Here is a 224,839-nt window from a genome sequence, read left to right as displayed (position 1 = left end):
CGGCGACCCCTTCGTAGGTCTCGAACTCGAGATACTCCGTCCGCTCGTCATCCGGAGCGTCTTTCGCGCGGACGCGCCCGGTAAACGTCGCGATCGCTCCCGCCTGATCCGCCGCCGGACGATCCCTAAGGCGATCCACGAGGGACTCGAGCGTCTCGTAGGGTTCGTGGGCCTCGAGCTCCGTGACGAGGGACTTGAGGTCGAGGTCGCCGGGCGCGTCGACGGTCGCGAGAACCGGCGAGCGAGCGATGGCGGCGTCGTCGCCGACCACGACCGACGGGTGCCCTGGGATCTCGAGGCCGACGACGACCGCGAACGCGCAGTCGGTCGCGAGGGTGTCGAGGGCGTCGGTTACCGAGAGGCCAGTCCCCGTGGCCGTCCAGTCGCCGTCGGCGCCGAGGGCGTAAGTGACGTCGCCGCCGGGGGTGAGCCCCGAACTTCGGGCGTCCGCCAGTCCGTCCGCGATTGTCGCGTCGTAGCGCACGACGCCGACTCGGCCCGCCTGCGAGAGCCTGTCGACGGCCAGGTCGGCCGTTCGCTCGAGGACGTCGGCGGGCCCGTCGCCAATGATGCCCAGGACGTACATACTCGATACTCGGCGCCGAGCGTTTTGTAGCTGTCGTCCACGTGCGGAGCGGCAGCCGAACGGGGTTGACAACCCTTAAGATGGCAACCCCGTTAGACCGCGGTAGTATGAAAGTGGTCGTCTCTATTGGTGGGAGCGTGCTCGTGCCCGAGCCCGGCGCGGATCGGGTGCAAGCACACGCCGCCGTCGTCGAAGATCTCGTCGCAGACGGGTGCCGAGTCGGGGCCGTCGTCGGGGGCGGCGGCGTCGCTCGCGAGTACATTAGCGCCGCCCGGGACCTTGGCGCCAACGAAATCGAACTCGACCAGCTGGGTATCGACGTCACCCGGCTCAACGCGCGCCTGCTCATCGCCGCTCTCGGCGAAGATGCCGTGACGGCGCCGGCTCGAGACTACGAGACCGCCGGCGACTCCCTCCGGCGCGGTGAGGTCTGCGTGATGGGCGGGGTCGCTCCGGCCCAGACGACCGACGCCGTCGGCGCCGCTCTCGCGGAGTACGTCGACGCCGACCTGCTCGTCTACGCCACGAGCGTCCCCGGCGTCTACTCCGACGACCCGAACGAGAACGACAGGGCGACGAAGTACGACGAACTGTCGGCCACGGAGCTAGTAGACGTCATTGCCGGCCTCGAGATGAACGCCGGCTCCTCGGCGCCCGTCGACCTGCTGGCCGCCAAAATCATCCAGCGCTCGGGCATGCGAACCATCGTCCTGGACGGGACGGATCCGGATCGGATCGCCCGGGCAGTTCGTTACGGCGACCACGACGGCACGGACGTCATTCCGGAAGGAGCGGGCGAGGAACCGACCTACTGGGCGGGCGAGACCGATGAGCACTGAAGGGACGGACTCGAGCGGCGGCGAACGCGGTGCGGGCGACGAGATGGCGACGGGCGAAACGGAACACCCCTACACACTCCAGCGCGAGCGCGACGAGGGGAGCGGCGACGAGTACCACGTCTTCTGGGCCGACGAGATCGCCGACCGGATCGAGGCTCGAGACCCCGAGGAGCCGGTCGTCATCAAGGGCGGCATCTCCCCCTCTGGCGTCCCCCACCTCGGCAACATGAACGAAATCATGCGCGGTTACTACGTCGCCGAGGTCCTCCGCGAGCGCGGCCACGAGGTCCGGCAGGTGTTCACCAGCGACGACCGCGACCCCCTCAGAAAGCTCCCCCGCACGCTCTGTGACCTCGAGGGGAACCTCGTCGACCTCGGGAACGTCGACGCGGGCGCGCTCGGTCGGAACCTTGGCGCCCCCTACACCGATATCCCGGACCCCTTCGGCTGCTGTGACTCCTACGGCGACCACTTCTCAACTATCATCCAGGACAGCGCGGACGCCCTCGAGGTACCTATTGACCTCGTCTCGACGACCGACCTCTACCTCGAGGGAGAGTTCGACGACGTCGTCGAGTACGTCCTCGAAAACCGTGAACGCGCGGCCGATGTGCTCTCGACCTACCAGGACAAGGTCGACAGCGATGGCGACTACGTCCCGTTCAATCCGATCTGCGAGGAGTGCGGCAAGGTGACCGAGACCGTCACCGGCGTCGACCTCGAGGCCGGCACCGTCGACTACGAGTGCACCGACATGGAGGCCGGCGACCGGACGATTTCGGGCTGTGGCCACGAGGGAACCGCCACGTTCCGCGAGGGCAAAATGCCCTGGCGCTTCGAGTGGCCCGGCCAGTGGCAGGTCCTGGGCGTCGACTTCGAGCCCTTCGGGAAGGACCACGCCGAGGGCTCCTGGCCCAGCGGGGAGGATATCTCTCGAAACTTCTTCGAGGTCGAACCGCCCGTCCCGATGGTCTACGAGTGGTTCACCCTCGACGGCGAGCCCTTCTCGTCCTCGCAGGGGAACGTGATTCTGGTATCGGACGTCCTCGAGGTGCTCGAGCCCGAAGTGCTGCGGTACTTCTTCGCGAAGGACCCGGCGAAGGCCCGGGACTTCAGCGTCGAGCGCCTCGACCTCCTGGTCGACGAGTTCGACCGATTCGAAGCGATCTACTTCGGCGAAGTGGAGGCCAGCGAGGACGAGCAAGCGTTCGCCGAGCGGGTGTATCCGCTGGTGGTCGGCGGCGTCGACGAACTCGAGGAACGAGCGGAGCGCATCCGCCTCCCCTACACCTTCGCCGCCGTCCTCGGCATGACCGAGGACCCCGAACTGCGCGAGGAGATTGCCCGCCGCGAGGGTCACATTCCCGACGACGCCCCCGAGTGGGCCGTCGAGGACGCCCTCGCCCGCGTCGAGCGCGCCCGTAACTGGGCCCGGCGCACCGAGAACGAGTTCGACTACGAACTCAAGCGCGAGGCGATCCCGGACCACGACTTCGACGCGGCGACGGAGGCGGCGCTCGAGGAACTGGCCGACTTCATCGAGGAAGGCCACGACCCCGACGAGATCCAGGGCGAGATCTACGAGACCGCGAAGCGCCACGACGTCGGCGTCGGCGACTTCTTCTCGGCTGGCTACCGCCTCTTCTTCGACGAGGAGCAGGGACCGAAGCTCGGTCCGTTCCTCGCGAAGGTAGATCGAGCGTTCGTCGTGGATCGGCTTCGACGGGAGCGATAGCTTCAGTCTACGTTTCAGATCGGGCCTCCTGCTACCCGGTACTCCGTCTTCAGTGACTACTCGTCTACCGACTTCAGATCGAGACGGGGGCTGAACCCTTCGTACGCCCCGTCACTCGAGACGATAGTGTCGTCCCTGGACTCGATGAGGTGAAGTGCATCGAACGGCGTGAAGCCGTGGTCTTCTACGTACGTTGCCGCTGCGATGACGGTGTCCACGTCACCGCGAACGTTGACGAGTCTCGCGGCGTTCGTCACGACCCGTTCCGTATCACGGTCCTCGCAGTAAGCGACGAGGAGCAGTTCGATGAGCGTGAACTGCGAGGTCCACAGGTCGTCTCGATGATCGCGATACACCGTCTCGGCCGCCTCACCGAGCCAATCGTCGTCCTTGATGAGCGCGAGGAGAAAGTCCGTTTCCGCGTACATTCAGCGCCCAGCCTCGTCCAGCGCCGCTTCGCGTGCCTCCTCACGGAGTTCGCTAGTGGTCTTCTCGACACCCGCAAACTCGTCTCGGAGTGCCTCGAGGGGATCGTCCGCGATCGGAATCAACTTGATTCCGTCGTGGAGCTGGGCGATGTGATAGTGGTCACCGTATCGCTCTCGGAGCGCCTTCGGGAGCGTCAAACGCCCGCGATCGTCCAGCGTCGCGTCGGTCATACGCAGTCGTACGATGGGTATTCACAAGAATCTTCCCCGAGAATCAGAAGCTACCCACACAAGTCGGTACGCCATCTGGAGACCAGTATTCAAAAGCCGTCCAGGCCGGTTTCGACCTGCCGATGGCGTGACGGCCACCCCTACCCGCTGCTCGTGGGCACGCACTCGTGACTGCCCCTCGAGGTGAACACGCTCCGGCACGGTCCCAGACAAAACGCCTTTGGCCACGCCTCCCCCAGAACATACCAATGCAGTCTTCCACGGTCGTCGCGTTCCTCCCCATCTCGGACACTCTCACGTGGATTCTCGCCGGGATCGCCGCCTATTGGCTCGCCATCATCGCCCTCCGCCAGCGCGGCCTCCTCCCCGACTACGTCAAGACCCAGGGGCCGATCCTGACGATCCACACAAAACGCGGGCGCGCCTTCCTCGACTGGCTCGCCGGGCCCAGACGGTTCTGGCGCGCCTGGGCGAACTTCGGCGTCGGCATCGCCATCGTCGTCATGGGCGCGATGTTCGTCTTCCTGCTCACCGCCGCGTTCGCCGCCGCGAACTCCCCCCAGCCCTCGAGCGTCCAGCAACCCTCGAACGTCCTCGTGATACCGGGCGTCAACGAGTTCCTGCCACTGTCGGCCACGCCGGGCATCGTCATCGGCCTCCTGGTCGGCCTCGTCGTCCACGAGGGCGGCCACGGCCTCCTCTGTCGCGTCGAGGACATCGACATCGACTCGATGGGCGTCGCCATGCTCGCCGTCTTGCCGATCGGCGCGTTCGTCGAACCCGACCAGGAGAGCAGTCGAGCGGCCTCCCGCGGAGCGCAAACGCGGATGTTCGCCGCGGGCGTCACGTTCAATTTCGCGGTGACGATCCTCGCGTTCGCCCTGCTCTTCGGCCCGGTCGTCGGTTCGATCGGCGTCGCCCCGGGCGCCGCCGTCGGCGGGGTCGCCCCCGGTTCGCCCGCCGAAGCTGCGGGCATCCAGCCCAACGATCGCATCACCGCCATCGAGGGCCAGCCAGTCGAGTCGAACGACGACCTCTCGGAGACGCTCGAGGCCGGGGGGAGCGGCACCGTCACCGTCGAACTCAACGGCGACCGGACCGAGGAGATGGACCAGTCCTTGCCGGTGACCGCCGCGCTCGAGGACTCGCCGATCGACATCGAGCCCGGCGACCTCATCCTGGCTGTCGACGGTGACCCGGTCGTCACCGAGGCCGGCTTCCTCGAGGCCGTCGGCGACAGCGAGGTCGTCGACCTGACCATCGAGCGCGACGGCGAGGAGCGAACGCTCGAGGCAGTCCCTATCGGGAGCGTCGTCCAAGTGGCCGACGACGGGCCGCTCACCGAGGCGGGAGCCCCCGCCGGCGAGCGATTCGTCATCACCGAGTTCGACGGCGAGCGCACGCAGTCGTACGCCGACCTCGAGTCCCTGCTCGGCGACACCGATCCCGGCGACGAGGTGACCGTCGCGGGCTACCTCGGCGGCGAGCGCGTCAGCTACGACGTCACCCTCGGCGAACGCAGTCAGCTCACCGAGGGCGGAACCGTCGGCTTCTTCAGCGTCGGCGGCATCTCGGGCGTCCAGGTGAGCGACGCGGGCCTCGAACTGTACCCGGTCGAGGAGTACCTGGCGGTCCTCGGCGGCGACGGCGACGCTCAGGGCAGTTACGGCCACATCACCGACAGCTTCCTCGGGAAGGTCGCGTTCGTGCTCTTCTTGCCGATCGTCTCCGTCGTCGGCCTCCTGCCGTACAACTTCGCCGGCTTCGCCGGCGGCATCGAGAACTTCTACCAGGCCCAGGGGCTGCTCGCCGGCCTGGGCGACTGGACCGTGTTCGCCATCGCCAACGCGCTGTTCTGGACCGGGTGGATCAACATCCAGCTCGGCTTCTTCAACTGCATTCCGGCGTTCCCGCTCGACGGCGGGCACATCCTCCGGACGAGTACGGAGTCCGTCCTCTCGCGGCTCCCGCTCGAGGCGACCCGGGGAATGGTTCGGGTCGTGACGACGCTCGTCGGCGTCACGATGCTCGTGAGCTTCCTGTTCATGCTGTTCGGGCCGCAACTGTTGGCAGGGTGACCGGCCGAGAGGTCTCGGCTCGAGGACGGAATCGAATCGAGCGCTCACCGACGTTGTCAATCAACCTGAAGACGGTCGGGAACGGCCGTCGCCGCCGCTGCCCGAAGCCGGCAATTTCCTCCGCATCGTAGCGAACGACCAGCACCCAATAACCCGCCTGGACCGATAGCGTACCGGTTCGGAGTGATCACGGCGAGCGGCGGGAACGTCGGTCGGGCGTGCCGGGCTCTACCTCGCCGAGGCCGGCGGACGCCCGGATAGGATCGACCCTTCGCTACTGATCTCGCTGGTGGGCGTGTCACGGGTACCGGCAAGAATGTGAACGTTTCGCGCAGCGCAAGCAGCGTTGACCGTGATACCAAGAGGCATTGAGAGGGCGACTGTAAGACATTCGCACGCAAGTTGCGTCGGTGATTCACCATGCACGGTACAGACGGTCCCCCGGACCAGAACCGGAGGACGACACGATGAACGCGGTCGAGGAGTGGAAACGAGAGAAACACCCGCTGGACGTGATCGAGGACATCAGGCAGTACGCCGAGGAGGGGCTGTCCTTCGACGAGATCGAAGAGCGCGCCGGCGGCGGCGAGTGGGAACGGCTCAAGTGGGCCGGAATGTACAGCCACGGCGTTCAGGACGGCTACTTCATGATGCGGACGAAGGTTCCCGGCGGCTACCTCACGCCCGATCAGGCCGAGGTGATCGGCGAGGTCGTCGAGGAGTACGCTACCGCGCCCGAGGAGTACGGCGGCGAGAACCAGAACGAATGCTGGGGCGACGCCTACCTCGACATCACCACCCGACAGGACGTCCAGAAACACTGGGTGGAGATCGAGGACGTCCCCGACGTCTGGGAGCGCTACGACGAGGTCGGCCTGACGACGATCCAGGGGTGCGGTGACGGCGCGCGGAACGTACTCGGCTGTCCCGCCGCAGGGCTCGACGACCACGAGTGCTTCGACGCCCAGCCAGTCGTCGACGCCGTCTCCGACTACTTCACCGGCAATCGCGAGTACGCGAACCTCCCCCGGAAGTTCAAGATGACGATCACGGGGTGTAAACACGACTGCGCCCAGTCCCAGATCAACGACCTCGGACTGGTTCCCGCACGTAAGGAACTCGAGGGACAGGAGTACTACGGCTTCCACGTCCGCGTCGGCGGCGGCCTCTCGGACGGTCCGCGGATGGCCTCGAACCTCGACGTTTTCGTCCCGCCTGAAGCCGCCGTCGAGTTCTGCCGGGCGGTCGCCCAGACGTTCAAGGAACTCGGCGACCGCAACAACCGCGGCGTCTGCCGGATGCGCTACCTCGTCGAGCAACTCGGCCCCGAAACGTTCGAGGCGGCAATCCGCGACCGCTGCACCGTCGACCTGCCCACCAGGGGCGTCGACCTCACCGAGGGGTACGCCGGCGACCACGTCGGCGTCCACGACCAGAAGCAGGAGGGCCTGACCTACGTCGGCTTCAACGTGATCGCCGGACGGATGGGTGGCGACGAGTTCGCCAAGGCGGCCCGCGCGGCCAGGACGTACGGCACCGATGACGCCTCTATCCGGCTGGCGACTGACCAGAACTTCCTCATCACCCACGTTCCAGCGGAGAACGTCGAGGACCTGCTCGCGGAGCCGTTCGCCCAGGACTACCAGCCCGATCCGGGGCCGTTCTCGCGCGGCGCCGTCGGCTGCACCGGTTCGGAGTTCTGTAACTACGGCATCATCGAGACAAAAAAGCGCGTCAGGCGCTGGGCCCGCGAACTCGACGAGCGCATCGACACGCTGGACGACCTCGAGGTCGTCCGGATGCACATGTCGGGCTGCTCGGCCTCCTGCGCCCAGCCCCAAATCGCGGACATCGGTTTCCGTGGCGAGACCGTCCAGGTCGATACCGATGGGGACGATGACGCCGACGCCATCGTCGAGGGCATGGACTTCGGCCTCGGTGGCTCGATCGGGTCCGACAACGAGTTCCTCGACTGGGTCGAGAACGCGGTGCCCGCCGACGCCGTCATCCCCGCCCTCGAGCGGCTGTTCGAGGCCTACGCCGAGGACCGGACCGACGGCGAGCGGTTCTACGAGTGGTGTCGTCGGGTCGACAACGGGCACCTGCGCTCGATCATGAAGCGGGCCGACGCACCCGTCACCGAGGGGGTGGCCGCCGATGACTGACGAGCACGATGAACGGGCGACCGAGACCCGCCAGGGCGACGAACGGAGCGACGCCCCTGCCCTCCCGGGCGTCCCCGAGGCGGACGTCGACGGTGACGAGGAGTCCGTCCCGACGGCGTCGGGCGCGCGGATCCACCGCCCCGACAGCGAACACGGCACGATTCCCGCCGACGGCGTCGGTCCCGGCGCCGAGGCGCCCGAATCGGCCGCGCAATCTTCGGCAAGTACGGCGAGTCGAGATTCATCGGAGCCTCGGTCTGACGACGTTCCCGCGAGTGAAACGAGGGGGAGTACGTCAGGGCTCCGCTCTGACGGTGGTGCTCGGCCGGCCAACGTCGACGCCGACGGGACCCTCGGCGACGTGGAGTTCACCGAACCTGCCAAGGGGGTCAGCCAGGACGTCGACAGCGGCGCCCCCGACGAGCGCGTCGGCGTTCCCGAGGGCGTCGACCTCGACACGCCGGGCTACGAGATCCGTTCGGAGATGAACGACATCGAGACGCCCGACGAGAAGACCTGGTTCATGGAACTGGACGAAGCCGTCATCGACGACGGCCGCTGTATCCAGTGTGGGACCTGCGTCTCGGCCTGCCCCTCGGATTCCATCGGCGTCGGCGACGACGACCTGCCGAAACTGGTCAAGATGTGTACCGGCTGTTCACTCTGCTGGGACTTCTGCCCCCGCGGCGGCCTGCGCTACGAGCGCCAGTGGAAGATCACCGGCGGCGACGACAACGTCTCGGGCGCGGGCGACCCGATCACGGAGTTCTCCGCGAAGGTCGACGACGACTGGACGGACGGCGCCCAGGACGGCGGCGTCGTCACTGGCATCCTCGCCACCCTGCTCGAGGCCGGCGAGATCGACGGCGCGCTCGTCGCCACCGAGAGCGAGGAGGAGCCCTGGAAGGCCGAGAGCTACCTCGCCACCAGCCGCGAGGACCTGATCGAGAACGCGGGCACCATCTACAACCAGACGCTCGCGCTCGGCAACCTCGACCTCGGTCAGTGGGAGCACAAGCTTCCCGACAAGCCCTGGGAGGACATCTCGCTGGCGCTCGTGGGCACTCCCTGCGAGATCGAGGGCATCCGCGCCCTACAGGACTTCGAGTGGGAGTACGGCGCCCAGGAGGAGGGCGTCCGCGCGGTGGAATACACCATCGCGCTGATGTGCACCAAGAATTTCAACTACTACAGCCTCATGGGCGAGCACCTCGAGGAACAGCGGGGCATCTCGCCCGCCGAGATTGGCAAGATGGACGTCCTCCACGGGAAGTTGATGGTCTACGACCTCGACGGCCGGATGATGCTGGAGGAGGACATCGAGAACTTCCACGACGCCGCGCTCAAGGGCTGTGACGAGTGCGCCGACTTCACCGGTTACGCCGCCGACGTTACCGTCGGGTCCGTCGGCTCCGCCGACGAATTCTCGAGTGTCATCGTCCGCACCGAGCAGGGTCTGAAGGCGTGGGAACTCACCGAACCCGTTCTCGACTACCACGACCTCGAGGATCGGTCGGCCATCGGCGGCCTCCAGAGCTGGGACAAGAAGAAGGCCTTCGAGAGCCTCGAGCGGCCGTTCGACCCGGACGCGCCGCGGTTCATCGACTACGCCGACCACGCCGAAAACTACGGTACTGCGCTGAACCCGCACGACGCTGGGCACTGAACGGGCCGGACCGATGCCGGACGCCGAACGGACCTGCCCGAAACCGGACCGACACCGGACGACCGGCGAACCGTCGGGCGCCACCTGCACCGGCACCTGTACCTGCAGCTGAAACGCCCCCTCCGGACCGACTCGAGGCACCGCCCGCGAGCCGTTCGAGGTTCGAGGCTCGAGTGGTGACGAGAGCGGGGCGCTCGGAGGGAGGCTCGTCTCGAGCAATCGGTACAATAAATGTCACCGCCCGCAGAGTGCCGGTATGCCGATCGAAGACCGCGGTGACGCCTACCTCGTCACCCACGCGCTGGCGAAGGACACGCTCTCGCGCCTGCGGGACATCGAAACCGAGCAGGTGAGCTTCCGCAAGGGACTCGTGAAACTCGGGCGAATCTGTGGCTACGAGATCATCGACGGGCGCATGGAGACCGAGTACGTCGAGATCGAGACGCCCCTCGAGGCGACCATGGGCGAGCGGGTCAAGGGCCTCGACGACGTGGTCATCATCAACGTCCTCCGGGCCGCGACGCCCTTCGTCGAGGGATTGCTCAAGGCCTTCCCGCGCGCCCGTCAAGGCGTCATCAGCGCCAGTCGCGACGAGGAGGCCGGGCGCGACGAGAACGGCACCTTCCCGATCACCATCGACTACGTCAAACTTCCCGAGATTACCGAAGACGATACCGTGATCGTCGCGGATCCAATGCTCGCGACGGGCAGCACCATGAACGCCGTCCTGGAACACGTGATCGCGAACTCGACCGATCCGGAGCATCTGATCGTCCTCTCGGCAGTTTCGGCGCCGGAGGGACTCCTCCGCGTGAGCGAGGCCGTCCCCGAGGCCGACCTCCTGACGGTGGCTATCGACGACCACCTCGACGAGAACGGGTTCATCGTCCCCGGCCTGGGTGACGCGGGCGACCGGGCGTTCCGGACGACCTGAGCGGTCGACGAGCCGCCTTTCTGTGGGCGTGTTTCCACGACGGGGTGTCGCTCGAGCGAGAGTCAGTGACCGAACCGATGACTCGGAGAGAGCGACGCCTCACTCGAGCGTCTCGGCGAAAAACTCGCCAATCTCCGTCGCGACCGACTCGTGCTGGCCGACGAAGAAATGGTCGGCCGAGAACTCAAGCACGCGGTCGCCCCGTTCCGTCGCCGCCTCGACGACCGGTTCCCAGTCGACGGTCGAATCCCGGGTCCCGTACCCGACCTGGACCGGAGTCTCGAGCGACGCGAGCGCCGGCACCACCTCGAGATCCGAACCGAGGCTAGAAGGCGGTGCCAGCGCCGAGACCGCGTCGGCGGCGGGGTCGTCGGCGCTCGCGAGCAGGGCCAGGCCGGAGCCGAAACTGAAGCCGAAGACGCCGACGTGATCGTATCGTGGGCTCGCCCAGCGAATCGCGTTCCGGACGTCCTCGCGCTCGCCGTGGCCCTCGTCCCACTCCCCGTAGTCGATCCGCAGGCAGGCGATTCCCCGCTCGAGGAGGGCGTCGCTGACGGCGACCAGGCGGCGGTCTCCCCGGTTCCCGCCATGCTGGGGGTGAGGCGGACAGGCGACGACGATCGCGGTCGGTTCCGACGACGGTTCCTCGAGCGTGGCCCGGACGTCTCGCGCTCCGGGGACGACGATCGGCTGTGACACGGCCGGCGGTTCGACCTCGAGGGGCTTGAAGCCACCATATCGACCGCTGGCGAGGGTGCGAAACCGGTGAGACGTGACGTATTTCCAAGTATTGAAGAGCCCCCCGAGTCACGGTGTCGTATGGCACAATCTACCGACGCCGACGTTCTCGAGGAGCTGGCGAGTCTGCCGACGATGGCCCATCCGACGGTGAGTCCGGACGGCGACGAAGTGGCACTCTACTACGACGTGACGGGCCGAAACGAGCTCCACGTCCTCGACGTCGAGAGCGGCGACCTCGAGCAGTGGTCCGACGGCGAGGTCCCTCGAAACGCCCGCTGGTTCGTCACCTGGGGCGACGGTGATCGAGTGTTCTTCCACCTCGACGACGACGGTAACGAGCAGAACGACATCTACGCGCTCACCCGCGATGGCGAGGTCGAGTCCGTCCTCGAGATGGACGGCCAGGTCACGATCCAGGACGTGAGCGACAACGGCGAGACGCTGGTCGTCGGCTCCACGCGAGACGGGCAGATGAACCTTTACCGCCACGGTCGCTCGAGCGGCGAGACGACCAAGATCACCGACTACGAGCGGGCTGCTGGCGGAGCGACGCTCTCGCCGGACGGCGAGCGAGTGGCGTTCTCGACGAACGAATCCGACGATCACAACAACAAGGACGTCTACGTGATGGACGTCGACGGCTCGAATCCCCGAAATCTCGAACTGGGTGAGGACGGCGCAGAGTCGATGCCCAACGACTGGAGCCCCGATGGCGAGCGCTTGCTCGTCAGCGACAACTCCGCTGACCTGGGGCGGATCGGCGTCTACGACCTCGAGTCGGACTCCGTCGAGTGGTACGGCGAGGACGAGTACGAGGAACACGGCACCACCTTCCTCCCCGACGGCGAGCGGGTACTCGCGATGCGGAGCCGTGACGCCGTCGCTGTCCCTATCGTCTACGACCTCGAGACCGGCGAGAGCCGCGAGTTCGACGTCCCCGAGGGCGTCGCCTCCCTGGGCGGCTATGGTCCCGGCAGCGTCGTCATCGACGACGACCGGGTGCTCGTCCAGCACACGACGCCCACCCGGCGCCCCGAGCTGCTGGTCTACGACCTGTCCGAAGACAGCTACGAGACGCTGCTCGAGGCCGAGTACGGGCCGTTCGATCCCGAGGACTTCGCGGACGCGGAGTACCTCCGCGTGGACTCCGACGGCATCCCGGAGACGCCCCAGCGCGCCGTCGAGCACGAGCCTTACGACGAACTCGAGATCGGCGCGCTCTTCTACGATTCGGGCGAGCGACCGTCGCCGCTGATCGTCAACCCCCACGGTGGCCCCCGCGCTCGAGACACGAAGTCGTTCGACCTCTACACCCAGGTGCTGGTCTCCCAGGGCTTCTCGGTGTTGCAAATCAACTACCGCGGATCCACCGGACGAGGACGAAAGTTCGTTCGCGAACTCTACGACGACTGGGCGGGTGCCGAGCAGGGCGACGTCGCCACCGCGGCCGAGCACGTTCTCGAGACCTACGACTTCCTCGATTCGGACCGCGTCGTCGTCTTCGGCGGCTCCTACGGCGGCTACTCCGCCTACTGGCAGATGGTCCAGTACCCCGACCTCTACGCGGCGGGGGTCGCCTGGATCGGCCTCACCGACCTCGAGGACATGTTCGAGAACACGATGCCCCACTTCCGGACCGAGTTGATGGAGACCTACCTCGGGACGCCCGAGGAGAACCCCGACCTCTACCGGGAGCGTAGCCCCGTGACCCACGTCGAGAACGTCGAGGACCCGATCTTCCTCGTTCACGGCGTCAACGACCGCCGCGTCCCCGTTTCGCAGGCCCGGATCTTCCGGGACGCCCTGCTCGAGAGCGGCTACGAGGAGGGCGAGGACTTCGAGTACGAGGAACTCGGCGAGGAGGGTCACGCCTCTTCGGACCAGGCACAGAAACTGCGGATGTTCGAACTGCTGGCTGACTTCCTCGAGCGGCGGGTGGAGTGAGGTCGGCTCGATATGGGCAACCAAAGTATCGGCGTCAAATCGCGTCTCGAGGTTACTTCTCGGGCGCTCGAGCGATCGTCGTGATCGCCACCTCGGGCTCGTAGGACGGTCCCTGGAACAGGTGCTGGACCTCTTCGAAGCCCGCCTCCTTGAACATGCGATCGGCCTCGTACTCGTCGTAGAAGAGCATCATCGCGTCGGCCAGCACCTGGGCGATCCGGTTGTCCGGGTAGTTCGGCCCGACGACGAGCACCTGGCCGCCCGGTTTGAGCACGCGGTTGAACTCCCGAAGGGCGAGGACGGGTTCGGGCCAGTATTCGATCGATCCCGAGGACCAGACGACGTCGAACGTGTCAGTCTTGAACGGCAGTCGCTCGGCGTCGCCCCGGTGAAAGTCGACGCGGCCGCCCGTCTTCCCGAACTTGGCGTAGGCCTTCTCGAGCTGGTGTTCACTCTGGTCGAGCGCGTAGACGGTGTCGACGTGCTCGAGCAGACCCTCGGTCGCGAAGCCGGTACCACAGCCCACGTCGAGCACCATTTCAGCGTCCTCGAAGTCCAGCAGCGAGAGCGCCTCGGTTCGCATCTCTTCGTTCCAGATGAAGGGGTTGATCCGGTCGTAAATCGTCGAGAGGTACTTGTAGAACAGCCGCGCCCGCGCCTTGTTCTCGAGGATTCCCATTTGGCGCCGATTGGTCGCCTGGCGTGATAGGTCTGTCCATCCAGCGTGATTCGGCGCTCCCGTCCGTCGGCAGGGCGGCTGTTGACACCGCTGGGGCGATTCGAGAGAGGCGCTCGTCGGCAGTTCGTTCGTGACCGGAGCGAAACGCGAGGCCGCACGCCAGCCACTTTCGCAACTACCTTATACGCGCTCAAGCAAACGTCGGGTGCTTAGAGTATGCCGAGGCCACAGGTTCTACAAGAGATCAAGTCGGCAGAAGAGGAGGCCGACGAAATCGTCGCACAGGCGGAGAACGACCGCGACGAGCGCATCGCCGAGGCCCGGAAACGCGCCGAGGAGATACGCTCGGAAGCGGAAGCGGAGGCTCGAGACCTCAAGGAGCGCCGGCTCGAGGACGCTCGCGAGGAGATCGACGCCGAGTGTGAGCGCGTGCTCCGGGAGGGAACCGAAGATCGCGAGGCGCTCGAGAAACGCGCCACGACACGGGTCGACGAGGTGGCATCCCACGTCGTCGACCTGTTCCAGGAGGACGTCAATGCTCAGACCTGAACGGATGAGCAAGGTCTCGGTGACCGGTTCGAAGGGCGTCATGCCCACGGTCATCGAGGCAGTCTACGACCTGAACCTGGTACACCTCTCGGACTACGACGGCTCCTGGGCGGGCTTCGATAACGGCAACCCCATCGCGGGCGCCGACGAGGCCTCCGAGAAGCTCGTCACGGTCCGGGCCCTCGAGAGCACGCTCGACCTCGAGGACGACGACGTCGACGTCCAGTCCGGACGGCTCGGCAAGGACTGGGAGTCCCGCCTCGAATCCATCCGGACGCGGGTCAACGACCTCGACGACCGACGTACCGAGGTTCGCGACCAGTTGCGCCGCGTCAGGGAGCGACTCGACCGGATCGAACCGTTCGCGGACCTCGGGATCGACCTCGACTTGCTGTCGGGGTACGACTCCGTCGAAGTCGTCGTCGGCGAGGGGTCGCTGACTGAGGTCGAGGCCGTCCTCGACGCGTCCGACGACGTCCGTGCCTACGAGACGTTCACCGGCGACGGAGTCGTCGCGATCGTCGCAGCACCCGCCGCCGGAGCCGACGAAGGGTTCGTCGACGACGCCCTCGTCGGCGTCGACTTCAGTCGCTACCAGGTGCCCGAGACGGAGAAGGACCCCGAGTCCTACGTGTCCGATCTCGAGCGCGAGGAACACGAACTCGAGGCCAAACTCGAGGAAATCGACGCCGACCTCGAGACGATCAAGACCGAGGAGGGCGCGTTCCTGTTGCTCGCCGAGGAAAAACTCACGGTCGAGGTCCAGCGCGCCGAAGCGCCGCTCCAATTCGCGACGAGCGACCGGGCGTTCATCGCCGAGGGCTGGATCCCGACGACCGAGTACGACCGCCTCGTCGCCGCGCTGAACGACGCCGTCGGCGACAGCGTCGAGATCGAAGAACTCGAGCGCGCCGACTACGACCGTCACGGCGCCCACACGCACACCGAAGACGTCCAGAAGGGGACGCCCGCCGCACAGGACGACGACGGGCCGACCGCCAGTGAGGACGAAGAAGAGCGGGCTGAACAGAAAGCCGTCACCGACGGTGGCTCGGCCGTCACGATGGACGACGAACCGCCGGTCATCCAGGACAACCCCGGCGTCGCGAAACCATTCGAGGCCCTGGTCAACGCGGTCAACAAACCGAAGTACAGCGAACTCGACCCAACGGTCTTCCTGTTCCTGACGTTCCCGGTCTTCTTCGGCTTCATGATCGGTGACGTCGGCTACGGGATCCTGTACGTCGCCATCGGCTACTACATGGCAACCAACTTCGAGAGCGACGGCGTCTCGAGCCTGGGCGGCGTGGCCATTTGGGCCGGTGCGTTCACGATCATCTTCGGGTTCATCTACGGCGAAATCTTCGGCCTACACGTTCTCGGATCTATCGTCTGGGGCGACCTGCTCAACGTCGAACTGTTGCCGCTGAACAAGGGTCTCGAACCCGGTGCGTCCGACTTCGCCATCGGCTGGATGGTCGTGAGCGTGCTCGCCGGCATCGTGCACCTGAACATCGGCTACCTGATCGACTTCGTCGAGAACCTGAGCCACGGCCTCAAGGATGCGCTCTTCCACAGCGGGTCGTGGATCCTGATGCTCAACGGCATTTGGATCTGGATCTTCTCGGCACAGGCCGAAGCGTCGAAGCCAGAGTTCCTCTTCACGACGTTTGCTAGCGACGGGCCGTTTCCCATCGGGTTCACCGGCTTCCCCGAGTGGGGGCTGGTGACCATCCCACTCCCTGCCGTCGGCGACTTCCTGTTGACGGCACCCTTGCTCGTCTTCCTAATCGGCCTCGTCATGCTGATCAGCAGCGAACCCGTCGAGGCCGTCGAAGCCCTCGACGTCGTCGTCAACGTCTTCTCGTACACCCGGATGGGCGCAGTGTTGCTCGCGAAGGCCGGCATGGCGTTCGTGGTCAACCTGCTGTTCTTCGGGGCCTACGAGGACCCCGATGGCGCGTTCCACTTCCTGGGCTCGGCCGGACACGACCCCAGCTACGTCGCCGAACACTACGACAGCGGGGCCACCGTAATCTTCGACGGCCTCATGCACATGGGCGGCATCGCTGGACTCATCGGCGGGTTCGTCATTCTAGTCGTCGGACACGTCGTCGTGTTAGTCCTTGGCGTGACAAGCGCCGGCTTACAGGGAGTTCGACTCGAGTACGTCGAATTCTTTAACAAGTTTTATGAAGGCGGTGGAGCCAACTACGAACCGTTCGGACACGATCGAACCTACAGTCAGGAGTAATCAAAAATGATGGAATCCCTCGAAGCCTCGAACGTTGCACTGCAGACGCTGAACGACCCCGGCGCGGCCGCCGCGATCGCGGTCGGTCTCGCGGCGCTCGCCTCGGGATACGCCGAGCGAGGTATCGGTGCGGCTGCCGTCGGCGCGATGGCCGAGGACGACGACATGTTCGTGCCGGGCCTGATCATGACCGTCCTCCCAGAGACGCTCGTGATCCTGGCACTGGTCGTCGTCTTCATCGCCTGAGCACCCCGTTCGCTTTTCCACAATGAGTTTGGATACAGTCGTCACAGACATTCGAGAAGAGGCCCACGCGCGTGCGGAGGAGATCCGCGCGGAAGGCGAGGCTCGCGCCGAGGAGATCGAGTCGGCGGCCGAGGACGACGCCGAGGAAACCCTCGAGCGTGCCGAGACCGAGGTCGAACGCGAGATTGAGCAGTTGCGCGAACAGCGACTCTCCAGTGCGAAACTGGAGGCGAAACAGGAGCGCCTGGAGGCCCGACGGAACGTCCTCGGCGACGTTCGCGAGCAGGTCGAAGCCGAACTGGTCGGCCTCGAGAGCGAGACCCGCGAGGACCTAACGCGGACGCTCATCGACGCCGCCGGCGAGGAGTTCGACGAGGGCGACGACGTCAGCGTCTACGGTCGTGCCGACGACCAGGCACTGATCGAGTCGATCCTCGCGGACTACGACGGCTACGCGTACGCCGGCGAGCGCGACTGCCTCGGCGGCGTCGTCGTCGAGAGCGAGCAGTCTCGCGTCCGGGTGAACAACACCTTCGACTCGGTGCTCGAGGACGTCTGGGAAGAGAACCTCCGGGAGATCAGTAACCGACTCTTCGAGCAATGAGCACGGGCGCCTCGAATCCGGAATACGTGAACGCTCGCGTGCGGTCGCGTCGGGCCTCGCTGTTCGCGGACGAAGACTATCGGAAGCTGGTCCGGATGGGGCCGAGCGAGATCGCACGGTTCATGGAGGAGACGGAGTACGAACGCGAGATCAACGCCCTCGGCACCCGCTTTTCCGGCGTCGACCTGATCGAGTACGCGCTGAACCAGAACCTCGCCAGGCACTTCCACGACTTGCTGGACTGGTCGGACGGTCGCCTCTACGACCTGATCGCCCGATACCTCCGGAAGTTCGACGTCTGGAACCTGAAGACGATCCTCCGAGGCATCTACACCGACTCCAACGCCGAGGAGGTTCGGACGGACCTGATCCGTGCCGGCGAACTCGACGAGCGAACCATCGACCGCCTGCTCGAGGTCGACACCATCGAGGACGCGATCGAAGTACTCAGCCGGACGATTTACCACGATCCGCTCGAGGTCGCCTACGAGGAGTACGAGGAGAGCCACGCGCTGGTCCCCCTCGAGAACGCGCTCGATCGGGCGTTCTACGAACGGCTGCTGGCTGACATTCGGGGCCTCGACACGCCCGGGTCGGCCGGTCCACAAGAGGGCCCACGAGCGCTCTACATCGAGTTCCTCCAGGCCGAGATCGACTTCCGGAACGCACGGAACGCCCTGCGACTCGCTCGCAGCGGCGCCGACCTCGACCCCGCGGCATACTACATCGACGGCGGCGTGCTCTTCACCGAGAGCGAACTCCGCCAGTTGGTCAACCGCTACGACGACCTGGTCGATCACATCGCCGCCAACCGACGCTACGGTGACCGCCTCTCGGGCGCGCTCGACCGACTGCGCGACGCCGACAGCCTGATCCAGTTCGAGCACGCCGTCGACGCCGCGTTGCTCGAGTACGCGGATACGCTCTCGAGCATCTACCCGGTGTCGGTGTCGGCCGTGCTGTCGTACATCCTCGCGAAGGAACGCGAGATCGAGAACATCCGCGCCATCGCCCGCGGTCGGGAGGTCGGCCTCTCGGAAAGTGAGATCGAAGAGGAGCTGGTGATCCTATGAGCCAGGAAATCGCGGTCGTCGGCAGTCCGGAGTTCACCACGGGCTTTCGGCTCGCCGGCGTCAGACGGTTCGAGAACGTCCCCGACGACGAAAAGGCCGACACCCTCGACGACGCCGCCACGGCCGTCCTCGAGGACGGCGACGTCGGTATCGTCATCATGCACGAGGGCGACCTCGAGTATCTCTCGCGAAACGTCCGCTCGGACGTCGAAACGAGCGTCGAACCGGTCGTCATCACCATCGGCGGCGGCGCCAGCGGTGGCGGCGGCCTTCGCGAGCAGATCAAACGCGCCATTGGGATCGACCTGATGGACGAGGACGAAGACCAAGACAGTGAGTAACCTATGAGCCAGGCACTAGAATCCGTCGACGAAGACGGTGTGATAGAAAGCGTGAGCGGTCCCGTCGTGACCGCCGCGGACCTCGACGCCCGAATGAACGACGTCGTCTACGTCGGCGACGAAGGGCTGATGGGCGAGGTCATCGAAATCGAAGGGAACCTGACCACGATTCAGGTCTACGAGGAAACCTCCGGCGTCGGCCCCGGCGAACCCGTCGAGAACACGGGCGAGCCACTGAGCGTCGACCTCGGACCCGGTCTGCTGGACACCATCTACGACGGCGTCCAGCGACCCCTCGACGAACTCGAGGAGAAGATGAACTCGGCGTTCCTCGACCGCGGGGTCGACGCGCCGGGCATCGACCTCGAGCGAACGTGGGAGTTTACGCCCACCGTCGAGGAGGGTGACGCGGTCGAACCCGGGGACGTCATCGGTGAGGTTCCCGAAACCGAGAGCATCACCCACAAAGTGATGGTCCCGCCGGACTACGAGGGCGGCGAGATCACCTCAATCGAGAGCGGCACGTTCACGGTCGACGAGGTCGTCGCCGAACTCGATTCCGACGAGGAGATCACGATGCACCAGGAGTGGCCGGTTCGGTCGGCCCGACCCGCCGAGGAGAAGCAGACGCCGACGATTCCGCTCATCAGCGGCCAGCGCATTCTGGACGGCCTCTTCCCGATCGCCAAGGGCGGCACCGCGGCGATTCCGGGCCCATTCGGCTCCGGAAAGACGGTCACCCAGCATCAGCTCGCGAAGTGGGCCGACGCGGACATCGTCGTCTACGTCGGCTGTGGCGAGCGTGGCAACGAGATGACCGAGGTCATCGAGGACTTCCCGGAACTGGAAGACCCCAAGACCGGGAAGCCGCTGATGTCCCGGACCTGCCTCATCGCGAACACCTCGAACATGCCCGTCGCGGCCCGCGAATCCTGCATTTACACGGGCATTACCATCGCGGAGTACTTCCGCGACATGGGCTACGACGTCGCGCTGATGGCCGACTCCACCTCGCGGTGGGCAGAGGCCATGCGAGAGATTTCGAGCCGACTCGAGGAGATGCCCGGTGAGGAGGGCTACCCTGCCTACCTCGCCGCGTCGCTCTCTGAGTTCTACGAGCGCGCCGGCCTATTCCAGAACGTCAACGGCACCCAGGGATCGGTGTCGGTCATCGGTGCAGTCTCGCCCCCGGGCGGCGACTTCTCCGAGCCCGTCACCCAGAACACCCTGCGTATCGTCAAAACGTTCTGGGCGCTGGACGCCGACCTCGCCGAGCGTCGGCACTTCCCCTCGATCAACTGGAACGAGTCGTACTCGCTGTATCGACAGCAACTCGACCCCTGGTACCGGGAGAACGTCGCAGAAGACTACCCCGAGATCCGCCAGTGGGCCGTCGACGTGCTCGACGAGGAAGACGAACTCCAGGAGATCGTCCAGCTCGTCGGCAAGGACGCCCTGCCGGAAGACCAGCAGATGACTCTCGAGGTCGCACGCTACCTCCGGGAGGCGTGGCTCCAGCAGAACGCGTTCCACGACGTGGACACCTACTGCGAGCCCGAGAAGACCTACCGGATGCTCCAGGCGATTCGAACGTTCAACGACGAGGCCTTCGAGGCGCTCGACGCCGGCGTCCCGGTCGACGAGATCCAGGACGTCGACGCCGCGCCCCGACTCAACCGGATGGGAACCGCCGAGGACTGGCACGAATTCATCGACGAACTCGAGTCGGACCTCGAGTCCCAGATTAAGGCCCTCTACTAGCCAATCATGAAAGAATATCAAACGATCACGGAAATCAGCGGTCCGCTGGTGTTTGCCGAGGTCGACGAACCCGTTGGCTACGACGAGATCGTCGAGATCGAAACGGAAGACGGCAAGACCCTTCGCGGACAGGTACTCGAATCGAGCGAAGGACTCGTCTCGATCCAGGTGTTCGAGGGGACGGGCGGCATCGACCGCAACGCCTCCGTTCGCTTCCTGGGCGAGACCATGAAGATGCCCGTCACGGAGGACCTGCTCGGTCGCGTGCTCGACGGGTCCGGGAACCCCATCGACGGCGGTCCCGAGATCGTTCCCGACGAGCGACTCGACATCGTCGGGGCGGCGATCAACCCCTACTCCCGGGAGTACCCCGAGGAGTTCATCCAGACGGGTGTCAGCTCCATCGACGGCATGAACACGCTCGTTCGCGGGCAGAAACTGCCGATCTTCTCCGGTTCCGGACTGCCGCACAACGATCTGGCGCTCCAGATTGCCCGGCAGGCAACGGTGCCGGAGGAGGAAGGAGAAAGCGACGAGGGCTCGGAGTTCGCCGTCATCTTCGGCGCGATGGGCATCACCCAGGAGGAGGCCAACGAGTTCATGCAGGACTTCGAACGCACCGGCGCGCTCGAGCGCTCGGTCGTCTTCATGAACCTGGCGGACGACCCCGCCGTCGAGCGGACGGTCACGCCGCGACTGGCCCTGACCACCGCGGAGTACCTCGCCTTCGAGAAGGACTACCACGTCCTCGTCATCCTCACGGACATCACGAACTACTGTGAGGCACTGCGCGAGATCGGCGCGGCCCGCGAGGAGGTTCCGGGCCGACGTGGCTACCCCGGGTACATGTACACCGACCTGGCCCAGCTCTACGAGCGGGCGGGTCGAATCGAGGGCCGCGAGGGCTCGGTCACTCAGATTCCGATCCTGACGATGCCTTCCGACGACATCACCCACCCGATTCCGGACCTGACGGGCTACATTACCGAGGGTCAGATCATCGTCGACCGATCCCTGAACAGCCAGGGGATCGAGCCGCCGATCAACGTCCTGCCCAGCCTGTCGCGGCTGATGGACGACGGGATCGGCGAGGGGCTGACCCGTGGAGACCACGCGGACGTCTCCGACCAGCTCTACGCCGCGTACGCGGAGGGTGAGGACCTACGCGACCTCGTGAATATCGTCGGTCGCGAGGCGCTGACCGAACGGGACAACAAATTCCTCGACTTCGCCGACCGGTTCGAAAACGAGTTCGTCCAGCAGGGGTACGATACCGACCGGTCGATCGAGGACACCCTCGAGATTGGCTGGGACCTGCTCTCGACGCTGCCCAAGGAGGAACTCAACCGGATCGACGAGGACCTCATCGCGGAGCACTACCGCGAGTCCGAGGAGTCCGCGGAAGCCGTTCAGGCCGACTAACCTTCTCGCGTTTCGAACGACGCCGTTTTCCTGTATTCGCCCGCTCGAGCACCGATTTTTCGAAGGACGCTCGCCACGATGGGGGCTCCGATTTCACGGTGAGCCGCGCTTCCCTCGCCAGCGGCGGCCATAAATCCGCGGAAGTGGGTCGATCGCCGCGCCCCGAACGGCGGGCGGAACCGACGAATACCGCACGGAGGCGCTGTCCGGCAGCGGACCGCCCGGAAGCAGCGAGACGGCTGTCGGGTTTCGAGGCCCTTCTCGCCGTCTCTTGGAGGGCTTCGACCGATTCCCGGCGTACACCTCCTCGAGGGCCGCGTGCCCCTCGAGCACGCCGCGACGAGCTTGTTTCATCCGTTTCTTGGCCTGCTGCTGGAGCGCCACGTTGGGCGCCTCGGCCCGGATCTCGTCGCCGAACGCCTCGAGGTCGGCTGCGGCTCTCGAGTCGCCGTCCGAAGCCGCGGACATCCGATCGGGACCGACCACGTCCTCGATCTCTGCCTTGAGTCGGTGGCTCGCCTGTCGAAAGTCCACGAGGTCGACCGTATTCCAGAGTTCCCGCAACTTGATCGCGTGGCGGAGCTCGCTGAGATCGAGCACCTCGCTCGCGTCGCGATCCCGGATCGCTTTCGGGAGGTTCTCGACGTCGATCAGGTCGGGGAGGTCGTCGGCGTCGACGGCGTCGGGCAGCCGTTCGAGGTCCACCGTCTCGAGAAGGCCTTCGGCCGCGTCGGTGATCTCCCACAGCTCCTTCGCCAGGCTCGACACCCGCTCGTCGGACGCGTCCTGTTCGATCGCCTGAAACAATCCGGTCGTTCCCCCAAGGACGCGTTCGGAGAGCTGCTCAAGTCCGTTCGTCTCGCTCGACGTACTGTTCATACCGTACAGAGGCGCCGAACGGAGAAAACGAGGCGCCTTACCAGGGAAAGGTCACGAGGCAGGAATCGCGTTCGGGCTGCCGATTCGGTGACGAAGACGGGTTCGAGTCCTCGTTCAGACGCCTCGGCCCTGCATCCGCTCCTCTTCGGGCAGGTCGACGTTCGCGTCGCCCTTCATGCTCTTGCCTAGGTTCTTCGAGATTTCGGCGAGCGATTCGGGATCGTCCCAGTGGTTGACCGCTTCGACGATGGCCTCGGCCATCTCCGGCGGGTTCTCCGCGCCGAAGATGCCACTGCCGACGAAGATGCCGTCGCAGTCGTGGGTCATCATGAGCGCGGCGTCTGCCGGGGTGGCGATGCCGCCCGCGGCGAAGTTCACGACCGGGAGCCGCCCCATCTCCGCAGCCTCGTGGACCAGGTCGGCGTTCGCCTCGATCTCGCGGGCGTACGCCTCACGTTCCTCGTGGCTCATTCCCTCGAGTTTGCGGATCTCGCCTTTGATGGTTCGCTGGTGGTAGACCGCCTGGTTGACGTCGCCGGTGCCGGCCTCGCCCTTGGTGCGGATCATGGCCGCGCCCTCGTCGATCCGGCGCAGGGCCTCCCCGAGGTTACGCGCGCCGCAGACGAACGGCGCGGTGAACTCGCGCTTGTCGATGTGGTAGTCGTTGTCCGCGGGCGTGAGCACCTCGCTCTCGTCGATCATGTCGACGCCGACGGCCTCCAGGATCTGGGCCTCAGTGCGGTGGCCGATACGGGCCTTGCCCATGACGGGGATCGAGACGGAGTCGACGATCTCCTCGACGTCGGCGGGATCGGCCATTCGGGCGACGCCGCCGCGCTTTCTGATGTCGGCGGGGACGGCCTCGAGTGCCATCACGGCGACGGCGCCGGCCTCCTCCGCAATCCGGGCCTGTTCGGGGTTCACGACGTCCATGATGACGCCGCCTTTCTGCATACGGGCGAAGCCGCGCTTGACGAGATCGGTGCCGCGTCGGAGCTCCTCGAGATCGGTTGGCTCGGGCATGAGCGAGCGTTCGGAACCCCGGCACTTACGCGTGTCTGTTGGGCTTCCGGCTCGTCAGTCGACGACAGACTCGTCCAGTTCCGCCCTCGCGTCTACCTCCTCCGGACCCTCGACCGAGTCGACCGTCTCGCGAACGCGAGCGCGGACGAACGCGGCGATCGTCTCGCGGTCGGCCTCCGGGTGGATTTCGATCTCGGCCACGTCGTCGACCGCGTCCTCTGCCCCTACCTCTGCCTCGAGGACCTTCTCGGGCGGCGCCTCGAGCGGAATCGTTCCGCCCGCCATCGCGAACTGGTCGCCCGCGGGCCAGACCGCGAGGTGCGTTTCGGTGTCGATCCGGGCGTCGCCGGCGGGGTGGGCCGTCTCGAAGACGTACCACCGGCCGGCGGTACCGTCGCCGCGGTCGAACTCGGTGACTGAACGCTCGTCCTGGACGGTGATTCCCTCCTCGTCGAGTAGCGAGACGAACCGTTCTTTGGCCGGGTCCGCGGCCAGCGACATCACGTCCTCGACGGATTTTCCGAGCGCCGACAGCGACGGCGAGAGGTCGACGTCGATCCCGAGCAGCGACCGGGGCTGAATATCACAGTCGCCGATCGTCGGCGTCCCGGGGTGCTCGTAGACCGTCGTTTTGGCCGTGATCGACAGCAGCGAGATCGAAACGTCCTCGGTTCTCGAGCCGACGGGCTCCCAGTTCTCGCGAAACGATGACGGCAACTCGGCGGGCATACCCCCAGCTTCGACGGCCGCCCTTTTTGCCGTAGCGGTCTCCCGACTCAGTCGGCCTCGAGCGCCTCGAAGTAGATCGCCCGCTGTTCGGCAGCCGCGGGGGCGGTGAGCCACGAGACGCCCACGGTGAGCGCAAGTCCGAGGCCCATTCCGACGAGGCCAGCCGACCAGCCGCCGTAGCTACCGGGGACGAAGGAGAAAAAGACGCTCGCGAGGTAGAAGGCCTGGCTCCCCAGGATTCCTGCGATAATGCCGGATCGAGTCGTCCCGCGCCAGTAGAGCGCGACCATCACGGGCAAGGCGAGCTGGGCGAACCCGCTGAATGCGGCGTTGCCGAGGTCGAACAGCGTGGCCGCATTGTAGAGGCTCGCGAGGAAGGTCGAGACGGCGAAGACGACGACACCGAGGCGGGCGATCGTGTCCTCACGGCGGTCCGAGAGCGTCGCGTCGACGAACGGGCGGTAGAGGTCGCGCGTGAAGTACGACGACCCCGACAGCAACATGGAATCCGAGGAGGACATCATCGCCGCCATCGCGCCCGCGATGACGAGCGCGGCGAACCACGTCGGGGTGAACTCGGCGAGAATCAGCGGGAGAACGTTGCCACCGGCTTCGATTTCGGCGACCGCGATACCGGTCTCGAGCCCGCGCGCCCAGGCGCCGAGCATGAACGCGGGGACGAAGAGGAGCAGACAGAGGACGGGCCAGAGGGCGAACGACCGCTTGAGCACCGCTTTCGACCCTGCGGCGAAGAACCGCTGGTTGACCTGCGGGAACATGGCGACGCCGAAGCCGATCGTGATCGCCGTCGAGAGCATAAACTGCGGGGAGTAGTAGGCCCCGCCCAGTGCGAGGTGCTCGCTCGCGGTCGCCTCGAGTTCGGCCGTCGCCGCGGTCGGGCCGCCGACGGCAGCGAGCACCCAGAGCAGGGCGACCCAGGTCGTGACGAGCATGAACGCTCCCTGGAGCGTGTCGGTCCAGGCGATGCCCCGGAAGCCCGCGAGGACGACGTAGAGGATCATGAAGAGGGTGATGAGGCCCGCCCCGCCGGCGTAGGGGATCGCGCCGTCGGTCAGCGCCTCGAGGGCGGTCCCCGCGCCGACTTGCTGGAGCATCACGTACGGGAAGAGCCACATGAGGCTCACTCCAGCGACGAGGCCGCGGAGGCGCCTCGAGCCGAAACGGTCACCGAGCATCTCGCCGAGGGTGACGTAGCCGCGTTGCTGGCCCAGTAGCCACTGCTTGTAGCCGACGACGTACCAGAGGACGGCGAAGATGAGGCCGTCCATCACGCCCATGACGAGGATCCACTCAGGGCCGTGGAGGAAGGCGAGGTTCGGTCCGGCGAAGAAGGTGAACGCCGAGAGCAGGGTCGCGAAGGTGGTAAACAGCAGGACGACGGTTCCGAGCGTTCGGCTGGCGAGGTAGAAGTCCTCGGCCGTGCGCTCGGTGAGCCGGTAGGCGACGAGGCCGACGGCGAGCGCGAGCAGGAGATAGCCGACGATGATGCCGAGCTGGAGCGCGAGGATCACCGGCGATCACCCTCCGCTCGAGCGTCCGACCGCGGCGACCGTGACTGCGGTCGGTTCGGTTCGACGCCGACGCCCCAGGCGCGCTGTGCGAACGCCCAGAAGAGCGCGGAACACAGCGCCAACCAGCCGACGTGCCACCAGAGCCACAGCGGCAGACCAAGGGCGATCCTCGCGTTCCCCCAGAGGAACCACGGGATCCCGAGGAGACAGACGAGCACCGCCGCGAGGATCCAGCCGATCCGTTCGAGTCGATTCATACGCCCCGTCGTCACTCGGCCTGGGTAATTGTTTCTATTCGACTAGGGCCTTTGAAGACGATCGTTCATCAATGGCGTTTCAGGCAGTTTCGAGCGGGTCTCCGGAAGGTAAAACAGCTCTTTTACGTAGGGAAAGGGGTATGTATGTCGGTGAGAATACCAGAATAGAGACCGATGGCCCGGCTGTTTCCCCTTCGCTCCGAGACGCCCGCCCAGGAGGGCCAGCCTCGAGTCGTCGACCTCGAGGACGAGGACGCCGACGCGGTGTTCGGTGCCCTGTCGTCGACGACGGCCCGACGAATCTACAGTCACTTAAACGACGAACCCGGGACGCCGAGCGACGTCGCCGACGCCATCGACTCCTCGATCCAGAACGTCCGCTATCACCTCGAGAAACTCGAGGACGCGGGACTGGTCGAGGTCGTCGACACCTGGTACTCCTCGCGGGGCAACGAGATGAGCGTCTACGCGACGGCGGACGGGCCGCTGATCGTGACGAGCGACCGGTCGACGGCCGAGCGGTTGAAGACGGCGCTCTCGCGATTCATCGGGGGCGTTGCGGCCCTCGCCGGTGGGAGTTTGCTCGTCCAGTACGGACTCTCAAGATACGTGGGTCCGCAGGCGGGAACGGAAGGGACGGCGGGAACTGGTGGAACGACTGATGGTGGGGCTGCTGGAAACGGGAACGGGAATGGAAACGAGAACGGGGCCGGCGACGAAGCCGGCAACGGAAACGGAGCGGCATCCGACGATAGCACAGAGGGGACCGAAACCGAAGATAGCGAGGCGGCCGAAGAGGATACGGCCGATGGCGATGGGGCCGACGGAGCCGATAGCGGAGACGGTGGGACCGATGGCGGCGACGGCGGAGACATGGGTACCACCGACGTGGACGAAACCGACGACGCCCCGGAAGCCGACGACGACGCCTCGAGCGACGGCGGCGGTAGCGACTCGGCCGCGGGGGACGACGCCGCTGACGCGGACGGCGCCAACTACAGCGACAACAGCACCGACGGCACCGACGGCGACGTCGCCACCGACGGCGGCAACGAGTCGATCGTCCCGTCGGGCGACGACAACGGTACCGTCGACGGCGTCACGGACGGCGCTGCAGAGGCTGCCGACGCCATCTTCGCGACGATTCCCCCAGGGGCGCTCTTCTTCCTCGGCGGTCTGGTCGTGCTGATCGCCGTCACCGTGTACTGGTACTGGGCGACCTCCTACTGAGCCGGTGTGTCCCCGGCTGGACTCGAGGGAGACGTGGCGGGGTGCTTCGTTACAGGGCAATCGACGCGAAGATGACGGCGTTGTAGATGCCGTGGATGAGCGCCGGGACGACGAGGTTGTTCGTCACGAGATACACCGTTCCGAGCACGAGTGAGAGGCCGAAGACGATGGCCAGGCTGGCGATGAGCGCCTCCGGGCCTGCCGTTGCGTACGCAGCGGTGTGTATCGCCGTGAAGAGGACGCTCGAGACCAGGAGGGCCCCGACCGGGGAGAACACGTCGTACATCGACTTCTGGATAACGTTCCGGTACATCAGTTCCTCGAACGGGCCAGTGATGAGAATCGAGGCGGGGACCATTACGTAGAGGAGTTCGGGGTTTCGTTGTGCGGCCTGTGTCGCCGAGTGCTCGGCCCCTTCGATGCCACCCGAAGAGAACAGTACCGAGATGGCAATATTGACGAGAAAGATGAGAGCCACGCCCCCGGCGATCCAGGCGACGGCGCGGAGACTCGGTTTCTCGAGGTCGAAATACGAGCGGTCGCGCCCCGTGTTGTAGACGTAGGCGACGGCGATCGCTGCCGTGCCGATGGCGACGCCGATCTGCATGACTGCCTGTCGCTGGATTTCAGACAACCCGCCGACGACGAGCACGACGGGAATCTCGAGGAGGAGGCCGATCAACGGACTCACGATCCAGGCGACCAGTGCGAGCGCCGCGAGGCGTGCAGTCACGACGGTTCGCTGAAGCAGGCCGCTGGTCGGAACTGATCCGTACTCGGCGAGTGCGATGCCGATAGCCGTTCCGCCCGCGAGAAACGACACGAAGACGGTCGGGATCCGCACACCGAGGCCCGGAATATCTGCCCCGCCAGAGATGCCCTGCGTGAGGGCGTAACCGGCCAGCAAGACGACGAACAGGCTACCCAGCGCTCCGGCCAGGCTGTAGCGACGCTCGAGGAGGTCGTACCGGCGGCCGGCGAAGACGGCGAGAGTCCCGACGGCGAACAGGAGTCCGAACAGGACGGCGAGGTGGTCGACGCCGTCCCGGACGGGGACGGCGAGTCCGGTCGTCGCGAACGCCGCGACGACGAGACCAATGCCGGCGACTGCCCCGGTTTCGTCGCTCGATCGAGCGCGGTCCTCCCGCGCGGTCTCGTTCATATCTCTCCGTTCGCCCGAACGATAATAGGCGCTCTGCAATCGGGACCTGGTCGCGTCCGTCGAGGCCGTTCGAGTGGACTTCCGTCGTCGCGTCGTCACGCCCCACCGCCGTCGACTCGTTCTCGGATTACCGCTCGACGCGCAACGTCGTCTTCTCGGCGACCGCCTCAGCCTCCTCGAACTCGCCACCCCCGAGCAGCCCCCGGGTGGCGTTTTTGGCCCACTCGACGGCCGGCTGGGTGAACGTGCTCACCTCGTAGAGTTCGCCCGCGAGGACGCAGGCGGCTTCCATGCCGTAGAGGAGGCCACCGAGTTCGAAGGCGTCGACCGACTCGAGTTCGACCCGGACGTTGGGGCGACCGGCGGCGGCGAGGCTCGCCTCGGTGGCCTCGAACTCCGCCTCGAGCAACTCGCCGAGGGTGGCGTCGCCGAGGTAGGCGAGTTCGTCGACGTCGGTCCCGGGGATATCTCGGTCGGCGGTTTTTCGCGGTGTGACGAACGTCACCAGCTTGTCCCGCGGTCCGGCCCGATAGAGCTGAAGCTGTGAGTGCTGGTCGGTCACCCCCAGCGCGCGGACGGGCGTCTGGCCCAGGTCGTCCTTGCCAAGGCTCTCGGCCCACAGCTGGGCGAACCACTCGGCGTAGGTCTCGAGCGACTCGGCGTAGGGGACCATGGCGTTCATCGAGGCGCCCCGGGCGTCGAGCGCGTAGGCCGTCGCGCCGTAGGCGTAGGCCGGACACTCGAACAGCGATCCGGTCAGGGTGTCGGCCTCGGCCGCCGCTCCCTCAAGGATGGCCTCCAGGTCGTGCCCGCAGACGGCCGCGGCGACCAGGCCGACCGCCGAGAGCGCCGAGAATCGACCGGGGACGCCGTCGGGCACGGAGACGGCGGCGAGGTCGTGGCGATTTGCAAGTGACCGCAGGGGGCCGGACTCGCCGGTCGTCACGACCGTGCGCTCGGTCCAGTCGACACCGGCGTCCTCGAAGGCCTCGCGGACGACCAGGAAGTTCGCGAGCGTCTCGGCGGTCGTCCCCGAGCGGGAGACGACGTTGATCGCGGTCGACTCGAGGGGCAGAGCCTCGAGACGGCGGGTGATCCAGGCGGGGTCGATGTTGTCGAGGTAGACCGCCTCGGTGCCGTCGCCCGCGTCCGCAAGCGCGTCTGTGATCGTCGCCGCGCCGAGCGCGCTCCCGCCGATGCCGATGGTGACGAGCGCGTCCACGTCGGCCACCGGCTCGACCGCTGCGCGAATCGCGTCTGGATCCGTCCGCTCGGGGAGATTCAGGGCGGCGTAGCCGTGTTCGTCGTTCGCCCGTCCCGCCTCGATTCGCTCGTGCGCCGTCGCAACCCGTTCGTCCAGACGCTCGAGGCCCTCCCGCGAGATGCCGGGAGAAGCGACCGACGCGAGCGCGTTGCCGATGTCGACGTCCATATCGGAGAGGCGATAGCGACCGGTAAAGGCGTTCCGTCACGCCTCGAGGCGGCGTTCGCTCCGAGCGAGAACTGGGCGCTCGAGCATCGCATCCCTTATTCGCCCCGACTGCCAATCGCGGACAATGAGCGCGTCTGACGAGGCGGTCGACTCCGGAGCCACACCCGGCGACGAGACGACCGACTCGAGGACGTACGGCGGAGTGCTCGGGGCGTTCCCGTACGCGATTCGCCAGAGCAACTCGCGGCTGTTCAGGAGCTACGTCCTCGTCGGTGGAGCCGTCGCGGTGATCCTCGTGTTCGCATTCGCCCTCTCCTTGGTTCGCGTGATCGGGGAGACGGTCGGTACGACGGCGACGCTGTCGTTCTCCCGGTCGTTCGTCATCGTCGTCGGCATGGCCGTCGTCGCACCGATCCTCGCGCCCGTCTTGCTCGTCGCCCGTCGCCACCGGCGGCAGGTGGGTAACGACGTTCGGTACGACCGGCGACTCGCCGCCAGCGGCTACCTCTTTCTCGCCGCGCTGTACGTCGGCCTGATCCCGACGGTCCCCGCGGAGTTTCAGACCGAGGGCGGTCCGGTAGTGAGCTTTCTGTACGGCCTCCCGCCCGCCGTCGGGCTCGCCATCCCCACGCTCGCCGGGGCCGGAATCTACATCGTCCACCGGCTCTCCCGGTAGCCAAGAGGAGAGCAGCGCACTCGAGTCGACTCACGAGCACAAGCCCGCGACGAGTCGAAACCCCGAAAGCCATCGCGTGCCTCCCCTCGAGCATGACCGAGAAGACGGGCACCTTCGTCGTCACCCACGCCGAGGACGAGTCGGTCGTCCTCCGGGACGTCGACTCCGCGCAGGTGCACACGCTCGCCGCGAACGACGGCCTCGAGACACACGACGTGCTCGAGGCGACGATCGCCCCCGAACCACCCCTCGAGGTCTCCTGGACGCTGATCGACGTCGAGGATCGGCGCCGGGTCGAACTCGTCGACAGCGACCTCGAGCCGACCACCCACTCGAAAGAACTCGTTGCCGACGCCGACGTCGGCGACCTTCACCAGCACGAGCGGGCCGGAACGGGCGAGATTCACGTCTTTCGGGTTCCCGCAGCGCAGGTTGAGGAAGCGGCCCGCGACGTCCTCCAGGACGAGGAGACCATCGCGCGGGCGGCCCGCCTCGAGGCCGTGCGCGTCGAGGTTCGTCGAGCGGTGGACGACGAGGACGGCGTGTTGAGTGTCAGGTACCTGCCGGACTGACTCGAGTCTAACCCGCACGTCCGGCAGCCTTCGACGTTCGTCACCGGCCGGTTCCAGTCGTGCTCAGAACTCGCCGTACGGATCGCGCCGTTCGATCGACACCTCGCCGGTGGCCAGAACGCGAATCACCCCGCTCGCGCTCCGGTTCGGATCGACAGTCCACGTGCCGGCCGTCGTCGCCCCCTCGTCCGTCTCGATCGAGATCCCGTGATCCCCACGAACGGCGCTCACGTTTCGAACGTGGACGGCCGATCGAGGCTCGAGGTCGACGGTTTCCTCGTTCGCCGTGTCGCCCTCGTGGGTCATGGTGACAGTGACGTCGTGAGCGAGGTGGTCGAAGTTGGTGACGGCGAACCCCGACGCGCGTCCGTCCCCGTGGTCGGCCCCGAACGTGCGGTCGGCGACTCGGTGTTCGGTGGCGTCGTCGCCGATCCGAACGGCGTACCCCTCGCCGACGGCCCACTCGATGGGTGGCGGGCCGTAGTCGCGGTGCTCGGGTTCCGAACCCGCCCCACACCGCGAGTAGCCGGTCGCCACGGCGAACGCGTAGACGCCGTGATTGGTTTCCGCCTCGAGTACGGCGTCGGACGCGACGTCGATTTCCTGCAGATTGCGGCACTCGAGCGTGTTGTACGTGAGCGCGTGTTCGTATCCGGAGACGTACGCAGAGACGTGCTCGGCCGTCACCTCGGCAGGTCGTTCGGGTGGTTCTTCCGGACCTGGCGTGAGTGTGGGCGGGTCGGTCGGCGCGGGTGGGTGCGGATCGAACGTCGCCGAACTCGGCACGTTCCCGAGACGGCCCGTCGGCGAAATCGAAAGTGTACCCCCGATTCCGGTTGCCGCAAGGAAGTGGCGTCGATTCACGTCGCTTGAGAAGACAGTCACTCTATAAATAACTTCTCGCCGTTCGAGAGGTCTGGTACTACGAGCCGAAGATACCGTCTTCGGGCAAGGTACTTGGCCACGAAGGCGAATTACGGAGCATGGACGAAGAGCACGACACGGCAGCGAACGAGAACACCAGAGACGAAGCCGAACTGATAGCCTGGATCGAACAGCGACGCGGGCGCGAACTCACCGAGGAAGAGACGAGTCTGTCTCTCGCCCAGGCTCGCCTTATCGGCGAGCTATGAGGCGTACCAGTCGTTCGAAACGGAACGCAGGTCGGTTCGGTTTCAGAGACGCTGACGGCAGCCAGGACGACAGCGACTGACGAACGCGTCGCAGCGGTCGAGAGTCTGGTGGTTTTTATACTATCCGACCACCTCTACCGCGTATGCAAACCCACATCGTCCCGGTCGGCTTCGACTACGACCGGCTGATCGCACCACTGGTGCGCGATCAGTACGGCGTCGACCGCGTCATCCTCCTCGAGGGGGCCGTCGGGAGCGAAGCCAACGTCGAGTACTCCCGGCACCTCTCCCAGAAACTCGAGACCGACTTCCAGAACCTGCTAGGGGCGACAACCGAGCGGTTCGTCCTCGAGGACGTCTACGACTACGACGAGGCGTTCGAGCAGGCCTACGACCTGATCAACGACGAACTCGACGAAGGCAACGAGGTCTGGGTCAACATCGCTGCCATGCCCCGGACGGTGAGCTTCGCGTTCGCGACCGCCGCCCACTCGCTGATGGTCGAGCGCCAGGACGACCGCGAGCACATCCACACCTACTACACGGCTCCGGAGAAATACCTCGAGACGGAACTGGCCGAGGAGCTACGCGAACAGTCGGCCTTGCTCGAGGATCTGCTTGCGGGAGCGACCGACGGCCCCGACGAACCGGCGAGTGAAATCGAAACCGAACGCGTGGCCACCCGCCTCGACAGCGCTCGGCAACTCCTCGCGGAGTTCGACGAACGCGGGACGACCATCGGGGCGAAAGAGATCGACGGCGAGCACATCGTCGAGTTGCCCGTGGCCTCCTTCTCGAACGTCAAGCCGTTCGAGGAACTCATCCTCTACAAACTCGGCGAGGATGGCGAGTTCGAGTCCGTCTCGGAACTCGCAGAGGCCCTCTCGCGCGAACTCAACGAGGAGTACACCGACAGCTTCCGCTCGAAGGTGATCTACAACGTCGACCGACTGGGGCCGGGCGGCAAGGGCTACATCGAGCGCGAGGAACACGGGAAATCCTATCGGACGCGGCTGTCACGGATCGGCGAACTGTGGGTCCGCGCGCACTCGGATTCGGCTGCGATGCCCGACCGGTGAACGACTCAAAAGAGCGCCATGAGCGAGAAGAGACCCAGGAGGATGCCTACGCCGAGCGCTGCCACCCCTTTCGGAATGTTGGCTTCGCTGGCGAGTCCACCGGTGAGCAGGTACCACTGCCAGCCGATCGTCACCAGGGAAGCGACCAGTGACAACGGATCGATCGGCGCCATCGCCGCCTCCAGCGCGTCGACGCTCCGGTCGACGTCGGTGATGGTCACGTCCGAGAGCGCGACTCGAAGTCCAACGAGGCCGATTGCGAGTCGAACGAACTCCGGTAGCGCGGCCCACCCCGCGAGCGACAGTACACCGGTGAACGACGGCGTCCCGCCCGCGAGGCGTCCGACGGCGTAGAGAGTTCCCGTCCCGAGCGCCCAGAGGAGGAGCGGAGCGAAGACGGCGAAGCCGAGATAATCGTGGACCGCCTCCTGGACGAGTTCGCCCGCGTCGCGCTCGATCGTCTCGGGTTCGCTACAGCCTTCGGTGACGAGCGAGTCGGGATCGTCCCCGTACATGTCACAGACCATTTCGGGCGGTCGATCCGGATTGTCCATCGTGACGGTGGCGTCGATCGTGCCGGCGAGCATTGATCCGACGAGCGAGACGGCGAGGACGAGCGCGATCGTGTACAGAACCACCAACCGCGATCGGGAGGGTCGTCTTCGGCGGTCGTTCGTCGAAGAACGCAGCCGGCGACAGGAGGAGTTGTGCGAGCGAGCGGAGGGCAGGGATCATTGCGTTCTCGAATAATTAGATAAACAACAAATAAATCCCCCTTCGAGCTATCCGTCTATCGAAGGAGACGGACTCGAGGGAGACGGTCAACGCCTCCGGTCGCCCCGTTCCCGGTCGCCCTCGTCGTCGCCATCGGAGGACGACTCACCAGGGCCTGCGTGGTCCGGCGGGCCTCCACTGCTGGGCGTTCCTGCGTGCGGCGGCGGGCCGTTGCCGGACGGGTCCCCATTGCCTCGTCGATCTCCCCCGCCGCTCCGTCCCTCGTTCGATCGAGCGCGTTCGTCCCGGTCCGAGTTCGCGGCCGACCGACGCTCACCGCGGGTCTCGCGGCGTTCGTCGTCCGCAGTTTCGGATCCGTGGCGTTCGTCGTCGCTCGAGGGGGAGGCATCGTCGGTTCCACGCTCGCGTCCAGTTGGATCGTCAGATTCGTCCGGGTCGTCGTGGTCGTCTGAGCCATCCGGGTCGTCAGATTCGTCCGAATCGGCCGAACTACCGTTCGGATCAGGTCCCGCGTCGGTACCATCGTCGACCAACGGCGACGTCGTCCACGAAAACGGGTCCGGGGTGGGACTGTCGTCGGAAGCGTCGTCGCTCGAGTCGATCGCGTTCGGCTCGAGGGCCGGGACGAGCAGGAGGGCGAGTCCGACGAAGGTGACGGCGGCGAGCACGATCGGGACGGCGAGACCGAGCGTCGACGTCGAAAATTCGTCGTCACGTTCCGGGCGGTCGTCGGGCATCGGTAGTCGTCGAGAGGCGGCGAACGACCTTCGTTACGCACACCGAACTGGCGCAGGGTTTTAGGCGAAGGAGAGGGTGCTCAGCCCCTGCCTCAAGGAACGAACGGCGGTAGCCGTGGGTGAGTAGGCGGGGGTAGTTCACGCAAAGCGCTCGAGCACCCGTTCCCGAACGACGAGCAACGACGGGAGAACCGTCAGGCAGGCGACGAACGCGAACACGATCGCCAGCCCGGTCACCAACCCGAACCGTTGGAGCGGCGGCGCGAGCGCGAGGGCGAGCACCCCGAACCCGGCGGCAGTCGTCGCCGCACTGCCGAGCAGGGCGCCGCCCGTCCCGGTCACCGTCGCCGAGAGAGCGCTCTCGAGAGTCGGGTGCTCGCGCCGCTCGGCGACGAAGCGCTCCCCGAGGTGGATGCTGTAGTCGACTCCGAGACCGATCGCGAGGCTCGTGATGACGGCCGTCTCGCTGTTGAACGGAATCTCGAGGAGCGCCATCGCGCCGAGCAGCCACGCCAGCGCGGCGACGACGGGTGCGAGCGTCACGAGGCCGAGCGAGACCGTGCGATAGCGGACCCAGTAGAGGACGGTGAGGAAGACGAAGATCACGACGAGGGTCACCGCGAACGCCCGGACGAGCGTCTCGAGCAGGGCGTCCTGGATCACCGCGGTCGTGACGGGGCCGCCGGTGGCGACGGCCGTGACCGATCCGCCGCGGTCGGCCGTCCCGTCCTCGACCGCGGTCGCGAACGCGCGTGCATCGTCGGCGACGTCCTGGGCGGACTCGTCGCCGCGCACGGAGACGACGAGGCGGGCGGACTCGTAGGCACCGTCGTCGGTTCGCTCGAGCACCGTCCCGGCGGCCTCGGCGTCGGCTTCGAACAGCAGGTCGTACAGGCCAGCCAGGTCCTCGTCCGGAACGCCGTCGCCGTCCGTGTCGCGCTCCTCGAGGGCGGTCGCGACGGTGTCGTTGTCGTCCGCGACTGCCCGAAGGGTCGACAGCGGGCCATCGACGGCGGAGGTGCCGTCGGAGCGGACGACGACGGTGCCGTTGGGATCGACGCCAGTTCGGGCGTCCTCGATCGCCTCGAGGAGTGCGGGATCGGTGATGGCGTTGCCGTCGCCGCTACCGTCACTGGCGCCACCGCCGTCACCCCCACGTATCAGCACCTGTGCCTTCCCGCCGTCGCCCCGTTGCTGGAAGTTCTCGCCGAGGTACTCGACGTCCTCCGCGATGGTGTACGTCCCGGGTGCCAGCGGACCGGGCAGGGACTTCGCCCACTCGGGAGCGTCCTGTGGCAAGAAGTCGGCCCGGTTGAACTCGGTGTCGATGCCGGTCGCGCCATAGACGCCGCCCGCGGCAACGAGGAAAGCGACGAGGACCACGGCCACTGGGGCGCGTTTCGCGAGCGTGACGCCGCTCGAGAGCGCGCGGTTGACCGGCCCCGGCGTGGAACCGAAGGCCGGTTTTGCGCGGTTTCGACCGAAGCGGTTCTCGAGCAGGCCGTCGACTTCGACCTTCAGCGCGGGGACGAAGAGGCCGAAGGCGACAAAGGCGGCGAAGATGCCGCCGGCGCTGAGGATCGCGAAGTTCTGGATCGCTGGGAGCGGACTGACGACGTTCGAGAGGAAGCCGACGCCGGTCGAGAACGTGGCCGCCGCGAGCGCGAGGACGACCCCGCTAACGGCGAGGACCATGCCGCGGCGGATGCCGGTCTCGATTCCATCGTCGGTGGTGGCTCCCGCACTGCCGCCACCGCCAGCCCCCTCGAGCGTCCCGTTCCTGGCCTCCCGGTAGCGCATCACGACGTGTAACGAGTAGTCGATCGAGAGCCCGATCAGGAGGAAGGGGACGGCGATCAACAGCTGGCTGGTCGGAATCTCGAACCAGCCGAGGAGGCCGCCGAGCCAGGCCATCACGACGGCGATGCCGGTCAATCCCAGGAGGACGTCGACCACGTCGCGGTAGGTGACGCCCAACACGAACAGGACGAGCACCAGCGCGACGGGGGTGATGATGGCGAAGCTGTCGCCGACGGCGCTCGAGGAGGCCTCGTCGGAGATGCCCTGGCCGAAGACGAAGCCGTCGTCGAAGCGCTGCTCGAACAGGGTCTCGAGTTCGACCTGGGCGTCGTAGGCGGCCTGTTCGGTGGTCTCGTCGGCGGCAGCGTCGTTGGCGGTTTCGTCGGTTCCGCTGCCATCGTTGCTCGCGTCCGAGGCTCCGTCACTCCCCTCCTGGAACACGAACGTGATCCGTGACTCGGCACTCGTCGACCCCGGTTCGTAGCTCGAGGGCAGGAACTCGTAGGGATCGCCCCCGTGCGTCTCGGCGTCCGGGTCGAGCACGTCCGCGAGGAGCGCCTCGACCTCCTCGTCGGAGTGCGACTCGAGGGCCGTAATCTGTTCCTCGAGGGTAGGCTGGCTGGTGTCTGGCGGGCCCTGCCCCTCGCTCGCCGCGGCCCGATCCTCGAAAACCGCGCCCGTCGCGACGACGTTCTCGAGGCCGACGAATCCCTCCTCGGCCAGCGTGGCGTTTCGGTCGGCGCCCTCGCGGAACTCCTGCTGGAGGCGTAAGCTCTCGAGCAGGGAATCGCGGGTGAGGACGTCGCCGCCCTCGTCGCGGACGACCACCTGGGCGACGATCCGGTCGTCGGTCTCGTAGCGTTCGTCGACGTACTCAAGGGCCGCGGTCTCCTCGGAGTCGGTCTCGAACTCGCCGATGCCGGCGCTTTCGGTCTCGTTGACGGCCGCACCCACGGCGACGAGCGCCGTGAGGACGAGAACGGCGAGGACGACCCAGCGGCTGTGTTCGACCACGAACGCCGCGTATCGTTCGGCCAGGTCAGCCACGGTATCGTCCCCTCCGCGCGGACTGTGCTCCACCGGCTCCCGTCCCGACACTCGACATTGGCGGCTCTCTGACCCGAGTATTCATATAGGTTCGGTTGTTATCGGCCACGTATAATCGATAGTGGATTATGAACACCGACACCGACCGCGACCGGGGGCTGTTGAGTCCCGCCGACCGGGCGTACCTGCTCGGCGAGCGCGAGATGAGCCACGACCAGTCCAGGCGCAACGCCGAGGCGCGCATCCGAAACCGCGTCCACGACGGCGTGCTCGACTTCGACCTCCTCTTGCACGCCCTCTCGAGGAAGGACCGCGAACAGATCTTCGCGGACGTCCACACCGACGACGCCTTCCTCGACGGCCTCCGGGCGATGGTCGCGTTCGCCTACGTCGGCGCCTACGAACAAGGTCTCGCGTTCGAGGAGGTGCTCGTCCCCGCCGTCAGAAATTCCGAGGAGGCCATCGCGGCCAAACAAGCGGGCGAGAACGTCTCCGTCAATGTGACCTTCGACGTGGAAACCGAGGTAGAGAACACCCTCGAGGGCGTCGCCGCCCGCCTCGAGGCCGGCGACCCGGTGACGCCGCGACAGCTGCTCGCGCTGGTGATGGAAGGCAAGCACGACCCGACCGAGCACGACGAGGTCGTTCTCGTGCGAGCAGGAGGGGACTCACCCCACGACGACGGCGTCGACGACCAGTTCCTCGAGCGCCTCGCGGCATACCTTGAGGCCGACCTGGACCTCGAGACGGAGGGGCGAGCGGTGATCCGGCCCCGGTGAATTGGGGGCGAAGCCGCGTTCGCGAGGAGTACGAGAAGACGCGAAAAGGCTAACACGCTGTAGCGATCAGTACCCGTATGGACGAGTCCGTCAAATTTTGCGACGACGGTCCTCGAGCCGCCGTGTTCGTAGGGGCCTTCTAGCCCCATCTCCTTCCCGCGTTTCGACGGTTGTACTGTAGCCGACCAGCATTCACCGACCAACGACCAGTATGTCAGATAGACACACATCACGCGACGCGAACCACGCACCCACAGCGGGCGGTGACAATATGAGTATAGACAGCCCCAAACAAGAAGTGAGTCTCGAGGGCGACTACAACCCGTCCGGGATCGAACCGAAGTGGCAACGACGCTGGGTCGACGTGAAAACCTACGCCTACGAGAACGAATCGAGCGATTCGAACACGGCGTACGGCATCGATACACCCCCGCCGACTGTCTCCGGCGATATGCACATGGGGACCCTCTACGGGCATCTCCTGCAGGATTTCGCCGCACGATTCAACAGAATGGCAAACGGGGAGGTGTTATTCCCGTTCGGCTACGACGACAACGGCATCGCGAGCGAGCGCCTGACAGAAGAGGAACTCGGCATTCGCCACCAGGACTACGAGCGCCGCGAGTTCCAGCAGCTCTGTCGCGAGGTCTGCGCAAAGTACGAGGAACAATTCACCGAGAAGATGCAGTCGCTGGGATCCTCGATCGACTGGGACCACACCTACAAGACCATCGAGCCCCGCGTTCAGCGAATCTCCCAGCTCTCCTTTATCGACCTCTACGAGAAGGGGCGGGAGTACCGCAAAAAGGCGCCCGCGATCTGGTGTCCCGAGTGTGAGACAGCCATCTCCCAGGTCGAGACCGAAGACGACGAGCGGGACTCGTACTTCAACGACATCGCCTTCGAGATGCGTGGCGAGAATCCGCCGCGCGAGGAGTTCGTCATCTCGACGACGCGCCCCGAACTGCTGCCGGCGTGCGTCTCCGTGTTCGTCCACCCCGACGACGAGGAGAACCAGGATCTGGTTGGCGAAACCGCACGGGTGCCCATCTTCGGCCACGAGGTGCCGATCATCGCCGACGACCGCGTCGACATGGAGAAGGGCAGCGGCGTCGTCATGTGCTGTACGTTCGGTGACCAGAACGACATCGAGTGGTACCAGGTCCACGACCTCCCACTGCGAGTCGCCATCGACGAGACTGCGACGATGACCGACCTTGCGGACGATTACGAGGGAATGAGTACCGAGGAAGCTCGAGAAGCCATCGTCGAGGACCTCGAAGACGCTGGCTTCCTCCGGGATCGCCGCGAAATCGTCCACGACGTCGGCGTCCACGAACGCTGTGACACCCCCGTCGAGTACCGCGTCTCCAAACAGTGGTACGTCGAAATCCTCGATCACAAGGACGAGTACCTCGAGGCCGGCGAGGCCATGGACTGGTACCCCGAGAAGATGTTTACCAGGTACCAACACTGGATCGAGGGCCTCGAGTGGGACTGGCTCATCTCGCGTCAGCGCGACTCGGGCATCCCGTTCCCCGTCTGGTACTGCGGCGAGTGCGATCACCCGATCATCGCCGAAAAGGAAGACCTGCCGGTCGACCCCCTGAGCGACGACCCGCCGCTCGAGCGCTGCCCCGAGTGCAGTAGTGAGGAATTCGAGGCCGAAGAGGACGTCTTCGACACGTGGGCGACCTCCTCGTTGACGCCGCTGATCAATGCCGGCTGGGACTGGGACGAGGAAGCCGAAGAGTTCACCATGGCGAACCCCGAGCTCTACCCGTTCGACCTGCGCCCACAGGGCCACGACATCATCTCGTTCTGGCTGTTCCACACTATCGTCAAGTGCTACGAGCACACCGGCGAGGTGCCCTTCGACGCGACGCTCATCAACGGCCACGTCCTCGACGAGAATCGCGAGAAAATGTCCAAATCCCGCGGCAACGTCGTCGAACCTGCCGAAGTCCTCGACGAGTATCCCGTCGACGCCGTCCGGTTCTGGGCTGCCAGCGCCGCCGTCGGCGACGACTTCCCCTACCAGGACCAGGACATCGTCGCCGGCGAGAAACTCCTGCGCAAGCTCTGGAACGCCTCCAAACTGGTCGACCACCTCGCGCCCGCCGACCCCGAGGAGCCCGCCGACCTCGAGGCGATCGACCGCTGGCTGCTGGCGGAACTCGACGACACGGTCGAAACCCTCACCGAACACTTCGAGCACTACGAGTTCGCCAAAGCCCGCAACCACCTCCGGACGTTCTTCTGGAACACCTTCTGTGACGACTACCTCGAAATCGCCAAAACCCGCGCGGACAGCGCCTCGACGCAGTACACGTTGTGGGCGGCCCACCGAACCTTCCTCTTGCTCTGGGCGCCTATCCTCCCCTACGCCACCGAGGAAATCTGGCAGGCAATGTACAGCGATGACACGGCCGACTTCGAGGAAACCAGCATCCACACCGAAGCCTGGCCCGTTCCGCAAGGCCACGAGGCCAACCTCGAGGCCGGCGAAACCGCCATGGAAGTCATCTCTTCACTCCGGCGGTACAAGTCCGAGCGCCAGCTACCGCTGAACGCCAGTCTAGACAGCGTGGCCGTCTACGGCCCCATCGAGGGGTTCGCGGACGCGATCCAGGACGTGAGCCACGTCCGGAACCTCGAATCGCTCGAGGAACCACCGGAGATCACCACCGAAGTGGCGTCGATCGACCTCGATTACGCGACCCTCGGCCCGAAGTATGGGGCGAAAGTCGGCGAAATCGACGCGGCCATCGATGCGGGTGAGTACGAGATCGACGACGAGGAAGGTGTTCTCCGCGTCGCCGGTGAAGAACTCGAGGCCGACCTGTTCGATGTCAAGTACGAGCGAACCTACTCGGGCGACGGCGAGATGATCGAGACGGAGTCGGCGGTCGTCATCGTCCACAACGAGGAGTAGCCGACCCCCGGTTTTCCTTTCACTCGGCCGCGACCCGCCGAGCCGTTTCGCACAGTTTCGCCCGCGTCGCCAGCGCCAGAAACAGCGCCAGCAGCGTGCAGGTCACCTCGCCGGCGCCGATGACGCCCAGCGCGTCAGCACCGAGGTACATCGGTTCGGTTCGCTCGAGCGGGATGGCCGTGTGGTGGAGGTCGCCGACGATGGGGACGAAGTAATCCAGGACGAGGTTGACGCCGTAGTACGCGAGCGCGACGGCGACGGCCCAGACGGGAAAGTCAGAGATCCGGTGGAGGACGAACGCCTGGACGACCATCGCGAGGTGGCTCCAGAAGAGGAAGTGAAACATCAGCGGGTCGAGGTAGCCGTAGGCGTCCCAGAAGGCGAGCAGCGTGTAGGGCGTCCAGAGCCCGAGGATGATGTTTCCGAAGAAGGCGATGGCGGTGAGCCAGGGCTGTTCGTGACCGAGCTTCCAGGCGGCGATGGCCAGCGCGATGGCCAGCGTCGCCAGCGGGCTGTCGGGCACGAACGGCCACATCACGGGCGACGTCGACAGGAGCTGGGCCTGGTAGTACCAGAACCCGAAGACCGTTCCCGCGAGGTTGATCGTGACCACAAGCCACGCGAATCGGAGCCCCAAGTCCTCGAGCGCCTTCGGCACCGGCGCCAGGTATCGCGGGAGCGGCTGGCGGTCGGCCACTCGCGTGTGTGCTGTCATCGCTACCGACCACGAAGACGGGATGCAAAACGATAGCGGTCCGTCCTTTCGGTGTCCAAACTGACGGCTGCTCGCTTGAGTCGAGCGTTCGGCCGTCGAACAGGGTGTGGTTACGTCGGGACGGCGGTATGGTGGGACGATGGCAGAACGGTGGGCGGCGGAGACGGCGGTACCGCAGTACGGTGGGCGAGGTATGGTGGAGACGACAGGAGCGCGTGCGAGTCCTTTATGTGCCCGCCGTCTGAATATCAACCAATGAAATCCGATGGATCGTCAATGGCTGGCGAGGATCGAACGTTCACCCGCGAGATCATGTTCGTCATGCTCCTGTGGATCGCCGCCGTCGTCGCCGCTGGCATCGTCCTGATCCTCTTCCGGGACGTGCTGACCGGGCTGTTCTGAGGCGACTCGCGTCCGACGCGACGACCTCAAGGGCACCGGGTCGAGAGCCTCGCTACTGGCCCCCTCGTCGATTCAACCCTCGGAATCTGGTCCTCGAGATTCAGCCCTCGAGCGATCAAAGCATTCGATACCGGAACAACAGGTAGACGATCACGAAGACGAACGCGCTCGCAAAGAGGTACTCGCCGGTCGTGATCGCGTAGACGAGCGCCCCCGCGTTGAGCACGATGCCGAAGAGGTAGATCGGTCCCAGCCGATCGGTGTTCATACGGCTCTCACTCGACGGGGTGACTCGAGTCGGTCGGTCACCAGACTGTCGACGGTCATCGTCGCTCTCTCGAGGGGCCAGAAACCTCAATCCGTCGGTCGGCGGCCACTGAGAGCGCCGGACCCGGTGTAGTCGGGTCCGTCGTCGAACCGGATCCGAAACGAATAGCACCACCGCGCCCCAGAAACCGGTATGAACGAGCCAGGCGTGGGCGCTCTCCTGGACCAGGCGACTCTCGAGGCGCGCGTCGAATCGGGCGCGGTCCCCGACTGGGTCGGGGCGCACTACGAGAACTTCACCGACGGGCTCCTCGGGAGCCACGACGGCAGCCCCTTCCCCTGTTACTTCGGCGTCGAATCCGTCCAGAAGGGATGGCCGCTGTACACCACCGTCGAGTCGATGACCGACAGGGACGCCCTCTTCGAGCTGGGCGAAGCTATCCTCGAGTACCTCGAGGTGTACGAATGTCACAGCGAACTGGCCTCGCTGGTGACGTTCTTCAGGCCGCCCGAACGCGAGTTGCGGGAGCGAGAGTACCACGAAGCCCTCTGGCACATTTTGCAAGTGCTCCACGCCCACGACCCCGAGCCCTGGCCCGAGGACATCCCGACCGATCCCGACACCAGTACCTGGGAGTTCTGCTTCGGCGGCGAGCCCATGTTCCCGACCTGCCGGGCCCCGTTCTACGATGTCCGGCGGAGTCGCTACTGTCCAATCGGCCTCGAGATCACCTTCCAGCCCCGCGCGCTGTTCGAGGGGATCACCGCCGACACGGCCGCCGGACAGCGCGCTCGAACGGTCATCCAGGGTCGCCTCGAGGACTACGACGGCGTCTGCCCCCACGCCGACCTCGGGGACTGGGGCGTCGAGGGCGACCGCGAGTGGGTGCAGTACATGCTCTCCTCGGAGGAGTCACAGTCGCCCGACGCCTGTCCTATGCAGGTGAGCCGCGACCACCCGAAGGGACCGGTCGTCATCGGCGAGTGAGCGGCGGGGCCCGCGGCCGCAGCGCTCGGGACAACGGCGAAACGGCGAACCAGAACAGCCTTGACCGTCAGTTGTCATCGATCGGCCGTTCGACTCGAGGCCAGGGGAATCTCGACGGTGCCGGCGATCACGCTCGCTAACCCCAGCAGAATCAGGCCAGCGACGCCGGTGACGACGACAGGTTCTCGTTGCGTCGTCGTCAAGAGAATCGAGATAGCGAGGAGCGTGGAGAGGGCACCCACGACAGCGAGAGCGCCGGCAACGCCGGGGCGCACCCACGCGAGGCCGGAATCGGGAACCCGTCCGCGAGCGAGGGACGCGATCGCTGCCCCGACGAGTCCGAGCACGAGGACGTAGGCGGCGAACAGGATCGAAGGATTTGCGTCCGCGAAACCGACTGCGACGGCCTCCTCGAGCACGCCGAATCCCACGACGAGGAGGTAGCCCGGGATCTGCAGGGGCTGGAACGACGTCGAGATGGCGAGGGCGTACAGGCCAGCGAGTACCACCGTCGTAACGAGAGCGTCCCGGACGAACGAACGACGGTGTGTATGCATCGGTCGTCTCTTCTATCCCCGACGAGATAGGTGTAATGCTCACCCGTCGCTCGAGGCGCGTCCCCACGGACGGTTCCGATCCGGCAGATTCGTCTGCCCAACCGATTCCTCTTTACTCCCGGAGTGATTCACCACGGGTATGAGCCGGTTCGAGGAGGTGGACGACCAGTACGATCCCCACGCGCTCGAGGAGCGCGTGTTCGACTACTGGGACGAGGTCGACGCCTACGAACGAACGAAGCAGCATCGCGCCGACGGCGAGTCGTTCTTCTTCGTCGACGGCCCGCCGTACACTTCCGGGGCGGCCCACATGGGTACGACCTGGAACAAGAGTCTGAAGGACCTCTACATCCGCTTCAAGCGGATGCAAGGCTACGACGTCACCGACCGACCGGGCTACGACATGCACGGCCTGCCCATCGAGACGAAAGTCGAGGAGGAACTCGGCTTCGAGAACAAGAAGGACATCGAGGCCTACGGCGAGGAGAAATTCATCCAGGCCTGCAAGGAGTACGCCGACGAGCAACTCGAGGGCCTGCAGTCGGACTTCAAGTCCTTCGGCGTCTGGATGGACTGGGACGACCCGTACAAGACGGTCAACCCAGAGTACATGGAGGCCGCGTGGTGGGGCTTCTCGAAGGCCACCGAGCGCGGGCTGGTCGAGCAGGGGCAGCGGAGCATCAGCCAGTGTCCCCGATGTGAAACCGGCCTCGCGAACAACGAGGTCGAGTACGAGGACGTCGAGGATCCCTCGATCTACGTGAAATTCGATCTCGTCGATCGCGAGGGCTCGATCGTCATCTGGACGACCACCCCGTGGACCATCCCCGCGAACGCCTTCACGGCGGTCGATCCGGACCTCGAGTACGTGGGCGTTCGCGCCGAACGAGAGGGCGAGAGCGAGGTACTCTACGTCGCCGAAGCCTGCCTCGAGGGCGTCCTGAAGAAGGGGCGCTACGAGGACTACGAGGTCCTCGAGGAACTCACCGGCGAGGAGATGATCGGCTGGGCGTACGAACACCCCCTCGCGGAGGAAGTTCCGGACCACGCGAGCCACGAGGGCGCCCACCAGGTGTACGCCGCGGACTACGTCGAGGCCGACCGCACGGGCCTCGTCCACTCCGCGCCCGGCCACGGTGAGGAGGACTTTACCCGAGGACGGGAACTCGGGTTCCCGATCTTCTGTCCCGTCGGCAGCGACGGCGTCTACACCGAGGAGGGCGGCAAGTACGAGGGGCAGTTCGTCAAGGAAGCCGACGAGGAGATCACCGCCGACCTCGAGGCAAACGGCGCCCTCCTCGCCTCGGAGACCGTCACCCACAGCTACGGCCACTGCTGGCGGTGTGACACCGGCATCATCCAGATCGTCACCGACCAGTGGTTCATCACGATCACGGACGTCAAGGAGGAACTGCTCGAGAACATCGAGGACAGCGAGTGGTTCCCCGACTGGGCCCGCGACAACCGGTTCCGTGACTTCGTCGAGGACGCCCCCGACTGGAACGTCTCCCGCCAGCGCTACTGGGGAATCCCCATCCCGATCTGGACGCCCGAGGGCCGGGACGACGGCGAGAACATGATCGTCGTCAGCACCCGCGAGGAGCTCGCCGAGCGCATCGACCAGGACGTCGATCCCGAAACCGTCGACATCCACAAGGACGTCGTCGACGACCTCACGATTACCGAGGACGGGACGACCTACACCCGCGTACCGGACGTCTTCGACGTCTGGCTCGACTCCTCGGTGGCGTCGTGGGGGACCCTCAACTTCCCCGGCGAGCAAGAGCAATTCGACGAACTCTGGCCCGCCGACTTCATCCTCGAGGCCCACGACCAGACCCGCGGCTGGTTCTGGTCCCAGCTGGGGATGGGCACCGCCGCAATGGGCGAGGTTCCCTACGACAAAGTGCTGATGCACGGTCACGCGCTGGACGAGGACGGCCGGAAGATGTCCAAGTCCGTTGGCAACGTCGTGGAGCCCCACGAGGCGATCGAGCGCCACGGCTCCGACGCCATGCGGATGTTCCTGCTCTCAGCGAACCCGCAGGGCGAGGATATGCGCTTCTCGTGGGATGGCATGCGGACGATGGAGAACCACCTCCGGACGCTCTGGAACGTGTTCCGATTCCCGCTTCCGTACATGCGGCTGGACGGGTTCGATCCGAGCGAGACGGGGCTCGAGTCGGTCGACGACGATCTGGAACTCGTGGACGAGTGGGTCCTCGCCCGCCTCCAGTCCACGAAGGACGAGATGACCGAACACCTCGAGCAGTTCCGCCAGGACCGGGCGCTCGAGGCGCTGCTCGAGTTCCTCGTCGAGGACGTCTCCCGGTTCTACGTCCAGGCGGTCCGCGAGCGCATGTGGGACGAATCGGACAGCCCCTCGAAGGCGGCCGCGTACGCGACGATCTACCGCGTCCTCCGCGAGGTCGTTGTGCTGCTCGCGCCCTACGCACCGTTCGTCACCGAGGAGATCTACGGCACCCTCACTGGCGACGACGGCCACCCGACGGTCCACATGGAAGACTGGCCCGCGGTCGAGGAGTACTGGGCCGATCCCGAACTCGAGACCGACGTGGCCTACGTCCGCGCCATCGAGGAGGCGGGGGCGAACGCCCGCCAGCAGGCCGGGCGAAAGCTCCGCTGGCCCGTCCCGCGCGTGGTCGTCGCCGCGGACGACGAACGCGCCGTCGAGGCTGTCGAGCGCCACGAGGACCTCGTGGCCGACCGACTCAACGCCCGCGCGGTCGAACTCGTCGGCCCCGGCCAGCAGTGGGGCGAACTCGCCTACAGCGCCGAGGCAGACATGAGCGAACTCGGCCCCGCCTTCGGCGGCCGCGCCGGCGAGGTCATGAACGCCCTCAACGAGGCCCGGATCGAAGAACCGAGTCTCGAGGCGCTCGAGGCAGCCGTCTCGGACGCGCTTGACGGCGAGGAACTGACCGAGGCAATGGTCTCGTTCGTCACCCAGACCCCTGACGACGTGGCCGGCACCGCGTTCGGCCTCGACGGCGACGACAGGGGTGTCGTCTACGTCGACGCCTCGCTCACCGACGACATCGAGAGCGAGGGCTATGCAAGGGAAGTCATCCGCCGCGTCCAGGAGATGCGCAAGGAACTCGACCTGGACGTCGAGGAGCGCATCGCGCTCGAGATCGAGATCAAGGACGACCGCGTGTCCGACCTCGTCCGCCAGCGCGAGGACCTGATCCGCGAGGAGGTCCGCGCCGAGGCGCTTCGAGCGGTCGACGCGGACGGCCCCGACGCCTACCGGAAGACGTGGGACGTCGAGGACGTGACGATGGAGTTGGCACTCGAGCCAGTTGCGGCGGCGGAAGCGTCCGATTGAGCGACTCGAGGTCGGCTAGCGACGTCGCAATTCGAACGTGATTTCGTACCGCAGTACTTCCTTTCGACAGTCGTCCGGGAAGTACTGGAAGTAGTCGGTGATTCGATATCTTCCGGGCTCGACGTCGACAGGGATCGGGAGGAGGTATTCCTTTCGTATGGTCTCCCCAACCAGGATTCGTCCCGGTCGACGGCGGTCCACGCCAGGATGTGCGTACAGAGAATCGAATCGCGACGCGCCGTATACATCGGTGTACAGGTCGTTCCAGAGCTGTATTCCCTCCTTTTCCTGGGGGAGCAGACGTGCAACCGGGACGCCGAACGGCCACGGACGGACATGGTCGAACATCATCGACTCGGCGTTCCGGTTGATCAGTGAGAACGAGATTTTCGCGGGGTCGTCCGACGTGATCCGGTCCCGAACGAGCGTGGCCTCCACGGCGAGGAGCGGCGGTCGCTCGAGATCGTTCTCGAACGCCTCGAATTCCACGACCACCGGCGTCCCGTTATACGTCGTTCGAACGTAATCGTACTCCTCGGCGATCCGGACGACGGCATCGGAAGGGGACTCGGTCCCGTAGGCCGGCGTGCCGATACCATCTGCTCCCCTCAACGGCGGTTTCGACGACCGACCGAACACGAGGCGAAAGGGTCGACGCGTCGATCACCGTCTCGTCCGCCGTGAGTCGAGACGCCGGCTTTCCCCCGAGAAGATCGACCTCGTAGGGATGACGTGGAAGCACTCGAACGCAGTCCGCAGAAAAGTCGGCGACGACGTACGATATCGGGCCAGTGCTTCCCATGGTGGTCGTACGCCGTCGAGACCAAAGAGGTTGTTTCCTCGGCGAGTTCCCACTCGACGAACAGTCTCGAGTCACCCAACCGAACGGTCCTGAGAACGACGCACATTGGACGTGGAACGGGCGGCCGAATTCGACGGGTAAGGAAAGGTGATAGTCGTGGCCGCCGAAGAACGAGGCATGTCCGCCCGACCGGCCGTGTTGCTGACGAACGACGACGGGATCGACGCGACTGGAATCCGGGCGCTTTACGACGCACTCGAGCCAGTCGCGGACGTGACGATGGTCGCACCCGCCGACGACCGGAGCGGCATCTCCCGGAGTGACTCCGGAACGTTCACCGTCGAGGAACGAACCGAGGGCTACGCCGTCCACGGAACGCCGGTCGACTGCGTCCACTTCGGACGGGGCAAACTCGAGCGAGAGTTCGACGTCGTCGTCTCCGGCTGTAACGACAGCCCCAACCTCGGCGCGCACAAGATCGAGCGCTCGGGGACGGTCTGTGCGGCCATCGAGGCCGGCTTCCTCGGCCTGCCGGGGATCGCCCTCTCGCTGTACGATTCCGTGACGGGGAGCCGCGAGTTCGGGCGGGACGAGTACGCTGACGCTGAGCGGATTACCCGATACCTGGTCCGGGAAACCCTCGAGCTCGGCGACCGACGGCCGTTCGACTACCTCAACGTCAACGTGCCCGCCGGCGAGTCCGACCCGCGGATCAGGATCACGGAACCCACCTACCACTTCGACGTGCGGATCGACGAGCGACCGGACGGCACCTACCGCGCCTGGGATCACTTCTACGACCCATTGGATCCCAGCGTGGACGTCGATCTGACCGATCCCGTCGGCACCGACCGTCGGGCCGTCGCCGACGGCGAGGTGTCGATCACGCCGCTGTTCGTCGACCACCGGACGCCCGAGCCCGACGCGCTCGAGTCGCTGGCGAGCGGGTACTCGAGCGACGGTGAGAGCCGTCGCTAGTGGCATTCCAGCCCGTTCGATCGGCTAATACAGCAATGCTATAGGGAATGTAGTAATATAGGAGAGCGTCCGGATTTCGAGTCTACCCGCCCTTGATCAACCGCAGGACGGTCATCGTCTCGCTGTCGATCGGCTGATCCTCAGGCACCGGACGACCGTCGACCAGGACGCTCACCTCGTGGGGGCTGAGGTCCACGGCGGCGAGGGCGTCGGTGTAGGTGGGAACGTCGCCGTCGTGCTCGAGGGCCGCGAACTCGAGTTCGCGAGTTCCCTCGCCTTTGACGTCGACGGTTACGCGGTCTGTCATTCGTATTCGGCTCGAAGTTGCCGGCGCGAGCACTTCAGCGCGTCGCTCACGTTCTCACGTGGCGGCGTCGCCGGGCTCCGGGCGACCGGCGTCGGTGGCCGACTGTCTGACCCGACGACGATGCGCGAGTAGCCCGCCGACGAGCGCTCCAAGGCCGAGGAGCGTGACCAGCAGGTTCAGGAACCAGCCGACGAACGGCACCAGCCCGATGAGGGCGCCGGCGACCAGGCCGACCACCAGTGCGAGCCAGCGGTTGTGGACGTCAGCGAACGAGAGCGCCCACGCGGCGACGGCGAATCGACCGTAGACCACCCCGACCCAGACGAGGAAGGCGAACGCCAGCGCTCCCACCAGCGAGAGCGGGATGCCGATCACGGTCAGCGCGACCGCGAACAGGAGGATCGGTACGCCGATCAGGACCGCGAGTCCGATCACCCCCGTTCTAACCGGATCCGACGCGACTCGAGCAGCGACCCCGTCCGAAAACCCGGGGAAGAGCGCGAGCAGGACCACACCCAGCAGCAGGTTCGCCGCGAGCGCATAGGCGGCCGCGATCCACGAGGCCAGCGGGAGGATCACGGGTGCGAGGTCGACGCCGAGCGACGAGTCCTGGGTAATCTCGCCCGCGACGGCGTCGGTGTTCCCCTGCAGGTCGCCGTCGTACCGGAGATTCCCCCCGATGGCCGCCGACTCCCCGAGGGTAATCGTATCAGCGCCGATCGTCGCATCGCCCGCGACCGTGCCGTCGATGGTTACCGTCCCGGCACCGGCCTCGAGCGCGCCGTCGACGGTACCGCCCTCGCCGACCTCGAGGGTTCCGGCGGCGGCCGCGACGTCGCCGGCGACGCGGCCGTCGATCTGGACCGTCCCGCCGACGGCGTTGACGTCCCCGCGAACCTCGCCGCCCTCGGCAACGATCACGTTTCCGGAGACGGCGTTCACGTCGCCGGTGACGGTCCCCTCGACGATCACGTTCCCCGAGACGGCGTTGACCTCGTCGACGGTTTCGCCCTCGCTGACGACGATGTTGCCGCCGACGCCGGTTCCCGACTGGGCCAGCGCTACGCCGGGAACGAGCGCGAGGACGAGCAGCGTCGCGACGGCGATTGCGACGATACGAGTCGAGAATTGTGATTCTGTTGACATTCTACCAGTGAATAGTACGCCGCGCTCGACGATAAAACGCCACGGTGGGGTTCGCCGGGGGCGGAACCGATGGGCGCTACCGTAGCCTTCGCCCTCGAGTGACGTGGTCCGTCGGTGGCACGATAAAGTCGGTGGCGTGGCCACGTCGGTAGTACAATTACGCTGATGGCACGAACGCCGCTTCGGTCGTTTTATTGCCGGCGCTCCCCTCGTCGGGAACATGAGCGAAGACGAGTCCGAGCCGTCGCCTGGCGACGCCGAGTCGACAGGCCAGGCGGAGTCGGTCGCCGGGCGAACCGAGGTCTGGATCGAGAAGTACCGGCCCGAGACGTTAGACGAGATCAAGGGCCACGAGAACATCGTCCCCCGACTGGTGAGCTACGTCGAGCAAAACGACCTGCCGAACCTCATGTTCTCGGGGCCGGCCGGCACCGGCAAGACCACCGCAGCACAGGCCGTCGCCCGCGAACTCTACGGCGAGGACTGGCGTGAGAACTTCCTCGAGCTGAACGCCTCCGACGAGCGCGGCATCGACGTCGTCAGAGACCGAATCAAGAACTTCGCTCGCTCGAGTTTCGGCGGCTACAACTACCGCATCATCTTCCTGGACGAGGCCGACGCGCTGACGAGCGACGCCCAGTCCGCCCTACGCCGGACCATGGAGCAGTTCTCCCACAACACGCGCTTCATCCTCTCGTGTAACTACTCGAGCCAGATCATCGATCCGATCCAGTCTCGCTGCGCCGTCTTCCGCTTCACGGAACTCTCTGACGACGCCGTCGAGGCACAGGTGCGCGAAATCGCCGACGCCGAGGGTATCGAGGTAACCGACGACGGCGTCGACGCGCTCGTCTACGCCGCCGCGGGCGACATGCGCAAGGCGATCAACGGCCTGCAGGCCGCGGCCGTCATGGGCGACGCCGTCGACGAGGAGGGCGTCTTCGCCATCACCGCGACTGCTCGCCCCGAGGAGGTCGAGGAGATGGTCGAGAAGGCCATCGCGGGCGACTTCACCGCCGCCAGGGCCACCCTCGATTCGCTGCTCACCGACCGCGGGCTGGCCGGCGGCGACGTAATCGATCAACTCCACCGGTCGGCCTGGGAGTTCGATCTCGAGGAACTGGCCACGGTGCGCCTGCTCGAGCGTCTGGGGGAAGTGGACTACCGGATCACGGAGGGGGCGAACGAGCGGCTGCAACTCGAGGCCATGCTGGCGTCGCTGGCGCTCGAGGAGTGATTACCGTTCCCCGGAACATCTTCGTCGGAGCCGACCTGCTCAGCGGAGGGAAGTTCAGAACGATGCTCTCAACGATCCGTGGGTGGAACGCCGTATCGACTGTCGGACTCGGTCGCTGGTCGGATGCAGGAGACAACGGCGAATTCGATTCGTGGATAAATTCACGAGAGGTGCTCTCCGCCATTTTATGCGTGGGTGAGGAGAAAGTACTTAAAGATGTTATTTCGAGTGGGAGTATGGATCGTAGACAGGTACTGGCGGTCTGTTGCAGCAGCGCATTAACGCCGGTCGTCGGTTGTCTCAATCGGGATACCAGTACCGCTAGCGACGATCCTCGAGAGACGGATACTAACACAGTGGGTGCTCTCGAGAGCGACCAGATGAGAGCAGTGTACGCGCTTCTCGTTACTGAGGTCCCATCTGAAGCAGACGTTACACGATCGACGCACGAAGCAATCGCAGACGATCCGGTGCTGGACGAGATCCTCTCACGGTCAGTGGAGTCGGGGAGGGACTTTCCAACCGAAAAGCGAGCGAGCGGCGAGTACGAAGTCGTGACGATCGATACCGATGAGATGGACCGAGAGAAACTGTACGAAGCCGCTGTCTCTCTCGAGAGACTTCCCACGTACGACGAGGATTCGACAGAACATCCGTTGGGAAGGTACGTCGAGCACGAAGGTCAGCTACTCGTGTTCGGGTACGGGGTCGACGATTAGGTCATTTCACGGAACATCTGGGTATTGGAACGTACAATGCTGGCGTCTCTGGCGCTCGAGGAGTGATTTCGCGGGAAAAGAGCACGAGCGAACGGGAACGCCACGAAACGATTTTGTCGACGACAGTTCTCGTCTCGAGCATGGTAGTCGATCCCGGCGCCGCAATCGTCGGCCTTGTCGGCGTCGGCTGTCTCGCCCTCGCCCTGGCGAGCCTGCGCCACGGCAGCTGGATCCGTCGCGCGTACGGAACGGGTCCCGTCGACGATACCAGCGCTCGAGCGAACGCGCTCGTGATGGGCGTCGCCGGGGCGTCGATGCTCGCGGTCGCGGTCGCGATTGACCTCGAACTCCCCGAACGCGCCGTTGGAACCGCCGCAATCCTCGGAACGAGCGCGCTCTGTATCGGGGTGGGGTGGGCAGTCCGGCGCTACGACCGCCGGGACCTGCTGACGACGCCGAACGTCGATCGCGAGACTGGAAAGCGACTCGGAACCGCTGCGATGCTCTGTGGCGTGCTGGTTCTTCCGCTCGCGGGAGCGCTCTGGCTCGAGGTCGACGCCGGACTCGTCGTTCTCCTGGCTACAGGCGCGGGACTCGCGTCGTTGCTGTCGATCGGGATTGCCTACCGGTAACTACGCCGACGGGTCACCGCCGTCGGCCGGTGGCTCGAGGTCGGGGTGGCGGTGGTCGGTACTGCCAGTGGACTCGGGAACCGGTTCCGACGCAGCGTCCTCGGGCGACCCTTCCCGGAACTCGAACCGCGCACCGCCCGCCTCGCTGTCGGTAACCTCGACGATCCACCCGTGAGCGCGGGCGATTTGGTCGACGATGTTCAGCCCGAAGCCGGTCCCGTCGCTGGCGGTCGTGTACCCCGTTTCGAACACCGACTGGCGCGCATCCGGCGGGATGCCGACGCCGTCGTCGGCGACGAAGAAGCCGTCCTCGAGGGCACCGACGGTGATAGTCAGGTCGTTCGCGTCGCCGTTTCGGTCCCCACCGGATCCGCTTGAGCCGTGTTCCACCGAATTTCGAAACAGGTTCTCGAGCGCTTCCCGAAGTCGCGCCCGGTCGGCCTCGAGCGGCTGGTTCTCGCCGAGTTGCAGCGTCGCCCTGGCGGTGTCGACTGCCGACCAGGCCTCCGTCGCCACCGCGTGAATCTCGAGGGGCTCGGTGTCGTCGATCACGTCGCCGCGTCGCGAGAGCGTGAGCAGTCGTTCGATGAGTTCGTCCATCCGATCGAGTGCGTCGTCGATCTCCCCGAGGTGGGACTGATCGCCAGTCTCGCCGAGCAACTCGAGGTAGCCCTGGGCGACGTTGAGCGGGTTCCGGAGGTCGTGGCTGACGATGCTGGCGAACTCGTCCAAGCGCTCGTTCTTCGCCGTGAGCGCGCGTTCGTGGCGCTTCTGGTCGGTGATGTCGGTGTAGATGGCGTACCCCTCGACGCTTCGTTCGCCGGCAGTGAGGGGGACGACGTTGACCAGGAAGTCCCGAACGTCGGTTGCGGTTCGCCGCCGCGTGACCACGCGCAGGGTTTCGCCGGCGAACAGCGCCTCGTTGAGTTGCTGTGCTTCGTCCTCGTACCCCGGCGGGATGATGTAGTCGTCGACGTCCTCGTGCAGAACGGTCTCGGTGTCGAACCCGAAGACCTCCTCGAATCGGTCGTTGACCGCCCGGACGGTCGGTTCGCCGTCCGAGAGGTGATACTGGACGGCAGGGTCGGGGACGTTGTCGAACAGCGCCGAGAGCCGATCCCGTTCCTCGACGAGGCTGGCTTCGGCCCGCGCCCTGCCGATGGCTTCGGTCACGTGGGCACACAGGAGTTCCGCCAGCTCGAGGTCGACGTCGTCGAAGGCGTGTGACTGCTCGGAGACTGCCTGGAAGACGCCGTACTCCCCGAGGGGCACGGTCATAGCCGACTTGAATCGTTCCAGGCCCTTGATTTCCGGGTCCTCGATCACGACTTCGTCGATGATCGACGGCTCGCCCTGCTGGTAGGTCTCGCCGACGATTCCGTGGTCGAGGGGGACGCGCCTGGCCAACCGCTCGTCCATCGTGTCCGAGTAGGCTTCGGGGACGAGCTCCTCTGACTCGAGGTCCGCCGAGAGGAAGACGCAGATGTCGAGTTCGAGCACCGTCTCCGTCGTCTCGAGCGCGCGCTCGTAGACCGTCGCCTCGTCGGTCGTGCCGACGATTTTGGTCGTCCCCTCGTGGAGCCTGGTCAGGCGCTCGCGCCGTTCGCGTAACGTCTCCGCGACGCGGAGGCGACTGAGCGTCTGGGCGACGTACGTCACGAGCAACTCGGCGAACTCGAGGTCGGACTCGTCGTAGGCGCGTTCGTCGGTCGAGATCGCCTGAAAGACGCCGAACTCCTCGATCGGGACGCTAATCGCCGATCGGTAGCCGTCCTCGTGTGGACGGGCGTCGGGGTGATCCGCCACCTCCTTGAGCAGGAACGAGCGTTGTTCCCGGTATGTCTTGCCGAGGATTCCCTCCGAGAGATCGTGTGCTCGTGAGATGTCGTCGAATTCGTCCGATCCAGCTCGAATCACCAGTTTCGTCTCGCCGTCTCGCTCTTCGGCGAGCGAGATCGACGACGCGTCGAATCCGAGGATGTCTTCGGCCGACTCGATGGCGAGGTCGAGGAGGCGTTCCTCGGAGCGACACGCGACGAGGCGAGTGGTCATCTGGTGGAGGCGAGCGACCTTCGGACGGTCGCCACTTTCGTCCGACGTGGCGATCGCCGTCGACTGTCGCGGCTGCCGTCCGCACTGCCAGGCGATCTCGTCGGCCAGGTGAACCGCCGAGTCGTCGGTCCGGCGAACGAACCCGTCGACGCCCTCGAAGGCGCGGATCGAGGTGGAATCGACGCGCGAGTCGGCCTCGATGGTGTGGTCGGGATCACCGTAATAGATGAGCGGCGTTCCAGTACAGGCAACGGCGACGGTTCCGATCGGCGGCGCGTCACCGGTCGCGTCCTCCTCGAAGACGACGCAGTCGGCAGCGGCGACGCGCTCGTCGAGGGCCTCGATCGATTCGACGCACTCGACGGACGACCGCGGGCCTACCCGCTCGAGTTCGCGTTCGAGTTCGAGAACGCCTTCGGACCTGGTCGTATCGGCCGACGGCCCGGCATCGGGAGCAGTTACGTAGAGGACGGTATCGGTCATAGCTGGTGAGGCGGAACGCTGGAAACGACGCTCGAGTTACCGTAGAATGGGCGATATCTAACATATATCTGTGGGTTGTTCAGTGCCGGAGTTCTTCGGATCCATCCAGGTGAGTTCAGTCGAGACCGCGCTCGCCGTCAGACCGACTCGCTCGAGCGAGCGCGATCCGCCGACAGCGACCACGCCCACCGTACCCAGTAGAATCCAAGGATCGCGGTAGCGACAATCCAGAGGCCGCCGAACGGGGCGTACCACTCGAGCACGTACGCCGGCGCGGCGGCGACGAACCGACCGACGCCCACGGCCGCCACAACCACGAGCGCCGTGACGAACAGGAGTCGGTCGACGTCGGTCTCGCTCGAGCGCCACACCCGAACCGAGCCGAGTCGCCGAACGTCGGCGGATACGAGCGCGACGGCGGCCGCGCTCGCGCCGACGGTCAACGCGAGCGCGATGTCCAGGTCGAGGACGTATCCGCCGGCGAGGAGGTCCCCGATGGTCACCGGTACGAGCGGCAGCGTGAACGAGAGCGCCGGGCCACCGTTCCAGGCCGCGTAACAGAGCGGAATCAGCAGAATCGTCGGGGCAACGAGCGCGATGGCGATCATTCTGACGGAGTCGAAACCGACCGTCAGCGAGTCGAGGACGACGTCGTCGATCCTCACGTGTCCACCGAAGTAGCCGATCAAAAACAGTGCGAGGAGGCCACACAGGTACACCCCCACAGCGACCGTCCGCCGGCGCTCGAGGCCGATCCAGGGGTGGTCCAGGAGTTCGAGGACGGGGCCGGGCGTCGCTCGCTCGGGGAGGGAGGGGACGTCGGTGCTCACGAGTCCTCCACGATGAGCGTCGCGCGTCCGTCGTGATCCGGGCCGGACTCGTTGGTCAGATCGATCGCCCCGGGAGAGACCCGCCAGCCAGCGGCGTCGAAGATCGCCTCGACGGTCTCTCGTCCCCGCCGGTAGGAGGCGATGCCGTGTTTCGGACGGGCGCCGGTGTCCTCGTGAGCCTGCATCGAGACGACGTTTTCGAACGACCAGCACCGGACGTGGCGCCGACCGCTGGCCCCCAGTAGGTCTGGGCGGCCGTCGCCTGCTGGCGGACGTACGAGTCGGTCGTTCGATCCCAGGCAAATCGCGTGTATTCCACCGGGTTGCGGACCCAGCCCTCCTCGTCCAGGACGGTCATGACACGCTCGAGGACCGCCTCACCGTCCGCAGCGGGTATCAGCACGACGTTGAACGGCGCCGTGGGGACGAACCCGTCGCGCGTCGGTGCGTAGTGGTGGCGGCCGACGGGCGTCTCGTCCTCGGTAGTGATTTCCGTGCCGATCCAGTCGGCGGCGGCCGCAGGCGGTTCGGCGCCCTCGACCGTGCCGTGGAGTGTAGTCGAGTGAGGGGGCGTCGGGAGGAGGGCGATGCCAGTGGCCGTGCCGATACCGGTCAGGCCGATTTTCCGCAGCAGGGACCGTCGCGTCGTCATCGTCGACGTTCGACCTCGTTTACTATTGCAGCCGTGACTGAGACTGCGACCGTCGCCACAGCCGTGGCCGCGACCGTCGTCGACGGACGGGGGAGGGTCGGCCCGTCGCGGCCTCGAGACGGACGTCGTCCGGGTCGAGACACACATTCGTTCGCTAACATTATAACGGAAATTCCAACCAGTAGTATTTATTAATTTCGTGATTTACGTGTCTCGCAATAGTCGATTCGAACGACACGCGGGTCGTGCAGACGGAAATGCCAGGCGTTCAGCAACGTGGCCGTGACACCCGTTGCGCAACTGTTTTACCGCCTGCAGGGCCAGTACGAGGTACGAATGAGTGAACTGGAGGAGGAGTACCGACTCGAGTATTTCGAGGAGGAGGGGTTCGTACGCAAGGAGTGTCCCTCCTGCGGGGCACATTTCTGGACGCGCGATCACGATCGCGAGACCTGCGGGGAACCGCCCTGTGAGCAATACGACTTCATCGACGAACCGGGATTCGCCGAGGAGTACACCCTCGAGGAGATGCGCGAGGCGTTCCTCTCGTTCTTCGAGGACCACGACCACGAGCGCATCGATCCGTACCCGGTAGCGGCCAATCGCTGGCGCGACGACGTTCTCCTTACGCAGGCGTCGATCTACGACTTCCAGCCGCTGGTCACCTCGGGGAAGACGCCGCCGCCGGCGAACCCGCTGACCGTCAGCCAGCCCTGCATCCGGATGCAGGACATCGACAACGTGGGCAAGACGGGCCGGCACACGATGGCCTTCGAGATGATGGCCCACCACGCGTTCAACGTTCGCGAGGACGCCGAGGAGGAGTACGCCTACGAGGGCGAGGTCTACTGGAAGGACCGCACCGTCGAACTCTGTGACGAACTGCTCGACTCCCTGGGCGCGGACATCACCGACGTCACCTACATCGAGGACCCGTGGGTCGGCGGCGGCAACGCCGGGCCCGCCATCGAGGTCATCTACAAGGGCCTCGAGCTGGCCACGCTGGTCTTCATGTGCATGGAGCAGGACCCCGACGGCGAGTACGAACTCAAGGACGGGAACACCTACTCCTTCATGGACACGTACATCGTCGACACGGGCTACGGCCTCGAGCGCTGGACCTGGATGAGCCAGGGAACGGCGACGGTCTACGAGGCGATCTACCCCGAGATGATCGACTTCCTCAAAGACAACGCGGGGCTCGAGTACACCGACGAAGAAGCCGACCTCGTCGCCAGGGCGGCGCGGCTCTCGGGCCAGCTCGACATCGACGACGTCGACGACGTCGAGGCCGCCCACAGCGACATCGCGGACGAACTCGGCGTCGACGTCGGCGACCTCCGCGACCTCGTGGAGCCCCTCGAGCGAATCTACGCCATCGCCGACCACTGCCGGACCCTCGCTTACATGTTCGGCGACGGCATCGTCCCCTCGAACGTCGGGACGGGCTACCTCGCGCGGATGGTGCTCCGTCGAACGAAGCGGCTGTGCGATACGGTCGGCGTCGACGCGCCCCTCGACGAACTCGTCGACATGCAGGCCGAGCGCCTCGGGTACGAGAACCGCGACACCGTTCGGGACATCGTCCGCACCGAGGTCGAGAAGTACCGCGAGACGCTCGAGCGCGGCGGTCGGCGGGTCGAAGCCCTCGCCGCGGAGTACGCGAAGAAGGGCGAGTCGATCCCCCTCGAGGAACTGATCGAACTCTACGACAGCCACGGCATCCAGCCCGACATGGTCGAAGAGATTGCCGCCGACGCCGGCGCCGACGTGGACGTGCCCGACGACTTCTACAGTCTCGTCGCCGACCGCCACGATACGACGACGGTCGAGGAAGTCACTGAGGAGGGCGACGAGCGATTCGCCGACCTCCCCGAGACGGAGAAACTGTACTACGACGACCAGCAGCGAACCCAGTTCGAGGCGGTCGTCCTCGACGTGTTCGACCGCGAGGAGGGCTTCGACGTCGTGCTCGACCAGACGATGTTCTACCCCGAGGGTGGCGGCCAGCCCGCGGATCGGGGCACGCTCTCGAGCGAGGAGAAGACCGTCGACGTACTCGACGTCCAGATCGAGGACGGCGTCGTCACCCACCGGACCGACGAGGATCCGGGGAAGGGCGAGTTCGTCAAGGGACAACTAGACGCCCCCCGTCGGCGCCAGTTGATGCGCCACCACACGGCGACGCACATCGTCATGCACGCCGCCCGGCAGGTGCTGGGCGAGCACGTTCGCCAGGCGGGCGCCCAGAAGGGCGTCGAGTCCTCGCGGGTCGACATCCGTCACTACAACCGGATCTCCCGGGAGGCCGTCAAACGCATCGAGCGCGTCGCCAACGGCATGGTGATGGACAACGTCTCCGTCGACCAGGAGTGGCCCCACCGGCACGAGGCCGAGGCCGAACACGGCTTCGACCTCTACCAGGGCGGGATTCCGCCGGGAACGAACATCCGACTCATCCACGTCGCCGAGGACGTCCAGGCCTGCGGCGGCACCCACGTCGCCCGCACGGGCGACATCGGCGCGATCAAGATCCTGACCACCGAGCGCGTCCAGGACGGCGTCGAGCGACTCGTCTTCGCCGCCGGCGACGCGGCCGTCAAGTCCACCCAGCGGACCGAGGACGCACTCTACGGGGCCGCCGAGGCCCTCGACGTCTCCCCCGAGAACGTCCCGGAGACCGCCGAGCGCTTCTTCGAGGAGTGGAAGGCTCGCGGCAAGGAGATCGAGGCCCTGAAAGAACAGCTCGCGACCGCCCGCGCCAGCGGTGGTGGCGGCGGCGAGGAGGTCGAGGTCGGCGAGACGACCGCCGTCGTCCAGCGGATCGACGCCGACATGGACGAACTCCGGGCGACGGCCAACGCCCTCGCGGACGAGGGCAAGATCGCCGTCATCGGCTCCGGCGAGAGTGGCGCGCAGTTCGTCGTCGCGGTCCCCGACGGCGCCGACGTCAACGCCGGCGAGGTCGTCGGCGAACTCGCCTCGCGAGTCGGCGGTGGCGGCGGCGGCCCGGCCGACTTCGCCCAGGGTGGCGGACCGAACGTCGACGCCCTCGACGAGGCGCTCGAGGACGCGCCCGACGTACTTCGACAGGTGCTGGACGCCTGAGTCGCGCTCGACGACATCTCTACGACTGCCAACGAAGCCGTCCCAGGGAGGCCAGGGGTTTTTACCACCGCTCGTCCCATGACAGACGACGATGGCGCTATTCGCGGAGTTTTCCGTCCCAACAGAGGCGTTCGCCCTCCACGAGACGCTCGAGGCCGAGTCGAACGCCATCGTCGAAATCGAACGCGTCGCCGCCACCGAGGAACTCATCACGCCGTACTTCCGGGTAAGCGGCGTCGATCTTGGCGCCTTCGAGGCCGCTGCCGCGGACGACCCGTCGGTCCAGGGACTCACGCGAATCGATCGGTTTCGGGAGGCGACCCTGTACCGGGCCGGCCTGGTCCGGGACGTCGACGCAATCGTCTACGCGTACACGTCGACGGACGCGACGATTCTCGAGGCCTCGGCCCAGCACGACCGCTGGGAGCTTCGGATGCGGTTTCCCGACGGCGACGCCCTCTCACAGTTCAGCGCCTACTGTGAGGACCGGGGGATCCCGTTCGGGCTCACGCGGCTGTACGACCGGGCCAACCCCCAGTCCAGGGCGAAGTTCGGCGTCACGGCCAAGCAACACGAGGCGCTGTTGACCGCGTGGAAACGCGGGTACTTCTCCTCGCCGGAGGTCACGCTCGAGGACGTCTCGAGCGAGATGGACATCACGCCGCAGGCGCTCTCGAATCGGTTGCGACGCGGCTACGAGGCATTGATCGAGCACACGGTCGCGGTGACGGGGCCCGACGAGGAGATGGAGGACTAAAGAAATTCGCGCACGTCGGAGTACCACATGTCGTGGTAGTCGACGTGGCCGACGCGACGGCCGATCGAGACGGCCAGGACGTGCCAGCACAGCGCCGTCGGGTCGTCGGCGTCGAGGTTGAACTCGCTGTCCTTGCAGGTACAGCCGCCGTCCTCGACGACGTACTCGTCCTCGTAGCCCACGACGACGGTGAAATCCCGGTAGACCTTGACCCGCCCCTCCGCGACGGCCTCGATGGCGCGCACCCCGCGGTCACCGTGCAGGCGGGAGATACGCTCGACGATCGAGGGGGAGAGTTCGCCGGCCTCCTCGAGGTCGGCCTGCCAGCGCTCGACGGGATCGGCGTTCGACTCGGGCACGTCCGGTACTCTCTGTCGGACCGTCATATCGGTTTGGGTGTCCGGGCGGGAACATGGAAATCACACCGCTTTTCGCCCCCCACCGTCGAGAACGGGTATGCGCGTGACGGAGGGTGGCGTCGAGTTCGAGGTTCCCGGCGAACAGACCGAAGGCGTCGAGGAGTCGGTGTTTTACAACCCCCGCCAGGAGCTGAATCGGGACCTGACGATTGCCGTCCTGCGAGCGTTTCGCGAGCGCCAGCCCCGGGCCCGGCGCTACCTGGACGCGATGACGGCGAGCGGCGTCCGCGGCCTCCGGGCGGCGGTCGACGGCTGGGACGTCACCTGCTGTGACCGCGAGCCGGAAGCCGTGGACCTCGCCAGCGAGAACCTCGAGCGCGCTGGCTTCGAACTCGGGGTCGACGCCGAGGTCGTCCACCGGAACGTCAACGCCCTGATGCACGACGCCGTCTTCGACGTGATCGACCTCGACCCCTACGGGACGCCGATGCCGTTCGCCGACGCGGCATTCGCCCGGTGTCGTCACCTCGTTTGCGTCACCGCGACCGACACCGCGCCGCTGTGTGGCGCACACTTCAGGAGCGGGATTCGCTCCTACGGCGCCGTGCCAAGAAATACCGAGTACCACACCGAAATGGGCGTCCGGACCCTGCTCTCGGGCCTCGCCCGGAGCGCCGCCCGGTTCGACGTCGGCGTCACCCCGCTCCTCACGCACGCGACCAGCCACTACGTCCGCACGTTCCTCGAACTCGACCGGAAGCCGACCGCCGCGGACGCCAACCTCGAGGAACTGGGCTTCCTGGTTCACTGCGAGGACTGCCTGTACCGCGAGTCCGCGCTCGGGCTGGCGCCCGCCGCCGACCTGTCATTCGAAATGTGCCCCAACTGTGCGGGAGGGCGAATGCTCGCCGCTGGCCCGCTCTGGCTAGGTCCGATGCGGGATCACGAGTTCGTCGTCGACGTTCGCGACCGAATCCCGGACGAGTTCGGGACCGCCGAGACGGGACGGGCGCTCCTCGAGACGCTCGAGGCCGAACTCGACGAACCGACCTACTACGACCAGCACAAGCTCTGCAAGAACTGGGGATTGCCCGCCAACGCGATGGCCGACTTCCTGGCCGATCTCGAGTCGGCGGGGTACGACACCTCGAAGACCCACTACGGCGGGACGACGTTCAAGACGGACGCCCACGTGGGCAAGATTCTCGAGGCGACGAGGGAGAACCTGGACTGAGGTCAGGCCGTCGGATCAGGGCAGCGCCGTGATCGCGTCAGGCCTCGAGATTCCCGTCCCCGTCTCCGTTCGCGTCCACGTCCGCGTACAGCCGAACGAGCCCACACTCCGGACAGCACACCGCCTCGAGTTTCGTCGTCGTCTCGAGGCCGAGTCTGCCGAGCACGCCGTCGTGCTTGCCGCCGTCGATCCGGAGCCCGTAGCCGCTGCCGGTCCGGACCGTCGTCTCCTCCATCGTCACGGTACAGTCGGGACATCGACGCTGGATCATGTCGCTTCCTTTTGGAGTTCGGACAATAGGTCTGGTGGATACCAACGGTGAATCGACCGCTCGAAAGAGCGGTGGGTTACGGCCCACTCGTCCGCAGGGCTATTACCCTCGCCGAGGAAGACCCACCCGTGATCGACCGTCGCCGCACGATTCAGCTCACCTATCGTATCCTCTCGCTCGCACGGACCGAACAACTGACGTTGCTGTCGGCCGCCGTCGCGTTCTACGCCTTCCTCTCCCTCGTGCCGCTGTCGCTGCTGTCGCTCAGCGTAGCGGCGTCGATTGGCGGCGAGCCACTGGCAACCCGGGTGGCCGAAATCTCCGAAGACGTACTAACGCCCACGGCCCGACAGATCCTCGCGGAGACACTCCTCGACGATACGGGCCGACAGGGGGCGACGGCCATCGGCGCCGTCGGCCTCATCTGGGGCGCCAGTCGCGTCCTTCACGGCCTCGACCAGATGTTCTCGGCCGTCTACGGCACCGTGCGATCGTCCTCGCTACTGAACACCCTCTGGGACTCGATGATCGTCCTGCTGGCCGCCACGCTCGGCTTCAGCGCGGTCACCGTCCTCGAGGTCGCCGTCGAGTTCGTTCCCGTGTTCTCCGTCGGCCCCTTCGGCCCGGTGTTTGTCCTGATCAGCCTCCTCGCCGCGTTCTTCCCGATGTACGTCGTCTTTCCGGACGTCCCGGTGAGCCTCCGGGAGGCCGCCCCGGGAGCGATCATCGCCACGGTTGGCTGGTTCGCGCTCGGACAGGTGTTCTCGCTCTACACGACCTTCGCGGGCGGGTACAGCGTCTACGGCGTCCTCGGTGCCGTCCTGCTCGTGCTCGTCTGGCTCTACGTCGGCGCCGCGATCGTCGTCTTCGGCGTCGTGGTCAACGCCGTCCTCGCCGGAATTGACGTGGATCGGCAGCTACAAAGTCACGGGCCACGACAGGTGTCCACAGAAGCGATGTCCGAGGACGCCACTGGAGCCGACGAGCGAGACGGGCCAGCACGGGGGGCGAGCGAGCCGCAATCACGATCACGCTCACGAGAGCGCGGGGAATCCAGGACCCGCGACCGAGCGGACGATCCCGCCGCCCTTCGCGAGGAACTCCGACAGTTCGAGGACCGGCTCGAGTCCTTCGAGACCTCCGTCGAGGACCGAACCGTCAGGCGCCAGTCCCTCGAGGCCGACCTCAAACGGTACGTCCGTCGCCGCGTTCGCCGGGGGCACGCCCACGGCTGGGGCCCGTACCTCGTCTTGCTGTACGGCACCGCGATGACCTTGGGCGCGTTCTACTTCCTCGAGGGGCCGTGGGCCGTCCTGGCGATGCTCGTCGTCTGGACGTCGACGCTGGGCGTCTACGTGCTGATGGTGCTGTTCGGCGCCAGCATCTCTGCGCTCGGCCTTCCGGGACGGCTCCGTAATCGGGTCTCGGAGTGGCGCTCCTGAGCGGGGTCGAGGGCTCGAGGAGGAACCGATTGGACGACCGTGCGCTCCTCTCGTCGGCACATCCGACAGCACGAAGAAGAACGAAACCAGCGAGCGACGCGGGCGGTGATCCAGTGAAGCGCTAGAACGTCTCGAGGTACCGATCGAGTTCCCACTCGGAGACGTCGACCAGGTACTCCTGGAACTCCTGGCGCTTCGCCTCGACGAACTTCGGTCCGACGTGCTCGCCGAGGGCGTCGTAGATGACGTCGTCTGCTTCGAGGGCGTCGACTGCCTCGCCGAGGTTCGTCGGGAGCGTTTCGATGCCGTACTCCTCGCGTTTTTTCCCGTCGAACTCGTAGATGTTCTCCCGGACCGGGTCGGGCGCCTCGAGGTCGTTCTCGATGCCGTCGAGACCCGCGTGGATCATGACCGCCAGCGCGAGGTAGGGGTTACACGAGGGGTCGGGCGAGCGCAGTTCGATGCGAGAGGCCGCCGGCACGCGAGCGGCCGGCTTGCGGATGAGTGCCGAGCGGTTGCGGTCGGACCAGGCCACGTAGACGGGCGCCTCGTAGCCAGGCACCAGCCGCTTGTAGCTGTTGACGATCGGGTTCGCGATCGCGGTGATCGCTGGGGCGTGCTCGAGGACGCCCGCGAGGAACGACTTCGCCGTACTTGAGAGGTTGAACTCGTCGTCGCCGTCGTGGAACGCGTTCTCGCCGTCCTCGGTGAACAGCGAGATGTGCGTGTGCATCCCGGAGCCGTTGATCCGCGGGATCGGCTTCGGCATGAACGTCGCGTGGTAGCCGTGCTGGGCCGCGATGGCGCGCACGACCGTCCGGAAGGTGCCGACGTTGTCGGCCGTGGTGAGCGCGTCGTCGTACTCGAAGTTGATCTCGTGTTGTCCCTCGGCGACCTCGTGGTGGCTCGCCTCGACCTCGAAGCCCATGTTCTCGAGGCCGTAGATGATGTCCCGGCGGACGTCGCTCGCGAGGTCCTTCGGCGCGAGGTCGAAGTAACCGCCGGCGTCGTTCGTCTCGGTCGTCGCGCCGCCCTCTTCGTCCTCCTCGAACAGGAAGAACTCGGGTTCGGGCGCGGCGTTGATAGAGTAGCCGAGGTCCTGGGCACGGTCGATTGCCTGCTTCAGAATGTAGCGCGGGTCGCCCTCGAAGGGGTCGCCAGTGGAGGTGTTGTAGACGTCACAGATCATCCGGGCCGAGGCGCTCTCGCCGCTCTGTCTCCACGGGAGGATGGCGAACGTGTCCGGGTCGGGCACGAGACGCATGTCCGACTCCTGGATCCGTACGAAACCTTCAATCGAGGAGCCGTCGAAGTAGATTCCCTCGGTGAACGCCTTCTCGGCCTGGCGGGCCGGAACGGCGACGTTTTTGACGACGCCGAGGATATCGGTGAACTGGAGCCGGAGGAAATCGACGCCTTTCTCCTCGATTTCGTCCAGCACCGCCTGTTCGGTCGGGGTGATGTTTCCGCTTGTCATCTTCTCGTCGTCCTCCTCAACGATGTCCACTACTAAAATCCTGCTGTTGTGAGCAATTCTCCCGTCTCTCGATCGAAATTGGATATTCGTAAAGTTCTAATGGTGGGAGTGAGTTGGTAGACGTGATGACGTACGAAAATCTCGACGCAAAGTTAGTGAATGCACTTCTGGGCGACGGACGGGCGAGCCTCCGCAGCCTCGCCGAGGATCTCGACGTCTCCGTGACCACCGTCTCGAACCATCTCTCGGCGCTCGAGGACGACGGCGTTATTCACGGCTACACCCCGAAGATTGACTACGATGCCCTCGACTACGACGTCACGGCCGTCATCCAGCTGAAAGTCGAGGGGAACGCCCTCCCCGACATCACCGAGACGCTGAAGGAGCACAAGCAGATGATCTCCGTCTACGAGGTCACCGGCGACTACGACGTCATCGCCGTCGGCAAGTTCACCGACACCGACGGGATGAACGACCAGATCAAGGCCCTCCTCACCGACCCCGATATCAAGGAGTCGAACACGAGCGTCGTCCTCAACGCCGTCTCCGAGAACGAGCAGTTCGAACTCGAGATCGAGGAGTAGCGCCTCGAGACGCTACCGCGAGTTGCGCTCTCGCGCCTCGATCACGTATTCTATCGTCAGAAACTGTCGACCGAAGAGCCACATCTCGTGGCTGGCGTGCAGTCGGTCCTGGCCGCCGCCCGCGACCGGCCAGACGCGAAACTGCTGCTCCATCGGCAGGCGGATCGCACCGAACGGCGTCACCAGAAAGAGGCCGCCGTCACCAGGGCCCCGCGTGGTGAAGGTCACCCCCTTTGCACCTGACTCGAGCGAACACTGCTCCGGCCGGAGCACCGTCGAGAGGTTGCTCGCCGGCAGGGGGACGGCGACGTTCGCGTACGTGACGACCGCTCGCTCGTGGGTCGCGTAGGTCGCGACGAACACCGCCTCGCCGGAGTCGGGATCGATTCGCGTCCAGACACGGGCGTCGCGCGGGTCCGCCGACGTCGGAACCCGTGCCAGTCGACTCTCGAGGCGACGCGTCCGCCCGTCACTCCGTCCGGGGAGGTTGAGCTGCTCCAGGCGAGCGGTCGCGAATGAGGCGAGCCACGCGCCGAGGCGGAAGCCGCGGTGCCAGCGCGTTTCGTAGACGAGGTCGTAGTCGCTCGTCCGTTCGTAGAAGCGGCGAACCGCGGGGTGGACGTCGTCGGGATCGAACGCGTCGACCGGGCCGGACTCGAGGTCAGTTCCTGGACGCTCGTAGACGTCGAAGTCCTCGAGTTCGCCCGCGACTGGTTCGGTCTCGAGTCCGTTCCGGGCCGCCCAGTCGGGGCCGACGTAGCGACCGCCGAACAGCGGAGAGAACGGCCGGTCGGCGACGAAACGCGCTCGAACGACGCGCCAGCAGCCGACGAGAGCGACGACTGCGAGCACGACGACCGCGAACGCGACGACGAGGAGCCAGCGTGCTCGGGATTGTAGTCGCGAGCAAGCACCTCCGCGACGCCACCTCGAGGGCCTCATCGGTGAGCCATCGGGTCGCGGGCGGCTTATACTGTCGGCCTCGTTCGCGAACCCCGCCCGAACGTTTCGCCGGTTTTTAAGTCACCCTGTCGAGTTGCCTCGCACATGAAGCGCATCATCAGCACGGACGACGCACCGGCAGCCGTCGGCGCCTACAGCCAGGGAACGACCAACGACTCGATCGTCTTTACCGCGGGTCAGATCCCGCTCACGCCCGACGGCGACCTGCTCGACGACGAGCCGATCGACGTCCAGACCGAGCAGGCTCTCGACAACGTCGAGGCCGTCCTCGAGGAAGCGGGCGCGGCCATGAGCGACGTGCTCAAGATGACCGTCCTCCTGGATGACATCGAGGAGTTCGGGGCGATGAACGAGGTCTACGCGAGCTACTTCGACGACGAGCCGCCGGCCCGGAGCGCCTTCGAGGTCGCGAACCTGCCGAAAGGCGTCGGGATCGAGATCGAAGCGATCGCCAGCCTCGAGTAGTCGAGTCGTGGTCGGAGCCGTAAACGTGGACGCACGCCTGAAATCCGCCGCCCTCTGGGGTGCCGTCGGCGCGATGACGTTCCTCGTGCTCGTCCAGGGGTACGCCCTTGCCGTCGAGCCGCTGGTGTCACTGACTCGAGCGGGACTGGTCGCGCTGGTGGTCGGCGTCGGGACTGCGACGGTGGCGTACCGCCTCGAGCCGCGAGTGGCGCGGTGGGCGGCAGGACGGGCCGGTGACGACGGCGCGGACGGAGAGCGGAAGTGACGCCCGTCGACTCCTTACGTAACAGTTAAACGACCCACCCGGCTATGCTCGAGTGAGCCAGGATGGCCGAACGGTAAGGCGCACGCCTGGAAAGCGTGTTCCCTTTCGGGATTCAGGGTTCAAATCCCTGTCCTGGCGTCTTTTGCTACGAACAATCCGCGAGTGGCGAATGTCCATACGAGGGAATGGCATCTATTGCCACGAGTAAACTTCCAAAAAATCGACTCGCTCCTTCCACGCTGCCCGAGGTGGGATCGATTGCGTCAAGCCTTACCCCCTCGAGCGCGTCTGTCGGAACATGACCGACTATCGCGCCCACCGTCTGGCGTTCGGACGCGCGGCGAACCGAGGAGTCGAGATTCGAGGTGGGGATTGATGGGACGAGGGAAAGACGACTACTACAATCGCGCAAAACAGCAGGGGTACCGCTCGAGAGCGGCCTACAAACTCAAACAGCTCGACGACCTCGAGTCGCTCATCGAGGGCGGCGACACCGTGGTCGACCTCGGGGCGGCCCCCGGTGGCTGGCTCCAAGTGGCTGCCGAGAAGGTCGGCCCCCGCGGACGTGTCATCGGCGTCGACCTCCAGCGGATCAAGGATCTCGAGGATGCCGAACTCGCCGATCGCACGGAGACGCTTCGGGGCGACATGACCCAGGAGAAGACCCTGAAGCGGGTCCTCGACGCTGCGGATGGCCCCGTCGACTGCGTCGTCTCGGACATGGCGCCGAACATGTCCGGAGAGTACTCGCTGGACCAGGCGCGCTCGCTCCACCTCGCCCGGATGGCCTTCGAGACGGCCCTCGAGTTGCTAGACACAGGGGGCAACTTCGCGGTAAAGGTGTTCGAGGGGCCGGACGTGGATGCCCTCCGGGCGGACATCGACGACGAGTTCCAGTACGTCAGAGCGACCAGTCCCGACGCCTCGCGGCAGTCCTCCTCGGAGATCTACCTCCTCGCCAAGGGACGCCTAACCGCCCCGGTCGAGGTGGGCGATGAACTCGAGGTCGAGATTATCGACACGGGATCTGAGGGCGACGGTATCGCGTCGGTAGAAGGCTACCGCCTGTTCGTCACTGGAACCGAGAAAGGAGAGACGGTCCGGGTTCGCGTCGAGGACGTGAAGCCGAACTTCGGGTTCGCGGAACTGCTCGAGTGACTGTACTCCAGAAGTGGTGAATCGCCCGACTCGAGCCTACTTCTGGACGCCGACGAGGTCGAACGGCGAGCCGTTCTCGTTGCTCGCGGCCTGTTCGTAGACGACGTGAGCGGCCGCGACGTCCTGGATCGCGAGGCCGGTCGAGTCGAAGACGGTGACGCCGGTGTCGGCGTCGCGGCCGGTCTTCTCGCCGACGACGAGCTGGCCGATCTCGCCGTAGATGTCGTCGTCGGTGAGGACGCCCTCGTTGTAGGGGACGTTGATCTCGCCGGAGTGGGTGCACTGCTTGTGGTCGTCGATGACGATGCGAGCGCCCCGGAGGAGGTCGTCGGCCAGTTCGTGCTTGCCCTCGGCGTCGGCCCCCATCGCGTTGACGTGGGTATTCTCCCCAACGTCGTCGGGGCCGACGATGGGTGTCTCGACGGGCGTCACCGTCGAGAGCACGTCGCAGTGGCCGGCCTCGCTGATCGAGCCCTCGCGGACGTCGAAGTCGTCACCGTAGGTGTCGACAAATCGCCGGACGCGCTCGTCGTCCAGGTCGCTGACGACGACCTCCTCGATGGGTCGAATCTGGGCGATGGCGTCGAGTTGCGTGTACGACTGGACGCCAGCCCCGACGATGCCCAGGCTCGTAGCGTCCTCGACGGCCAGGTAGTCCGTGGCGACGGCGGCCGCCGCGCCGGTGCGCTTCATCGTGAGTTCGGTGCCGTCCATCACCGCGAGCGGGAACGCGGTCTCGGGGTCGGAGTAGATCATCGTCCCCATCACGGTCGGTAAGTCGTGGTCGGCGGGGTTGTCGGGGTGGACGTTGACCCACTTCAGCCCGGCGGCGTCCCAGTCCCCAGCGTCGAGGTAGGCGGGCATCGACCGGAAGTCCCCGTTGTACTGGGGGAGGTCGATGTAGGACTTCGCCGGCATCTGTGCGTCCCCGCGCTCGTAGGCGGCGAAGGCGTCCTCGACCGCGCCGATGACGTCCGCCATCATCGCGTTCTCGTCGACGTCCTCGCTGTCCAGCAGGAGCGTTTGCATACCCGCGAATTTTGCGGGCCCGTACTTAATACATGAGAATTCCTCGTCTCCGCTCGAGGCGACCACCTGATCGGCTGTCACCCGAACGCAGGCCTTAACCCGCCAGCTACCCAACCTGAGGACATGACCGACCGCCAGGAGGATTCAGACCGCAGGCACCGCTTCTCGGAGGGGGCCGGCTTCGACGAGTCCTACGAGGAGTTCGACCTCGACCCGCCCGAACTCGACGTCGACCCCTCGCGGGTCGACCCCATCGACTCGCGGGCACTCGCCGACATGCTCGACGAGCGACAGATCGGGAGCGAGGACGTCGACGCCCAGGAACTAATCGACGTCGGCCTCAGCTACACGCAGATCAACCGCTACGAGCAGGCAACCGAGGCCTTCGAGCGCGCCGCACAGTTCACCGACGACCCCGCCACAGAGCAGGAGGCCTGGGTCAACAAGGGGGTCGCCCACGCCGAACTCGAGGAGTACGACGAGGCCATCGGCGCCCACCGCGAGGCCCTCCGCATCGCCCGCGAGGCCGAAGAGGACGCCGGGGAGTACGACCGCGCCTCGCCCGAGCACACTGCGACCGCTCACACCAACCTCGCCTACGCCCTCTGGGAGTTCGGCGAGACGGCCGAAGCCCTCGACCACGCCGAGCGGGCCGTCGAGGTCGACGACCGCTTCGCCGAGGGCTGGTACAACCGGGCGTTCTTCCTGGCCGACCGGGGGCTCACCGAGGACGCGCTCCACTCCATCGACAACGCGATCAGGCTGGGACTCCGCAACGCACCGGTTCTCGAGGAGAAAGCCCGGATTCTCGAGGAACTGGGCGAGGACGAGCAGGCCGAGGCACTCGCCGAAGAGGCGAACGAACTGCGCGAACAGGCCGAACAGCAACTGGTCGAAGAGCGCGAGCAGATGCGTGAGTGATCGTGACGTCGACGAACGCCGACGCGGACGATGAGTTCGAATCGGACGAGGATACGCTCAAGGAGAGCGTCAACTCGAGTTCGAACGCCGAGGCTGGGACCAGTGAGGACGTCGGCAAGGTAAATGCGGATGCTGACGCTTCGACTGGCGAGAACGTCGACGGAGCGAACGCGGATGCCGACGCTGGGGCTGTCAAAGGCGCCGACGATGGCCCGATGTTACTCGTCGAGCGCCAAACGCCCAAAGGTCTGCTCGTCTCAGTCTGCGATCGGAACGTCCTCGGAGAGTCCTTCGAGGCCCCGGACGGTCGTGCCTCCATCACCGTCACCGAGGACTTCTATGGCGAAGGGGCCGACGCGGTCGACGAGGAAGCGGTCATCGACAGCCTCTCGCGGGCGAGCGTTGCCAACCTGGTCGGAACGGAAACGGTCGAGGTGGCGATCGACTCCGGGTTCGTCGACGCCGAACACGTCCTCGAACTCGAGGGGACGCGACACGCCCAGTTCTTGCGGATGTAAGTGCTGCAGAATGCGGATGTGAGCGCTGCAGAAGCTGACGTCTCGCAACCGCCGCCTTACTCGTGAGCCGCCGAGTTGTCCCGCGGCTCGTACCCGAGCACCTCACGAGCGCGCTCGAGCGAGTAGTACTTGCGGTCGTTGTCGGAGATACCGTAGACGATCTCGTAGCCGTAGTCGGCCTCGATCGCCCGGTCGAAGAGGTGGGCGCAGTCCCGGTAGGAGAGCCACATCGCCTGCCCGCGCTCGTAGTCGACGGGCGGGTGGTCCTTCGTGAGGTTCCCAATCCGGACGCAACACACCGAGAGGCCGTACTCGTCGTGGTAGTACCGGCCGAGAGTCTCCCCGGCGGCCTTCGAAACGCCGTAGAGGTTGCCGGGGCGGGGGAGTTCCGTCCCGTCGAGGCGGAACTCGTCGTGCACGCGGTAGAGGTCCGGGGTCCGCTCGTCGGTCTCGAAGGCGCCGACGGCGTGGTTCGAGGAGGCGAAGACGACCTTCTCGACGTCGGCGTCGACGGCAGCCTCCAGGACCGTCTGGGTGCCGTCGATGTTGTTTCGCAATACGCTGTCCCACGGAGCTTCCGGACGCGGGTCGCCCGCGAGGTGGATGACGACGTCGACGCCCTCTATAGCCTCGCGGACGGCCGTCTCGTCGACGATGTCGGCGACGACGGAGTCGTGGGTCTCGGCGTACTCGCCGGTCAGCGGCTCGCGGTCGAGCAGCCGCCAGTCGTAGTCTTCTGCGAGGTCGTCGAGGATCGCGGTCCCGACGCGGCCTCCAGCCCCCGTGAGCAGGACTGACTGTTCCATTCGTTCGGGTGGTAGTGCAGGGGTGATAAGAAACGTGCGGTTCGTGATTCAGATTCGTTATTCGTTATTCGGGGTTCGTTATTCGGGGTTCGTTATTCGGGATTTCTGGCTGACCTCGCCGCCGACTCGAGGTCGCCCCGAGATCGTCTCTTATCGTCGCCGAATGCGATACCGGTCGCCGTCGAGGGCCTCGAGCACGCCCGGCTCGCGTAGGCTGACGACTCGGCCCGTCGGCGTGTCCTCGAGTTCGGCGCGTGCGTCTACGGCCTCGAGCGTTCCGAGCAACTGAGCTGAGGGCGGTTTCTGGGCTGCCCCGCAGTCGTAGATCGTGAGCAACCCGCGTTTGCCGGAGCTCCGCTCGTAGACGACGACGTGGGCGTGGTTCGGCAGGTGCCAGCGGTTCTCGGCGCCGGTGGCGGGTGCGAGGTGGTTCATACGTGCCACTTCAGGCGCTTCCGTGATAGACCTCCCGGCGTTCGATGTCCCGACCGTTGGACTCGTGTACGGGTCCGTGTGTCCGCTCGCGGGAAACTGCCGCTTGAGCGTCATACCCGCTCACATACTATAGATTTTATAGTTTGAATGCTGGCCACGTGTCTCGACCTCATCGTCGAATAGCAAACCTGTGAGTCTCGAGTCAGAAATCCTGCACGATCGATTTCACCCGTGACCCGGTCGCTGTGGCCTACTCCGGGATCGATTCCACGCCGGTTGTGGCCCGTTCGTCCTCGAGCAGCGGCGTCCCGTCGGCCTTCGGCCCTAGTCGTGGTCCGAACGGCGGATCGTCGGGGTCGATCACGCGCCGCTCCCGGTAGTCCGTCGAGCGTTCGACCGGCACGCGACCGATCGAGGTGATGAGGTCGACGTAGTCCTCGAAGGATCGGAACTCGCCGTGTTCGCCGCCGGCGCGAGTCGTGATCTCCTCGGAGAGGATCGTCCCCATGAAGTCGTCGGCACCGCAGGCGAGCATCTTCAGGCCGCCCTCGTCGCCGTACTTGACCCACGAGGACTGGACGTGGTCGATGTTGTCGAGAAAGAGCCTCGAGACGGCGATCATGAGTTCGTCCTCGTCGCGGCTGGCCCCGCCCGAGACGACGCCGTGTTCATACAGCGGCGTGTTCTGGTGGACGAACGAGAGGGGCACGAACTCGGTGATGGCGCCGTCGACGCGCTCCTGGAGGTCCCTGACTTCCTGCAGGTGCATCGCCCGATGAGCCTCGTTCTCCACGTGGCCGTACATGATCGTCGCTGTCAGACCGAGACCGACGTTCGCGGCGGCCTCCATGGCCTCGAGCCAGTCGTCAGTTCGAATCTTCCCGGGACAGATGACGTCGCGAACCTCGTCGACGAGGATCTCGGCGGCGGTTCCCGGAACCGTGTCCAGCCCGGCGTCCTGCAGTCGGCCGTACACCTCCTCGTAGGACCAGTCGGTTCCCCGCCGGGCGTGGTATCCCTCCTCGGGGGTCATCGAGTGAACGTGGACGCCGTCGACGCTCATCGCCTCGAGCTGGTCGGCGTAGGTGCCGAGATCAGTTTCGTACGTGGCGGGCGGCTTGTAGTTGACCGCCTTCGGGTCCGGGTGGGCCTCGAGGATTTCGAGGTGCTCGTCGTCGAGGGCGAACCCGGGGTGGAGTCCCGAGACCGAGGTCACCTCGTAGATCCCGCGCTCGACGGCGTCGGCGACGATTTCGCGCGATTCGGCTGGCGTCTTGGTGAACCCGGCTGTCTCGAGGCCGTCGTAGTCGCGCTCGAAGGTGTGGGCGGCGTCCTTAAAGTTGCAGAAGAGGCAGCCGACGTTGCACGCGGTCGTGACGTTGTTGTTGAGGTTGGCGACGAAGGTGACCTCGTCGCCGACGACGGCCTGGCGGCGGTGGTCGGCCGCCTCGAGCACCCGCTCCTTGCGCTGGCGGTCGATCCCCTCGCGGTCGGTCCCCGTCGTGAACAACTCGACAGCGTCGTCGACCGTGAGCCGCGTCCCGTTCCGCGCCTTCTCGAGGGCGTTCTCAAACGACTGGTCCGTCTCGGGAACGTGCTCGAAGGCGAGGTCGGCGTCGGTGACGGGGGGTTCCATCGTCGGTACGATGGACGCAGAGCAGGAAAAACGTGGTGAAAGTGGCCGATTCCGCTGTCCACCGTCTTTCACTTCGGCTGCCACCGTCGACGTGCCTCGAAGGTCTGCCAACGCTTTTTGAGGTCGTCTCGTATAGACCGGATATGAGTCCGAACGAGCCCCTCGCGGGACCAGCGGAGACGGCGGAGGCGCGGTGATGGACGCGACGACGCACGTCGGCGTCGACGTCGGCGGCACGTTCACCGACGTCGTCCTGGCGACCGAGGACGGCCTGACGACCGCGAAGGTCCCCTCGACGGCCGATCAGAGCGAGGGCGTCCTCACAGGGATCGAGAAGGTCTGTGAGAAGGCGTCGCTCTCGCCCGAGTCCGTCGAGACGTTCACCCATGCGATGACGGTTTCAGTGAACGCGCTCCTCGAGGGCGACGGCGCGACGACCGCACTGGTCACGACGGAGGGGTTCCGCGACGTCCTCGAGATCGGTCGCCAGGACCGCCCGTCGCTGTACGACCTCTCGGTCGAGCGGGTCGACCCGCTCGTCCCTCGCCGCCGTCGGTTCGAACTCGCGGAACGGGCGACGACCGAGGGCGTCGTCGATCCGGTCGCCCTCGAGGACGTGAACGACCTGGTCGACTGCCTCGCCGAAGCCAGGACCGAGATCGAGAGCGTGGCCGTCTCGTTTCTCCACGCGTACGCGGATCCCGCGAACGAGGCCGCCGTCGCGGACCGACTACGGGAGGGACTCGAGGTGCCCGTGTCGGCTTCCCACGAGGTGCTCCCCGCGTTCCGGGAGTACGAGCGGACCTCGACGACAGTCGCGAACGCCTACGTCTGCCCGGCGATCGACGCCTACCTCGGACGGCTCGTCGAACGGACTCGAGCCGCCGGTCTCCCGGAACCGCGGGTGATGCAGTCCAACGGCGGCATCGCAGACCTCGACGCCGTCCGTGAACGGGCGGTGACGACGGTGCTCTCGGGGCCGGCGGCGGGCGTCGTCGGGGCGGCCGCGACCGCCGAGACCGCAGTCGCGGACGCGGGTCTTGAGGGGCTCGTCACCTTCGACATGGGCGGTACCTCGAGCGACGTGAGCCTCGTCCGCGACGGCGAAGTCGCCAGAACTACGTCAGCTGAAATCGCCGGCCACCCCATCGCGACGCCGATGGTCGACGTGACGACCGTCGGCTCCGGCGGTGGCTCGATCACGTGGGTCGACGCCGGCGGCGCCCTTCGGGTGGGCCCCGAGTCGGCGGGCGCCGACCCCGGTCCGGCGTGCTACGGTCGCGGGGGGACCGAACCGACCGTCACCGACGCGGCCGTCGTCCTCGGCTACCTCGGCCAAGACGCGACCCTCGGCGGCGAGGTTTCCCTCGACGTCGGCGCCGCCCAGAACGCGCTCGTGGAACTGGCAAAGGAGGCGGGGCTCGAGTCAGCCCGCGAGGCCGCCGCCGGGGTCTACCGCGTCGCGAACGCGACGATGACTCGCGCCATCCGATCGGTGACCGTCGAGCGCGGCCACGACCCTCGCGAGTTCGGCCTCGTGGCCTTCGGCGGCGCCGGACCGATGCACGCCGCCGCCGTGGCAGACCGGCTCGGGATGGATCGCGTCGTGATCCCCCTCGCCGGCGGGGTGCTCTCGGCATACGGCCTGCTCGACGCCGACGAGAAACACGACCGGGTGCGAACCCACCGAACGCCGCTCGAGGCGGCCGACCGCGAGGTCCTGGAGGAAATCTACGCCGACCTGACAGCCGACGCGCTCCAGGACGTCGACTCCAGCGGCGACCCAGTCGTCGAGCGACGCGCCGACCTCCGGTACGCCGGCCAGAGCTTCGAACTCGAGGTGCGCGTCGACGACCCGGTCGACATCGCGACCGTCCGCGAGCGCTTCGGCGCGGCCCACGAGCGCGCCTACGGCTACCGGATGGACGAGCCAATCGAACTGGTCGCGCTCGGGGTGACGGTCCGCGCGAGCCGCGAGGCACCGTCGATCCGTTACGAGGGACGGGGGGAGGGAGAGGACGAGGACGCACTCGGGTCTCGAACGGTCTTCTTCGACGGCGAGGCCCACGAAGCGGCGATTCTGGTCAGAGACGCCGTCGTTCCCGGCACGACGCTCGAGGGGCCGGCCGTCCTCGAGGACGAGGAGAGCACGACGGTCGTCCCGCCGGGGTGGTCCGGTTCGGTGGGTGAGAACGGGGAACTCGTCCTCGAGCGCGAACGGATGAACGAGCCCGGCCAGAAAACCGGGACCAACGGAGGTGAGCGCCCGTGACCCTCGACGCCGTGACCCTCGAGGTGCTCCGAAACCGGCTCGAGGGAATCGCCGAGGAGATGGGGCACGTGTTGATCCACGGGGCCTACTCCCCGAATATCAAGGAGCGGCGGGACTGCTCGACGGCGCTGTTCGACGCCGAGGGCCGGATGGTCGCCCAGGCCGAGCACATCCCGGTCCACCTTGGGGCGATGCCGGAGGCGGTGCGGGCGGTACGCGAACGCGACCCTGAACCAGGTGAGGCGTACGTCCTGAACGATCCGTTTACCGGGGGAACGCACCTCCCTGACGTGACGATCGTCGCACCGATCGACGTCGACGGCGATATCGTCGGCTACGGGGTCACACGAGCCCACCACGGCGACGTCGGCGGGATGACCCCGGGGAGCATGCCCGCGGGAGCGACCGAGATCTACCAGGAGGGGCTGCGATTGCCGCCGACGCGGCTCGTCGTCGACGGCGAGGTCGACACGAACGTGCTGTCGCTCGCGCTGGCGAACGTCCGCAACCCCGCCGAACGCCGGGCGGACCTCCGTGCCCAGCTCGCCGCGACCGACCGGGCCCGCGACCGGGTGCGCGAACTCGTCGCCGAACGCGGTCGGGCGTCCCTCGAGGCGGCGTTCGACGGCGTCATCGAGTACTCTCGAGAGCGGATCGAGACCGAACTCGAGGCGATTCCCGACGGTACCTATCGGGGACGCGACTGGCTCGAGGGCGACGGCATCGATGAGTCGAAGATTCCGCTCGAGGTGGCGGTCACGGTCGACGGGGCGACGGTGGACGTCGACTTTGCGGGGACGGCCAACCAGGTGGCCGGCAACATGAACGCGCCGCTGGCGGTCGCCAGGAGCGCGGTGTACTTCGTCCTCAGGGCCGTGACGGACCCGGACATTCCGCCGAACGACGGCTGTTACCAGCCGGTGACCGTGCGTGCACCAGCGGGATCCGTTCTGAACCCGAACCGGCCAGCGGCCGTCGTCGGCGGAAACGTCGAAACGAGCCAGCGGATGACGGACGTTGTGCTCTCGGCGTTCGCCGAAGCCGTCCCCGGGCGTGTGCCCGCCCAGAGCCAGGGCACGATGAACAACCTGATTATCGGCAGTCGCGACGCCGAGGGCTTCACCTACTACGAGACCATCGGCGGCGGGTTCGGCGCCCGCCCCGACCGCGACGGCGTCGACGGCGTCCAGGTCGGGATGACCAACACCCTGAACACGCCGATCGAAGCCCTCGAGGCGGCCTACCCAATGCGCGTCGAGCGCTACGCCCTCCGAGCGGGAAGCGGCGGCGACGGGCGCTATCGCGGCGGCCTTGGCCTCGAGCGCTCTATTACTGTCGAGGTCGACGCGACGGTCTCCCTGCTCACGGAGCGACGGCGACTCGCTCCTCGCGGCGCGAGCGGCGGCGCGGACGGCGCCACGGGAGAAAACCGAATCGACGGAAGGGTCGTCCCCGCGAAGACGACGGTCGACGTTGAGGCCGGCACCACCGTCACCGTCGAGACGCCGGGCGGCGGCGGATACGGCGACCCGGTCGAGCGCGACTCGAGTGCGCGCGAACGCGACGCCCTCGACGGAAAGTCGGTCGCCGGGAAGTCAGCGGAGTCGGGAGAGCCAGGAAAGCAGAGAAGTCGATGACGGCCGAGGCGACCCAACTCGACGACTAAACTCGAACCGATACTGAAACCTTTTAGGCGCCCGTACTGGCATCTCGAGTATGCACGGCGGCCTAGTGGCTCTCTCCGGACCCACGCGCACATTCGCGACGACGGCACCGACGAGCACCCGAGAATCCAACCCGACGAACCGGCCCACGGTTCGGGGGTGGCACGCGTGACGAGCGTCAAGGAGTTCCGCATCGACGAGGAAGCGACCGCCGACAAACTGGGGTCGGGCGCGTTCGTCTTCACCGACGACTACTCCGTTTTCGACTGGGGGAAGATGCCCAATCAGATCCCCGACAAGGGCGCGAGCCTCTGTACGATGGGCGCGTACAACTTCGAACTGCTCCAGGACGCCGGTGTCCCGACGCACTACCAGGGCGTCGTCGAGGACGGCTCGGTGATCCCCCTCGAGGCGGCCACTCGTCCGCCGTTCGAGATGGCGATCGACCTCACCCAGGTCCCCGACCTGCCTCACGAGGGTCGTACCTACGACTACGACGCCTACCACGCTGCGGCCGGCAAGAACTACCTAATTCCTCTCGAGATCGTCTTCCGCAACGAGGTGCCGATCGGCTCGAGTCTGCGCCGACGAACCGACCCCGAAGACCACGGCCTCGAGTTCGACACCTGGCCCGAGGGCGCGGTCGACCTCGAGACGCCGATCGTCGAATTTTCGACGAAGTACGAGGAGGGCGATCGCTACCTCTCCCGGGAGGAGGCCGACGTCATCGCTGGTAAAGCGGACATCGAGGTACTCGAGGCGGTCGCCCGCGAAGTCAATCACGCAATCACCGAACAGGCCGAGAAGGCCGGACTCGTCCACCAGGACGGCAAGATCGAGTGTCTCTACTACCGGGGCGAGATTCGCGTCGCCGACGTCGTCGGCACGTTCGACGAGAACCGCTTCAGCTACGAGGGGGTACAACTCTCGAAGGAGGTCATCCGCCAGCACCACAAGCGAACCCAGCCCGACTGGGTCGACGCCGTCACCGACGCGAAAGAACGCGCCAGGGCCGAAGACGTCGCCGACTGGAAGTCCCTCTGCGAACGGGAGCCCCAGCCACTCGACGAAGACGTAATCGACATCGCTCGAGCAATCTACTGTGCCGGGACGAACGCCTACGTCGGCCGCGAAATATTCGAAGCGCCGTCGCTGTCGGCGGCGATTGGGGCCGTCCAGCGGCTGTAGGCCTAGTTGGGCCGTCCAGCAGCTATAGGTCCGCGCTCGACGCCTTTCAGCAGTTAGGATATAACCAGCACCGTCCAGCGTCGTAGGCTGCGATCGGGCTGGAATCGATTCCCCCTCGAGTCATCTTCCCACGGCGCCCGATACCGTTCCACAATCACAATTATTAACGATAATTTTCGGACAAAGTAACGCTCATATGGGTCGATTCCGTACGATCGATCGATACCCAATCACCATGTTGGCCTTCCTGTCCGCCGATCCGACGACCGCAATCGCCATCGTCGCGAGCATCGCACTCGTCTCGCTCGTGTCCATCGTCACGTTCTTCGCACTGGCCCCAACCGTCTCCCCGACGTGGGCCGAGCGACTCGACGCCGGCTCGAGCGCGCGTTCGTTCGAACACGAACCGCAACACGGCGACTGATCGACGACGACCGGTTTTCCCTTTTACCGCACTCGGCTCGAGTTCACTGACCCTCGCTCGAGTGCGCGCCATTTTTCACCCGTGACCTCCTCGAACGTGGTATGACCGAGGCACGCGAGGCGTTTCTCGCCGGCGAACGACCGGAGGACGTGGCGCTCTTTCTCGCCGACTCCTACGTCTCCGACGACCGACTCGCCGAGTACGGCGACGCCGTCGAGGGTGGCGTCCTGATCGTCATCGACGGCGAGCGCGGCCGAAACGCGTTCAAAGCGGCGACCGGCACCGGCGCGATGGAGTTCGCCAGGCTGGCGATGGAACACGAGGGGATCATCGACGACGATCTCGCTGGTGGGACCTGCCCGGACGAACTCGAGGACGGCGACCACGACACCCAGTTCGTCTTCGCGTTCGCCGAGGAACAGAACGAGGAGGTCGGCGGCATCTACGCCGAGGGCGACGTCGTCCACGCCTACGCCCAGTGCACGTGCGGGACGGCGTACTCCGATCGCTGGGCGGTCCAGGACTGAGGCGGGGCGCGATTCGCCGCCAGAACAGGTACAGGCGCTCGAATCCACCTACACCCTCGAGTGTTCCAGACGCAACGTTTTCCGTACAGACGACGTAGGCGCACCCATGAGCGTCGATTCGCCGTACGAAACCGACACCGGAACCGGTTTCTCGAGCAGAGAACTGCAGGTCATCGGTGGAGCTTCGATTCTAATGGCGATCAACGTCGCGCTGATGTACGCCGTCGTCCTCACCCCGCTCCAGGAGGCCAACGCGTACCTCTTCCAGTTCCCCATCGTCGGCGTCCTCGTCTACGGGGCCGCGATCACGGGCGGCGAGATCGTCGCCGAACGCGGCGTCTCCGGGGGCAACCTTGGCATCGCCTTCGTCGGCATGGTGATCCTGCAACTCGCTTTCGGCGTCTTCGGCGCCGGCGTACTGGGATTCGTGCCTCGAGCCCAGCAACCACAGATTCTCGCTGTCACGGCGGTCGTCGTCGCCGTCGTGACCGCCGTGATCGCCACCTACGTATACGCCCGCTCGAAGACGTTCGAGTCCTGGGGTCGCTTCGCCACGTACGCCTTCATCGGCGGCGTGGTGGCCATCCTGATCGGGACGTTCGTCGAACCCGTCTTGCTGGCAGGCTTCGTCCTGATCTTCCTCGGCTTCTTGCTCCGACTCGGCTACGAGATCTGGCAGGTTCGGGACAAACGCAACGCCTCGGTCGCCCTCCAGACCATCGGCGTCTACATCGCCGTCGCCGGGGTCTTCGTCCACGTGCTCCAGCTCGTGATTCGACTCGTGGCCTCGAGGGGATAATGGACGATTTTCGTACGTGCTCGGAGATTCCCACCGATCGTTTTCTCTCGCATATCGATCGGAGTCGATGCTCTGCCGAGGGCCGAGCGACCGCCGCCCGTCAGACGCGTCTGACGGGTGACTGACTGACCTTTTTGGCAAGGTGTGTGGTAGCAGGAGACCCAATGGCTGTCACGTTCCGTGAGCTCAAAGCGGACGGGTCGAAAGCAGGTGACGAGGAGCCGGCGAGAGGGACCGACACCGAAACTAAAGCTGAAACTGAAACCGAAACCAGCGTCAACGTCGAGGCGGCGTTTACGCGCCAGGGCACCGACGGCGACGCGTTGGGCGATCAGGCCTCTGACCGACGGGAACTCGACGAGCGCACCCTCCGACAGCAGGTCGCGATTCTCGAGCGTCTAGTGCGCGCCGAACGACGGCGAAACCAGGTCGTGATCGACCACTACGAGCGGGTACTCGAGGAGCGGGAAGCGGGCGGCGAGCGAGCGGTCCGGGAGTCTAAAACGGAGACGAAGGCAGAGACGGAGACGGAGTCACTACTCGAACGCGTGCTCTCGAGGCTCGGGTGAGAACGGCAGTTTCGAGAGGCAACGACAGCGACCGGCGCCGCTACAAGTCGAACTCGAGTCCCGTGATTTCGAACCGAGCACCGCCGTCCTCGCCGTCGGCGACCCGGATCGACCAGTCGTGGCCGGTGACGATCTGTTCGACGATGTAGAGACCGTATCCGGTGCCGTCGACTGACCCGGTGTACCCGAGGTCGAACACCTCGTCCTTTCGGCTGTCGGGAATCCCTGGCCCGTCGTCCTCGACGGCGAAGCCGCGGGGGATTCGCTCGACCCTGATTCGACCTCCTCCTGCCGTTCGCTCGAGACCGTGCTCCCCAGCATTTCGAAACAGATTCTCGAGGGCCTGGACGCGTTCCGAATCGCCGTAGGTCACGCCCTCGAGATCGTGCTTGAGGACGGCATCGTCGATCGGCACGTTTCGCCAGGCTCGATCCACGACGGCGGCGAGGTCGACCGGTTCGACCGAATCGACGATCCGCCCGTGACGGGCGAGTTCGAGCATCTCGCCGGTGAGCCGTTCCATCCGGTCGAGGGCATGTTCGACCTCGTCGGCGTGAGCGGGGTCGCCGCTGTCGCGATAGGCCTCGAGGTAGCCCCGCGCGGTGCTCATCGGGTTTCGGAGGTCGTGGCTGACGATGCTCGCGAACTGCTCGAGTCGTTCGTTCTGGGACTGAAGTCGGGCCTCGCGTTCGGCTCGATCGAGGGCGACCTCGACGTTTGCCGCGAGGATCTGCGCGAGGTCGACGCTGAACGGCTCGAGCGTTCCGCTTGTCGTTTCGAAACCCAGCACGCCGTGAGAACCGAGCGGGAGCACCGCGACGACGGCGCCGTCTTCGAGGCTGCCGAAGCGGGCGACCCGCACGCAATCGTCACCGGACGCGGTCCCTCGGGACCGATGCACCTGGGTCACGTCCTCCCGTTTTACCTCGCGCGGACAATCCAGCGCGAGACCGGCGCCACGGTGTACCTGTCGGTCTCTGACGACGAGAAGTTCCTCGCGAAGGGTCAGTCCTTCGCGTCCATCGGCCAGGCTACGCGCGAGAACCTGCGCGATCTGCTGGCGGTGGGCTTCGATCCCGAGCGGACTCGAATCGTGATCGACACGGCCGACGCCGACGTGGTCTACCCGATTGCCGTTCGCCTGTCGAAACACCTCACTCCGGCGACCGTCGAGGCCGTCTACGGCGAGCAAGACACCGTTGGCCTGCAGTTCTACCCCGCCGTCCAGGCGACTCACCTCCTGCTCCCGCAACTCGTCTCGGGTCGCCAACCGACCCTCGTCCCCATCGCCGTCGACCAGGATCCCCACGTCCGGGTCTGCCGGGACGTCGCCGCCAGAGAGGCGCTGCCGGTCGAGAAGCCGGGCGCCCTGCTCGGTCGATTCCTCCCCGGTCTCGAGGGGCCCGGAAAGATGAGTTCCTCGGGCGCGGCACCGTTGATCGAGCTGACCGATAGTCCAGAAATCGTCGCCGATACGATCCGCGAGCACGCTTACAGCGGCGGCCGCTCGAGCCTCGCGGCCCATCGCGAACACGGCGGCGATCCCACGGTCGACGTGGCCTTCCAGTACCTGCGCTACGGGTTCGAACCGGACGACGACCGCCTCGCTGACGTCGCGGCCGACTATCACGACGGGTGCCTCCTCAGCGGCGAACTCAAGGAACTCGCCGCCGACCGAATTTCGGAATTCCTGGCCGACCACCAGCGTCGCCGGGCGGCCCTCGGCGACCTCGAGGACGAACTCGAGCCGTATAGATTGACGACTGCGGAGCGGCGGGCGGCGCTCGAGGCGGCGGGCGTGCCGCAGCTGGGGTAGCTCGTCCTCGAGATTCTTACTCGAGCGAAGAACTCTGCAATCCGGCCACTACCGGCTCGACGCGCTCACTCGAGCCGTCTGCATCGCGTCGCTGTTGTACGCCGCGCCGATCCCTCCACGGGAGTCGATGGCGATCACGCCAGCGCTCGAGCCAGTCAACTCGCCGAACTCCTCGATGGCGAGGTCCGTGGCCGCCTGCGCGTCGAGACCGCGCTCGACGTGGCGGGCGACGCGCCGCGAGAGGGTGACCCGGGCGATGTCTTCGCCGGCACCCGTCGCGCTCACGCCGGCGGCGGGGCAGGCGTAAAAGCCCGAACCAACCTGCGGGACGTCGCCAACGCGACCGGCGAGGGCGAGCCAGCGCCCGCCCGTGGAGGTGGCCGCCGCGATCCGCTCGCCGTCGAAGGCGACCGCGCCGACGGTGTCGTGATCCTTCGGATCGTCCCGGCCGTCGGGGTCGGATTGCCCGTACTGGTCGCGAATCCACTCGAGCTGGGCTTTCGGGCCGCCGTCAGGGGCCTCGAGGTCGGCCCACTTCTCCCGGGTGCGTTTCGAGCGGAGGTCCACGCCCGTCTCGATCCCGTACGCCTCCGCGAGCGCGACCGCGTGCTCGCTCGAGACGAACCCGTGGGGCGTCTCGTCCATGACCAGGCGGGCGACGCTGACGGCGTGCTCGACGCCGGGCATCGAGCAGGCCGCGCCCACGCGTCGGTCGTCGGTCATGATCCCCGCATCGGTTCGGACGACACCGTCGCTCTGGATGGCGCCGCCGACGCCCGCGTTGAATCGGGGCGAGGACTCCAGGACGTGAATCGCGTTCTCGACGGCGTCGACTGGCGTCTCGCTTTCGGCGCCCGCGTTCGCGGCCGTCTCGAGGACAGTTTGTCTAGATTCGGGCTCTTTGGGAACGGTTCCAGCGCCGCCGTGGACGATGACCTGCAGTTGAGAGGACATACTGTGAGGCGGTTTCGGAACCCAGATGATTCTTGCCATCCCGTTGGCGGTCCTGTGGCAACGAACTCCCGATCCGAGACAATCCCACACACTTAGGAGGACACCGCTTGTACGGACCGGCGATGAGCCCGGTCGCGTTTCTTATCCTCTTCTGTGCGGCGATGACCGCCATCGCCGCCAGTCGCATCGACTGGGGTGCCAGCGACGAGTTCGGCGAACCGGAGGGGACGACCGGCGTCATCCTCGGGTTTACGATCCTCGCCGTCAGCTGGTTCGGCCTCGAGGAGGGGTGGCTCTCCTCGCGGTGGCTCTCGCTCGCGCTCGCACTCCTCGGGGCGGTCGCCGTCGTCCTGGGGCTGGTCGTGCTGGCCGGGGGCTCGAACGCGGACGAGTCGCAAGACGCGAACGTGCTCGAGAAGTGAAGCGCTAGCCAGCCCAAATGGGAGGTCTTTTACCCCCGAGCAAACCACCTACGAACGATCATGAGCTACGAGCAAGTCGAGGTCCCCGAGGACGGGGAGAAAATTACGCTCGCCGACGAGGAAACCGGCGAACTCGACGTACCGGAAAACCCGATTATCCCGATTATTCACGGCGACGGCATCGGCACCGACGTCGGTCCCGCCGCCCAGAAAGTACTCGACGCCGCCGCGGAAGCGACCGGCCGATCGATCTCCTGGATGCGCGTCTACGCCGGCGAGAGCGCCCGCGAGCGCTACGACGAGAACCTCCCCGAGGACACCGTCAGCGCGATCCGCGAACACCGCGTTGCGATCAAGGGTCCGCTAACGACCCCCGTGGGAGCTGGCTTCCGCTCGCTCAACGTCGCCCTGCGCCAGACGCTCGACATGTACGCGAACGTCCGTCCGACCTACCACATCGACGGCGTCCCCTCGCCCGTCAAAGAACCTGAGAAGATGGACATGATCACCTTCCGGGAGAACACCGAGGACGTCTACGCCGGCGTCGAGTGGGAAGCCGGCACTGACGAAGTCGAGCAGGTTCGTACGTTCCTCGAGGAAGACATGGAGATCGCGGACGTCATCCACGACGGCCCGGTCGGCATCGGCGTTAAGCCGATCTCGGAGTTCGGGTCGAAGCGCCTGATCCGCGAGGCCATCGACTACGCCATCGCCAACGAGCGCGACTCGGTCACCCTGGTCCACAAGGGCAACATCATGAAGTTCACCGAGGGTGCCTTCCGTGACTGGGGCTACGAACTCGTCGAGGAGGAGTACGGCGACGACGTTATCACCGAGGACGAACTTTGGGACGAACACGACGGCGACCAGCCCGAGGGCACCGTGGTCGTCAAGGACCGCATCGCCGACAACATGCTCCAGCAGCTGCTGACCCGCACCGACGAGTACTCGGTCATCGCCACGATGAATCTCAACGGCGACTACATGTCCGACGCCGCCGGCGCCCAGATCGGCGGCCTCGGCATCGCCCCTGGTGCCAACTTCGGTCACGGCCGCTGTCTCGCCGAACCCGTCCACGGCTCCGCGCCGAAGTACGCCGGCAAGGACAAGGTCAACCCGACCGCGATGATCCTCTCGGGCCGCGAGATGCTCGACTACCTCGGCTGGAAAGACGCCGCCGACCTCGTGCGCGACGCCGTCGAGGAGACCATCTCTTCAGGAACCGTGACCTACGACCTCCACCGCCAGATCGAGGGTGGCGAGAAGGTCGCTACGAGCGAGTTCGCCGACGCCGTCGTCGAGAATATCGAGAAACTCGCGTAGGCTCGTTTCTCGAACTCTGGCGGCAAAGCCGCCAGAACATCGAAAAACTGTCGTAGACACCCTCTCGAGCGCGGAACCCGGCTCTATCTATCGGTTTTTATAGTCGAACTCGAGCGCAGGTACGGCTTTCGAAGGGGATCGCTCGAGTCGCCGCTCATCCGCTCTCGATCCGGCCCAGCGAGTCCCCGCGGCGGAACTCCTCGTTCTCGCCGACGCGAATCTCCGCGAGCGTCCCCGAAGCGGGTGACGACACGTCGATACTGACCTTCTCGATCTGGATCTCACAGAGGGTGTCGCCTTCCGCGATGGACGCTCCCTCGCGGACGAACCACGTCGCGACGACAGCCTCGTCCACGTCCTCGGCGTCGTCCGGCCAGATCGACTCGGAATCGAGGTCGACGCTCATTCTCGAACCGACTCGACGGCCGCAACGATGTCAGCCGCGCTCGGCTGGAACTCCTCCTCGAGCGGGCGCGCGTACGGCACTGGCGTGTCGGGCGCGGTTACCCGTTCGACCGCCTCGAGGTCCTCGAGCGCGCCTTCGGTTGCCCTGGCGATCAGTTCGCCGCTGACGCCGTAGGAGCGATAGTCCTCGTCGACGACGACCAGCCGTCCGGTCTTTTGGACGGACTCGAGGACAGTTTCGGTATCGAGGGGAACGAGTGTCCGGAGGTCGATCACCTCCGCGTCGATCCCATCGTCGGCGAGGTCCGCGGCGGCCTCGAGCGCCCGGTGGACGTGCAGGCCGAGGGTGACGATGGTGGTGTCGTCGCCTTCGCGCTTGACGTCGGCCTCGCCGAAGGGGATTTCGTATGGTTCTTCGGGAACACCGGTTTTCGGCCCTTCGGGGGCGGGCATCCACGCCAGTCCCATCAGCCGCTTGTGGAACATGTAGACCACGGGGTCGTCGTCGCGGATCGCGGCGTGCATGAGCCCCTTGGCGTCGTAAGCGGTGGACGGCACGACGACTTTCATCCCCGGCAGGTGCGCGAAGGTGCCGTACAGCGTCTGGGAGTGCTGGGCGGCGTCGTTGTAGGTGCCGCCGACGGCTGTCATGAGGACCATCGGGGCCGATACCGAGCCCCCCGACATGTAGGCCGTCTTCGCCATGTTGTTGTAGATCTGGTCCATCGCGACGCCGAAGAAGTCGGCGAACATCAGTTCGACAATGGGGCGCATCCCCTGCATGGCCGCGCCGAGGCCCGCGCCGATGAACCCCGTCTCGGAGATCGGGACGTCCATGACCCGGTCGTGCCCGAACTCCTCGAGGAGCCCCTGGGTCGAGTCGAAGATGCCGCCGTAGTCGGCGACGTCCTCGCCCATGACGAAGACGTCCCTGCTCTCGTTCATCTCGTGGGCGATAGCCTCGACCATCGCTCGGCTCATCGTCAGTTCGCGCCCGGCTGCGTCGGGGTCGGGTACGTCGGCTTGCGCCATCACCGCTCACCTCCGTCGGTCGCTGCGAGTTCCCGCTCCGGGCGCTCAGGCCACCCCTCGAGCGCGTCCGTGAAGACGTCCTCGTAAGCGTCCTCGGGGTCCGGCTGGGGCTGCTCTTTCGCCCACTCGATCGCCTCGTCCACCCGGTCGTGTGCCCGCTCGCGAATTTCCTCGAGGTCGTCTCCCTCGACGCCGTGCTCGCGGAGTCGGTCCGCGAGCCGTTCGATCGAGTCGCGCTCTTGTGCTGCCTCCACGTCCGCGTCGGATCGGTAGGCCTCGGGGTCGCCCATGAAGTGGCCCATCCGGCGGTGGACCTGCACCTCGAGGAGCGTCGGCCCGTTGCCGTCTCGCGCACGACCGACCGCCGTCTCCGCGGCCTCGTAGACGGCGACGGCGTCGTCGCTGTCGATGCGTTCGCCACGGACGTCGAAGCCTCCGGCCCGCCTCGAGCCGTCCTCGACGTCGGTGACACGCGCTTTGGGCATGCTGATCGCCCAGTCGTTGTCCTCGATGACGAACACGACTGGGAGGTCCTGGACGGCCGCGAGGTTGAGCGACTCCAGGAAGCCGCCCTGGCTGATCGCGCCCTCGCCGAGGAAGGCAACGGCCACGTCGTCGGTGTTGCGCTTTTTCGCCGCGAGGGCGGCTCCGACCGCCGGCGGACAGCCCTGGGCGATGATGCCGCTGCAGGCGAAGTTCATGTCGGGATCGTACAGGTGCATGTGTCCGCCTTTTCCCTTCGACAGCCCCGTCTCCCGGCCGAAAATCTCGGCGGTCATGCGCTTCAGGTCGACGCCTTTCGAGATCGCCACGTGGTGGGGTCTGTGCGGAGCCGTCACCGTGTCTGTGTCCCGGAGGTGGGCACAGACGCCCGCAGCCGACGCCTCCTGACCCGCCGCGAGGTGTAGTTCGCCTGGAATCGGCCCCGCGGAGATGTCGAAGGCAGGTTGTTTCCCCTCGAGGTACTCCTCCTGTAAGCGTTCCTCGTAGTATCTCGCAGTTACCATCTCCTCGTACATCTGTCGGAGCGTGGGTGTTCCTGGCATGCTCAGGTGACACACACCACGAGCAAGCGCTTAAACGTAGAGAGACGCCCGTGAAGTGAACAGTCCGGAAGACGGATACTTCATCTAGGGGTACTCGAGCGGAAATCGTCGCGCGAGTGATTCCAGATCGCTCGATTGTGACGCTAGGGGCCGTCTGGTTCGTCTGGTTCGTGCGACTCGGCTGATTCGTCCGAGCCGTACGTCTCGAGCGATTTTCACTCCAGGCGAAGCAGTTCGCGGATGCCGTGTTCGAGAATCGCCTCGCCCATCCCGCTTGCCCGGTAATACGAGTGGAGGCCGCGGCTGTCGGGTGTCTTCCGCTTCCGGTTCTCGACCAGCCCTACGTCGACCAGTTCGTCGAGGTGGTAGTGCAAGGTGTTCCCGCGCAGGTCGAGGGCCTCCCGGAGCTCGGTCGCGCTCATGGCACCAGCCTCGACGAGGGTGTTGAGGATGCGAAAATCGGTACTCGTTCCCGATCGCCCGCTGCATGTCGAGGTACGCCTCGAGCGGGAGGACGCTGTACTCGGGAAGGATCCCCTCGTCGTCCAATAGTCCGACGTCGCCGCGGGGTTCGTCTGCCATTAACGAAACGCAGTCCAGCCACCGTCTTAACCGTTCTCGGCTCCATGATCGCGACTCGAGCGACGGCTGAGCCGCTACTCCTGCCAGGTCGGATTCTCCCGCGGCGGGTCGAAGATGTCCACGCCGCGAACCGTCTCCTCGCCACGGTTCTCGGCGGCGTGGGGCTGGCCTCCGGGGATGCCGTAGGCGTCGCCCGGTTCGCAGACGACCTCCTCGCCGTCGGTCAGGAACGTCAACTCGCCCTCGTAGATGAACCCCGTCTGCTCGTGGGGGTGGCTGTGCTCTTCGACGGCCGCGCCGGGTTCGATTTCGAAGTGCTGGACGTTCATCGAGTCGGTCCCGGCCATGATCGCGAGGTGGACGCCGTCGGCGGCTTCCATCGTCTCGAGGTCGGACAGCGATACGTGATCCATGCGTCCGAATGGACGGCCACCACCGTAACGATTTGCGCCGCGGCAGCGCGTTCACTTTCGCCGCGGTTCCCGAACGTTCAACCGGACTCGACCCGAACGAGAGCGCATGTACGCCGTCGTCGGGTGCAGCGAGTGTTCTCACCTCTGGTTGCTCGAGGGGCGATCCGAGACCACGAAGTGCCCCCGCTGTGGCTCTCGCAAGCCCTACGAGCGCCGCAAGAAGTTCGTCGAGACCGACGACCCCGACCACGCCCGCGAGGTGCGCGCCTCGATGCTCGCCAACCGGCAGGGCCAGGGCGAAGCGTTCGCCCGCGTCGACTCCTTCGCCGACCTCGAGAGCCGGGTCGCAGACGGCGTCGTCAGCGACGAGGATTACCTCGAGGAGTCGGGTCTCGACGTCGAGGAGGTCGCCGCCGCGGGTGAACGCGACCCGCGCCAGCCGACGAGAAGCGGGAGCAAGAAGGACGTCGTCGAGCAGGCGTTGGCGGACCTCGAGGAGCCGACCGAAGACGAGGTGATCGCCTACGCGGGCGACCGGGGGGTCGACGCAGGATACGTCCAAAAGGCCCTCGAGAAACTCGTTCGCGCCGGCGAGGTCAGCGAGAGCCGCGGGCGATATCGATCGCTATGAGCGAGTCGCTCGAGGTCCAGCGGACGATCATCGGGCTCGGACTCCTCCTGGCGGTGCTCGTGCTCGGCTACGGCACGGTCATCTCCGAAACGGTGCTCGGCGTCGACGCGACGACGGCCGCGATGTGGGTCCTGGCCGGAACGTTCGCCGTCAGTTCGATCGTTCACGCCTGGATCGGTCAGTACGGCTTCGCGCTGGGTCACGCCGGTGGCGCCTTCGGCTGGGGAGCCGTCTTGCTCGGCTCGAGCGCCGCAGAGGTCGGCATCGGTCTGGTTTTGCTCGTCCTGTCGGGAGTCTACCTCGCCCTGATGGGGCGGCGTGGGGCGCGGACCGATGCGGCGTCGACCTAGCGCTCGACCTCGTGGTCGACCTCGCATTCGTCCTCGTATTCGATCCCCGCTCATCTCGTCCTCACCTCGCGGACGGGCCTCAGAGGAGGCCGACCGCGGTAGCGATCGACACCGCGAGGACGACGATCGTCAACATCAGTTCGACCAGTAGCAGGTACTGGTAGAAGCGATACCGCTGCAGACAGGGGGATGGGCAGTCTCGAGTCATGGGGTGGAGCGCCCGCCGGTGCTCGCCGAACGGACGCACTCATAGCTACCGGACGACGTGAAAAGTATCGTCGCCTTGGCCCCACAGTGAAAGTAAAAGTGGATTACCGCGATTAAAACGCCGCGGAGATGGCTCGTCGCGCAGTCTACGGATAGATGTGGGGTCAGTACTCGAGTCGACGACGAGTGAAAGTGGTTCGGGTTCGACCGCGGTACCGGTTACGGTTTTGGTTCGCGTTTCCATCCCGGCTCCGGTTTCCAACCTCGTTTCCGTCCCGATTTCGGCCCTCATTCCTGGCCCCAGTCCAGGTCCCGCCCCCGTCCCCGCTTCGGGCGCCGCTCACGCCTCCGTCTTGAGTTCCCATCCACGTTCGGTTCGCTGGACGACGCCCTCGTCAGCCAACCGCTCGAGTAAATCCGCGATGACTTCCCGCGGCGCCCCGACCTCGTGTCCGAGTTCGTCGATCCCTTTGGGCTCCTGGCGAACGCTCGAGAGTACGTCGGCGTGGATGCGACTGTCCTGGCCGACGCCGACCTCCTCCGAGAGACGGTCGAGCGTCTCGCTGAGTCGCCCCTGCACCCACCGCTGGGCGAGCGAGAGTTCGTTCTCCAGGACTTCGAGGTCCTCGAGCGTCGAGAGGAGGTCGTCGAGTCCGTCTGAGGACGCCCCGGAGACGTCGAGAGAGAGGTGCCGGCAAGTCGTGATGTCGAAGGTGTTGTTCTCGGGATAGGCGCTCTTGCTGGCGAAGCCGTACGGCGAGACGTTCACCTCGAGGCGAACGTTGCGGGCGATGTGGAAGTACTTCCGTCGCTGGTCGTCGACGCGGCTCTCGACGAGGCCGGCCTCCTCGAGTTTTCTGAGGTGGTCGATGACGGCCTTCGGACTGACGCTGAGGTACTCGGAGATCTCGGTCACGTAGCAGGGTTTTCGCGAGAGGAGTCGCAGAATCCGTCGCCGGTTCTCGTTCCCGAGCAGATCCAGCAACGCAGCAGAGTCCATCTATCCGGTGTTGGCGATGGGTACTGAAAAGCGTGTCTCTCGTTTTGGAGCGGTTCGAAGTGAGGCTCGAGAACGAATCTACTCAAGCGACGGAAATTCGAGACAGAGAGTGGTGTGCGACCTGGAGTCACGACGAGCTGGTCGACTAGTCGTCGGTTTCGCTGGTGTCCTGGTTCTCGCTGGAGTCGTCGGTCGTCGATTCGTCGTCATCGGCGCGTTCGTCGTCGGCGCGTTTGTCGGGCGTATCGGGCGGCGACTCGTCACCGGAACCGGCGCCTGGATCGTCCGGAGCGCCGTTATCCTGTCCCTTCTCCTCGCCGCTGCGTTCGTTCCCGTCTCCACCCGGCCCAGCGCCCTGGCCGGCATCATTTCCCTTCTCCTGACCGTTTCCCGGCGAACCGTTCTGTCCGCCAGCGTGGTCGGGCGGCCCCCGCGGCGGGTCGATACCCGCTATTTGCTTCGCTCGCTCGGCGACCTCGGGACCGGCCAGTTCGGACGCGTTCCCCCGCAACGTCTGAATGGCCGTCGTGTTGACGCCGGCGTCCGCCGCTCGCCGTTCAGTGTGGTTGATCGAGTCGTCGACACTCGCGAGTTCGACGGTCAGTCGCGCCATCCGGACGTTGTACTCGCCCGGGTGGAGTTCGTCCTTCTGCTCCTGAAGGGTCCGATACTCCTCCTTCAGGTCGGCGAGCGTCGAGTTGTGCTCGTCGGTTCGTTCAGCGATCAATGCGGCGCGCTGCTCCTCGCTGGCGTTCTGGAAGGCTGCCTCGAACATGCCATCGTCGACGGCGTGAGTAGTACTCACCGAGCTGGCTTGCATGAACGTCGACACTTCCTCCCCCATCGTCGAGCTATTCTCGGCCGTGGTCGACTCGCTCTCGCTGGCGAGCGACACGAGCCCCCCGGTGGCGGCCACGGCTGGGGCGACGAGGAGACCGACGACGGCCACAGCGACGAGACACACCACGGTACGGGTCGCAGTCATTACTCGAGGTATCCCCAAACACGACTAAAAAGACGGAGTTTCGTTCGGACCGTTTTTGCGTTCACCAGAACCGTTCGAACCGTTTCGAGCGTTCAAATCGCCCGTGGGCACCGTCGTCCGCCGACTGGTAATTCGGATACCGCTCCCAGAGCAGTCGCCTACCGTTCGTCGCACTTGAACGGCGTCGGGCCATTCGAAAGGACGCTGAAAGCGCTCACTGATAAGGTATTCGCAGAATAGTTATACGACAGCGTTCCATGGTACCAGATAGCATGTTCGAAATTTTCTCTCGAAGCTACTACCTCGGTCGGCTCTACGTGACGCCCGTGAGCGGCGACCACGCCATCATGGAACGAACGCAACACGAACGGATCAACGAGGCCGTCTACACGACAGGCGAGGGAGTCGAACGCCTCGACGCTCCGCTCGTGATGAAACTCGAGTCGGGCCACTTCGCCGTCCATGGCGACGACTCGGTCCCGACGAATACCCTTGCCGTCCCCGAATCGATGCTCGAGGGGACACAAATTCGAAACCCGCCGAGCCTCCGGGAGGTATTCCTGGCGCGACGCGACCGGGCAGAACAGTTGCTCGGACTCGGCCTGGGCGACTACCAGAGCGACTACGCGCTGGCGAGTGAGGACGTCGACGACGGGTCCGGGACTGAACGAGGGTCGGAATCGGGTCCAGGATCGGGGTCGGGACCTGGTTCAGGACCAGGAACCGGGACCTAAAAGTAATCTCCATACACGTATCCGGTCGATGATCGACGAGTTGCTCGGGCGGGCGACGCTCAAGGACCGCATCGCCGACCTCGAGGAGGAGAACGAGCGACTGCGTCGTCGGTACGAGGCCGAGTCCGATCGCCGGTCGAAGGCCGTCACGGCACGGCAGACGGCCGAACGCGAGCAAAATCAGCTCGAGGATCGGATCGCACAACTCGAAGGCGAACTCGAGCGGCTTTGGGCCGACCAGGCGGACGCGGACGGCGGCGACGGAATCGACCCACGGCGACGCGACTACATCCGCGGCGCGGAACTATCGTCGGTCCTCGAACGCCTCGAGTCGTTTCGAACGGGGCCGGAGGGGGCGCTGACGGCGGTGGTACCGGCAGACGACGGGCTCGATTCCGCACCCGATGCTCTCACGGAGGTACTCGACGAGCGGATCGCGCTGCTCGAAACGCTCGACCCCGCCGTCGTGTGCGTCGACGACGCCGAACTGGTCGCGGTCGCCCTCTCGCCACCCGTCAATCCTCGGAACGCCGAACTCGACGCGCGACGCTCGAGCGACGGCACCGCCGCTGGCCCGCACCTCGAGTGGGACGATCGGTTCCGGTTCGACCGCTCGTGGTTTCTCCCGCACGGACGGTTCACGCTCGCACTCGTCCGCGCGGATCTGTTCTCCCTTGGCGTCTACGACGGCGACGACCGCCTCGACTATCGCGGGTTCGAGAGCGACGTCAAGGGGAGCCACTCGAAAGGGGGCTTCTCGCAGGGACGCTTCGAGCGCATCCGCGACGGCCAGATCGCCGACCACCTCGAGCGCTGTCGGGAGGCGATTGCGGACCGACGGGACGGCCCACTGTACCTCGTCGGCCAGGACGAGGTCGTCTCACGGCTGGTCGAACACGGCCTCGAACCGACGGCGACGGCCACCGTCGACGCGACGGGGAAGCCGAAGGCGGCGCTCGAGGATGCATTTCGGTCGTTCTTCACGACGGAACTGGTCGTCCTGTAACTATAATTTAGATAGTGTGGATTAAGCGGGTGAAAAACGAAATTACCGGGCGGGTAGAACGGTTTCGTAACGCGAAATCGGCAGCGGACTCGAGGTCGTGATTCTACCCGTATCTGCGGACGCGTGTCTGGGTTGCCTCGAACGTCCACGGCACGGAGAACGCCCCTAGCGGGAGCGCGTCCAAACCGTCATCGAGCACTCGCGTACCGACGCTGGCCGGGTCGCCGGTGACGACAGAATAAGGTTCCCCCTCACCGTATACTCCCGCATGCGCGTCGCTATCCTCGCTCACGAAAAGTTTCCCGACCACGCCAAGACGGCCCTCGGCGTGCTCCGCTACGCGGACTACGACGTCGTCGGCATTCTCGACCGAGAGACGGCCGGCAACCGCGTCAGCGACTTCGTCCCGGACGTCCAGGACGCCCCCATCGTCTCGAGCATGGCCGACCTCGAGGCCGGGAGCGTCGACGCCTTGCTCATCGGCATCGCGCCAGTCGGCGGCGGGTTCGACCCCAGCTGGCGCGAGGACGTGCGCACGGGCCTCGAGTACGGCTGCGACCTCATCTCGGGACTGCACTACTTCCTCGAGGACGACGAGGAGTTCGCCACACTTGCCGACGAGTACGACGCCGACGTCTGGGACGTCCGAAAGCCTCACGACGAGCTAACGGTCGCCGAAGGCGTCGCCGACGAGGTCGACGCGGAGGTGATCCTGACTGTCGGCACTGACTGCTCGGTCGGCAAGATGACGGCGACGATGGAACTCGCCCGCGACGCCCGCGAGGCGGGCCACGACGCCGCCGTCGTTCCCACGGGCCAGACGGGAATCATGATCGAGGGGTGGGGCAACCCCGTCGACCGGGTCGTCAGCGACTTCACGGCCGGATCGGTCGAAGAGATGATCCTCGAGAAAGGCGACGACCACGACTACCTGTTCGTCGAGGGACAGGGGAGCATCATCCACCCTGCCTACTCCGCCGTGACCTGTGGCATCCTCCACGGCGCGATGGCCGACAAACTGGTCCTCTGTCACGCGGCCGAACGGGAGATGCTCGCGTACGACTACGGCGTGGCGGTCCCGTCCATGCAAACCTACGTCGATCTCTACGAAAGTCTCGCCGAGCCAGTCCATCCAACCTCGGTCGTCACCGGCGCGCTCAACACCTACGGGCTCGAGGACGACGACGCCCGCGAGGCCGTCGACGCTTTCGAGACCGAACTCGAGAAACCCGCCACGGACGTCATCCGGTACGGGACTGACCACCTGCTGGAGGTGCTGCTGTGAGCCTCGAGACCGAGTTCGAGCAGGTGACGATGCCGCTCGAGTTCCCGTTCACCATCACCCGCGGGACGCAGACGACCGCCGAGAACGTGATCGTCCGGATCGAGGACGAGGACGGAACCGCCGGTATTGGCGGGGCGGCGCCGTCGTCGCACTACGGCGAGACGGCGGCGACGGTCGAGGCGGTCCTGCCAGACCTGCTGGCGGTCGTCGAGGACGTCGGCGATCCCCACCAGCTCGAGCGAATCGAACGTCGGCTGCGCGAGACGATCGAACGCAATCCCGCCGCCCGGTGTGCCGTCAGCATCGCTCTCCACGACCTCGTGACGAAGCGCCTCGACGTCCCGCTCTATCGCTACTGGGGACTCGATCCGACCGAGACGGTCGAGAGTTCCTACACCATCGGCATCGACGACACCGAACGGATGCGCGAGAAAACCGAGACCGCCCTCGAGCGCGGCTTCGGGACGCTGAAGGTCAAACTCGGCACCGACCGCGACCTCGAGATCATCGAGGCGATTCGCGACGTCGCCCCCGACGTTCGCCTCTACGTCGACGCGAACGAGGCCTGGACGCCCCGCGAGGCGGTCTCGCGGATCGAGGCGCTGGCCGAGTACGACCTCGAGTTCGTCGAACAGCCCGTTGCGGCGACGAACCCGGAGGGGCTCCGGTACGTCTACGAGCGAGCGGCGCTGCCGATCGCCGCCGACGAGTCCTGTCTCACCGCAGCCGACGTGCCGCAGATCGCCGAGCGGTGTGACGTGGCCAACTTGAAACTGATGAAGTGCGGGAGTCTTCGCGAGGCGCGCCGTATCGTACACGCCGCGCGCGCACACGGCCTCCAGGTGATGTGTGGCTGCATGACCGAATCCAACGCCTCGATCGCTGCAGCCTGTCACCTCGCGCCACTACTCGATTACGCCGACCTGGACGGGTCGCTGTTGCTCGCGGACGACCCCTACGATGGCGTGTCGATGCCGGGCGGTCGCATCAACCTCGAGGGTCTCGAGCGGCCCGGGACCGGCGTCGTTCGGTCCTGAGGTTCGATACCGGTGTCCTCCGTTCCCGAAACCCGGGACCGGCGACGTTCTCGAACGCAGTCGGGACGAACCGATGAATCGCGTTGTGTGTCAACAATCCACAACCTATTTATGCCAGCAGGTAGAAACAACGAGACCATGGCATTCGAGCGGCCTCGCACCGAAACACGGGTCGTCGAGCGGTGGAATCGAGTATTCGAGGCACTTTCGGCGGCATCGAGGCGTCAGCTCGTGGCGTCGCTGCTCGAGGCCGGGCCAGCCGAGTCCGTGGCCCTTCCGGAGGCCGCCCAGTGTCCCGGGGACGGCGAGGACCAGCGCGCCGTCACGGTCCGGCTTCACCACCGGGACTTGCCGTTACTCAGCGACGGGGACTACGTCGACTGGAGTCGCGAGCCGTTCTGTGCGAGCCGCGGCGACAACTTCGACGAACTCGCGGCCGTAATCGAGGCGATCGAGACGGCAGCTCCTACCTTCCCGGAGCAGCTCGCCGAGGGTGGGGACGGGGACGGACATGGAGACGGTGACCGATTCGAGTTCAAACGCGCTCCAGTCGACCAGTAACGGTCTCACCGGGAGTCCGGGTCGGGTGCACGTCGATCCGGCGTCGATTCCGACTCGGACTCGAGAACCAGCGGTCCGATAGAGACCGTCCGCCGCGTGATCGTCGCCGTCCGTAGGATGTAGGTCGTCAACAGCGCGAGCGGTACGAAGACCACAGCGAGGAGGCCGCTCACTACCCACGGTAGCGCCGGCAACACGATGACCGCGCCCGTCCGACCGGCGTACAGAAACCCGATCAGCAACGCCGACGTGATCGCCGGAACCCCCGTCAGGATCGTGAGCTGGGAAAAGCGGGTCAGCTCCCGCTGGAGGTACACCGTTTTGATGTGTTCGCGGGCGACCGTGAACAACTCGAGATCCGCGACAATTCGGTCGAGAGCCTCGCGGGCCGATTGCGAGAACGCACCCTCGTGACGTTGCCCGAGTCGCCTGGCGGTGTAGAGGTGCCTCGAGGCGTCGTACTTTACGGCGACCGACACCGCGCCGAACGTTTCGGTACCCGATCCCGAGAGGATCTCCTGGGTGCGTTCCATGTCCGATTCGACGGCGCGGACGTACTGCCGAACGTCCTCCCGGACGTCGCCCTCGAGGGTGTCCGTCTCGTCTTCGAGGGCAGTCGCTCCCTCGTGGATTGACACGAACAGTTCCTCGAGAATGCGAGCCGGCGACGCCGGGGCGACCGGATCACCGATCGTCTCCGCGACCTCGGATCGGAAGGATTCGACGCCCTCGAGTCGATCCTCTGCCGCTCCGGCGGACGTGAATTCTTGTGAGAGGATGAGCTGGTTGATCGAGACGACGAGCGTGACCAGCGAGAACGTCCCGGCGACCATCCCGCTGGCCATCCGAGTGATCGAGTTGGCGTTGGCGAACGAGATGACGCCGAGCCACTCCAGCCCCAGGAAGAACAGGAACGTGCCGACCGAAATACACGCGGCGACGACCAGCCGGTCGCCATCCACGAGCACCCACCGCTGGAAGCGAGCGAGCGCGTTCGGTCGTCGTCTCGAGGCCGATGCCTCGTCGGCTGTACTCGTCTCGTCACCGACCATAGTCGGCGTTCACCGGCCACGAGCAAAAACGTCGTCGTTGCAAACGGATGTCGTGATCGATCGACACCCGCAAACGCGGTTTCGGGGGACTGGCGACACCCATCCAGAATCCACTCTGAGACGACCAGCGGGGCTGCCACTTCCTGGCCACACCCGTTCAGGTGCATGCCACAGACTAAACCCCGTTGGCATCGACGTGAAAAGTGCGATGGCAACCAGCGACCAGGACGGCGAGTATACGGACTCGAAATCGGCGAGGAGCACGTGTAGCACGTACAGCACGGCCGACGAGCGATCGGATCGGCCGGATCCACCGACCAACCAGAGCGAGTGCCCCGAACCCTCGACGTCACGGCGTGGGGCCCTCGCTGCCGCCGGATCGGTCGCCGGACTGTCGATCGCTGGTTGCCTCGGAACGGGAACGACCCCGTCGTACGGCGGGACGGACGACGAGCAGGGAGCAGAGACGGAGCGCGTCCCCGTCGACGTCGACGGCGAGAGCCGAACGGCCGAGGAGATGACCGCCGCCACGGCGCTGGCGGACGACGGCCCCGCCGAGGGCGTTTCGCCGCTCGACGCAATCACCTTCATCGATCACGAGTTCGTCCTGGAGGACAACTACCTGGGTTCGACCGTCCAGGGGACCCTCGAGAACGAAGGCGACGATCGGCTGTCACTCGTCGAGATCCGCGTCCGCGTCTACGACGACGCCGACGACATGCTCGGCGTCTACTTTTCGCACGTGAACGACCTCGACAGCGGCCAGACGTGGGCATTTTCCGTGATCGTCCTTCAGTCGCCTGCCGACATCGCGGCGTACGATATCGCTGCGCTCGGGACGCCAACCTAGCGAGCGAAGCCGCCAGACGGTCTCGACCAGTGTGCTCTCGGCACGGTCCAGATTTCCCGGTCGAGAACGCCTCCTCGCTCGCCGCGCGAGCGGCTATCTACGACTCTTGCTCGAAATGACGTTCACCGTCTGCTACGACTCGATCGTAGCCAGCCGACGTGACCGGGTGACTCGAGGAACGGCGCTCGCGATCAGTTCTCCTCTTCTTCTTTGAGTTCGGCCAGTTCCGATTCGACCTCGGCGTCGCTCACGTCGGCCTCGGCGTCGGTTTCAGTTTCGACCTCCGCCTCGAGACCCTCTTCGTCCGCCTCGGACTCCGTTGCCTCCTCGCCGCCCATCTCGGCCTTGAGCGTCTCGAGTTCGGCGTCGACGCCGCTGTCGGTCGACATGGACTCGAGTTCGCGGTCGATGCTGTCCTTATCGGAGAGGACGTCCTCGAATGCGCCCGACTCGTGGAGTTCGTCCATCGCGGCGGCGCGAGCCTCCATGTCCTCGGTCTTCTCCTCGGCGCGCTCGATCGCCCGGCCGACGTCCTCGAACTCCTCCCCCGTGGCAGTCATCGCCTCCGACACCGTGGAACTCGCTTCCGCGGCCTCGTACCGGGCTTTCATCGTCTCCTTCTTCGTGCGGAACTCCTCGATGCGCCCCTGGAGTTCGTCTTTCTGCTCGATCAGTCGGTCCTGCTGGTTCTGCAGGTCCGAGACCTGGCGCTCGAGTTCCTCGATCTGGTTCATCTTGGCCTTCTTTTTCTCGAGGGCCTTCCGAGCGAGGTCCTCGCGGCCCTGCTGGACCGCCGTTCGAGCCTGCCCGTTGTGTTTCTCGACGTTCTCCTCGAGACGGCGTTTCTGCATCTCGAGGCGCTTTTTCTGTGTCGTCAGGTCGGCGATGCCGCGTTTGACCTGCTGGAGCTGGTCGCGCATCTGTTCGTAGGAGTAATCGAGCGTCTGCGTCGGATCCTCCGAGCGGTCGAGGATCGCGTTGAGCTTCGACCGGATGATGTACGACGTCCGAGAGAGGATACCCATACGTACTACGTGTCGCTCCCGACTCTTAAAAACTTCACATCGGTTACTCTTCGTGCAGATCTCGAGAGAGTCGCCAATTCCGGCGCTCCGCTCGTCGTCGCGGACCGCAACGACCACGAGTCCGGAGGCGAAAGTGAACCTATGTCCACCGACGATTCCGACGGCTCGAGTCAGGTCCCAACGGACGCCCAGCAGGCCTGCTTCGAGGCCGGCATCAAGTTCGGCTCGCTCTACCACCAGTTCGCCGGCACCCCCATCAGCCTCGAGAGCGCCGACAGCCTCGCCCGGGCAATGGAGGAGGCGATCGAGAACCAGCCCCACTGCACGGACGTGAGCGTCGACGTTCGGACGGACGTCCTCGAAGCCGCGCTCGAGGAGGGTGCCGCCGAATACACGGAACTCACGGGTCGGTTCCTCGAGGTCGAAATCGACGTCGCCTACGAGGGCGTCAAGGTCGTCACCAGGATGGCGATGGAGGACGGCTACCCGTTGATGGCCCTCGAGTCGGTGCGTCGGTGAGCCTCGAGTCGGTGAACCGATAGCACGTTCGATCGCTATAGACCCGTTAAATCCCGTGAACGGTCCCAAACGGAGGAGAACAGTCGCGAACCCCGCGGACGATGGTCGGCGTTTTTTACCCCCTCCGTGGTCGCCATCGACTGCAGTCATGTACTCAGACGAATCCGGTCGTTCGACGCTCGACCCGCGAATGGTGCAGCGAGTGACGAAGCTGGGACTCGCCTCGGCCGCGGTGGTCGTCGTGCTGTGGGTGGCGACGCTGTTGCCAGGTGCGGGCTGGCTCGTCCCCGGGACCCCGCTCACCGTCGCCGCCCTCATGAGCGCCGTCGCGACGCTCGCCGTCGTCGGCCTCCTCCTGTTGCTCGCTCCAGCGCTGGCCGACCTCGTGAAGACGGGACTGCGAGACGCTCCCGAGGTCGCCGAGCGCGTCGCATCCGTGACCCGGGTCGCGACCGTCCTCGCGGCCGTCCTCGTCGCCCATCGAGGACTGGCCGCGGCGGTCACGCCGTTGCTGGGTGGGTTCGGGTGGCTGTACGACGTGGTCTTCCTACTCCTGGCGCTGCCACTGCTCGTCGCCCTCGCGGTCGTCCTCTACGGTTCGCTCGAGCCGACGGCCGACCTCTTCGCGACGAAACTGGTCGGTTCGCACAACGAGCGGTCGGGCCTCGAGTCATCGTAGCGTCTCGAGCCTACTCCTATTGCTAGGACGGCCAACCGCACGAACCACTCCGGCCAACCGTACGAGCCGTCACCGAAATCGACGCCCGTGTCAACCGTTTCGAATCTGGGACGCCATTTTCCCTCGAGAGCCCTCGTTCACCGCATGTTCACTTTCACTTTCGGGCTATCTTTTAACCCCGGTGCCCGTGAAGTGGGCGCCATGAGTCAAGCCTCACTGGACGACGACGAACTGTTCGGGGAAGCCGCCTCCGAGATGCGCTCGGACGTCGAATCCTCCCTCGCAGACGCCTGGGACGCCCTCCCCGACGCCGACGACATCTGGGAGACCGACGCAGAGAACGTCCTCGGCGTGCTCAACGGCCTCAAGTCCGCCCTCGACGTCGGCGACGCCGAGGACCACCTGCGTGACGCCAAGAAGTGGTACACGATGGGCGAACGCGCCGACGCGTTCGAGGACGCCGACGACCTCGAGGAAGAGATCGCCGACCTGGAGGAGGCCCTCGAGAACATCACCGACGCGGGCGAGCAGGTCGGCGAACTCACGGCGACGATTCCCGCGCTTCGGGGGACGCTCGAGGATGCGGGGAGCGAGGAGGCTGACGACGAAGACGAGAACGAAGCAGAAGCGGAAGAAGACGACGAATAACACGACACCAGCCCACGTCCGAAACCCGAACCTCGAAACGCGACAGCCACCGCCGGCGCTACCGTCGCTCGGGACCCGACACGTCCCGCTCCGCGACTGCCTCGAGCAACCGCTCGAGGCCCGCCGAAGCTAACTCGAGCAGCTCCGCGCCCAGTTTCTCGTCGCCCGCCGTCGGATCGCCGACAACCCCGTTTTCGGTGAACTCGGCCGAATCGACCGCCAGGTTCGCGTAACTGACCCACTCGCCCCAGCGCTCGGCGGCACCTGCCCTCGCGTCCTCGAGTCGGTCCTCGCGGACGAGGCCGGGACAGCACTGGCGCAAGAGCGCCGTCTCCAGAGGCCCGCCGTGTCCCATCTCGCTCGCGTGCTCACCCACGGCCTCGAACCAGGTGAACGGGACCGCGTACGCGTCGTCGTGGCGGGTGATCGTCGCCGCGACCTCCCGCAGTGCGTCGACATTCCCGCCGTGGCCGTTGACGATCACGACGCGGTCGAACCCGTGGTGGGCGAGGCTGTCGATCGATTCGCGAACGTACGCCCGGAAGGTGTCGGGCGAGACCCACATCGTCCCCGGAAAGTGGCGGTGCTCCTCCGCGACGCTGACCGGGATCGCCGGGGCGCGGATCACCTCGCGGTCGATTCGCTCGAGGGCGGCGTCCGCGACGGCTTCGGCAGTGAATACGTCCGTCCCGAGCGGCGCGTGGGGGCCGTGCTGTTCGGTGCTTCCGAGCGGGAGGACGGCGAGGTCGGTCTCGCAATCGGCGACGTCGGTCCAGGTGGCCTCCTCGAGGTGCATAGTCGCCACGAGGGGCGGTCGGGCCTTGTAGCCACCGCAACGCACGCATCGCGCTCTCCCACCGGCCCTTCAACGAACCACGCGATGGCAGGGAAAACTGGTTTCCCGCACGGTGGTGGACAGTCACCCATGAGCGAAGATTCCCGCGAACTCGGCATCGAATTGGGGGCGCTCCAGGACGAACTCAAGGACTACGACTACCCCGTTTCACAGGACGAACTGCTCGAGAATCACGGCGACATCGAACTCGAGATGGGCGAGGAGACCGCGACGCTCGAGGAACTCATCGAGCCGCTGAACGAGGACGAGTACCAGTCCTACGAAGAGGTCGAACAGGCCGTCATGAACATGGTCGGCGACGAGGCAATCGGACGGAAGAACTACAGCGATCGGACGCCGCCCGCACCCGGCGAGGAGCGACAGAAGGACAACCCCTCTGGTGAGGACGTCCAGTCCGAAGACGAGTCCTTCTAACGCTCAATCCCCGCCGCGACGCGCCTGCGTCCGCGCCGTCCGTTTCTGGGCACGCTCGATGAACTCCTGGGGGAGTTCGTCGATCTCGCCCGCTTGCACGCCCCACAGGTGGGCATAGAGGCCGTCATTTTCGATCAACTCGTCGTGGGAACCCCGTTCGACGATTTCGCCGCCCTCGAGGACGATGATCTGATCGGCGTCCTTGATCGTCGAGAGGCGGTGAGCGATGGCGAACGTCGTCCGCTCTTCCGTGAGGTGATCGATCGACCGCTGGATGAGCATCTCGGTCTCGGTGTCGACGTCGCTCGTCGCCTCGTCCAGGATGAGGATCTCGGGATCTTTGAGGATCGCTCGCGCGATACACAGCCGCTGGCGCTGCCCGCCGGAGAGTTTGACGCCGCGCTCGCCGACCATCGTATCGTAGCCGTCGGGCAGGTTCTGGATGAAGTCGTGTGCCTCGGCGGCTTTCGCGGCCTCGACGATCTCCTCCTCGCTGGCGTCGAAGGTCCCGTAGGTGACGTTCTCCTTGACGGTTCCGTAGAAGAGGTACGACTGCTGGCCGACGTACCCCATCGACTGGCGCAGGCTCGGAAGGGAGACCTCGCGAATGTCCTGGTCGTCGATCCGGATGGCCCCGTCGTCGACGTCGTGGAGGCGCAACAGGAGCTTGAGGACGGTCGACTTCCCGGCCCCGGTCGGACCGACGAGAGCGATCGTCTCGCCGCCAGGGACGTCGAACGAGATGTCGTCGACGATGACCTCCTCCTCGTCGTAGCTGAACGTCACGTCGTCGTACTCGACGCGACCCTCGTCGACCTCAAGGTCGGGCGCGTCGACGTCGGTCTCGATGCGCCCCTGTTCGTCCATCAGACCGAAGATACGCTCGGCGGAAGCCTCCGCTCGTTGGTACATATTGATGATCTGTCCGAACTGGGCCATCGGCCAAACGAGTTGTTGGGTGAGCAGGATGAACGTCGCGAACTCGCCGACACCGAGTTCTCCGGAGAAGGGCCCCGGCGCGCCGTTGAACACCCAGTAGCCGCCCACGAGGAACGTCAGAACGAACCCAATACCCGAGATGATCTGGAGACCGGGGAAGAACTTGATCCGGATGGTAATCGCCCCCCAGTTCGTGTCATAGTACTTCCGGGAGACGTCCTCGACGCGCCCAGATTCGTAGTTTTCGGTATTGTCGGCCTTGATCACCTGGATGCCCCCGAGGTTGTTCTCGAGGCGGGAGTTGACCTCCCCGACGCTCGAGCGCACCGCGGCGTACTTCGGCTGGATCTTCTTGACGAAGATGTACGTGAAGACGGCGATCAGGGGCACGGGGGCCATCGAGACGAGGGCCAGTTGCGGATTGATCGTCAGCAGCACCGCAGCGATCCCGAGGACCATCACCCCGAGCCGGAACGCCGAGTTGAGCCCGTCGTTGAGAAATCGCTCGAGTTGGTTGACGTCGTTCGAGAGAATAGACATCATTTCGCCGGTTTGCTTGTCGGCGAAGAACTCCATGTCGAGGCGCTGCATCTTGTCGTAGGTGTCCGTTCGCACGTCGTGCTGGATGTCCTGTGCGAACGCGTTGAACCCCCAGTTGCGAAGCCAGTGAAACGCCGCGCCGATCGTAAACGAGAGCGCAATAATGACGACCGTCAGGGTGAACTGATCGGCCTGTTCGGTCGGCAACCACTCGCTCGGAACGAACCGTAGGTTGAAGGGGCGGTCCTGCAGAAATATCGCGTCGATCGCCAGTCCGAGCAAAATCGGCGGAATCAGATCGAGCAAACGGGCGAAAACGCTCGCGGTAATCCCGGACGTAACTGAGAACCAGTACGGCCGGCCATACTCGAACACCAGGCGTTGCATGGGATTGTCGATCTTCTCCCGTTGTTCCTCGAACGGGTCGTCTTCATCCCAATCAGCACTACTCATTGCACTGGCTGAGTGGACGGTCAGCAATAAACGTTGCCTACGAATCGAAATATATCTCGACCACAACCGGTTAGCTCCGGAACGTGTTGCCGGAAGACAGCGTTCGCGTTCGAGACAATCGTTCGTTACCGCCGATTTTGCGTGTCGAAAACGCGAGCGCGTCAGTCTTCGAGGTCGATCTCGACCTCGTCACCGACCTCGAGATTCGACTCGTTGGCCGTTCCTCGTGGAACCTCGAGGACCCACTTCGCCTCGCCGGAGTACCGGAGGTCCTCGCCGTCCTCGCCGGCCTCTGGCGCTCGTGCGTGGTGGATTGCAGTGATCTCGCGGTCGGCCCCGATGAAGATGATGTCGATGTCGAAGTCCATCTCGCGCATGACGTAGGTGCGATCGTCCTCGTCGCTGTAGACGAACAGCATTCCCGTGCCGTTCTCGAGGGAGTCGTGGTCGCTGAGACCGGTGTAGCGCTCCTCCCAGGTATCGGCGACCTCGACGTCGACGGCGAGTTTGGTGGTCCCGCCCTCGTCGACGACCCGGACGTCCCCTGCGTCGGTGGTCCATGGCGCGGGGAGAATCGAGAGTTGGACGAGCCCGTAGCCGACGACGACCACGACGACCACGACGACGAGCGCAGACCAGACGCGCCTGTAGGACTGTCGCATCCAGGTTCGTCTTCGACCCGAGAAAGTAAAGGTTATTCGCACGGGCCCGCTCTGGTCGGATACGGGCTCGTGGTCTAGCTGGTTATGACGCGGCCTTTACAAGGCCGAGGTCGGTGGTTCGAACCCGCCCGAGCCCATTCCTGGGACGAACGACAGTGAGTCACAGGAATGTACGCGAGTGGTGGGTTCCAACGAGAGAAGTCCCAGCGCTCGAGCGAACGCGAGAGCGACCGTCTTCGCGTTGTTCGAACCCGCTCGAGCCCATCTTAGTGACCACCAATACCGCGAGCCACAGAACAACCTTCGTGCGGCGGTACGAACGACACATCCCGTGAGAACCCACACCTCGAGCAACGGCAAAAGCCAACACGTGAACGATCTCCGTTACCGTCCAGGAGTTGCTCGAGTAGAGGACGGATGTCGAGACCACGCACGAGAAAGGCGACGAACGGACCGAAGCAAATCGAGTTCGATCGATTCGTCTCCAGGCCCAGGAGAATCACCCAAGCGACGCGAGAAAGAACGTCCCACTACAGAACTCACCTCGAGACGATGCGTTGAACGTCGGAACCCGTGCAGTCAGGACTTGAGCCGCTGGCGAAGCGACCCGAGCAACCCGTCGCCGCGTTCGACCTCGAGCGCATCGTGGAGCCGCGAGTTCTCGGGTTCGTCCTTGATCACCACCCTGAGATACGGCTCGAGCTGTTCGAAGTTCTCGGCGAGGATGACCGTGTGGTTGTCCTCGTCGTGGTCGACCACGCCGGCGTCGGCGAGCTTCGGAACGTGACACTGGACCGATGAAACGTACACGCTCTTGTACTCGTTTTTCGCGACCTCGTCGGGGTGCACGTCGTGCTCCCAGCCAGCGACTTCTTCGGCCAGTTTCGATAACTCGATGGGCACCGTGCGGCCGCGAAGCGCGTAGAGGAGGTACCGACGACGGCGGTTGGCGAGCAACTCCAGAATTACGTCCGCCGTGAGTTGCTCGTCTGCCTCACTCGAGGGAAGCGCTTCCATACCATATCATAGGCGAGCGGCGCTGAAAAGGGTGTCTTGAATATCCGAAATTCCAACATACGCCGGCGTAATGGTCGACTATCGGAATCGATGCGTCTACCGACGCTCGAGGGATCGAACGCTCGAGCGATCGGACGGTCGAACAGTCTGGCCAACGAAGCGGGAGAGCACGGACCCCCGACGGTCGTGGCCCGAATCCTGCTGGATGGGGCGGTGGCCCCGAGTCGCCCAACAGTGGCGAGCAGTGGGTGGCGAATCGGGCAGTCCACCGCTCCCGGATGGGTCGCTACAGTAGCGACCGGAGTAATCGCAACGGAAACGTGATTATCGCGATGACGAGGCTAATCGCTTCCTGGGCGAACGCTCGAAGTGTACCAAGCATTACCGTTACACGTACTACAGCCCTCAACCTACGAACGGGGGTTGTGTGTGCAAGGTGTTGAGGTCCCTTCGACCGCCCTCACATCGTCGATTCTCTCGAGACAAACGGGCGTCGTCGGTCCATTACCAATCGTCGGATACCATGATGAACACCGGCGCAGTGGTAGGGTTCGACCTCCAGTTACCGTGATTCGCCATCATCGTCGACGGATCCGTCGTCGGTGGTAATCGCTTCTTGGAGTCGGTCGATGTCCGTGACCTTCTCGAGGTCGCCCATGGTGACCGGGGTTGGGTCGCTGGCGGATTCACCGGTGGCGACGCCGCTCGTGAGGATGCTCCGGACGCCCTCCTCGATCGTCATGTCGACGTCCATGACGCGGCTTTTCGGGACGTGCGTCAGGAACCCGCCGGTAACCGGGTTCGGCGCGAGCGGGATGAACAGCGTGACCATCTCGTCGTGGCCGGTCACGTCCGCGATCGTCTCTGGCGACGTACTCGTCTCGAAGCCGATCACGTAGATGTCGTCATCGAAACACTGGACGAGTTTGATCTCCTGGAAGTTCTCCGCCTCGTTGTCGAGCATGACGTCGCCCATGCGACGAAAGCTCTTGTAGACGGTTCCGAACCCGGGAATAGCGGCGATTGCGAGGTCGACCATTTCGATGGCTCGCTCACCGTAGCGGTGGCGGCCAATCGATCCGACGACGATGACGATCCCTAACAGGAGTGCGAGAGTTATGAGTTCCGTGAGAAAGCCGATAATGTAGGGGTAGAGCCCCATCTGGACGAGAGCGCCGACGAGTTCCGTGCGTCGGAACCAGTCGATGATCCCGAACCACTGCAGGAGTTCGATGAACGGAACCAGCGCGTTGGTGATGAAATCGAGGACGATCTGCAACACGTAGAGGGTGATGACGAGCGGAACGATGATCGCGATGCCGGTCATCAATACGTCGAGCGTTCCTTCGTAGAGGGACTTGCCAGCTTCTCTGGGAGAGGCCGGTGCCCCGTCGGGCGAGTCTGGAATCGCCATTGCGTTTCGAAAGAATACCTCGGTGAAAGATGTTATCGTTCGTAGCGGCTATCCAACTCACTCCTCCGCCGTCGCTCGAGCGGCATTCGAAATCCTTTTTTATATCATCGCCGGAGGTAGGAGTGAGCCGCCTTAGCTCAGACTGGGAGAGCACTCGACTGAAGATCGAGCTGTCCCCGGTTCAAATCCGGGAGGCGGCATCCTTGTTTCGGGTCGAACCACAATCACCGGACAGCGTTGCGATTGACCCGATTTCGACGGGAAATCGTCGGGAGATTTGAACCCGTCACAGCACGCGACCTCGCGCTTGCTTGCGTTTCACGTCATTCGACGTCCGAGAGTGTACTAAATGAAGTTGGATGAGTGAAAGTGGACGACTCGCGCGCGCGACACCCGTTCCACGTTGATAATCGAGACGACGCAAGAGCAGGCGATCTCAGCGGTGTTTCAATGTAATGCCCTACAATGTATCCTATTGACCCTAGATCGTGAGAGACGCGAATGTGCTGTCGTCTCCGCAATGAGTACCTTGAATGATTTGACGATTATTCCGAAGAGGTTTCCCGTTCAATAATTGGGGGGGGAGTTGTGATTCTAATTTTTGAAGATTCTCTGTCGGATCAATGATACCGCGTGATTGGTCGTACTCAATAATATTGGTTTCTGCCAATTTCGGAATGTGTACATGATAAAGCGAAATATGGATGTCCATGATTTTGTCCCCCGAGATTTCCGTGATTTCATCGTCATATTCTCGCACGGCAATTTCATTCGTGAGATCCGATAACGTCAACTTCTGCTCATGGGCCAAGAGCAACTCAAGAATCGTGCGCCGGCGGTGATGGGATAGGAGATTATATAACGCGTCCGCCGATAGACGTTCAGGATCACCCATGGTTGTGCCGAAGTACGAACCGCACCGACTTAGTTTTGTGTGATAATTAGGGTTGATTCGTCAATTTCCGATGGATGACTGAGGCGTACTTTACTGACGTCTCTTATGCGCAATTTGCAACGCTCACCATTCTAAACAACAAATCGGAACTCTTGAATTCGATCCCCCCACTATTCCGGCGCACCGAATCACGCTCAATAGTATACTCTCCTTCTTACTGCGGGACCTACATTTTTCAAATCCCGGTTTTTGTCTCCATTCTCCTTCGAGGGCGCGTTAGCAGCAGGCGACGTAAGCAGTTGGAGGTGCTGGTGCCATGTCATCCATCGGAATGACTCTCCCCCCGCTTAGACGTCAAGCATCTTCTTCTCCCCCCATTTAACCTATTTAGGAACGTCTGGGGTAGACACATGTCAAGTGTGCTGTTGCGTACCATGTCAACTCTTCGACCCAGAGAACACCCCTATTTTCTGTCGAGTGATACAGGCGGGTCTAATTCGTATAATGTTATACAATGGATCGAACAACCATTGCGCTCGGAGCAAAAACGCGTGACGAACTTCGAGCGTTGAAGACCGGCGGACAAACATACGACGATGTGCTTCACGATCTAATGAAGCAATATCGAGAGGAACGCCTGGAGGAATAGATAATGGTGAAAACCGGAATTCCATGCGACACTTCGCGTTCACTTCACCTAGGCCTTGTCATCCAAAAGCAGGTGCCAACATGACTTGGGGTCTAGCGGATGATAGAACGGGAACCACGAACCAGCACACCAACGTCAATATCGAGGACTACAACGTTCGCGGTGATGTTCTCGAAAACTTTGACGAGCGGATGTGGCACGTAACTGAGGCAGTGATGTCCGTTCATGCAACATTGTTCATCAATGGCATCGAGAGTTGTTTCGGGTTGATTGTCGAAGGACCATCGGGAGCAGGCAAAACCACTGCGCTGAAACCGTTCGAAGGTCTGCACTCGCAGTTTTACCGCTCGGACGAGGTTACACCAGCATCGTTCGTCAGTCACGACGCCTCAAGAGACAAGGACGAGTTGGCAGATGACGATCTCATTCCTCGAATCAAACACAAAACACTACTGAATCCAGAGATGGCGAACTGGTTCGGTGGCGATTGGGGGGTTAGAAAGGAAAAGATGGCACGTTTAGTCCGCGTGATGGACGGAACCGGTTTCACGAGTGACTCAGGAACCCACGGTCGTCGTGGGTACCAGGGTGATTATCGGTTCAATTTCATCGGTGCGACCACACCGCTAAAGCAGCAGGATTGGGAGATGATGGGGCATACGGGTAACCGATTCCTATTTGTCGAGATGCCAAGTCGAGACGAGGAGGACGTTTACCGTAATATCGTCTTTGGTGAAAGTGAGTACGGGCAAAAAGTGAGCGAAATGACACAGTCTATTCAGCATTATCTCGATGATCTTTGGTCAGATCATGGCGGTCCAAATAGTGTTGACTGGAAGAAGACGCCCAACGAGAATGTTGGTGAGGGATTGATGTATCTCTCGAGGTTAGTCGTTCACGCTCGAGCGCCTATGGGCGGAGAGTGCGAAGATCCAGGACGGATAACAGACATGATGAAAAATATCGCGCGAGGTCATGCCCTTCTATATAATCGTCGTCAAATCACGATCGACGATCTCGAGATTTGTGGCCGTGTCGCGTTGAGTACAGTCCCGAAAAAGCGTCGTGACCTCCTGCGTGAGTTGTTACAACTGGATCTCGGTGAGCGTCTCAAAACGCGTAATGTGATTGACCGGCTTGGGGTTGCTCACGAGACAGCAACAGACCGAATGAATACGCTTGATTCTCTCGGTCTGGCATATCACGATACTGAAACAGTTCAAGGTGGTCAAACGAATGTTATCGAACTAAACCCCGAGTTCGCTTGGCCAAAGGGATTACCCTTCCCGGATTCGTAATCCAAAGTGTCGTTTGTCAAAAGTTTCGAGTGGTAACGGGTACGGGCGTTCACATCGAATCAAACGTGTGGCATAGATGAAACCTATAAACAACTAAACGCATGAATGCGTCGGGTTCATCTCTTTTAATAAAGGTTTGGAATACGTTGGGGAACGCGTCCCCACGATTGGTCTAAACTTCATCAATATGATACATATGGGTGCTCAGAGGCGAAGATTAACTGCTACAGTCACATATCATTGACTCCAATAAAAACTCATGGAAGAACCCGAGCGCCCCGATCCCGACGCCGATGCCAGCAAAATTCAGGAGTGGATGGACGAATCATTTTCCCGATCGGTTGCCGAGGGAATGGAATCGGCACACAACGATACCGTGACGGTCGAGATAATCGATTACGAACAAGACGAGGTCGTCGGGACTATTGACACGGATGGAAACCTTGAAACAGAGAGCGAGGCGCTCAGAAACGTCTCCCAGGCGTATATCGACCAGGGTATTCCCTTACTCGTCCCAACGGTTTACGAAAACAATGAAGGGGAGACGATACACGCAGATGCGGAGGTGTTTATCGAACCGGAAACGGAAGGGTTCGTGCGAGCATTTGTTGACGAGCTCCCGAGTCCTTATGATTGTGAGATGAAAATCCTCAGCAGTTTGCCCACATTCTCACTGGAAGAATCTACAGAAAACCACCAATCCTGAAAAGAGTGAAATTGGGTAACGGTTCTACCCATGAGCATATTTTATGTAGATTTAGTTCAAATTTCGATGAGAATGATCGAGCAGGACGAAGACCCGCACACAGTCGCCATCAGGTGTGTAATCCCATTCACTCCAAGGGTTGAAGATTCTATTTCTAATGAAGAAAATGCATACAATATTAATATCGATGGGATAACAGCACAGTTGCGATTTAAAAGGATACCTAATCAAGCGGGAGGGGCAAAGATCGCTGGAACAGTAGAAGCAGATAGACTTGGCAAAATATCATATGCCGAGGTCCAAGTTTGGTTCGGCGAAGAATTCATCAGCACGACACCCAATAATTTTGAAGCATCAACTGTGGTAGACAAAATGGAACATGCTTGGGGGTCTAATATCGCCTCAATGGATCCAGAGGCGGAATATTATATAACCAGTGCTGTCAAATACATCAACAGATTTCTTGAAGTGTACAAATCTGCGTCTCACGCATACTGGATTCGACCACTGAGTGTTGAAGAGATAATGGAATTTGGGATTCGTATTTTTGAGGATGATGAAAATTATCGAGAAATATCTAGGACGATAACCCCCTCAGAATTTCAAGGATTTGGCGGTACAATATCGAATGATTTGGATGAGAAATTGAGGGTGAAATTAATTAATGAATCACCAGTCAACCCTTACCAAAAACTGGATTTGGATGCATTAGATAAACTGAGTACTCAAGAATACGATTTAGCCGTGATTGCATCATACCGATTTTTAGAATTTTGGGTGAAATCCGCTGTTGAGACAATTTTAGATGCTAATGGATGGTCGCAGAGCAAGATAGACGATAAAATCAAAACTGATGGCGAGTATGATAAATTCAACAACATTTGCTACAATCATATACCCGATCACATTGGATTTGATTATGTTGGCACAAGCGAATTCCAACAATTCAAACAAGAGGCCTATGAGTTGAGACACGAAATTATTCACGAAGGAAAAAGCGCGACACCACAAGAAGCAAGTGATGCCTACGCTGCATGCTCACATGCCCGCCAACCATTACTTGATGAGTTCGAGAACCAACTTCGTGATACCAATTTGTACTCAATTCCTGTGTCTGATTTAGATGAATCCGATTAAACGTTTTCAAGATACGCACGTCGTTGCTCCATCTTCACTTGTTCCGACCGTTTGTCGTAGTGGATATCCAAAACATCCATGCCCACGTTCATCCGATCGCTCACGACCTTCTCGGGGATGTCGTTCGACAAGTGGTGCGTGATTGATCCACGGCGAACATCGTGAGGACTCACATTCGAGGGACACTTGCTGTAATGCCCGTAGTTCGTCGCTTCGCATTCACCCGGGTCACGACCAACAGGACAGTCAACACCGTAGAAGCAGGGGCGAGTGACAAAATACACTTCATCACGAACCGACGAGCCCAGTATCCGGCCGTTCTCCGTCGTTAGCAACGGTTTACGTCCGTATTCATCGGTAACGTCGTGGCGATTGTGGTCGATCCAGTCATCGAGGACACGACACAACTCCGAGGTCAATGCAACGAGACGTTCCCCTTCCTCACCGTTCTTCAACGGCGTATCGGAGTTAGGTCGGTGTTCGAGGAGGATCGATCTGTTTTCGGGATCGTAGTCGGTAACATCGATCGAGCGTAGTGCCCCGAGACGCATTCCCGTTTGCCAGAACAATTCGATAACGACGTGGCGACGTGAGGCGTATTTGAAACGCCGTAAGTACGACAGCAGTTCGTCGGCATCGTCACCGTCGAGGATACCGTCTGCTTGTTCATCGTGCTTCTTCAGGACGGGCATCACGATTTTATCGTGTAGTCCTTCGGTGACGGCATCGATCGACTCACACCAACGGATGAATACACGGAGCGCATCGAGGTTGCCTTCTAACGTGATGGGTTTCAAACTCCCATCGTCCCGCCGCCACGTTTTGAATTGTTGCAACTTCCGTCCGGTGAGGTCGTTCATATTATCGAGTCCTTCGACGTTATCACACCAACGGATGAAGTGTTTGAGACGGTAATGATACCCGTCGAGGGTGCTTTGCGACACCTCGTGTTTCCTCGCGTTGAGGTACATTTCCTTCGCTTCAATAGGCGAGATGGGTTCGAGCGTTTCGTTCATAGTTGAGTCCGAAACGCAGGCAGAGACGCGGGGTCGTCGCGTGTTCGAGCTGTCCCCGGTCCCCGCGAGCGCAGCGAGCGGGGAAGCGAGACGCCAGTCTCGCGTTTTTCAAATCCGGGAGGCGGCATGTTTCTACGGTCGACAACGCGAACGAGCGCTGCGAGTGAGCCGTCGGCCGTGAAACTGCACCCGACTGGATTTGAACCCTAGAAGTCGCAGCGCTCGAGCGAAGCGAGAGCGACCATCTTCCTTCGGTTCAAATCCGGGAGGCGACATCCCTTTTTCACTCGTATCAGAAGCGATTCTCACTCGAGCAGCCCCCAAGTTCGATAGGTCGTGGCACGACCTCGGCGCTGAGAACACGGCAAATGACCGCCCAACGGTTATCCCGCCGTGGACCGGAGACACCGACGTGAGTAGTGACTCGATCACAAACGAGAGCGATACGTTCGAGATCGGCGACACGACCGTCCACCGCCTCGGGTTCGGGGCGATGCGTCTCTGCGGCGACAACATCATTGGTCCGCCGGAGGACGAGGAGGCCGCCCAACAGGTCGTTCAACGCGCCGTCGACTGCGGCGTCGACTTCGTCGACACGGCGGACTCCTACGGCCCCGGCGTCAGCGAGCGACTCGTCGGTGAGGCGCTCGGCGACCGTGACGACGTACTCGTCGCGACCAAGGCGGGGCTGCTCCGCAACCGCGAAGGCGACTGGATCGCTCACGGTGACCCGGACTACATTCGCAACCAGGTGCTCACGTCGCTCGATCGACTGAGGACCGACGCCATCGACCTCTACCAGTTCCATCGACCGGACGACGACACGCTGTTCGCGGATTCCGTGGCGGCCTTCGCCGAACTCAAAGACGAGGGGCTCGTTCGCGAGGTTGGCCTCAGCAACGTCTCTCCGGAACAACTCGACGAAGCGCGCGAACAGGTCGAGGTCGCCACCGTCCAGAACCGGTACAACGTGAACGACCGTTCGTCGGCGGACGTTCTGGAGGTCTGTGTCGAGAACGACATCGGGTTCATCCCGTGGGCACCGATCGACGGCGACGACCTCGAGGCACACGGCGACCTCCTCGACGAAATCGCAGCTGAACACGATGCGACGCAGCGCCAGGTCGCACTGGCGTGGTTGCTCAAGCGAGCCGACGTCCTCCTCCCGATCCCCGGCACGTCGGATCCGGATCACGTCGAGTCGAACGTCGCGGCGTCGCAGCTCTCGCTCGCGGACGACGAAATCCAGCGGCTGACCGAGGCGGCCGGCTAATTGACCTGACGAGTTCCGGCGGGGAGCGGCCGCCGGCGAGCGTCGTCTCGTTCCCTTAACGTGCTCGCCGACAGTGCGACGTGAACGTCGAGCACTCGAAGGTCTCGAGTAGCGATGCGAGCGACGAGCGTTCGACTAAATCAGGGCTGGCGCGCCCCTGGATACCGAAATCTGCCACCGAGGTGACGTGTCGCCGATCGTCGAAGACGACGATATCTGATACGCGGGTAAATCGCGAGACGGAGGACGGGGTCGCCGGCCAGGATGGCAACGACAAGGACAGCGACCGATCCAGCACGACTCGAACGGACGAAAATCGAAGAGAAACCAAAGAATACACCCCGTCACCGCTATCGGTGAGGGAGGCGACGAACCCAAGCCTCCTGGACTCGAACGACGACGAACGTTGCTCACCAGCGTTGTGACGGACGTACGGAGGTCGCTACCTGAACGTCATCCACGGTTCGAGAGTCATCTCACTCGACGCTCGAGAATCTCGCCCGTTAGGGAGGAGTGGATGCAAACTCCGTTCTGCGTCGAGAAGGAAGTAATCACCAAAGGTGGCTCTCGACACTCGGTTGAGGCAGACGACGTTCGACACGCGATCACGTCGATACTCGCGGTTAATCGGCCCCGACAACGACTGTCTTGGCTGCGAGATCGCCGATACGCTGGTGGTCGCCCGTCGCGTACGCCGAAATCACGCCGACGACGTAAAACACTGGCAGGACGTCGATAATTCGCAGAAGGTTTCGCAGTATCGCCGACATCCACGTACACCGCGTGCCGTCTTTTCTGACGACGACGATGCCCCGAGCGCGCTTGCCGACCGTCTGTCCGAAGTACCCCTCGAACGAGGTTTGATAGAGCACCAGTGCGACCGGGGCGCCGAACTGTAAGGAGACCAGGAGGCCGCCGAAGCCACCGAGCGGCCCGTCGAGAAATACCGTTCCGGCGACGTAGCCGAGGATTCCGACGATCACCGCCACGAGAATCCCATCGATGAGAAGCGCCTCGAACCGTCTGTCTAACACGCCGACCCGCTCGTTCATATCAGGTGATGGATACCTATCCATACTGTACCGATCTTACGTATATTATTTAAATATTATGGCAGCATCCAATTTCAAGAATGCAGACGAACCGGTACGGAGTGCCCGATCAGCGTCGCTCGGTTCCGAGAGATGGCGTTCGCACCAAGTTCACTCCCCGGCGGAATACGGTCGGTTCACATCGATAGCGCTGGGCCGTTCTGGTCAGTTCGTATTTTCAACGGGGTTACGTCGTTTCCACCGTCCTCTCGTTTCGTTCCACCGTTCACCCCTCGTCGCGAGTCCTGCGAAAAGCGCTGAGAGGGACGGAAGGAAGACACTTATCGACGCTCAGACGAAACGGGTACCATGGCAGAGCCACACGGCCAGCTCGCTCGCGCTCTCGCCGGGTTCGTTCTCCTCGCCCTCCTGGTCGGCTGTTTGCTCGTAGCGGGTACGACATCTGACGAACTCCTGGAAAGTGAGTCCCCCGACCAGATGGACGTGCGGCAAGACCGGGCGGCCTACGTCGGCGAGCAGGTCGTCATTGGCGGCTTCGTCGTCGAAACCGACCCCGTCGTCGTCGCGACGCTCGCCAGCGGTCACGGTCGCTTCACGCTCGTCGACGTCGACGAGCGGATCCTGGACGCTGACGAGCCGCTCGAGGTGAACGACCGCGTGAACGCGTTCGGATACCTCGAGGACGAGTCCACCCTCGTGGTCGAGCGAGCGGTAACGCGTGAACCCGCCGATGCCGGCTACCTGTACGGCGTTTCGATGGTTGGCGGGCTCTGGATCGTCGGCCGACTTATTCGGCAGTGGCGTCTCGATCCGGCGGCGATCGCGTTCGTACCGCGAGGGGCCTCGGAGCGAGCAAGCGCGTCCGACGATTGCCCGTCCGACAGCGATCAGCAACACGAGCAAACTGCCCGACCCGCTGAGGACGACGGTGATCATCGTGGCTGATCTATTCACGCACCTGCTGGTCGGGTACAGCGTCGGAACGCTCCTCTCGTTTCGATACGAGCGGCTGCGTCCGGCACACGTCTCGCTCGTCATGGCCGGCGCGGCGAGCCCGGATCTGAACCGAATCGAACTGGCCGTTTCGGACGGGTTCGTCGCGGGCGTGTTCGGACTCCCGTTTTCGTGGGAGCCGTTGCACACCCTCGTCGGATCCGCGCTCGTAACCGGCCTTCTCGTCCTGCTAGTGGCGTCGGAGCAGCGCAAATGGGCCGTCGCGCTGGTGGCCATCGGCGTCGTTTCACACCACGTTCTCGACCTGCTGTTGATCACCCCGACGGGCCGGTCCTACGCCGTCTTCTGGCCAATTCTCGAGTACCGGGTTCCGTCTGGGGACCTCTATCAGAGCATCGATCGGTGGCCGGTCCTCGCGTCCGGGTCGTGTGCTGCGCTCCTGTGGGCGGTTCGTCGGCGCCGCGACACTGCCACTTCGGAATCGGAGACACCACCCGGCTGAGAGATACGGACTCGAATCGTGCTGACGACGCTCCTCGAGAAGCGAGGAGGCGAACGACTCACGAGAAAACAACAGTCGAGACTCGAGTGCGTTCCAGTCGAAATCGGAGACGACGGTCGGTCAGGGGCTACGTTCCACGGGTCGATGCGCGTGCGGTTAACGGCGTGACCGCTCTCCTCGAGCGGATTCGGACGGAGGCTCGAGGCGGCGAGAACCGAAGAAACCGGCAGGAGCCGATCACCCGGCCGAGACGATCCGAAAGAGTCCACCTCCTTCGGATCCCGTCCCCAGCACGTATACCTCGCCGTCCTCGTCACGGCCGAACGAGAGCGCTCGCGTGAGTTTCTCCGCGTCGGCGATCTCGAGGGCGGCGGTCGGCCACAGTCCGTCAGTGTCGGCGTCGTCGGGAAGACCGGCGACGAACAACCGGCCCTCGGGGATGAAATCGCCGAAGACGTAGCGCCCGTCGAGTTCTGGCAGCGTCGACCCGCGGTAGACGTAGCCGCCGACGACCGAGACACCGCTGATCGGGTCGCCTTCGTGTGGGTACTCGACGATGGGATCGCGAAGCGGTTCGCCGCCCCGAACGTCATCCGGCGTTCGGTCCGGACAGTCGTCCGTTTTGTAGCAGTGGGTCCCCTCTTTGACGTTCCAGCCGTAGTTGCCCCCCTTCTCGACGAGGTTCACCTCCTCGAAACGGTTCTGGCCGACGTCCGCGACGTAGAGGTCCTCCCCGTCGAACGACAGGCGCCAGGGGTTCCGGAATCCCCACGCGTAGTGCTCGTCGAGCCCATCTTGTCCGACGAGCGGATTGTCTTCCGGGACGACGTAGCCCTGATCGTCCGTCCGGGAATCGACGTCGAGACGCAGTACGCTCCCCAGCAAGTTCTCGGTCACGTCCTGCCCATTCCCGCCACCTGGACCGTCGTACCAGACATCCTCGGGGGATTCGCCGCTGTCACCAACCGAGACGTAGAGGTGCCCGTCGGGGCCGAACGCGAGGTCTCCGCCGTTGTGGAGGTCTCTCGGTTGCGGAATCTCGAGAATCGATCGTTCCGAGTCGCGTCGCGCTCGCGTCCCGTCCTCGGTCACCTCGAACGCGGCCAGGACGAACGTGTGACTGTAGTCCTCGGGCATCCCCTCCCGAAGCGGCGCGCTGTACCGGACGAACAGCCGACGGTCGTCCGGGAAGTCCGGGTGTAGCGCAATCCCGAGCAACCCTTTCTCTCCCTCTGTCTCGACCGTGTCGCGGAGGTCGAGAAAGAGCTCGTCCTGCAAACCGTTCGGCCCGTGACGCAGAACGCGACCGTCGCGCTCGGCGATGTACCGCTGGTCGGTGCCGGGGACGAACGCGACGGCGAGCGGCGCGTCCAGTCCACCGACCGTCGTCTGGAGACCGATCGCGTCCGGTAACTGGGCGGTCGTGTCGAGTGTCGTGCTCGATTCGGGCGATTCGGTGGCGGACGGTGATGCACATCCGGCGATTCCGGTCGCCGCACAGATGGCCGCACCCGCGAGGAACTCGCGTCTGGCAGTGAGGGGACCCATAGGACGTTCGTACGGTTTCGAGGGAGAAATACGCCTATTCGAGAAACGATGAACTAAATTGCCACTCGACTGTTAACAAATCCGACTGGTGGCGACTTCGATCAGATAAGTCGGAGCGAGACAGCCGGGCCATTCCGGTCGGTCCGATTAGCCTTCCGTTTTCCGCCCCGCGTCACCTGACTCCAGACGGTCGGCGAGTCGAGAGGAGAGGTCGGTGAGGTACACCCACCCCCAGGCGGCGACGAGGACGGCACCGACGAGGTCGTAGAACAGGTCCCCCACTGTGTCGGTGATCCCGTGCTGGGCGAGGATCACCTCGTAGCCCGACCACCGACCGATCAGGCCGAGGGCGAACTCCATGAGTTCCCAGACGACGCCGAACGCCAGGACGAAGATGAGGATGAAGACGAACAGCATCCGGTTGGGCAGGTAGACCGAGTCGGTGTGCAGGTCGATCGCTCGAACGACGGCGTAGCCCGCGCCGGCGACGATGGACGCCGAGAGGGCGTGGGTCAGGCTGTCCCACTGCCCGAGAAGCCCGTAGAGCCCCGCCGATCCGAGCGCGTGGAGCAAGACTGCTCCCGTGATCCAGACCACGAGTTCCGGCTCAAGCGGCGTGCGGTAGTTTCGCTCGAGAATCGCCGGGAGGGCGGTGATCGCGAGGGCGATGCTCGCGTTGGCGATGGTCGTCACGTCCCGTGCGGAGAGACCGTAGAGGAGGACGACGACCAGGGCCGCCTGGAGGAGCCAGGCCACGCTACTGATCGTCCGTTCGGGGACGTCGAATCGACCTCGAATCAGCGACGGCGTGCTGTCGGATTCCTCGCCACAATCTGGAGCCGAGCGGTCGTCAGGGGCACCGGAGGGGTCCCCATCGCCAGACATCGGCGACGGCTGTACCGGGTATCGATTGAAGAGGACTCCGGCGAGCAGTCCGGCGACCGCGGCGTAAACGAAGTCCATCATCATCGCATGGTTGGCCGCGTCCTCGGAACGGCCGGTGAGAATGTACGACGTCTCGAGCACCACGTCGGAGAGCCAGAGGACGACGTTCCAGGTCGCAGCGACCGCGAGCGTCGTGAGGACGACCAGTGCGATTGCGAACGAGCGAGTCATCCGAACCGCCGTGAACCGATCGATCTCGGCGACGAGCACGAGCGCGACGGCAGCGACGGCGACGTACGTGGCGATCGACGTCAGGAACGTCTCGCCGAGGACTGTCGCGTCGACGACGGGAATCGCGACGAGCACCATCAGTTCCCAGGACGGCATCGCGAACGGGTTCCGGCGCGAGGCGGCAGGCAGGAGGACGATCACGATTGCGAGTCCGGTGAAGACGAACCACCGGTACGACGACTCGAGGGCGTGAACGGTGGCGAGTACGGCGAGGAGGCCCACGACGAGCCAGCCGATCGCTGCGTTTCGACGAGAAGCCTCGAAGGGATCGCCGGATCGATTCTCCTGCATAGAACTTCGTACGTAACCGACTGACAAAACGTCGCATCCGGAATAGTATGCATGGCTATCTGGCGACTCGGTACGCCTACGCTGTTTGTACCGATTCAGTACGCCTGCGGACGTCTGGACCGAATCAATACGGTCTACCGACATCGCCGGGCACGCTGACTTCGTCATTCTTCTGAGTGAAGGGAGTGAGCGTTCGACCGCTCGAGGGACACCGTCGGTGGATCACCTCGATTGAAGTAAAATCCGAACGAGTCTCGAGCGGCGCCCACCCTGGCAGAAGACGACGGCATCCTCGTACCCTCGTCTCTGCGGTACAGGTCGACCACCTTCCGGAGTCAAAATTGTCACTGTAAGGGTCTTCCGCCATCCGTCTCGGGCCCCAATAGGGAGCATGAAGCTCGCACACGTCACGCTTTTCGAGGACTTCGGCACCCGTTCGGTCACGATTCACGGACTCATGGTCGTCGCGTTCGTCAACGCGATCCTGGCCGGCCTATTCCTCGAGGGACAGGTGGGCCTCGTTTCGTTCGTCGCGCTCCTCAACGTCACCGCCGGATTGTGGGTCGCACACTCGATTCACTCGCTCGGCAACGTCGCTGCCGGCGACGAGTACAACGGCGTCCTGAACGAGCTTTTCGACGTCGGCGACGGCGACTCCAGTCGCGGATTCGACACCGGCCGGTTCGGTCGGCTACTCGGACTGATCGCGGTGGTGACGGCCGTATCCTTGCTGACCTCGGCGCAGGCTCTCTCGGGAACGGTGCTCTCGATTGCCGTCGTCGCCCTCGGCGGGATTGCGCTCGTGACCGCAATCATCGGCTTCCTCATCGCGCTCGGAGCGTCCTACGACGGCGCCCAGCGGGAGACGGCCGCGAACGTGGAGCGGTACACTGAAGCGACTGACGTCGACGGTGGGCACACCACCGACCAGTAAGACCCACCGTGTCGCGTGATCGGGCACCACAGATGCACAGTTGAGACGAGCGCGCTCCATTATTCTCGCCCGTGCACGGCACTCCAGGCGACTGCCTTCGGTGAAGGTACTCGTCGTCCAGAAAACACTCTTGTCCGTACCCCGTCATTCGCGTTCGTATGGGCAACGAGCCGCCGACGTTCTGTCACTACTGCGGTGGGGGACTGACGCCAGTCGACCCACCGACGGTCCATCGCTGTAACGCCTGCGGAGAGCACGTCTTCTACAACCCGAGCCCCTGCTCGCGGGTGGCGGTCGTCAACGGAGAGTCGATCCTGCTCGTGAAGGTCGACCTCCCGGAGCGCAACATGTGGGGGACGCCAGGCGGTATGGTCGAAGCGGGCGAGGATCCGAACGAAGCAGGCGCTCGAGAACTGGCGGAGGAGACGACGCTCACCGTCGATCCGAACGACCTCGTGCTGTTCGACGTTCGGACGTTCGCGAAGTTCGAAACGATCCACAAGACGTACCTCGTCTACGCAGTCGACGTCGCGGACGTCCACGGAACGCCGCGAGCCGACGACGAGGTGGCCGCTGCCCGGTTCTGGACGCCGGACGAACTCAAGGCCGCTCGAGACGAACTCCTCACCAGCTGGCCAGCCGAGTACCGGGATCTGCGGTGGTGGATCGACGGTGCGCAGGCGGCCCTTGGTCGGAACCGTGACAGGGATCGGTCGTAGATGTAGAGGGCGGACGACGAGACTGGGTGGCGAGACAGAACGGCGAGGCAAGGTCGCGAGACAGAACGACGAAACAGGACGGCGAGCACTCAATTACCCGTGCCGAGAGAGAAACACCCGTAGCTCCGCGAGTGCCGCCTCGTACTCGTCGCGAAAGACGCAGTGTCCGGCGCCGGAAACGTGGACGAGTCGCCCATTCGACAGGGCCGCCGCTGCCTCGAGGTCTCGCACTCGACGGGACGTCTCGGCGTCGGCCTTCAGCACCAGCGTCGGACAGGTGATCTCCGCGAACGCGTCCTCGAGGAGTGGGTACCCGGACCGCGCGATTTCGGCGCTGTGAGGGTGAAACTCCTCGCGAGCAACGGCGAGGCGTCGGGCGAGGGATTCGTCGCGATCGTCGAACGCCGCCATTCGTTCCTCGAGGGACTGGCTCGCCCATTCGGCACACCGTTTCTCGACGACGGCGGCCCGTTCCTGGGGGCCGAGATCGGGGTCACCGTACATCCCGGCCGGATCCTCGAGGACGATCGCTCGCGCCAGGTCGGGGTGGGTCGCGGCCGTCCACGCGACGGTCGAGCCGCCCATAGAGTGGCCGAGCAAGATCGGCCGCTCGAGGCCGAGTTCGTCGACGAGACCGCGAAGGTCGGCCACGCGGTCCTCGATCCCGTACCCGGTTTCGGGCGCGTCGGATCGACCGTGACCGCGCGCGTCGTACGCGATCACCTCGTTCCCCTCCGCGGCGAGCGCCGCCGCGAGCCGTTCCCAGCAGCGGCCGGTGTCGTAGAAGCCGTGAGCTAGCACTATCGGCTCGCCTTCGCCGGTGCGATAGTACTGGAGATCGACGCCGTTCGTTCGAACGGCCCCCGTCGACCAGCCGTGCAGAAGCTCCATAGAAGCCCCAATAGGTGGCAACGAGAAAAACGGTCCGACCGGCGGCACGCGAACAGGTGTCTCGGCACTACTGAAGGTCGCCCGTCAGATCGATACCGCTCGAGATTCGCCCCAGTCGAACGGCCTCACCAGGGACCGTTCCGGGACCGAACGTCGGTTCCACGCGAAGAAGGGGTATCGGCGATCGATTTGGACGAAAAATTGATCCGAACTGGTCGCTCGAGATTGAGCGAGTTCGACATCACGGAGCACCGGCCGAGACAAAACCGGCCCAAATAGTCCTGTATGGCCCGAAAAGAGCAGGAAGAGATTTTAGTCACGTGTCGGTCGACGAGACAGAAAGTGCCACGCCGAGGAACGTCACCTGGATTGAAGGGAAGCGTTTATTAGGGATGTATTCCTTTGGTTCGTTTGCATCAACTGGACGCCGGAGAACACGCGCTGTACTCAAATCGCCACTTGATCGGGGATATATGCCATCTACAGGCCGTTTTGGGTCGAGCGCTCCACACGAAATGAGGGGGTACGCGTACGACGAATGTCAGACGAAAAATCAGATACCACGGATTCGGGCCGTTCGGGCGATCGAGAGTTGCCGGCTGGCTTCATGGCAGACCTCGAGAGTGCCACCGAGGGCGAGGAGTCGAATCAGGGGCTGTTCGACGATTTGCTCAGTGGCGAACCGATTTTCGAGAACAAGGAAGTGCTGCGACCGTCGTACACACCACACGAACTGCCCCATCGAAGCGACCAGATCAACAAGATGGCGACGATTCTCGTCGCGGCCCTTCGAGGGGAGACGCCATCGAACATCCTGATCTACGGCAAGACCGGGACCGGCAAGACCGCGAGCGCGAAGTTCGTCAGCAAGGAACTCGAGAGCACCTCCCAGAAGTACAGCGTCCCCTGTGACGTCGAGTACATCAACTGCGAGGTCACCGACACGCAGTACCGCGTGCTCGCCCAGCTCGCCAACAAGTTCATCGAGGAGAACGAGGCGCGAATCGACGAGCGAATCGAGGAACTCGAGTCGATTCGAGAGGCCCTCGAGGAGACGAACGACGGGACGGACGAAGACGACGTCGACTGGACGAACGAGAACTCGAGCGAGACGGAAGCCGAAGCGTCGCCAGTCCTCGAGGACGAGTCGTTCGACTCCATCGCGGACGTAAACGAGGAGATCGCCTCGCTGGAAGCCGACCGAGAGGAGTTCGAGGAGGTTCCGATGACCGGGTGGCCGACCGACCGGGTCTACAGCGTCTTCTTCGACGCCGTCGACTACTCCGAACGCGTCGTCGTCATCATGCTAGACGAGATCGACAAGCTGGTCGAGAAGTCGGGCGACGACACGCTCTACAACCTCTCTCGGATGAACTCCGAACTCGTCAACTCGCGGGTGTCGATCATCGGCATCTCGAACGACCTGAAGTTCACGGACTTCCTCGACCCCCGCGTCAAGTCCAGTCTCGGGGAAGAGGAAATCGTCTTCCCGCCCTACGACGCCAACCAGCTCCGGGACATCCTCCAGCACCGTTCGGAGGTCGCGTTCAAGGGAGACGCCCTGTCGACGGACGTCATCCCGCTGTGTGCGGCCTTCGCCGCCCAGGAACACGGCGACGCCCGACGCGCGCTCGACTTGCTCCGGACCGCGGGCGAACTCGCCGAGCGCTCCCAGGCCGAAACCATCGTCGAGGAACACGTCCGCCAGGCCCAAGACAAGATCGAACTCGACCGCGTCGTCGAGGTCGTCCGCACCCTCCCGACCCAGAGCAAACTCGTCCTCTTCGCGATCATCTCGCTCGAGAAAAACGGCGTCCACAGCATCAACACCGGCGAGGTGTTCAACATCTACAAGCGACTGTGCGACGAGATCGACGCCGACATCTTGACCCAGCGACGGGTGACCGACCTCATCAGCGAACTCGACATGCTGGGCATCGTCAACGCCGTCGTCGTCTCGAAGGGGCGGTACGGCCGAACGAAGGAGATCAGCCTCTCAGTTCCGCTCGAGGAGACCGAGGCAGTCCTCATTTCGGACTCGCGTCTCTCCGACATCGACGACGTCCAGCCGTTCGTCCAGGCGCGCTTCGAAAACTAGCTCACCGTTCCTGGACCGGTTCTTTTCCCTCGATACGCGCCCAGCCGATCGCGTCTAGGACGATCACACGGTCGCCGTGTTTGACGTAGACGCCGTTGTACTCCCCGTCGCGCCCGTCGTAGTACGGAAGCGAGCGCCGAATCGCATCGACGATTTCCCAGGAACCGTCGCGCTCGAGCGTGACGTGTTCCCACTCCTCGCGGGCGTCGTTACGGACCGCGCGACGAATCGCTCGCGAGACGCCGGGCAGGCGACGAAGTCGGCGGCTCGAGCTATCGACGACGGTCGCGTTGCGGGGAACGTCATCGACGATTCGCGCTCCGACGTCGGCCTTCGACCGGGCCTCGGGATCGCGTCTCCCGGCGGATCGAAGGAGATAGCCAGCCGCGGCCGCGGAGCCAACGAAGAGAAGCGACACGGCCACGTCCTTTCCTCTAATCATTATGAAGCTACCTAACAGTAACCGACTAAGTATCTTTCGCAAGAATGCATGGCATTGACATTTTCAAAAGGAGCCGTATCGGGGATAGACGGCAGCAGACGGCGCTACAGGACGTAGACAGCGCCCGAGGTGATGACACCGCCGATGACGAGCAAGACCAGTCCCACGACCGCTCCAGCCCGGAACAGCGGGAGCGCACGCTGAGCCGGTTCGCGGAGCTTCTTGCCGTTGAGCCCCGATTCGAGACGCTTCGAACCGATCTCGACCAGCGCGGCGAGGAGCAGCCAGCAGACGACCATGAGCACGACGAGCCGCCCGTTCGGCGAGGAGAACAGGCTCGGTTTGCCGACGCCGTCGAACGAGTAGCCGGTCCCGGCGAGGTGCCCGCCAGTGAGCAAGAGTGCGACCGCGCTCACGCGCGAAATCGTGGTGAGTCGGGTCGTAATTCCCTCGAGGGGCTTCGTCGTGTTGAACGCGCCGTCTCGGGCCAGCGGCAACACCACGAACGCGACGTAGAAGACGCTCCCGGCCCAGATTGCGGCGAACAGCAGGTGGGCGATCCGGGAGGCGATGTCCACGAGCATGTTCGCTCGGTCGGCGACCGAGCGTATCAGCGTTGCGACTCGTCGGCGTCGAGAACAGTCACTCGATCCAGTCCGGGACCCACTCGACCAGCCGCCGTCTGAAGAGCGCGTACGCCAGGGAGACACCGACGCCGGCGGCGATCAGCCACCGAACCGGCCCCGAGAAGGCGACGAGCGCGGGAACGGCCAGCACCGTTGCGAGGAGGGCGTCCTCCGGTGCGCCGTCGTACCGGATCAGCCGTCGCGGCCGGATCCACGCCCCTCGAACGTGGTCGTAGACGGCGCGGTCGCTCGGATTCCGCCAGGGGTCCATCTCCGGACCCCCACCCAGGGCGTCGCTGGCGGCGTGGACCCAGGCGCTGACGACGCAGGCAGCGATACCCGCCGTCATCGCGGAAGGCGCGACCGCCGCGAGTCCGACGGCCAAACCGGCGGCGAGGAGTCCGAAGACGGGGAAGTGAAACGTTTTCCGGTGGGTCAACACGAGGTCGACGTCCGGGAGGAGGCCGCCGACGACTGCGCCGAGAGCGAGCGGCGTCGCGAGTTCCGGGACGGCGACGGCCGCAGGGGCCACGAGGGCGAGTCCGACGAAGACGTGCGTCGTGGCCATCATGCTCGGACGGAAGGGGTCGGTGCGTAAAAAGGGCGGCCACCGTCGACCCGCTCGTTCGCCCGGAACGGAGACCATACGCTCACCTGACGATAGAGTAGCGTGTCGATAATTATCACTGGGAAGAAAGTATCGCCGGAACATGAGCCTCATTGGAGACGGACAGTTCGTCGTTCGAGACTTCACGTTCGATGCGTACGAACGACTGCCCCAAACCCTGAACGAACGGGGGTACGAGACGTACTCCGTAGCGTCGTTTCTCGAGACAGAGACGGTCCCTGAACGGTACGCAATCGTTCGCCACGACGTCGACCGGCGGCCGAGAATCGCGCGCTCGATGGCTCACCTCGAGTCCGAACACGGCATCGAGGCGACCTACTACCTCCGTACGTCGACGTTCAGTCCCGAGTTCGCGCGAACCCTCGTCGACCTTGGCCACGAGGTCGGCTACCACTACGAGGACCTCGCACGAGCGAGGGGAAATCGGGAGCTCGCCTACGAGGAGTTCGAGCGAAACCTCGAGCAATTTCGCGCCCACGTCGACGTGACGACGGCGTGTTCTCACGGCAGTCCGCTCTCGCCCCATCTCAACACCGACATGTGGGACGACGCGCGGCCACCCGAACGGTACGGCCTCAACGGGACCGCCTACGGCTCGATCGAAACGGACGACACGGATCCGCGGAAGCCGACGTACGTCTCGGATACCGGTCGCCACTGGGGCGTCGTCGACTCGACTATGGGCCGCATCGACACTACCGAGGACCTCATCGACCTGCTCGAGTCGGGTGTCTGTCCGCGGCTGTACGTCCTCGCGCACCCGAGCCGGTGGGCGCGCTCGCGCGGCGAGTTCGTCGAGCGAGTGAGCTGGGACGTCGCCGCCGAGGCCGGAAAACGAGCCGTGGTGCCGCTCCACCGGGCACAGGGGCGCGTTCGCTCGGCCGCCGACGAAGCAGTTCGAGCGATGAGTCGGCCGGTGGCGATGTCGAGAAACGCGCTCGGAATGACGACCAGGAAACGGTAGCAGCGTGCGCGCGAAATCGGCTCGTGTGTTGGGGAACTCAGCGACTGGTACCGAGAACGCCCAGAATCAGAGATGTTCCCCCTGGTAGCTCCCGTCGTACGTCTCGGCGTGATCGGCCTGCGCGAAGACGAGCTGGGCGATCCGCGCCCCGCGCTCGAGTTCGACGTCGTGGTGGACCTGCAAGAGCCCCTCGCCGCGACCCTCGTAGCCCGCGTCCCAGACGGCCGTGTTGAGCATACACGAGTTTCGCATGAGCGACGAGCGCGGGTAAACGAACCCGACATGTCCCTCCGGGATCCGAATCCGCTCACCATATCGGACGATGTAGGAACCGACCGGTAGGTAGTACTTATCTGGGTCCTTGCGCTCGAGTTCCTCGAGGGGGCGGGCGACCCGATCACCGATCTCCTTGTCGTCACGGGTGATCCGGCCCGGCTCGAGCTGGTCGAAGACGACGTCGACGGTGAGGTCCACGCCGTTGGGCTGTACCTGTTCGTCGATCGCCGGCGAAACGTGCTCGGCGACGAACGCACCAGAACGGAACATAGTATCGAAGAGGCGGTGGCGGTGAGAAAAACGTGTCGCGTCGCGATGGCCGGTCGCTCGGCTCCCATCGGCGTTCGAGCCGACTGGTCGTCAACCGGCCGTCCCGCCTCGAGGCGTCGGCGGACGACGCACCCCTCGAGTGCGACTACGAGTGCTCGACCGGGAACGCGATCTCCGTCGTCGCCTTGTACTCCACGATTTCGCCGTCCTCGACGTTGGCCGTCCAGTTTTCGACGTTGATACCGGAGATGTCGTCGACCGTCTGACTCGCCTCGCGAAACGCTTCTCGAGCGGCTTCTTCCCACGACTCCTCTGACGTACCCATCACGCGGATAACTTTGACTGCCGTCATGGCACTCGTCGTACCACCGTCGCACTGATAATCCCTACTCGCCCTTGCGATGACGTTCACGCCAGGTGACTCGTCTGCGGAACGTGATGGCGCGGGCAGTGAACGGCACTGCGTGGCTGGGTGAAGGGTTCAACACGCTCGCGGGAGTACCCCGTCTATGCCAGTCGAAACTGATTCTCGACCGCGGGCGGACGGGGGTTCAGATTCCGGCGACAGCGACGACAGCCCGGTCACCCCACAGGCGATTGTCGATTCGATCCGAGCCGCACCCGTGCCCGTCGTCAACACGCAGTACCTGGCCGGCCAGTACTCGACTTCGGTCGAGGAGATGCACGAACAGCTATCGGCCATGGTCGAGGATGGAACGCTCGAGCACCTGTACGTGGAGGAGCGGTGGCACCTCTGGTGGCTCTCGCTCGAGGACGAGCTAACGGAGTGACGCGACTCGTCCTCGGCACAGGAGTTGCACAGGGGGCGCCACCTGGTGATGATCGTCGCATCAGTCCACGATCGATTGCGTTGTAGTCCGGTGAAGGGAGAACTCGCACTAGCGGGTTGAGGACAGGACCACCCATCAGGAATTACGGCCGGGTCGGACGTTCTCCTTCCTTCAAATTCGGACTCATTACGCCGCGTCGTTCGCGGGTTTGTTCGCGACGAGACCAAATAAGGAGGGTCACTCACTCCTCAGTAGTGTCACCCGTATGCGTTACCAGGACCGATTTGAGAGCAGTGGTGAGTTCTTCGAACCGATCCATCGACATTGAGTCAGTCGTCACCCAGGCACCATAGCGGTCGTGAATAACGCGTGTCAGATACCCGTATTCGAACATTCGAACAGTAGCTTGGTACTCACCCAACTGCGTATCTCGGTATAGCTCGTCCGCTCGAAAGCCGTTCCGTTCCAACTCGGCGAACCCAATGAGATCAGCCGTCCGATCGAGATCAGACCGGAGGTAGATTTGCTCAACCTGATCCTCGGTGAAATACGTGATACTTCGTAATTCATCCCCGACTGCCGTCCGACATACGCTGAGTATTGCATCTGCGAACGCTGACTCAAGTCCGTCGCCCATGGTAATATATAACACGACATCTCGCGCTATAAGTGCTAGTGGTAGAGAGTACAACTTCGAGGTCATCTCCGGGTTAGCCTGGCGAAGCATCCGCTGGGCTCGCTGGGCGCCACGAGTTTGACGGAAAGGGCCACCAATACCGCCCCGGTCGGTTGAGGGCCGACGCTGGTGGAGGTGAAAGTGGGAGTGTGATGACTCGATCCAAATTAAGAGGTGGGACCGCCCGGATTGTGAACCACGGTCGGAGCGGAGTTCCTCCCTAGTTCAAATCCGGCTTTTCACGTTGGCGTCGCTCGCGGGATTGCTCGCGACGACAGAAGTGGGACCGCCCGGATTTGAACCGGGGTCACGGGCACCCAAGGCCCGAAGTATACCAGGCTAACCCACGGTCCCGTGTCCGTACTTCTGGGCGTGGTGCGTAAAGGCTTTCGTTTGTGAATGGACGCGCTTTTCACCTCCGGCGGTGTGTCAGCCGACATGGTCACCGGCCTCGAGATCCTAATCCTCGTCGTCGCTCTCGCGTTCGTCTTCGGCGCGTCGCGACTCATCGACACCGTTCGGCCGCTCTTCGCCAACGCGGTTGCCGGGTTGCTCGTCCTCCTGGCCGTGCAGTGGCTGTTCGTCTTCGAGATTACCATCACCCCGATCGTCCTCGTGATCGTCGCCCTCGGCGGGGTCCCCGGAGCGCTACTAATCGTGTTGCTGTCGATTACCGGCGGCGCGTTCGTCTAGGGCGCCTCGAGACGACGTAGTCGCCGCTCGAGTGTTGCTTCGAGCGACGAACCGGATAGGAAAAATCAGTTCTCGAGCACGCGAGCGACGTCGTCGTCGGTCGCTTCGTCGAAGTCGGCCGGGTTGACCGTCGGCCAGGTCTCGTACTCGTCATCGTCCTCTTCGTCCGCGTCATCGTTGTCCCAGTTCGACAGCAACGCCGCAACGTCCTCGTCGGTCGCTTCCGGCAGGTCGTCCTGGACGCTCTCGTCGACGACCACCTCGTCGAAAATCGAACCGAACGTCGCGACGATGCGGTCCTCGTGTGCCGTCGGGTCGAGGTGGAAGTGAGCGATCGCGTCGACGCTCGAGAGTCGTTCGGTGAGGACGTAGACGAAGTGAAACACCTGCTTCGGCGGGGCGTAGCGCAGGAGCATGTCCAGGGAGTGAAAGCAGATCCGGACGTGGTACTGCTCGCACCACTGCTCGCAGAATTCGCTGATCGTGACGCCGAGGGCCGACAGATCGGTCGGGTCGTCGATCGCATCGACGACGAACGGGGCGGAGTAATCCGGCCCCGTGGTAGCCTCGGCTGCTCGTAGGACGTCGCCCACGGAGATGATGCCGAGTTTTGCCGGACCGTCGCTGGCCGTCGGCCGACAGTCCGTCTGGGCCCCGGCGAACGAGACGCGCAACTCGGCGACCTCCGAACACGACTGACAGAGGTCGTGGCAGGCGTCTACTGGCTGGTTCGTTTCGTGAACGAGGAGCACGTTCGACGGTGCCTCGATCGATTCGGGGATACTCGGTTCCATGGTGGCGTCGAGTCGACGTTACACGAAGGGTCACGGGCCCCGCTCATTACTGTTCTGGCCATTGACACCCGCGACATAACCGTTGTGGCTGGTTTCGTCCAGAACGTTCGCTCGCCCGCACATACATGTATCTCACGTCAATAGTGACAGCTATGCGGATTGGACTTTGCTCTGATGTGCACGGGAACCTCCCGGCGCTCGAGGCCGTCCTCGCGGACCTCCCCGACGTCGACGCGCTGGTCTGTGCGGGCGACGTCGTGGGCTACAATCCCTGGCCGGCCGAGTGCGTCGACCGGCTGCGGGACCTCAAGGTGCCGACGGTGATGGGGAACCACGACCGGGCGGTCGCCCGAGAGACGACGTTTCGGTTCAACGCGATGGCCGCGGCGGGCGTCGAACTCGCCCGCGAACGCCTGACCGACGACCAGCGGGAGTGGCTCGCCTCGTTGCCCGACGAGCGCCTAGCGTTCGACGACCAGGTGAAAATCGTCCACGGCCACCCTGCGGATCCCGACCGGTACACCTACCCGCGAGACTTCTCGCCGCGGTTGCTCGAGGACGAGTCGGTGCTGGTGCTCGGTCACACCCACGTCCAGCACGTCGAACGCTACGCCGAGGGCGTGGTCGTGAATCCGGGTAGCGTCGGTCAGCCGCGCGACGGCGACCCCCGGGCAGCGTACGCCGTCCTGGACCTCGACGCGCTCGAGGTAGAAACGCGTCGCGTCGCCTACGACGTCGAGCGCGTCCAGCAGGCCGTGGCCGAGGCGGGGCTTCCCGAAAAGATCGGGACGCGGTTGGCTCGAGGCGAGTGAGGGCGAACCCAGCGTGAATTGAGCGCGAACGGTGCGCGAATGGTGCGGTAGAGGTCACTCGGGACAAGAGGTCGGTCTATCTGGCCCGAGACGACCGACCGTTTCGGATAACTCGAGGAGAGCCCTGGCCCCTCCAGCGACGACGGCTCGTCGCTCACCCGCGCTGGGACTCGTCGACCGTCCCGTCGGTGCCCGCCGGACTGTCGTGCTTGTCCTCGACGTCGTCGTCCTCCGCCGTCGTGGTCGCGGTCGACTCGGTCGCGCTCTCGTCCGAGGACGGTGGTTCCTCGGTGTAGCCCAGTTCGAACCACAGCTTCGCCGTACAGTCCGTCCCCTCCGAATCGCCCTCGGAGTGGCGAGCGAGGAACCCGTTACACCGGTTGTGCTCGATGACGTTCGAGAGCGACGCCATCGATCCACACTCCGGGCAGTCGATCGCGTAGACGCCGTCGTGCTGGTGCCAGCTATCTGGCGTCAACTCCATGTAGGCCGCGTCTTCGGTGTCGTGTTTCGCCATAGCGGATGAACGGGTTCTCGAGGGATAATCGTCGGCCCGGCGAGAGCAACCCCGGGCTCGAGACGCTCACTCCTTTTCCTTCTTTACGCCCCAGGCCAGCGTCAGATCGATCTCTTCGCGGCGGCCGCCGAGCATCGGGGAACGCTCCTCAACCTCGAGGTCGTAGGTGACCTGGGCGTCCGGCGAGAGCGTCACCACCTTATTCCCGACGGAGATGTTGGCGTCGCCACCGCTTCGGATTTCTCGGGCGAGTTCCTGCAGCCGGTCAGCTACTTCCTCTCTCGTGAGTTCGTCCTTGTAGGTCGTCGTGTCGGCCATGGGCTACGGGCCACGACTGGTCGCAAAAACCTTGGCCCCGAATCGCGTCGTAAGGGGACGGTTACCGGGGGAAGAGAACGATTACCGAAGGAGAGAGGACGTTCGCGCACCGCTTCAGACGAGCGGCTCGAGCAACTCCTCACCTGCCTCGAGCAGATCTTGGACGCGCTCGTCGCGCTCGGCCTCGGCGTAGACGCGCAGGACCGGTTCGGTCCCGCTCGGGCGGACGAGTACCCAGGAGCCGTCCTCGAGGGTCAGTTTGAACCCGTCGGCCGTGTTGACGGTCACGACCGGCGTCCCCGCGACCGCGTCGGGGATTTCGTCCTCGAGCGCCGCCAGAACGGCGGCCTTCTCGTCGTCGGGACAGGCGACGCTGATCTTTCCTTGGGTGACGTCGCCGTGGGTCTCGAGCAGGCGGTCGACTCGGTCGTCGATCGGTTCCGCAGCATGCACGACGGCCGCGAGCAGGCCCATCAGCACACCGTCTTTCTCGCGGACGTGGCCGCGGACGGTGAACCCGCCCGACTCCTCGCCGCCGACGAAGGCGTCGTGATCGGCCATCGCCTCGGCGACCCACTTGAAGCCGACGGGCACCTCATGGACCGACTCGCCGTGGGCCTCGGCGATCCGGTCGATCAGGAAGGTCGTCGACACCGTCCGAATCGCCGGCCCGTCGTTCGACTCGAGCAGGAAGTCGTAGAGCGCGGCGAAGAAGAGGTTCTCGTCGAGGAGGCCGCGGTCGGGCGTAACGACCGCCACGCGGTCGGCGTCGCCGTCGTTGGCGATCCCGAGTGCCGACTCGCCGTTCGCGACCGCTTCGACCAGTTCCTCGAGGTTCTCCGCTGAGGGTTCCGGCGAGCCACCGCCGAACTCGGGGTCGCGAGTACACCGAAGGCGCTCGACGCTCGCTCCGACGCGCTCGAGGAGGGCGTCGGTCGTCCCCCGGCCGCTGCCGTGCATCGCGTCGTAGGCGATGGGCAGTCCCTCGAGTGCGTCTTCGGGGTCGAGACCTCCGGTGACCGAGCGAACGACCTCGAGACAGGCCTCGGCATGTGCGTCGACGAAGTCGACCTCGCGAACCGAACCGTGTTCCGCCTCGAGCAGTGGATCGGGGACGGCGAGCGAGTCCGCGATGGCGTCCATAACCGGGGGGAGCGCCGGAGCGCCGTCGTCGGGAATGAACTTGATGCCGTTGTACGACGGCGGGTTATGCGAGGCCGTGATCACGACCGCCGCCGAGAGGTTCCGGTCGACGACCGCGTGGGCACACAGCGGCGTCGGCCGGTCGCGGTCGCTCAACAGGACGTCGAAACCGTTGGCACACAGGACGCGGCTGACCTCCTCGGCGAACCCGCGGGAGGTCTCGCGGGCGTCGTATCCGACGACGACCGGCGCCGTCTTCCCCTCCTCGCGGAGCGTCGTCGCGATGGCCTGGGCGACCATCCGCACGCGCGGTGAGGTGAACTCCTCGAGCGTGGCTCGCCAGCCGTCGGTGCCGAAGGAAATCGCTGCCCTGTCGTCAGCCGCCGTCGCGTCCGTTTCCGTCTCCGGAGCCATACGCGGACCGTCGTCGCCCTGGTCGAAAAAACCGACGCACGCACACGAGGGCGACGGTGACGCCGCGGTGTCCGGGTAGTCCAGGACTGACGGGCTCGAGCATCGAACCGCAGTCGTTTTGAGACACCGTCGAACCACGGTCATTCCAGGACGCGTTCGAACCGCGATCGATCCGAGACACGGCCGGAAGAAGTAACAACTGGCTGTATCGAGGCCGTTTTACCGCGCGGCCCGGTAGAGCGCGTATGGATGCCGCTCCACACGTCGTCGCCGTCTCGGGGAGTCTCCGCGAGGAAAGTACGACTCGGACGGCCCTCCAGTACGTCCTCCAGGCGGCGGCCGACGCCGGCGCTGAAACGACGCTGCTCGACCTCCGCGAGTACGACCTCCCCGTCTACGACCCCGATATCGACGGCCAGGGAGACGGGGCCGCCGCGAAGCGGATCGTCCGCGACGCAGACGCGGTCGTCCTCGGGACCCCCGTCTACCACGGATCGTACTCCGGGGCCCTGAAGAACTTCCACGACTACTGCGGCTGGGACGAGTACGAGGACACCACCGTCGGCCTGCTGGCGACCGCCGGCGGCGGAACCTACGGGTCGACCCTGGACCACCTCCGGATCACCGTCCGGGGCGTTCACGGCTGGGTCCTCCCACACCAGGTCGGCATCCGGAACGCGTCCAGTCAGTTCGAAGCCGACCCGGACGCCATCGACGGCCGGGCGTTCGTCGACCCCGACCTCGAAGAGCGCGTCGAGAAACTCGGCCGGTTGCTGGTTGAGTACGCGTTCATCTCACCCGAGGTGACGACGCCACGGGCGTCGGACTCGAGTTCGGGTTCGGGTGCAGGTGCAGAGTCGAGTTCGGGCTCGAGTACCAGCGACTGATCAAAAAACCGAATCGCCGGGCGGCACTCAGACCGATTGCAAGTATTCGGTCTGCAGTTCCTCGTCCGTGTAGTCCTTCCCGTGGACCTCTTTCATGTGATTTTTCGCCAGTTCGATCGCTTCTCCCTCGTCTTCGGACTGGACGACGAATCGGCAGTCGTTTGCCGCCGATTCGCAGTCGAGTTTGTGTGCTGTTGCCATGTGTGTTTGTTCGTTGCCGTCAGTCGCCTCCGTCAGTCGTCGCCAGCCGCCCCTTCCTGGACGTGGGCGGCGATTTGCTCGGCCTCCCCGTAGAAGGTCTCGAGATCGTAGTCCTGTGCCTGGATCATCGCGCTGTATCGCGGCGTGTAACTCGCGAGGAACGACAGTTCCGCGAGTTCTGCCTCGGTCGCGCCGTGAAGCTGTGCCACCCCCCGGTGGAAGTGCCGGCAGTACTCACAGCCGATGGCGGCCGCCACCGCGAGGCCGACCAGTTCGCGCGTCTTCGGGTCGAGTGCCGTCTCGCCGAAGAGGAAACGCTTCATGGTGGGCCACTCGTTGTCGAGGGCCTCCTCCGGGAGCGTATCGAGAAAGCCCGGAACGATGCCGAGCGTCTCCTCGATGTCGCTCCTCGTGTCGTCGTGTGCGTGTGTTTCTGTTGCCATGGTCCCCCTCTCGCTCGTGTGGTTCGAGCGGTAACTGGCGTCTGGAATCGTGTTGACTGTTACCAGACACCATTGTTTGTACCCTGGCGAGTGAGTTAACGGTTTTCGACGGAAATTCTGTACACGCACACCGGAGCGTCCAGGACGGAAACCAGTCGTTCGGTCAGAAACGGATTGCTTTTCGACGCCGTTCTCGCCCTATTTGCCCTACTCGCTTTACTCGATATACTCACCCTACTCGACTTGTTCACCCTCGAGGCCGACCAACCGCTCCTTTCGCGAGCGGGCGAACTGCTTGATTTCGTACTCCCTGCTCATCGCGGTCGACTTCGAGGTGTAGCGTTCCACGTGGACGACCTCGACGGGGCCGCGACCGCGGGTGTACTTCGCGCCCGTTCCCGCGTTGTGCTCGTCGACGCGTCGCTCGAGGTCGGTCGTGTAGCCGGTGTAGAGGCTGCCGTCAGAGCACTCGAGGACGTACACCGTATGTCGCTCGGTCATCGAACTCGCCGATCAGTAAGGTGGGCGATATCAAAAAGCCTCGCTACGGCGTGGGGTCCGCCGGTGTTCGTCTGGGCTTGCCGCTCAGGAACTGGTGGCGCGCTCTCTCGCCGCTTCCGCGATCCCAGCGTTGGCCGAACAGCTGATACACGCGTGGATCTTCCCGTCTTCGTCGGCGAAGACGCGTGCGAAGCGCTCGGAGACGTGCGCGCCGCAGTGGGTACACGTTGGCATGGTATGCCGGGACGATGCCGGCATCTCGAATTAGTGCCCGATCGATAAATAGCCTTTGCCAAACGCTGCCAAGTTTTTACAGAAAGAAATGTTATCTTTCGTTACTGCGACTTACGACCCGCTGGTTCGGGCGCCGTCGATCGCTCGAGCGATCAGCGTCGCCTGAGCGCCGGCGACGAAGCCGGCGTCGACGTTCACGACTGAGAGGACGGTACACGACTGGAGCATCCCCGCCAGGGCGGCCTCGCCGTCGCCGCCGTGGCCGTAACCGCTCGAGACCGGCACGCCGATTACGGGAGTGTCGATGAGGCCTGCAACGACGGTCGGGAGTGCCCCCTCGCGGCCGGCCGCGACAATCGCCACGTCGGCCGCGCGTAGTCGCTCGACCTGGTCTATCAGTCGGGTGAGTGCGGCGACGCCCACGTCGTCGATCCGGTCGACCGCGAGGCCGGCGTCGACACAGATCAGGGCGGCTTCGTCGGCGACCGGGCCGTCGACCGTGCCCGCGGTGACGATGGCCACGGTCGCCTCGAGGGCCGGCCGGTCGTGGTCCGCCGCGGTCGCGAGGAGGGTCGCTCCCCGACGGTCGACCGCGGCATCCGGGACGGTTTCCTCCAGGCGTTCCTCAAGCGCGGCGAAGTGAGTGTCCTCGAGTCGGGTCACGAGCGCCCGCCCCGTGGTCTCGAGGGCGGTCGTCGCCAGGCTCGCGACCTGTTCCGGCGTCTTTCCCTCCGCAAGGATCGCCTCGGGGATCCCCCGTCGGGTGTCTCTAGCGGCGTCGAAGCGGCCCGCCTCTTCCGTGACGTACCCATTGAGCTTGGCCTCGGCCTCAGCGGGCGAACACTCCCCCGCGGCCACGGCCTCGAGTAACTCGCGCATACGACCCGTTCGGGCTCGAGCGTACACGAATGCGTCGTTCTCGAGCGTACACGGATGCGGCAACTCGAGCGTCCCGAAGGAAAAACCGATCAGGCGCGCTCTTTCGCCTCGACCAGCGCCTCGTGCATCCCGGTGACGAGCGCCTCGGCCCGCTCTCGCTCGCGTGCCTCGGCGTAAATCCGGACGAGCGGCTCGGTCCCCGAGGGCCGGGCGAGCACCCAGGCGTCTCCATAATCCAGCCGGTAGCCGTCGCGCGTGTTGAGTTCGGCGTCGGACGACTGGGCCTGGTTGGCCGCCGCGTCGAGCATCGCGTCGCGCTCAGCAGTCGACTCGTAGGCGACGTTCCGGCGAACGTTCGCGTAGCCGTCGTAGGGCGCGACGATCTCGCTCACCGGGCGGTCGGCGACGAGTTCGAGGAACCGGGCGGCGGTGTAGCCGCCGTCCCTAGCGAGCCGGAAGTCGGGGAAGAAGATCCCGCCGTTGCCCTCGCCCGCGATCGGGACGTGGCGGTCGTTCAACTCGAGTTCCTCGATCCGGGTGATGATGTTCGTCGAGCCGATTGGCGTCAACTCGACGTCGGCGCCGATCTCGTTGGCCACATCGACCAGCCGCTGAGAGACGTTGACCGCGGAGACGGTGACGTCGTCTGGCTCGAGTTCCGCGGCGGCGAGGGCAGCCAGGGTGGCGTCGCCCTCGACGTAGGTACCGGTCTCGTCGAAGAAGATGGCCCGGTCGGCGTCCCCGTCGTGGGCGATCCCGAGATCCGCGTCGGTCGCGCGGACGAGTCGACCCAGGTCGGTGAGGTTCTGGCTGACTGGTTCCGGGTCCCGACCGGGGAAGCGGCCGTCGGGCTGGGCGTTGACCGTGACAACGCGACAGCCGAGCGTCCGGAAGAAGTCGGGGCTCGTGAGCGAGCCGGCGCCGTGGCCGGGATCGAGTGCGACTGTCAGCCCGGCGTCAGCGATCTTCTCGCGGTCGACGTTCGCCAGAAGTTCGTCGACGTAGTCCTCGCGCACGCCGTCGACCTCGCGAACCCGGCCCGTCTCGCTCCAGGCCGCCACCGAGAACGTCTCTCCCAGCAGGGTCTGTTCAATCTCCTCGAGATCGGACACCGCGAGTTCGACCCCGTCGGCACCCACGAGTTTGACGCCGTTGTACTGGGGCGGGTTGTGCGAGGCCGTGATGACGATGGTCGGCACTCCCTCACGCTCGGCGTAGAACTGCGCGCCGGGCGTGGGGACGATTCCGAGGCGGTCGACGTCCGTCCCCGTGCTCGCCAGCCCGCTTGTGGCCGCGTCGGCCAGCATTCGACCCGTGTATCGGGTGTCTCGAGCGACTGCGACCCGGTCGACCCCCCAGGCGGTCCCCGCCGCTTTGGCGACCCGGAGCACGAACGCCGGCGTCAGTTCCTCGTTGGCGACGCCGCGGGTCCCGCTCGATCCGAATACCTTCATTGCCGGGAACTCTAGCGGGCGAGGTCAAAGTGGTTCCGAAGCGGTCTGGTCGGCTTCGGGCCCGCTCGAGCGCTCCGGACGGCCGCGCGGTCGCCGAGCTGTCCTCAGTCCGCCGGCTATCCACCCCTCCCCCGTCACTTACTATTAATTCTATAGTAATAGGACACCCTCGGAGAACGACAGTAGACAGCAAGCCTTTCGGCGCACGCCGCCCGACTCGAGATATGGTCTCGATCGACGAAAAACGCGTCTACGGCGCTCGCGAGGGAGCGACGGCGGCCTACGTCGCGGCCGAGATGGGCGTCGTCCGCGTGCTGATTTCGGGGGACGCCGTCGGCGAGTTCTCGCTGCTCGAGCGCTGCACCGCCCACGACCTCGCGGCGGGCGTCGGCTGGCTGGCCGTCGCGACCGACGAAGACGTCCTGGTCTCCGACCTGTCGAGCGAGTCCGAGGAACACGCGTTCGTCCGAACCGACTTCGGTCCCGCCGTCGCCGTCGGAATCCGCGACGGGACGCTGCTGGCTGCGGACGCAGCCGGGCGGGCGGGCACTCTGGGCCTCGAGACACTCGCGGCGGACGACTGGCACGACCTCGCGTTTCCCGACGCGAAAGCGCCCGAGCAACCGACCGTCCGGGCCGCAGACGGCGACCTCCTCGCGACGGACGCGGGCGTCTACCGGCGTTCGGGAACCAGACTCGTACACGCCGGTCTCTCGGCGGTCCGCGACGTCTCCGCCGCTGGCGTCCCCCTGGCAGCGACCGCGGACGGCCTCTACCGCCTCGGTAACGGCTGGATGCGCGACCTCGAGGGACCGTTCGATCGGGTCGCGGCTGATCCGCTGAGCGACCCCGGATCGCTCGGTCGCGCCCACGCGCTGGGCGACGCAGTATACGAACACGGCACAGGCGGGGCGGACCCCGAAACGGCGAGCGAAAACGGCTGGCGGCGTCTCGAAGCGCTGGATACCGACCTCGTGGACGTCGCGTACGGCGACGGCATCTACGCGGTAACCGAGGACGGAACCGTCCTGGTGGCCGACCCCGGCCGGGGACCGGGAACCGAGTCCCGCTGGCGGCCCCATCCGATCGGCGTCCGCGGCGTCGCCGCGATGGTCGTTCCGCTCGAGCGCGCCTGAGTCGCCAACGAGCGGCGTCAGACGAGCGTCTGACGGGGAGTTATCAATAGGGCACCCCATTCGCTCGAATATGACCGAATTGACACGCAGACGGGTGCTCGCGGCATCAGGGGTCGCCGGTGCAATGGCGACCGCTGGCTGTCTGGGATCGGCCGACGAAGGTGACGGGAACGGAAACGGGGACGGGCCGGACGGCGGCGAAGAACCAGCACCGACCGGAACGCGCCTCGGCGAAATCACCGTCGAGAACCTCGACGACGCAGATCACACGGTCGACGTCCTCGTCGAGTACGACGGCGAAATCGTCCACTGGTCGACCCACGAGTTCGACGACGAAACCGGCGGCGCCACGCTCGAGGCCGACTGGCCCGACGAACGGGGCGACTTCCGGGTAACCGCCCGCATCGACGGCGGGGACTTCACGCAGGTGACGCCGGCGAACTGGAGCGAGCCCGACTGCCTCAACCTCATCGTCCTGGTCCGCCGGGACGGCACGGTCCGCATCGCCGGCGTCACCGAGGGCGGCCCCTGCGGGTCGGGAGACGTGGACATCGAGGCCGCTCAGAACGCCGAGGAAGCGAACGAGAGCGACGAGTAGGGATCCGACGGTCGACGGCCGCTGGGTTAAGCGAAGACGATGGAAGCGGCGAAACGGAGACGTAGACGGTGGGTGCGGTGTAGCGAGCACGAGAACAACGAGAGCGACGAACGAAAACGGGTTTTACCACGGGGACGCTTTCCACGCGTATGACCACCATCGTCAGCGCCTCGAGTTCCCAGTCGCTCGCGGCCGCCCTGGCCCGCGAACGCGACGCGACGCTCGCCAGCGTCGCCTACGACCGCTTCCCCGACGGCGAACTGTTCGTCAGCCTCGAGGGCGAGTCGGCTGACCTCGAGGGCGAGCGCGTCGTCGTCGTCGCCGCGACGGCCTCGAGTGACGCCCACGTCGAGCTGCTCTGTCTGCAAGACGCCGCCCGGGAGGCCGGCGCGTCCGAGGTCGTCACCGTCGTCCCGTACATGGGCTACGGCCGCCAGGACAGGGCGTTCGAGCCCGGCCAGCCAATCTCGGCGCGCGCCGTCGCCCGGTCGATCTCGACCGGTGCCGACGCCGTTTTCGTCGTCACTCCGCACGAGGAAACCGTCTGTACGTTCTTCGACCCAACGGCGACTCCCGTCGACGCCGCGAGCGTCCTCGCCGACCCGCTTCCGACCGATCTCGAGGAACCGGTCTTTCTCTCCCCCGATTCGGGCGCGATCGAGCTAGCCGAAACCGTCCGCGACGCCTACGGTCGCGGCGAAACGGACTACTTCGAGAAGACCCGCCGTTCCGGCACTGAGGTCGAGATCTCCCCGAGCGACGTCGACGTCGCGAATCGAGACGTCGTCGTCGTCGACGACATCATCGCCACCGGGGGCACGATGAGCGAGGCCGTTGCCGTCCTCGGCGATCGCGGCGTCGGGCGCGTCTTCGTGACCTGCGTCCACCCGCTGCTCGTCCGGAACGCCTACACGCGGCTCTCGAACGCCGGGGTCGAGGCCGTCTACGGCACCGACACACTCGAGCGACCGGCGAGTGCCGTCTCCGTCGCGCCAGTCGTCGCGGACGAGCTCGAGAGCGCGGGCTACCTCGACTGATCTCGGATCACCGGGAAAATTGCCGCGAGCGGACGGCCGAATACCCATGAGTCGAACGACATATTACGGTTGGGTCGAATCATCGATCCGAACGGGGGACTCATCGGAGGTTCACCAGAAACACGCCGGGATGCCGCCGGATCATCGACCACGCGCCACACACTCGCCCCAGATGCACGGACTCGTCCACCAGACGCTGAAGACCTACGTCGTCGAGAAGACCGACGAAGCGAGCTGGGCGGTCGTCCTCGAGCGCTCGGGGATCGACCCCCAGCTCTACCTGCCGGTCTCGCACTACCCCGACGAGGAAATCGTGACGATTCTCGAGACCGTCGCCGAGCTGTCGGGTCACGAGGCGGCTGCCGTCGAGCGCGACTTCGGCCGGACGCTCGCTCCCGCGTTGCTCCAGAACTTTCGCGCACACTGGCGAGACGACTGGGCGCTCGTCGACCTCCTCGAGGCGCTCGAAGAGATCGCCGCTGCGCTCGCAGCCAAGTCGGCCGAGAACCGACCGCCGACGGTGACCTGCGAGTCGACCGAATCCGATCTCCATGTCACGTACCGCTCACACCGCGACCACCCGGCGATGGCCCACGGCATTCTCGAAGGGCTGGCCCGCGAGTTCGAGGCGGAAGCGACGGTAACCCGGGTCGAGAGCGAGCGGACCGACGAGGAGACGCGGGCCGTGTTTCGGCTGGACGGCGACGGACTCGAGTGATCAGCGGTGAGAAATCGGCCTGGGCATCACCACGTTAGGCACTGTCAAACCAAACGGAGAGTGTCCGCAGCCGCGCCGAAACAGTGGTTAACAGGAGACTAACCAATAGGGACGGGGTGGAGCGCTCGAGTACCTATGAGCGACTACCCCAGGGACGAACCGGACGCCTCGGACGTCTTCGACGACGTCACGCCCGATCCGGACGCCGTACTCGACGCCTTCGACGTCGATTCGCCCGACGACCTGATCGCCGACGCCGCCATCGGTGACGGCGCTCACGACCCCACGACCGACGACGCCATCGACGCCGACGACACCATCGCGAGCGACCTCTTCGACGAACTCGGGCGCGTTGCCCGCGAACTCGAGGCGACCGATACGGTCGAACGCGAACCCGAAGGGGCGCTCACGACGGAACTCACGGTGGAACGCACGACCGAACGAACGCAACTGGGCTACGAGGAAGCCGACGACGTCGGGAAAACGACCGTCGAAAAACGCGTGCGCGAACTGCCGTCGTCCTGGCAGGCGGCCTTCGGCCGCGAGTCAGATCGGAGCGACGGCCGAACCGAACGCCGACAGCGGCGAACCGGGAGACGGCTTCGAGTCCGAACCGAGTCCGACCTCACTCTATCTGGGCCGACGCCGTCGCCGGTGCGCATCTCGAACGAGACGTTCGGGCGAGTTTGAGTCTAAGAGCGATACAACACGGCCACACGAACCGAGACGGCACGCGAGTCGGCCGGTCAGCACCGGGACGATCAGCGCCGCCTTGAGCGCGGTGGATACGCGAATCCAATTGCGCCGACCATCCCGAGAAGCGTCGGTGACAGGAGGGTGAGGGTGCTCGAGACGTCCGGAATCACTGCGAACGGGAAGAGTTTCTCGAAGCTCAGCCGAACGTGCCCGAGCCACGGGATACGGAACATGCCCTTGCCAGTGGTCCACTCGGGCTTGACGACCGACGTGTCGGCGCCGACGTTCGCCGTCTGGTCGTAGCCGCTGTTGGCGTCGCCCTTCGTGACGAACCCGTCATGGGGGGCCGGGCAGGCCCGAACGCGCTCGCAACTGGCGCCGTTGACGAACTCCGGATTCGCTTGCCCGTCAACCCAGTTCTCGTCGGCTTCGACCCAGAAGTGGGCGCGGTGGATCACGGGCGTCTCGCGTGCGTTGCCGTTCGGCCGGAAGATGATCACGTCGCCGGCCCCGCCGAACTTCTCGTGGCCGTTCTCGAGACCAGCCTCGCGTGTGACGATTCCGGTTCCGTCGACCGGATCGTCGCCGGCGAACCGATCCTCGGCGACGACGAAGATCATGTCCCCGCGTTCCATGTTGGGTTCCATGCTCCCGCTCTCGACGGCGACCAGCGGCGGCCAGATGCCGCTGATGCCAAAGAGCACCAGGCCGATGACGGCCACGAGCGCAACGCTACTCAGCACGTCGCGTACCGCGACGACGGTGCCGTTGTTGGTCCGGAGGAACCAGCGAATCGGGCCGTCGTCTTCGATAGTCACCCGGTCGTCGTCCGGCCGCGCCCGTTGTGGCGGTGGCGGTGTCCGGTCGCGCTCCCGGGTCGTCTGGGTGGCGAGCGTCGACTGGCGTCTCGAGCCGTCGGTACCGCTGTCGCCGCGACCGCTACCGCTACCGATGTCGCCGTCACCGCTACCACCGCTACCGCCGCTACCAACGTTGTCACCACCGCTACCGACACCGTCTCCATCGCCACCATCGCCGGACGCCTGCGGCGGCGGAGGTTCGCTTCGGCCCGCACTCGAGTCGGTTCCCTCCGCAGGTGGTCGACTCGAGTCGGCCCGTTCGGTACCATCGTCCCCCGACTGATCGCCGTCCGCCCGGTCGTTCGGGCGTTCCGGCCCGGTGCGGTCGGCGCGCTCACTCGAGTTCTCGCGTTCGTCGTCGCCGCCGTCACCGCTCATCGAGTCCCGGTTTGGGAGACGCGGCAATCAATTTTCTGTTCGAGGGTGAGTCGCGTTCCCACGCCGACAGTTCGTCGCTCAAGCGGACGGTCGTATCCGCCATCCTTTTATTGTCACTCGCGAATACGCAGGACGTGCCACTCGAGGGGCCGGCCCGGATCGTCAGCGAGCTCACGAGCCGCGGCTACAACGCCGACCGCGAAGCCGTGACGCTCATCGCCACCGCAGACGACCCCGCCGGCGTCCTCGAACGCGCTATCGACGCCGCCCCCGAGAATGCGCTCGTCCTCCGGACCGAGGACGTCAGGACGGTGCTCGACGCGCAAACGGACACCCAGCCCGCTGCGACCGAGCCGACGTCCGCTCGCCAGGACCCCCCTGTTTCGACTGGAACCAGCCCCGACGCATCGCCACAGGGCGAGGGGAGCACTCCAGTTGAAACGGGGGGGAGTCCCGCTCCGAGAACGCCCCTCGACCCGAGCCGCCAGTCGATCGACGTCGCCAACGACATGACAGGCCAGAGTACCGGCACCGGCGAGTACGAGGACTTCGTGGCGGTCTTTCGCGACCGCCTCGAGCGCCTCGGCGGCAAACTCCGGGGCCGGGTCAACCACCGCCCGGCGACCGCCATCCAGGCGATGCCCGGCGGCGGCGAGGTCGGGATGGTCGGGCTGGTCAACGACATTCGCTCGACGGCCAGCGGGCACTGGCTGATCGAACTCGAGGACGCCACCGGGACCTTCCCGTGGCTGGTGATGAAAGACCGCGACTACGCCGACCTGGTTGACGAGTTGCTCTGTGACGAGGTACTCGCGATGGAAGGAACGCTCTCGGACGACGCAGGTATCGCCTTCGTCGACTCGATGTACTTCCCGGACGTACCCCGTACGCACCAGCCCTCGACGGCCGACCGCCACGTCCAGGCGGCGCTCATCAGCGACGTCCACGTCGGCAGCCAGGAGTTCATGCACGACGCCTGGAACCGCTTTACCGACTGGCTCCACACCGAGGACGCCCAGCACGTCGAGTACCTGCTCATCGCCGGCGACATGGTCGAGGGCGTCGGGATTTACCCGAACCAGGACGAGGAACTCGACATCATCGACATCTACGACCAGTACGAGCGCTTCAGCGAGTACCTCAAGCAGGTCCCGGGCGACCTCGAGATCGTGATGATCCCGGGCAACCACGATGCGGTTCGTCTGGCCGAGCCCCAGCCCGGTTTCGACGAGAACCTGCGCGAGATCATGACCGCCCACGACGCACAGATCGTGAGCAACCCCGCGATGGTCACCGTCGAGGGCGTCTCCGTCCTGATGTACCACGGCGTCAGCCTGGACGAGGTCATCGCCGAGCTTCCTGCGGAGAAAGCGAGCTACGACGACCCACACAAGGCGATGTACCACCTCCTCAAGAAGCGCCACGTCGCGCCCCAGTTCGGGGGCCACACCCGCCTCGCCCCGGAGGAGAAGGACCACCTGATCATCGACGAGGTGCCCGACATCTTCCACACCGGTCACGTCCACAAACTCGGGTTCGGGAAGTACCACAACGTGCTCGCGATCAACTCCGGGTGCTGGCAGGCCCAGACGGACTTCCAGAAGAGCGTCAACATCGATCCCGACTCTGGCTACGCGCCCATCGTGGACCTGGACACGCTCGAGGTCACCGTGCAGAAATTTGCGTAGGTGTGCTACCCGTCGTGGACGTCACTGGTCGTCATCAAAGGTATCCCTCGATAGCCACCGAAACCGACTCGAGGGCGTCGTCTCGTTCGTCAGTGACCCTGACGAGCAGCGAGTGGATTCCCAGGTCGTCGTTCACGCCCCGCCACCACGGATGTTCGACGGTTACGTCGAGGTGAATCCCGTCGCCGGTGCGAGAGATTTCCTCGAGTGCGAGCTTGGGCTCTGTTTGCATTCCCGTCTGGACGAGTACGAGAGACGAGGCGTCGAAGTCGGTTTCCTCGACAAATGTGATCGCAGAATCGTCGAAGGTGATCTTGTCTGCCCCTGTTTCCCCATCTCGGATAATCCTGTATCGCTCTTCTCTCCAGTCAAGGTCGCGGTCAGGCGGCACTGGCTCGCCGAATACGTCTCCGCTAACGTACAGCGTTTCGACGTCCATTCCGTCCGGCAGGGACGGCGCTTGATACCAGTTCCACGCGACGTATACACCCGGAACACTGGCGCTCGCTCCGACGAGAGCGAGTACGCACCTTCTGTTCATTGGAAACGTGTCGTATTCAAAAAACATAACTCTTCGGGAGGCACCCAGAGCATGACTGGTCGATAGAGAGATCGTACTACGCCCTCTTGCTACGTTTCCTGTGCATTTCGTCGGTCGGTCTCGTACGCCCATACTGCACTCACCCCCGCACCGACGACGATACCCGCACCGAGTCCGAGAATTCCACCGACCGTGCTCCCGAGAACGCCGCCCAATAAGGCAGACGCGGTCACGACCAGATCCTTGTAGTCCATGCAATTAATCAGCCATCGAATGCAATAATTGTAGCGGTGGCCGAAGACACAGTCTGGACGACGAACTAGCGGGGAGAACCGTCGATACCCGTAACCCCGGTAATACGCTCGAGGACGTCCCGCACCGACTCGAACGATTCGAGCGACGAGAACCGGAGTTCGTCGGGGCGGGGCTCCCCGATGAGACCGATCGTTTTCTCGAGGACGTTCCCGAGAACGTCCGCCGACGGCTCGTGCCAGGAGAGCGCGATCACGCACCGATCGCAATCGGGTTCCATCCCGGCCAGCATCTGCACGCCGAAGCACGTATTCCCGATACAGAGCGACGGCGGCGCGATGCGGTACGACGTCTCGCCGTGCTCCCACTCGACGAACGATTCCGTCGAGAACACGCCCGCCGGATGAGGCTCGAGTGCCGCGCGAATGGCCGAAATTACGGCGGGGTTCGCGTCTTCGTCGAGGGTGAACGACGTGTGTTCCGGAACGTACTCGAGGCAGCACCGACCGTCGTGGAAGAGCCGAATCGACCTGAGCGCGTGCACTCGCTGCCAGGAGTCGATCGTGAGCAGTGCTGTCAGTTCGTCGCCAATCTCGCGGTCGGTGGCTACCTCGTAGACGATCTCGTCACCGTCAGACCGTGCGCCGAATCGGTCCTCGAGCAGCGAAATTACGTCGACGTAGTCGTCTTCGAAGTGTGTCCGCTCGAGACGAATCGCTATCGACTCCGAGACCGCCGCTGTCGCGACGATGGCGTCGACCAGGAGTCGATCGTGTGCGTCGGTGCAGATTACGGGGTCGCCGACGAGAACGGCGTGACTCGACTGGTGCTGCACTGTATACGCCACCAAGCGCGGGATAAATGAGCGTTTCTGACAACTCGAGCGACGACGGCCGAAAACGAATCCGAATCAGCCAAACGGGCTACTACCCGTTCAGCGTGATGTACCGAACCCTGATGATTCGCTCGTCGGCCTCGAGTTCCTCCCTCGCCTCGTCGGGCACCTCGCCGTCGACGTTGTAGACGGTCAGCGCCTCCCCGCCGTGGGCCTCACGAGCGTTGAACATCCCTGCGATGTTGACGCCGTGGGCACCCATCACGGTCCCGATGAGACCGATGACGCCGGGTTCGTCCGTGTTCCGGGTGACGACCATCTTCCCGTGGGGGATGGCGTCGACGCGGTAGTCGTCGATGCGGACGATCCGCGGGTCGTTGCCCGCGAACAGGGTACCGTCGACCGTGATCGCGTCGTCGCCGCTCGAGACCGTCACCGAGATCAGGCTCTGGAAGTCCTCGCTCTGGCGGCTCTTGGACTCGGTCACGTCGACGCCGCGGTCCTCGGCGATCTGGGGGGCGTTGACAGCGTTGACCTGCCACTCGAGCGGTTCGAAGACGCCCTTCAGCGCCGAGGCGGTGACGAACTCGACGTCCTCCTCGGCGATGTCGCCCTCGTAGCGCACTTCGATGGACTCGATGCGGGCGTCGAGCACCTGGGCGGCGATCTTGCCCGCCGTCTCGGCGATGTTGATGTAGGGCTCGAGGCGCGGGAACGCGCTCTCGTCGATCGACGGCGCGTTGAGCGCGTTCGCGACTGGCTCCTCCGCGAGGGCGGCGACGACCTGTTCGGCCGTCGAGGTCGCGACGTTCTCCTGGGCGGCCTCGGTCGAGGCCCCGAGGTGGGGCGTGACGATGACGTCCTCGACGAACAGCAGCGGCGAGTCTTCGGGAAGCGGTTCCTCGCGGAAGACGTCGAGCGCCGCACCCGCCACCACTCCCTGTTCGACCTTCGCCGCGAGCGCGTCCTCGTCGACGATGCCCCCGCGACCGACGTTCACGAGGTAGCCGTGGCCGAAACGCTCGAGTTCGGCGTCGCCGATCAACCCTTCCGTCTCCGGGGTCAGCGGCGTGTGGATCGTCAGGAAGTCGCCGCGCTCGAGGCAGGTCTCGAGGTCGACGAGTTCGGCACCGAGGCGGTCGGCGCGTTCCTCGGAGATGTAGGGGTCGTAGGCGACGAGGTCCATGCCGAGCGCGTCGAGTTTCTTCGCGACCTCCTGGCCGACCCGGCCAAGACCGACGATGCCGAGGGTCTTGCCGTTGAGTTCGGTCCCCAGGAACTCGCTCTTGGCCCACTCGCCGTCCTTCAGGCGGGCGTGAGCTTGTGGGATCGAGCGGGCGGCGGCGAACGTCATTGCGACCGTGTGCTCGGCGGCCGCGCGAACGTTCCCCTCCGGCGCGTTGGCGACGATGACCCCCTCGTCGGTGGCCGCCTCGATGTCGATGTTGTCGACCCCGATACCGGCCCGCCCGACGATCACGAGGTTCTCGCCCGCCTCGAGGACCCCGCGCGTGACCTCCGTCCCCGAGCGCACGATCAGTCCGTGTGCCGTCGAAACCGCCTCGAGGAGCGCCTCGCCCTCGAGTTCGTAGGCCGTCTCGACCTCGTGGCCGGCGTCGCGAAGTACGTCCAGACCCGCGTCGTCGATGGGGTCTGTGACCAGAATCTTCATGCGCGAGTCAATCGCGTGCAACGGGTAAACCCTTCCGAAGGCTGCAGATGTTGGGCCGCCGTGTGAGGAGGACACACACCTGGAGACGCGAAGGCGAGCGCCGACTGGACGACGAGGAGGAGGACTCGAGTCAGCCGAGCGAGATGGTGAGCATCATCCGAGACGAGGCGACGAGCCTCTCCTGACGGCGAAGCGTCATCTTCTCGACGACGCCGATTGTCTGGCGAGCCGACTGTCGGAGCGGCCGCATTTACAATCGTAAACCATTGACTCGAAATTGCCCGTAAAGCCGCTCAGGCGCAATTTGAGTGCCAATACCACACATCACGATATCAGGCAAGTGGTTTCTATACAGGCAAAAATCGGCCACGTTCTTTAGTACATTATGATTTTTTATTGTATAATTTACGATTATATATGAAAATAATTTAATCTTTCTCTCGTGCGTGGGGAAGGTGATGCGTTCGGTCGTGACCCCCCTCCCCCCCCCCCCCCCCCTCCCCCTCCAGGTGTTCGAAAATGCGTGAGCAAAACCCCAGCACGAAGTCCGTCCTCGAGCAGTTCTCGAGCGCGGCGACTGCGACAGGGCAGTCAGCACAGTACGATTTGACCTCCTCCACGCCCTAAAGGACGTGGAATCCGCCCATCGGATTTCCGCCGGGCGTGGCGTTGGAGGTTCCAACCCTTACTCAAGGGGAACCGGCAGCATACCGGAGGAACTCTCGTTTCCTCCCCTGTATAGGGCTGTGGCCCGGTCAAACAGGCCCCGTCGAATCCCATGTCATCGCCGTGCGAACCACCGCTGGTTCGCTACCCTTTGTGGTTCGGGGACGGCATCTCACGGTATTCGTAGCACCCTATGGGACGTCAGGCCACAGCAAAACGGTTACGATGGCAATCCAGACCAACCATCGATACCGGACGATGCTCCGGGCCTACCGCTCGACCCGCGCCTGAAGGCGCGGTATGCGCTTGTGGGTCATATCACAATCGGGACGACCAAAGAAGACAGCCGCGCCGTCAAGCGCGAACTCGACGAACTCATGGCGGAGGTCACGAGTGCGCTCCCGACCGACGACGTCCAGTTCGACGACGCCATCATCAAGGAGAACCTCGACGAGATTCTCCTGATGCTCATCTCGCTTCACGGTGAAACTCACGGGAAGAACTCCTCTCGGACCTGACGCACCTCTTCGGTGCCCAGCTCAGCCCCGGGACGGTCTACCCGAGCCTCCACGCGCTCGAGGACGAGGGCGTACTCTCGATGCACGCGAAGGTCCGTACGAAGGAGTACGCCATCGCCGACGAGGACTACGTCCGAGCGACCGTCGAGCAAACGATGCTCCAGCACCTCGCGTTCGGGTTGCTGTTGTACGCGTTCTTGCCGCGGCTGTAGGTATAGGCGATTTTCTCGGCGGCCCGTTCGACGGCAGCCAATACTCGTGCGATTCTCTCTGGCGAAATAACTCGAGCAGTGATTACGAACAGTGACTACGAGCGGTGGCTACGAACAGTGACTACGCTCGAGGATCGGAGTCCGGGTCGTGGCTGGAGTCGGGATCGACGTCGGCGTCAGCGTCAGCGTCGGGTCCTGGTCCGGGCTCGATGACGTCTTCTCCAAACTCGTCGGCGCGAGTTCGTTTCGCACCCGGATCTCGATTTCGGTCCTGATCCTGGCTCTGAACTCCATTTCGGCCTCGGTCACGGTCGCGGTCGCGGTCGCGGTCCTCAGGCCGACCGGACTCGATTTCGATCGTCGTCCCTCGAGTCTCTTCCTCGCGCCGTTTGCCGATCAGTTGCTCGATACCGCGTTCCGTCTCTTCGTTGATCGCCCACAGCACTCGCCCGAGTCGGTCGGCGTCGCCCGCGAGTCGCTCGAGGTTCTCGTCGGGCGCGAACTCCTGGATACTCCGGGCGCCGTCCGGGTGGAGATACTGTAGCGGGTGGTCCGGCGGTACGTCGTTGAGGTCGACGTCGAACCCCCAGAGGTACGGGAGCGCCTGTACGGCGTACCCGTGCGGTTTCGGCGCTCGGCGGCCCGCCGCAGTGAGCGCGAGGGTGACCGCCGTCGATTCGGCGTCGGTGTCGTAGTAGATGCCCGGCATCCCCGGTATCGAGACGCGCATACTCGAGTCAGGGGCGGCTGGAGAAAGAAGTACTCGCCCGGCATACACAGGGTCGCTCACGGCGCCCGTTCGAAACCGGGCCGATCCAGCGCTAGAGCCCGTACAGCGCCCGGAACTTCTCGTCGACGTACTCGAGGAAGTACTCGGCGGTGAGCGGTTCGCCCGTCGCCACCTCGATCAACTCCTCGGTCGGATACCGCTGGCCGTGGCGGTGGACGTGCTCGGTCATCCACTCGCGCAGCGGGTCGAACTCCCCCTCCCGGACGAGCGCGTCTACCTCGAGGTCCTCGCGCATCGCGGCGTCGAGCTGGGCTGCGAGCACGCTCCCGATGGTGTACCCCTGGAAGCCGGCGAAGCCGTACGACCAGTGGGTGTCCTGGAGACAGCCCTCGGCGTCGGTCTTCGGTCGGACCCCGAGGTAGTCATCCATCTTGTCGTTCCAGACCTCTGGGATGTCGACGATGTCGAGATCTCCCTCGACGAACGCCCGATCGATCTCACACCGGAGGATGACGTGCAGGTGGTAGGTGAGTTCGTCCGCCTCGACCCGGATCAGGTTGTCGGGGTAGATCCGGTTGACCGCCGCGTAGGCCTCGTCGACGGTCACGTCCTCGAGGTGCGGGAAGTGCTCCTTGACGGTGGGGAGAATCAGCTCCCAGAACGCCCTCGTCCGGCCCACGTGGTTCTCCCAGAAGCGAGACTGGGACTCGTGGACGCCCGAGGAGAGCGAGGAGCCGAGCGGAGTTCCGTACTGATCCTTCGGGAGGCCGAGCTGGTACGTCGCGTGGCCGAACTCGTGGATCGTCGCCGTCAGCGCGTCGAGCGGGTCGTCCTCCCGAAAGCGAGTCGTGATCCGAGCGTCGAACTGGTTGCCCGACATGAACGGGTGGGGGGCCGTGTCGAGACGGCCGTGCGTGCGGTCGTAGCCGAGCACGTCCAGGACGGCCTCCGAGAGCGCCATCTGGGTCTCCTCGTCGTAGGTGTGGCCCGCGAACGGCGTCGGCAGCTCGCGGCCCCGGTCCTGGATCTCGTCGATCAGTGGAACGAGATGCTCGCGCAACTCGTCGAAGATGCGCTCGACCGTCTCGAGCGGCAGGTACGGCAAACTATCCTCGTAGAGCACCCGGTAGGGGTTCTCTGCAGGGTCGATCGCCGCCGCGCGCTCGCGATGGAGGGCGATCAGTTCCTCGAGCGCCGGCGCGAATCGCTCGAAGTCGTCGGCCGCCTTCGCCTCCTGCCAGACCTGCTGGGTCTCGGCCTGGTGGGCCGTCAACCGCTCGATCAGGTCGGCTGGGACGTCGACCGCCCGGTCGTGTTCCCGGCGGAGTTCGCGGACGACCGCCGCCTGCTCGTCGGTGAGGCCGTCCGCAGATTCGGCGTTACCCGTATCCCGCGTCACCCCATCGGACTCGAGCGCCTCGAGCCACGTCGCCACCTCGTCGGCGGTCAGGAGTTCGTGTCCGAGCGACGAGAGCGTCGACAGTTGCCCCGCTCGCGCCGGCGTTCCCCCTTCGGGCATCATCACCCGTTGATCCCACCCCAGCGCCATCGACGCCATCCGGAGGTTCGTCAGCTTCTCGGATCGCTCGAGAAGCCGATCGTAGGCATCCGACGGGTCGATGGCAGTCTCGTCAACAGTTGCCATATTTCGTCTCGAAATGTTCGAGTGAGTGATAGTAAATCCTCGGGTCGACTCGACGCGCCAGGCGACGCGTCAGATGCGATTCATCGATGCGCCGCTCGCTATGAAAAGAGTAGTGTCCCCCTCCCCTGGTGGACGCCTCCCGAAGGCGCCACCTCCGACGTGCGTTTGTCCGGCGAGTGGGCACCGAGCGCGGGCCACATCGAACCAGACGGACGCGACGGGAGACGTTACAGTTCTTCGATGCTCCCGTCGCTCGAGCGCTCGCGGAAGACCTGTCCCTCGAAGAGGGTGACGACGACGTCGTCGTCCTGCCAGGCCGTCGGGGGGAGTCCGGCCTTGCGGCACGTTCGGTCGAGGTACTCGCGGGCGCTCCAGCCGTTCTCAACTGGAATCGTCGGGTAGAGCCACCCCGCGTTGCCGCCGCCGTCGATGGCGACGCCGTGGGTTCCGAGTTCGAGGTCCTCGAGCGGGTCGTCGGTGAGCAGGATGTTCCGAACCGTACAGACCGAGACGGTCAGGTTCGAGAGTTCCGAGGGCGTCACCTCCGAGCCACAGGAGTCGTCGCTCGCGGCTTCGATCGCCGCGTCGACGATGACGTGACCGAGCTGTTCACCCGAGCGATAGCCGCCGGCACAGCCCCGGAGGCTGCCCCGACCGCGGGTTGATTCGAGCCGGACGAACGCGCCGGTGCGCTCGTAGAAGGTCTCGCGCATGCTTCCCGGGTGTTCTCGTTGGCCGTGCCGTACGTAGGATTCGACGGATTCGCGTGCGAGTTCGACTGCACGCGCCCCGTCCTCGTAGGAGAGGTCTGCGCCCTGTCGCTGGGACATACAGACGGACAAGGAGTTACGTCCCCTAAAGCGCTTCTATTGGAAAAGGGGTATAGTAGCCCCGGCTTACGAGGACGAAAAATCGCCTTGCGTCGGGCACAATACGGGATTACTGGCGCCCGTTCGGCCGGCCTCGAGGTCGGTTCAGCCTCAGTAGTTCTCGAGATCGTACAGGTCGCCGTACTTGTGCTTCGCGTACTCGAGGAAGTAATCGGCTGTGTAGGCCTCGCCGGTGGCTTCCTCGACCAGGTCGGGCGTGGTGTAGCGCTTTCCGTGGGCGTGAATCTCCTCGCGAAGCCAGCCGTTGAGGTCGGCGAAGTCGCCCTCGCGGACGCGGTCGTCGAGCTCTCTGAGGTCATCCTCGGCGGCGGCGTACAGTTGCGCGGCGAGCACCGACCCCAGCGAGTACGTCGGGAAATACCCGAACGAACCGTGGCTCCAGTGGATGTCCTGCAGACAGCCTTCGGTGTCGGTTTCGGGGCGGACGCCGAGGTACTCCTCGTACTTGTCGTTCCAGGCCTCGGGCACGTCCGACACCTCGAGGTCGCCCGAGATCAGGTCGCGTTCGATCTCGAAGCGGACGACGATGTGGAGGTGATAGGTGAGTTCGTCTGCCTCAACCCGGATTAGGTTGTCGTCGTAGACCTGGTTGGCCGCCTCGTAGGCCGCCTCCGGGGAGACGTCCTCGAGTTCGGGGAAGCGCTCGCGGGCGATCGGCAGGAAGTGCTCCCAGAACGGGCGGGAACGACCGACGTGGTTCTCCCAGAGTCGGGACTGGGACTCGTGGACGGTCAGGTCCCGCGCTTCACCGAGCGGGGTCCCGTACCCCTCGTCGGGAAGCCCGAGGGTGTAATTGGCGTGGCCGAACTCGTGGATGGTCGACGTGATCGAGCCCAGTAGGTCGTTCTCGTCGAAGCGAGTCGTCACGCGCGCGTCGAACTGGGTGCCCGTCGAGAACGGGTGCGGCGCGGTGTCGAGGCGACCGCGGTCCCAGTCGTAGCCCAGCGAGTCCAGGACGTCGCGCGCCAGCGCCTCCTGATCGTCGTCGTCGAACGTCCCCGCGAACGCGTCGGTTTCGACGTCGGCCTCGGAGTCGTCGATGGCCTCGAGCAGAGGCACGAGTTCGTCGCGCAAGCGCTCGAGGACGCGTTCGGCCGTTTCGAGGTCGAGGTAGGGTTCGTAGTCGGCAAAGAGGACCTCGTAGGGATCGGCGTCCGGATCGATGTGGTTCGCGTACTCCTTTTGCAGGTCGACCAGTTTCTCGAGCGTCGGTTCGAAAATCGAGAAGTCGTCTTCTTCTTTGGCCTCGACCCACGTCGGGTGGGCGTTCGCGGTCGTCTCCGAGATCTCTTCGACGAGGTCCTGGGGAACGCTCGTCGCCCGGTCGTACCGCCGTCGGATTTCGCGGACGACGGCTTTTTTTTCCCCGTCGAGTTCGGTATCCTCGAGTGCCTCGAGCAACTCGCCGGTTCGCTCGTCGGTCAGCAGTTCGTGGCCGAGCGCCGAGAGCGTCGAGAGCTGTTTCGCCCGGGCGGGCGTGCCGCCTTCGGGCATCACGACCTCCTGGTCCCACCGGAGGACGCCGGCGGCGTTTCCGACGTTCGTGATGCGCTCGATGCGCGTGAGAAGTTCGTCGTACGCGTCCGTTTCCGTCTCCGAGACTGTCGCCATGTCGCTGCAATACTTGCGGCGGGCTATCAACCTCGTGGTTTCGGTGAACGCTTCGAGATAGTGGCTGTCGATGCCTCGATTGGAGCGAGACGAATACCACATGCTGGGAATTGTTCCCCCTGTTTAATGGTTCAGCAGACGACTGTTCAACTATGGCAACAGAAGAAGTACAACTGCAAAGCACAGTTGCAGGATACACGGCGACTGGAAAGCTTCACACCCTCAGCGTCTGGTTCATCCTCGCGCTGCGACTGATGATGGGACTCGCGTTCCTCCAGAGTGGGGTCGACAAGGTCCTCTCCGGAGAATTTGGCGCGGCGGGCTACCTCGGCAGCCGAGAGGCGGGGCCTGCCGCGGACCTGTTCGTTTCGATGGCCGAAACCGGCTGGTTCGTCGACTTCGTGAACATCGCCGTCCCGTGGGGCGAGGTCCTCATCGGTCTCGGGCTCATCTTCGGCGTCCTGACGCGCCTGGCGGCCTTCTGGGGCGCGTTCATGATGCTCATGTTCTACCTGGGCAACTGGGAGATCTCCCACGGCTACATCAACGGCGACTTCGCGTACATGCTCGTCTTCCTGTCGGTCGCCGCCTTCGGTGCCGGCCGCATCCTCGGGCTCGACGCCTACATCGAGCAGTACGAGATCGCCGGTCAGCCACTCGTCGAGCGCTATCCGTGGACGCGGTACTTCCTCGGATAGGCGGACGACGATTCGAACGGGATCGCTCTCGCGGCATCTGTCGTGACCAACACAGAACCCGGGCGCTAGGTCTCCGCAGACGCGAGTCGCCGGTACGTCTCGAGACAGCGCTCGAGCACCCGAATCGAGACGCTCTCTGTGGCGGTATGGGCCTCGCCGGGTTCGGACGGGCCGTAGACGACGCACTCGGTGCCGGCCTGGGCGAGCCAGCCGGCGTCGGTGGCGTGGGGTTTCGTCACGAGTTCCGGCGGGTTCGACACGTCCGACTGGACTGCTCGAGCCACCTCGAGCACCCGCTCGGCGAATCTGTCGTCCCCACAGCGCATCGGCGGCAGGTCCTGGTCGACCCTCCACTCGACCCCTGGCAGGTCCGCGACGGTCTCGAGGTCGACCCGCTCGCCCGGGACGGTTCGTTCGTCGACCGTCAGCGTACACGACTCGGGAACGACGTTGATCCCCGACCCGCCGTCGATTTCGGTGACGGTGACCTGGCCCTCGAGTGGTTCGCCCGCGACCGTTACTCGGGGCGCCTCGAGGTCGCGAATCGCCTCGACGGCGTCGGTCGCGAGGTAGATGGCGTTCTCGCCCGCGTCGGGTTCGCTGGCGTGAGCCGCCGTCCCGCGGGCGGTGATCGTGCTCCCGCGGCGACCCCGGTGGGCCACGGCGACGTCGGTCACGTCCGGGCCGGAGTAGTTCGTCGACCCCTCCCCGACGACCGCGTAGTCGGGTGCGAAGCCGTGTTCGATAGCGTGGCGGGCGCCGACCCCGCCGACCTCCTCGCCGACGAAACTCGCGAAGACGAGTTCGCCAGCGGGGTCGGCGTCTCGAAACGCGAGCATTGCCGCCGCGACGGCTCCCTTCATGTCGGCCGCGCCGCGACCGTAGAGGCGCCCCTCTCGTTCGTCAACGACGTACCCGCCGCCGGCGTCAAGCTGTGACGCCGCCGGGTCAACGACGTCGTGGTGACCGACGAGTGCCAGTGACTCCCCGCCTGTCCCTCGTCGGGCGATCACGTTCCCCACCTCGTCTCGCGTGACGTCGGCATCGGTTTCGCGTCGCAGCCAGTCCTCGACGTAGTCACCCGCGGCCGTCTCGTCCTGGTGGCTGGGAATCGAGACGAGGTCGCGGGTCAGTTCGCGAACGCTCATGGCGGCGAGTACGACGGCGGAGGTGTTGGGTCCACCGGGTTCGGCTCTCAAGAGCGGACCCGATCACATCCAGCTCGAGCGCTCAATCCCCGAACAGGAGGTACCCAATGACGAGCGACCCGATCACCGCACCGGGCGACCACCAGAACAGAGTGTAGGACTCGAATAGCTGGTGGACGGCCCAGCCGGCGGCGAACGCGAGCATCGCGACGTTGACCTCGCGGTACTCGATTGCCCCGGCGACGACGCTACCGACGACGAGGCCGAGGTACGCGAGGCCGCCGACCAGTCCGAACCGGGCGAACACCGAGAGGTACGAGTTGTGCGGCGACGCGGACAGCCCGCCGTCGAGGTAGGGTTCGATGACGTGTCCCGCCGGAGCGCCGTACCCGAACAGGAGCGGCCCGTCCCGGATCGCCGCCAGGCTCCCGGCCCAGAGGTCGAAGCGGTTCGAGTCGGAGATGTCGATGACGTCGACGTACATTCCGAGGAGAAATCCAGTAATCGTGAGCGCGGTCGCGACGAGTACCGCAGGAACGGCGCGTCGACCGAAGACGACGTACCCGGCGTAGATCACGACGGCGGCCGCCGCGGCGAGCATCGACGCCCGGGCGTTCGACAGGAACAACCCGAGGCCGCAGATTCCGACGAGAGCGGCGGTAATAGTCCCACCGAGGGGACGTCGGGTAGCGACCGCCCGGTGAAATTCCACCGCGGCAGCGACGAACCCGGCGAAGGTGACCACGCCGAGGGAGTTCGGGTTCACAAAGATCGATCGCATGATCGTGACGTCGGTCTCGATTCCCGGGAGCGACGGGGAGCCAGACCACTGGCGAACCTCGAAGATCCACAGCGAGTAGTCGCCGACGAGGTACGTGAACAGGCCCAGCAGGACGACGGCCGCGGCCAGGCGAGCGAGGATCCAGAGGAACACCCGTTCGGGAACGAGGCGCGGAATCACGACGAGGCTGCTCCCCATCACGACCAGAGCCCACACAGGCCAGCGCGACTGCGAACTCGAGGGGACGAACGCCAGCGTGTGTGTGAGTGAGACGGCGGCGAGTGCCGCGAAACAACCCACCGCGACCCACTCGCCGACCGAGTACTGCCTCGCGTCGGTGACGAGGAGGAAGAACGAGACGATGGCGACGAAGACGACGACGACCGAGAGCGGTCGGATCGACCCGAGTCCGAATCCCGGCGATCGGCTGCGGTAGACGACGGCGAGGATGGCGGTGGCCGCGGCGAGAATGATGACGAGACCGAGTCCACGGCGGACGGCCTCTCGAGACGAGGCCACGGTGAGTCGACAGCCGAGGACTGCCCCGGGGACGACCGCGACGGCGGCGAGGTGCCACGCATGTACCGAGTCGGTCGCGTTTGCGACGACGACCAGTCCCAGGTAGCACGCGAACAGGAGGCCGGTCGCGCCAGTCACGAACCAGCCGTCGCTCCGGTCGAAGACGAGCGACGACGCCGGTTGCTGGTCGATCGTAGCCACAGTCGTGGCAATCACAACGAGTGATAAATAGCTGTTCCAATCGACAATCTGCCAGGTACGGATCGAACGACCACCTCATGGCGCGTCCCGTCTCGCCGGCCGTTCGCGACCGGACGGTTTTTGCGTACTCACCCGTCCGGCAACCGGCACGCGTACGGGAGCCGGCACACCTGGTACCGCCGGTGGACACGCTTATACGCCTCCGTCGAGCAATTATCGTATGAACGTCGTGCCGGACACGAGCGTGGTCATCGACGGCCGCGTCTCCGCTGCAATCGAAGACGGGCAGTTCGAGGGAGCGACGGTCTCGGTACCGGAAGCCGTGGTCGCCGAACTCGAGGCGCAGGCCAACGACGGCCTCGACAGCGGCTGGGACGGCCTCGGCGAACTCAAGCGACTGGCCGAGTTCGCCGACGAGGGCCGCATCGACCTCGAGTACGTCGGCGAACGTCCCTCCGCCATCGAGCGCGGCCACGCTGCCGAGGGCGAGATCGACGCCGTCATCCGCGACCTGGCCGAGGACCTCGAGGCCACCTTCGTCACGAGCGACATCGTCCAGGCCGAGGTAGCCCAGGCGAAGGGCCTCGAGGTGGATTATCTCTCCCCCGAAGTGCGTCGAGTCGGGACCCTGGCCATCGAGGAGTACTTCGACGACCAGACGATGAGCGTCCACCTCAAGACGGACGTAGTGCCGATGGCCAAACGCGGGGAGATCGGCGACATGCACTACCAGGAGATCGCCGACGAACCCCTCGACGAAGACACGATGGACGAGTACGCCCGCGAGGTCGTCGACGGCGCCCGTGAGGCTACCGGTGGCTTCATCGAGCTCTCGGAACCGGGAATGAAGATCGTCCAGTTCCGGGACTACCGAATCGCCATCGCCCGACCCCCCTTTGCCGACGGCATCGAGATCACCGCCGTCAGGCCGATCGTCCAGACCGACATCGAGGACTACGAACACGCCGACGAACTGAAGGAGCGTCTGCTCGAGCACCAGCGCGGCGTCCTCATCTCCGGATCGCCCGGAGCCGGGAAGTCGACGTTCGCCCAGTCGGTTGCCCGCTACCTGAACGACCACGACTACGCGGTCAAGACGATGGAGAAGCCACGGGACCTCCAGGTCGGCCCCGAAATCACCCAGTACACCGAACTCGGCGGGCGGATGGACAAGACCGCGGACGCCCTGTTGATGGTCCGGCCCGACTACACCATCTACGACGAGGTCCGAAAGACCGACGACTTCGAGGTCTTTGCGGACATGCGCCTGGCCGGTGTCGGCATGATCGGCGTCGTTCACGCCACTCGCCCGATCGACGCCCTCCAGCGGCTGGTCGGCCGGGTCGAACTCGGCATGATCCCGCAAGTCGTCGACACCGTCGTCTACATCGACGCCGGCGAGGTCTCGACCGTCTACGACGTCAAGACGGAGGTGAAGGTCCCCGCGGGGCTCACCGAGGAGGACCTCGCTCGCCCCGTGATCCAGGTGACGGACTTCCAGACGGGCAAACCCGCCTACGAGATTTATACGTTCAATCGTCAGGTCGTCACGGTCCCACTCGAGGACGGCGGCGAAACTACGGAGAGCGGCGTCGATCGGATCGCCAAGTCCGAGATCGAACGCGAGATTCGCTCGATCGCCCGCGGCTACGTCGACGTCCAGTTGAAGAGCCAGAACCGCGCCGTCGTCTACGTCGAGGAGGACGATATCTCGACGGTGATCGGCAAGGGCGGCGGGCGGATAACCGACGTCGAGAACCGGCTTGGGATCGACATCGACGTCAGGACCCACGATGAAAATCCCCACAAGTCGGGCTCGAACGGCGGTGGCGGTGGTGGCCGCAGCGGCCACGGCAATGCGGGCGGAAGCGCCAGCAACGCACAGCCAGCCGGCCAGATCGTCACCCCCGAGATCACCTCGAGACACGTCATCATCCCCGTCGACAGCAACCACGGCGAAACGGTCGAGGTGCAAGCCGGCGGCGAGTACCTCTTCACGGCGACGGTGAGCCGCGGGGGCGAAATCCAGGTCTCGAGAGGAAGCGCGATTGCCGACGATCTCGAGGACGCGATCGATCGAAAGCGGCCGATTACGGTCGTCCCCTCGTAGTCGCCGTCCCTATTGCACCGCGACGAACACAGTGAGGAACGGAATGGAGGATCGGACACGGTAGCGACCGTCCGTCCCCAAAGGGTGCCTTTTTGTACCGACCGTCCGTAGCCCGATCCATATGTTCAAGGCCATCGTGAGCGCGGAAACGCTCACCAGCGCGCTCGATTCCGTGAGCGTGCTGGTCGACGAGTGCAAGATCCACCTCGAGGAGGAGGGGCTCTCAATCCGGGCCGTCGATCCCGCCAACGTCGGCATGGTCGACCTCTCGCTCGAGGCGGCCGCGTTCGAATCCTACGAGGCCGACGGCGGCCTGATCGGCGTCGACCTCTCCCGACTCGAGGACATCGCCGGCATGGCTGAATCCGGCCAGCTGATCCAGCTCGAACTCGACGAAGAGACCCGCAAACTCCACATCCAGATCGACGGCCTGGAGTACACCCTCGCGCTGATCGACCCAGACTCGATCCGCCAGGAGCCGGACATTCCGGATCTGGACCTGCCCGCCCGCGTCGTCCTCGAGGGCAAGGACGTCAACCGATCGGTCAAGGCGGCGGACATGGTCTCCGATCACATTGCGCTGGGCGTCGACGACGCCGAGGAGTTCTTCTACGTCAACGCGGAGGGCGACACCGACGACGTCCACCTCGAGTTGACCCAGGACGACCTCATCGACCTCCAGGTCGGGCCGGCGCACTCGCTGTTCTCGCTGGATTACCTCAAAGACATGAACAAGGCGATCCCGAGAGACACCGAGGTCACGCTGGACCTGGGCGAAGAGTTCCCCATCAAGTGTTACTTCGGCTTTGCGGAGGGGCAGGGCCAGGTCACGTACATGCTGGCGCCGCGCATCCAGAGCGACTGATCGACTCGAACCCACCTGCTCACTTTTCTCGCTCGTTCGCTTCCTGTCGCTCGAGGTGCTCCAGTCCCCCGGCGTTCCGGGCCTCGAGGCGCTCGCGAATCGCCCCGCTCACGTCCCCGAGGTAGGCCCCACCCCAGATGGCGACGATCAACGCGCCGATCGAGTTGAAGACGATGTCGAGCATCGTGTCCTCGAGACCGTACTGGGTGAGCACGCGGGGCATGCCCAGGCGTTCGGCCGCGAGGGCGATAACGAACTCGAGGATCTCCCAGAGGACGCCGAACGCGAGGACGAACAGCAGGATGAACAGCGCGATGAACCGGCCGGGGAAGCGGATCCCCTCGGCGTGCTCGTCCAGGGCGCGAACGGTGGCGTAGCCCGCCGCGGCGACGACCGACGCCGAGAGCGCGTGGGTCATGTGGTCCCACCACCAGACCTGGCTATAGAGCGTGCTCGTGGCACCAGGCAGCCCGACGGTGCCGAAGGCATGGAGGAAGACGGCGGTCGTGATCCACAGCGTGAGCCGCGGGTCCATCGGGATTCCGTAGTCGCGCTCGAGGATCGGCGGCAACTGGGTCACGGCGAGGGCTACTGCGGTGTTGATGACGATGCCGCCGTTGCCACGGTCGACGCCCACGAAGAGCATGCCGACGAGCGACAGTTCCATCAGGTACGAGAGCTGTCGCTGGCGTTTGGTCGAGAGTTTGAACGCAGCGAGGTCAATCATCGTCCACCCCCGGCAGGAGGTCCTCGAGGTCGGGAAGCGGGTCGATGCGGCCAAGGCGCCTGAAGTACAGTTCGAAGACGACCCCCGCGCCAAGTCCGGCGAGCGCGGAGAAGACGAACTCCCACATGACGGCGTCGTGGCCGGCCTCGAACGGGACGCCGAAGACGGTGGCGACGCCCCAGCGGAACACTGCCCAGAGGGCGGCAGCGGCCATCGTCGTGACGACGACGAAGACGACGGCGAAGGAGGCGGTCATACGGACGGCCGTGAACGTCTGGAGTTCGACCGCGAGCACGAGCGCGACCGCGGCTACCGAGAGGTAGGAGGCGACGTGACCCGTCAGGAGGTCGGCCCCAAGGACGATGCCGAGTGCCGGGGCCGCGGCGAGCAACAGCACCTCCCAGGGGAGCATGACCAGCGGTGAGCGAAAGGCGATCGGCGGGAGGACGGCCAGCCCGACCAGGACCAGCGCGAACGTCGCCCACAGGATCTCGCGGGTCGCCAGCCCGCCGACCCCGATTCCCACGAGGGTGACCACGATCGCCCAGCCGGCGACGGCGTTCGTTCGGTCGTCGCCGATCAGTTGCTCAAGTCGCGTTTGAGACACGGTCATTGATACCGATGGAATCGTTAAAAAGGGGAGGGCTCTCCGGAGGGAGTTCGATTCGATTTCGTCGCGATAGATCTACAGCGGGCCCACGAGCGCGTACACTGCCACGTAGGCCAAGAGCGCGATGGTCACGCCGGTCAGCGCCGTCACCGCGATATCGAACACGCCGCTCGAGGTGCGCCAGCGCCGCGGAATCAGGCCGTGAATCCCCGGCACGGTCCCCTCCCGGACGACGCCACAGAGGAACCCGGCGCCCAGGATCGAGAAGACGAAGTGGTAGGACATGTCGAGCGTTGGTGGCGTACTAACCAAGGCGACGACACCGTAGGCGGCCCCGGCGGCGGCGCGACGGTCCAGCGCCGCGAGGGGGTCTCGATCAGCCAGGCGCGCGTAGGTGAGCAGGGCGAGCCAGATGACGCCGAGTTCGATCGCGAACGCGCCGAGCAGATTCAGGGTCGGATCCGGGTGAAGCAGGACGCGAGACTCGAGGGCGGGTGTGGCGAACGGGAACAGCCACGCCGGCGGTTCGCCGGTGAACAGGTCGCCCCACGGATGCGAGAGCAGGCCCCAGAGCGCTGCGAGAGCGACCGTCGCCGGCGAGAATGTGGTCGTCCGGGCAGTTCCGAGCGCGACGACGGCGCCGGCAATCGCGAAGAGGGCCATCACGAACGCCGCGACCGGACCGGATGCGGCGAATGCGACGACCATGAGCGCGGCGAGCAACCCGGCGCCGGCGGTGTGTGCGAGGTGGGCGCGAACGGAGCCAGGTCTCGAGCGACGAATCGCGAGCAGGCCGAACGCGGACGCGGCGACGATGCCGACGATCAGCGAGTGGGTGGCCGTGCGGTGGACGGTTCGGCTGGCGTCCCAGAACGCAGTCGAGGCGCCGAGGGCACCGTCGCCGAGATTCCACTTGGCGAGGCCGACGAGCGCGTAGGCAACGTCGACGTCGGGGATCGCGGCGAAGAGGCCGGCGACGACCCCGATCGCCAGCGCGCGGCGTGACTCCCAGCCTCGCCACTCGGCGACGAGCGCCGCGACGGCGAATGCGAAGAGCGCGTGACCGACGAACACGATACATCGGGTAGGGAACGCGTCGGCTTAAGCGACTCGCGTAATCTCGGTGGTCGAAAGTGCTCGAGGGAAGGGTGACGGCGGTGGCAGGCAGCTCGAGGGTAGCGCGACGGCGGTGGCAAGCGACTCGAGGGCGAGAAATCCGGGCCGACGCGGTATCAGGCCCTCGTGTCCTCGTTGTTCTCGACTGGTGCGTCGTCGTCCCCGTTCTCGTCCCCTCCCTCGTTCGAATCGCCACCACTCTCGTTCGTGTCGCTTCCACCCTCGCTCGCATCGCCCTCCTGGCCCGCCGTGAGCCCCTCGTTCGGGCCGCGCTCAAGCGCCGGCGACGCGTCGGTGAAGTCGCTGTAGCCGTCGAACCAGCGGACGATCCGCTCGAGGCGGTCGACGACGTGGGCCGGTTCGCCCGAGCGGGAGAGTTCGTGGCCCTCCCGCGGGTAGCGAACCATCCGGGTGTCGACGCCGTGTTTCTTCAGGCCGAGGTAGAACAGTTCGGCCGTGTTCGCTGGCGTGCGGTAGTCCTGATCGGCGTGGATCAGGAGCGTCGGCGTGGTCACGTCCGGGACGTGAGCGACCGGGGAGTGCTCCCAGAGGTGCTCGGGGTCCTCCCAGGGCGTGACGCCGTAGTCGCCCTCAACGAGTTTGAACGCGTCCGTCGAACCGTAGAAGCTCGTGAAGTCGTAGACACCGCGCTGGCTGACGGCGGCCCGGAAGCGGTCGGTATGTCCGACCGTCCAGGCGGTCATGAACCCGCCGAAGCTGCCGCCGGTGACGTACTGCTCGTCGGCGTCGACGTACGCGCGCTCGCAGGCGAGATCGACCCCGGCCAGCACATCGGTGAGCGTCACGTCGCCCCAGTCGCGCTCGATGGCGGCCGCGTGGGCCTCGCCGTAGCCGGTCGAGCCGCGCGGATTTGACCAGAAGACGACGTACCCGGCGGCGGCGAGGCTCTGGAACTCGTGCCACATCGTCCCGCTGGTAGTCCACCGGGCGTGGGGGCCGCCGTGGATTTCGACGACGAGCGGATAGGTCTCCTCGGGGTCGAAGTCAGGCGGCGTCAGGAGCCAGCCCTGCACTGGCCCCTGGTCGCTCTCGTAGCGCAATTCTTCGGGCTGAGCGACGGCCCGGTCCTCGAGGTAGTCGGCGTTGACACGGGTCAGCCGGGTGACCTCGTTGCCCCCGCGCGTGGACGCGAAGACGTCCCCCGGGTGGTCCCACTCGCTCTGGGCGTAGGCGATGGCGTCGTCGCCGACGGAAAAGCCCTCGAGAGTGACGCCCTCGCCGTAGACGGTGGTTGGCGCCTCGCTCCCGTCGCCGGGGGCCGACCAGAGCGCGCTCGCCCCCTCGTCCGGCGTGGAGAAGTAGAGAGTCTCCTCGTCGGGTCCCCACTCGACCCCGCCCTCGTGGCCGAGGGTGCGATCGATCGATTCGGTGACGGTCGTCTCCGTTTCGGCCGTCCGGTCGTACACCTTCAGTTCGGTCTGGCGAAGGGTAAACCCGTCTTTCGGAATCCACGGGTAGGCGACCCGGCCGTCGGTCGTCGCCGCGAGCATCGTCGCCCAGCCGATCGTTTCGGTTACCTGCTCGACCTCGCCCGTCTCGAGATCGTGTGCGAGAATCTCGGACTCGATGGAGTCGTCGGGCTCCTCGCCGAGCTTTCGAGCGTAGTAGACCGTTTCGTCGTCGCCCCAGGTCGCCCCCGTGTGGTCGGCGTCGCCGTCGGTGAGTCGCTCGAGGGCGTCGTTGTCGCCCTCGGTAACGGTCCCTTGCTCGAGGGCCGACTCGACCTCGAGCGTGTAGACGTGGTTCCGCCGCCCGTCCGCGTAGCGCTGGTGGGCCCGGTAGACGAGTCGGTCGATCACCCGCGGGTCGGGCGTCTCCGGTTCGTAGTCGGATTCAACGGCGAAGTCGCGTCCCTCCTCGCGGTCGTCGGCTGTCGAGGCCTGCGTGAAGAGAACGCGAGAGCCGTCGGGACTCCACGCGAGGCCGGAGACGCCACCGACGACGCTCGTGATCTGGCGGGCCTCGCCGCCGTCGGTCGGGAGGAGCCAGAGCTGTGGCCGGTCGTCGTCGGCGCCGCGGGTGCTGACGAACGCGAGGTGCGATCCGTCGGGGCTCCAGCGCGGCTGGCTGTCGACGCCCTCGCTGACGGTGAACTGGGTCGGCTCGTCGCCGCCGAGCGGAACGACGTAGATGGTCGCCTCGTAGGATTCATCGTCTTTCGGTCCCTTCCGGACGAACGCGACGCGCTCGCCATCGGGCGAGAGTTGGGGATCGGCTACCTGGACGATGTCGTGATAGTCGGCGGGGTCGACCGTGTGCATAGTTCTCACTCCGGGCGGTCGGGAGTATACGTTTCGATTCGTAGGAACCGCGGGCGTCAACGACGTGTGTCACAGGCTCATTACTGGACGTTCAGCGTGTCGTGAGTGAACGGAAATCAGTATTTTCAGTGAATGCAATCAGTTATGCTCGGCATAGTAATCAGCCGAAAACGCATAGACTGCCATCATGGCGCGAAAGTTCAATCGACGCGACTTCATCGCAGTAACTGGTGCAACGGGAATTGCAGGCATTGCAGGGTGCATCGGCGAGGACGCCGAAGATCCCGGAAACGGCAATGGGAACGGCAATGGCAACGAAACTGGGAACGGTAACGGGAACGAAACTGGCAACGGCGACGACAACGAAACCGAAGACGGGAACGAAACCGGCAACGGCGACGGCGAAGAGGAAATCGGCGAGGCCGAACCGGACGAGGGCGGAGAAGTCCTCTCCTGGCACGCCGGCGGCACTGGCGGCACGTACTACCCGCTCTCTGGCGAGGTCAAGTCCATCGTCGAGGAGAACACGCCCCACGGCCTCCAGGTCCAGTCGACCGGCGCCAGCGTCGAGAACGTCGGCAGCCTCGCCCGAGAGGAAGCCGAGTTCGCGCTGATCCAGAACGACGTCGCCTACTTCGCGTTCAACGGGACTGGCATCGAGGACTTCGAAGGCTCTCCCGTCGAGACCATTCGCGGGGTCGCAACGCTCTACCCCGAAACGATCCACATCATCACCCAGGCCGACTCCGGCATCGAGTCCGTCGAGGACCTCGAAGGTGCGACGATCAACACCGGCGACGCCGGCAGCGGGACGCAGGTTAACGCGAACCAGATCCTCGAGTCGGCGGGCATCTCGGACTTCGAGGAACAGAACACCGACTTCGCGACGGCGACCGACCAGATCCGAGACGGCGACGTCGATGCGGCGTTCATCGTCGGCGGGTGGCCCGTCGGCTCGGTCGAGGAACTCGCCTCCTCGAGCGACGTCTCGTTCGTGGCCGTCGACGGCGACGTGCGCGAACAGGTCAAAAGCGACGCCGAGTGGATGGCCGACGACACCATCCCCGGGGGCACCTACGACGGCGTCGATGAAGACACCGAGACTGTCTCCGTCCAGGCGATGATCGCGACCCATGAAGGAGTCGACGAGGGAATCGTCGAAGAGGTAACAACCGCTATCTTCGACAATACGGACTCCTTTACGATCAAGGCCGACTTCATCAGCGCCGACAGCGCCCAGGACGGGATGCCGATCGACCTCCATCCCGGCGCGTCCGCGTACTTCGGCGAGTAACCTTCCACGACGCCCCTCACCGTGTTTACCGGTCATCGTCGCCGAACGCTCGTCGTTACCGCCGTCGTCGTCGCCCTCGTCGTCGGGAGCGTCGCGGCCGCCTCGAGTCTCGATCCGGATCCCGAACGAACCCTCGTCGTCCAGAACGCCGACTCGGGTGAGACGCTCCTCGAGCGGCCGGTCGAAAACGACGAGCAGGTTACGCTGGCGTACACCCACAGCGTCGAGAAGACGCCGGTCGAGGACGTCTACGTCGTCGACGGCGATCAGTTGCGGATGACGGAGATGCGGTTCCAGTCTCACGGCGCCGGACTCCCCGCCGACGAGTCGATGGAGCGAACGGGCGACTGGTTCGTCGTCGAGCGAAACTCGACGTACAGCCAGCTGCGAGTCGCACCCGGTTCCATCGCCGGTCACGAACTGGTCGTCGGTGAGGATCGGTACGACCTCGTAGCGATGTCGGACGGGCCGGTCGTCATCGTCGTCGACGAGGACGAGCCGGGAGCGCTTGAGGAACTGCTGGCGCTGTCGGCACCGGTAGAAGTGACACAGGACAGACTATTGGGCGACGAGGACCGTTCGAGCGGTTCTGTCGCGACCCACACACATATGGAACTCACCCACTGATACCGTACCAATGAGCGTCGACACCGGCGGGTCGGATGAATTGTCCGAAGCCGAACAGGAACAGATCCTCCAGGAGGTCGAGCGACGCCGGACGCTCCAGGGCGGGGCCGCCGTTCTCGTCTCACTGATCGGGATCACCTTCTCGGCCTTCCAGATGTGGATCGCCGCGAGATCCTACATCTTCGAGATTACCCTGCCGCTCTACGGCACGATCGATATCGGGTCCCTGCAACTCCTGCAGGTCGGTGCAATCCACGTCACGTTCGCGCTGGTACTCGCGTTCCTGCTCTTTCCGGCCAGTCGAGGTGACGGCTTCGTCGCCCGACAACTCGGTCGTCTCGAGCCGGCCGCGAGAGGACAACTCGGCGACGAGCACCCGGTCACTCGAGGGGTCTCCCGGGCGGGTGGATTCGTCCGCTGGGCCGCTCTCGACCGGCAGATGAACCGCGTGACGCCACTCGACGTCCTCATGATCGTCCTCTCGGTGCTCCCCGCACACTACATCGTCACTAACTACGACGAGATCCGGTCGATCGCCGTCAGGCGGTTCGAGGGCACCCAGGGCGTCGGGGACGTGCTCTGGTTCCTCGAGCCAGTCGTCACCGGGATGGCGGCGCTCGGCATCCCCATCGACGAGGCCTCCTACGCGTTCTGGATGGGCGTCCTCGGACTCTTGCTCGTGCTGGAGGCGACCCGGCGCACGCTCGGATTCATCCTGATGAGCCTCGTCGGATCGTTCATCGTCTACGCACGCTGGGGCTATCTCGTCCCCCGAGATTCCGTAATCGGGCCCCTCGCGATCCAGCCCGAGAATTGGGCGAACATCGTCTACAACCTGTGGTACACCGTCCAGGCGGGCGTCTTCAGCACGCCCGTCATCGTGAGCGTCCGGTACATCTACATCTTCATCCTCTTCGGCGCCTTCCTCGAGATGAGCGGTGCCGGCAAGTGGTTCATCGACCTCGCCTACGCATTGACCGGGACCCGCCGAGGCGGTCCCGCGAAGGCGAGCGTCGTCTCGAGTGGGTTCATGGGGATGCTCTCGGGATCGTCCATCGCGAACACGGTCACCACGGGCGCATTCACGATTCCGCTGATGAAACGGTCGGGCTACTCCCCCGAGTTCGCCGGCGCCGTCGAGTCCTCCTCGTCCTCGGGTGGCCAGATTCTCCCGCCCGTCATGGGCGCCGCGGCGTTCCTCATCGTCGAGTACACCGGCATCCCCTACGCGACCGTGATCATCGCCGCGACCCTACCCGCCATCGCCTTCTTCTTTGGGATGTGGGTCATGGTCCACTTCGAGGCCGTCCAGCACAACATCGGCGGGCTGCCTCGAGACGAGTTGCCGGAGATCCGCTCGCGCTTTCGTTCCGGCTGGTTCTACCTGGTCCCCATCGTCCTCCTGCTGTACTTCCTCATCATCGCCCGCTTCTCGATCCCCCGTGCGGGCTGGTTCACCATCGTCTCGGTGATCGCCCTCATCGCGTTCGTCGCGGCCTACGACGAGCGCTCGCGCATTCCCCTGGTCGGCACCATCGCCGCCCTCTTCGTCCTGCAACTGCTCAGTTACGCCACCGTCGGCGGGAGCTTCGTCGACGCCGTATTGGTGCTGGCGGGACTCGAGGCCGCCGGGACGGGACTGGGACTCGAGGCGGCCGCGTACGCCGCGGTGAGTGGACTGGGAACCATAGTAATCCTGGTGAGTGTCGCCGTCATGCTCGCCAGGCCGGGAACGGTCCCGACGCTGCTCGAACTCGACGACGCCGTCGACGAGTCGGCGGAGCGGGCGGCCTCGAAGGTCGGTCGACCGCAACTCGCCCGGAGCCGGGCCTACCGATTCGGTGCGTTCGTCCTCAAGTCGATGGACTCTGGGGCACGAACGGCGACGACGGTCGTGATCGCGGTCGCGGCCGCGGGCGTCATCCCGGGGGTCATCAGCGTCTCCGGCCTCGGCCCGAACCTGGCCGCGTTGATCGACGCCGTCAGCGGCGGATCGTTATTAATCTTGCTCGTCCTGACGGGCGTCGCCTCGATCATCTTCGGGATGGGGATGCCGACGACGGCGATGTACATCATCCTGATCGCGATGCTCGGCGGGCCGATGGAACAGGCGGGTACCGCCCTGCTGGCCGCCCACCTGTTCGTACTCTACTTCGGCCTGATGGCAGACGTCACGCCCCCGGTTGCCGTCGCCGCTTTCGCCGGGGCCGGCGTCGCGAAAGCCGACGAACTCGGGACGGCGTTGATCGCCTTCCTGCTCTCGCTCAACAAGATCCTGGTGCCCTTCGCGTTCGTCTTCTCGCCGGGCATCCTCCTCCTGCGAGAACGCGGGAACGAGTGGACGATCCTCACCGCCGCCGACGTCGCCGATCTCGGCTTCTTCGTCCCCGACGTCGTCATCCCCATCCTCGGCATGTTCCTCGGTGTCTACGCCCTCGGGGTCACCATCATCGGCTACCAGTACACCAGCGTCGGCCAGCTTTTACGCGGGGCCTACGCCATCGCCTCCATCTTCCTGATGGTACCCGAGATTCCGCTCCTCATCCTCGAGGGCACCCTCGAAGCGTTCGGCATCCCGGCGTACCTGGCCATCTTCGAGTTGACCGCCTCCCTGCGACTCATCGGCCTCGTTACGCTGGTGGCGCTATCGACTCGAAACCGAACCCGCGGACGAACGACGGAGGCAGCGGAGACAGCGGAGACGGCCTGATCGCCGGACCGTCGTTACATTCATATCTCCCTGTGGAGAATCGAGCGACGTGTTATCGAATCAACACCAGTGTGCGCCCCGCCTCGAGCCCGCCGGCCTCGAGGTCCCCGATATCGGCTTCCGGTTCGGTTTCGGCGCGTACGTCGCCGCGGTACTCACCGCTACGGTGACGACGGCCGCCGTCCTCGCCGGCGTTACCGGCACGACCGTCCTCGCGCTCGCGCCCGCGACGCTTACCGTCGGCGTGATCGGCGGTGGCATTCTCGCCAGCCGATACCGGGGGTTAGCCGAACGACTCGGTCGCCGCCGCTGGCTCGGCGTGCAGTGTTCGCTTCCCGCCCTCCCGTTCGTCGGACTGGCGCTCGCCCCGTTCGTGACCGACTTCGGGACGAGCGTCGCCGCCGTCGCCATCCTGGGCGTGATCGGGATCGGCCTGGCGGGCCTTCTCGTCGCCGCGATGGCTACCAATCGCTACGTCGACGCGGTCACGAGCGACGAACCCGTCGTCACCTGGGCGTGGGTCAAGACTCGCCTCATTCGCCGTGAGCTGTTCATCGGCGTCGGATTCTTGCTCGTCGGCCTCGGGTCGTTCTACAGCGGGGACTTTACATTCGCCGTCCTCTGGGGCGGCTACGGCCTGTTCCGGCTCGTCGCCGGTTACTCGAGTTCGTTCTTCGACGTCGAGACGGCGTCGACGCCCACCCTCGCGGCCCATGAGGCCGGCCTCGTCGTCGACCGCGGCCTCACGAAACAGCTGCTCCCCTGGGAGCCGGTGTCTGAAATCGAACTCACCGACGACGAACTAGTGGTCGAACGCGACTGGCGCTCGCTCCGGTGTCGCCGGAGCGCGATCGACGATTCCGAATCGGTCGCCGCGACGCTCGAGGAGCTACGGACGGAACGATAACCGCGCGACCACCGGACGTCTCACTCGAGCCGGGCTCGCCCGCTCGTCGCACTGCGAATTCGATCACGGAGGGCGTCGGCGTCGGCGATCGGGACCCGAACCTCGAACTGCACGTCCGCTTCGTACTCGGCCTCGAACTCGAGCGCCTTGCTCTCCAGAATGCCGCGAACGGTGCCCGAATCGTCGTACTCGAGGGTGATCGAGACCGTTTCGTGGGGCCGTTCCTCGATCACGCCCGCGGCGTCAACCGCCTCCTTGACCGCTCGGGAGTACGCTCGAACGAGGCCGCCGACACCGAGGTTCGTCCCGCCGTAGTAGCGCGTGACGACGACCGCGACGTTCTCGAGGTCGCGCTGGGTGAGCACGTTCAGCGCGGGTTTTCCCGCCGAGCCGCTCGGCTCGCCGTCGTCGCTCGAGTACTCTCGGAGCCGGCCATCGGCGTCGACTCTGACCCGGTAGGCCGGGACGTTGTGGGTCGCGTCGGCGTACTCCTCGCGTACGTTCTCAATGAACGCCTCGGCCGACTCGAGGTCGACGACGGGGCGAGCGTGCCCGAGAAACTCCGAGCCCTGGACGACGAAGCTCGCGGTCGCGGCCTCGGCGACGGTTCGGTAGGCCTCGGTGTCCATGATCGTTACCTCGGGCTGGCGTCGTCGTCGGGACGGTAGAGGGTCGGGTTACGCCACCAGAAGAGGGCCCAGCCGGTGAGAAAGCCCACGAGCATGGAGACCAGGTCCCGCAGGAACTGCGAGCCGATCAGGTCGATCGTGAGGGCGATGGCGATGCCGGCACCCACGGCCGTTCCCACGACCAGGAAGCCGACGTCGCCGAAAATCTTCGCCCGCGACTGCTCCCAGTAGTACTGCCTGTCCGGGTCGTACCAGACGCCGACGTAGACCAGGACCGGCGCCATCGCGGTGACGATGATGGCCATCCGCCAGTCGGTCGAGATCTGCAACACTACGCTGGCCAGGTTGGCGACGACCGCGGCAACCATCAACCCCAGAAACAGCCACGCCCACTCCGGCAGCGTCTCCTTGTCCATGTCTCGATTCGGTCACTCGAGGACGAATATTCTATCGACTCGCGACAGGTCACTCCGCACAGCAGGCGTCCTTGCTCGCCGGCTCGCCACTGCCGCCGTCGGCCGCGACCGGTTCGGCCTCCGTGATCCGGTAGAGGCTCTGGCGCGCGTCCGCGAAGTAGATGTTCTCGTCGACGGTGCCGATGTCGCTGAGGCGCTCGAGGGCGTACCTGACCGTCCGCGCAGACAGCATCGACTCCTCGACGATCTGTTTCTGGGTCAACGGGCCGTCGTACTCGAGAACTTTGTAGACCAGCTTCGCACTCGGTGGCAAATCCGTGATGTCCTCCCCGTCAGTCTCACTCATGTTACGAATCGAAATGCTCCAGGAGTATAAAAGTTGAGCCTTTCTGGATGACAGAATGGGTTATTCGTTCACGCGTATATCGGTGAAATCTGTCTCCAGAAACTCGAGAAACGGGACATTCGCGACAATTTGACCGGTCAGTCAGTCGGCGTGACAGACTCGGGTGGGGACATAAACGATCACACATGAGAGTACGCGACAGATTACAGGTATACGCGACCGATCACCGGTGTACGTGACAGATCACAGGTTGTTCCAGGCGTCGTCGTCCTCGGGGTCCGGCAAGTTCTCGAACGGCGGCTCCGTATCGCTTTCGGTCGGTCCGGCCGTTGATCCGTCGCCGTCACCGGGTGGGACCAGGTCTGCAGGGGCCGCCCGCTCCTCGAGGTCTAAGTCCGGCCACGCCGTCTCCTCCCAGAGCCCGCGGTCGCTGTAGTAGTAGACGACGCCGTCACTGACGACCGCGAACAGGCCGCGGCTCCGGTCGTGGATCACGCGCTCGTTTGTGTCGATGGCGACGTCGACGACGTCCTCGAGCGTGTCGAGCGAGACGTGTTCGTCGCCGATCCACATCGGGAGCGAGCCCCGCGAGATCCACTCCGCGTAGCGGTTCTCGTGAATCGCCTGCCGTGCTCGGTCGATATCGACGTCGGACCGGGAGTTAACGAACGCGGCCCCGCCGAACGACCCCACCGTGAGGATCAGGAGGGCGCCGATCAGCGCGGAACTGGGTGGATCCGTCGTCTCGACGGTCTGGGTGACCGGGTTCGGATCCGATTCTTCGGGGTGGTCCTCGAGGTAGTAGCTCCGCTCGGTGACGACGAACGGGGTGGACGGGGCGTGCTCGCCGACGTGCGTCCCCGTATCGTAGCTCGTGCGAACGATCAACGAGAGGTCGACCGTGCCGACCCCGTCGAGGCGGGTCCTGAGTTCCTCACGTCTGTCCTGGACCTCCCGGACGTCGACCGACGCTCTGGTGACGCCCTGTCCGTCCGTGATCGTCGGTTCCTCGGCCGCCAGCACCCGTTCTGACTCCCAGAACACCTCGTCGTTGCGCGAAGCCGCGTACCTGAGGACGATCTCGTGCTCGAGGCTCGTCTCGTCGCTCGGGACCGCCGTCTCGGCGACGACCTCGAGTTCCGGTGAGGCGTTGATCACGTACGCGGGGTTGTCCTCGAGCACCGTGCCCGCTTCCCAGAGACCGTCTTGGACGACCACGGCTTCCGTGTCGACCTGCGTCGAGACCGTCTGGCGATCGACTTCCTGGGTGGTCGTGGTCGTCGACGGATTCGCGACGACCCAGCCGGTCGCGAGCAGGGCGATCGTGCCGATCACGAGCAGGGCGATCAGGATCGGCCGGCCGGATCTGGCGATCAGCAGGTCGAGTCGTGGCGTGTTCGTCACGGCGTCTCCTCCCTCCCATCGATCCCGTCGGTCCCCGCCGCTTGCTGTGACTCGCCGTCGGCCAATCCCCCATCTAGCACAGTGCGGAAAGTCACGCGATACGATAGGTCGTCGTTCATCGACTATAACAGTAGTGGCCGTCGGTCCACCGATCTGGGTGGACGATGGGCGATCACAACCACTTCTCGAGCAGGCGCTCGAGTCGCCTCGAGAGCGGGACGTGCGAGCCGGGCGTCCGAATCCGGAGATCGCCGGTGCCGAAGAGGGCAAACACGAGACCGACGGCGACGGCGACGATCGCGACGTTGACCGCGCCGACGGCCACGAACGGGTGGACGTCGTGGAGCCAGACGAGCAGCGTCGGTGGCAAGACGAGGAGGTATCGACTCTCGACGACATCGCGAGTGTAGCTCCCCGTCGTCTCCGGTGCCGTCATCGACAGCGCGACCTCGGCGGTGTCGCGACTGCCGACCGTCGTCGCCCGCGGCTCGGCATCGACGGCGGGGTGTGGCGCGTCGAGCATGACGACGACTGGGACGTAGCCACTGTTGTCGATCGTTCGCGTGAGCGTCGTCGTCTCCCCCGGGGCGACGATCTGCGGGTCGTCGGTCGGCGAGTCGGTACTCACGAGTTCGTACGCGGTTCCGCCGGCCGGGATCACCATCGCCGCGGTCGCGAAGAGGGCGAGCACGACGACGACGGCCGACAGCGCCGACCAGAGGCCGATCACGTTCTGACGACTGGTTCGTCGCGCCGTTCGCCGGTCGGCAACGCCGACGCGCTCGAGCAACAAGCCGACCCCGAGCAGGCCGACCCCGAGGGCCACCAGCAAGGCACCGGTCCCCTCGGCGTCGAAGGCCGCCGTGATTCCGAGCGGCGCAGCCAGGAGACCGAAGACGGCCCCGACGAGCCCCTGGACGCTCATGATGACAGTTCCCAGGTGCGGAACCCGGACGACCGACCCCCCGACCTGCCAGGCCTCGGCGACGATCTTCCCCTCGGTGACCGGTGGCTCGCCCCCGTCCTGGTCGGTGAACGGGTTGGCGTCGCCCCGCGTCACGTACCCTTCGTCGGTCTCGGCGACGATTCGATGGGTCGTGAGCCCACCTCCGTGTAACGTCTCGGCCTCGAAGACGACGACGTCGCCGGGTTCGGGCGCGCCGGTTACCGCGCTGGGGACCGCGACGAATCCGTCGCCGGCGGAGAGCGACGGCTCCATGCTCCCCGTCGCGACGTAACCGAGCAGTATCGGCTGGCCTAGCACCTGGCCGAGCACCAGCAGTACCACGACGAGCCCCACCAGCCCCATCGCCGCCTGTTTGGCTATCGACGTCTCGTTCATCGTCGTCGCTCCCTCGAGTTCGCTCCTAACACGGTCGTGTTTTCCCTGTCTCGCATTCGAATCGTCTTAACTGCTCGTCTCACGCTCGCCGCCGCCGGACGACGAACCCGACGCCCAGCGTGACCGGGAGCGCGAGCGCCGCCGTCGAACGCGAGGGGAGCGCGGCCGTGACCGCCGCAATCGCCGGCAATCCGACGACCGTGACGGTACCCACCTCCTCGCCCTCGAGCGCCAGCGCGTAGCGTCCGGGGTCCGCGAACGATCGTTCGAACTCGACCTGTCGCGTCTCGCCGGGTGCGAGTTCGACCCGCTCCGTCTCGACGACGAATCCGCCGACGGCGAACTCGAGTGTGCGCTCACCCGTCGCGTTGCCCGCGTTCTCGACGGTCGCCGTGACCGAAATTGGCTCTCCAGGCGTCGTTTCGGGTCGATCGAGATCGACCCCCGTCACCGTCATATTCGGCGCCGGTTCGCCGGATGCAGGTTCGGTGACCGTCACCGTGTGCGTCCGGCCGTCGATGCCGACCTCGTACGTGCCGGGGGCGTCCATCGTCCGCTCGAAGGAGACGGACCGGTTCTCGCCGCCGAAGACGAAGACCCGTTTCTGGCTGACAACGATGTCGTCGACGGTCAACCCGACCATCGTCGCCATCGACTGCGATCCCCCCCGGTAGATACCCGTGACCGTGATCGTCTCGCCGACGGTCACCTCGGTGTCCGAGACGGTGACGCGCTCGAGCGTCGGCGGGTCGGGGTCGGTTTCGTCGTCCTCGTTATCGTCGTACCGCACGTGGATCGTGAACGACTCCGTTCCCTCCCCCGCCTCGTGGGTGTCGATAGAGACGCCAACCGTAATCGAGTGGCCGGTGGCGGGCTCGAGCGGCGATCTCGCGGTTACCTCGTCTCTAGGATCGCCGTTCCGGTAGAAGGTGACGCCGTCGGTGCCCGAGAGCCAGATGCGGTCGACGTCCTCGTCGATGGCACGTACGGTGAACGCCTCATCGACCGTCGTCACCGCGTCGGCGTTGAGTCGCTCGAAGTCGAGCTCGATCTGGCCATTTTCGATGGTGGCGTAGGGGCTCGAGGCATCGAGTTCGATGGAAGAGGTTGTGTCGGCTGGCTCGAGGGAGACGGCAGCAGTGGGCACGGCTAACGCAAGGGCGAGTACCGCACAGATCACGGAAAGATTGACGTTCATTAGATAATGTTTTTAATTTCTGTCGAATCTTGGCAGGACCCAAATCGTTGCAGATTTCTACAGGGAACACACGTGAAAAATTGAGGAGAATACATATGCCCGGTAGCGGATATGATCTAGGCGATTAGGTTGCCGTAGATGTCGCGTTGAACGTTATCGTTTCTTCGGCGGTGGGGATATCGTTATTATCAAGATCGACTTCAATCGAAAGGACGATATTACCGCCATTTTTGGTGAGTAATTGATCAGTCCCGGCAATATCATTGCCCTCGCTATCCTCAAAAGTCAACGCATTGGGGACATCGTCAGCTGAGATGCTAAAATTGACGTCCTCGCTGCCATTATTAGTAACAGTGAATGCATTATTGAATTTAGTTACTGCTTCATCGTTTATATCGTCGAACTGAATAACGATTGCATCGCCATCACCATCGCTAATCCCGTTGTATGATGTGTCAAGATCTAACGACAGCAACGCCGAAGCATCTCCAGTCGTATTTACTGTAACGTCACGCGTTGCTTCTACTTGGCTAAACGCACCCGTTGCGAGTGCACCGCCGCCGCCAGCTACGATCGCTCCCAGTCCGACAAGCACGTTGCGTCTGTTGAGTCTCATTGTATGGTCTCCGTTCGATCCCCGCCGGCACCGTAGGCGCCGGGTACCGACGTGATCATACCTCTCTCACTCGAGGCCACCCCCTTTGTATTAGGTCGCCAGAAGGGGCTCTGGCCGACCAATCGAAGCTTCAAGACGGGCTTGATCAGCCGAAATCAGCAGTCTGAGGGATCGGTATGTGAGGCAAAGACACACTTGTGTTAGATCTACCCGCGACGGCAACAAACGTTATGTAGCCTTAGTTCAGTAATTCTAGATAGATTTCGGGGGGCCAATGTCGACGATTACCGAACAGGTAGGCGAGAACGAAGCTGGGACGGCCGAGAGCGACGGAAACATAGCCGGCCCCACTCGAGGCGAGATTTTCGACCTCCTGAGCAATCACCGTCGACGGTACGCCATCCACCACCTCAAGCAGACCGACGAACCCGTCGAACTCGGTGCGCTGGCCGAACAGGTCGCCGCCTGGGAACTCGAGAAAGAGGTACAGGGACTCACCTCCGCCGAACGTAAGCGAGTGTACACGTCGCTGCAACAGACGCACCTGCCGGCGCTCGAGCGCGCGGGAATGGTCGAGTTCGACGCTCGAGCGATCGAACTCACTGAGGAAGCCGAACAGCTCGAGGTGTACCTGGACATCGTCCCCGGTGATTCGATCCCCTGGGGCGTCTACTACCTCGGCCTCTCGGCAGTCGCCGCCGCGGTGATGGCCGGACTCTGGTTCGAGGTCGTCCCCACAGAGACGGTGCCAACGCTAGGTTGGGCGACCGCCGTCGTCGGTCTGTTCGCCGTGTCGGCGGTGGTGCACGTCTTGGAGAACCGACGGAACCGCTTGGGTGAGGGGGAACGCCCGCAATAACCATGGATGGGATCGGAAAACTCGCGGTCGTCCTCGTGGTCATAGGCGCAGTATTACTGGCTGGACCGGTCTTCGGATTCACGACGATTAGCGCTGATCGCGGCGTCTCCGTGAACACAGCCTCAGACCCGAACGGGTTACTTGGTGTCATCGATAACTCGGCTGCGGGGAGCGCAGACGTTGTCCCCTCGAATAATCAGCGGGGCGAAGTCTTCCACATCGATGATAACGCTGGACTGTTCGACGTTAACGACGTGACTATTAATGAGGTTAGGTTCAACGGCCAGGAGACGAACCTTGATGCCCAGGTCGAGACCGACGGCACCAACGGTGACTACGCCGTCGTCGTGACGTGTGGAACGTCAAATCTCAAGGATCAGGGAACGCTCACCGTCGATCTGACGGCTTCGAGCAGCGTGACCGTCGACCTCGAGCGAACCACAGGCGCGGAAATCGACGTGAACTGTCGCGGCGGCGGTAACGGAAACAACGATCCGCCGGGGCTGGAGGTCACCAGCGTCGATTCCGTTCAGGGAGGCGTCGTCGAGTTTACGGTCAATAACACCGGCGGTAAAATCGACATCACAGAAGTCTCGGTTACGAGGACATCGACGGCGGCGACCGAGATTTCGCAAGGGAATCAAGCTGGAGAAGTAATCGTCAACGGCGGAGCCGGCAATACCGAAACGGCATCAGCTAGTCCCTGGGAGATTAGAGATCAGATCGTCGAGTTTGACAACGGAAACGGGAAACGAGTTACCCTCGAGACTGGGAATCTTGCCACCGTGACGATCGACGCGTTCGTCAACGAGAGCGGCGAGGAGGTTTCGATGGACGACGCAGAGATTGATATGACGTTTTACGGCAAGAACGGCGAGTCCGATAGCGTAACCGTCACTATCTCCTGTGACAGTGAATCGACGAACTGCGAGCCGTAATCTGGACTGACCGTCACTGTCGGAATAGAATTAAATCGGGTGTACGGTTGCGCTCGCCCATGCTAGGGCTTTCCGGACAATGCGAACGGCTTTTTAACGCCCAAAACAGACTCAGTAGTATGTCAACCGCAACGATGAGCGATCGACGCGAGCACATTCGCTCGATCGGCGTGACAGCCGTCGCCTGTCTCGCCGGGGTTGGCGCCGCCATCGGCTCCTCGATACTCACCGCCGGGGAAGCCGTCGACGCCGCGGCGACCGAACCGCTCACCTACCTCCTCGTCTTCGGGCTCATCGCCCTGCAGGTCATCGCCCTGCCCGCGACCGGCCTCTACGACACTGAGGAGTTCGGACCCAAACACGTCCTGTTCATCGGGCTGATGACCTTTTCGTTCTGGTTCATCACCTGGGGAATCATGCTGAGCACCGGCGCGAGCTTCTAACATGGCCAAAGACAGCATCGCCGTCGTCGACCTCGATCGGTGCCAGCCCGACCGGTGTAACTACGAGTGCAAGAACTACTGCCCACCAAACCGCACCGGCAAGGAGTGCATCACGCTCCGGGGCGAAGAGGCCGACGAGGGCCAACCCGAGCAGATCCGCATCTCCGAAGAGATCTGTCTGGGCGAAACCTGCGGCATCTGCGTCGAGAAGTGCCCATTCGACGCTATCGAGATTATCAACCTGCCACAGGAACTCCAGGACGACCCCGCCCACCGCTACGGCGAGAACGCCTTCTCGCTGTACGGCCTCCCCGCTCCACAGGAAGGCCGGGTGACCGGCATCCTCGGACCCAACGGCATCGGGAAGACCACCGCCGTCCGCATCCTGGCCGGCGAACTCGAGCCCAACCTCGGGCGCTTCGAGAATCCACCGGGCTGGGACGATGTGCTCGAGGCCTACCGCGGTACCGAGATCCAGGACTACCTCGAGGCCGTCCGCGACGGGGATCTCTCGGTCGCGCGCAAACCCCAGTACGTCGACCAGATCCCGAAACAGTTCGACGGCAACACCCGCGAACTGCTCGAGCGGACGAACGAGCGCGACGCCCTCGAGTACCTCGTCGAACGGCTGTCGATCGGTCCGGTGATGGACCAATCGATCGACGATCTCTCCGGCGGGGAACTCCAGCGCGTAGCGCTCGCGGCGACGCTCGCTCGCGACACGGACTTCTACTTCCTCGACGAGATCACGCCCTACCTCGACATTGGGCAGCGAGTCACCGCGGCCCGCCTGATCCGGGAACTCGCGGAGGACGAAGGGAAATCGATGCTCGTGGTCGAACACGACCTCGCCGTCCTCGACTTGCTCGCCGACACCCTCCACGTCGCCTACGGTGAGCCCGGCGCCTACGGTGTCATCACGACACCCAAGTCGGTCCGTAACGGCATCAACGAGTACCTCGCGGGCTACCTCGAGAACGAGAACATGCGGATCCGGCCGAATCCGATCGAGTTCGAGGAACACGCCCCCCGGAGCGCCACCCGCGGGGACACCCTCGTCGAGTACCCCGATCTCGTCAAGTCCTACGGCGACGGTGAGTTCTCGCTCAAGGTCGAGGGCGGCGAAATTCGGAAGAATGAGGTGCTCGGCGTCGTCGGGCCGAACGGCATCGGGAAGTCGACCTTCGCGAAGTTGTTGACCGGCGCGCTCGAACCCGACGAAGGTGAGGCCGAGTTGGACCTCGAGATATCCTACAAGCCCCAGTACGTCACCATCGACCAGCCGATGCGCGTCGACGCGTTTCTCGCTTCGATCACCGACCAGTTCGGCTCCTCGTATTGGAACACCGAAATCGCGGGGCCGCTCCAACTCGAGCGGATCATGGAACAGAGCCTCTCGGACCTCTCGGGCGGGGAGCGCCAGCGGGTTGCTATCGCGGCCTGCCTCTCCGACTCGGCTGACCTCTATCTACTCGACGAGCCCTCGGCTCACCTCGACGTCGAACAGCGAGTCCAGGCCACGCGAGCTATTCGGCGCTACGCCGAACAGCAAGACGCTACCGTCCTGGTCATCGACCACGACATCTACATGATCGACCTGCTGGCCGACCGCCTGATGGTCTTCGACGGCGAGCCGGCCGTCCACGGTCGCGCGGGGACCCCCCAGTCGATGCGCGGCGGCATGAACGAGTTCCTGGCGAACCTCGAGGTGACGTTCCGCCGGGACGAGCGGACTTCGCGCCCGCGGATCAACAAGCCGGACTCCCAGCTCGACAGGCAACAGAAGCGCGAGGGCGAGTACTACTACGCGCCCTGATCGACGCCGTCTGATTTCTTCGTGATTCGAATTTTACGCTCGAGGTCGAGACTCTCAGCAGGTGCTCTCGCGTTGACTGAAGATCTTTCAGCAGTCGCTATTGCGTTGACTCGAGAATAGAGAAACTGGAGAGCGAGGCTGTCCAAAAAACGTCTGGTTCTCGTGTTCGGCCGTGCGGCCGTCTCTCGTCTGTCTCGTTACTCCTCGACGTCGGTACCTCGAGACCGCAGTCCGCGAACGTTGGACCCACTGCCGGATTTCAGTTCGTCGAAGCGCGACTGGACGGTCGGACGATGTTCGCCGAAGGTCGCGCCGACCAGCGCGCCGAGGGCGGCCCCGGTGCTCGCGGTCTGTTTGCCCAGTAGTCCACCCAGGAAGGCGCCGACGGCGGCGCCCATCGCGGCGTAGCGTGCGCGGCTCATGGCACGGACGAGTCTATCTCTCACCATGAGTGAGTGTACGTTCGAGAGGAAGATAAGCCTGTTCCCGGCTATTGCCCTGCGGGTGCGCAGATTCGCGGATTACGCCGTGAACTCACCGAGGATGCCGAGGACGCACTCGCGAGCGAGGCCGAATCAACCGATCAACCGCTGACAGCTCCCACAGAGGTGTTCTTCCTTGATGTCGACCTCCCGGACCGTGGGCGAGAAGTTCATCACGCAGCGCTGGTTGTCACAGTGTTCGAGCCCGTAGGTGTGGCCGATTTCGTGGACAATCTCCTTGCGGATACGGTCCTGGAAGATGTCGCTCGCGCTCTTGTTCGAGAAGCCGCCGTCGCTCGAGGTCTGCAGGCGATAGGTCGAGACGACGCTGCCGCTTCCGTCGAGGTAGGCGAGGCCGAAGACGTAGTTGCGCCGGCGGTAGAAGAGGTCGTGGGGGGTGACGGCGATGTTCTTCTCGCCCCGGCCGACGCGCTCGGCCAGCTGGATGAACGTCTCGGCGCTGTACTGGTTGCGCCCGGAGTCGTACGCGCCGTTCGGGATCGACTGGGCATCGTTGACCGTGACGTCGCAGTCGTAGACCGACCGGAGCGCCGCGGAGGCCTCCCGCTTGACGTTCGCGGGAACGGACCCGACCGGCACGATGTCGACGAGCATGGCAACGTCTATGGCGCCCCCCAGCATAAACGTCCCGCCGTGGTACGCTTTCACCGGGACCGAGACAGAGACCGGCCCCAGAACCGGGACGCGCTCGTGGGAGAACTCGAGACTTACGAGCGACTGCTCGAGGTCGGAATCGGACGGCGCACGGCGATCGCCGAGGCGCTCCTCGAGACCGGGTGTGCGGTCGTCGCGACGGACGTTCACCTGCGCGAGACTCCCGAGGGAGTACGGTTCGTGATCGACGACGTCACCGATCCCGACCTCGAGACCTATGCTGACGCCGACGCCATCTACGCGCTGAACCTCCCACCGGAACTACACCGGCCGGTGCTCGAGGTCGCTCGCGCGGTTGATGCCGACTTACTGTTCACGACGCTGGGCGGCGACCCGCCGCTGGTACCCGTCGAGCGGGTGTCGCTGCCTCGAGAGACGTTGTTCGTCTCGCGGCGGGGAAAACACCGTCCCGGCGACAGCCACTGAGAATGAGCATCAGCGGGTGACGAACGACTTTTCACGAACTCCCGCGTTGACCACCGTATGCAGGCTGTCACCTTCACCGGCCACGGAGACACCGACGTGATCGAGTACGCCGAGGTTCCCGACCCCGACGTCGGCCCCGAGGACGTGCTCATCGACGTGAAGGCAGGCGCGCTCAACCACCTCGACGTCTGGACCCGTCGCGGGCTTCCCGGACTCGACCTCGAGCTGCCTCACGTCCCCGGCAGCGACGCGGCGGGGGTCGTCGTCGACACCGGCGAGGCCGTCACCCGGTTCGAGGAAGGCGACCGGGTCGCCCTCTCCGCGGGCGTCTCCTGTGGCGAGTGTGAGTTCTGTCGACGCGGGGAGTACCCGCTCTGTGTCTCCTACCACGTCATCGGGGAGCACGTCCCCGGCGTCCACGCCGAGTACGCCGCCGTCCCCCAGGACAACCTGATTCCCGTTCCCGAGGGCGTCGACTGGGTGACCGCGGGGTCGACCACCCTCGTCTTCCAGACCGCCTGGCGCATGCTGATCGACCGCGCGGATCTCTCGGCCGGCGAGTCCGTGCTCGTGCTGGGTGCCAGTGGCGGCGTCGGCCACGCCGCCCTCCAGATCGCCGCCCACGCGGGCGCGGAGGTGTACGCCACCGGAAGCAGCGAGGAGAAACTGCGATACGCCGAGGCCCACGGCGCCGACCACGTCGTCGACTACGAGGAGGAGAACTTCGCCGACTGGGTGCGCACAGAGACCGGCAAGCGCGGCGTCGACGTCGTCGTCGACTACATCGGCGCCGGTACCTGGCGCGACTCCATCCGGAGCCTCGCGAAGGGCGGGCGCCTCGTCACCTGCGGCGGCACCGCCGGGCCGAACCCCGAGACCGACATCCCCCGCATCTTCTGGAACCAGCTCACGATCCTGGGCTCGACGATGGCCACCCCCGGCCAGGTCGACGACGTGATGGAACTCGTCTGGGACGGCACGTTCGAGCCCGCCGTCCGCGAGGTGCTCCCGATGAGCGAGACTGACCGCGCCCACGCCCTCCTTGAAGGCCGCGAAGGGTTCGGGAAGGTCGTCGTTCGGCCGGATAGCGAACTCGAGTAGCCGAAGACAGGCCGTAATGGACAGACGAAAAGTCGAAGATCGGCCCTGACGTGCGAACGAGAACCGTGAGGGCTATGCGGACGCGCTTGTAACACTCGCACGTGACCTCGAGCGACGATGGCGGCTACGTCCACGATCCGAGCGCGTTCGACCGAGAGGGTCGGCGTACCGCGGACAACCAGAAGGGGAGCGCGGACGCCGACGACGACTCGAACGACGACGCCTGGCTCGAGCGACCGATTCATCCCGAGGCGGGCGACCGTGAGTTCGGCCGTCGTGGCTGGGTGCTCGTCGGAATGATCGTCCTCGCCTTCATCGTCGCCCCCGGCCTCATCCTGCTGACGCCGCCGGACATGGACTACTGGTTCGCGCTGTTGATCCTCCCACTCCTGCCGGCGACGATGCTGGCGCTGACGGCGGTGTGGGCGACGACGCGGCCCTGAACGGCCAAACGGGCCAGTTATTCGTCTCCTCGAGCTGCGTTTTTCGAAACTTTTGCTGCGAGGCTCGTTCCCCGACTCGTTTGGAGCGAACGTACTTCCTCCTCGAGATCTCGCCTCGAGTAGGACCATCATCACTCCTCGACGTCGACGAACGCATCGTAGAACTCGCGCGTGAGGTGGCGCCGTTCCCACCGCTCTCGAGCCTCGTCTCCAATCAGCGATGCCCAGGCCGTCAGGACGACGGTGCAGGCGGCCAGTCCCGGAAGAACCGCGATCCCGGTCGTGATCAGCGGCTCGAATACGAAGAAGCCGACGAACCTGGATCGGAGGCCGGAGACGTCGGGGCCGAACAGGAGCCACCGCGCCGGAAACGGCGCGAGGACGACGACCGCGACCGGGTACGGGAGCACGTTCAACACCGGCCCACCGTAGCCGCGGACGAACGCGAGCGAGAAGTACGTCCAGACGGCGACGCCCGCGACCGCGCCGCCCACCCGTTGTGCGCCGATATTCGACTCGAGCGTGAGCACCGAGAGGTCGCCGTAGACGGCGGCCACAGCCCCGAAGTACGCGAGGAGACAGACCGCGATCCCGCCGAGGACGGTCAGCGCGTGTGCACGTCGTGACTGGGTGGCAAATGGGTCTAGGCCGAGCGGACGGTTCATTCTCACCTCAAGTTTCTGAAGAGGACGGTTGAAGGTTGCGAGTGCGGCGGCGGGGTTCGAAGGTGGCGAGTCCAGCGACGGGGCCCCACAGACCGCCCAGCGACCGGAGACGCTTTGGGGGTCCCCTCACCTAGGTCGGGTATGGACGCGATCACGGCCGCAACGGCCGCCGTCGAGTCGAGGGGGTATCGACCGTGATCGAGGACGCCGAGGAAATCCTCGAGGAGGTCGGCTTCGACCCCGAGGCGAGCGTCCTCACCCACCGCCAGGCCCAGGTGCTGGCGCTCCGCGAGCGTGGCTTCTCCCAGGCGTCGATTGCCGACGCACTCGGGACCTCTCGCGCCAACGTCTCCTCGGTCGAGGGGAGCGCCCGCGACAACCTCGAGCGCGCGCGCGAGACCATCGCGTTCGCCGAGGCGTTGCGAGCGCCGGTTCGCGTGCAAGTCGAAGCGGGAACGGACCTCTACGACGTCCCCGAGGCGGTCTATGCAGCCTGTGATGAGGCGGGCGTCAAGGTCGAGTACACCGCGCCGGACCTGATGAAGGTGGTTTCGGACGCCGCGGGCGACGCGGTGACGGGTCGACAGGTAGCGACGGACCTCGTCGTTGGGGTTACGAGCGGTGGATCGGTTCGGGTTCGTCAGTCCGACTGAGCGAGCGCGCCGTCGAGCGATTCGAGACCCACGACGACCATGCTCGTGCGACGACCCTGTTCAACCACTATGAACGGCGAGGTTTTGCGCCTGTTCATCCCATAACCACGGTAAAGGTCCGGAAGATATGTGTAGAGGTGGCCTATGGACGAATCTAGGAAGAGGTCCCGGAGTTGGGTGGTTATCGCTCGAGATGGCTTCCAAAAGCAGCGGCAGGCGTGAGTAAGAGGAAGAGAAAGAATATGAGCGGCCCGAAAAGAGGGAAACCACGTTCTCAAAAAGTTCATAATCGGTTTCCGTCTTGCGTTTTCCGGGTTAGCGGTGACCAGGAAGAGAAACGTTACGAAGAGCGCCTCAGATTCATTCCATGAAATTAGATTCGGCGATTTAGAGCCTTCGCTACAGGGACCTCACGTTCCCACTCGAGTCGAGTTTGTGGTCTTCCAGCACACGGTTCAAAAGTTCATAATCGGTTCCCTGCTATCGGTTTTGAGGTCTTAGAAGCTACTGAACTTGCTGAAGAGATTGAGACAGCGTTGGAGAGAAATCGGGCTATAGAGGGCATCTCGAACCGGTCGTGCGCGTTTGACGCCTCGAGGCCGGGATTCACTCTGTAAGCCCTAATCACGAAACGAGGCTCGTTCGTCCACCAGCGTCGGCAATTATCAAAACATACGTGAATGACCACGAATCGCCTCGAGAGGACTCATACTCGTCGATTGTGAATTGAATCACACTCTTGAATGAAATCGCCATCGTATAATCTCCCCTAGACTATCTTCATAATCGGCCCTCAGAGCAGAGACCAGACCTACTCTTCCGGACAGAGAACCCGATTATGAACCATCTGAAGCGTAAGTAGAGGTACTCTCCGAGATTGAATCACGACCGGTCGCGAGCGATCCGAGTCCGTACCCGACTGCCGGCTTGCAAACCGACTTGCCACGGCCCCGAGAGATTTGTCCTCGGCGAGCGTAGTCGCCCCATGGACCTCGACGTCGACGGCAACGCGGCACTAGTAACGGCATCCTCGAGCGGCCTCGGCCTGGCGAGTGCGACGGTGCTCGCCCGACAGGGTGCGAACGTCGCCATCTGCGGGCGCAACGAGGAACGACTCGAGACGGCTCGCGAGCACGTCGATGCGCAGGGAGACGGCGAGGTACTCGCGAAGCAGACCGACCTCACGGACCCAGATCAGGTATCGGACCTGGTCGCGACCACCGCGGAGGCCTTCGGCGGCATCGACCACCTGGTCACCTCCGCGGGCGGCCCACCGAGCACGACCTTCCTGGAGACGAGCGAGCGCGAGTGGTACCAGGCCTACGACCTGCTGGTGATGAGCGTCGTCTGGACGATCGAGGAGGCCCACCCGCACCTGCTCGAGTCCGACGAGGGATCGATCGTCTGTGTCACCTCCCGGACGGTCCAGGAGGTCGCCGACGGCCTCTTGCTCTCGAACGCGGTCCGCCGGGCGGTCATCGGCCTCGTCAAGACCGTCTCGCGGGAGTTCGCGCCCGAGATCCGGGCGAATGCGGTTCTGCCGGGAACCATCGAAACGCCTCGCATCGAGGAACTGATCGAAGCCCGCGTCGAGAACGGCACCTACGAGGACTACGAGTCGGGTCTCGAGGCGATGGCCAACGACATCCCGATGGGACGGATTGGCGACCCCGAGGAACTTGGGGAGGTAGTAGCCTTCCTCTCGAGTCCGCACGCGAGTTTCGTTACCGGCGTCGAAGTGCCAATCGACGGTGGGCTGTTGCGGAGCTAGTGATCGATCAAGGAGCGCTCGAGTTCGACGGTCGACACCGGGGGCGACGATCGAGGAGCGTTCGACGCTTCCCCACCCCTCGCGATTCGTGAGGACGTCCCCACCAGCATTTGTGTCTCGTCGTGGTAGCCATCGAGGATGACGCGCGAGTCGAGACGAGACCGGACCCCCGGGCGCGACCGGACTCCGGGACGAGAGCAAGCCCCCGGACGGGCCACCCGTCCCGCCTACTCGAGCGAGCGCCGCACCTGGTACGGCCACGGCACGCTGGCTCGAGCCGAGAAGCCCCCGGTTCGGCGCTACCTCCACGACGTGACCACCGTCTTCGCGGAACTCGCCGTGCTGGGACTGCCGGCGATCACCCTGACTTTCCTCTCGCCCGACCCGCGCATCTACGGCGTCTCGAGCGCGATGCTCGTCGCCTGGCTGACGATGACGGCGGTCGCCGCCGGGATTCGTGGCGGCTGGGTCCGGCCACTCGGAACCGACGTTCGGGGCTGGCTCTCGCTCACGCCGTGGCTCGTCGTGTTCCGGTTCGTCTATTACAACCTCGTGTTCAGCGCGATTGCGTTCGGGAGCCCCGCCCTCGGTGAAGGGGTCGGGTTTCCGCCTATCTCGCTCGTCGTGGCCATCGGCTCGAGCACCCTCGCCGCCCTCGCGTTCCCGCGGCTGGGCGAGTGGGTATATGGGCGGCTCGAGAGCGACTAAAAGTGGGTATTCGAGCAGTCACCACGTCTCGATACGCCCCTCGTGGACGTCCTCGACACACCCCTCGCAGTCGGGGTGGTCCGCCTCGTAACACGCCGGCCGGAACTCCTCGTCCAGTTTCGCGGCTCGCTTCTCCGCAAGTCGGCGGCAGACGATCTTCGCCCGCCCCGCGTCGTCCGTCGGCAGGCTCCGCGCGTTTCGCGCCACGCGGTAGGCCTCCCGTGCCTCCTCGAGCTGCCCGTCCGCCGACCGACGAACCTCTGCGTACTGGGTCCCCGCCTGCTCGAGTTTCGAGCGCAGAAACCGCTCGAGTCGACGCCGATCTGCCATTGTGGATAGCGTTCGTGGGCCGGACACATATACTGTTGGCCAGAGCAGCTGCTCGAGTCTCTTTCTCGACCGGAGCAAGGACGAAGACGACTGACGCGACGCGTCGAACACGCTCGAGGACCACTTTCACTTCGGTAGCGGCAGTTTAAATACGATCGGGCACGAACACCGGTATGCCTCCCATGGATACACAAGAGGAGGCGTGATCCGATGAGCGACGTACGCCAACACGCAGAAGACATACACGCGCAGTTTTCAGACCACATCGACCTCGAGGTCGAAGACGTCGAGAAGCGACTCACCACGCTAGTCGACGAGTACAAAGTCCCGATGGACGAGGCTCGCCGATCCGTGACGACGCACTACCTCGACGAGGCCGGCCTCGAACGCGAGGACATCTCGAGCGGCGGCAGCGAGCGCGCCCAGGTCGAGGACGTCGACGAACCCGAAGAGTGGATCGACCTCACCGCCAAGGTCATCGAACTCTGGGAGCCCCGCAGCGACTCCGTCGCGCAGGTCGGCCTCCTGGGCGACCCGACGGGCACCATCAAGTTCACCAAGTGGGCCAAATCCGACCTTCCGAGCCTCGAGGAGGGCGGCGTCTACGACCTTCGTAACGTCGTCACCGACGAGTACCAGGGCCGGTACTCGGTCAAGCTCAACTCGACGACCATCGTCGAGGAACTCGAGGAGGACCTCGAGGTCGGCGACGACACCAGCGAAATCGAGGGTGCCCTCGTCGACATGCAGAGCGGCAGCGGCCTCATCAAGCGCTGCCCCGAGGAGGACTGCACCTACGTCCTCCAGAACGGGCGCTGTCCAGATCACGGCGAGGTCGAGGGTGACTTCGACCTCCGCATCAAGGGAGTCGTCGACGACGGCCTCGACGCCCACGAGGTCATCTTCGACGCCGAGTCCACCGAGGGGCTGACGGGGATCAGCCTCGAGGAGGCCAAGGACATGGCGATGGACGCCCTCGACACGACCGTCGTCGCCGACGAGATCCGGGATCGGATCGTCGGCACCTACTACCGAATCGAGGGGCCGACCTTCGGCCGCTACGTCCTGGCCGACGAGGTCGAGGAACTCGACGGGTCGGTCGACGCCGAGGAACTGCTGATCAAAGCGAGGTCGATGTAAATGTCTCAGACACAACTCACCCGCGAGGTCGCAAAGCGCGTCTTCGCCTCCGAATTCAACGACTCGACGTACGCGTTCAAGGAGTCCGACGACGAGCGTGCCCCGAACTACGCCCTGCTGCCAACCGGCGACCGCGCCAACCGCGTGTTCTTCGTCGGTACGCTCACCGAAACCGAGGACGTGGGCGACGAGAGCGAGTACTGGCGCGGGCGCGTCGTCGATCCCACGGGAACGTTCTTCGTCTACGCCGGGCAGTACCAGCCCGAGGCCGCCGCAGCCCTTCGGGACGCGGAACCGCCGGCGTACGTGGCCATCGTCGGCAAGCCGCGCACCTACGAGACCGACGACGGTACCGTGAACGTCTCCGTCCGACCCGAGTCCATCGCGGTCGTCGACGAGGCGACTCGCGACCGCTGGGTCGTCGAAACCGCCGAACGGACCATCGACCGCGTCGAGGCGTTCCAGGCGTGGGAAGCCGAGCAGGAAGCTCCCGAGAGCGGCTCGACGGTCCCAACCAACGAGTATGCCCAGATGGCCCGCGAGCAGTACGACTCGCCCGTCGAGAACTACCGCCGCGACGTCATCCAGGCCCTGGAGAGTCTCGAGGACCTCGAAGCCTCGGCCTGATTCGGGACCGAGTCGCACCACCCTGTCGTATTCCCTTTTTATGATCGCGGCCGTAATCATCGGCACGAATCAGCCCCGAGGTCACCGTAGCTCAAACGACCGTTTTACCTAGCCGAAGGTATTCAGTTTGTCCGCTCGACACAATCAGGTATGAGCTACAGTCGACGGTGGTTGTTACGAGGTGTCGGGGCATCCGCGTGTGGTGCAGTCGTTGCGGGCTGTCTCTCGGGGGACCCGAGTACTGGCAATGGGAACGGTACGGGCAACACTAACAACACCGACGGTACTAACGACACCGACGAGAACGGAGACGACCCAGGCGACACCGACGATCACTCCATCGATGGGCGATTGCACAACGAGAGCGACAGCGAACGCACGTTCGAGGTCACGATTCTGGAGGGGGAGGAGGTCGTCGCCGACGACGAAGCGACTGTCGAGGCGGGTGAGACGAAGACGCTCCCCGCGTTTGGGCGGCCCGGTCAGCCGCGAACGTTTGATGTGACAGTCGAGGAAACGACTGCGACGGAAACGCTCGCGTTCGACGTCGAGGCCACGCCGGAGAAAAAAGATGGGCACGTGGACATAACCTACACGGCCGAGGGAGCCCTCGAGATCGCGTTCACCCCGCGCAAGGACGAGTCCGAAAGCGGAGTCGTCGTCGACGAACCTCCGTACGAAGTTAGCGAACCCGCGTGTTCAGACGGCGAACGAGATCCGCTGTGGCTGTGTGCGAACATGGACGGCGAGCCCTCGCTTACGTTTTCGCAGGTCGAAACGCCGTCTTCGATCCTGCTCGAGGAAGGACTCGCCTACGAAAGCCGAAACGCCGAAATGGAGTTTTACGGCACCGTGTTGACGAGTGAGGACGACCTCGAGCGCGTGGACCGGGATCCGAACGACGACGTTGCCGACCTGATCGAGGAAACCGACCTCGAGAACGAGGCCATCCTCGTCGTCCAGACCGGCTGGGGTTCGGGAACCGTGACGCCGCACCTGAAACGGATCGAGGAGCGCGACAATGGCACCGACATCCACGCCTTCGGGTGCTACCGCCGCCCCTGTGAGGGAACAGACGACATAACGTTCCGAACGGTTCTCGCCCGCTTCGAGCGGCCGTCAGCCCTCAAGTCCGCGACCGTGAGCCTCACCGTCGACGCCGACACTCGAGCGACGTTCGACGCGAGCGGTGAAGTGGTCGGCGCGGCCCAGAACCGGTGAGCCGACCGTCGTCTGACAAATGGTTAAGTATCTCGCGTGAGGAGTGTCTGGCACCATGGGCAACAAGAACAAGACCATCTCGTTCCGGGTGAACGAGGACGCTTTCGCGGCCCTCCAAGAGATCGCCGAGGAACGCGACATCTCGTTGTCCGCCGTCTTCCGGGACTACGTCGACCTCTTGGTCGACCACGACGGACAGGTGGCCGTCGTCCCCGAGGACGAACTCGAGGCCCGAAGCGAGAACGAACAGTCGTTCCCGCCCACCGTCGAGGTGCCAAAGAGTTTCGTGCGCGAGCACGAACGACTCGAGCTCGAGGCCGAGCACCTGCGCGAGCAACTCGAAGAGCACAAGTCCTACGTCACCGACCTGCGCGACCGCCTCGAGGACGAAGAAGACGAGGTCATCCTGCTGGACGACCTCGACGACTCGGGCGACTCACCAACGGTTCGATAGCTCGTCGGACGAGCATCGAAGCCGGCGTCGAAGCCGACGAGCGGGCCGCGCAGTTATCGCGACAAATCGTTCTTCACACGTCGAATCTCTTCTTCGGCCTCGCCGTTCCCTTCGACTCGAGCCAGCCCCTCGGCGGCCTCGAGCGTGCGAACCCCGCTGTCGAGAAACGAGAGGACGTCCCCGGAGTAGGCGTAGACCATGTAGTCGTCGCTCATCACGTCCACGATGGCGTCAGGACCGAGCCCCTGAGCGCGCAACTCGAGCAGATAGCGGACGAACTTTCGCTCGGGACACCCGCAGTAGGGATTGTTGTCGCAGTCACAGTCCAAGAAGTCCGTCGCGAAGTCGAGCACCCGCTCGCGGGTGGCGTCGTCGAGTTTCTCGAGGCCCCGGCCCTGGAAGAGCACGTCCAGCGTCGCCCCCTTGAACGCCCCCTTCGGGATGTTCGTCTCGAGCTGGGAGCTGAGCTGGCGGTGGTTCTTGACGTAGATCTTGTCGGTGATGGCCACGCGTTACCGTCGATACTGGCGGCAGGGGCAAAAGCGACTCGGATGGCTCGTGGTGGGGACGACGATTCGAGCCAGGATCTATATGAGTGGTTCAGGTACGAAGTCAATGGACCGAGGGACCGTCAGCACACGCTAGCCACTCCCACACGGTCTCGAGAGTCGTAACGTATTTGAAGTTGACCAGGCTAAGAGTGCTTGCAAGCGCGTCCGGGTTGGGGTAGTGGTTATCCTTCAGCCTTGTGGAGGCTGAGACGCGGGTTCGATTCTCGCACCCGGACTATATCATAATTTTTACAATTTTCGGGAGGAGCCAAATCGTCTTCAGACGGTAGTTTATATAGGATTGCGAAACCAAAACGGGTGATGGTTAAGTGTCCGACGTGCGGGAATCACTTTGAAACGAGACGGGGTCTTGGCGTTCACCACAGCTCAGTTCACGATGAACGGCTACCTTTTAACAGCGAGAGAGTCCCGCCGTCCACGGCGGGCGTGAATCGTGTACACTCCGTTTCCGCTCCGTCACGTTACTGCCAGCCCGAGTCTCGCACCCACATCACCACTTTTCACTTTCAGCGCGGGTGGATCGTCTTTACAACAGCCGATGACGTCTGGTGGAATGAGCGATGAAGCGGGCCAACACGTTCGCCGTGCGACCGCTCTCCGATAGTGGAGAGCAACTGCTACGGGACCAGTTGGACGCTTCCGTCGCTCTCTGGAACGAAGTCAACTACGAACGCCTCATGCGGTACAACGATGAGGACGACTTCGATGGTGATGTTTGGGACGCCGATACAGGCCAACTCGAAGGCAAGTACAAAGGCATACTTGGTGCATCCACCGCCCAGCAAGTGATTCGCAAGAACAGCGAAGCGTGGCGCGGCTTCTTCGAGAACAAGAAAAAGTATCACGACAAGTCGGACACATCGGTCACTAAACACCCCGAACCACCGGGGTTTTGGGGTAACAAAGACGATGGACGCAAACTGCATACCGTCATTCGCAACACGTCGTACACCATCGAATGGGGCGACCGCTCCCGACTTGAGATCCTGGTAGGGTGTGAGTTGAAAACCCGATACAACCACACCGGGCGGCTCCGACTGGAAATTGTTGGCAACCCGAACTGGCCCGACTACGACAAACAGGGTCGGTTGGACTTGTGGTACGACGAGACTGATAGCACCTTCCGAGCTTCGCAACCCGTGACTGTTTCTGACGATGCACGGGACACTCCACTGGCTTCTGAGAAGGTCGCTCTGGATATTGGTGCAAACAATCTCGTCTCCTGTACCACAACGACCGGCGAGCAATACCTGTACGAAGGTCGGGACCTGTTCGACCGCTTCCGTGAGACGACACGAGAAATCGCCCGGTTGCAGTCCAAGCTACCGGAAAGTCGGTACAGCAGCAAGCGCATCCGGCGGCTGTACCGCAAACGAACTCGTCGCCGCGATCACGCTCAAGAAGCACTGTGCCGTGACCTGCTGGAGCGCCTGTACGAAGATGGTGTGGATACGATGTATATCGGTGGGTTGACCGACGTGCTGGACACGCACTGGTCGGTCGAAACCAACGCCAAGACGCACAGCTTCTGGGCGTTCAAACAGTTCACCGAGCGATTGACCTGTACCGCCGAAGAGTACGGGATTGCGATCGAAGTTCGGTCGGAAGCGTGGACGAGTCAAGAGTGCCCGCAGTGTGGCGGCACGGATCGAACGACACGGCATCGAGACACGCTCACCTGTCCGTGTGGGTTCGACGGTCACGCTGACCTTACGGCATCAGAAACGTTCCTAGAGCGGCACACAGACCAGGCAGTCAGGCCGATGGCACGGCCCGTGCGGTTCAAGTGGGACGACCACACCTGGTCGGAGCCACCATGCTCTCACGAAAGTCCCAAAGCGCAGCGCACAAACCCGAGTACCGTCCACCACAACGGGAATGTTGCCTCCGGGAAATCGGCATAGCCGAGACTCCCACGGAGGAAACCGCGCCCTTCAGGGCGCGGAGGATGTCATCGGTGCGTCCATTGCGGAACGACGAAGGATGAGCTCGGTCGCAACCCGGACGTTCACCATCTGATTCCGGTTCGAGCGTTCGCCGAGGCTGACGGCGTCAGTCGGGCCGATGCCCATGTCCTCGAGAACGTCGTCTCGCTCTGTCTGCCGTGTCACCGACGAGCGGAGTTCAGCCAGATTAGCGTCGAGACGCTCCGGGCGGACGCGGGACTCGGGACGGCTTGATTCGAGCGAAAAGCGGTGTCTGGGACCCGATCCCGATTCTGATCATTCCCGCCCGGTCCACTTGAGCAGGAGCAACGTCCCCTCGAAGAGGATGATCATGATGATCGCGACGATGATCGGCGCCATCAGCGTCGGGTCGATGGTGAACATGAACGACAGGCCGGCGAAGGCCGCCCAGAAGTACAGCCGTTTGTCGGCCAGCCACCGGCGCGTCGTCACGCCCATCAGGACTGCGAGGATGATCAGCAACGGAATCTGGAAGACGATCGCGAGGAAGCCGGTCAGCGTGATTATGAGGCCGAACGTCTCGCCGAGGGCGTAGGCGATGTCGGCGCTCCCCTCTGAATAGAACGTGAAGTACTCGAACAGGATCGGCAACACTACGATGAACGAGACGAACATCCCGATTCCGGCGAGGACGACGCTGGTCGGCACCGCTGCGAGGTAGTACTTGCGCTCGTGGGGGTACAACCCCGGTCGCATGAACAGGTAGCCCTGGTAGACGAGCATCGGAATCGCGACCATGATCCCCGCCAGCGCGGCGACCTTGATCCGGGTCAACCAGAGCTCGAGCGGGGCGTAGACGTGCGGCGGCGGCACCTCGGCGGCCGGTCCGGGGAAGACGTTCTCCCAGATGAGTCCGATGGCCTGTGAGGACCACAACAGTGCGATGGACGTCGCAGCCGCGCCGACGAGGAAGACGACGGCCAACCGGAGGACCATCTCCTCGATGTGGTCGGCCAGGGGCATCTCCTCGTCATCCGGCGGAGTCGAGATGCCGCCGATGTCGTCGTCGTCGGGATCCGGATAGCTCGGTTCCTGGCGGTCTCGTACCCCGTCGTGGTGGCCGTGGCCGTCGGTCTTCGCCTCAGGGCTGGCGGTCGCGTCGGTGTCGGTGTTGGTGTCAGTCTCGCCCGGCGGTTCGGGGGCGGGTTCCTCGAGGTGGCTGAGGTCGGGATTGGTGCCGACGCCGGCGGGGTCGTCTTCGTCATCGTCTTCGACGTCGAGGTCGTCTTCGACTTCGGCATCGTCGACATCGTCCTCAGATCCCTCGTCTCCCTCTTCGGACGATTCGAGACTGGGGCCGAATTCGAATTCGGTGTCGGTTTTGGCTTCGTACGCGGCCTTGACATCGCCACCGGTACTCGAATCCTCGTCGTTCGAACGGCTCCATCCCTCCGGACCGAGTTGTGGGCGTTCGTCGAGCGGAACGTCTTCGAACCCCCTGGGTGCGTCGTGGTCGGCCATCCGTTCGTGAGCCGTGAGTCTGGCCGATTCGTCGTCGGCCGCATCCGGGGTATCGGGTTCGTCGTCGCTCGACGTATTAGTGTCGTCGGCGTCGCTCGAGACTTCGCCGGCGTCGCCAGTGGTATCGTCGCCGCCGTCGGTATTGGCGTCAGTGCCATCGGCGTCGGTGTCGTCGCCGTCGTCGTTCGCATCCACGTCGCGGTCACTCGCGGCCGCGGTGACGTCGCTCTCGGAGCGGGAATCGGTGGAGTCCTCGTCGCTCGAGTCCCGCAGCTCCTCGGCCTCATCGGTGTCCGACCCAGCATCCGACTCGTCCGACATCTATCGGGATATAGATAGGCGCCCGGTTATAGGCCTTTTTCTTACGCCACGGAATTGAGAGTCGAGGAAGGTGACACAATTGGTCGCCGAAATGGCTCTCCGGTTACCACCGCCCAGCCGAGTTAGCCCACGGTATCGACCCTCTACGGTGCGTATTCGGTCGAAGAGCCCCGACTAGAACGGCTTTCAGGATACCGGAAACGGGCGTCCATCACGAGAGTTGACTCGAAAAGTTGATAACTGCATATAAGCTACCCTGGGACACCGAATGAGCGCTATCGACGAGGACACCGTCCGGACGATAAATGCCGGACGAGACACGCTCGGGGCGATGCTCTCGAGTGCCCAGGCGCACCTCCAGAAGGTCTTTATCATCTTCGTGATCGGCTTCATCGGATCGTTCTACGCGCTCCGACTGTACATCTGGGAGTTCCTCAAGGCGACGGCGAAAGCCGAAATGTCGCCGAACGTCGCCGACCAGGCGACGGTCATCACACGGACCCCGTTCGAAGTGATACTGCTTCAGGCGAAAATCGGCATGATCGTCGGCGTCATCGTTGCGATTCCGGCGCTACTGTATTTCTCGCGCGACAAACTCCGTGAGCGCGGCATCGAGAGCGTCGTCCCGATTTCGGCGGCCTCCCTCGCTACGTTCGTCCTCCTCTCACTCGTCCTCTTCGTCGTCGGACTGATCTACGCCTACGCGGTCTTCTTCCCCTACGCGTTCGGCTTCCTCGCAGGAAACGCCGTCGCGATGGGCGTCAATCCCAGTTTCGGGATTACTGAGTTCACCGAATTCATCGCCCTCCTCACGGTGTCGTTCGGCCTGGCTGCCCAGCTTCCGCTGTTCATGAGCGCCCTCTCGTACACCGAAATCGTCCCCTACGAGACGTTCCGGGACAAGTGGCGTCACGCCATCGTCGCTATCACGGTCTTCGGCGCACTCTTCTCGCCGCCCGACCCGTTCACCCTCGTCATGTGGGCGGCCCCGATGGTCATCCTCTACGTGTTCAGCCTCGGCCTCGCGAAACTCGTCGCCAACATCCGCCGAAAGGGGGCTGCCGAACTCGAGAGCGGAACTGGCCTCGTCAAGCGCCGGGTCCTCCAGTTCGGCCTCGGCATCCTCACGATTGCTGGCCTCTCGAGCCTCGCCATCAGCTACGGCGCCTTCGACTACCTCGAGGAGGAGGTCTACCCCGCCTTCCCCGCCCAAATTCGACCCGGCGGCGGGTCGATCCTCGAGACCCTGCCGGCCGAACACGGCCTCGCCGGAACGGTCGCGGCGGGGCTCGTCGTCGGCCTCGCGATCGCCCTGGTCGTCCTGGTCGGCTACACCATCCTGATCCTGCAGCGGCCGATCTACCCGCGCGATTCCGCGCTTCGAACGGCGACGGACCCCTCCGAGATCGACCTGCAGGTGCTCGACGCCGAGGCCATCGAGCGCGCTCCGCCACAGGTCTTCCTCAAGATGACCGAGGAGGAGGCCATGGAGGAGGCCCGCGAGGCGATGTACGACGACGACAAGGCGAAGGCACAGGCGATTCTCGACCGGTACGATTCGCTGAACGCGGCCGCTGACGCCGACGATGCAAACGTCGACGCGAGTGAGTCGGCGACGGCACCCGGCGAATCCGCCGGAGGCGAAAGCGGCGACGCAGGCGACGCCGACGACAGTGGCAGTCTTTTTTCGAGCACGGCCGCCGGCATGCTCGATCCGTTCACCGAAGACGAGACGACCGAGGAGGACATCGGCGGCTACGCCTACGACTTCGCGTTCATCCTCAACAGCCTGACCTCCAAGATGTTCCGGCTGGTCGGCCTGTTCATGCTCGTCATGGCCGGGACGTTCTTCTGGCTCTACCAGGGCGGCGTCGGCGACGTCCTGGAACTGTTCTTGAGCCGAATGCCCGAGTCCGTCCTCGAGGAGGTCGCCGTCGAGAGCGACGTTGATCCGAGCGGCATGGATCTGCAGACGTTCCTCGAGCAGACCGACCTCGTGGTCGCGATCCACCCCGTCGAGGTGCTGATCTTCGCCGTGAAGGTGAGCGTCATCGCGGGCTTCGTGGCCGTCCTGCCCCTGTTGCTGTACTACGCCTGGCCCGCAGCCAGAGAGCGTGGTCTGGTCCGGGGTGACCGACGCGTATTCCTCGTCTGGGGCGGGACGATCGCGCTCGGGTTCGCGGCCGGGACCTACCTCGGGTTCTTCTGGATCGCCCCCTCCGTGATCTCCTACCTGGTCGCGGACGCGCTCGCCAATCAGATGGAGGTCTCCTATCGGATCAAGAGCTTCTTCTGGCTCGTGATCTACACCACCGTCGGCATCGGCTTCCTGTTCAACATCATCGTCACGATGGCGCTGTTCCACGTCGGCGGCATCGTCAGCTACCGGACGATGCTCCGGCGCTGGCGGCCAGTCGTCGTCGGCATCTTCACCGTCGCCGCGTTCGCGAGTCCGAAGGGGATCTTGACGATGTTCCTGATGGCAATTCCGCTCGCGGTGACCTACATGCTGGGACTGGCCGTCCTCTACGTACTCACCGGCGGCGGACGGTTCTTCGGCGGCGGGGGGTCGACCTCGGCGCCCGAACCCGTCGAGCACGAAACCGGGTAGCGCGTTTCGGTTTCGCCCCCCTGTCCGCAGCACCCGTCAAACCGCTTAAGAACTACGCCTCCGAAGAGACGGCCATGCCCAAGATCAGCGTCGAGATTCCCCAGGAACTCCTCGAGGACCTCGACGAACACGTCGGCGACGACGGGAAGTTCGTCAACCGCAGCGACGCGATTCGCGCCTCGATCCGCAAGACGCTCGACATCCTGGACGAGATCGACGAGCGACACGATCGGCTCGAGGAGGAGACCTAGGGCGCCGTCGCCTTCGCTTCCAATTTCGTTGCGTCGATTCGGTGGCCGATGACTCACCGGACCGGTTTTCGCGCCTCGATGGTCGCGGAGACGACGTACTCGCTCAGATCGCGCTCGTCGTCCCACTCGCGGATGAACGACCCGCTATCCGCCTTTGGTTCGATGGAAATCGCCTCGAATCCGGCCTCGATCAGCATCGACTCGAGGTCGGGGATCGATGACGCGCCGGCGACGCAGGCGGCGACCGAAGACGGGTCCGCTCGTACCGGGTCCGGAAGCCGAGCGGTGAGCACCACGTCCGAGATGGCAAGGCGTCCGCCCGGTCGAAGCACGCGAAACGCGTCGGCGAACACCTGCGGTTTGTCCGGCGAGAGGTTCACGACGCAGTTCGAAATAATCACGTCGACCGATCCGTCGGCGACCGGAAGGTGCTCGATTTCGCCGAGGCGGAATTCCACGTTCGACGCGTCGTTTTCTCGCGCGTTCTCGCGAGCCGTCTCGACCATCTCCGGCGTCATGTCGACGCCAATAACGCGGCCGTCTGGCCCGACTTCCCGGGCGGCGAGGAAACAGTCGAAGCCGGCCCCGGAGCCGAGGTCGAGAACTGCGTCGCCAGCTTCCAGGCTCGCGATTGCGGTCGGGTTCCCGCAGCCGAGGCCCAGGTTCGCGCCCGCGGCGACGCTCTCGAGGGCTTCCTCGGAGTAGCCCATCGAGCGCGATCGATCGTCGAGTTCACCATCCGTCGTTCCGCTCCCGCAGGACGCCTCGTCGTCACAGCAGGACGCCGAGTCGGTGACGATTTCGGCGTACCGCTCTCGTACCGCTTCGCGCTGCTCGGCGGCCGTGGTCCCGGTCTCGCTCGAGCCGGGTTCCGTCGAAGGTGCGTCGTCACTCATTCTCGAGCCTCCGGGTTTCGTCGAGGACATCGAGCAGTCTGTCTGCCCGCGGCGTGGCGCCGTAGTACCGCCATCGGCCGTCCTTGCGTCGCGTCACGAGGCCGGCGGCGTACAGCCGCGAGAGGGCCTGACTGACCGCCCCCTGGCTCACGCCGAGGGCAGGTTCCAGTTCGCAGACGCAGATGTCTTCGTCACGGTCGGCGATGAGGCGTAGTGCCTCGTACCGGGTGTCGCTTCCGACGGCCGACAGCGTTCGTACGTCGGCGGCCAGTTCCTGTTCGCTCAGGGCGTGTTCGGCCGTGGGACAGCAGTCCGCATCTCGATTCGACCGAGTGGATTCGTTCGCCGGGTGGTGCGCAGCCATTTTAGCTATCCCTAATATTAGCATGTTCTAATATAGGTGTTTCGACGGTGATGGCTCGTATCGACGTCTACCTGAGAACAGACTACACGCGCTCGTTCGAACGACCTACGTGAGAAGCACCGCTCGAGCCTCAAAAACCGTTCGTGGACAGCCCTCGAGACCGACGCTACCGACGAACCTCGACCGTCCGCCGGTCCTCGAGCGGGCACAGCGGCTCTTCGGGGAACGCGACACTGACGGTGTACTCGAGTTCGTCCGCGTCAGCGCCGAAGACGCCGACGGGGACGGTTTCCGAGTCGCGAAGGTACGTGCTGGTGCTGGTCATCTCGACGCCGTTAACGGTGACACGGACGCCGGCCCTGGCCGGTTCGCCTACATTTCGAATGCGGACCTCCTGAACGGTGTTCTCGCCTGCACCGATGGTCTCGGGAAAGTCTCCCCACTCGAGTTCGACCGCGGGGAGCGTCTGTGCGCCCTCGTAGATGCGCTCGGCGATGCTCTCGCCCAGTCCCGCGTCCTCGAGTTCCGAGACGCCGGCCGCGACGACGTCGCCGGGCGTCGAGAGCCCCTCCTTCGAGAGCTTGCTCGCCCGACCGGCGGCGACGCCGTCGATGGCCGTCAGGCCGACCGCGTCGTCGGCGACGCCATTCTCGATCCGGGCCTCGAGGCGCCGAGCGAGGTTGGCGTCGTGGGGCGTCGCGAACCGGTCGAGGAACGCGCGCAGGGCGGCGAGCAGGCGGAGCGCGTTCTGCCGAATCACCCAGGCGTCGCTCCGGAGGTCCGGTGGAGTCTTGCCGTTGTCGGCGGCGCTTCGCAGGATGGCCAGTACCTTGCGCTGACCGGCGTCGAGGTCGCCAGTGTCCTGGCCGACGAGCGCAGCGTTGATCGCATCGCGCTCGGACTGGCGGGCGGAGACGGAGTCGAACTCGCCAGCCGTGGCGACGGCTTCGAGGACGTCGTCGGCCTCGAGTGTCGTTCCCGGTGCCGGTGTACTGGTGGCGTCGTCGTCTCCCTCCGTTCCCACGGCCTGGTCACACAGTTCCGCGAAGCCAACGGCCGTTTCGAGGCGCAGGTAGTACGTGGAGGCGAGCACGCCCCGGGCCGTCGCCTCGACCGAGAGGTCCTCGCCGGTCTCGACGAAGCCCTGCTCGACCAGTTCCTCGAGGCAGTCTCGAACGCGCCGTCGGAGGTTCTGGAAGTCGTAGGACTCCGGGCGCGACTGGCCGCGAACGTAGTAGAAGGTGGTCTCGAGCCAGTCCATCACGTCCTCGAGGTCGGCGATGGTGCCCATCGCGATCTCGGCGTTGAGGTGGGTCTGGAGGCTGTCGGCCAGCCGGGATTCGATCTCTTTCCCCTCTCGAAGGAGTCGGCGGTAGTCGTCCGCCTCGGCGCCGTCGCAGATGACCCAGCCGTAGCCGACGTCGTCGTAACCGGGTCGGCCCGCACGCCCGAGCATCTGGAGGATGTCGAGCGGACTCATGTCCACCTCGCCCTCGAGCGGGTCGTGGTACTTCGTATCCCGGATGACGACGCAGCGGGCCGGGAGGTTGACCCCCCAGGCGAGCGTCGACGTCGAGAAGAGCAATTCGATCTTGCCCTCCTTGAACCACTCCTCGATCAGGTCTTTGTCGTTCTTCGAGAGGCCCGCGTGGTGAAATCCCACGCCGTCGAGCGCCGAGTTTCGCAGGGTGTCGTTCTCGAGGCGCTTGGTCTCGGTATGAAAGTCGTAGTCGCCGCGAGCCCCCATCGGCACGTCGCGCTCGCTGATTTCGTCTCTGGCCTTCTTGGCTGCCTGGACGGTGTCCTGGCGAGAGGCGACGAACACCAGCGCCTGGCCGTCCTCCCGGAGGTGGGGTTCGGCGAGGTCGAGCGCCCGGTAGAGGCGGCGGTACTTGTCGGCGAAGGAGTTTTCGCCGTGGGTGTAGGTCTTGACGCCCGCGTTGAGGTCGACCGGGCGGTACTCGTCGCCGAACTCGAACGTGCACGCCGGCGGGGCGTCGAGCCAGGCCGCTACGTCGTCGACGTTCGGCATCGTCGCCGAGAGCGCGACGACGCGTGGGTCACAGAGCCGACGCAGCCGCGAGACGGTCACCTCGAGGACCGAGCCACGCCGGTCGGCGTCGAGCAGGTGGACCTCGTCGATCACGCAGACGTCGACGTCCGTCACGAAGTCGTATCGCGGCGAGTCGTGTTTTCGAGTCGCGGAATCGAGCTTCTCGGGCGTCATCACGAGGATGTCCGCGCGCTTCGCCCGGCGCGGATTCAGGTCGCGTTCGCCGGTGACGACGTACACAGAGTAGTCCATGGACTCGAAGCGGTCCCAGTCCGCCTCCTTCTCGTTGGTCAGCGCCCGTAGCGGGGCGATAAAAAGCGCGGTGCCCCCATCGGCCAGTGCGTTACAGATCGCGAGTTCGGCCAGGGCTGTCTTCCCCGATGCCGTCGGCGCGCTCGCGACCACGTTCTCCTCACGCTCGAGTAACGCGGGCAGGGCCTCGCGTTGCATCTCGTTGAACGCCTCGAACGCGAACGCGTCGGCAAAGTCGGGCAGAACCTCGGCGACCTCCATCACTCGGACAGGGGGTGTGCCCGGTGAAAGGCGTTTCTGTCCCGGCCAGTGAGGGTGTGAGATCATCTCGTCCCGCACCCACTCACCCTCGGCCGGACGCTCGTTCCGCACCCGCTTACGTCGGCTGAATACCTGAATCGCCCTCGAGTTCGGCGCTCAACCGGCCGGCCGCCCGCTCGGGATTCGGCACGTGGGTGAACGTGAGTTCGGGATCGGCCGAGCCCGCCGTGTAGACCGTCAGCTGGCCGTACCCCAGAACTCGCTCGAGGACGCCCTGCTCGAGGGTCGTGTTCTGAACGCGCTCGAGGCGAAACTGGGTGACGTCGCGAGAGAGGATGCCGCGTTTCCGGTACAATTGGCTCGTGGTGAGGACGTAGCGTGTGCTCGTCCAGCGGAGGTAGGTCGCGGTGACGACGACGAGGCCAACGGCCCCGACGGCCAGCCCGATCGCCCTCGCGAGGCCGTACTCGGTCCCGGCTGCCAGGCCGAGGACGATGATCCCGAAGAGCATCAACCCGAGACCCATCGGCAGTTTCCACCCCATGTCGATCGGATGCGGCCGGCTCTCCCAGACGACGGCCTCCCCGTCGGCGAGGTGGAGCCAGTCCGCCTCGTACGTCTCCCCCATACCAACCGGTATCACGACCGGGGTCAAAAAGTCTCGTCTCGGTCACATCGAACGCGAAGACGGACCGGACACGAACATGAACACGAAGGTGTGCGCGAATCGAAGCGGGCCGTTCGCCAGGCGTCGAGGAGAGACGCTAGAACCGGAATACACCGCCTCGAGAGTTTATGGGATGAACAGGCGCAAAACCTCACCGATTATGGCGGGGATACGCGCCGTCACTGAATGACGCCAACCACCGATGGATACACTGCTGGATATTCTACGTCCAATCACTATCATTAATACGAAACAATCCATAAATGCTTATGAACACAGCCGATGCTGGAGACAACCCGGACCTATCGAGCGAAACTCGTCAACCACCCCCAGGTGAGTGACGACCTCGATGACTGCGGGCACTCAGCATCCAAACTGTGGAACGTCGCCCGCTACCACATCCAACAGGAATGGGATGATACCGGAAAGGTTCCGTCGGAAGCCGACCTCAAACGCGAATTAAAAGACCACGAACGCTATAGTGACCTGCATTCTCAGTCAAGTCAGCGCGTTCTCGAAGAACTCGCTGAGGCGTTCACCGGCTGATTTAAACAGCACAACAACGGCGACACCGACGCGAACCCACCCGGCTACCGCAAGCGAGGAGATAACCACCCACGCTCCACGGTGACGTGGAAGCAAAACGGCATCAAACACGATTCCAAACACAACAAACTTCGCCTGAGCAAGGGCTTCAATCTGAAGACCCACCACTCGGACTTCATCCTCGCAGAGTACGAGACACGACCGGACCTGACCGTGGAGAACATCCAACAGGTACGGGCCGTCTGGAACGGCGACCGCTGGGAACTCCACCTCATCTGCAAGATCGAGATTCCCGTCGAGGATGCCCCCGGCGATAACACGGCAGGGATTGACCTAGGAATCAAGAACTACCTCACCATCGCCTACGACGACGGTGACGCCGAGTTGTATCCGGGGAACGTGCTGAAACAAGACAAGCACTACTTCACTCGCAACGAGTATGACACCGAAGGCAAGAACGGCCCGTCACACGGTGCCCTTCGTGCTCGACAGAAACTGTCTCGGCGGAAAGACCACTTCTTGCACGCCCTCGCTAAGCACGTCGTCGAGCAGTGTATCGACCACAATGTTGGTCGCATCGCTGTTGGCGACCTGAGCGAGATTCGGGAGAACGAGAACGGCGAGCCTCGGAACTGGGGCAAGCGTGGGAATAAGAAGCTCCACGGGTGGGAGTTCGACCGCTTCACGAACCTGCTCGAATACAAAGCGGAGGAGCATAGCATCCTCGTTGACCGTGTTTCGGAGCGAGATACGTCGAAGACGTGTTCGTGTTGTGGGCGGAAGCGTGACGCGAACCGTGTAGAGCGTGGGTTGTACGTCTGTGATTCGTGTGACGTGGCCATGAACGCGGACGTGAACGGTGCAATGAACATTCGCAGAAAGATAACTCAGAATCCTCCGACAGAGGATATGAGTAACGGTCGTTTGGCACGGCCTGTAGCCTACCTGTTCAATCAAACCTCGGGGCGTTTCGCACCGAGCGAACAGGTGGGTTGCAAATCTTAATATCCCAACGCTCGGGAATCCTCGCGCTTCAGCGCGGAGAGGATGTCAAATACCATCGCGCGGCCAGACCACCCATGTCCGACGACAGCATTCGTGTCCTCGCCGGTGACTGCACCGTGATCGCCGACGGAACCGATCGCGAGGAGTACCGCGGCCGCGTCACGACCATCGTCAAGCCCGACAACACCGTCTTCGTCCACGACGTCGACGGCTACCAGCCCGTCGCCTGGCTCACCCGCGCCGACAACGTCTCGAGCGACCGCGAGGACGGGTTCACCCTCGTCGCGAAGAAAGACACCCAGACGCTCCGGGTCGCCGCCCACGTCGAGGACGGCTTCGCCACCTATCCGGCCTCGAGCACCGGCACCCCCGTGGGTGAGTGTCCAGGCGACGGCTGCACCGGCGTCCTCGTCCGCTCGAACGGCATCCACTGCGTCGGCTGTAGCGACCGCTATTCCATCCCACGGGATACAACCCTCCGCGACGACCGCTGTGACTGTGGTCTCCCTCGCATGCGCGTCGAGCGCGGCCTCGCGTTCCACGTCTGTCTCGACCGCGGCTGTGAGTCGCTCGACGACGCCGTCCGCGAGGCGTTCGACCGCGAGTGGGACTGTCCGAACTGCGAGGGTGACCTGCTGATCCTCCGGCGGGGCGGCCTGATCGCCGGCTGTGAACACTATCCCGACTGCGACACCGGGTTCGTCATCCCGACGGGCGTCGCCGACGGCGAGTGTGCCTGCGGCCTCCCCACGTTCGACACCACGACCGGGACTCGCTGCCTGGACGCGACCTGCGACCGCGCTCGAGCGAAAGCGCTCGAGTCCGAGGCGACAGCCCAAGAGGGGTCGGTGACGGCCGACCACTGACGACTCGCTGCACAGACGCCTGCCCGGCGACGTGACCCACCAGCCCGATGACGGGATTCGCAGGGGCTTTGTGGCCCGCCCGACACCTCCGGGTATGGAACTCGAGGGACGGTTCGACGGCGACGTCGTCCGCGTCGGCAACGACGCCCGCCAGCGGTTTCACGACTCGCGCGGCTACGGCTACCCGCTCGGGGGCAACGAGATCGCCCTCGCGCCGGTCGAGGCCGCCCACCTGCTGTACCGGGGCGACCTGGCTGCCGTCCGCGACGGCGACGAGCGACTGTCGTTTCGCTCGTTCCTCGCCCGCGAACCGGGGCCGGAACCCGACTTCGGCGTTCGGTTCCTCGTCTACGCCGACCTCCGCTCGCGCGGGTTCTACCTCGCCCCCGCTCGCGAACCGTGGGTGACGGAGCCGCCTCGAGCCGAGTTCGCCGTCTTCCCCCGCGGGAAGGGGCCGGGAGACGGGGAGATCGAGTACGCACTGAGCGTGGTCGGCGAGCGAACCGACGTGGCCGCGAGCGACCTCGAGAGCGGCGCCCTCGCCGTCGTCGATGAAGAAAGCGAGATCACCTACTTCGACGTCGGCCGGCCCGAGATTTCGGGAACGAGCGAGACGGCCATTCCCCAGGGCGTGGAAGCCGACCTGCTCGCCGATCGGGTCGTCATCTGGAATCCCCCACACGAGCTGTACGAGCGGACGTTCTACGGCCAGCCGCTCGAGGGCCGGGAGTACGACCGACCGACCCTGCAGTGTTCGTTGCTCGAGGCCGCCCACCTCGCGACGGCGGGCGCGATCGATCTCGACCCGGCGGCGGTGCTCGAGCGCGGTCGCGACGTCGAGGGCGAACGGTTCGACCGGCGACTGGCCGTCTACACCACGCTCCGCGAGGCCGGCGTCGTTCCCAAGACGGGCTACAAGTTCGGTGCGGACTTCCGGACGTACGCGAACGTCGAGTCGGTCGACGACCTCGGCCACTCGGAACTCCTGGTCCGCGTACTGCCGGCAGAGCACGTCTTCGAGCCGCGGGACCTCTCGCTCGACGTACGGCTGGCTCACGGCGTCCGGAAGACGATGGTGTTTGCGCTGGTCAGCGAAGCCGGTCCAGGAGGCGACGCCGACATCGAGTGGCGGTCGCTCGAACGGCTGACCCCCTGACCGAACCGGATTCGAATTCGGTTTCGAGGCCCGTTTCAGCGGTCGATTCCACGCCAACGTATTTGCCGTCTCGATGCCACGTGAGAATATGATAGTGGATGGGGGACGCCCACCGAGCGTTCTCATCGTCGGCGACGGTCTCGAGACAGTCGCGACGACGCTCGAGTCCCGACTATCCACGCCGGTCGCGCACGAGCGTCGGTTCTCGTCCGCGCTCGACCGCCTCGAGTCGGGAACCGTCGGTTGCGTCGTCGTCGGAGACGTGGCCGGCGACGAAGGGCTTCGGCGCGAGCTGCTCGAGCGAGTTCGAGCGCAAGCGACGCGGTGTTCGATCGTTCGCTGCGTCGATACCAGCGACACGCAGATGTGGCTAGAGGACGGGTCCTACCAGCCTGCCGCCGTTGCGGTGGACGCGACCGAGACGCTGGTCGACTACGTCAGAGAACGGGTCGACCGACACCGTCAGATGCGGATTTTGCGCGCTCTGCAGTCGGCGACGCCGAGACTCTTTCGAGCGGCGACGGCCGACGAAATCGCCGAAACGACCGTCGAGACGGCGAGTACCGTCCTCGAGCAGCCACTGACGGCCGTCTTCGCCGCCGACGATGGGACGGGCCGGTTCGACCTCGTGGCCACAACGGACGAACGGAAGGGTCACGGCGCAGTCCCGGAACACCTCCCGTTCGAGAATTCGATGGCCGGTGTGGCCTTTCGGGAGGGACAAACGACCGTGTTCGCCGAAACCGAAGACGACCCGCTGGCCGATGTCGAGAACGCCAGCTTTCGGTTGATCGACGAGAGCGACATCCTGGGCGACCCGGACCACCCGATGACCGCCGGCGTGATCGTTCCGCTCGGTTCCTACGGCGTGATGAGCGTCGTCACGCCGGAGTCGGGAACTATCTCCGTCGACGACTGCCAGTTCGTCGAATTTCTGGCGGAACACGCCGCCGCGGCGTTTCGGCGAACCGAGCGCGAGTACGACCTCGAGCGCGCCAACGACCGACTGGGGGCCTTCGCCGCCATCGTCTCCCACGACCTGCGAAATCCACTGACCGTCGCGACGGGTCACCTCGACCTCCTTGCTGACGACTGCTCGAGCGACCACCTCGAACCGATCGGCGAATCGCTCGGGCGGATGGACGACCTGATCGACGACGTCCTGACGCTCGTCCGTTCGGACGTCAACGAGGAGGACCTCGAGTGGGTGTCCGTCGGCGTCGTCGCCGGGCGTGCCTGGGAGACCGTCGACACCGGGCAGGCGACCCTCGAACTCGAGGCGGCAGCCGACCTGAAGCCGGTCGAGGCGACCCCGGGAGCGCTTCGAGAACTGTTCGAGAACGTCTTCGGCAACGCCGTCACCCACGGCGGTGAGGGCGTGACGGTACGGCTCGGATCGCTCCCTAGCGGCGGCTTTTACGTCGAGGACGATGGCATCGGCGTCGACGTCGGCGAGGACGACCTCGAGGTGCTCTTCGAGTACGGTCACTCGGGCACTCAGAACGGGACGGGACTCGGCCTGTCGATCGTCCGGCGAATCGCGGACGCCCACGGCTGGACGGTCGAGGCGGGTACGAGCCAGCACGCCGAGAGCGGCTTTCGCCTGGAGTTTCGGACGGGGTCCTCGGCGGACGATGTGGACGAACTGGACGAATCGTCCTGACCGGCGACCGACGGCACTCGAGTCGAGACGGTGTGGAAGCGAAGGTTTTTGCGCGCTGGGCGGCGAATCCGGGACAATGACCGGTACGGGCACGGATACGATCGAGGACGCCGAGGACGCCGAGGACGCCGAGGAACCACTGACCGACGGAGGGGCCGCTGGCGCCGACGAGGTCGCTCTCGACCCCTGGGGCTCCTCGAGCGTCTCCGACTACCGCAAACTCTTCGAGGAGTTCGGCATCGAGGAGTTCGACGAACTCCTCGCGGACCTGCCCCACCCCCACTACCTGATGCGCCGGGGCGTCATCTTCGGTCACCGCGACTACCGGCCGGTGCTCGAGGCCATGCGCGAGGGCGACCCCTTCGCCGTCCTTTCGGGGTTCATGCCGACCGGCGACCCCCACATCGGGCACAAACTCGTCTTCGACGAGATCATCTGGCACCAGGAACAGGGCGGAGACGCCTACGCGCTGATCGCTGACCTCGAGGCCCACGCCGCGCGCGGACTCACCTGGGACGAAATCGACGAACACGCCCGGGACTACCTGCTCTCCCTGCTGGCGCTGGGGTTCGACCTCGAGGACGGAACCGTCTACCGCCAGTCGACCGAGCGCGAGGTGCAGGACCTCGCGTTCGAACTGGGGATCGAGGCCAACTTCTCCGAACTCGGGGCCATCTACGGCTTCGACGGCGAGACCGACGTCTCGCACATGCAGTCGGTCGTCACGCAGATGGCCGACATCCTCTACCCCCAGCTAGAGGGGCCAAAGCCCACGGTGATCCCCGTCGGCCCCGACCAGGACCCTCACGTCAGGCTCGCCCGGGACCTGGCCTCCCGGATGCGCTACTTCGGCGTGACGACGGCCTACGCGAGTTTCGAGGCGACGGAGGACGAACTCTCGGTCATCGGCGCTGCCTACGACGCCCGGGAGTCGTACGCGGACGACCCCGACCAGCCGCGGTGCGTGGAGGCTGCCCAGTGGCTCGAGTCCGGGGGCACCGGCGTTACCGAGGTCGAAACAGTCGAGGAGGACGCCCGCGATCGCGCCATCTCGAAACTCGAGAACGCTGGTATGGAACCCCTCCGTCCCCGAACACGGTTCCTGAATCGCCGGGCGACCGAGGAAGCCTTCGAAGCGCTGATCGACACCGTCGAGGGCGAGAAACGGGTCTTCGACGAACACGTCGACGCCTTCGACCTGGATCACGACGAGGCCGCCGAGATCGCCCGCACGATCGAACTTGCTCACGACGGCTACGGCTTCCAGCCGCCGTCGTCCATCTACCACCGGTTTATGACCGGGCTCACGGGCGGGAAGATGTCCTCCTCGATTCCGGCCAGCCACATCTCGCTGCTCGACGACCCCGAGGACGGCTACGACAAGGTGAAGGCGGCGACGACGGGCGGGCGCGAGACGGCCGAACTCCAGCGCGAGTTAGGCGGCAGAGCCGACGAGTGTCCCGTCTACGAACTCTACGCCTACCTGCTCGCCGGCGACGACGACGAGTTCGCGAAACGCGTCTACGACGAGTGCGTCGGTGGCGAGCGCCTCTGTGGCGACTGCAAGGAGCAGGCCGCCCATCTCATGAAGGAGTTTTTGCGAGAGCACCAGGAGAAACGCGAGGAGGTGGCCGACCTGCTCGAGGCTGCGGACATCGAACTCGAGTCGCCGCGGAGAGGGTGATCGCGGCGCGACGGAGGAATTGGGGCAGAACGCTCTTTCTCTCACGGCGATAGCAATGTGAAACGCGAGAGTCGTCTCTGCTCGGAATACCGGACGTCGCTCCGTGAGTCGAAATCGAAGTCGAACACGGCTCTCGAGAAGAAGTGGCGTGAGTGAGTCCCGTGACGAGCGGGCAGCGAACCGCTTCGAGCTAGAGACGACCGAACACGTCGCCGAACTCCGCGTTCAGGTACGCGCCGACCCAGCCGCCGAACCCGCCGGCGAACGTGCTGTAGAACACCATGAAGAGGATCAGGCCCCCGTCGACAAACTCGAGCCCGCCGACCAGTTCACCGACGCCGACGACTGGCCCCAGTCCGAGCACGAGCGGCAGGACGATCAACGCGGCGTAAACGAAACCCGCGTACAGGCCCGCGATGATCCCCTCCTCCTGGTCGGCCCCCTCGAGGTAGCCGGCGACGATGCCGCCGAGGAGCACCGAGAACGTGAGAAAGGAAGCGAAGACGGCGACGAGGCCGCCGAGGAGACCGTTCATCGTGGCTGGACGGGCGTCCGGCGCGTCCGGCTCGCTCGAGGGGTCTGGTTCGGCCGGTTCGACCGCGTGTTCCGTTCCGTCCGGCCCGTCCGGGGAAGAGGTTTCGGGGGACGACATGGCCGTCACTCTCGGGCCGACCGACGAGAATGTTCGTATTCGTGTTTAGTTCGCAGTCGAAGGAAGTCCGTCAGATCAGGACCGCCGGTGCTCGAGAACGAATCGGCCCTGGCAGCACGGATCGGCCTCAAGCACGAACCGTCCTCGTCAGCGCGAATCGACCCTGAGCGCCATCGTGGTCCTCAGTATGGGGACGCGATCAGTCGGCGGCCAGTTTGTCCAGGCCCGCCGAGCGGATGTCCTCACCGTCGACCGACGATCGAAGCGAGTCCATGCCGTCCTCGCGGTCGATGTCGAAGTCGTTCTCGTAGAGATCGGCGACGCGAGCCAGTTCCTCGTCGCTCAGTTTCGGCACGTCGCTGGCGGCCGCCCACTCGTCGATGTCGCCGGCGGTGCGGAACGTCGGCGTGACGCTGGCGACCGACTCGTGGCTCAGGAGCCAGGCGATGGCGGCCTGGCCCATCGTCCGCTCGCCGTCGCGCTCCAGGAAACGCAACGCCTCGAGTTTCTCCCAGCCCGTCTCGTACCAGGCGTCGGGGCGGAAGCCGCGGTGGTCGCCCGCGTCGAGTTCCGTCTCGGGCGTGACCTGTTCGTTCAGGATGCCCGAGGAGTGGGGCACCCGGGGAATCAGGCTCGTCGAGGAACCGGTGCGCTCGATGGTCTCGAGGAAATGGTTGCCGACCTCCTGCTCTAAGACGTTCCAGACCAGCTGGAGGGAGTCGAACTCCTCTTCGATGGCGAGGTCGCCCTCGGCCAGCCAGCCGATAGAGGGTCCCAGTGCGAGGCCACGGGCATGGATCAGCCCCTCCTCCTCGAGTTCGTCGAGGAGTTCGAGGACGTCCGGGGTAATCTCGTCGACGTTCGCGTTGTGCAACTGGAGGACGTCCAGGTAGTCGGTGTCGAGTCGCTCGAGGCTCTGCTCGACGGCCTCCCGGAGGTAGTCGGGGTCCATCGATTTCGGCAACTCGCCGTGGCCCGCCTGCGGGTTGTTGTAGAAGTCGTAACCGACCTTGGTGGCGATGGTGACGTCCTCGCGCACGTCCGCGAGAGCCTTCCCGACGAGTTCCTCGCTTCGCCCGTGGCCGTAGACGTCGCCCGTGTCGAAGTAGGTGATCCCCCGGTCGAGGGCGTGGTCGATCATCTCGATCGCGTCGGTTTCCGAGCGGTCGCCCCACCAGTCGGTGCCGACGACCCAGGCACCGAAGCCGACTTCGCTGACCTCGACATCGGCGGTTCCGAGCGTCTGATACTGCATATCTCGGGCTTGGGAGCGAGGGGACTTAGGGTGTACGGAACGTCGCTCGTTCGTCCCGAACCTGCCGGCGTGACGGGGGATGGCCGACGGTCGTTCGAAGTCGAGGATGATAGCGTCTAGTTCGGGTTCTGAACAGTATCGCTGACATTCATTTCACGACCGTTGATCGACCACCTATCTGTTTTGGAACGAGGCTTAACCGACTATGGTAGTAAGCAGCGGTTGTATGAGCCAGACGGACTCTGCGGCACGTAATCTGTCGATTGATTCGACGTTTAACGCCATTACCAGCCGACGGCGACGGCGTATTCTGGCGTTCGTCGGCGAACGGCGCGAGGGCGGGATTGATTCGGTCACACTCAACGAGTTAGCCCGGGAACTCGCCGCCGAGGAGCTCGGAAAACCAGCCGTGTCGGTCACCACGAACGAGTTCGAGGAACGGCGAACCGCGCTCGTTCACGTCGAGTTGCCCCTACTCGAGGACGCCGGGTTGCTCGCATGGGACCGCGAGGCGGGCGCCGTCTCGCTGCCCGACGACCTCGTCCTCGACGGGGCGACCATCCGAAAGACGACCGAGCGCAACGACACGAACTGGGACGCCGTCTTCGAGGCGCTCGCGAACGAGCGGCGTCGAACCGCCCTCGCGGTGCTCGATGACGCGTCCGAGCCGCTCTCCGTCGCCGTCCTCGCCTCGGAAGTCGCAGCCGAGGTCGGTGCCAGTGAAGCGGACGTGCGGACCACCCTGACCCACCAGCACCTGCCTGCCCTCGAGGCAGCCGGGTTGGTCACTGTCGGCGAGAAGGGCGTCATGTACGCCGACGACCACCTCGAGGACGGAATCGTCGACACCGATTTCGCCACGCGCTCGCGTCCGCTCGTCGCTGGAACGTCGCTCTGATCGGTCCCTAGACCGAGTCACGACAGCCGCTTTCCGTCTTCTCGCCGCACTCGTCCGTCGTTCGGGTGATCGCCACGCTCCAGCCCCGTTCGGATGATCGTCGCACTCGAGCGTCGTTCGGATGATCACCGAGCGCGCCTCCATCGAAGAACGTCCCGACGGCCGGGGCTGAAGGGAACCTATTCGCGAGCGGAGAAACCCGTTCTCGAGTGTGAGAGCCCGTTCTCGAGTTCGGGGAATCGCTACCGACGAATCCTCAGTACGGATCGAACGGTAGCGTCGGACTACTTCGATACCGATCGCTCTCGAGAGGGAGAGAAAATCGAGAACCGAACGTCTATGACCTTCGCCACAGTACACCGCCACATGACCAAGCGGTACGTCTCGCTGCCGGACGAGGCGGAGGCGGGGATGCGGGAGTTCGTGACGGCCGTCGACGAGCGTCTCTCGAGCGACGAGAGCACCTGCTCGGTCGTCGAGGACGTGCTCATCGACCTTTCGGGGGACCGGGACGCCTACGAGCGCTGGCAAGCCGGTGGCGACGTCTCGCCGGCCGAACTCGTCAGACTCCAGAGTTACGACCCCTGTAACACGACCCTCGAGAGCGAGTACTACGCCGAGAAGGACGAAGAGAAGTTCAAGCGCTCGAAGCACCTCCAGTGGCTCTGGCGACAGTTCGACAGTCTGCCACTCGCTGACAACGTCGAGTTCGCCCTCCGGTTCAGGCGGATGCTCGCCGATCACCTCTTCGAGGACTGTGGGGAGAACTGCCGCTTCTTCAAGGGGATCACGTTCACGTACGGCCACAACATCACGGTCGGCGACAACACGGTCATCCACGACAACGTTCACCTCGACGACCGCGGTAAGCTCACGATTGGCGACCGGGTCTCCATCTCCGACGGCGCGCACCTCTACAGCCACGACCACGACGTCGTCGACCAGACCGAGGTCCGAAACTTTCACACCACTATCGAGGACGACGTCCGCCTGACCTACGACTCGATGGTTCGCGCGGGGAACAGAGTCGGCGAGAACGCCATCGTCGGCGCCCGCGCTATCGTCCAGAACGACGTGCCGGCCCACCACATTGCCGTCGGTATGCCCGCGAAGAGCATCAAGATCAAACCCGGCTGGGAGGACGTCGCGACCCCGCTCGAGGACGCCGGCGAGAACCGACAGGCCGAACGCGAGATCGAGTACGACCTGGACGACGGCCTCGAGCAGTTCGACGAGTTCCAGCGCGACCTGACGCCGCCCGGCCACCGAACGAACTGACGGCGCGCGTTTTTTCGAATCCGTGACTGTCGCGAGAGGCGATAGTTCGGGCAATAACCAAGTAGGTTGAGAACGTATAGCACACCAATGAGCCTCTGGGTCTGGCTCGTCGGGTACGTGCTGTTGTTCGCCTTACTCCACCTGGTGCTCTACTACGCGTACGTGCGCCGCGACGGCGAGACCAGCCTGCCCGCGTCCGTCACCGACGGCGAGCACGCCGGCCTGCAGTCGGCGCCGCGATTGGATCGGGCCCGCGCTCACCACGACGGTGCCGACTCACTCAACGCCGATCTCGAGGTCGACGGCGAGACGACGGCCTGTCCACACTGCGGCGCGCCGAACGAACGAGAGCCGACGTTCACGTACTGCCGGGTGTGCGTCTCGCCACTCAGGCGGTAGCCACGAAGAATCCGTTTTCTCGGTGCAGGTCGGTTCGTCGGGTTCGTCGTCACCGGAGCCGCCGTTACCGGAGTCGTCGTCACCGCATACCTTCGATATCGCGAGCCGTCGTCACCGCGGGCACTCGTCACCGCGAGCCGTCATCGCTGCGAGCTGTCGTCACTGTCACTATCAACCAGCGCCGTCTCGAGCGCCCGCAGGTGATCGATGCCGACGACGGCGACGACCAACCCCTCCGCCCGGAGCGACTCGAGGTGGTCGATCATACACGACTCCCGTGTCTCGTCGCGATACGTCGTCGCGTCCGCCCCGTCGTCCTGGAGCCGGAGGAGCGTTCTGACGCCAGAGACGTGTCGTCGCTCGTGTTCGGCCTGCGTCGCGGGCGAATCGTCCGCCGAACAGGCGTACTCGATCGGGTCGCCGCAGGCGATGGTCACCGACGTCGCGTTCGAGACGGTGGCGGCGACGCGACAGGTCAGCGCCGTTCGTGTCACCCCACTCAGACTCGAGAGGACCCGTCGGGCGGTCGACGCCGGGACGCGGTCGGCGAGCAAGCGAGTGAAGAGGCGGCGGAGAAACGACCAGTTGGGAGCGTCGATGCCCACGACGTCCGCTTCCGGCGCGGCGCGAATCGCGGCCGCCATCTCGCCACCGAACTCGGGCGAGGGCGTCCCCTCGCTGTCGCGAGCGTAGGTTCGGTACAGCGGAACGGCCGCTCCCGGGAGTTCCAGAGCCAGCGTGTCGGGTTCCAGGTACTCGAGGACGGTTTCGACGCGGGCGATGCTTGCAGGGTGATCGTGAACGACGCCGAGGAGCGTCACGTCCGTCTCGCCAGAGAGTGGGCGGCAGAACTGCGTCGTAATCCGTGGATCGTCGAAGCGGTCGACGAACGACGGGTCGTCAGTCATGAATCGAGTAGTAATATGCGACTACCGTCATAACCCTTCTGGCATCGAGTCGCATGCGCGCCGTTCGGATGCAACGTTCGCTGGAGCCGGCTTCTCGCCCATCGTCGTCTTGGTGGCGTGTAACCGTCGCTTACCCGTGTATGGAGCGACGTAACCGATCGTTGTCGGCGTCGCTCTCGAGTATCGTAGTAGATGTACGCCCGACAGCGACGAAATACACCAGCGACTAAGCGCGTCAACGCAGAGTGCATAGAGAACGTCGATACCGCATCGAGAAGGCATCTCGAACGACGAAGCAACGTCAAACGGTCGTGAATCCAGCAACCCGGGTACAGTCTGGCACCGTCGGAGCAGGGACGTACCCCCTGGCGACGTCCATGGCCGTTCCACCACCTCTGCTGTTGCTGGCCACCGTCGCCACCCGAACCATGGGAAACGACCGTCTTGAGCGTTGTGGCCGTCAGACAGAGTCGGCCGCTGAACGTACCACCGGGCGTGAAAACGTGCTTTTCTCCCCGTAACGCATATCAACGCGTATGGACACCAGACAACGCCACACTCGTCGCGGGGTCCCCGGCCGGAAACCGGCGGGGCGGGACGCTGCCGCGCGACGAACGGACCAGCGACTCGAGGCCGTGATCGCTCGACTCGAGGCCACGGAGCGGCGCCAGCGGTTGCTCGAGGGCACCGTGAGCGGCCTGGCTCGAGAGCTGGGGGCCTCCATCGCCGGGTCGTGCGGTCGCTGCGAGCAGAGCTACTTCCTCGTTCGTTCAGACGCGCTGTACTGTCCGGCGTGTGGATACAGACGCGCCCTGTGAAGACGGTGATGGCAACCGTCACCTACTTTTGAGGGCCGTCCTAAGCCCTGTCAATGGAACTGCTGGAGCACCGTCGAGCACTCCTCGAGGAGCGACTCATCGAGGTCGTCGACGGCGTCGAGCCGAAGGCGCTCAACGACGGCGTTCGTCACGCGACCCTTGCCGGGGGAAAACGCGTCCGCCCGACGGTGACCGTGCTCGCCTGTGAGACCGTCGGCGGGGAGGCGAGCGAGGCCGTCGACTTCGGCGTCGGCATCGAACTCGTCCACACGGCGTCGCTCGTCGTCGACGACATCATCGACCGCTCGGAACTCCGGCGAGGCACCACCAGTGCCTGGTCGGAACTCGGCTACGGCCCCGCGATCATCACCAGCGACGGCCTCCTCGGGGAAGCCTTCGCGCTGTTCTCGAGCGACCCCGCCGCGATGCAGGTCGTCTCCGAGGCGATGGTCGAACTCGGCGTCGGCGAGGCCACCGAACTCGAGGCGAAACCCAAGACGGAAGCCGAGTACATGACCCTCGCCCGGCGCAAGACCGGCGCGCTGTTCCGGGCGGCCGCCGAACTCGGCGCTATCGCGGCCGACGCGGACACGTTCACGGTCGAAGCCCTCGGCGAGTACGCCGAGCGAGTCGGCGTCGCCTTCCAGATCCGCGACGACGTCCTGGACGCCGTCGCCGACCCCGAGGCGCTCGGCAAGCCGACCGGACACGACGCCATGATGGAACGCCCGTCGCTCGTGCAGATCACGGACATGACGCCGGCCGAGGCGAACGGCCGGGCCCGAGCGGAGGCCGACCGGGCCATCGACGCGCTCGGCACTGTCGACGTCGCGAACGCCGAGGCGCGAGACTACCTGCTCGAGCTGGCGGAGTTCGTCGTCGAGCGAGAACGCTAGTACCGATCGTCAGGCCGTCTCGACGCCGTGGAACTCGAAGCGAGCGCCGCCATCTTCGCTGTCCGTTATCGAAATTTCCCAGCCGTGAGCCTGGGCGATGTCGCGAACGACTGCGAGCCCGATACCGGTGCCGCTGCCCGACGTGTAGCCGTACTGGAGCACCTCGTCCCGTTTTTCTGCTGGGATTCCCGGTCCCGTGTCCTCGACGGCGAACCCGTCCTCAAGCGAGCGGAGGCGGACCGTAACCGCCTCGCCACCGTACTCCACGGCGTTTCGAAACAGGTTCTCGAGGAGCGAGTGGAGCTGGTCTTCGTCGACGAGCACCCGCTCGAGGTCGTCGTCCACCTCGAGCGTCGCCTCGCCCGTCTCGACGTTCTGCCAGGCCTCAGTCGTGGTCGCAGCAAGCGAAACGGGGTCCGGATCGGAGACCGTCCGGCCCTCGCGCGAGGTGGTCAACAGGTTCTCGATGATCGTCTCCATGCGGTCGAGAGACTGCTCGATCTGGTCGAAGTCCTCGGGGTTCCCCTCCCGTCGCGCCATGTCGGTGTAGATCTGGGCGATGCCCAGCGGATTGCGCAGGCCGTGGGAGACGACGCTCGCGAACTGTTCGAGCTTCTGGATGCGTTCGTTTCGCTCGGTGATGTCCTGGGCCATCGCCATCCCGGCCGTCGAACCGCCCTGGACATCGGTGATCGGCGCGGTGTGGATCGACCACTGTCGACCCGCGTACTCGACTTCGATCGACTGCTCGGTTCCGTCGAGTGCCTCCTGGAAGGCCGACTCGAGCGCTCGACCGGCGCTTTCGTCGACCATCTCCGCCGGCACCCGCCCCTCGAGTTCGTCCGCGGAAATGGGCAGATTCTCGAACGCCTGTCCCGCCGCGAGCGTACACCGGAGGTCCTCGTCGAACAACATTACGACCCCGTTCGGGAAGTGCTCGGCGAGGGTGCGGTAGCGTCGCTCGGATTCCGCTAGCTGCTGTTCGCGCTCGATTCGCTCGGTGACGTCCCTGAAGTAGACGGAGACGCCGGTTTCGGAGGGGTAGATATTCGCCTCGACCCAGAAGTCGAGAAGATCGAAGTAGAGTTCGTAACTGGTCTGCTCCTGGGTTTCCATCGCCGTGTGAAACGCGTCCCAGACCTCGTCGACCTCGGCCGCCTCCGGAAACATCTCCCAGAGGGATTCGCCGAGCAGTTCGTCCTCGTTGGCCTGGAGTAGTTCCTCGGCACGTTCGTTCACGTGTGTAAACCGGTACTCCTCGTCGAGTGCGTAGAACGCGTCGGAGATGCGCCCGAGCAACTCCCCGAGTTCCGACTCGAGTTGTCGTTCGCGTTCTTTGACCCCGGTGATGTCCTCGGCCGTGGTGATGATTCGCTGGAGGTCGCCGCCGTCGTCAAACACGGGGGCGGCGCTCACGGAGAGCCATATCCGGTCTCCGGAGGGGCGTTCGACGACGACTTTCTGGTCGAGAACCTGATTACCGGTTTCGAGAACGCGAACGGCGGGCCGATCCGACGGCGAAAACGACGTGCCGTCAGCGTGCGAAATCGTCCACTCCTCGAGGTTCTCGGAGCCCTCGGCAAGTTTCGGCTCCGTGAGGCCGAACAGCTCTCTCGCGCGGTGGTTCGCCAGAAGGAGCGAGCCGTCCGCGTCCCGGACCGAGATTGCGATCGGCGAGGTCCGCAGGAGTTGTTCGGTCAGGTCGCGCTCGCGACGGAGTTGCTCCTCGTACTCTCGCCGTTCGGTCATGTCTCGCGTGACCTTCGCATACCCAACCAGGTCGCCGTCGTCCCTGATCGCGGTGATGACGACGTTCGCCCAGAACCGCGAGCCATCCTTCCGGACGCGCCACCCCTCGTCCTCGACCTGTCCCTCCTCGCGCGCCGTCGACAGGAGACGCTCCGGTTTCCCGTCCGCGGCGTCCTTCTCCGGATAGAACGTCGAGAAGTGCTCGCCGACGACGTCGTCAGTAGTGTAACCCTTGATCTCCCGGGCACCCGTGTTCCACGTGACGACCGTCCCGTCGGTATCGAGCATGAAGATTGCGTACTCGTCGACCGCCTCGACCAGCGTCCGCAACTGCTCTTCCCGTTCGTACAGCGCGACTTCGGATCGCTTCCGGTCCGTGACGTCGTAGTAGAGTTCGATTCGCCCGCCCGCGTACTGACCGGCCGTGATCGGATTGCTCCGGTGTTCGAGCCACCGTTCCTCGGCTCCGTCCACCGATCGGAGGCGGCACTCGAATCGCTCGGCGGCGGTGTTGTCCTCGTAGCTCGAGCGGACGACGTCGACGAACGATTTCGGTTCGGCCACCCGATCCGCAATTGTCTCCTCGAGCACGTCGCGTTTGTCGCGGCTGACGACGGCCTCCCGGTCGAGGTCGAAGAACCGCTCGATCGTCCGGTCGGCCCACACGATCTCGAAGTCCGAATCGAGCAGGAAGACGCCGACGTCGGCCTCGTCGAGGACCGAGGCCATCGACTCGAACGCGTCCTGGACGCTCTCGAGTTCGGCGTCTCGTCGCACTCGGTCGGACACGTCGCGGACGACGCAGACTGCCCCTCGGGGCGGGCCGCCCGCCAACACGACGTTGAGCCGGAGTTCACAGGGAATCGATTCGCCGGATGCGGTCCGGATCGCGAGCTCGAGCGTCGAGACGTTGGCCGTGTCAGTCGTCAACCGCGATCGAAATTCGGCGTCCAGTCGATCCGCGTCGTCGTCCGCGAGGAACGCAGCGGGGTGAGCGCCCACCAGCATCTCTCGGTCGTATCCCGTCAGTTCGACGAGGACGTCGTCGACAGCGACGAGGCGACCGTCCGCATCGAGTTGACAGACCCCACCGGGGACAGCGTCGACGAGCGTTCGATAGAGTTCCGAGAAGGAGGCGTCTGCGCCGGGTGGTGGAGACGCAACCCCGTCGTTTTCCGGACGTTCACCCATATACCCGTTTGCCACTCACTGGACGCATAAATACTCTGTTACCCGCCATTACGGCCCGTCGACGCGTTCTCGTCGGCGGAATCGTCCGGGCGTCCGACCGCCGGCAACGGCCGTCTTCGTTCGGGCACCACCACCAGCAATCGCCCTCGTCTTAGGCACCCTCGGCGCGTCGGCTTTCCTCCGCCAGGCGCGACTCCGCGACCGCGAACGTGAGCGTGCTCACGATTCCCAGAAGCGTCCCGCCCGTCAACGCCGTCGCGAGGTACGGGATGCCGGCCCGATCGAGGAAGAAGGCGCTCACGGCGTGGAGGACGATCGCCATCGCGATCACGTAGAACGGGGCGTTGAGGTAGCGCAACTCGAGGCTCCCGGCGATGTACTCGTCGGTGATCTGGCCCAGACTGGTCGTGATGCCGGCGGCGGCAATCCACTGGATCGAACCGTAGACGAACGCCGCGAGCGCGACCGGAACGCTCCCGCCGGTCTCGCCCTGGACGGTCTCGATCGTATCGAGGCCGCTGACACCCCCGAGAACCATCAGCGTGGCGGCGACGACGTACGCGATGAGGGTCATCCGCCCGGCGTACAGCGAGAGCCTGACTCGCTCGACGGTCTCGTCGAGGTGCTCGCCGAGGCCGAGGCCGCGCGAGATCAGGTACAGGCCGAGCAGCGCCGAGGTCACCCCGAGCATGAGCCCCGGCAGATTGAACAGGCTCCCGAGGAGTGCGAGGGGGTACACCAGGAGCAAGATCCCGATCGGGATCAGGACCGTCCCCCGGGTCTCGGGGTCGGCCAGCACCTGCTTCATCGTGTAGTACATCGACTCGAGGTTCTGGGCCTGGCGGACGACCACCCGGCGGACGCCGTCGATGGGCACCCGCGAGCGGATGATCGGGACGACCGACTCGTCCTGGGCGCCGTCGGTGACGAGCAACGCGGTGACGTCCTCGCCCGTCGTCAGGCTGGCCAGCACGGTGTCGACTTCGTCGCCGACCTTACGGTTGGCTTTGACGTCGGATCCCTCGAGGCCGGTGACGACGGCGACCTCGACGCTCTCGTCGCGAGCGTCGAGGTCGTCGTAAATGTGTAGCCCCTGGAAGACGACGTTGACGTCGGAGTCCTCCGGGTCCGCGGTCGCGAGAGCGACGGCCGCCTCCTCGACGTCTTCGCGGCCGATGACGGGCGTCGAGAATCCGGTCTTCCGACCGAGGTCGTCGTCGAGGTCGACGCAGAGGACCAGCAGCATCGTGGGGACGTTG

General features: G+C 64.8%; 222 protein-coding genes, 5 tRNA genes and 5 pseudogenes (1 of these 232 only partly in view). 122 read left to right on the top strand and 110 right to left on the bottom strand.

Annotated elements, in window-relative coordinates:
- A protein-coding gene (locus tag NGM29_RS04705) for a molybdopterin synthase (RefSeq protein WP_254159266.1) crosses the window boundary here: on the bottom strand, positions 1-586 show its 5' portion. The gene continues 248 nt to the left of window position 1, outside the view; 586 of the gene's 834 nt are visible here — the first part of the coding sequence; its start codon is at positions 584-586; the stop codon falls past the left edge of the window.
- A gap of 107 nt (positions 587-693) precedes the next feature.
- Here NGM29_RS04705 and pyrH point away from each other — a divergent pair, with 107 nt between their 5' ends.
- The gene (gene pyrH / locus NGM29_RS04700) at positions 694-1,425 is read left to right on the top strand and encodes a UMP kinase (protein ID WP_254159264.1); all 732 of its coding nucleotides are present in this window, start codon (positions 694-696) and stop codon (positions 1,423-1,425) included.
- A gap of 43 nt (positions 1,426-1,468) precedes the next feature.
- Positions 1,469-3,160 carry a lysine--tRNA ligase gene (gene lysS, locus NGM29_RS04695; RefSeq protein ID WP_254160414.1) on the top strand — a complete coding sequence of 564 codons (1,692 nt, stop codon included), beginning with the start codon at positions 1,469-1,471 and terminating at the stop codon, positions 3,158-3,160.
- A gap of 56 nt (positions 3,161-3,216) precedes the next feature.
- On the opposite strand, the gene NGM29_RS04690 is transcribed toward lysS, so the two are convergent.
- Both NGM29_RS04690 and NGM29_RS04685 read right to left on the bottom strand, forming a co-directional pair.
- Positions 3,217-3,588, bottom strand: coding sequence for a PIN domain-containing protein (locus tag NGM29_RS04690; protein WP_254159262.1), 372 nt, complete (start codon positions 3,586-3,588; stop codon positions 3,217-3,219).
- Positions 3,589-3,819: an AbrB/MazE/SpoVT family DNA-binding domain-containing protein gene (locus NGM29_RS04685; protein ID WP_254159260.1), complete on the bottom strand. Its 231-nt coding sequence runs from the start codon at positions 3,817-3,819 to the stop codon at positions 3,589-3,591.
- A gap of 248 nt (positions 3,820-4,067) precedes the next feature.
- Between NGM29_RS04685 and NGM29_RS04680 the strand changes: the two genes are divergently transcribed.
- The 4 genes from NGM29_RS04680 (at position 4,068) to upp (ending at position 10,662) form a co-directional block, all read left to right on the top strand.
- Entirely contained in the window at positions 4,068-5,897 is a 1,830-nt protein-coding gene (locus NGM29_RS04680; protein ID WP_254159258.1) for a site-2 protease family protein, read from the top strand.
- 467 nt (positions 5,898-6,364) lie between these two features.
- Positions 6,365-8,062: a nitrite/sulfite reductase gene (locus tag NGM29_RS04675; protein ID WP_254159256.1), complete on the top strand. Its 1,698-nt coding sequence runs from the start codon at positions 6,365-6,367 to the stop codon at positions 8,060-8,062.
- Positions 8,055-9,728, top strand: a complete 1,674-nt coding sequence (locus NGM29_RS04670) for a Coenzyme F420 hydrogenase/dehydrogenase, beta subunit C-terminal domain (protein WP_254159254.1) — start codon at positions 8,055-8,057, stop codon at positions 9,726-9,728. Before NGM29_RS04675 ends, NGM29_RS04670 begins: the two co-directional genes overlap by 8 nt.
- Before the next feature lie 256 nt (positions 9,729-9,984).
- On the top strand, positions 9,985-10,662 hold the full coding sequence (upp, locus tag NGM29_RS04665) for a uracil phosphoribosyltransferase (RefSeq protein ID WP_254159252.1): 678 nt from the start codon (positions 9,985-9,987) through the stop codon (positions 10,660-10,662).
- A 99-nt stretch (positions 10,663-10,761) separates the two neighbouring features.
- On the opposite strand, the gene NGM29_RS04660 is transcribed toward upp, so the two are convergent.
- Positions 10,762-11,361, bottom strand: a complete 600-nt coding sequence (locus tag NGM29_RS04660; RefSeq protein ID WP_254159250.1) for an alpha/beta hydrolase — start codon at positions 11,359-11,361, stop codon at positions 10,762-10,764.
- A 120-nt stretch (positions 11,362-11,481) separates the two neighbouring features.
- Here NGM29_RS04660 and NGM29_RS04655 point away from each other — a divergent pair, with 120 nt between their 5' ends.
- Positions 11,482-13,347 (top strand): S9 family peptidase, encoded by a 1,866-nt coding sequence (locus tag NGM29_RS04655; RefSeq protein WP_254159249.1) that lies wholly within the window; start codon positions 11,482-11,484, stop codon positions 13,345-13,347.
- A 52-nt stretch (positions 13,348-13,399) separates the two neighbouring features.
- On the opposite strand, the gene NGM29_RS04650 is transcribed toward NGM29_RS04655, so the two are convergent.
- Positions 13,400-14,026: a methyltransferase domain-containing protein gene (locus NGM29_RS04650; protein WP_254159248.1), complete on the bottom strand. Its 627-nt coding sequence runs from the start codon at positions 14,024-14,026 to the stop codon at positions 13,400-13,402.
- A gap of 216 nt (positions 14,027-14,242) precedes the next feature.
- Between NGM29_RS04650 and ahaH the strand changes: the two genes are divergently transcribed.
- The 8 genes from ahaH to NGM29_RS04610 are packed head-to-tail and all read left to right on the top strand — an operon-like array spanning position 14,243 to position 22,276.
- Positions 14,243-14,575, top strand: coding sequence for an ATP synthase archaeal subunit H (ahaH, locus tag NGM29_RS04645; RefSeq protein WP_254159247.1), 333 nt, complete (start codon positions 14,243-14,245; stop codon positions 14,573-14,575).
- The gene (locus tag NGM29_RS04640) at positions 14,562-16,829 is read left to right on the top strand and encodes a V-type ATP synthase subunit I (protein WP_254159246.1); all 2,268 of its coding nucleotides are present in this window, start codon (positions 14,562-14,564) and stop codon (positions 16,827-16,829) included. The genes ahaH and NGM29_RS04640 overlap by 14 nt, the downstream gene beginning before the upstream one ends.
- Positions 16,830-16,835: 6 nt before the next feature.
- The gene (locus NGM29_RS04635; RefSeq protein WP_254159245.1) at positions 16,836-17,075 is read left to right on the top strand and encodes a hypothetical protein; all 240 of its coding nucleotides are present in this window, start codon (positions 16,836-16,838) and stop codon (positions 17,073-17,075) included.
- Between the two features lie 22 nt (positions 17,076-17,097).
- Positions 17,098-17,679, top strand: a complete 582-nt coding sequence (locus tag NGM29_RS04630; protein ID WP_254159244.1) for a V-type ATP synthase subunit E — start codon at positions 17,098-17,100, stop codon at positions 17,677-17,679.
- Positions 17,676-18,752 carry a V-type ATP synthase subunit C gene (locus tag NGM29_RS04625; protein WP_254159243.1) on the top strand — a complete coding sequence of 359 codons (1,077 nt, stop codon included), beginning with the start codon at positions 17,676-17,678 and terminating at the stop codon, positions 18,750-18,752. The genes NGM29_RS04630 and NGM29_RS04625 overlap by 4 nt, the downstream gene beginning before the upstream one ends.
- A complete protein-coding gene (locus tag NGM29_RS04620) occupies positions 18,749-19,093 on the top strand; it encodes a V-type ATP synthase subunit F (protein ID WP_254159241.1) in 345 nt (114 codons plus the stop codon). Before NGM29_RS04625 ends, NGM29_RS04620 begins: the two co-directional genes overlap by 4 nt.
- A gap of 3 nt (positions 19,094-19,096) precedes the next feature.
- Positions 19,097-20,854 carry an ATP synthase subunit A gene (locus tag NGM29_RS04615; RefSeq protein WP_254159240.1) on the top strand — a complete coding sequence of 586 codons (1,758 nt, stop codon included), beginning with the start codon at positions 19,097-19,099 and terminating at the stop codon, positions 20,852-20,854.
- A 6-nt stretch (positions 20,855-20,860) separates the two neighbouring features.
- A complete protein-coding gene (locus NGM29_RS04610; protein WP_254159239.1) occupies positions 20,861-22,276 on the top strand; it encodes an ATP synthase subunit B in 1,416 nt (471 codons plus the stop codon).
- Positions 22,277-22,369: 93 nt separating this feature from the next.
- Here the strand turns inward: NGM29_RS04610 and NGM29_RS04605 are convergent, their stop codons facing one another.
- The 5 genes from NGM29_RS04605 to NGM29_RS04585 form a co-directional block, all read right to left on the bottom strand.
- A complete protein-coding gene (locus NGM29_RS04605) occupies positions 22,370-23,155 on the bottom strand; it encodes a hypothetical protein (RefSeq protein WP_254159238.1) in 786 nt (261 codons plus the stop codon).
- A gap of 114 nt (positions 23,156-23,269) precedes the next feature.
- Positions 23,270-24,178: a pyridoxal 5'-phosphate synthase lyase subunit PdxS gene (gene pdxS / locus NGM29_RS04600; protein WP_254159237.1), complete on the bottom strand. Its 909-nt coding sequence runs from the start codon at positions 24,176-24,178 to the stop codon at positions 23,270-23,272.
- Between the two features lie 54 nt (positions 24,179-24,232).
- Positions 24,233-24,907 (bottom strand): DUF6517 family protein, encoded by a 675-nt coding sequence (locus NGM29_RS04595; RefSeq protein ID WP_254159236.1) that lies wholly within the window; start codon positions 24,905-24,907, stop codon positions 24,233-24,235.
- A gap of 47 nt (positions 24,908-24,954) precedes the next feature.
- A complete protein-coding gene (locus NGM29_RS04590; RefSeq protein ID WP_254159235.1) occupies positions 24,955-26,439 on the bottom strand; it encodes a sodium:solute symporter family protein in 1,485 nt (494 codons plus the stop codon).
- A complete protein-coding gene (locus NGM29_RS04585; RefSeq protein WP_254159234.1) occupies positions 26,436-26,696 on the bottom strand; it encodes a DUF3311 domain-containing protein in 261 nt (86 codons plus the stop codon). Before NGM29_RS04585 ends, NGM29_RS04590 begins: the two co-directional genes overlap by 4 nt.
- A 174-nt stretch (positions 26,697-26,870) precedes the next feature.
- Here NGM29_RS04585 and NGM29_RS04580 point away from each other — a divergent pair, with 174 nt between their 5' ends.
- Positions 26,871-27,926 carry an ArsR/SmtB family transcription factor gene (locus NGM29_RS04580; RefSeq protein ID WP_254159233.1) on the top strand — a complete coding sequence of 352 codons (1,056 nt, stop codon included), beginning with the start codon at positions 26,871-26,873 and terminating at the stop codon, positions 27,924-27,926.
- A gap of 49 nt (positions 27,927-27,975) precedes the next feature.
- Here NGM29_RS04580 and NGM29_RS04575 read toward each other — a convergent pair whose 3' ends face one another.
- Entirely contained in the window at positions 27,976-29,088 is a 1,113-nt protein-coding gene (locus NGM29_RS04575; protein WP_254159232.1) for a CPBP family intramembrane glutamic endopeptidase, read from the bottom strand.
- 127 nt (positions 29,089-29,215) lie between these two features.
- Positions 29,216-30,520, bottom strand: a complete 1,305-nt coding sequence (locus NGM29_RS04570) for a glucose-6-phosphate isomerase (protein WP_254159231.1) — start codon at positions 30,518-30,520, stop codon at positions 29,216-29,218.
- 124 nt (positions 30,521-30,644) lie between these two features.
- On the opposite strand from NGM29_RS04570, the gene NGM29_RS04565 reads away from it, so the two are divergent.
- On the top strand, positions 30,645-31,196 hold the full coding sequence (locus NGM29_RS04565; RefSeq protein WP_254159230.1) for a DUF8056 family protein: 552 nt from the start codon (positions 30,645-30,647) through the stop codon (positions 31,194-31,196).
- 92 nt (positions 31,197-31,288) lie between these two features.
- Positions 31,289-31,768, top strand: a complete 480-nt coding sequence (locus NGM29_RS04560; protein WP_254159228.1) for a DUF5812 family protein — start codon at positions 31,289-31,291, stop codon at positions 31,766-31,768.
- Positions 31,769-31,831: 63 nt separating this feature from the next.
- Here NGM29_RS04560 and NGM29_RS04555 read toward each other — a convergent pair whose 3' ends face one another.
- Entirely contained in the window at positions 31,832-32,632 is an 801-nt protein-coding gene (locus NGM29_RS04555; RefSeq protein WP_254159226.1) for an Ig-like domain-containing protein, read from the bottom strand.
- A gap of 119 nt (positions 32,633-32,751) precedes the next feature.
- Here NGM29_RS04555 and NGM29_RS04550 point away from each other — a divergent pair, with 119 nt between their 5' ends.
- Both NGM29_RS04550 and NGM29_RS04545 read left to right on the top strand, forming a co-directional pair.
- Entirely contained in the window at positions 32,752-32,901 is a 150-nt protein-coding gene (locus tag NGM29_RS04550; protein WP_254159225.1) for a hypothetical protein, read from the top strand.
- Positions 32,902-33,044: 143 nt separating this feature from the next.
- On the top strand, positions 33,045-33,980 hold the full coding sequence (locus NGM29_RS04545) for an HFX_2341 family transcriptional regulator (protein WP_254159224.1): 936 nt from the start codon (positions 33,045-33,047) through the stop codon (positions 33,978-33,980).
- 5 nt (positions 33,981-33,985) lie between these two features.
- Here NGM29_RS04545 and NGM29_RS04540 read toward each other — a convergent pair whose 3' ends face one another.
- From NGM29_RS04540 to NGM29_RS04530, 3 genes are all read right to left on the bottom strand, one after another.
- On the bottom strand, positions 33,986-34,618 hold the full coding sequence (locus NGM29_RS04540) for a Yip1 family protein (RefSeq protein WP_254159223.1): 633 nt from the start codon (positions 34,616-34,618) through the stop codon (positions 33,986-33,988).
- A gap of 183 nt (positions 34,619-34,801) precedes the next feature.
- A complete protein-coding gene (locus tag NGM29_RS04535; protein ID WP_254159222.1) occupies positions 34,802-35,452 on the bottom strand; it encodes a hypothetical protein in 651 nt (216 codons plus the stop codon).
- Between the two features lie 138 nt (positions 35,453-35,590).
- A complete protein-coding gene (locus tag NGM29_RS04530) occupies positions 35,591-38,299 on the bottom strand; it encodes an efflux RND transporter permease subunit (protein ID WP_254159221.1) in 2,709 nt (902 codons plus the stop codon).
- Positions 38,300-38,427: 128 nt separating this feature from the next.
- Here NGM29_RS04530 and NGM29_RS04525 point away from each other — a divergent pair, with 128 nt between their 5' ends.
- Both NGM29_RS04525 and NGM29_RS04520 read left to right on the top strand, forming a co-directional pair.
- The gene (locus tag NGM29_RS04525; RefSeq protein ID WP_254159220.1) at positions 38,428-39,078 is read left to right on the top strand and encodes a DUF8102 family protein; all 651 of its coding nucleotides are present in this window, start codon (positions 38,428-38,430) and stop codon (positions 39,076-39,078) included.
- A gap of 211 nt (positions 39,079-39,289) precedes the next feature.
- Positions 39,290-42,013, top strand: coding sequence for a valine--tRNA ligase (locus NGM29_RS04520; RefSeq protein ID WP_254159219.1), 2,724 nt, complete (start codon positions 39,290-39,292; stop codon positions 42,011-42,013).
- 19 nt (positions 42,014-42,032) lie between these two features.
- Here NGM29_RS04520 and NGM29_RS04515 read toward each other — a convergent pair whose 3' ends face one another.
- On the bottom strand, positions 42,033-42,728 hold the full coding sequence (locus NGM29_RS04515; RefSeq protein ID WP_254159218.1) for a DUF1405 domain-containing protein: 696 nt from the start codon (positions 42,726-42,728) through the stop codon (positions 42,033-42,035).
- 255 nt (positions 42,729-42,983) lie between these two features.
- Here NGM29_RS04515 and NGM29_RS04510 point away from each other — a divergent pair, with 255 nt between their 5' ends.
- Positions 42,984-43,130, top strand: a complete 147-nt coding sequence (locus NGM29_RS04510) for a hypothetical protein (RefSeq protein ID WP_254159217.1) — start codon at positions 42,984-42,986, stop codon at positions 43,128-43,130.
- 115 nt (positions 43,131-43,245) lie between these two features.
- Here the strand turns inward: NGM29_RS04510 and NGM29_RS04505 are convergent, their stop codons facing one another.
- On the bottom strand, positions 43,246-43,398 hold the full coding sequence (locus tag NGM29_RS04505; RefSeq protein ID WP_253432200.1) for a hypothetical protein: 153 nt from the start codon (positions 43,396-43,398) through the stop codon (positions 43,246-43,248).
- Positions 43,399-43,590: 192 nt separating this feature from the next.
- Here NGM29_RS04505 and NGM29_RS04500 point away from each other — a divergent pair, with 192 nt between their 5' ends.
- A complete protein-coding gene (locus NGM29_RS04500) occupies positions 43,591-44,385 on the top strand; it encodes a YqcI/YcgG family protein (protein WP_254159216.1) in 795 nt (264 codons plus the stop codon).
- A 74-nt stretch (positions 44,386-44,459) separates the two neighbouring features.
- Here NGM29_RS04500 and NGM29_RS04495 read toward each other — a convergent pair whose 3' ends face one another.
- Positions 44,460-44,942, bottom strand: coding sequence for a hypothetical protein (locus NGM29_RS04495; protein WP_254159215.1), 483 nt, complete (start codon positions 44,940-44,942; stop codon positions 44,460-44,462).
- 139 nt (positions 44,943-45,081) lie between these two features.
- Between NGM29_RS04495 and ileS the strand changes: the two genes are divergently transcribed.
- A complete protein-coding gene (gene ileS / locus NGM29_RS04490; RefSeq protein ID WP_254159214.1) occupies positions 45,082-48,291 on the top strand; it encodes an isoleucine--tRNA ligase in 3,210 nt (1,069 codons plus the stop codon).
- A 15-nt stretch (positions 48,292-48,306) separates the two neighbouring features.
- On the opposite strand, the gene NGM29_RS04485 is transcribed toward ileS, so the two are convergent.
- Positions 48,307-48,903 carry a hypothetical protein gene (locus NGM29_RS04485; protein WP_254159213.1) on the bottom strand — a complete coding sequence of 199 codons (597 nt, stop codon included), beginning with the start codon at positions 48,901-48,903 and terminating at the stop codon, positions 48,307-48,309.
- Between the two features lie 367 nt (positions 48,904-49,270).
- Between NGM29_RS04485 and surE the strand changes: the two genes are divergently transcribed.
- Positions 49,271-50,071, top strand: coding sequence for a 5'/3'-nucleotidase SurE (gene surE, locus NGM29_RS04480; protein ID WP_254159212.1), 801 nt, complete (start codon positions 49,271-49,273; stop codon positions 50,069-50,071).
- An 82-nt stretch (positions 50,072-50,153) separates the two neighbouring features.
- Here surE and samp2 read toward each other — a convergent pair whose 3' ends face one another.
- Positions 50,154-50,378: a ubiquitin-like small modifier protein SAMP2 gene (samp2, locus tag NGM29_RS04475; protein ID WP_254159210.1), complete on the bottom strand. Its 225-nt coding sequence runs from the start codon at positions 50,376-50,378 to the stop codon at positions 50,154-50,156.
- Positions 50,379-50,432: 54 nt separating this feature from the next.
- Positions 50,433-51,524 (bottom strand): bactofilin family protein, encoded by a 1,092-nt coding sequence (locus tag NGM29_RS04470; RefSeq protein WP_254159208.1) that lies wholly within the window; start codon positions 51,522-51,524, stop codon positions 50,433-50,435.
- Positions 51,525-51,744: 220 nt separating this feature from the next.
- Here NGM29_RS04470 and NGM29_RS04465 point away from each other — a divergent pair, with 220 nt between their 5' ends.
- The 3 genes from NGM29_RS04465 (at position 51,745) to NGM29_RS04455 (ending at position 54,112) form a co-directional block, all read left to right on the top strand.
- Positions 51,745-52,761 carry a replication factor C small subunit gene (locus tag NGM29_RS04465; RefSeq protein WP_254159206.1) on the top strand — a complete coding sequence of 339 codons (1,017 nt, stop codon included), beginning with the start codon at positions 51,745-51,747 and terminating at the stop codon, positions 52,759-52,761.
- On the top strand, positions 52,758-53,480 hold the full coding sequence (locus tag NGM29_RS04460) for a hypothetical protein (protein WP_254159205.1): 723 nt from the start codon (positions 52,758-52,760) through the stop codon (positions 53,478-53,480). The genes NGM29_RS04465 and NGM29_RS04460 overlap by 4 nt, the downstream gene beginning before the upstream one ends.
- Before the next feature lie 140 nt (positions 53,481-53,620).
- Positions 53,621-54,112 carry a hypothetical protein gene (locus tag NGM29_RS04455; RefSeq protein ID WP_254159204.1) on the top strand — a complete coding sequence of 164 codons (492 nt, stop codon included), beginning with the start codon at positions 53,621-53,623 and terminating at the stop codon, positions 54,110-54,112.
- On the opposite strand, the gene NGM29_RS04450 is transcribed toward NGM29_RS04455, so the two are convergent.
- The 3 genes from NGM29_RS04450 to NGM29_RS04440 form a co-directional block, all read right to left on the bottom strand.
- The gene (locus tag NGM29_RS04450) at positions 54,113-56,647 is read right to left on the bottom strand and encodes a GAF domain-containing protein (RefSeq protein ID WP_254159203.1); all 2,535 of its coding nucleotides are present in this window, start codon (positions 56,645-56,647) and stop codon (positions 54,113-54,115) included.
- A gap of 137 nt (positions 56,648-56,784) precedes the next feature.
- Positions 56,785-57,477 (bottom strand): hypothetical protein, encoded by a 693-nt coding sequence (locus NGM29_RS04445; protein WP_254159202.1) that lies wholly within the window; start codon positions 57,475-57,477, stop codon positions 56,785-56,787.
- A 55-nt stretch (positions 57,478-57,532) separates the two neighbouring features.
- Positions 57,533-58,129, bottom strand: a complete 597-nt coding sequence (locus tag NGM29_RS04440; protein ID WP_254159201.1) for a hypothetical protein — start codon at positions 58,127-58,129, stop codon at positions 57,533-57,535.
- Positions 58,130-58,465: 336 nt separating this feature from the next.
- Between NGM29_RS04440 and alaS the strand changes: the two genes are divergently transcribed.
- Together alaS and NGM29_RS04430 are read left to right on the top strand one after the other, a co-directional pair.
- A complete protein-coding gene (gene alaS / locus NGM29_RS04435) occupies positions 58,466-61,237 on the top strand; it encodes an alanine--tRNA ligase (RefSeq protein ID WP_254159200.1) in 2,772 nt (923 codons plus the stop codon).
- Between the two features lie 91 nt (positions 61,238-61,328).
- A complete protein-coding gene (locus NGM29_RS04430; RefSeq protein ID WP_254159199.1) occupies positions 61,329-61,994 on the top strand; it encodes a helix-turn-helix domain-containing protein in 666 nt (221 codons plus the stop codon).
- On the opposite strand, the gene NGM29_RS04425 is transcribed toward NGM29_RS04430, so the two are convergent.
- Entirely contained in the window at positions 61,991-62,380 is a 390-nt protein-coding gene (locus tag NGM29_RS04425; protein ID WP_425499220.1) for a hypothetical protein, read from the bottom strand. The two genes, NGM29_RS04430 and NGM29_RS04425, sit on opposite strands and share 4 nt — an antisense overlap.
- 70 nt (positions 62,381-62,450) lie before the next feature.
- Between NGM29_RS04425 and NGM29_RS04420 the strand changes: the two genes are divergently transcribed.
- Complete coding sequence (locus NGM29_RS04420) at positions 62,451-63,587, top strand: tRNA (guanine(26)-N(2))-dimethyltransferase (protein ID WP_254159195.1); 1,137 nt, start codon at positions 62,451-62,453, stop codon at positions 63,585-63,587.
- Positions 63,588-63,624: 37 nt separating this feature from the next.
- On the opposite strand, the gene NGM29_RS04415 is transcribed toward NGM29_RS04420, so the two are convergent.
- Positions 63,625-63,858 carry a hypothetical protein gene (locus NGM29_RS04415; RefSeq protein WP_254159194.1) on the bottom strand — a complete coding sequence of 78 codons (234 nt, stop codon included), beginning with the start codon at positions 63,856-63,858 and terminating at the stop codon, positions 63,625-63,627.
- A 128-nt stretch (positions 63,859-63,986) separates the two neighbouring features.
- Between NGM29_RS04415 and NGM29_RS04410 the strand changes: the two genes are divergently transcribed.
- The gene (locus NGM29_RS04410; protein WP_254159193.1) at positions 63,987-65,300 is read left to right on the top strand and encodes a YhjD/YihY/BrkB family envelope integrity protein; all 1,314 of its coding nucleotides are present in this window, start codon (positions 63,987-63,989) and stop codon (positions 65,298-65,300) included.
- Positions 65,301-65,421: 121 nt separating this feature from the next.
- On the opposite strand, the gene glnA is transcribed toward NGM29_RS04410, so the two are convergent.
- Positions 65,422-66,777 (bottom strand): type I glutamate--ammonia ligase, encoded by a 1,356-nt coding sequence (glnA, locus tag NGM29_RS04405; RefSeq protein ID WP_254160412.1) that lies wholly within the window; start codon positions 66,775-66,777, stop codon positions 65,422-65,424.
- 125 nt (positions 66,778-66,902) lie between these two features.
- Here glnA and lrp point away from each other — a divergent pair, with 125 nt between their 5' ends.
- Positions 66,903-67,361 (top strand): HTH-type transcriptional regulator Lrp, encoded by a 459-nt coding sequence (lrp, locus tag NGM29_RS04400; protein WP_254159192.1) that lies wholly within the window; start codon positions 66,903-66,905, stop codon positions 67,359-67,361.
- Positions 67,362-67,373: 12 nt separating this feature from the next.
- Here lrp and NGM29_RS04395 read toward each other — a convergent pair whose 3' ends face one another.
- Entirely contained in the window at positions 67,374-68,303 is a 930-nt protein-coding gene (locus NGM29_RS04395) for a hypothetical protein (RefSeq protein ID WP_254159191.1), read from the bottom strand.
- A gap of 105 nt (positions 68,304-68,408) precedes the next feature.
- Between NGM29_RS04395 and NGM29_RS04390 the strand changes: the two genes are divergently transcribed.
- The 4 genes from NGM29_RS04390 (at position 68,409) to NGM29_RS04375 (ending at position 70,212) form a co-directional block, all read left to right on the top strand.
- Positions 68,409-68,789: a Rid family detoxifying hydrolase gene (locus tag NGM29_RS04390; RefSeq protein ID WP_254159190.1), complete on the top strand. Its 381-nt coding sequence runs from the start codon at positions 68,409-68,411 to the stop codon at positions 68,787-68,789.
- Between the two features lie 25 nt (positions 68,790-68,814).
- Entirely contained in the window at positions 68,815-69,054 is a 240-nt protein-coding gene (locus NGM29_RS04385; protein ID WP_254159189.1) for a DUF7981 family protein, read from the top strand.
- A 56-nt stretch (positions 69,055-69,110) separates the two neighbouring features.
- Positions 69,111-69,192, top strand: a tRNA-Ser gene (locus NGM29_RS04380).
- A gap of 237 nt (positions 69,193-69,429) precedes the next feature.
- Positions 69,430-70,212, top strand: a complete 783-nt coding sequence (locus tag NGM29_RS04375; RefSeq protein ID WP_254159187.1) for a 23S rRNA (uridine(2552)-2'-O)-methyltransferase — start codon at positions 69,430-69,432, stop codon at positions 70,210-70,212.
- Positions 70,213-70,248: 36 nt separating this feature from the next.
- On the opposite strand, the gene NGM29_RS04370 is transcribed toward NGM29_RS04375, so the two are convergent.
- Positions 70,249-71,241 carry an ornithine cyclodeaminase family protein gene (locus tag NGM29_RS04370; RefSeq protein WP_254159185.1) on the bottom strand — a complete coding sequence of 331 codons (993 nt, stop codon included), beginning with the start codon at positions 71,239-71,241 and terminating at the stop codon, positions 70,249-70,251.
- Positions 71,242-71,364: 123 nt separating this feature from the next.
- Here NGM29_RS04370 and NGM29_RS04365 point away from each other — a divergent pair, with 123 nt between their 5' ends.
- Both NGM29_RS04365 and NGM29_RS04360 read left to right on the top strand, forming a co-directional pair.
- Entirely contained in the window at positions 71,365-72,162 is a 798-nt protein-coding gene (locus tag NGM29_RS04365) for a tetratricopeptide repeat protein (protein ID WP_254159184.1), read from the top strand.
- A 215-nt stretch (positions 72,163-72,377) separates the two neighbouring features.
- A complete protein-coding gene (locus tag NGM29_RS04360) occupies positions 72,378-72,680 on the top strand; it encodes a DUF424 domain-containing protein (protein ID WP_254160410.1) in 303 nt (100 codons plus the stop codon).
- Between the two features lie 56 nt (positions 72,681-72,736).
- Here the strand turns inward: NGM29_RS04360 and azf are convergent, their stop codons facing one another.
- From azf to cofH, 3 genes are all read right to left on the bottom strand, one after another.
- Complete coding sequence (azf, locus tag NGM29_RS04355; protein ID WP_254159182.1) at positions 72,737-73,486, bottom strand: NAD-dependent glucose-6-phosphate dehydrogenase Azf; 750 nt, start codon at positions 73,484-73,486, stop codon at positions 72,737-72,739.
- 150 nt (positions 73,487-73,636) lie between these two features.
- A complete protein-coding gene (locus NGM29_RS04350) occupies positions 73,637-73,921 on the bottom strand; it encodes a hypothetical protein (RefSeq protein WP_254159181.1) in 285 nt (94 codons plus the stop codon).
- Positions 73,922-74,171: 250 nt separating this feature from the next.
- Positions 74,172-75,557 (bottom strand): 7,8-didemethyl-8-hydroxy-5-deazariboflavin synthase subunit CofH, encoded by a 1,386-nt coding sequence (gene cofH / locus NGM29_RS04345; protein WP_254159180.1) that lies wholly within the window; start codon positions 75,555-75,557, stop codon positions 74,172-74,174.
- 196 nt (positions 75,558-75,753) lie between these two features.
- Between cofH and NGM29_RS04340 the strand changes: the two genes are divergently transcribed.
- The 7 genes from NGM29_RS04340 to NGM29_RS04310 all read left to right on the top strand — a co-directional run bounded on the left by NGM29_RS04340 (position 75,754) and on the right by NGM29_RS04310 (position 83,000).
- The gene (locus NGM29_RS04340) at positions 75,754-77,829 is read left to right on the top strand and encodes a hydantoinase/oxoprolinase family protein (RefSeq protein WP_254159179.1); all 2,076 of its coding nucleotides are present in this window, start codon (positions 75,754-75,756) and stop codon (positions 77,827-77,829) included.
- Positions 77,826-79,466 (top strand): hydantoinase B/oxoprolinase family protein, encoded by a 1,641-nt coding sequence (locus NGM29_RS04335; protein WP_254159178.1) that lies wholly within the window; start codon positions 77,826-77,828, stop codon positions 79,464-79,466. The genes NGM29_RS04340 and NGM29_RS04335 overlap by 4 nt, the downstream gene beginning before the upstream one ends.
- Before the next feature lie 195 nt (positions 79,467-79,661).
- Positions 79,662-80,681, top strand: coding sequence for a phosphoribosylaminoimidazolesuccinocarboxamide synthase (locus NGM29_RS04330; RefSeq protein ID WP_254159177.1), 1,020 nt, complete (start codon positions 79,662-79,664; stop codon positions 80,679-80,681).
- Positions 80,682-80,877: 196 nt separating this feature from the next.
- The gene (locus tag NGM29_RS04325) at positions 80,878-81,105 is read left to right on the top strand and encodes a hypothetical protein (RefSeq protein ID WP_254159176.1); all 228 of its coding nucleotides are present in this window, start codon (positions 80,878-80,880) and stop codon (positions 81,103-81,105) included.
- A gap of 101 nt (positions 81,106-81,206) precedes the next feature.
- Positions 81,207-81,632: a DUF5807 family protein gene (locus NGM29_RS04320; protein WP_254159175.1), complete on the top strand. Its 426-nt coding sequence runs from the start codon at positions 81,207-81,209 to the stop codon at positions 81,630-81,632.
- A 106-nt stretch (positions 81,633-81,738) separates the two neighbouring features.
- Entirely contained in the window at positions 81,739-82,431 is a 693-nt protein-coding gene (locus NGM29_RS04315; RefSeq protein ID WP_254159173.1) for a hypothetical protein, read from the top strand.
- Positions 82,432-82,595: 164 nt separating this feature from the next.
- Positions 82,596-83,000 carry a hypothetical protein gene (locus NGM29_RS04310; protein ID WP_254159172.1) on the top strand — a complete coding sequence of 135 codons (405 nt, stop codon included), beginning with the start codon at positions 82,596-82,598 and terminating at the stop codon, positions 82,998-83,000.
- 40 nt (positions 83,001-83,040) lie between these two features.
- Here NGM29_RS04310 and NGM29_RS04305 read toward each other — a convergent pair whose 3' ends face one another.
- Entirely contained in the window at positions 83,041-83,790 is a 750-nt protein-coding gene (locus tag NGM29_RS04305; protein ID WP_425499219.1) for a sensor histidine kinase, read from the bottom strand.
- On the opposite strand from NGM29_RS04305, the gene trpS reads away from it, so the two are divergent.
- Positions 83,671-84,816: a tryptophan--tRNA ligase gene (trpS, locus tag NGM29_RS04300; protein WP_425499248.1), complete on the top strand. Its 1,146-nt coding sequence runs from the start codon at positions 83,671-83,673 to the stop codon at positions 84,814-84,816. The two genes, NGM29_RS04305 and trpS, sit on opposite strands and share 120 nt — an antisense overlap.
- Before the next feature lie 48 nt (positions 84,817-84,864).
- Here the strand turns inward: trpS and NGM29_RS04295 are convergent, their stop codons facing one another.
- On the bottom strand, positions 84,865-85,758 hold the full coding sequence (locus tag NGM29_RS04295) for an isoaspartyl peptidase/L-asparaginase (protein ID WP_254160408.1): 894 nt from the start codon (positions 85,756-85,758) through the stop codon (positions 84,865-84,867).
- 134 nt (positions 85,759-85,892) lie between these two features.
- On the opposite strand from NGM29_RS04295, the gene NGM29_RS04290 reads away from it, so the two are divergent.
- Together NGM29_RS04290 and icd are read left to right on the top strand one after the other, a co-directional pair.
- Positions 85,893-86,192: a hypothetical protein gene (locus NGM29_RS04290; protein WP_254159169.1), complete on the top strand. Its 300-nt coding sequence runs from the start codon at positions 85,893-85,895 to the stop codon at positions 86,190-86,192.
- A gap of 60 nt (positions 86,193-86,252) precedes the next feature.
- Positions 86,253-87,515 carry an isocitrate dehydrogenase (NADP(+)) gene (gene icd, locus NGM29_RS04285; RefSeq protein WP_254159168.1) on the top strand — a complete coding sequence of 421 codons (1,263 nt, stop codon included), beginning with the start codon at positions 86,253-86,255 and terminating at the stop codon, positions 87,513-87,515.
- Positions 87,516-87,669: 154 nt separating this feature from the next.
- Here icd and NGM29_RS04280 read toward each other — a convergent pair whose 3' ends face one another.
- The 5 genes and pseudogenes from NGM29_RS04280 to NGM29_RS04260 all read right to left on the bottom strand — a co-directional run bounded on the left by NGM29_RS04280 (position 87,670) and on the right by NGM29_RS04260 (position 90,993).
- Complete coding sequence (locus tag NGM29_RS04280; protein ID WP_254159167.1) at positions 87,670-87,921, bottom strand: lipoyl domain-containing protein; 252 nt, start codon at positions 87,919-87,921, stop codon at positions 87,670-87,672.
- Positions 87,918-88,952 (bottom strand): alpha-ketoacid dehydrogenase subunit beta, encoded by a 1,035-nt coding sequence (locus NGM29_RS04275; RefSeq protein WP_254159166.1) that lies wholly within the window; start codon positions 88,950-88,952, stop codon positions 87,918-87,920. The genes NGM29_RS04280 and NGM29_RS04275 overlap by 4 nt, the downstream gene beginning before the upstream one ends.
- Complete coding sequence (locus NGM29_RS04270) at positions 88,952-89,971, bottom strand: thiamine pyrophosphate-dependent dehydrogenase E1 component subunit alpha (protein ID WP_254160406.1); 1,020 nt, start codon at positions 89,969-89,971, stop codon at positions 88,952-88,954. The genes NGM29_RS04275 and NGM29_RS04270 overlap by 1 nt, the downstream gene beginning before the upstream one ends.
- A gap of 242 nt (positions 89,972-90,213) precedes the next feature.
- Positions 90,214-90,580, bottom strand: a pseudogene (locus NGM29_RS21405) (helix-turn-helix domain-containing protein).
- A 74-nt stretch (positions 90,581-90,654) separates the two neighbouring features.
- Positions 90,655-90,993 carry a cupin domain-containing protein gene (locus NGM29_RS04260; protein WP_254159164.1) on the bottom strand — a complete coding sequence of 113 codons (339 nt, stop codon included), beginning with the start codon at positions 90,991-90,993 and terminating at the stop codon, positions 90,655-90,657.
- A 106-nt stretch (positions 90,994-91,099) separates the two neighbouring features.
- On the opposite strand from NGM29_RS04260, the gene NGM29_RS04255 reads away from it, so the two are divergent.
- Both NGM29_RS04255 and NGM29_RS04250 read left to right on the top strand, forming a co-directional pair.
- Entirely contained in the window at positions 91,100-91,624 is a 525-nt protein-coding gene (locus NGM29_RS04255) for a DUF5817 domain-containing protein (protein WP_254159163.1), read from the top strand.
- On the top strand, positions 91,621-91,974 hold the full coding sequence (locus NGM29_RS04250; RefSeq protein WP_254159162.1) for a hypothetical protein: 354 nt from the start codon (positions 91,621-91,623) through the stop codon (positions 91,972-91,974). The genes NGM29_RS04255 and NGM29_RS04250 overlap by 4 nt, the downstream gene beginning before the upstream one ends.
- Positions 91,975-92,053: 79 nt before the next feature.
- Here the strand turns inward: NGM29_RS04250 and NGM29_RS04245 are convergent, their stop codons facing one another.
- The 3 genes from NGM29_RS04245 to NGM29_RS04235 all read right to left on the bottom strand — a co-directional run bounded on the left by NGM29_RS04245 (position 92,054) and on the right by NGM29_RS04235 (position 94,166).
- Positions 92,054-92,221, bottom strand: a complete 168-nt coding sequence (locus NGM29_RS04245; protein ID WP_254159161.1) for a hypothetical protein — start codon at positions 92,219-92,221, stop codon at positions 92,054-92,056.
- 300 nt (positions 92,222-92,521) lie between these two features.
- A complete protein-coding gene (locus NGM29_RS04240; protein ID WP_254159160.1) occupies positions 92,522-93,181 on the bottom strand; it encodes an ArsR/SmtB family transcription factor in 660 nt (219 codons plus the stop codon).
- A gap of 145 nt (positions 93,182-93,326) precedes the next feature.
- Complete coding sequence (locus NGM29_RS04235) at positions 93,327-94,166, bottom strand: hypothetical protein (protein ID WP_254159159.1); 840 nt, start codon at positions 94,164-94,166, stop codon at positions 93,327-93,329.
- 272 nt (positions 94,167-94,438) lie between these two features.
- Between NGM29_RS04235 and NGM29_RS04230 the strand changes: the two genes are divergently transcribed.
- The 5 genes from NGM29_RS04230 to NGM29_RS04210 all read left to right on the top strand — a co-directional run bounded on the left by NGM29_RS04230 (position 94,439) and on the right by NGM29_RS04210 (position 98,789).
- Complete coding sequence (locus tag NGM29_RS04230; RefSeq protein WP_254160404.1) at positions 94,439-94,900, top strand: DUF5802 family protein; 462 nt, start codon at positions 94,439-94,441, stop codon at positions 94,898-94,900.
- A 28-nt stretch (positions 94,901-94,928) separates the two neighbouring features.
- The gene (locus NGM29_RS04225) at positions 94,929-95,906 is read left to right on the top strand and encodes a Vms1/Ankzf1 family peptidyl-tRNA hydrolase (RefSeq protein ID WP_254159158.1); all 978 of its coding nucleotides are present in this window, start codon (positions 94,929-94,931) and stop codon (positions 95,904-95,906) included.
- Positions 95,907-96,174: 268 nt separating this feature from the next.
- The gene (locus tag NGM29_RS04220) at positions 96,175-97,191 is read left to right on the top strand and encodes an N-acetyltransferase DgcN family protein (RefSeq protein ID WP_254159156.1); all 1,017 of its coding nucleotides are present in this window, start codon (positions 96,175-96,177) and stop codon (positions 97,189-97,191) included.
- Positions 97,188-98,228: a dipeptide epimerase gene (locus tag NGM29_RS04215; RefSeq protein WP_254159154.1), complete on the top strand. Its 1,041-nt coding sequence runs from the start codon at positions 97,188-97,190 to the stop codon at positions 98,226-98,228. The genes NGM29_RS04220 and NGM29_RS04215 overlap by 4 nt, the downstream gene beginning before the upstream one ends.
- A gap of 138 nt (positions 98,229-98,366) precedes the next feature.
- Complete coding sequence (locus tag NGM29_RS04210; RefSeq protein ID WP_254159152.1) at positions 98,367-98,789, top strand: hypothetical protein; 423 nt, start codon at positions 98,367-98,369, stop codon at positions 98,787-98,789.
- Between the two features lie 5 nt (positions 98,790-98,794).
- Here NGM29_RS04210 and NGM29_RS04205 read toward each other — a convergent pair whose 3' ends face one another.
- Positions 98,795-99,841, bottom strand: coding sequence for a DUF7972 family membrane protein (locus tag NGM29_RS04205; RefSeq protein WP_254159151.1), 1,047 nt, complete (start codon positions 99,839-99,841; stop codon positions 98,795-98,797).
- A gap of 208 nt (positions 99,842-100,049) precedes the next feature.
- Between NGM29_RS04205 and NGM29_RS04200 the strand changes: the two genes are divergently transcribed.
- Positions 100,050-100,691, top strand: a complete 642-nt coding sequence (locus NGM29_RS04200) for an FxLYD domain-containing protein (protein ID WP_311136838.1) — start codon at positions 100,050-100,052, stop codon at positions 100,689-100,691.
- Positions 100,692-100,882: 191 nt separating this feature from the next.
- Here the strand turns inward: NGM29_RS04200 and NGM29_RS04195 are convergent, their stop codons facing one another.
- A complete protein-coding gene (locus tag NGM29_RS04195) occupies positions 100,883-101,716 on the bottom strand; it encodes a PspA/IM30 family protein (protein ID WP_254159150.1) in 834 nt (277 codons plus the stop codon).
- A gap of 141 nt (positions 101,717-101,857) precedes the next feature.
- Here NGM29_RS04195 and NGM29_RS04190 point away from each other — a divergent pair, with 141 nt between their 5' ends.
- The 3 genes from NGM29_RS04190 (at position 101,858) to NGM29_RS04180 (ending at position 103,562) form a co-directional block, all read left to right on the top strand.
- Positions 101,858-102,235, top strand: a complete 378-nt coding sequence (locus NGM29_RS04190) for a dihydroneopterin aldolase family protein (protein WP_254159149.1) — start codon at positions 101,858-101,860, stop codon at positions 102,233-102,235.
- Between the two features lie 148 nt (positions 102,236-102,383).
- Complete coding sequence (locus NGM29_RS04185; RefSeq protein ID WP_254159148.1) at positions 102,384-102,914, top strand: hypothetical protein; 531 nt, start codon at positions 102,384-102,386, stop codon at positions 102,912-102,914.
- A 201-nt stretch (positions 102,915-103,115) separates the two neighbouring features.
- Positions 103,116-103,562, top strand: coding sequence for a DUF5790 family protein (locus NGM29_RS04180; protein WP_254159147.1), 447 nt, complete (start codon positions 103,116-103,118; stop codon positions 103,560-103,562).
- A 58-nt stretch (positions 103,563-103,620) separates the two neighbouring features.
- Here NGM29_RS04180 and NGM29_RS04175 read toward each other — a convergent pair whose 3' ends face one another.
- A complete protein-coding gene (locus NGM29_RS04175; protein ID WP_254159146.1) occupies positions 103,621-104,358 on the bottom strand; it encodes a creatininase family protein in 738 nt (245 codons plus the stop codon).
- A 129-nt stretch (positions 104,359-104,487) separates the two neighbouring features.
- Between NGM29_RS04175 and NGM29_RS04170 the strand changes: the two genes are divergently transcribed.
- Positions 104,488-104,832 carry a DUF5789 family protein gene (locus tag NGM29_RS04170; RefSeq protein WP_254159145.1) on the top strand — a complete coding sequence of 115 codons (345 nt, stop codon included), beginning with the start codon at positions 104,488-104,490 and terminating at the stop codon, positions 104,830-104,832.
- A 3-nt stretch (positions 104,833-104,835) separates the two neighbouring features.
- Here the strand turns inward: NGM29_RS04170 and NGM29_RS04165 are convergent, their stop codons facing one another.
- Together NGM29_RS04165 and NGM29_RS04160 are read right to left on the bottom strand one after the other, a co-directional pair.
- Positions 104,836-106,764: an ABC transporter ATP-binding protein gene (locus tag NGM29_RS04165; protein ID WP_254159144.1), complete on the bottom strand. Its 1,929-nt coding sequence runs from the start codon at positions 106,762-106,764 to the stop codon at positions 104,836-104,838.
- A gap of 161 nt (positions 106,765-106,925) precedes the next feature.
- The gene (locus NGM29_RS04160) at positions 106,926-107,426 is read right to left on the bottom strand and encodes a DUF192 domain-containing protein (RefSeq protein WP_254159143.1); all 501 of its coding nucleotides are present in this window, start codon (positions 107,424-107,426) and stop codon (positions 106,926-106,928) included.
- 63 nt (positions 107,427-107,489) lie between these two features.
- On the opposite strand from NGM29_RS04160, the gene NGM29_RS04155 reads away from it, so the two are divergent.
- A tRNA-Val gene (locus NGM29_RS04155) sits at positions 107,490-107,563 on the top strand.
- Positions 107,564-108,005: 442 nt separating this feature from the next.
- On the opposite strand, the gene NGM29_RS04150 is transcribed toward NGM29_RS04155, so the two are convergent.
- Positions 108,006-108,443: a DUF7344 domain-containing protein gene (locus NGM29_RS04150; protein ID WP_254159142.1), complete on the bottom strand. Its 438-nt coding sequence runs from the start codon at positions 108,441-108,443 to the stop codon at positions 108,006-108,008.
- A gap of 562 nt (positions 108,444-109,005) precedes the next feature.
- Positions 109,006-109,857, bottom strand: a complete 852-nt coding sequence (locus NGM29_RS04145; protein WP_254159141.1) for a DUF502 domain-containing protein — start codon at positions 109,855-109,857, stop codon at positions 109,006-109,008.
- Between the two features lie 126 nt (positions 109,858-109,983).
- Between NGM29_RS04145 and NGM29_RS04140 the strand changes: the two genes are divergently transcribed.
- Positions 109,984-110,057, top strand: a tRNA-Phe gene (locus NGM29_RS04140).
- 281 nt (positions 110,058-110,338) lie between these two features.
- Here the strand turns inward: NGM29_RS04140 and NGM29_RS04135 are convergent.
- Positions 110,339-110,752, bottom strand: a complete 414-nt coding sequence (locus NGM29_RS04135; RefSeq protein ID WP_254159140.1) for a DUF7344 domain-containing protein — start codon at positions 110,750-110,752, stop codon at positions 110,339-110,341.
- Between the two features lie 729 nt (positions 110,753-111,481).
- Here NGM29_RS04135 and NGM29_RS04130 point away from each other — a divergent pair.
- From NGM29_RS04130 to NGM29_RS04120, 3 genes are all read left to right on the top strand, one after another.
- Positions 111,482-112,699, top strand: coding sequence for a hypothetical protein (locus NGM29_RS04130; protein WP_254159139.1), 1,218 nt, complete (start codon positions 111,482-111,484; stop codon positions 112,697-112,699).
- A 259-nt stretch (positions 112,700-112,958) separates the two neighbouring features.
- Positions 112,959-113,405 carry a hypothetical protein gene (locus NGM29_RS04125; RefSeq protein ID WP_254159137.1) on the top strand — a complete coding sequence of 149 codons (447 nt, stop codon included), beginning with the start codon at positions 112,959-112,961 and terminating at the stop codon, positions 113,403-113,405.
- A 66-nt stretch (positions 113,406-113,471) separates the two neighbouring features.
- Positions 113,472-114,542, top strand: coding sequence for a hypothetical protein (locus NGM29_RS04120; RefSeq protein WP_254159135.1), 1,071 nt, complete (start codon positions 113,472-113,474; stop codon positions 114,540-114,542).
- On the opposite strand, the gene NGM29_RS04115 is transcribed toward NGM29_RS04120, so the two are convergent.
- Positions 114,539-115,558 carry a tyrosine-type recombinase/integrase gene (locus NGM29_RS04115; RefSeq protein ID WP_254159134.1) on the bottom strand — a complete coding sequence of 340 codons (1,020 nt, stop codon included), beginning with the start codon at positions 115,556-115,558 and terminating at the stop codon, positions 114,539-114,541. The genes NGM29_RS04120 and NGM29_RS04115 overlap by 4 nt on opposite strands.
- 412 nt (positions 115,559-115,970) lie before the next feature.
- Between NGM29_RS04115 and NGM29_RS04110 the strand changes: the two genes are divergently transcribed.
- Positions 115,971-116,831: an aldo/keto reductase gene (locus tag NGM29_RS04110; RefSeq protein WP_254159133.1), complete on the top strand. Its 861-nt coding sequence runs from the start codon at positions 115,971-115,973 to the stop codon at positions 116,829-116,831.
- Between the two features lie 623 nt (positions 116,832-117,454).
- On the opposite strand, the gene NGM29_RS04105 is transcribed toward NGM29_RS04110, so the two are convergent.
- Positions 117,455-117,907, bottom strand: coding sequence for an RDD family protein (locus NGM29_RS04105; protein WP_254159132.1), 453 nt, complete (start codon positions 117,905-117,907; stop codon positions 117,455-117,457).
- Between the two features lie 324 nt (positions 117,908-118,231).
- Between NGM29_RS04105 and NGM29_RS04100 the strand changes: the two genes are divergently transcribed.
- Both NGM29_RS04100 and NGM29_RS04095 read left to right on the top strand, forming a co-directional pair.
- Positions 118,232-118,828 carry an OB-like fold-containing membrane protein gene (locus tag NGM29_RS04100; protein WP_254159131.1) on the top strand — a complete coding sequence of 199 codons (597 nt, stop codon included), beginning with the start codon at positions 118,232-118,234 and terminating at the stop codon, positions 118,826-118,828.
- Positions 118,821-119,339, top strand: a complete 519-nt coding sequence (locus NGM29_RS04095; protein WP_254159130.1) for a metal-dependent hydrolase — start codon at positions 118,821-118,823, stop codon at positions 119,337-119,339. Before NGM29_RS04100 ends, NGM29_RS04095 begins: the two co-directional genes overlap by 8 nt.
- Before the next feature lie 237 nt (positions 119,340-119,576).
- Here NGM29_RS04095 and NGM29_RS04090 read toward each other — a convergent pair whose 3' ends face one another.
- Both NGM29_RS04090 and NGM29_RS04085 read right to left on the bottom strand, forming a co-directional pair.
- The gene (locus tag NGM29_RS04090; RefSeq protein WP_254159129.1) at positions 119,577-120,887 is read right to left on the bottom strand and encodes a PQQ-dependent sugar dehydrogenase; all 1,311 of its coding nucleotides are present in this window, start codon (positions 120,885-120,887) and stop codon (positions 119,577-119,579) included.
- A 147-nt stretch (positions 120,888-121,034) separates the two neighbouring features.
- Positions 121,035-122,354 (bottom strand): DUF2238 domain-containing protein, encoded by a 1,320-nt coding sequence (locus NGM29_RS04085; protein WP_254159128.1) that lies wholly within the window; start codon positions 122,352-122,354, stop codon positions 121,035-121,037.
- A gap of 391 nt (positions 122,355-122,745) precedes the next feature.
- Between NGM29_RS04085 and NGM29_RS04080 the strand changes: the two genes are divergently transcribed.
- Both NGM29_RS04080 and NGM29_RS04075 read left to right on the top strand, forming a co-directional pair.
- Entirely contained in the window at positions 122,746-123,288 is a 543-nt protein-coding gene (locus tag NGM29_RS04080) for a hypothetical protein (RefSeq protein WP_254159127.1), read from the top strand.
- A gap of 158 nt (positions 123,289-123,446) precedes the next feature.
- Positions 123,447-124,007 carry an NUDIX domain-containing protein gene (locus NGM29_RS04075; RefSeq protein ID WP_254159125.1) on the top strand — a complete coding sequence of 187 codons (561 nt, stop codon included), beginning with the start codon at positions 123,447-123,449 and terminating at the stop codon, positions 124,005-124,007.
- A 93-nt stretch (positions 124,008-124,100) separates the two neighbouring features.
- Here the strand turns inward: NGM29_RS04075 and NGM29_RS04070 are convergent, their stop codons facing one another.
- Complete coding sequence (locus NGM29_RS04070; RefSeq protein ID WP_254159124.1) at positions 124,101-124,898, bottom strand: alpha/beta fold hydrolase; 798 nt, start codon at positions 124,896-124,898, stop codon at positions 124,101-124,103.
- Positions 124,899-125,436: 538 nt separating this feature from the next.
- Between NGM29_RS04070 and NGM29_RS04065 the strand changes: the two genes are divergently transcribed.
- Entirely contained in the window at positions 125,437-126,996 is a 1,560-nt protein-coding gene (locus NGM29_RS04065) for a Cdc6/Cdc18 family protein (RefSeq protein ID WP_254159123.1), read from the top strand.
- A 1-nt stretch (position 126,997) separates the two neighbouring features.
- On the opposite strand, the gene NGM29_RS04060 is transcribed toward NGM29_RS04065, so the two are convergent.
- The 3 genes from NGM29_RS04060 to NGM29_RS04050 form a co-directional block, all read right to left on the bottom strand.
- Complete coding sequence (locus NGM29_RS04060) at positions 126,998-127,438, bottom strand: hypothetical protein (protein ID WP_254159122.1); 441 nt, start codon at positions 127,436-127,438, stop codon at positions 126,998-127,000.
- Positions 127,439-127,542: 104 nt separating this feature from the next.
- Complete coding sequence (locus tag NGM29_RS04055) at positions 127,543-128,022, bottom strand: CopD family protein (protein WP_254159121.1); 480 nt, start codon at positions 128,020-128,022, stop codon at positions 127,543-127,545.
- A 58-nt stretch (positions 128,023-128,080) separates the two neighbouring features.
- Positions 128,081-128,632, bottom strand: coding sequence for a metal-dependent hydrolase (locus NGM29_RS04050; RefSeq protein ID WP_254160400.1), 552 nt, complete (start codon positions 128,630-128,632; stop codon positions 128,081-128,083).
- 142 nt (positions 128,633-128,774) lie between these two features.
- On the opposite strand from NGM29_RS04050, the gene NGM29_RS04045 reads away from it, so the two are divergent.
- Positions 128,775-129,656: a polysaccharide deacetylase family protein gene (locus tag NGM29_RS04045; RefSeq protein ID WP_254159120.1), complete on the top strand. Its 882-nt coding sequence runs from the start codon at positions 128,775-128,777 to the stop codon at positions 129,654-129,656.
- Between the two features lie 66 nt (positions 129,657-129,722).
- On the opposite strand, the pseudogene NGM29_RS04040 reads toward NGM29_RS04045, so the two are convergent.
- Together NGM29_RS04040 and NGM29_RS04035 are read right to left on the bottom strand one after the other, a co-directional pair.
- Positions 129,723-130,262, bottom strand: a pseudogene (locus tag NGM29_RS04040) (deoxyuridine 5'-triphosphate nucleotidohydrolase); the annotation flags it as partial.
- 85 nt (positions 130,263-130,347) lie between these two features.
- Positions 130,348-130,554 carry a dodecin family protein gene (locus tag NGM29_RS04035; protein ID WP_254159118.1) on the bottom strand — a complete coding sequence of 69 codons (207 nt, stop codon included), beginning with the start codon at positions 130,552-130,554 and terminating at the stop codon, positions 130,348-130,350.
- 157 nt (positions 130,555-130,711) lie between these two features.
- Here NGM29_RS04035 and NGM29_RS04030 point away from each other — a divergent pair, with 157 nt between their 5' ends.
- Positions 130,712-130,993 (top strand): hypothetical protein, encoded by a 282-nt coding sequence (locus NGM29_RS04030; RefSeq protein WP_254159116.1) that lies wholly within the window; start codon positions 130,712-130,714, stop codon positions 130,991-130,993.
- 241 nt (positions 130,994-131,234) lie between these two features.
- Here the strand turns inward: NGM29_RS04030 and NGM29_RS04025 are convergent, their stop codons facing one another.
- Entirely contained in the window at positions 131,235-131,630 is a 396-nt protein-coding gene (locus NGM29_RS04025; protein ID WP_254159115.1) for a DUF7522 family protein, read from the bottom strand.
- A gap of 320 nt (positions 131,631-131,950) precedes the next feature.
- A tRNA-Pro gene (locus tag NGM29_RS04020) sits at positions 131,951-132,023 on the bottom strand.
- Positions 132,024-132,107: 84 nt separating this feature from the next.
- Here NGM29_RS04020 and NGM29_RS04015 point away from each other — a divergent pair.
- On the top strand, positions 132,108-132,362 hold the full coding sequence (locus NGM29_RS04015) for a pro-sigmaK processing inhibitor BofA family protein (protein WP_254159114.1): 255 nt from the start codon (positions 132,108-132,110) through the stop codon (positions 132,360-132,362).
- A gap of 65 nt (positions 132,363-132,427) precedes the next feature.
- Here NGM29_RS04015 and NGM29_RS04010 read toward each other — a convergent pair whose 3' ends face one another.
- Positions 132,428-133,156 carry a DUF7504 family protein gene (locus NGM29_RS04010; protein WP_254159113.1) on the bottom strand — a complete coding sequence of 243 codons (729 nt, stop codon included), beginning with the start codon at positions 133,154-133,156 and terminating at the stop codon, positions 132,428-132,430.
- A gap of 152 nt (positions 133,157-133,308) precedes the next feature.
- On the opposite strand from NGM29_RS04010, the gene NGM29_RS04005 reads away from it, so the two are divergent.
- The gene (locus NGM29_RS04005) at positions 133,309-133,968 is read left to right on the top strand and encodes a metallophosphoesterase family protein (RefSeq protein WP_254159112.1); all 660 of its coding nucleotides are present in this window, start codon (positions 133,309-133,311) and stop codon (positions 133,966-133,968) included.
- A gap of 154 nt (positions 133,969-134,122) precedes the next feature.
- On the opposite strand, the gene NGM29_RS04000 is transcribed toward NGM29_RS04005, so the two are convergent.
- The 3 genes from NGM29_RS04000 to NGM29_RS03990 all read right to left on the bottom strand — a co-directional run bounded on the left by NGM29_RS04000 (position 134,123) and on the right by NGM29_RS03990 (position 136,360).
- Positions 134,123-134,485: a hypothetical protein gene (locus tag NGM29_RS04000; RefSeq protein WP_254159111.1), complete on the bottom strand. Its 363-nt coding sequence runs from the start codon at positions 134,483-134,485 to the stop codon at positions 134,123-134,125.
- 66 nt (positions 134,486-134,551) lie between these two features.
- Complete coding sequence (locus tag NGM29_RS03995; RefSeq protein ID WP_254159110.1) at positions 134,552-134,803, bottom strand: amphi-Trp domain-containing protein; 252 nt, start codon at positions 134,801-134,803, stop codon at positions 134,552-134,554.
- Positions 134,804-134,917: 114 nt separating this feature from the next.
- A complete protein-coding gene (locus tag NGM29_RS03990) occupies positions 134,918-136,360 on the bottom strand; it encodes a phosphoglucomutase/phosphomannomutase family protein (RefSeq protein ID WP_254159109.1) in 1,443 nt (480 codons plus the stop codon).
- 245 nt (positions 136,361-136,605) lie between these two features.
- On the opposite strand from NGM29_RS03990, the gene NGM29_RS03985 reads away from it, so the two are divergent.
- The gene (locus NGM29_RS03985; RefSeq protein WP_254159107.1) at positions 136,606-137,247 is read left to right on the top strand and encodes an NADPH-dependent FMN reductase; all 642 of its coding nucleotides are present in this window, start codon (positions 136,606-136,608) and stop codon (positions 137,245-137,247) included.
- A 27-nt stretch (positions 137,248-137,274) separates the two neighbouring features.
- Here the strand turns inward: NGM29_RS03985 and NGM29_RS03980 are convergent, their stop codons facing one another.
- The 6 genes from NGM29_RS03980 to glmM all read right to left on the bottom strand — a co-directional run bounded on the left by NGM29_RS03980 (position 137,275) and on the right by glmM (position 140,959).
- The gene (locus NGM29_RS03980; RefSeq protein WP_254159106.1) at positions 137,275-137,448 is read right to left on the bottom strand and encodes a DUF1059 domain-containing protein; all 174 of its coding nucleotides are present in this window, start codon (positions 137,446-137,448) and stop codon (positions 137,275-137,277) included.
- 32 nt (positions 137,449-137,480) lie between these two features.
- On the bottom strand, positions 137,481-137,891 hold the full coding sequence (locus NGM29_RS03975; protein WP_254159105.1) for a carboxymuconolactone decarboxylase family protein: 411 nt from the start codon (positions 137,889-137,891) through the stop codon (positions 137,481-137,483).
- A 234-nt stretch (positions 137,892-138,125) separates the two neighbouring features.
- Complete coding sequence (locus tag NGM29_RS03970) at positions 138,126-138,392, bottom strand: GIY-YIG nuclease family protein (protein WP_254159104.1); 267 nt, start codon at positions 138,390-138,392, stop codon at positions 138,126-138,128.
- A gap of 84 nt (positions 138,393-138,476) precedes the next feature.
- A complete protein-coding gene (locus tag NGM29_RS03965; protein ID WP_253431981.1) occupies positions 138,477-138,626 on the bottom strand; it encodes a DUF7563 family protein in 150 nt (49 codons plus the stop codon).
- A gap of 111 nt (positions 138,627-138,737) precedes the next feature.
- Positions 138,738-139,505, bottom strand: coding sequence for a nickel pincer cofactor biosynthesis protein LarB (gene larB / locus NGM29_RS03960; RefSeq protein ID WP_254159103.1), 768 nt, complete (start codon positions 139,503-139,505; stop codon positions 138,738-138,740).
- Positions 139,506-139,594: 89 nt separating this feature from the next.
- The gene (glmM, locus tag NGM29_RS03955) at positions 139,595-140,959 is read right to left on the bottom strand and encodes a phosphoglucosamine mutase (RefSeq protein WP_254159102.1); all 1,365 of its coding nucleotides are present in this window, start codon (positions 140,957-140,959) and stop codon (positions 139,595-139,597) included.
- A gap of 224 nt (positions 140,960-141,183) precedes the next feature.
- Between glmM and NGM29_RS03950 the strand changes: the two genes are divergently transcribed.
- The 5 genes from NGM29_RS03950 to NGM29_RS03930 all read left to right on the top strand — a co-directional run bounded on the left by NGM29_RS03950 (position 141,184) and on the right by NGM29_RS03930 (position 145,138).
- Entirely contained in the window at positions 141,184-142,095 is a 912-nt protein-coding gene (locus tag NGM29_RS03950; RefSeq protein WP_254159101.1) for an HVO_0234 family beta-propeller protein, read from the top strand.
- Positions 142,096-142,165: 70 nt separating this feature from the next.
- Positions 142,166-142,693, top strand: coding sequence for a twin-arginine translocation signal domain-containing protein (locus NGM29_RS03945; protein ID WP_254159099.1), 528 nt, complete (start codon positions 142,166-142,168; stop codon positions 142,691-142,693).
- Between the two features lie 149 nt (positions 142,694-142,842).
- The gene (locus NGM29_RS03940) at positions 142,843-143,730 is read left to right on the top strand and encodes a ribose-phosphate diphosphokinase (RefSeq protein WP_254159097.1); all 888 of its coding nucleotides are present in this window, start codon (positions 142,843-142,845) and stop codon (positions 143,728-143,730) included.
- A gap of 172 nt (positions 143,731-143,902) precedes the next feature.
- Positions 143,903-144,448 carry a heme NO-binding domain-containing protein gene (locus NGM29_RS03935; RefSeq protein WP_254159096.1) on the top strand — a complete coding sequence of 182 codons (546 nt, stop codon included), beginning with the start codon at positions 143,903-143,905 and terminating at the stop codon, positions 144,446-144,448.
- 135 nt (positions 144,449-144,583) lie between these two features.
- Positions 144,584-145,138, top strand: a complete 555-nt coding sequence (locus NGM29_RS03930; protein WP_254159095.1) for a hypothetical protein — start codon at positions 144,584-144,586, stop codon at positions 145,136-145,138.
- 71 nt (positions 145,139-145,209) lie between these two features.
- Here NGM29_RS03930 and NGM29_RS03925 read toward each other — a convergent pair whose 3' ends face one another.
- Positions 145,210-146,382, bottom strand: coding sequence for a S26 family signal peptidase (locus tag NGM29_RS03925; RefSeq protein ID WP_311136837.1), 1,173 nt, complete (start codon positions 146,380-146,382; stop codon positions 145,210-145,212).
- Positions 146,383-146,516: 134 nt separating this feature from the next.
- Here NGM29_RS03925 and NGM29_RS03920 point away from each other — a divergent pair, with 134 nt between their 5' ends.
- Entirely contained in the window at positions 146,517-148,070 is a 1,554-nt protein-coding gene (locus tag NGM29_RS03920; protein WP_254159094.1) for a DNA-directed DNA polymerase II small subunit, read from the top strand.
- Positions 148,071-148,104: 34 nt separating this feature from the next.
- Here the strand turns inward: NGM29_RS03920 and NGM29_RS03915 are convergent, their stop codons facing one another.
- The 4 genes from NGM29_RS03915 to serA form a co-directional block, all read right to left on the bottom strand.
- Positions 148,105-148,611 carry a hypothetical protein gene (locus NGM29_RS03915; RefSeq protein ID WP_254159093.1) on the bottom strand — a complete coding sequence of 169 codons (507 nt, stop codon included), beginning with the start codon at positions 148,609-148,611 and terminating at the stop codon, positions 148,105-148,107.
- Positions 148,612-148,700: 89 nt separating this feature from the next.
- A complete protein-coding gene (locus tag NGM29_RS03910) occupies positions 148,701-148,865 on the bottom strand; it encodes a hypothetical protein (RefSeq protein ID WP_254159092.1) in 165 nt (54 codons plus the stop codon).
- Positions 148,866-148,930: 65 nt separating this feature from the next.
- Positions 148,931-149,698, bottom strand: coding sequence for a hypothetical protein (locus NGM29_RS03905; protein ID WP_254159091.1), 768 nt, complete (start codon positions 149,696-149,698; stop codon positions 148,931-148,933).
- A 91-nt stretch (positions 149,699-149,789) separates the two neighbouring features.
- Positions 149,790-151,370: a phosphoglycerate dehydrogenase gene (gene serA / locus NGM29_RS03900; protein ID WP_254159090.1), complete on the bottom strand. Its 1,581-nt coding sequence runs from the start codon at positions 151,368-151,370 to the stop codon at positions 149,790-149,792.
- A gap of 62 nt (positions 151,371-151,432) precedes the next feature.
- Here serA and NGM29_RS21130 point away from each other — a divergent pair, with 62 nt between their 5' ends.
- Both NGM29_RS21130 and NGM29_RS03895 read left to right on the top strand, forming a co-directional pair.
- Positions 151,433-151,555 carry a hypothetical protein gene (locus tag NGM29_RS21130; protein ID WP_256548182.1) on the top strand — a complete coding sequence of 41 codons (123 nt, stop codon included), beginning with the start codon at positions 151,433-151,435 and terminating at the stop codon, positions 151,553-151,555.
- An 831-nt stretch (positions 151,556-152,386) separates the two neighbouring features.
- Positions 152,387-152,766: pseudogene (locus NGM29_RS03895) on the top strand (helix-turn-helix transcriptional regulator); the annotation flags it as partial.
- A gap of 121 nt (positions 152,767-152,887) precedes the next feature.
- Here the strand turns inward: NGM29_RS03895 and NGM29_RS03890 are convergent.
- The 4 genes from NGM29_RS03890 to NGM29_RS03875 all read right to left on the bottom strand — a co-directional run bounded on the left by NGM29_RS03890 (position 152,888) and on the right by NGM29_RS03875 (position 157,642).
- Positions 152,888-153,496, bottom strand: coding sequence for a hypothetical protein (locus NGM29_RS03890; protein ID WP_254159089.1), 609 nt, complete (start codon positions 153,494-153,496; stop codon positions 152,888-152,890).
- Positions 153,497-153,587: 91 nt separating this feature from the next.
- Positions 153,588-155,141, bottom strand: a complete 1,554-nt coding sequence (locus NGM29_RS03885) for a carboxypeptidase M32 (RefSeq protein ID WP_254159088.1) — start codon at positions 155,139-155,141, stop codon at positions 153,588-153,590.
- Between the two features lie 227 nt (positions 155,142-155,368).
- Positions 155,369-155,971 (bottom strand): TIGR00296 family protein, encoded by a 603-nt coding sequence (locus NGM29_RS03880; RefSeq protein WP_254159087.1) that lies wholly within the window; start codon positions 155,969-155,971, stop codon positions 155,369-155,371.
- Positions 155,972-156,121: 150 nt separating this feature from the next.
- The gene (locus NGM29_RS03875; protein ID WP_254159086.1) at positions 156,122-157,642 is read right to left on the bottom strand and encodes a carboxypeptidase M32; all 1,521 of its coding nucleotides are present in this window, start codon (positions 157,640-157,642) and stop codon (positions 156,122-156,124) included.
- A 152-nt stretch (positions 157,643-157,794) separates the two neighbouring features.
- Here NGM29_RS03875 and NGM29_RS03870 point away from each other — a divergent pair, with 152 nt between their 5' ends.
- Complete coding sequence (locus NGM29_RS03870) at positions 157,795-158,340, top strand: DoxX family protein (RefSeq protein WP_254159085.1); 546 nt, start codon at positions 157,795-157,797, stop codon at positions 158,338-158,340.
- A 65-nt stretch (positions 158,341-158,405) separates the two neighbouring features.
- Here NGM29_RS03870 and NGM29_RS03865 read toward each other — a convergent pair whose 3' ends face one another.
- On the bottom strand, positions 158,406-159,488 hold the full coding sequence (locus NGM29_RS03865; protein WP_254159084.1) for a M20 family metallopeptidase: 1,083 nt from the start codon (positions 159,486-159,488) through the stop codon (positions 158,406-158,408).
- 82 nt (positions 159,489-159,570) lie between these two features.
- Entirely contained in the window at positions 159,571-160,989 is a 1,419-nt protein-coding gene (locus NGM29_RS03860) for an O-antigen ligase family protein (RefSeq protein WP_254159083.1), read from the bottom strand.
- Between the two features lie 220 nt (positions 160,990-161,209).
- Here NGM29_RS03860 and NGM29_RS03855 point away from each other — a divergent pair, with 220 nt between their 5' ends.
- The gene (locus tag NGM29_RS03855) at positions 161,210-163,099 is read left to right on the top strand and encodes a PINc/VapC family ATPase (protein ID WP_254159081.1); all 1,890 of its coding nucleotides are present in this window, start codon (positions 161,210-161,212) and stop codon (positions 163,097-163,099) included.
- A gap of 121 nt (positions 163,100-163,220) precedes the next feature.
- Positions 163,221-163,964, top strand: coding sequence for a DNA polymerase sliding clamp (locus NGM29_RS03850; protein WP_254159080.1), 744 nt, complete (start codon positions 163,221-163,223; stop codon positions 163,962-163,964).
- 19 nt (positions 163,965-163,983) lie between these two features.
- Here the strand turns inward: NGM29_RS03850 and NGM29_RS03845 are convergent, their stop codons facing one another.
- The 4 genes from NGM29_RS03845 to NGM29_RS03830 all read right to left on the bottom strand — a co-directional run bounded on the left by NGM29_RS03845 (position 163,984) and on the right by NGM29_RS03830 (position 168,699).
- Positions 163,984-164,691: a DUF2238 domain-containing protein gene (locus tag NGM29_RS03845; protein ID WP_254159079.1), complete on the bottom strand. Its 708-nt coding sequence runs from the start codon at positions 164,689-164,691 to the stop codon at positions 163,984-163,986.
- Positions 164,684-165,298 (bottom strand): hypothetical protein, encoded by a 615-nt coding sequence (locus NGM29_RS03840; protein WP_254159078.1) that lies wholly within the window; start codon positions 165,296-165,298, stop codon positions 164,684-164,686. Before NGM29_RS03840 ends, NGM29_RS03845 begins: the two co-directional genes overlap by 8 nt.
- A gap of 78 nt (positions 165,299-165,376) precedes the next feature.
- On the bottom strand, positions 165,377-166,375 hold the full coding sequence (locus NGM29_RS03835) for a metal-dependent hydrolase (protein WP_254159077.1): 999 nt from the start codon (positions 166,373-166,375) through the stop codon (positions 165,377-165,379).
- 158 nt (positions 166,376-166,533) lie between these two features.
- Positions 166,534-168,699, bottom strand: a complete 2,166-nt coding sequence (locus NGM29_RS03830) for a S9 family peptidase (RefSeq protein ID WP_254159076.1) — start codon at positions 168,697-168,699, stop codon at positions 166,534-166,536.
- Between the two features lie 187 nt (positions 168,700-168,886).
- Between NGM29_RS03830 and NGM29_RS03825 the strand changes: the two genes are divergently transcribed.
- From NGM29_RS03825 to NGM29_RS03810, 4 genes are read left to right on the top strand one after another with little or no spacing between them, the layout of a single operon-like run.
- Positions 168,887-169,993, top strand: coding sequence for a TAXI family TRAP transporter solute-binding subunit (locus NGM29_RS03825; protein ID WP_254159075.1), 1,107 nt, complete (start codon positions 168,887-168,889; stop codon positions 169,991-169,993).
- A gap of 21 nt (positions 169,994-170,014) precedes the next feature.
- Entirely contained in the window at positions 170,015-170,620 is a 606-nt protein-coding gene (locus tag NGM29_RS03820; protein WP_254159073.1) for a DUF1850 domain-containing protein, read from the top strand.
- 10 nt (positions 170,621-170,630) lie between these two features.
- Positions 170,631-173,330 carry a TRAP transporter permease gene (locus NGM29_RS03815; RefSeq protein WP_254159071.1) on the top strand — a complete coding sequence of 900 codons (2,700 nt, stop codon included), beginning with the start codon at positions 170,631-170,633 and terminating at the stop codon, positions 173,328-173,330.
- Positions 173,331-173,379: 49 nt separating this feature from the next.
- Positions 173,380-174,237 (top strand): PH domain-containing protein, encoded by an 858-nt coding sequence (locus NGM29_RS03810; RefSeq protein WP_254159069.1) that lies wholly within the window; start codon positions 173,380-173,382, stop codon positions 174,235-174,237.
- Positions 174,238-174,257: 20 nt separating this feature from the next.
- Here NGM29_RS03810 and NGM29_RS03805 read toward each other — a convergent pair whose 3' ends face one another.
- The 7 genes from NGM29_RS03805 to NGM29_RS03775 form a co-directional block, all read right to left on the bottom strand.
- Positions 174,258-174,866 (bottom strand): IMPACT family protein, encoded by a 609-nt coding sequence (locus NGM29_RS03805; protein ID WP_254159068.1) that lies wholly within the window; start codon positions 174,864-174,866, stop codon positions 174,258-174,260.
- Between the two features lie 5 nt (positions 174,867-174,871).
- Positions 174,872-175,282, bottom strand: a complete 411-nt coding sequence (locus NGM29_RS03800; RefSeq protein ID WP_254159067.1) for a hypothetical protein — start codon at positions 175,280-175,282, stop codon at positions 174,872-174,874.
- 49 nt (positions 175,283-175,331) lie between these two features.
- Entirely contained in the window at positions 175,332-175,628 is a 297-nt protein-coding gene (locus NGM29_RS03795) for a helix-turn-helix domain-containing protein (RefSeq protein ID WP_254159066.1), read from the bottom strand.
- A gap of 243 nt (positions 175,629-175,871) precedes the next feature.
- Positions 175,872-177,032 (bottom strand): DUF5305 domain-containing protein, encoded by a 1,161-nt coding sequence (locus NGM29_RS03790; protein ID WP_254159065.1) that lies wholly within the window; start codon positions 177,030-177,032, stop codon positions 175,872-175,874.
- Between the two features lie 172 nt (positions 177,033-177,204).
- Positions 177,205-178,374, bottom strand: a complete 1,170-nt coding sequence (locus tag NGM29_RS03785) for a S26 family signal peptidase (RefSeq protein WP_254159064.1) — start codon at positions 178,372-178,374, stop codon at positions 177,205-177,207.
- Between the two features lie 79 nt (positions 178,375-178,453).
- The gene (locus tag NGM29_RS03780) at positions 178,454-179,572 is read right to left on the bottom strand and encodes a CARDB domain-containing protein (RefSeq protein ID WP_254159063.1); all 1,119 of its coding nucleotides are present in this window, start codon (positions 179,570-179,572) and stop codon (positions 178,454-178,456) included.
- Between the two features lie 124 nt (positions 179,573-179,696).
- Positions 179,697-180,188: a hypothetical protein gene (locus NGM29_RS03775; protein WP_254159062.1), complete on the bottom strand. Its 492-nt coding sequence runs from the start codon at positions 180,186-180,188 to the stop codon at positions 179,697-179,699.
- A gap of 274 nt (positions 180,189-180,462) precedes the next feature.
- Between NGM29_RS03775 and NGM29_RS03770 the strand changes: the two genes are divergently transcribed.
- From NGM29_RS03770 to NGM29_RS03755, 4 genes are all read left to right on the top strand, one after another.
- Positions 180,463-181,047, top strand: a complete 585-nt coding sequence (locus NGM29_RS03770) for a DUF7344 domain-containing protein (protein WP_254159061.1) — start codon at positions 180,463-180,465, stop codon at positions 181,045-181,047.
- 2 nt (positions 181,048-181,049) lie between these two features.
- The gene (locus NGM29_RS03765; RefSeq protein WP_254159060.1) at positions 181,050-181,985 is read left to right on the top strand and encodes an efflux RND transporter permease subunit; all 936 of its coding nucleotides are present in this window, start codon (positions 181,050-181,052) and stop codon (positions 181,983-181,985) included.
- Positions 181,986-182,104: 119 nt separating this feature from the next.
- The gene (locus NGM29_RS03760) at positions 182,105-182,428 is read left to right on the top strand and encodes an EMC6-like membrane protein (protein WP_254159059.1); all 324 of its coding nucleotides are present in this window, start codon (positions 182,105-182,107) and stop codon (positions 182,426-182,428) included.
- 1 nt (position 182,429) lies between these two features.
- A complete protein-coding gene (locus tag NGM29_RS03755; protein ID WP_254159058.1) occupies positions 182,430-184,244 on the top strand; it encodes a ribosome biogenesis/translation initiation ATPase RLI in 1,815 nt (604 codons plus the stop codon).
- A gap of 197 nt (positions 184,245-184,441) precedes the next feature.
- Here the strand turns inward: NGM29_RS03755 and NGM29_RS03750 are convergent, their stop codons facing one another.
- Positions 184,442-184,666, bottom strand: a complete 225-nt coding sequence (locus NGM29_RS03750) for a YMGG-like glycine zipper-containing protein (RefSeq protein ID WP_425499218.1) — start codon at positions 184,664-184,666, stop codon at positions 184,442-184,444.
- A gap of 153 nt (positions 184,667-184,819) precedes the next feature.
- On the bottom strand, positions 184,820-185,341 hold the full coding sequence (locus NGM29_RS03745; protein WP_254159056.1) for an archaemetzincin family Zn-dependent metalloprotease: 522 nt from the start codon (positions 185,339-185,341) through the stop codon (positions 184,820-184,822).
- A 39-nt stretch (positions 185,342-185,380) separates the two neighbouring features.
- Here NGM29_RS03745 and NGM29_RS03740 point away from each other — a divergent pair, with 39 nt between their 5' ends.
- From NGM29_RS03740 to NGM29_RS03730, 3 genes are all read left to right on the top strand, one after another.
- Positions 185,381-185,827 carry a UPF0146 family protein gene (locus NGM29_RS03740; RefSeq protein ID WP_425499217.1) on the top strand — a complete coding sequence of 149 codons (447 nt, stop codon included), beginning with the start codon at positions 185,381-185,383 and terminating at the stop codon, positions 185,825-185,827.
- 57 nt (positions 185,828-185,884) lie between these two features.
- The gene (locus NGM29_RS03735) at positions 185,885-186,928 is read left to right on the top strand and encodes a zinc-binding dehydrogenase (RefSeq protein ID WP_254159055.1); all 1,044 of its coding nucleotides are present in this window, start codon (positions 185,885-185,887) and stop codon (positions 186,926-186,928) included.
- Between the two features lie 101 nt (positions 186,929-187,029).
- Positions 187,030-187,371, top strand: coding sequence for a DUF7977 family protein (locus NGM29_RS03730; protein WP_254159054.1), 342 nt, complete (start codon positions 187,030-187,032; stop codon positions 187,369-187,371).
- A 131-nt stretch (positions 187,372-187,502) separates the two neighbouring features.
- On the opposite strand, the gene NGM29_RS03725 is transcribed toward NGM29_RS03730, so the two are convergent.
- On the bottom strand, positions 187,503-188,036 hold the full coding sequence (locus NGM29_RS03725; protein WP_254159053.1) for a hypothetical protein: 534 nt from the start codon (positions 188,034-188,036) through the stop codon (positions 187,503-187,505).
- Between the two features lie 194 nt (positions 188,037-188,230).
- Between NGM29_RS03725 and NGM29_RS03720 the strand changes: the two genes are divergently transcribed.
- The 3 genes from NGM29_RS03720 to NGM29_RS03710 all read left to right on the top strand — a co-directional run bounded on the left by NGM29_RS03720 (position 188,231) and on the right by NGM29_RS03710 (position 191,168).
- Complete coding sequence (locus NGM29_RS03720; protein WP_254159052.1) at positions 188,231-188,689, top strand: Tfx family DNA-binding protein; 459 nt, start codon at positions 188,231-188,233, stop codon at positions 188,687-188,689.
- Positions 188,690-189,674: 985 nt separating this feature from the next.
- Complete coding sequence (locus NGM29_RS03715) at positions 189,675-190,460, top strand: SDR family oxidoreductase (RefSeq protein ID WP_254159051.1); 786 nt, start codon at positions 189,675-189,677, stop codon at positions 190,458-190,460.
- Positions 190,461-190,598: 138 nt separating this feature from the next.
- Positions 190,599-191,168, top strand: a complete 570-nt coding sequence (locus NGM29_RS03710) for a DUF8215 family protein (protein WP_254159050.1) — start codon at positions 190,599-190,601, stop codon at positions 191,166-191,168.
- An 18-nt stretch (positions 191,169-191,186) separates the two neighbouring features.
- Here the strand turns inward: NGM29_RS03710 and NGM29_RS03705 are convergent, their stop codons facing one another.
- Positions 191,187-191,498 (bottom strand): DUF7091 family protein, encoded by a 312-nt coding sequence (locus NGM29_RS03705; RefSeq protein WP_254159049.1) that lies wholly within the window; start codon positions 191,496-191,498, stop codon positions 191,187-191,189.
- 210 nt (positions 191,499-191,708) lie between these two features.
- Between NGM29_RS03705 and NGM29_RS03700 the strand changes: the two genes are divergently transcribed.
- From NGM29_RS03700 to NGM29_RS03685, 4 genes are all read left to right on the top strand, one after another.
- A complete protein-coding gene (locus tag NGM29_RS03700) occupies positions 191,709-192,638 on the top strand; it encodes a replication factor A (protein ID WP_254159048.1) in 930 nt (309 codons plus the stop codon).
- Positions 192,639-193,265, top strand: coding sequence for an RPA family protein (locus NGM29_RS03695; RefSeq protein ID WP_254159047.1), 627 nt, complete (start codon positions 192,639-192,641; stop codon positions 193,263-193,265).
- A 150-nt stretch (positions 193,266-193,415) separates the two neighbouring features.
- Entirely contained in the window at positions 193,416-194,486 is a 1,071-nt protein-coding gene (locus NGM29_RS03690) for a hypothetical protein (protein WP_254159046.1), read from the top strand.
- Between the two features lie 55 nt (positions 194,487-194,541).
- On the top strand, positions 194,542-194,940 hold the full coding sequence (locus tag NGM29_RS03685; protein ID WP_254159045.1) for a DUF8146 domain-containing protein: 399 nt from the start codon (positions 194,542-194,544) through the stop codon (positions 194,938-194,940).
- A gap of 53 nt (positions 194,941-194,993) precedes the next feature.
- On the opposite strand, the gene NGM29_RS03680 is transcribed toward NGM29_RS03685, so the two are convergent.
- On the bottom strand, positions 194,994-195,449 hold the full coding sequence (locus tag NGM29_RS03680; RefSeq protein ID WP_254159044.1) for a DUF5814 domain-containing protein: 456 nt from the start codon (positions 195,447-195,449) through the stop codon (positions 194,994-194,996).
- Positions 195,450-195,655: 206 nt separating this feature from the next.
- Here NGM29_RS03680 and NGM29_RS03675 point away from each other — a divergent pair.
- The 3 genes from NGM29_RS03675 to NGM29_RS03665 all read left to right on the top strand — a co-directional run bounded on the left by NGM29_RS03675 (position 195,656) and on the right by NGM29_RS03665 (position 197,692).
- A tRNA-His gene (locus NGM29_RS03675) sits at positions 195,656-195,727 on the top strand.
- A gap of 345 nt (positions 195,728-196,072) precedes the next feature.
- Positions 196,073-197,416, top strand: a complete 1,344-nt coding sequence (locus tag NGM29_RS03670; protein ID WP_254159043.1) for an RNA-guided endonuclease InsQ/TnpB family protein — start codon at positions 196,073-196,075, stop codon at positions 197,414-197,416.
- A gap of 111 nt (positions 197,417-197,527) precedes the next feature.
- On the top strand, positions 197,528-197,692 hold the full coding sequence (locus NGM29_RS03665) for a hypothetical protein (protein WP_311136849.1): 165 nt from the start codon (positions 197,528-197,530) through the stop codon (positions 197,690-197,692).
- A gap of 42 nt (positions 197,693-197,734) precedes the next feature.
- Here the strand turns inward: NGM29_RS03665 and tatC are convergent.
- Positions 197,735-198,559, bottom strand: a pseudogene (gene tatC / locus NGM29_RS03660) (twin-arginine translocase subunit TatC); the annotation flags it as partial.
- Positions 198,560-199,529: 970 nt separating this feature from the next.
- Here tatC and NGM29_RS03655 point away from each other — a divergent pair.
- Together NGM29_RS03655 and NGM29_RS03650 are read left to right on the top strand one after the other, a co-directional pair.
- Positions 199,530-201,872, top strand: coding sequence for a twin-arginine translocase subunit TatC (locus tag NGM29_RS03655; RefSeq protein ID WP_254159041.1), 2,343 nt, complete (start codon positions 199,530-199,532; stop codon positions 201,870-201,872).
- 74 nt (positions 201,873-201,946) lie between these two features.
- Complete coding sequence (locus NGM29_RS03650; RefSeq protein WP_254159039.1) at positions 201,947-202,123, top strand: ribbon-helix-helix domain-containing protein; 177 nt, start codon at positions 201,947-201,949, stop codon at positions 202,121-202,123.
- 53 nt (positions 202,124-202,176) lie between these two features.
- Here the strand turns inward: NGM29_RS03650 and NGM29_RS03645 are convergent, their stop codons facing one another.
- From NGM29_RS03645 to NGM29_RS03630, 4 genes are all read right to left on the bottom strand, one after another.
- A complete protein-coding gene (locus NGM29_RS03645; protein ID WP_254159038.1) occupies positions 202,177-203,019 on the bottom strand; it encodes an arsenite methyltransferase in 843 nt (280 codons plus the stop codon).
- A complete protein-coding gene (locus NGM29_RS03640; protein ID WP_254159037.1) occupies positions 203,012-203,383 on the bottom strand; it encodes a winged helix-turn-helix domain-containing protein in 372 nt (123 codons plus the stop codon). The genes NGM29_RS03645 and NGM29_RS03640 overlap by 8 nt, the downstream gene beginning before the upstream one ends.
- Before the next feature lie 166 nt (positions 203,384-203,549).
- On the bottom strand, positions 203,550-205,949 hold the full coding sequence (locus tag NGM29_RS03635; protein WP_254159036.1) for a DEAD/DEAH box helicase: 2,400 nt from the start codon (positions 205,947-205,949) through the stop codon (positions 203,550-203,552).
- A 115-nt stretch (positions 205,950-206,064) separates the two neighbouring features.
- The gene (locus tag NGM29_RS03630) at positions 206,065-206,577 is read right to left on the bottom strand and encodes a PH domain-containing protein (RefSeq protein ID WP_254159035.1); all 513 of its coding nucleotides are present in this window, start codon (positions 206,575-206,577) and stop codon (positions 206,065-206,067) included.
- Positions 206,578-206,898: 321 nt separating this feature from the next.
- Between NGM29_RS03630 and NGM29_RS03625 the strand changes: the two are divergent.
- The 5 genes and pseudogenes from NGM29_RS03625 (at position 206,899) to NGM29_RS03605 (ending at position 213,536) form a co-directional block, all read left to right on the top strand.
- Positions 206,899-208,167, top strand: a pseudogene (locus NGM29_RS03625) (RNA-guided endonuclease InsQ/TnpB family protein).
- A gap of 74 nt (positions 208,168-208,241) precedes the next feature.
- Positions 208,242-209,033 carry a DUF91 domain-containing protein gene (locus NGM29_RS03620; RefSeq protein WP_254159034.1) on the top strand — a complete coding sequence of 264 codons (792 nt, stop codon included), beginning with the start codon at positions 208,242-208,244 and terminating at the stop codon, positions 209,031-209,033.
- Between the two features lie 94 nt (positions 209,034-209,127).
- Positions 209,128-210,189 carry a tRNA-intron lyase gene (gene endA, locus NGM29_RS03615; protein ID WP_254159033.1) on the top strand — a complete coding sequence of 354 codons (1,062 nt, stop codon included), beginning with the start codon at positions 209,128-209,130 and terminating at the stop codon, positions 210,187-210,189.
- Positions 210,190-210,277: 88 nt separating this feature from the next.
- Positions 210,278-211,852, top strand: a complete 1,575-nt coding sequence (locus NGM29_RS03610; protein WP_254159032.1) for a sensor histidine kinase — start codon at positions 210,278-210,280, stop codon at positions 211,850-211,852.
- Positions 211,853-211,928: 76 nt separating this feature from the next.
- Positions 211,929-213,536 (top strand): tryptophan--tRNA ligase, encoded by a 1,608-nt coding sequence (locus NGM29_RS03605; protein ID WP_254159030.1) that lies wholly within the window; start codon positions 211,929-211,931, stop codon positions 213,534-213,536.
- Positions 213,537-213,726: 190 nt separating this feature from the next.
- Here NGM29_RS03605 and NGM29_RS03600 read toward each other — a convergent pair whose 3' ends face one another.
- Positions 213,727-214,188 (bottom strand): DUF5518 domain-containing protein, encoded by a 462-nt coding sequence (locus tag NGM29_RS03600; RefSeq protein WP_254159028.1) that lies wholly within the window; start codon positions 214,186-214,188, stop codon positions 213,727-213,729.
- 199 nt (positions 214,189-214,387) lie between these two features.
- Positions 214,388-215,443 carry an aldo/keto reductase gene (locus NGM29_RS03595; protein ID WP_254159026.1) on the bottom strand — a complete coding sequence of 352 codons (1,056 nt, stop codon included), beginning with the start codon at positions 215,441-215,443 and terminating at the stop codon, positions 214,388-214,390.
- Between the two features lie 226 nt (positions 215,444-215,669).
- On the opposite strand from NGM29_RS03595, the gene NGM29_RS03590 reads away from it, so the two are divergent.
- The 3 genes from NGM29_RS03590 (at position 215,670) to NGM29_RS03580 (ending at position 218,018) form a co-directional block, all read left to right on the top strand.
- Positions 215,670-216,341, top strand: a complete 672-nt coding sequence (locus NGM29_RS03590) for a DUF7344 domain-containing protein (protein WP_254159024.1) — start codon at positions 215,670-215,672, stop codon at positions 216,339-216,341.
- 366 nt (positions 216,342-216,707) lie between these two features.
- Positions 216,708-217,619 carry an acyltransferase gene (locus NGM29_RS03585; RefSeq protein WP_254159022.1) on the top strand — a complete coding sequence of 304 codons (912 nt, stop codon included), beginning with the start codon at positions 216,708-216,710 and terminating at the stop codon, positions 217,617-217,619.
- Between the two features lie 87 nt (positions 217,620-217,706).
- Entirely contained in the window at positions 217,707-218,018 is a 312-nt protein-coding gene (locus tag NGM29_RS03580; RefSeq protein ID WP_254159021.1) for a DUF7577 domain-containing protein, read from the top strand.
- A gap of 140 nt (positions 218,019-218,158) precedes the next feature.
- Here NGM29_RS03580 and NGM29_RS03575 read toward each other — a convergent pair whose 3' ends face one another.
- The gene (locus NGM29_RS03575; protein ID WP_254159020.1) at positions 218,159-218,926 is read right to left on the bottom strand and encodes a hypothetical protein; all 768 of its coding nucleotides are present in this window, start codon (positions 218,924-218,926) and stop codon (positions 218,159-218,161) included.
- Positions 218,927-219,462: 536 nt separating this feature from the next.
- Here NGM29_RS03575 and NGM29_RS03570 point away from each other — a divergent pair.
- Positions 219,463-219,744 carry a hypothetical protein gene (locus NGM29_RS03570; RefSeq protein ID WP_254159019.1) on the top strand — a complete coding sequence of 94 codons (282 nt, stop codon included), beginning with the start codon at positions 219,463-219,465 and terminating at the stop codon, positions 219,742-219,744.
- Between the two features lie 53 nt (positions 219,745-219,797).
- A complete protein-coding gene (locus NGM29_RS03565; protein ID WP_254159018.1) occupies positions 219,798-220,640 on the top strand; it encodes a polyprenyl synthetase family protein in 843 nt (280 codons plus the stop codon).
- 9 nt (positions 220,641-220,649) lie between these two features.
- On the opposite strand, the gene NGM29_RS03560 is transcribed toward NGM29_RS03565, so the two are convergent.
- Positions 220,650-223,580 (bottom strand): PAS domain-containing sensor histidine kinase, encoded by a 2,931-nt coding sequence (locus NGM29_RS03560; protein WP_254159017.1) that lies wholly within the window; start codon positions 223,578-223,580, stop codon positions 220,650-220,652.
- A gap of 151 nt (positions 223,581-223,731) precedes the next feature.
- Positions 223,732-224,826 (bottom strand): DUF373 family protein, encoded by a 1,095-nt coding sequence (locus tag NGM29_RS03555; RefSeq protein WP_254159016.1) that lies wholly within the window; start codon positions 224,824-224,826, stop codon positions 223,732-223,734.
- Between the last annotated feature and the right edge of the window lie 13 nt (positions 224,827-224,839).

Origin of the sequence: Natronosalvus rutilus, assembly GCF_024204665.1 — an archaeon.
Taxonomy (GTDB): domain Archaea; phylum Halobacteriota; class Halobacteria; order Halobacteriales; family Natrialbaceae; genus Natronosalvus; species Natronosalvus rutilus.
Note: the sequence above shows the minus strand (reverse complement) of the source record. Positions and strands in the feature narration are given on the sequence as shown.

Coding starts and splice junctions, on each gene's coding strand:
- NGM29_RS03795 (WP_254159066.1), bottom strand. CDS start 175,628: ATGAGTGAGACTGACGGGGAGGACATCACGGATTTGCCACCGAGTGCG.
- NGM29_RS04145 (WP_254159141.1), bottom strand. CDS start 109,857: ATGGCGATTCCAGACTCGCCCGACGGGGCACCGGCCTCTCCCAGAGAA.
- NGM29_RS03630 (WP_254159035.1), bottom strand. CDS start 206,577: ATGGGGGAGACGTACGAGGCGGACTGGCTCCACCTCGCCGACGGGGAG.
- NGM29_RS04690 (WP_254159262.1), bottom strand. CDS start 3,588: ATGTACGCGGAAACGGACTTTCTCCTCGCGCTCATCAAGGACGACGAT.
- pyrH (WP_254159264.1), top strand. CDS start 694: ATGAAAGTGGTCGTCTCTATTGGTGGGAGCGTGCTCGTGCCCGAGCCC.
- NGM29_RS03885 (WP_254159088.1), bottom strand. CDS start 155,141: ATGGCAACTGTTGACGAGACTGCCATCGACCCGTCGGATGCCTACGAT.
- NGM29_RS04620 (WP_254159241.1), top strand. CDS start 18,749: ATGAGCCAGGAAATCGCGGTCGTCGGCAGTCCGGAGTTCACCACGGGC.
- NGM29_RS04075 (WP_254159125.1), top strand. CDS start 123,447: ATGGGCAACGAGCCGCCGACGTTCTGTCACTACTGCGGTGGGGGACTG.
- NGM29_RS03620 (WP_254159034.1), top strand. CDS start 208,242: ATGTCCGACGACAGCATTCGTGTCCTCGCCGGTGACTGCACCGTGATC.
- NGM29_RS03865 (WP_254159084.1), bottom strand. CDS start 159,488: ATGAGCGTTCGCGAACTGACCCGCGACCTCGTCTCGATTCCCAGCCAC.
- NGM29_RS04505 (WP_253432200.1), bottom strand. CDS start 43,398: ATGAACACCGATCGGCTGGGACCGATCTACCTCTTCGGCATCGTGCTC.
- NGM29_RS03640 (WP_254159037.1), bottom strand. CDS start 203,383: ATGGCTGCGCACCACCCGGCGAACGAATCCACTCGGTCGAATCGAGAT.
- NGM29_RS03830 (WP_254159076.1), bottom strand. CDS start 168,699: ATGCACACGGTCGACCCCGCCGACTATCACGACATCGTCCAGGTAGCC.
- NGM29_RS03765 (WP_254159060.1), top strand. CDS start 181,050: ATGGATGGGATCGGAAAACTCGCGGTCGTCCTCGTGGTCATAGGCGCA.
- NGM29_RS04570 (WP_254159231.1), bottom strand. CDS start 30,520: ATGGACGTCGACATCGGCAACGCGCTCGCGTCGGTCGCTTCTCCCGGC.
- NGM29_RS03925 (WP_311136837.1), bottom strand. CDS start 146,382: ATGAGCGGTGACGGCGGCGACGACGAACGCGAGAACTCGAGTGAGCGC.
- NGM29_RS04520 (WP_254159219.1), top strand. CDS start 39,290: ATGTCAGATAGACACACATCACGCGACGCGAACCACGCACCCACAGCG.
- NGM29_RS03565 (WP_254159018.1), top strand. CDS start 219,798: ATGGAACTGCTGGAGCACCGTCGAGCACTCCTCGAGGAGCGACTCATC.
- NGM29_RS03870 (WP_254159085.1), top strand. CDS start 157,795: ATGGCAACAGAAGAAGTACAACTGCAAAGCACAGTTGCAGGATACACG.
- NGM29_RS04185 (WP_254159148.1), top strand. CDS start 102,384: ATGTACTCAGACGAATCCGGTCGTTCGACGCTCGACCCGCGAATGGTG.
- NGM29_RS04500 (WP_254159216.1), top strand. CDS start 43,591: ATGAACGAGCCAGGCGTGGGCGCTCTCCTGGACCAGGCGACTCTCGAG.
- glmM (WP_254159102.1), bottom strand. CDS start 140,959: ATGAAGGTATTCGGATCGAGCGGGACCCGCGGCGTCGCCAACGAGGAA.
- NGM29_RS03555 (WP_254159016.1), bottom strand. CDS start 224,826: ATGCTGCTGGTCCTCTGCGTCGACCTCGACGACGACCTCGGTCGGAAG.
- alaS (WP_254159200.1), top strand. CDS start 58,466: ATGAGTGAACTGGAGGAGGAGTACCGACTCGAGTATTTCGAGGAGGAG.
- NGM29_RS04610 (WP_254159239.1), top strand. CDS start 20,861: ATGAAAGAATATCAAACGATCACGGAAATCAGCGGTCCGCTGGTGTTT.
- NGM29_RS03785 (WP_254159064.1), bottom strand. CDS start 178,374: ATGAACGAGACGTCGATAGCCAAACAGGCGGCGATGGGGCTGGTGGGG.
- NGM29_RS03760 (WP_254159059.1), top strand. CDS start 182,105: ATGTCAACCGCAACGATGAGCGATCGACGCGAGCACATTCGCTCGATC.
- surE (WP_254159212.1), top strand. CDS start 49,271: ATGTCCGCCCGACCGGCCGTGTTGCTGACGAACGACGACGGGATCGAC.
- NGM29_RS03850 (WP_254159080.1), top strand. CDS start 163,221: ATGTTCAAGGCCATCGTGAGCGCGGAAACGCTCACCAGCGCGCTCGAT.
- ileS (WP_254159214.1), top strand. CDS start 45,082: ATGAGCCGGTTCGAGGAGGTGGACGACCAGTACGATCCCCACGCGCTC.
- serA (WP_254159090.1), bottom strand. CDS start 151,370: ATGAAGATTCTGGTCACAGACCCCATCGACGACGCGGGTCTGGACGTA.
- NGM29_RS04430 (WP_254159199.1), top strand. CDS start 61,329: ATGGCGCTATTCGCGGAGTTTTCCGTCCCAACAGAGGCGTTCGCCCTC.
- NGM29_RS03560 (WP_254159017.1), bottom strand. CDS start 223,580: ATGGGTGAACGTCCGGAAAACGACGGGGTTGCGTCTCCACCACCCGGC.
- NGM29_RS04415 (WP_254159194.1), bottom strand. CDS start 63,858: ATGATCCAGCGTCGATGTCCCGACTGTACCGTGACGATGGAGGAGACG.
- NGM29_RS04120 (WP_254159135.1), top strand. CDS start 113,472: ATGAGAATGATCGAGCAGGACGAAGACCCGCACACAGTCGCCATCAGG.
- NGM29_RS03595 (WP_254159026.1), bottom strand. CDS start 215,443: ATGCAGTATCAGACGCTCGGAACCGCCGATGTCGAGGTCAGCGAAGTC.
- NGM29_RS04195 (WP_254159150.1), bottom strand. CDS start 101,716: ATGGGTATCCTCTCTCGGACGTCGTACATCATCCGGTCGAAGCTCAAC.
- NGM29_RS03580 (WP_254159021.1), top strand. CDS start 217,707: ATGAGCCTCTGGGTCTGGCTCGTCGGGTACGTGCTGTTGTTCGCCTTA.
- NGM29_RS04310 (WP_254159172.1), top strand. CDS start 82,596: ATGGCTGTCACGTTCCGTGAGCTCAAAGCGGACGGGTCGAAAGCAGGT.
- NGM29_RS03950 (WP_254159101.1), top strand. CDS start 141,184: ATGGTCTCGATCGACGAAAAACGCGTCTACGGCGCTCGCGAGGGAGCG.
- NGM29_RS04270 (WP_254160406.1), bottom strand. CDS start 89,971: ATGTACGAGGAGATGGTAACTGCGAGATACTACGAGGAACGCTTACAG.
- NGM29_RS04535 (WP_254159222.1), bottom strand. CDS start 35,452: ATGCCCGACGACCGCCCGGAACGTGACGACGAATTTTCGACGTCGACG.
- NGM29_RS04635 (WP_254159245.1), top strand. CDS start 16,836: ATGATGGAATCCCTCGAAGCCTCGAACGTTGCACTGCAGACGCTGAAC.
- NGM29_RS04320 (WP_254159175.1), top strand. CDS start 81,207: ATGACCGAGGCACGCGAGGCGTTTCTCGCCGGCGAACGACCGGAGGAC.
- upp (WP_254159252.1), top strand. CDS start 9,985: ATGCCGATCGAAGACCGCGGTGACGCCTACCTCGTCACCCACGCGCTG.
- NGM29_RS04220 (WP_254159156.1), top strand. CDS start 96,175: ATGCGCGTCGCTATCCTCGCTCACGAAAAGTTTCCCGACCACGCCAAG.
- NGM29_RS04135 (WP_254159140.1), bottom strand. CDS start 110,752: ATGGGTGATCCTGAACGTCTATCGGCGGACGCGTTATATAATCTCCTA.
- NGM29_RS04630 (WP_254159244.1), top strand. CDS start 17,098: ATGAGTTTGGATACAGTCGTCACAGACATTCGAGAAGAGGCCCACGCG.
- NGM29_RS03695 (WP_254159047.1), top strand. CDS start 192,639: ATGTCTCAGACACAACTCACCCGCGAGGTCGCAAAGCGCGTCTTCGCC.
- NGM29_RS04160 (WP_254159143.1), bottom strand. CDS start 107,426: ATGCGACAGTCCTACAGGCGCGTCTGGTCTGCGCTCGTCGTCGTGGTC.
- samp2 (WP_254159210.1), bottom strand. CDS start 50,378: ATGACAGACCGCGTAACCGTCGACGTCAAAGGCGAGGGAACTCGCGAA.
- NGM29_RS03570 (WP_254159019.1), top strand. CDS start 219,463: ATGGACACCAGACAACGCCACACTCGTCGCGGGGTCCCCGGCCGGAAA.
- NGM29_RS04450 (WP_254159203.1), bottom strand. CDS start 56,647: ATGACCGATACCGTCCTCTACGTAACTGCTCCCGATGCCGGGCCGTCG.
- NGM29_RS03800 (WP_254159067.1), bottom strand. CDS start 175,282: ATGGACAAGGAGACGCTGCCGGAGTGGGCGTGGCTGTTTCTGGGGTTG.
- NGM29_RS03690 (WP_254159046.1), top strand. CDS start 193,416: ATGAGCTACAGTCGACGGTGGTTGTTACGAGGTGTCGGGGCATCCGCG.
- NGM29_RS04200 (WP_311136838.1), top strand. CDS start 100,050: ATGGCAACCAGCGACCAGGACGGCGAGTATACGGACTCGAAATCGGCG.
- NGM29_RS04030 (WP_254159116.1), top strand. CDS start 130,712: ATGCCAGTCGAAACTGATTCTCGACCGCGGGCGGACGGGGGTTCAGAT.
- NGM29_RS04625 (WP_254159243.1), top strand. CDS start 17,676: ATGAGCACGGGCGCCTCGAATCCGGAATACGTGAACGCTCGCGTGCGG.
- NGM29_RS03745 (WP_254159056.1), bottom strand. CDS start 185,341: ATGCTCGTCGACATCGTGCCGGTCGGGTCCGTTCCCGCGAACGTCAAG.
- NGM29_RS03890 (WP_254159089.1), bottom strand. CDS start 153,496: ATGCGCGTCTCGATACCGGGGATGCCGGGCATCTACTACGACACCGAC.
- NGM29_RS03845 (WP_254159079.1), bottom strand. CDS start 164,691: ATGATTGACCTCGCTGCGTTCAAACTCTCGACCAAACGCCAGCGACAG.
- ahaH (WP_254159247.1), top strand. CDS start 14,243: ATGCCGAGGCCACAGGTTCTACAAGAGATCAAGTCGGCAGAAGAGGAG.
- NGM29_RS04680 (WP_254159258.1), top strand. CDS start 4,068: ATGCAGTCTTCCACGGTCGTCGCGTTCCTCCCCATCTCGGACACTCTC.
- NGM29_RS04125 (WP_254159137.1), top strand. CDS start 112,959: ATGGAAGAACCCGAGCGCCCCGATCCCGACGCCGATGCCAGCAAAATT.
- NGM29_RS03875 (WP_254159086.1), bottom strand. CDS start 157,642: ATGGCGACAGTCTCGGAGACGGAAACGGACGCGTACGACGAACTTCTC.
- NGM29_RS04560 (WP_254159228.1), top strand. CDS start 31,289: ATGACCGAGAAGACGGGCACCTTCGTCGTCACCCACGCCGAGGACGAG.
- NGM29_RS04170 (WP_254159145.1), top strand. CDS start 104,488: ATGAGCGAAGATTCCCGCGAACTCGGCATCGAATTGGGGGCGCTCCAG.
- NGM29_RS04420 (WP_254159195.1), top strand. CDS start 62,451: ATGCGCGTGACGGAGGGTGGCGTCGAGTTCGAGGTTCCCGGCGAACAG.
- NGM29_RS04370 (WP_254159185.1), bottom strand. CDS start 71,241: ATGCAAACGCTCCTGCTGGACAGCGAGGACGTCGACGAGAACGCGATG.
- NGM29_RS04455 (WP_254159204.1), top strand. CDS start 53,621: ATGGTAGTCGATCCCGGCGCCGCAATCGTCGGCCTTGTCGGCGTCGGC.
- NGM29_RS03710 (WP_254159050.1), top strand. CDS start 190,599: ATGACGCGCGAGTCGAGACGAGACCGGACCCCCGGGCGCGACCGGACT.
- NGM29_RS04585 (WP_254159234.1), bottom strand. CDS start 26,696: ATGAATCGACTCGAACGGATCGGCTGGATCCTCGCGGCGGTGCTCGTC.
- icd (WP_254159168.1), top strand. CDS start 86,253: ATGAGCTACGAGCAAGTCGAGGTCCCCGAGGACGGGGAGAAAATTACG.
- NGM29_RS03815 (WP_254159071.1), top strand. CDS start 170,631: ATGAGCGTCGACACCGGCGGGTCGGATGAATTGTCCGAAGCCGAACAG.
- NGM29_RS04175 (WP_254159146.1), bottom strand. CDS start 104,358: ATGCACCTCGAGGAGGCCACCTGGACCGACGTCGCCGATTGCGAGACC.
- NGM29_RS04045 (WP_254159120.1), top strand. CDS start 128,775: ATGAGCCTCATTGGAGACGGACAGTTCGTCGTTCGAGACTTCACGTTC.
- NGM29_RS03930 (WP_254159095.1), top strand. CDS start 144,584: ATGAGCGACTACCCCAGGGACGAACCGGACGCCTCGGACGTCTTCGAC.
- NGM29_RS04390 (WP_254159190.1), top strand. CDS start 68,409: ATGAAGCGCATCATCAGCACGGACGACGCACCGGCAGCCGTCGGCGCC.
- NGM29_RS03910 (WP_254159092.1), bottom strand. CDS start 148,865: ATGGACTACAAGGATCTGGTCGTGACCGCGTCTGCCTTATTGGGCGGC.
- NGM29_RS04650 (WP_254159248.1), bottom strand. CDS start 14,026: ATGGGAATCCTCGAGAACAAGGCGCGGGCGCGGCTGTTCTACAAGTAC.
- NGM29_RS03965 (WP_253431981.1), bottom strand. CDS start 138,626: ATGCCAACGTGTACCCACTGCGGCGCGCACGTCTCCGAGCGCTTCGCA.
- larB (WP_254159103.1), bottom strand. CDS start 139,505: ATGCGCGAGTTACTCGAGGCCGTGGCCGCGGGGGAGTGTTCGCCCGCT.
- NGM29_RS04080 (WP_254159127.1), top strand. CDS start 122,746: ATGAAGCTCGCACACGTCACGCTTTTCGAGGACTTCGGCACCCGTTCG.
- NGM29_RS04060 (WP_254159122.1), bottom strand. CDS start 127,438: ATGATTAGAGGAAAGGACGTGGCCGTGTCGCTTCTCTTCGTTGGCTCC.
- NGM29_RS04425 (WP_425499220.1), bottom strand. CDS start 62,380: ATGACGGTCCGACAGAGAGTACCGGACGTGCCCGAGTCGAACGCCGAT.
- NGM29_RS04515 (WP_254159218.1), bottom strand. CDS start 42,728: ATGACAGCACACACGCGAGTGGCCGACCGCCAGCCGCTCCCGCGATAC.
- NGM29_RS04070 (WP_254159124.1), bottom strand. CDS start 124,898: ATGGAGCTTCTGCACGGCTGGTCGACGGGGGCCGTTCGAACGAACGGC.
- NGM29_RS03645 (WP_254159038.1), bottom strand. CDS start 203,019: ATGAGTGACGACGCACCTTCGACGGAACCCGGCTCGAGCGAGACCGGG.
- NGM29_RS04350 (WP_254159181.1), bottom strand. CDS start 73,921: ATGAACCACCTCGCACCCGCCACCGGCGCCGAGAACCGCTGGCACCTG.
- NGM29_RS04010 (WP_254159113.1), bottom strand. CDS start 133,156: ATGGAACCGAGTATCCCCGAATCGATCGAGGCACCGTCGAACGTGCTC.
- NGM29_RS03975 (WP_254159105.1), bottom strand. CDS start 137,891: ATGGCAACAGAAACACACGCACACGACGACACGAGGAGCGACATCGAG.
- NGM29_RS04640 (WP_254159246.1), top strand. CDS start 14,562: ATGCTCAGACCTGAACGGATGAGCAAGGTCTCGGTGACCGGTTCGAAG.
- NGM29_RS03610 (WP_254159032.1), top strand. CDS start 210,278: ATGATAGTGGATGGGGGACGCCCACCGAGCGTTCTCATCGTCGGCGAC.
- NGM29_RS03825 (WP_254159075.1), top strand. CDS start 168,887: ATGGCGCGAAAGTTCAATCGACGCGACTTCATCGCAGTAACTGGTGCA.
- lysS (WP_254160414.1), top strand. CDS start 1,469: ATGGCGACGGGCGAAACGGAACACCCCTACACACTCCAGCGCGAGCGC.
- NGM29_RS04495 (WP_254159215.1), bottom strand. CDS start 44,942: ATGCATACACACCGTCGTTCGTTCGTCCGGGACGCTCTCGTTACGACG.
- NGM29_RS04545 (WP_254159224.1), top strand. CDS start 33,045: ATGCAAACCCACATCGTCCCGGTCGGCTTCGACTACGACCGGCTGATC.
- NGM29_RS03635 (WP_254159036.1), bottom strand. CDS start 205,949: ATGGAGGTCGCCGAGGTTCTGCCCGACTTTGCCGACGCGTTCGCGTTC.
- endA (WP_254159033.1), top strand. CDS start 209,128: ATGGAACTCGAGGGACGGTTCGACGGCGACGTCGTCCGCGTCGGCAAC.
- NGM29_RS03585 (WP_254159022.1), top strand. CDS start 216,708: ATGACCAAGCGGTACGTCTCGCTGCCGGACGAGGCGGAGGCGGGGATG.
- cofH (WP_254159180.1), bottom strand. CDS start 75,557: ATGGAACCCCCCGTCACCGACGCCGACCTCGCCTTCGAGCACGTTCCC.
- NGM29_RS04525 (WP_254159220.1), top strand. CDS start 38,428: ATGAACACCGACACCGACCGCGACCGGGGGCTGTTGAGTCCCGCCGAC.
- NGM29_RS03995 (WP_254159110.1), bottom strand. CDS start 134,803: ATGGCCGACACGACGACCTACAAGGACGAACTCACGAGAGAGGAAGTA.
- NGM29_RS04365 (WP_254159184.1), top strand. CDS start 71,365: ATGACCGACCGCCAGGAGGATTCAGACCGCAGGCACCGCTTCTCGGAG.
- NGM29_RS03700 (WP_254159048.1), top strand. CDS start 191,709: ATGAGCGACGTACGCCAACACGCAGAAGACATACACGCGCAGTTTTCA.
- NGM29_RS03725 (WP_254159053.1), bottom strand. CDS start 188,036: ATGAACCGTCCGCTCGGCCTAGACCCATTTGCCACCCAGTCACGACGT.
- NGM29_RS03945 (WP_254159099.1), top strand. CDS start 142,166: ATGACCGAATTGACACGCAGACGGGTGCTCGCGGCATCAGGGGTCGCC.
- NGM29_RS03600 (WP_254159028.1), bottom strand. CDS start 214,188: ATGTCGTCCCCCGAAACCTCTTCCCCGGACGGGCCGGACGGAACGGAA.
- NGM29_RS04440 (WP_254159201.1), bottom strand. CDS start 58,129: ATGACGACGCGACGGTCCCTGCTGCGGAAAATCGGCCTGACCGGTATC.
- NGM29_RS03780 (WP_254159063.1), bottom strand. CDS start 179,572: ATGAACGTCAATCTTTCCGTGATCTGTGCGGTACTCGCCCTTGCGTTA.
- NGM29_RS03735 (WP_254159055.1), top strand. CDS start 185,885: ATGCAGGCTGTCACCTTCACCGGCCACGGAGACACCGACGTGATCGAG.
- NGM29_RS03715 (WP_254159051.1), top strand. CDS start 189,675: ATGGACCTCGACGTCGACGGCAACGCGGCACTAGTAACGGCATCCTCG.
- NGM29_RS04130 (WP_254159139.1), top strand. CDS start 111,482: ATGACTTGGGGTCTAGCGGATGATAGAACGGGAACCACGAACCAGCAC.
- NGM29_RS03650 (WP_254159039.1), top strand. CDS start 201,947: ATGCCCAAGATCAGCGTCGAGATTCCCCAGGAACTCCTCGAGGACCTC.
- NGM29_RS04510 (WP_254159217.1), top strand. CDS start 42,984: ATGAAATCCGATGGATCGTCAATGGCTGGCGAGGATCGAACGTTCACC.
- pdxS (WP_254159237.1), bottom strand. CDS start 24,178: ATGCCCGAGCCAACCGATCTCGAGGAGCTCCGACGCGGCACCGATCTC.
- NGM29_RS03750 (WP_425499218.1), bottom strand. CDS start 184,666: ATGAGCCGCGCACGCTACGCCGCGATGGGCGCCGCCGTCGGCGCCTTC.
- NGM29_RS04275 (WP_254159166.1), bottom strand. CDS start 88,952: ATGGCGCAAGCCGACGTACCCGACCCCGACGCAGCCGGGCGCGAACTG.
- NGM29_RS04180 (WP_254159147.1), top strand. CDS start 103,116: ATGAGTCAAGCCTCACTGGACGACGACGAACTGTTCGGGGAAGCCGCC.
- NGM29_RS04340 (WP_254159179.1), top strand. CDS start 75,754: ATGGACGCGACGACGCACGTCGGCGTCGACGTCGGCGGCACGTTCACC.
- NGM29_RS04550 (WP_254159225.1), top strand. CDS start 32,752: ATGGACGAAGAGCACGACACGGCAGCGAACGAGAACACCAGAGACGAA.
- NGM29_RS04325 (WP_254159176.1), top strand. CDS start 80,878: ATGGGTCGATTCCGTACGATCGATCGATACCCAATCACCATGTTGGCC.
- NGM29_RS04395 (WP_254159191.1), bottom strand. CDS start 68,303: ATGAGGCCCTCGAGGTGGCGTCGCGGAGGTGCTTGCTCGCGACTACAA.
- NGM29_RS04230 (WP_254160404.1), top strand. CDS start 94,439: ATGTTCGAAATTTTCTCTCGAAGCTACTACCTCGGTCGGCTCTACGTG.
- NGM29_RS04150 (WP_254159142.1), bottom strand. CDS start 108,443: ATGGAAGCGCTTCCCTCGAGTGAGGCAGACGAGCAACTCACGGCGGAC.
- NGM29_RS04115 (WP_254159134.1), bottom strand. CDS start 115,558: ATGAACGAAACGCTCGAACCCATCTCGCCTATTGAAGCGAAGGAAATG.
- NGM29_RS04675 (WP_254159256.1), top strand. CDS start 6,365: ATGAACGCGGTCGAGGAGTGGAAACGAGAGAAACACCCGCTGGACGTG.
- NGM29_RS04580 (WP_254159233.1), top strand. CDS start 26,871: ATGGCCCGGCTGTTTCCCCTTCGCTCCGAGACGCCCGCCCAGGAGGGC.
- NGM29_RS03775 (WP_254159062.1), bottom strand. CDS start 180,188: ATGAGACTCAACAGACGCAACGTGCTTGTCGGACTGGGAGCGATCGTA.
- NGM29_RS04235 (WP_254159159.1), bottom strand. CDS start 94,166: ATGACTGCGACCCGTACCGTGGTGTGTCTCGTCGCTGTGGCCGTCGTC.
- NGM29_RS04465 (WP_254159206.1), top strand. CDS start 51,745: ATGAGCGAAGACGAGTCCGAGCCGTCGCCTGGCGACGCCGAGTCGACA.
- NGM29_RS03940 (WP_254159097.1), top strand. CDS start 142,843: ATGACCACCATCGTCAGCGCCTCGAGTTCCCAGTCGCTCGCGGCCGCC.
- NGM29_RS04025 (WP_254159115.1), bottom strand. CDS start 131,630: ATGGGCGACGGACTTGAGTCAGCGTTCGCAGATGCAATACTCAGCGTA.
- NGM29_RS04055 (WP_254159121.1), bottom strand. CDS start 128,022: ATGCTCGTGGACATCGCCTCCCGGATCGCCCACCTGCTGTTCGCCGCA.
- NGM29_RS03770 (WP_254159061.1), top strand. CDS start 180,463: ATGTCGACGATTACCGAACAGGTAGGCGAGAACGAAGCTGGGACGGCC.
- NGM29_RS03755 (WP_254159058.1), top strand. CDS start 182,430: ATGGCCAAAGACAGCATCGCCGTCGTCGACCTCGATCGGTGCCAGCCC.
- NGM29_RS04100 (WP_254159131.1), top strand. CDS start 118,232: ATGGCAGAGCCACACGGCCAGCTCGCTCGCGCTCTCGCCGGGTTCGTT.
- NGM29_RS03590 (WP_254159024.1), top strand. CDS start 215,670: ATGAGCCAGACGGACTCTGCGGCACGTAATCTGTCGATTGATTCGACG.
- NGM29_RS04065 (WP_254159123.1), top strand. CDS start 125,437: ATGTCAGACGAAAAATCAGATACCACGGATTCGGGCCGTTCGGGCGAT.
- NGM29_RS03705 (WP_254159049.1), bottom strand. CDS start 191,498: ATGGCAGATCGGCGTCGACTCGAGCGGTTTCTGCGCTCGAAACTCGAG.
- NGM29_RS04005 (WP_254159112.1), top strand. CDS start 133,309: ATGCGGATTGGACTTTGCTCTGATGTGCACGGGAACCTCCCGGCGCTC.
- NGM29_RS04260 (WP_254159164.1), bottom strand. CDS start 90,993: ATGGATCACGTATCGCTGTCCGACCTCGAGACGATGGAAGCCGCCGAC.
- NGM29_RS04655 (WP_254159249.1), top strand. CDS start 11,482: ATGGCACAATCTACCGACGCCGACGTTCTCGAGGAGCTGGCGAGTCTG.
- NGM29_RS04255 (WP_254159163.1), top strand. CDS start 91,100: ATGTACGCCGTCGTCGGGTGCAGCGAGTGTTCTCACCTCTGGTTGCTC.
- NGM29_RS03655 (WP_254159041.1), top strand. CDS start 199,530: ATGAGCGCTATCGACGAGGACACCGTCCGGACGATAAATGCCGGACGA.
- NGM29_RS04085 (WP_254159128.1), bottom strand. CDS start 122,354: ATGCAGGAGAATCGATCCGGCGATCCCTTCGAGGCTTCTCGTCGAAAC.
- NGM29_RS04205 (WP_254159151.1), bottom strand. CDS start 99,841: ATGGTCGGTGACGAGACGAGTACAGCCGACGAGGCATCGGCCTCGAGA.
- azf (WP_254159182.1), bottom strand. CDS start 73,486: ATGGAACAGTCAGTCCTGCTCACGGGGGCTGGAGGCCGCGTCGGGACC.
- NGM29_RS04225 (WP_254159158.1), top strand. CDS start 94,929: ATGATCGACGAGTTGCTCGGGCGGGCGACGCTCAAGGACCGCATCGCC.
- NGM29_RS04360 (WP_254160410.1), top strand. CDS start 72,378: ATGTTACTCGTCGAGCGCCAAACGCCCAAAGGTCTGCTCGTCTCAGTC.
- NGM29_RS03855 (WP_254159081.1), top strand. CDS start 161,210: ATGAACGTCGTGCCGGACACGAGCGTGGTCATCGACGGCCGCGTCTCC.
- NGM29_RS04280 (WP_254159167.1), bottom strand. CDS start 87,921: ATGAGCGTCGACCTCGATTCCGAGTCGATCTGGCCGGACGACGCCGAG.
- NGM29_RS03880 (WP_254159087.1), bottom strand. CDS start 155,971: ATGTCCCAGCGACAGGGCGCAGACCTCTCCTACGAGGACGGGGCGCGT.
- NGM29_RS03805 (WP_254159068.1), bottom strand. CDS start 174,866: ATGGACACCGAGGCCTACCGAACCGTCGCCGAGGCCGCGACCGCGAGC.
- NGM29_RS04685 (WP_254159260.1), bottom strand. CDS start 3,819: ATGACCGACGCGACGCTGGACGATCGCGGGCGTTTGACGCTCCCGAAG.
- NGM29_RS04105 (WP_254159132.1), bottom strand. CDS start 117,907: ATGGATAGGTATCCATCACCTGATATGAACGAGCGGGTCGGCGTGTTA.
- NGM29_RS04575 (WP_254159232.1), bottom strand. CDS start 29,088: ATGAACGAGACCGCGCGGGAGGACCGCGCTCGATCGAGCGACGAAACC.
- NGM29_RS04250 (WP_254159162.1), top strand. CDS start 91,621: ATGAGCGAGTCGCTCGAGGTCCAGCGGACGATCATCGGGCTCGGACTC.
- NGM29_RS04090 (WP_254159129.1), bottom strand. CDS start 120,887: ATGGGTCCCCTCACTGCCAGACGCGAGTTCCTCGCGGGTGCGGCCATC.
- NGM29_RS04165 (WP_254159144.1), bottom strand. CDS start 106,764: ATGAGTAGTGCTGATTGGGATGAAGACGACCCGTTCGAGGAACAACGG.
- NGM29_RS03605 (WP_254159030.1), top strand. CDS start 211,929: ATGACCGGTACGGGCACGGATACGATCGAGGACGCCGAGGACGCCGAG.
- NGM29_RS04210 (WP_254159152.1), top strand. CDS start 98,367: ATGGCATTCGAGCGGCCTCGCACCGAAACACGGGTCGTCGAGCGGTGG.
- NGM29_RS03970 (WP_254159104.1), bottom strand. CDS start 138,392: ATGACCGAGCGACATACGGTGTACGTCCTCGAGTGCTCTGACGGCAGC.
- NGM29_RS03980 (WP_254159106.1), bottom strand. CDS start 137,448: ATGGCAACAGCACACAAACTCGACTGCGAATCGGCGGCAAACGACTGC.
- NGM29_RS04000 (WP_254159111.1), bottom strand. CDS start 134,485: ATGGCGAAACACGACACCGAAGACGCGGCCTACATGGAGTTGACGCCA.
- NGM29_RS04015 (WP_254159114.1), top strand. CDS start 132,108: ATGGTCACCGGCCTCGAGATCCTAATCCTCGTCGTCGCTCTCGCGTTC.
- NGM29_RS04615 (WP_254159240.1), top strand. CDS start 19,097: ATGAGCCAGGCACTAGAATCCGTCGACGAAGACGGTGTGATAGAAAGC.
- NGM29_RS03685 (WP_254159045.1), top strand. CDS start 194,542: ATGGGCAACAAGAACAAGACCATCTCGTTCCGGGTGAACGAGGACGCT.
- NGM29_RS04190 (WP_254159149.1), top strand. CDS start 101,858: ATGTCCACCGACGATTCCGACGGCTCGAGTCAGGTCCCAACGGACGCC.
- glnA (WP_254160412.1), bottom strand. CDS start 66,777: ATGACAAGCGGAAACATCACCCCGACCGAACAGGCGGTGCTGGACGAA.
- NGM29_RS04240 (WP_254159160.1), bottom strand. CDS start 93,181: ATGGACTCTGCTGCGTTGCTGGATCTGCTCGGGAACGAGAACCGGCGA.
- NGM29_RS04290 (WP_254159169.1), top strand. CDS start 85,893: ATGAGCCCGGTCGCGTTTCTTATCCTCTTCTGTGCGGCGATGACCGCC.
- NGM29_RS04605 (WP_254159238.1), bottom strand. CDS start 23,155: ATGAACAGTACGTCGAGCGAGACGAACGGACTTGAGCAGCTCTCCGAA.
- NGM29_RS03915 (WP_254159093.1), bottom strand. CDS start 148,611: ATGAACAGAAGGTGCGTACTCGCTCTCGTCGGAGCGAGCGCCAGTGTT.
- lrp (WP_254159192.1), top strand. CDS start 66,903: ATGACGTACGAAAATCTCGACGCAAAGTTAGTGAATGCACTTCTGGGC.
- NGM29_RS04470 (WP_254159208.1), bottom strand. CDS start 51,524: ATGTCAACAGAATCACAATTCTCGACTCGTATCGTCGCAATCGCCGTC.
- NGM29_RS03575 (WP_254159020.1), bottom strand. CDS start 218,926: ATGACTGACGACCCGTCGTTCGTCGACCGCTTCGACGATCCACGGATT.
- NGM29_RS04595 (WP_254159236.1), bottom strand. CDS start 24,907: ATGCCCGCCGAGTTGCCGTCATCGTTTCGCGAGAACTGGGAGCCCGTC.
- NGM29_RS03670 (WP_254159043.1), top strand. CDS start 196,073: ATGAAGCGGGCCAACACGTTCGCCGTGCGACCGCTCTCCGATAGTGGA.
- NGM29_RS04035 (WP_254159118.1), bottom strand. CDS start 130,554: ATGACGGCAGTCAAAGTTATCCGCGTGATGGGTACGTCAGAGGAGTCG.
- NGM29_RS04670 (WP_254159254.1), top strand. CDS start 8,055: ATGACTGACGAGCACGATGAACGGGCGACCGAGACCCGCCAGGGCGAC.
- NGM29_RS04565 (WP_254159230.1), top strand. CDS start 30,645: ATGAGCGCGTCTGACGAGGCGGTCGACTCCGGAGCCACACCCGGCGAC.
- NGM29_RS04315 (WP_254159173.1), top strand. CDS start 81,739: ATGAGCGTCGATTCGCCGTACGAAACCGACACCGGAACCGGTTTCTCG.
- NGM29_RS04050 (WP_254160400.1), bottom strand. CDS start 128,632: ATGGCCACGACGCACGTCTTCGTCGGACTCGCCCTCGTGGCCCCTGCG.
- NGM29_RS03935 (WP_254159096.1), top strand. CDS start 143,903: ATGCACGGACTCGTCCACCAGACGCTGAAGACCTACGTCGTCGAGAAG.
- NGM29_RS03990 (WP_254159109.1), bottom strand. CDS start 136,360: ATGGCTCCGGAGACGGAAACGGACGCGACGGCGGCTGACGACAGGGCA.
- NGM29_RS03985 (WP_254159107.1), top strand. CDS start 136,606: ATGGATGCCGCTCCACACGTCGTCGCCGTCTCGGGGAGTCTCCGCGAG.
- NGM29_RS04375 (WP_254159187.1), top strand. CDS start 69,430: ATGGGACGAGGGAAAGACGACTACTACAATCGCGCAAAACAGCAGGGG.